The organism is Lysobacter yananisis, from assembly GCF_031199375.1.
Taxonomy (GTDB): domain Bacteria; phylum Pseudomonadota; class Gammaproteobacteria; order Xanthomonadales; family Xanthomonadaceae; genus Lysobacter; species Lysobacter yananisis.
The window spans coordinates 4687991-4918676 of sequence record NZ_CP133568.1 but is presented as its reverse complement, the minus strand read 5'-3'; the positions used below and the strand labels follow the sequence as shown (position 1 = coordinate 4918676).

The 230686-nt window shown below is 71.1% G+C and carries 146 protein-coding genes (2 of these 146 cut by a window edge); 67 read left to right on the top strand and 79 right to left on the bottom strand.

Annotated elements, in window-relative coordinates; genetic code table 11:
- From RDV84_RS20305 to RDV84_RS20285, 5 genes are all read right to left on the bottom strand, one after another.
- Positions 1 to 771: the 5' portion of an MBL fold metallo-hydrolase gene (locus tag RDV84_RS20305; protein WP_309151405.1), read on the bottom strand. It extends 126 nt beyond the left edge of the window; the window shows 771 of its 897 coding nt (coding positions 1-771); it begins with the start codon at positions 769 to 771; the stop codon falls past the left edge of the window.
- Between the two features lie 172 nt (positions 772 to 943).
- Positions 944 to 2638: a malate dehydrogenase (quinone) gene (gene mqo / locus RDV84_RS20300; RefSeq protein WP_309151404.1), complete on the bottom strand. Its 1695-nt coding sequence runs from the start codon at positions 2636 to 2638 to the stop codon at positions 944 to 946.
- 225 nt (positions 2639 to 2863) lie between these two features.
- On the bottom strand, positions 2864 to 4081 hold the full coding sequence (locus tag RDV84_RS20295; RefSeq protein WP_309151403.1) for a cytochrome-c peroxidase: 1218 nt from the start codon (positions 4079 to 4081) through the stop codon (positions 2864 to 2866).
- A 5-nt stretch (positions 4082 to 4086) separates the two neighbouring features.
- Positions 4087 to 6642: a TonB-dependent receptor gene (locus tag RDV84_RS20290; RefSeq protein ID WP_309151402.1), complete on the bottom strand. Its 2556-nt coding sequence runs from the start codon at positions 6640 to 6642 to the stop codon at positions 4087 to 4089.
- 163 nt (positions 6643 to 6805) lie between these two features.
- Entirely contained in the window at positions 6806 to 8020 is a 1215-nt protein-coding gene (locus RDV84_RS20285; protein WP_309151401.1) for an NAD(P)/FAD-dependent oxidoreductase, read from the bottom strand.
- Between the two features lie 157 nt (positions 8021 to 8177).
- Here RDV84_RS20285 and RDV84_RS20280 point away from each other — a divergent pair, with 157 nt between their 5' ends.
- Both RDV84_RS20280 and RDV84_RS20275 read left to right on the top strand, forming a co-directional pair.
- Complete coding sequence (locus tag RDV84_RS20280; protein ID WP_078995721.1) at positions 8178 to 8807, top strand: Rossmann-fold NAD(P)-binding domain-containing protein; 630 nt, start codon at positions 8178 to 8180, stop codon at positions 8805 to 8807.
- 74 nt (positions 8808 to 8881) lie between these two features.
- On the top strand, positions 8882 to 9472 hold the full coding sequence (locus RDV84_RS20275) for a flavin reductase family protein (protein WP_078995722.1): 591 nt from the start codon (positions 8882 to 8884) through the stop codon (positions 9470 to 9472).
- 61 nt (positions 9473 to 9533) lie between these two features.
- On the opposite strand, the gene RDV84_RS20270 is transcribed toward RDV84_RS20275, so the two are convergent.
- Positions 9534 to 10430, bottom strand: a complete 897-nt coding sequence (locus tag RDV84_RS20270) for a LysR family transcriptional regulator (RefSeq protein ID WP_250442585.1) — start codon at positions 10428 to 10430, stop codon at positions 9534 to 9536.
- 106 nt (positions 10431 to 10536) lie between these two features.
- On the opposite strand from RDV84_RS20270, the gene RDV84_RS20265 reads away from it, so the two are divergent.
- Genes RDV84_RS20265 through RDV84_RS20255 form a run of 3 tightly spaced genes read left to right on the top strand, consistent with a single transcriptional unit; the run spans position 10537 to position 13036 of the window.
- On the top strand, positions 10537 to 11778 hold the full coding sequence (locus tag RDV84_RS20265; protein ID WP_309151400.1) for an MFS transporter: 1242 nt from the start codon (positions 10537 to 10539) through the stop codon (positions 11776 to 11778).
- Complete coding sequence (locus RDV84_RS20260) at positions 11775 to 12473, top strand: alpha/beta fold hydrolase (RefSeq protein WP_309151399.1); 699 nt, start codon at positions 11775 to 11777, stop codon at positions 12471 to 12473. Before RDV84_RS20265 ends, RDV84_RS20260 begins: the two co-directional genes overlap by 4 nt.
- A 50-nt stretch (positions 12474 to 12523) precedes the next feature.
- Positions 12524 to 13036: a gamma-glutamylcyclotransferase family protein gene (locus tag RDV84_RS20255; protein ID WP_197414845.1), complete on the top strand. Its 513-nt coding sequence runs from the start codon at positions 12524 to 12526 to the stop codon at positions 13034 to 13036.
- Positions 13037 to 13129: 93 nt separating this feature from the next.
- Here the strand turns inward: RDV84_RS20255 and RDV84_RS20250 are convergent, their stop codons facing one another.
- Positions 13130 to 13576, bottom strand: a complete 447-nt coding sequence (locus RDV84_RS20250; protein WP_057947522.1) for a PA2169 family four-helix-bundle protein — start codon at positions 13574 to 13576, stop codon at positions 13130 to 13132.
- 251 nt (positions 13577 to 13827) lie between these two features.
- On the opposite strand from RDV84_RS20250, the gene RDV84_RS20245 reads away from it, so the two are divergent.
- The gene (locus RDV84_RS20245; protein WP_309151398.1) at positions 13828 to 14367 is read left to right on the top strand and encodes an MgtC/SapB family protein; all 540 of its coding nucleotides are present in this window, start codon (positions 13828 to 13830) and stop codon (positions 14365 to 14367) included.
- A gap of 3 nt (positions 14368 to 14370) precedes the next feature.
- Here RDV84_RS20245 and RDV84_RS20240 read toward each other — a convergent pair whose 3' ends face one another.
- Positions 14371 to 15420 (bottom strand): DNA topoisomerase IB, encoded by a 1050-nt coding sequence (locus RDV84_RS20240; protein WP_309151397.1) that lies wholly within the window; start codon positions 15418 to 15420, stop codon positions 14371 to 14373.
- Positions 15421 to 15641: 221 nt separating this feature from the next.
- Here RDV84_RS20240 and RDV84_RS20235 point away from each other — a divergent pair, with 221 nt between their 5' ends.
- The 6 genes from RDV84_RS20235 (at position 15642) to RDV84_RS20210 (ending at position 22426) form a co-directional block, all read left to right on the top strand.
- The gene (locus RDV84_RS20235) at positions 15642 to 17858 is read left to right on the top strand and encodes a TonB-dependent siderophore receptor (RefSeq protein WP_309151396.1); all 2217 of its coding nucleotides are present in this window, start codon (positions 15642 to 15644) and stop codon (positions 17856 to 17858) included.
- A 181-nt stretch (positions 17859 to 18039) separates the two neighbouring features.
- The gene (locus tag RDV84_RS20230) at positions 18040 to 18309 is read left to right on the top strand and encodes a hypothetical protein (protein ID WP_309151395.1); all 270 of its coding nucleotides are present in this window, start codon (positions 18040 to 18042) and stop codon (positions 18307 to 18309) included.
- Positions 18306 to 18605, top strand: coding sequence for a hypothetical protein (locus RDV84_RS20225; RefSeq protein ID WP_078995726.1), 300 nt, complete (start codon positions 18306 to 18308; stop codon positions 18603 to 18605). Before RDV84_RS20230 ends, RDV84_RS20225 begins: the two co-directional genes overlap by 4 nt.
- A 14-nt stretch (positions 18606 to 18619) precedes the next feature.
- Positions 18620 to 20212, top strand: coding sequence for a PepSY-associated TM helix domain-containing protein (locus RDV84_RS20220; RefSeq protein WP_309151394.1), 1593 nt, complete (start codon positions 18620 to 18622; stop codon positions 20210 to 20212).
- Between the two features lie 62 nt (positions 20213 to 20274).
- Complete coding sequence (locus tag RDV84_RS20215) at positions 20275 to 21312, top strand: alpha/beta hydrolase (protein ID WP_309151393.1); 1038 nt, start codon at positions 20275 to 20277, stop codon at positions 21310 to 21312.
- A gap of 124 nt (positions 21313 to 21436) precedes the next feature.
- On the top strand, positions 21437 to 22426 hold the full coding sequence (locus tag RDV84_RS20210; RefSeq protein ID WP_250442568.1) for an MBL fold metallo-hydrolase: 990 nt from the start codon (positions 21437 to 21439) through the stop codon (positions 22424 to 22426).
- 81 nt (positions 22427 to 22507) lie between these two features.
- Here RDV84_RS20210 and RDV84_RS20205 read toward each other — a convergent pair whose 3' ends face one another.
- From RDV84_RS20205 to RDV84_RS20195, 3 genes are all read right to left on the bottom strand, one after another.
- A complete protein-coding gene (locus tag RDV84_RS20205) occupies positions 22508 to 22897 on the bottom strand; it encodes a YbaN family protein (RefSeq protein WP_309151392.1) in 390 nt (129 codons plus the stop codon).
- A 34-nt stretch (positions 22898 to 22931) separates the two neighbouring features.
- Positions 22932 to 23531, bottom strand: a complete 600-nt coding sequence (locus tag RDV84_RS20200; RefSeq protein ID WP_309151391.1) for a biliverdin-producing heme oxygenase — start codon at positions 23529 to 23531, stop codon at positions 22932 to 22934.
- A 221-nt stretch (positions 23532 to 23752) separates the two neighbouring features.
- Positions 23753 to 24109, bottom strand: coding sequence for an NIPSNAP family protein (locus tag RDV84_RS20195; RefSeq protein ID WP_309151390.1), 357 nt, complete (start codon positions 24107 to 24109; stop codon positions 23753 to 23755).
- A gap of 243 nt (positions 24110 to 24352) precedes the next feature.
- On the opposite strand from RDV84_RS20195, the gene RDV84_RS20190 reads away from it, so the two are divergent.
- Complete coding sequence (locus RDV84_RS20190) at positions 24353 to 24565, top strand: DUF6289 family protein (RefSeq protein WP_057947531.1); 213 nt, start codon at positions 24353 to 24355, stop codon at positions 24563 to 24565.
- A gap of 68 nt (positions 24566 to 24633) precedes the next feature.
- Here RDV84_RS20190 and RDV84_RS20185 read toward each other — a convergent pair whose 3' ends face one another.
- From RDV84_RS20185 to RDV84_RS20170, 4 genes are all read right to left on the bottom strand, one after another.
- Complete coding sequence (locus RDV84_RS20185; protein WP_078995732.1) at positions 24634 to 25572, bottom strand: ZIP family metal transporter; 939 nt, start codon at positions 25570 to 25572, stop codon at positions 24634 to 24636.
- Positions 25553 to 26185 (bottom strand): superoxide dismutase, encoded by a 633-nt coding sequence (locus RDV84_RS20180; RefSeq protein ID WP_250442559.1) that lies wholly within the window; start codon positions 26183 to 26185, stop codon positions 25553 to 25555. Before RDV84_RS20180 ends, RDV84_RS20185 begins: the two co-directional genes overlap by 20 nt.
- A gap of 26 nt (positions 26186 to 26211) precedes the next feature.
- A complete protein-coding gene (locus tag RDV84_RS20175; protein ID WP_309151389.1) occupies positions 26212 to 26757 on the bottom strand; it encodes a hypothetical protein in 546 nt (181 codons plus the stop codon).
- A 212-nt stretch (positions 26758 to 26969) separates the two neighbouring features.
- Entirely contained in the window at positions 26970 to 28481 is a 1512-nt protein-coding gene (locus tag RDV84_RS20170) for an XVIPCD domain-containing protein (RefSeq protein WP_309151388.1), read from the bottom strand.
- Between the two features lie 104 nt (positions 28482 to 28585).
- Here RDV84_RS20170 and RDV84_RS20165 point away from each other — a divergent pair, with 104 nt between their 5' ends.
- The gene (locus RDV84_RS20165) at positions 28586 to 29452 is read left to right on the top strand and encodes an amidohydrolase family protein (protein WP_309151387.1); all 867 of its coding nucleotides are present in this window, start codon (positions 28586 to 28588) and stop codon (positions 29450 to 29452) included.
- A gap of 17 nt (positions 29453 to 29469) precedes the next feature.
- Here RDV84_RS20165 and RDV84_RS20160 read toward each other — a convergent pair whose 3' ends face one another.
- Positions 29470 to 30210, bottom strand: a complete 741-nt coding sequence (locus tag RDV84_RS20160; protein WP_309151386.1) for an SDR family oxidoreductase — start codon at positions 30208 to 30210, stop codon at positions 29470 to 29472.
- A gap of 196 nt (positions 30211 to 30406) precedes the next feature.
- Between RDV84_RS20160 and RDV84_RS20155 the strand changes: the two genes are divergently transcribed.
- The gene (locus RDV84_RS20155; RefSeq protein WP_309151385.1) at positions 30407 to 31357 is read left to right on the top strand and encodes an AraC family transcriptional regulator; all 951 of its coding nucleotides are present in this window, start codon (positions 30407 to 30409) and stop codon (positions 31355 to 31357) included.
- A 25-nt stretch (positions 31358 to 31382) separates the two neighbouring features.
- Here the strand turns inward: RDV84_RS20155 and RDV84_RS20150 are convergent, their stop codons facing one another.
- Positions 31383 to 32846: an OprO/OprP family phosphate-selective porin gene (locus RDV84_RS20150; RefSeq protein ID WP_309151384.1), complete on the bottom strand. Its 1464-nt coding sequence runs from the start codon at positions 32844 to 32846 to the stop codon at positions 31383 to 31385.
- 65 nt (positions 32847 to 32911) lie between these two features.
- The gene (locus RDV84_RS20145; protein ID WP_309151383.1) at positions 32912 to 33880 is read right to left on the bottom strand and encodes an alpha/beta hydrolase; all 969 of its coding nucleotides are present in this window, start codon (positions 33878 to 33880) and stop codon (positions 32912 to 32914) included.
- 355 nt (positions 33881 to 34235) lie between these two features.
- Here RDV84_RS20145 and RDV84_RS20140 point away from each other — a divergent pair, with 355 nt between their 5' ends.
- Together RDV84_RS20140 and RDV84_RS20135 are read left to right on the top strand one after the other, a co-directional pair.
- Entirely contained in the window at positions 34236 to 34421 is a 186-nt protein-coding gene (locus tag RDV84_RS20140) for a DUF6229 family protein (protein ID WP_057947538.1), read from the top strand.
- A gap of 274 nt (positions 34422 to 34695) precedes the next feature.
- Complete coding sequence (locus RDV84_RS20135; RefSeq protein WP_309151382.1) at positions 34696 to 37530, top strand: type 2 lanthipeptide synthetase LanM family protein; 2835 nt, start codon at positions 34696 to 34698, stop codon at positions 37528 to 37530.
- A 179-nt stretch (positions 37531 to 37709) separates the two neighbouring features.
- Here the strand turns inward: RDV84_RS20135 and RDV84_RS20130 are convergent, their stop codons facing one another.
- Both RDV84_RS20130 and RDV84_RS20125 read right to left on the bottom strand, forming a co-directional pair.
- A complete protein-coding gene (locus tag RDV84_RS20130) occupies positions 37710 to 38555 on the bottom strand; it encodes a hypothetical protein (RefSeq protein ID WP_309151381.1) in 846 nt (281 codons plus the stop codon).
- Positions 38556 to 38664: 109 nt separating this feature from the next.
- Complete coding sequence (locus RDV84_RS20125) at positions 38665 to 39228, bottom strand: MltR family transcriptional regulator (RefSeq protein WP_309151380.1); 564 nt, start codon at positions 39226 to 39228, stop codon at positions 38665 to 38667.
- 400 nt (positions 39229 to 39628) lie between these two features.
- Between RDV84_RS20125 and RDV84_RS20120 the strand changes: the two genes are divergently transcribed.
- Complete coding sequence (locus tag RDV84_RS20120) at positions 39629 to 39913, top strand: hypothetical protein (protein ID WP_309151379.1); 285 nt, start codon at positions 39629 to 39631, stop codon at positions 39911 to 39913.
- 568 nt (positions 39914 to 40481) lie between these two features.
- Here the strand turns inward: RDV84_RS20120 and RDV84_RS20115 are convergent.
- The gene (locus RDV84_RS20115; protein WP_425606366.1) at positions 40482 to 41555 is read right to left on the bottom strand and encodes a serine hydrolase domain-containing protein; all 1074 of its coding nucleotides are present in this window, start codon (positions 41553 to 41555) and stop codon (positions 40482 to 40484) included.
- Between the two features lie 302 nt (positions 41556 to 41857).
- Here RDV84_RS20115 and RDV84_RS20110 point away from each other — a divergent pair, with 302 nt between their 5' ends.
- The gene (locus RDV84_RS20110; RefSeq protein WP_309151378.1) at positions 41858 to 43531 is read left to right on the top strand and encodes an NAD(P)/FAD-dependent oxidoreductase; all 1674 of its coding nucleotides are present in this window, start codon (positions 41858 to 41860) and stop codon (positions 43529 to 43531) included.
- A gap of 31 nt (positions 43532 to 43562) precedes the next feature.
- Here RDV84_RS20110 and RDV84_RS20105 read toward each other — a convergent pair whose 3' ends face one another.
- The 10 genes from RDV84_RS20105 to RDV84_RS20060 all read right to left on the bottom strand — a co-directional run bounded on the left by RDV84_RS20105 (position 43563) and on the right by RDV84_RS20060 (position 53637).
- Positions 43563 to 44234: a hypothetical protein gene (locus RDV84_RS20105; RefSeq protein WP_309151377.1), complete on the bottom strand. Its 672-nt coding sequence runs from the start codon at positions 44232 to 44234 to the stop codon at positions 43563 to 43565.
- 184 nt (positions 44235 to 44418) lie between these two features.
- A complete protein-coding gene (locus tag RDV84_RS20100; protein ID WP_309151376.1) occupies positions 44419 to 44877 on the bottom strand; it encodes a hypothetical protein in 459 nt (152 codons plus the stop codon).
- Between the two features lie 9 nt (positions 44878 to 44886).
- The gene (locus tag RDV84_RS20095) at positions 44887 to 45294 is read right to left on the bottom strand and encodes a hypothetical protein (RefSeq protein WP_309151375.1); all 408 of its coding nucleotides are present in this window, start codon (positions 45292 to 45294) and stop codon (positions 44887 to 44889) included.
- A gap of 49 nt (positions 45295 to 45343) precedes the next feature.
- Positions 45344 to 46378, bottom strand: a complete 1035-nt coding sequence (locus RDV84_RS20090; protein ID WP_057947544.1) for a diguanylate cyclase domain-containing protein — start codon at positions 46376 to 46378, stop codon at positions 45344 to 45346.
- On the bottom strand, positions 46375 to 47391 hold the full coding sequence (gene cheB, locus RDV84_RS20085) for a chemotaxis response regulator protein-glutamate methylesterase (RefSeq protein ID WP_309151374.1): 1017 nt from the start codon (positions 47389 to 47391) through the stop codon (positions 46375 to 46377). The genes RDV84_RS20090 and cheB overlap by 4 nt, the downstream gene beginning before the upstream one ends.
- A 43-nt stretch (positions 47392 to 47434) precedes the next feature.
- Entirely contained in the window at positions 47435 to 49678 is a 2244-nt protein-coding gene (locus RDV84_RS20080) for a hybrid sensor histidine kinase/response regulator (protein ID WP_309151373.1), read from the bottom strand.
- Positions 49675 to 50274: a chemotaxis protein CheW gene (locus RDV84_RS20075; RefSeq protein ID WP_309151372.1), complete on the bottom strand. Its 600-nt coding sequence runs from the start codon at positions 50272 to 50274 to the stop codon at positions 49675 to 49677. Before RDV84_RS20075 ends, RDV84_RS20080 begins: the two co-directional genes overlap by 4 nt.
- A gap of 1 nt (position 50275) precedes the next feature.
- Entirely contained in the window at positions 50276 to 51538 is a 1263-nt protein-coding gene (locus tag RDV84_RS20070) for a CheR family methyltransferase (RefSeq protein WP_309151371.1), read from the bottom strand.
- On the bottom strand, positions 51538 to 51999 hold the full coding sequence (locus tag RDV84_RS20065) for a chemotaxis protein CheW (protein ID WP_309151370.1): 462 nt from the start codon (positions 51997 to 51999) through the stop codon (positions 51538 to 51540). The genes RDV84_RS20070 and RDV84_RS20065 overlap by 1 nt, the downstream gene beginning before the upstream one ends.
- Positions 52000 to 52017: 18 nt before the next feature.
- Positions 52018 to 53637, bottom strand: coding sequence for a methyl-accepting chemotaxis protein (locus RDV84_RS20060; RefSeq protein WP_309151369.1), 1620 nt, complete (start codon positions 53635 to 53637; stop codon positions 52018 to 52020).
- Between the two features lie 811 nt (positions 53638 to 54448).
- Between RDV84_RS20060 and RDV84_RS20055 the strand changes: the two genes are divergently transcribed.
- The 9 genes from RDV84_RS20055 to RDV84_RS20015 all read left to right on the top strand — a co-directional run bounded on the left by RDV84_RS20055 (position 54449) and on the right by RDV84_RS20015 (position 66193).
- Positions 54449 to 55894 (top strand): undecaprenyl-phosphate glucose phosphotransferase, encoded by a 1446-nt coding sequence (locus RDV84_RS20055; RefSeq protein WP_309151368.1) that lies wholly within the window; start codon positions 54449 to 54451, stop codon positions 55892 to 55894.
- 304 nt (positions 55895 to 56198) lie between these two features.
- On the top strand, positions 56199 to 56912 hold the full coding sequence (locus tag RDV84_RS20050) for a polysaccharide biosynthesis/export family protein (protein WP_309151367.1): 714 nt from the start codon (positions 56199 to 56201) through the stop codon (positions 56910 to 56912).
- Complete coding sequence (locus RDV84_RS20045; RefSeq protein ID WP_309151366.1) at positions 56913 to 58412, top strand: GumC family protein; 1500 nt, start codon at positions 56913 to 56915, stop codon at positions 58410 to 58412. It abuts the gene before it with no gap.
- Positions 58409 to 59602, top strand: a complete 1194-nt coding sequence (locus RDV84_RS20040; protein ID WP_309151365.1) for a glycoside hydrolase family 5 protein — start codon at positions 58409 to 58411, stop codon at positions 59600 to 59602. Before RDV84_RS20045 ends, RDV84_RS20040 begins: the two co-directional genes overlap by 4 nt.
- Positions 59599 to 60927, top strand: coding sequence for a VpsF family polysaccharide biosynthesis protein (locus tag RDV84_RS20035; RefSeq protein WP_309151364.1), 1329 nt, complete (start codon positions 59599 to 59601; stop codon positions 60925 to 60927). Before RDV84_RS20040 ends, RDV84_RS20035 begins: the two co-directional genes overlap by 4 nt.
- Positions 60924 to 62090, top strand: a complete 1167-nt coding sequence (locus RDV84_RS20030) for a glycosyltransferase family 4 protein (RefSeq protein ID WP_309151363.1) — start codon at positions 60924 to 60926, stop codon at positions 62088 to 62090. Before RDV84_RS20035 ends, RDV84_RS20030 begins: the two co-directional genes overlap by 4 nt.
- Complete coding sequence (locus tag RDV84_RS20025) at positions 62087 to 63484, top strand: WecB/TagA/CpsF family glycosyltransferase (protein WP_309151362.1); 1398 nt, start codon at positions 62087 to 62089, stop codon at positions 63482 to 63484. The genes RDV84_RS20030 and RDV84_RS20025 overlap by 4 nt, the downstream gene beginning before the upstream one ends.
- Positions 63462 to 65042, top strand: coding sequence for a glucosamine inositolphosphorylceramide transferase family protein (locus tag RDV84_RS20020; RefSeq protein WP_309151361.1), 1581 nt, complete (start codon positions 63462 to 63464; stop codon positions 65040 to 65042). Before RDV84_RS20025 ends, RDV84_RS20020 begins: the two co-directional genes overlap by 23 nt.
- The gene (locus tag RDV84_RS20015) at positions 65039 to 66193 is read left to right on the top strand and encodes a glycosyltransferase (protein WP_309151360.1); all 1155 of its coding nucleotides are present in this window, start codon (positions 65039 to 65041) and stop codon (positions 66191 to 66193) included. Before RDV84_RS20020 ends, RDV84_RS20015 begins: the two co-directional genes overlap by 4 nt.
- Before the next feature lie 6 nt (positions 66194 to 66199).
- Here the strand turns inward: RDV84_RS20015 and RDV84_RS20010 are convergent, their stop codons facing one another.
- The 3 genes from RDV84_RS20010 to RDV84_RS20000 are packed head-to-tail and all read right to left on the bottom strand — an operon-like array spanning position 66200 to position 69769.
- Complete coding sequence (locus tag RDV84_RS20010; RefSeq protein WP_309151359.1) at positions 66200 to 67348, bottom strand: GNAT family N-acetyltransferase; 1149 nt, start codon at positions 67346 to 67348, stop codon at positions 66200 to 66202.
- Positions 67345 to 68313, bottom strand: a complete 969-nt coding sequence (locus tag RDV84_RS20005) for a cupin domain-containing protein (protein ID WP_197414848.1) — start codon at positions 68311 to 68313, stop codon at positions 67345 to 67347. Before RDV84_RS20005 ends, RDV84_RS20010 begins: the two co-directional genes overlap by 4 nt.
- Before the next feature lie 7 nt (positions 68314 to 68320).
- The gene (locus tag RDV84_RS20000; protein ID WP_309151358.1) at positions 68321 to 69769 is read right to left on the bottom strand and encodes a lipopolysaccharide biosynthesis protein; all 1449 of its coding nucleotides are present in this window, start codon (positions 69767 to 69769) and stop codon (positions 68321 to 68323) included.
- Between the two features lie 301 nt (positions 69770 to 70070).
- Between RDV84_RS20000 and galE (RDV84_RS19995) the strand changes: the two genes are divergently transcribed.
- Entirely contained in the window at positions 70071 to 71036 is a 966-nt protein-coding gene (gene galE, locus RDV84_RS19995; RefSeq protein WP_198944523.1) for a UDP-glucose 4-epimerase GalE, read from the top strand.
- Positions 71037 to 71058: 22 nt separating this feature from the next.
- Here the strand turns inward: galE (RDV84_RS19995) and RDV84_RS19990 are convergent, their stop codons facing one another.
- Entirely contained in the window at positions 71059 to 71397 is a 339-nt protein-coding gene (locus RDV84_RS19990; RefSeq protein WP_309151357.1) for a cupin domain-containing protein, read from the bottom strand.
- A 236-nt stretch (positions 71398 to 71633) separates the two neighbouring features.
- Here RDV84_RS19990 and RDV84_RS19985 point away from each other — a divergent pair, with 236 nt between their 5' ends.
- Positions 71634 to 72374, top strand: coding sequence for a DUF72 domain-containing protein (locus RDV84_RS19985; protein WP_309153759.1), 741 nt, complete (start codon positions 71634 to 71636; stop codon positions 72372 to 72374).
- A 14-nt stretch (positions 72375 to 72388) separates the two neighbouring features.
- Here the strand turns inward: RDV84_RS19985 and RDV84_RS19980 are convergent, their stop codons facing one another.
- Together RDV84_RS19980 and RDV84_RS19975 are read right to left on the bottom strand one after the other, a co-directional pair.
- Positions 72389 to 73987, bottom strand: coding sequence for an ATP-dependent DNA ligase (locus RDV84_RS19980; protein ID WP_309151356.1), 1599 nt, complete (start codon positions 73985 to 73987; stop codon positions 72389 to 72391).
- Positions 73984 to 75015: a ligase-associated DNA damage response exonuclease gene (locus tag RDV84_RS19975; protein ID WP_309151355.1), complete on the bottom strand. Its 1032-nt coding sequence runs from the start codon at positions 75013 to 75015 to the stop codon at positions 73984 to 73986. Before RDV84_RS19975 ends, RDV84_RS19980 begins: the two co-directional genes overlap by 4 nt.
- Positions 75016 to 75343: 328 nt before the next feature.
- Here RDV84_RS19975 and RDV84_RS19970 point away from each other — a divergent pair, with 328 nt between their 5' ends.
- Positions 75344 to 75721, top strand: coding sequence for a hypothetical protein (locus RDV84_RS19970; protein ID WP_057947562.1), 378 nt, complete (start codon positions 75344 to 75346; stop codon positions 75719 to 75721).
- 37 nt (positions 75722 to 75758) lie between these two features.
- Here RDV84_RS19970 and RDV84_RS19965 read toward each other — a convergent pair whose 3' ends face one another.
- On the bottom strand, positions 75759 to 76025 hold the full coding sequence (locus RDV84_RS19965; protein ID WP_139381747.1) for a hypothetical protein: 267 nt from the start codon (positions 76023 to 76025) through the stop codon (positions 75759 to 75761).
- Between the two features lie 6 nt (positions 76026 to 76031).
- Entirely contained in the window at positions 76032 to 76649 is a 618-nt protein-coding gene (locus RDV84_RS19960) for a ferritin family protein (protein ID WP_078995645.1), read from the bottom strand.
- Positions 76650 to 76802: 153 nt separating this feature from the next.
- On the opposite strand from RDV84_RS19960, the gene RDV84_RS19955 reads away from it, so the two are divergent.
- Positions 76803 to 77483 (top strand): DUF6766 family protein, encoded by a 681-nt coding sequence (locus RDV84_RS19955; protein ID WP_309151354.1) that lies wholly within the window; start codon positions 76803 to 76805, stop codon positions 77481 to 77483.
- A 276-nt stretch (positions 77484 to 77759) separates the two neighbouring features.
- A complete protein-coding gene (locus RDV84_RS19950; protein ID WP_309151353.1) occupies positions 77760 to 78398 on the top strand; it encodes a hypothetical protein in 639 nt (212 codons plus the stop codon).
- Positions 78399 to 78437: 39 nt separating this feature from the next.
- Here the strand turns inward: RDV84_RS19950 and RDV84_RS19945 are convergent, their stop codons facing one another.
- The 3 genes from RDV84_RS19945 to RDV84_RS19935 all read right to left on the bottom strand — a co-directional run bounded on the left by RDV84_RS19945 (position 78438) and on the right by RDV84_RS19935 (position 82982).
- Entirely contained in the window at positions 78438 to 80495 is a 2058-nt protein-coding gene (locus RDV84_RS19945; protein ID WP_309151352.1) for a TonB-dependent copper receptor, read from the bottom strand.
- 209 nt (positions 80496 to 80704) lie between these two features.
- The gene (locus RDV84_RS19940; protein ID WP_309151351.1) at positions 80705 to 81574 is read right to left on the bottom strand and encodes a class I SAM-dependent methyltransferase; all 870 of its coding nucleotides are present in this window, start codon (positions 81572 to 81574) and stop codon (positions 80705 to 80707) included.
- Position 81575: 1 nt separating this feature from the next.
- Positions 81576 to 82982, bottom strand: a complete 1407-nt coding sequence (locus tag RDV84_RS19935) for an FAD-binding oxidoreductase (protein ID WP_309151350.1) — start codon at positions 82980 to 82982, stop codon at positions 81576 to 81578.
- An 82-nt stretch (positions 82983 to 83064) separates the two neighbouring features.
- Here RDV84_RS19935 and RDV84_RS19930 point away from each other — a divergent pair, with 82 nt between their 5' ends.
- Positions 83065 to 83868, top strand: coding sequence for a helix-turn-helix domain-containing protein (locus RDV84_RS19930; RefSeq protein WP_309151349.1), 804 nt, complete (start codon positions 83065 to 83067; stop codon positions 83866 to 83868).
- A gap of 27 nt (positions 83869 to 83895) precedes the next feature.
- On the opposite strand, the gene RDV84_RS19925 is transcribed toward RDV84_RS19930, so the two are convergent.
- A complete protein-coding gene (locus tag RDV84_RS19925) occupies positions 83896 to 84513 on the bottom strand; it encodes a TetR/AcrR family transcriptional regulator (RefSeq protein ID WP_309151348.1) in 618 nt (205 codons plus the stop codon).
- A 152-nt stretch (positions 84514 to 84665) separates the two neighbouring features.
- Between RDV84_RS19925 and RDV84_RS19920 the strand changes: the two genes are divergently transcribed.
- Positions 84666 to 85772, top strand: coding sequence for an MBL fold metallo-hydrolase (locus RDV84_RS19920; protein WP_309153758.1), 1107 nt, complete (start codon positions 84666 to 84668; stop codon positions 85770 to 85772).
- Positions 85769 to 86017: a hypothetical protein gene (locus RDV84_RS19915; RefSeq protein WP_138884980.1), complete on the top strand. Its 249-nt coding sequence runs from the start codon at positions 85769 to 85771 to the stop codon at positions 86015 to 86017. The genes RDV84_RS19920 and RDV84_RS19915 overlap by 4 nt, the downstream gene beginning before the upstream one ends.
- Positions 86018 to 86060: 43 nt before the next feature.
- Here the strand turns inward: RDV84_RS19915 and galE (RDV84_RS19910) are convergent, their stop codons facing one another.
- From galE (RDV84_RS19910) to RDV84_RS19900, 3 genes are all read right to left on the bottom strand, one after another.
- Entirely contained in the window at positions 86061 to 87056 is a 996-nt protein-coding gene (gene galE, locus RDV84_RS19910; protein WP_309151347.1) for a UDP-glucose 4-epimerase GalE, read from the bottom strand.
- Positions 87057 to 87159: 103 nt separating this feature from the next.
- Positions 87160 to 87876: a TylF/MycF/NovP-related O-methyltransferase gene (locus RDV84_RS19905; RefSeq protein ID WP_250442476.1), complete on the bottom strand. Its 717-nt coding sequence runs from the start codon at positions 87874 to 87876 to the stop codon at positions 87160 to 87162.
- Positions 87877 to 87901: 25 nt separating this feature from the next.
- Complete coding sequence (locus RDV84_RS19900; RefSeq protein ID WP_057947577.1) at positions 87902 to 88399, bottom strand: toxin-activating lysine-acyltransferase; 498 nt, start codon at positions 88397 to 88399, stop codon at positions 87902 to 87904.
- Positions 88400 to 88789: 390 nt separating this feature from the next.
- On the opposite strand from RDV84_RS19900, the gene RDV84_RS19895 reads away from it, so the two are divergent.
- The 16 genes from RDV84_RS19895 to RDV84_RS19820 all read left to right on the top strand — a co-directional run bounded on the left by RDV84_RS19895 (position 88790) and on the right by RDV84_RS19820 (position 147877).
- Complete coding sequence (locus tag RDV84_RS19895; protein WP_309151346.1) at positions 88790 to 89563, top strand: class I SAM-dependent methyltransferase; 774 nt, start codon at positions 88790 to 88792, stop codon at positions 89561 to 89563.
- A gap of 892 nt (positions 89564 to 90455) precedes the next feature.
- Positions 90456 to 91238 carry a Stf0 family sulfotransferase gene (locus RDV84_RS19890; RefSeq protein ID WP_309151345.1) on the top strand — a complete coding sequence of 261 codons (783 nt, stop codon included), beginning with the start codon at positions 90456 to 90458 and terminating at the stop codon, positions 91236 to 91238.
- Positions 91235 to 110206 (top strand): non-ribosomal peptide synthetase, encoded by an 18972-nt coding sequence (locus tag RDV84_RS19885; protein ID WP_309151344.1) that lies wholly within the window; start codon positions 91235 to 91237, stop codon positions 110204 to 110206. Before RDV84_RS19890 ends, RDV84_RS19885 begins: the two co-directional genes overlap by 4 nt.
- Positions 110203 to 126879, top strand: a complete 16677-nt coding sequence (locus RDV84_RS19880) for a non-ribosomal peptide synthetase (protein ID WP_309151343.1) — start codon at positions 110203 to 110205, stop codon at positions 126877 to 126879. Before RDV84_RS19885 ends, RDV84_RS19880 begins: the two co-directional genes overlap by 4 nt.
- An 84-nt stretch (positions 126880 to 126963) precedes the next feature.
- Complete coding sequence (locus tag RDV84_RS19875; protein ID WP_309151342.1) at positions 126964 to 137571, top strand: SDR family NAD(P)-dependent oxidoreductase; 10608 nt, start codon at positions 126964 to 126966, stop codon at positions 137569 to 137571.
- Positions 137572 to 137704: 133 nt separating this feature from the next.
- Entirely contained in the window at positions 137705 to 137935 is a 231-nt protein-coding gene (locus RDV84_RS19870) for an MbtH family protein (RefSeq protein WP_057947583.1), read from the top strand.
- 8 nt (positions 137936 to 137943) lie between these two features.
- Entirely contained in the window at positions 137944 to 138852 is a 909-nt protein-coding gene (locus RDV84_RS19865) for an alpha/beta fold hydrolase (RefSeq protein WP_309151341.1), read from the top strand.
- Between the two features lie 3 nt (positions 138853 to 138855).
- Positions 138856 to 139977 carry a glycosyltransferase gene (locus tag RDV84_RS19860; protein ID WP_309151340.1) on the top strand — a complete coding sequence of 374 codons (1122 nt, stop codon included), beginning with the start codon at positions 138856 to 138858 and terminating at the stop codon, positions 139975 to 139977.
- A gap of 30 nt (positions 139978 to 140007) precedes the next feature.
- Positions 140008 to 140916 carry an ACP S-malonyltransferase gene (gene fabD / locus RDV84_RS19855; protein WP_309151339.1) on the top strand — a complete coding sequence of 303 codons (909 nt, stop codon included), beginning with the start codon at positions 140008 to 140010 and terminating at the stop codon, positions 140914 to 140916.
- 58 nt (positions 140917 to 140974) lie between these two features.
- The gene (locus tag RDV84_RS19850) at positions 140975 to 141928 is read left to right on the top strand and encodes a polysaccharide deacetylase family protein (protein WP_309151338.1); all 954 of its coding nucleotides are present in this window, start codon (positions 140975 to 140977) and stop codon (positions 141926 to 141928) included.
- Positions 141925 to 142611 (top strand): ABC transporter ATP-binding protein, encoded by a 687-nt coding sequence (locus RDV84_RS19845; protein WP_057947587.1) that lies wholly within the window; start codon positions 141925 to 141927, stop codon positions 142609 to 142611. Before RDV84_RS19850 ends, RDV84_RS19845 begins: the two co-directional genes overlap by 4 nt.
- A gap of 9 nt (positions 142612 to 142620) precedes the next feature.
- Positions 142621 to 143550 (top strand): aldo/keto reductase, encoded by a 930-nt coding sequence (locus RDV84_RS19840; protein WP_309151337.1) that lies wholly within the window; start codon positions 142621 to 142623, stop codon positions 143548 to 143550.
- Positions 143551 to 143620: 70 nt separating this feature from the next.
- Positions 143621 to 144769: an ABC transporter permease gene (locus RDV84_RS19835; RefSeq protein ID WP_078995602.1), complete on the top strand. Its 1149-nt coding sequence runs from the start codon at positions 143621 to 143623 to the stop codon at positions 144767 to 144769.
- Between the two features lie 10 nt (positions 144770 to 144779).
- A complete protein-coding gene (locus RDV84_RS19830) occupies positions 144780 to 145967 on the top strand; it encodes an ABC transporter permease (RefSeq protein WP_309151336.1) in 1188 nt (395 codons plus the stop codon).
- Between the two features lie 92 nt (positions 145968 to 146059).
- Positions 146060 to 147340: a cupin-like domain-containing protein gene (locus tag RDV84_RS19825; RefSeq protein WP_082644468.1), complete on the top strand. Its 1281-nt coding sequence runs from the start codon at positions 146060 to 146062 to the stop codon at positions 147338 to 147340.
- Positions 147341 to 147382: 42 nt separating this feature from the next.
- The gene (locus tag RDV84_RS19820; protein WP_309151335.1) at positions 147383 to 147877 is read left to right on the top strand and encodes a DinB family protein; all 495 of its coding nucleotides are present in this window, start codon (positions 147383 to 147385) and stop codon (positions 147875 to 147877) included.
- Positions 147878 to 147897: 20 nt separating this feature from the next.
- On the opposite strand, the gene RDV84_RS19815 is transcribed toward RDV84_RS19820, so the two are convergent.
- The 8 genes from RDV84_RS19815 to RDV84_RS19780 form a co-directional block, all read right to left on the bottom strand.
- Complete coding sequence (locus RDV84_RS19815; RefSeq protein WP_309151334.1) at positions 147898 to 148686, bottom strand: alpha/beta fold hydrolase; 789 nt, start codon at positions 148684 to 148686, stop codon at positions 147898 to 147900.
- Positions 148683 to 149948, bottom strand: a complete 1266-nt coding sequence (locus tag RDV84_RS19810) for an LLM class flavin-dependent oxidoreductase (protein WP_057947594.1) — start codon at positions 149946 to 149948, stop codon at positions 148683 to 148685. Before RDV84_RS19810 ends, RDV84_RS19815 begins: the two co-directional genes overlap by 4 nt.
- Before the next feature lie 138 nt (positions 149949 to 150086).
- Positions 150087 to 151442 (bottom strand): amidohydrolase family protein, encoded by a 1356-nt coding sequence (locus RDV84_RS19805; protein ID WP_309151333.1) that lies wholly within the window; start codon positions 151440 to 151442, stop codon positions 150087 to 150089.
- Positions 151443 to 151494: 52 nt separating this feature from the next.
- Positions 151495 to 152421 carry a DUF6445 family protein gene (locus tag RDV84_RS19800; RefSeq protein WP_250442464.1) on the bottom strand — a complete coding sequence of 309 codons (927 nt, stop codon included), beginning with the start codon at positions 152419 to 152421 and terminating at the stop codon, positions 151495 to 151497.
- A gap of 19 nt (positions 152422 to 152440) precedes the next feature.
- The gene (locus RDV84_RS19795) at positions 152441 to 154420 is read right to left on the bottom strand and encodes a carbamoyltransferase family protein (RefSeq protein WP_057947597.1); all 1980 of its coding nucleotides are present in this window, start codon (positions 154418 to 154420) and stop codon (positions 152441 to 152443) included.
- Between the two features lie 195 nt (positions 154421 to 154615).
- Positions 154616 to 156736, bottom strand: a complete 2121-nt coding sequence (locus RDV84_RS19790) for a glycosyltransferase family 2 protein (RefSeq protein ID WP_309151332.1) — start codon at positions 156734 to 156736, stop codon at positions 154616 to 154618.
- 211 nt (positions 156737 to 156947) lie between these two features.
- Entirely contained in the window at positions 156948 to 159080 is a 2133-nt protein-coding gene (locus RDV84_RS19785) for a hypothetical protein (protein ID WP_309151331.1), read from the bottom strand.
- 215 nt (positions 159081 to 159295) lie between these two features.
- Positions 159296 to 160093 (bottom strand): class I SAM-dependent methyltransferase, encoded by a 798-nt coding sequence (locus tag RDV84_RS19780; protein ID WP_078995610.1) that lies wholly within the window; start codon positions 160091 to 160093, stop codon positions 159296 to 159298.
- Positions 160094 to 160302: 209 nt separating this feature from the next.
- On the opposite strand from RDV84_RS19780, the gene RDV84_RS19775 reads away from it, so the two are divergent.
- Entirely contained in the window at positions 160303 to 162174 is a 1872-nt protein-coding gene (locus RDV84_RS19775; protein WP_309151330.1) for an ATP-binding cassette domain-containing protein, read from the top strand.
- 342 nt (positions 162175 to 162516) lie between these two features.
- Entirely contained in the window at positions 162517 to 163269 is a 753-nt protein-coding gene (locus RDV84_RS19770) for a glycoside hydrolase family 16 protein (RefSeq protein ID WP_197414853.1), read from the top strand.
- An 85-nt stretch (positions 163270 to 163354) separates the two neighbouring features.
- Here the strand turns inward: RDV84_RS19770 and RDV84_RS19765 are convergent, their stop codons facing one another.
- The 3 genes from RDV84_RS19765 to RDV84_RS19755 all read right to left on the bottom strand — a co-directional run bounded on the left by RDV84_RS19765 (position 163355) and on the right by RDV84_RS19755 (position 168613).
- The gene (locus tag RDV84_RS19765; RefSeq protein ID WP_250450765.1) at positions 163355 to 164380 is read right to left on the bottom strand and encodes a MupA/Atu3671 family FMN-dependent luciferase-like monooxygenase; all 1026 of its coding nucleotides are present in this window, start codon (positions 164378 to 164380) and stop codon (positions 163355 to 163357) included.
- An 88-nt stretch (positions 164381 to 164468) separates the two neighbouring features.
- Positions 164469 to 166745 carry a DOMON domain-containing protein gene (locus tag RDV84_RS19760; protein ID WP_309151329.1) on the bottom strand — a complete coding sequence of 759 codons (2277 nt, stop codon included), beginning with the start codon at positions 166743 to 166745 and terminating at the stop codon, positions 164469 to 164471.
- A gap of 278 nt (positions 166746 to 167023) precedes the next feature.
- Positions 167024 to 168613: an acyl-CoA ligase (AMP-forming), exosortase A system-associated gene (locus RDV84_RS19755; RefSeq protein WP_309151328.1), complete on the bottom strand. Its 1590-nt coding sequence runs from the start codon at positions 168611 to 168613 to the stop codon at positions 167024 to 167026.
- Between the two features lie 239 nt (positions 168614 to 168852).
- On the opposite strand from RDV84_RS19755, the gene RDV84_RS19750 reads away from it, so the two are divergent.
- Together RDV84_RS19750 and RDV84_RS19745 are read left to right on the top strand one after the other, a co-directional pair.
- On the top strand, positions 168853 to 171096 hold the full coding sequence (locus RDV84_RS19750; RefSeq protein WP_309151327.1) for a glycoside hydrolase family 3 N-terminal domain-containing protein: 2244 nt from the start codon (positions 168853 to 168855) through the stop codon (positions 171094 to 171096).
- A gap of 9 nt (positions 171097 to 171105) precedes the next feature.
- Positions 171106 to 172233: a hypothetical protein gene (locus RDV84_RS19745; RefSeq protein ID WP_309151326.1), complete on the top strand. Its 1128-nt coding sequence runs from the start codon at positions 171106 to 171108 to the stop codon at positions 172231 to 172233.
- Here RDV84_RS19745 and RDV84_RS19740 read toward each other — a convergent pair.
- The 11 genes from RDV84_RS19740 to RDV84_RS19690 all read right to left on the bottom strand — a co-directional run bounded on the left by RDV84_RS19740 (position 172230) and on the right by RDV84_RS19690 (position 185044).
- Positions 172230 to 173222: a Gfo/Idh/MocA family protein gene (locus RDV84_RS19740; protein WP_309151325.1), complete on the bottom strand. Its 993-nt coding sequence runs from the start codon at positions 173220 to 173222 to the stop codon at positions 172230 to 172232. The genes RDV84_RS19745 and RDV84_RS19740 overlap by 4 nt on opposite strands.
- Positions 173219 to 174289 (bottom strand): hypothetical protein, encoded by a 1071-nt coding sequence (locus RDV84_RS19735; RefSeq protein ID WP_309151324.1) that lies wholly within the window; start codon positions 174287 to 174289, stop codon positions 173219 to 173221. The genes RDV84_RS19740 and RDV84_RS19735 overlap by 4 nt, the downstream gene beginning before the upstream one ends.
- Positions 174286 to 175098 (bottom strand): ABC transporter permease, encoded by an 813-nt coding sequence (locus RDV84_RS19730; protein WP_057947609.1) that lies wholly within the window; start codon positions 175096 to 175098, stop codon positions 174286 to 174288. The genes RDV84_RS19735 and RDV84_RS19730 overlap by 4 nt, the downstream gene beginning before the upstream one ends.
- A 3-nt stretch (positions 175099 to 175101) precedes the next feature.
- Positions 175102 to 175926, bottom strand: coding sequence for an ABC transporter permease (locus RDV84_RS19725; RefSeq protein ID WP_309151323.1), 825 nt, complete (start codon positions 175924 to 175926; stop codon positions 175102 to 175104).
- Complete coding sequence (locus RDV84_RS19720) at positions 175916 to 176881, bottom strand: ABC transporter ATP-binding protein (RefSeq protein ID WP_309151322.1); 966 nt, start codon at positions 176879 to 176881, stop codon at positions 175916 to 175918. The genes RDV84_RS19725 and RDV84_RS19720 overlap by 11 nt, the downstream gene beginning before the upstream one ends.
- Before the next feature lie 43 nt (positions 176882 to 176924).
- Positions 176925 to 178097: a radical SAM protein gene (locus RDV84_RS19715; protein ID WP_078995620.1), complete on the bottom strand. Its 1173-nt coding sequence runs from the start codon at positions 178095 to 178097 to the stop codon at positions 176925 to 176927.
- A gap of 14 nt (positions 178098 to 178111) precedes the next feature.
- Positions 178112 to 178375 (bottom strand): acyl carrier protein, encoded by a 264-nt coding sequence (locus tag RDV84_RS19710; protein WP_158229762.1) that lies wholly within the window; start codon positions 178373 to 178375, stop codon positions 178112 to 178114.
- A 344-nt stretch (positions 178376 to 178719) separates the two neighbouring features.
- The gene (locus RDV84_RS19705; RefSeq protein WP_309151321.1) at positions 178720 to 181422 is read right to left on the bottom strand and encodes a TonB-dependent receptor; all 2703 of its coding nucleotides are present in this window, start codon (positions 181420 to 181422) and stop codon (positions 178720 to 178722) included.
- A gap of 61 nt (positions 181423 to 181483) precedes the next feature.
- Positions 181484 to 182716 carry an MFS transporter gene (locus RDV84_RS19700; RefSeq protein ID WP_309151320.1) on the bottom strand — a complete coding sequence of 411 codons (1233 nt, stop codon included), beginning with the start codon at positions 182714 to 182716 and terminating at the stop codon, positions 181484 to 181486.
- 16 nt (positions 182717 to 182732) lie between these two features.
- Entirely contained in the window at positions 182733 to 183731 is a 999-nt protein-coding gene (locus RDV84_RS19695; RefSeq protein ID WP_309151319.1) for a carbohydrate kinase family protein, read from the bottom strand.
- A gap of 62 nt (positions 183732 to 183793) precedes the next feature.
- Entirely contained in the window at positions 183794 to 185044 is a 1251-nt protein-coding gene (locus tag RDV84_RS19690) for an ROK family transcriptional regulator (protein ID WP_057947616.1), read from the bottom strand.
- 131 nt (positions 185045 to 185175) lie between these two features.
- On the opposite strand from RDV84_RS19690, the gene RDV84_RS19685 reads away from it, so the two are divergent.
- Positions 185176 to 187062, top strand: a complete 1887-nt coding sequence (locus RDV84_RS19685; RefSeq protein WP_309151318.1) for a glycoside hydrolase family 9 protein — start codon at positions 185176 to 185178, stop codon at positions 187060 to 187062.
- A gap of 55 nt (positions 187063 to 187117) precedes the next feature.
- Here the strand turns inward: RDV84_RS19685 and RDV84_RS19680 are convergent, their stop codons facing one another.
- A complete protein-coding gene (locus tag RDV84_RS19680; RefSeq protein WP_250450698.1) occupies positions 187118 to 187966 on the bottom strand; it encodes a kanamycin nucleotidyltransferase C-terminal domain-containing protein in 849 nt (282 codons plus the stop codon).
- Positions 187967 to 188412: 446 nt separating this feature from the next.
- Between RDV84_RS19680 and RDV84_RS19675 the strand changes: the two genes are divergently transcribed.
- A complete protein-coding gene (locus RDV84_RS19675; protein ID WP_309151317.1) occupies positions 188413 to 190278 on the top strand; it encodes an ABC transporter ATP-binding protein in 1866 nt (621 codons plus the stop codon).
- A gap of 82 nt (positions 190279 to 190360) precedes the next feature.
- Here RDV84_RS19675 and RDV84_RS19670 read toward each other — a convergent pair whose 3' ends face one another.
- The 9 genes from RDV84_RS19670 to RDV84_RS19630 form a co-directional block, all read right to left on the bottom strand.
- On the bottom strand, positions 190361 to 191095 hold the full coding sequence (locus tag RDV84_RS19670; RefSeq protein WP_309151316.1) for an energy transducer TonB: 735 nt from the start codon (positions 191093 to 191095) through the stop codon (positions 190361 to 190363).
- Positions 191092 to 191517, bottom strand: coding sequence for a TonB system transport protein ExbD (exbD, locus tag RDV84_RS19665; protein WP_057947621.1), 426 nt, complete (start codon positions 191515 to 191517; stop codon positions 191092 to 191094). The genes RDV84_RS19670 and exbD overlap by 4 nt, the downstream gene beginning before the upstream one ends.
- A gap of 10 nt (positions 191518 to 191527) precedes the next feature.
- The gene (gene exbB, locus RDV84_RS19660) at positions 191528 to 192247 is read right to left on the bottom strand and encodes a tonB-system energizer ExbB (protein ID WP_309151315.1); all 720 of its coding nucleotides are present in this window, start codon (positions 192245 to 192247) and stop codon (positions 191528 to 191530) included.
- Positions 192248 to 192317: 70 nt separating this feature from the next.
- Positions 192318 to 192704, bottom strand: coding sequence for a YbaN family protein (locus tag RDV84_RS19655; protein ID WP_309151314.1), 387 nt, complete (start codon positions 192702 to 192704; stop codon positions 192318 to 192320).
- A gap of 37 nt (positions 192705 to 192741) precedes the next feature.
- Positions 192742 to 193335 carry a biliverdin-producing heme oxygenase gene (locus tag RDV84_RS19650; RefSeq protein WP_309151313.1) on the bottom strand — a complete coding sequence of 198 codons (594 nt, stop codon included), beginning with the start codon at positions 193333 to 193335 and terminating at the stop codon, positions 192742 to 192744.
- Between the two features lie 11 nt (positions 193336 to 193346).
- Positions 193347 to 196271, bottom strand: coding sequence for a TonB-dependent receptor (locus RDV84_RS19645; protein ID WP_309151312.1), 2925 nt, complete (start codon positions 196269 to 196271; stop codon positions 193347 to 193349).
- Between the two features lie 211 nt (positions 196272 to 196482).
- On the bottom strand, positions 196483 to 197472 hold the full coding sequence (locus tag RDV84_RS19640) for a FecR family protein (RefSeq protein ID WP_309151311.1): 990 nt from the start codon (positions 197470 to 197472) through the stop codon (positions 196483 to 196485).
- Between the two features lie 94 nt (positions 197473 to 197566).
- Entirely contained in the window at positions 197567 to 198097 is a 531-nt protein-coding gene (locus tag RDV84_RS19635; RefSeq protein WP_309151310.1) for an RNA polymerase sigma factor, read from the bottom strand.
- Between the two features lie 296 nt (positions 198098 to 198393).
- On the bottom strand, positions 198394 to 200622 hold the full coding sequence (locus tag RDV84_RS19630) for a TonB-dependent receptor domain-containing protein (protein WP_309151309.1): 2229 nt from the start codon (positions 200620 to 200622) through the stop codon (positions 198394 to 198396).
- A 295-nt stretch (positions 200623 to 200917) separates the two neighbouring features.
- Between RDV84_RS19630 and RDV84_RS19625 the strand changes: the two genes are divergently transcribed.
- The 5 genes from RDV84_RS19625 (at position 200918) to RDV84_RS19605 (ending at position 206403) form a co-directional block, all read left to right on the top strand.
- A complete protein-coding gene (locus RDV84_RS19625; protein ID WP_309151308.1) occupies positions 200918 to 201430 on the top strand; it encodes a hypothetical protein in 513 nt (170 codons plus the stop codon).
- Positions 201427 to 202047 carry a TetR/AcrR family transcriptional regulator gene (locus RDV84_RS19620; protein WP_309151307.1) on the top strand — a complete coding sequence of 207 codons (621 nt, stop codon included), beginning with the start codon at positions 201427 to 201429 and terminating at the stop codon, positions 202045 to 202047. Before RDV84_RS19625 ends, RDV84_RS19620 begins: the two co-directional genes overlap by 4 nt.
- 159 nt (positions 202048 to 202206) lie before the next feature.
- Entirely contained in the window at positions 202207 to 204471 is a 2265-nt protein-coding gene (locus tag RDV84_RS19615; protein WP_309151306.1) for a TonB-dependent siderophore receptor, read from the top strand.
- 155 nt (positions 204472 to 204626) lie between these two features.
- Positions 204627 to 204833: a hypothetical protein gene (locus RDV84_RS19610; protein ID WP_057947631.1), complete on the top strand. Its 207-nt coding sequence runs from the start codon at positions 204627 to 204629 to the stop codon at positions 204831 to 204833.
- Entirely contained in the window at positions 204823 to 206403 is a 1581-nt protein-coding gene (locus tag RDV84_RS19605) for a PepSY-associated TM helix domain-containing protein (protein ID WP_309151305.1), read from the top strand. Before RDV84_RS19610 ends, RDV84_RS19605 begins: the two co-directional genes overlap by 11 nt.
- On the opposite strand, the gene RDV84_RS19600 is transcribed toward RDV84_RS19605, so the two are convergent.
- Positions 206360 to 207331: a thioesterase II family protein gene (locus tag RDV84_RS19600; protein ID WP_309151304.1), complete on the bottom strand. Its 972-nt coding sequence runs from the start codon at positions 207329 to 207331 to the stop codon at positions 206360 to 206362. The two genes, RDV84_RS19605 and RDV84_RS19600, sit on opposite strands and share 44 nt — an antisense overlap.
- On the opposite strand from RDV84_RS19600, the gene RDV84_RS19595 reads away from it, so the two are divergent.
- The 4 genes from RDV84_RS19595 to RDV84_RS19580 form a co-directional block, all read left to right on the top strand.
- On the top strand, positions 207287 to 208237 hold the full coding sequence (locus RDV84_RS19595) for a TauD/TfdA family dioxygenase (protein WP_197414856.1): 951 nt from the start codon (positions 207287 to 207289) through the stop codon (positions 208235 to 208237). The two genes, RDV84_RS19600 and RDV84_RS19595, sit on opposite strands and share 45 nt — an antisense overlap.
- Before the next feature lie 71 nt (positions 208238 to 208308).
- The gene (locus RDV84_RS19590; RefSeq protein ID WP_309151303.1) at positions 208309 to 215031 is read left to right on the top strand and encodes a non-ribosomal peptide synthetase; all 6723 of its coding nucleotides are present in this window, start codon (positions 208309 to 208311) and stop codon (positions 215029 to 215031) included.
- Positions 215028 to 227462, top strand: coding sequence for a non-ribosomal peptide synthetase (locus RDV84_RS19585; RefSeq protein ID WP_309151302.1), 12435 nt, complete (start codon positions 215028 to 215030; stop codon positions 227460 to 227462). Before RDV84_RS19590 ends, RDV84_RS19585 begins: the two co-directional genes overlap by 4 nt.
- Positions 227459 to 230686, top strand: partial view of a non-ribosomal peptide synthetase gene (locus RDV84_RS19580; RefSeq protein WP_309151301.1) — the start only. It continues 6381 nt past the right edge of the window; the window shows 3228 of its 9609 coding nt (coding positions 1-3228); the start codon lies at positions 227459 to 227461; its stop codon lies off the right edge, out of view. The genes RDV84_RS19585 and RDV84_RS19580 overlap by 4 nt, the downstream gene beginning before the upstream one ends.

The window sequence follows — 230686 nt, the reverse complement described above, 5'->3', positions numbered from 1 at the left end:
GGCCTTGGCCGCTTCGCGCTCGAAGCGTTCGATGTACGCGGCGGTGAACTCGACCGCGTCCAGGCCCTTCGGCATCGGGCCGAGGAAGTGGCCGGGGATCACCTTGGCCGGCTTGAGCGCGCGGATGCCGCGCAGGGTCTGCAACCACGCCGCGCGCGAGGCGGCGGTAGCGGTGTCGGCCATGAACACGTGGCCGCCGCTGGACACCACCACGCCGCCGGCGACGGTCTTGAGCGAAGGGATCCACAGGTAGGTGCGCGCCGGGTCGGGGCCGCGCAGGCCTTCGATCTTGAGCGTGCGGCCTTCCAGGGTCAGCGTGTCGCCCTGCAGCGGTTCGGGCGCGACCAGGCGCTTGGGCGCGTTGTCCTTGAGCACCGGCCCCCAGTAGGCGAGCTTGCCGTCCATGGTCTTGCGGATCGCCGCCACCGTCTGCGGGGTCGCGAAGATGCGCGCATCGGGGAAGGCGTCGCGGATGACGTCCAGGCCGAAGTAATAGTCCGGATCGCTCTGGCTGATGTAGACGGCGCTGAGCTTCTTGCCGGTGGCGCGGATCTTCTCGACCAGCGCCTGCGCATCGGCGCGCTGGAACTGGGCGTCGACCAGCAGCACCTCGCGTTCGCCGATCACCAGTTCCGACGACACCGGGAACACGCCCTTTTCGCCGGGGTTGTAGACCTCGATGCGCAGCGGCGTGGCGGCCGCGGCGGGGCCGGTCAGGGCGGCGAAGGCGGCGATGGCGAACAACAGGCGCGCGGTGGGGACGGCGGACATGGCGGGACTCCAGACGGGGGCGGCATCAGGCTAGGGCGGCGGCGGTGTCGGGCATAGCCCGTGAGGCGAACCGGTTCGTTGCGCGAACCGGTCGAATCGGCGATGCGGCACGCACGCTGCGGGCGAGCCGCGGATGCCGCGCGGCGCCGGCATCCGCGTCCCGCAACAGGCGTCACATCGCCTGCAGTTCCGCATCCTGGTTCTTCTGCGCGGGCGTCGGCGCGGACGGCATCGCAGCCGGCGGCGGCGAGTCCGGTTGCGCGCCGTCGACCGGCACCTCCAGGTACGGCAGCCGCAGGGTCTGGCTGGTCATGCGCCGGATATGATTGGTCAGCGCCGCGCTGTCGTTGAGCTTGCGCCCGTACGACGGCACGATCAGTTTCAGCTTCTCGCCCCAGTCGCCGGCGACCTGTTGCGGGAAGGCCTTGGCCATCAGCTCGAGCATGATCGGCGGCGAAGTCGAAGCGCCCGGCGAGGCGCCGAGCAGCGCGGCGATGCTGCGGTCCCGGTCGACGACGATCTCGGTGCCGAACTGCAGCACCGGGCCCTTGACCGGATCGCGCTTGATCACCTGCACGCGCTGGCCGGCGGTGACCAGGGTCCAGTCGCTGCGCTTGGCGGTGGGGAAATACTTCAACAGCTCGGCCTGGCGGTCGTCGTCGTTCAACTGCGCCTGGCTCATCAGGTATTTCACCAGGTCCAGGTTCTCCGAGCCGACGCTGACCATCTCGCCGAGGTTGTCGTGATTGACCGAGGAGTACAGGTCGAACCACGAGCCGTGCTTGAGGAACTTGGTGCTGTACAGCGCGAACGGCCCGAACAGGATCACCGGCTTGCCGTCGAGCTTGCGCGCGTCCAGATGCGGCACCGACATCGGCGGCGAGCCGGTCTCGGCCATGCCGTAGGCCTTGACGCGGTGGCGCTCGGCGAGCGCCGGCGCGGAGAACGCCAGGAACTGCCCGCCGACCGGAAAGCCGGCGTAGTTTTCGGCTTCGGGAATGCCCGACAGCTGCAGCAGCTTGAGCGCGGCGCCGCCGGCGCCGATGAACACGAAACGGGTCTTGACCGTGGTTTCCTTGTCGCTCTTGAGGTCCTTGACGGTGACGTTCCAGGTCTTGTCGGCGTTGCGGCGCAGCGCGGTGACTTCGTGGCCCAGATGCAGGCCGAAGTTGCCGCTGCGCTGCAGGCCTTGGGTGAGCTGACGGGTGATCACGCCGAAATTGACGTCGGTGCCCAGCGGCATGTAGGTGGCGGCGACGTGTTGCTTGGGATCGCGGCCTTCCATCAGCAGCGGCGCCCACGCCTTGATCTGCGCTGGGTCGTCGGAGAATTGCATGCCGTAGAACAACGGATTCTCGACCAGCGCGTCGCGGCGCTTGCGCAGGTAGTCGATGTTGTCCTCGCCCCAGACGAAGCTCATGTGCGGGGTCGGATTGATGAAATCGCCCGGCGCGCCGAGCCGGCCTTCGCGCACCTGGTGCGACCAGAACTGGCGCGCGACCTCGAACTGTTCGGCGATCTCCACCGCGCGCTTGGTCTCGACGCTGCCGTCGGGCCGCTGCGGGGTGTAGTTCAGCTCGGCGAAGCCCGAATGCCCGGTGCCGGCGTTGTTCCAGCCGTCGGAGCTTTCCTCGGCCACGCCGTCGCGGCGCTCGTACATCCGCAGCGTCCAATCCGGCTGCAGTTCCTGCAGATACGTGGCCAGGGTCACGCTCATGATGCCGGCGCCGACCAGCACCACGTCGACCGGCTTGTCGTTCGCGGCCGGCGGCACCGAGCGCTGCCACAGCGGCCAGTACAGGAACAGGCCGCCGCCGACCGCGAGCGCGACGATCAGCAGCAACAGGGTTTTGCGGAATTTCTTCATGACGATGGAATGCGCGGGGAGGGGAGGACGCTCGCGGCGCGCCCGGGGCGGGGCGCGCGAACGGCTCCCCGTACATGATCCCAGCACCGTCATGGCTGCGTGAAAGAGCCGCCGGACCGCAACCGCTTGCGCGCTGTCGGAGCGGGCGCTTTGCCGCGATGGGCGGGAGCGTCTGTCAGCGTCGGTCAGCGTCGGTCGCGGCGCTGCCGCGAGCGAACCGTCGCGCTACAGGGTTTCCAGGAACGCGGTGATCGCTTCCAGTTCGGTGCGATGCAGATCCAGCGGATGCAACAGCGGGTCGGGTTGCGGGAACAGCGGGTCGCCGACCTGCTGCGGCGACGGCTGCGGGCGCGGCATCCCGGCGTTGTAGAGATTGACCACGCCGCGCAGCGTGGCGAAACGGCCGTTGTGCATCCACGGTCCGGTCTTGGCGACGTTGCGCAGCGAGGGCGTCTTGAACTTGCCGCTATCGGCCGGGTCGCCGGTGACTTCGTAGCGGCCCAGGTCCTGCAGCTTGCGCCCGTAGAAATGCAGGCCCAGGTTGTGGAAGCCGTCGTCGCTCAAGGTCGCGCCGCTGTGGCAGTTCATGCAGCGCGCGCGGGTGCGGAACAGGTGCAGGCCCCACAGCTGGCGGTCGTCGAGCGCGCCGCGGTTGCCTTCCAGGAAACGGTCGAAGCGGTTGAAGCGCGGCACCAGGCTGCGCTGGAAGCCGGCCAGGGCCTGGGCGGTGCGGGCCAGGTCGATGCCGGGCGAACCGAAGGCCTGCGCGTACTGCCGGCGATAGCTGTCGTCGCGGCGCAGCGCGCGCAGCACCGCCGCCGGGCGCGCGGCCATCTCGCGCGGATCGGTCAGCGGATGCAGCACCTGTTCTTCCAGCGTGGACGCGCGCCCGTCCCAGAACAGGTGCGCGGCGAAGCCGCTCATCGCCACCGACGGGGCGTTGCGGCGGCCGCGCTGGCGGTCGTGGCCGAACGGCACGCTGCGGCCGTCGCCCCAGCCCAGTTCGGAATCGTGGCAGTTGGCGCAGGCGATCTGGCCCGAGCCGGACAGGCGCGGGTCTTCGAACAAGCGCTTTCCCAGCGCGATCTTGGCCGGGGCCGGCGGATGGCCGGGCGGATGCGGCGCCTGCCGGGGCAACGGCGCCAGCTCCGACCAGCGCGCGCCCGGATCGGTCAGCGGCCGCGGCCACTGTTCGATCGGCAGGGCATAGACGCGGCGCAGGCAGTCGCGGTCGATCTGCGCGCCGCCGGCGTCCAGGCGCCGACGGCATGCGTCGAGGTCGGCGCTATCGGCGCCATCGTCGCCATCGTCGCTCGGCGCCACCTGCACCGCCTGCGCCGCGCTCGCACCGGCCCACAGCAGGCCGGCGAACGCGGCGGCGAACAGCAGCGCGGATGCCGCCGCCACGGCCAGGTTCGCCAGCCAGCGCTTGTCGCCGCGCATCGCGTTCAGAACCGGTAGCCCAGTTCCAGCCAGTACGAACGCCCCGGTTCGTACACGGTGGTGGTGGCGGTGGCGCTGCTGATCAGGTTGGAGCGATTGGTGAGGTTCTGCGCTTCCACCCGCGCGTAGGCCTGCTGTTCGTGCGGCAGGCGCAGGGTCCATTCCACGCTGCTGTCCCAGGTCCAGGTGTCGGGGTAGGCGACTTCGTCGATCACCGAGATGCTCTTGCCCTCGAACACCTCGCGCCCCAGCGATTGGCGCCCGCGGTAACCGCTGCGGTAGCGCAGGAAGTTGCTCCACAGCAGTCCGATCGATTCGAACCGGGTCTGGCTGGCCAGGCGCGCGCTCCACGGCCGGTTGAACGAGGTCGCCGGCAGTTCGTTGGCGCGTATCAGCTTGCCCTGGTAGCGGACCCAGTCCTCCAGGGCTTCGCTGTAGGCGGTTTCGTAGTCGCTGTAGTTGCGGCGCACGTCGGTGTAATCGAACGCGGCCTCGGCGCTGGTGACCACGTTGCCCCAGCGCAGCGGCCGCGACGGCGACACGCTGGCGGTGTAGGTCTGGCTGCGGCTGCGGCCGCGATTGCTGTAGCGGTTGACGCGGGTGTCGTAGAAACCGCTGTCGTCCAGGTTGAGGATGGTCTCGCGCAGCACTTCGTCGCGGTTTTCGCGGCGCACGTACTTCAGGCTCAGGTCCAGCCCGGCCCAGCGCTGGTTCCAGCCCAGCGCCAGTTCGTCGCTGTACGGCACGCGCAAGCGGTCGAAGCGGTAGTCGGCGGGCGAGGTGCGCACGTCGCGCCAGATCAGGTCGGCGCCGCGGCGCTGTTCCAGTTGCAGGCGCTCGCGGCCTTCGCGCAGCTTGTAGGCGAACAGGTTGCGGCCGTAGTAGCGGTTGACGCCGGCGGTGAGCAAGGTGTCGCGGTCGCCGAACACGTCCCAGGAGGTGGCCAGGCGCGGCGCGACGGTGGTGCGGCCCATCAGGCTGTCGCCGTCCACGCGCACGCCCGGGCGCAGGCTCCAGCGGCCCAGGCGGATGTCGTCCTGGGCGAACAGCGCCCACTCGCGGTTGTCGACGTTGAAGGCGCCTTCGCGATAGACGTTGCGGCGGGTGAAGTACTGGCCGCGGCCCTTGATCACGCCGCTGGCGGTGGTCTCCACCGGCGACAGCGAGCAGCCGTCGCGGTCGATCGTGCCGTCGCTGGCGGTGCAGGTGCGGGTGGCGGCGGGGTTGAGGTAGCTGGAATGGTCGTTGAGGCGGTGATAGTCGGCGCTGCGGTCGCGGTATTCCAGGCCGAACTGCAGGCGGTGCTCGCCGATGCCGAGCCGCACCGGCTCGCGTTCGAGCACGAGCTTGTAGCCGAGGTTGCGGTTGCGCTGGTCGATGTTGCCCCAACTGCCTTCGGCGCTGAGCGTGGTCACGCCCCAGTCCATCTCGCTCGAACGCGCCCAGGATTTCCAGTAGTCGGTCTGGCTGCGGCGCGAACTGTCCAGGTCGCTGTAGCTCAGGGTGTTGCGCCAGGTCCAGTCGCCGCGCTGGTAGTTGACCCGCAGGCTGGCCACCGGGCCGCCCTGTTCCAGATCGTAGTAGCCGTTCTTGGCGTTGGCGATGAAGTAACGCTCGTCGGTGGGCGCGTAGTTGACGCTGGCGCTGACTTCCAGGCCCTCGCCGTCGCTCCAGTCCGCGCGCAGGCTGGCGCTGGTGTTCTCGCGCACCTGCTCCTTTTCGTTCTCGTCGCTGACGCTGTTGCGGCCGGAGGTATAGCCGCGCAGCGGGATCACCGAGCGCAGCCTCGACACCGTGCCCGACAGGCCCAGGCCGTTGCGGGTGCGGCCTTCCAGGGTGGCGCGCAACTGGTACTTGTCGTAGCGCGGCTGCAGCGATTCGGTCGAGGACTCCTCGAAATTCTGCAGCGCCGGCGCGGCGATGTGCATCTCGTTCCAGACCGAGCGCTGCATGCGCATGACCACGCTGCCGGAGAACGCATCGCGCGCGCGCCGGCTCTCGGCCTCGACCACGCCGCCGTTGAAGCCGCCGTAGGACGCGGGCACGTTGCTGTCGTAGACGGTCAGCGTGCCGATCTGGCTGGCGTCCAGGGCGATGCCCTGGGTGTGGCTGGGGACGTCGATGATGCTCGCCGCCAGGGTCGAGCCGCCCGGCGCGGTGTCGTTGTTGAAGCCGGCGCCGTCGAGCACGAACGCGTTCTGGTAGTACAGGCCGCCGTTGATGCTGATGTCGGCCGGGCGGATCTCGCCCATGTTGCGCGAGGTCGCGGCGGTCTCGTCGAACTGCACGCTGGGGTTGATCCGCAGCAAGGTGCCGATGTCGCCGTTGCCGCGGATCTGCTCTTCGATGTAGCGGCGGTCCATGGTCATGCCTTCCCGGTACGGAAACAGGCGCTGGCCGATGACCTTGAGCGGATCGTAGGTGTAGATGGACGGCGCCGGCGCGGCGGAGGATGCGTCGGCGGCGACGGCAGAGGAGGGCGACGCGACGGTGGAGCGTTCTTCGGCGTGCAGCAGTCCAGCCGACAGGGCCAGGCCGATGGCCAGGGTCAGGCGATTCATCGAGTTCTCACGGTGGGATTACCGGCTTCCGGGCGGAAGTCGGTGCTGCTGGCGTGAGAACTGCGAAAGCCCCTGATTGCTCGCTGTGATTATCGTCTCAGTCGAAGCTGAACGAGTCAACCTGTGTTCATGCATCGACCGGTCGCGATCGACGCGCGCGGCCTCAGCCGACCGTGCGCTCGAACGAGAACAACCGCGCCAGCGGGTGCGCGCGCCGCTCGATCCGCGCCCGCAACAACTCCGCGCCGATCATGCTGTAGGTGATGCCGTTGCCGCCGTACGCCATCGCGAACAGCACGCGCGGGCCGTGCTGCGGATGCGGGCCGAACCACGGCAGGCCGTCGGCGGTTTCGGCGAAGGTGCCGGCCCAGGCGAAGGCCGGCTGCAGTCGCAGGCGCGGGAAGCGCTGCTGCACCTGGCGGACCAGGCGCTGCGCGCGCGATTGCACGCGTCGGTCGCGCCGCGCCGGCAGGTCGACGGCGTCGTCGCAGCCGCCGACCACCAGCCGCCCGTCGCCGGTGCTGCGCAGGTACAGATACGGCCGCGCGGATTCCCACACCAAGGTCTCGCCCAGCGCCTGCAGGTCGTCGGCGTCGAGCGGATCGGTGACGAAGGCGTAGCTGCTGCGGTTGCGCGCCAGGCGCTGGTCGATCCAGTGCTGGCCGGCGTAGCCGGCGGCGACGACGACGCGGTCGGCGCGCACGCGCAGGCCCTCGCCGGTGCGCAGTTCGACCTTGCGCGAGGTCGCGTGCAGCGCCTGGATGCGGGTGCGGTCGTAGACGCCGGCGCCGCGCCGGCGCAGGCGCGCGAGCAGGCGCGAGGTCATGCGGTAGGGATCGACCGCGGCGGCGCAATCGCTGAGGATCGCGCCGGGCGCGCGCAGGCCGTAATCCGCCGCCAGCTCATCGGCATCGAGCCAACGCAGCGCGAGCCCGTGGCGCGCGCGCAGCGCGGCTTCCTCGCGCAGCAGCGGCACGTGGCCGGCGCGGCTGGCGTAATAGAGGCTGCGCTGGCGGCGGAAGTCGACCCCGCGCAGGTCGGCGGCGACCTCGCCCAGGCGCTCCACCGCCGCGGCGCAGGCGCGATACGCCAGCGCCGCCCGCGGCTCGCCGTAGCGTTGTCTCAGTTCGGCCAGGTGGGTATCGATCTCGTACTGCAGCAACGCGGTGCTCGCCGCCGTGCTGCCCCAGGCGATGTCGCGTTGTTCCAGCACCGCCACGTCGTGGCCGTGCGCGGCCAGTTCGTCGGCGATCAGCGCGCCGCTGATGCCGCCGCCGATCACCGCGACCTCGCAGTCCAGGTCCTCGCGCAGGCGCGGGAAGGCGTGCATGAGGCCGTTGCGGATCGCCCAGAATGGATAGCCGCTCTTGAGGTCCATGGCGCAGCGAACGATGAGGGGACGGTCAGCTAAACCGCCGCGGCGTTCACGCGAGGTGACGCGCGCGGCGGCGGCCCGGCGGCGCAGACCGTGCCGCGCCGGCGATTCTGCGATGATCGGCGCGCGCACGCGTCGCGACGGGCGCGGGAGAAGACCGATGAGACTGCTGCTGGCCGGCGCCACCGGATTGGTCGGAAGCCATGCGCTGCGGCTGGCGCTGGCCGATCCGATGATCGAGCGGGTGATCGCGCCGACGCGGCGCGCGCTGCCGCCGCACCCGAAGCTGGAGGCGCCGCAGGTCGACTGGGACGCGCTGCCGGCCGACGCGCCGTGGTGGCGGGTCGATGCGGCGGTCTGCGCGCTCGGCACCACGATGCGCGCGGCCGGTTCGCGCGAGGCCTTCCGCAAGGTCGATTTCGATTATCCGCTGGCGATCGCGCGGGCCGCGCACCGCGCCGGCGCGCGCGCCTATGCGCTCAATTCCGCGCTCGGCGCCGATGCCGGCTCGCGCGTGTTCTACAACCGGGTCAAGGGCGAGCTGGAACAGGCGCTGGCCGGGGTCGGCTTCGATTCGCTGACCTATGTGCGCCCGGGGCTGATCGGCGGCGAGCGGCAGCAGTCGCGTCCCGGCGAAGCCGCCGCGACCGTGCTGCTGCGCGCGCTCGCGCCGGCGCTGCCGCGGCGCTGGCGGATCAATCCCGCCCCGCGCATCGCCCAGGCCTTGCTCGATGCCGCGCTGCAGGCCGCGCCCGGCGTGCATGCGGTCGGCTCCGAGCGCTTGATTTGAGCGCGCAGCGAACCGATCCTGCCCGGTCCGGCGCGCGCCGGACCGATCCGTCCGACAGCCACCGCGGAGCCCGCATGTCCCCCATCCTCGCACCGGTCGCCCTGGCCAAGGCCTCGCGCCTGATCAACCACGGCCCGACCGTGCTGGTTTCGGCCCGCCACGACGGCGTCGACAACGTCATGGCCGCGGCCTGGGCCTGTGCGCTCGACTACGACCCGCCCAAGCTGACCGTGGTGATCGACAAGGCCACGCGTACGCGCGCGCTGATCGAGCGCAGCGGCGCGTTCGCGGTGCAGGTGCCGACCGCGGCGCAGGCGGCGATGACCCACCGCGTCGGCACCCACAGCCGCTCGGACGAGCCCGACAAGCTCGCCCGCGCCGGCGTCGGCCTGTTCGCCATCGACGGCCACGATTTGCCGTTCGTGGCGGGTTGCTCGGCGTGGATGGCCTGCCGGCTGATTCGCGAACCGCACAACCAGGAAACCTACGATCTGTTCATCGGCGAGATCGTCGGCGCCTGGTCCGACCCGCGCGCGTTCGCCGACGGGCATTGGCGGTTCGAGCACGCCGATCCCGCGCTGCGCAGCCTGCATTACATCGCCGGCGGGCATTTCTACGCGATCGGCGAGGCGATCGACGTCGCCGCGCAGGACGCGCCGGACTGAGCGCTCGCTCGCGACGCGCGCCCGCCGCCGCGGGCCTGGCCGCGACCCGCGCCAGGCGGTTTCAGCGCGGCAGCTGCGCGACCAACTCGACGAAGTTGCGCGCCGGCGCCGAATCCAGTTCCGGCAGCTGCGCCAGCGCCAGCCGCGCGATCGGCTGCAGGCCGGCGATGTCGCGGTAGACGATGCCGGGCAGGGCGAAGCGGCGCATCGCCTCGGGCACGATCGCCACGCCCAGTTCGGCCGCGACCAGCGCCAGCGACGAGGCCAGCTGCGGCGCGTGCTGGCCGATGCGCGGTTCGAAGCCGGCGCGGCGGCAGGCGCCGAGGATGGCCTCGTGCAGGGTCGGGCCGACGTTGCGCGGGGTCAGGATCAGCGCGTCCTCGCGCAGTTCTTCCAGGCGGACCGACTTGCGCCGGCCGTCGCGCACCGCGGCGTGGCCGAGCGGCAGCGCGGCGATCATCGGTTCTTCCAGCAGCGCGTGCAGCAGCACGCCTTCGTTCTCGCTGCCGTCGTGGCGCAGGAAGGCGAGGTCGAGGCTGCCGTCGCGCAGCTTGGCCGACAGGTGCGCGCTGTTGCTCTCTTCCAGGGTCAGCTCGACCTCGCCGTAGCGGCGGCGGAACTCGCGGATGGCCTGGGTGGTGAGCGGGGTGAGGATGGCCGAAGAAGTGAAGCCCAGGCGCAGCGCGCCGGTTTCGCCGCGCGCGGCGCGCTGCGCCTGGCGCACCGCGGCTCCGGCCTGTTCGGGCAGGCTGCGCACGCGTTCGCGGAAGGCGCGGCCGGCTTCGGTGAGCTCGGCGCCGTGCGGCACGCGCTGGAACAGGCGCGCGCCGATCTCGTTTTCCAGGTCGCGGATCTGCTGGCTCAGCGGCGGTTGGGCGATGCCCAGGCGCTGCGCGGCGCGGGTGAAGTTGCCTTCCTCGGCGACGGCGAGGAAGTAGCGGATGTGGCGCAGTTCCATCGTGGCCTCCGGATCGGCGCACGCCGCCGCCGTTATCCCTAAAAGATATGGATGGCTATCGTTTCATATATTGGACGAATGAAGGACGCGGCGCCATGCTGGCGCCATGAACGCATCTTCCGTCGTGGCCGCCGCCGCACCGCCCGAACGCGGCCTAGAGCGCGGCCTGGAGCGCGGCACCGCGGCCTATCGCCGCGCCAATCTGGCCCTGTTCCTGGCCGGCTGTTCGACCTTCTCGCTGCTGTATTGCGTGCAGCCGTTGCTGCCGGAGTTCGCCCGCGACTTCCGCCTGAGCCCGGCCTCGGCCTCGCTGGCGTTGTCGCTGAGCACCGCCGCGCTGGCGCTGGCGATCTTCGCCGCCGGCGCACTGTCGCAGCAGATCTCGCGGCGCCGGCTGATGTTCGCCTCGATGGCGCTGGCCGCGGCCTGCAACCTGCTCGCCGCGGTCGCGCCGAGCTGGCCGTTGCTGCTGCTGGCGCGGCTGGCCGAAGGCGCGCTGCTCGGCGGCGTGCCGGCGGTGGCGATGGCGTATCTGGCCGAGGAAATGGACGCGCGCCACCTCAGCGGCGCGATGGGCCTGTACGTGGCCGGCACCGCGTTCGGCGGGATGATGGGGCGGGTCGGCATGGGCCTGCTGGTGGAGATCGGCGACTGGCGCACGGCGATGGCGATCATCGGCGGCACCGGCCTGGCCGCGGCGTTCGGTTTCGCCGCGTTGCTGCCGCCGTCGCGCCGGTTCGCGCCGCGGCGCGGCTTCGTGCTGCGGCAGCATCTGCACGCCTGGGCCGCGCACCTGCGCCATCCGGGGCTGTTGCGGCTGTTCGCGATCGGCTTCGTGCTGACCAGCGTGTTCGTGGCCTTGTTCAACTATGTCGGCTTCCGTCTCGCCGGCGCGCCTTACCGGCTGGGCCCGGCGCAGATCAGCCTGATCTTCCTGGCCTACGTGTTCGGCATGTTCGCCTCGCCGCTGGCTGGGCGCTTGGCCGACCGCTTCGGCGGGCGCTGGCCGTTGGCGGCGGGGCTGGCGTTGATGGCGGTCGGCGCGCTGGTCACCCTGGCGCAGTCGCTGACAGCGATCATCGCCGGCATCAGCCTGATCACCTTCGGTTACTTCGTCGGCCACTCGGTCGCCAGCGCCTGGGTCGGGCGGCTGGCGCGCAGCGACAAGGGCCACGCCTCGTCGCTGTACCTGCTGTTCTACTACTTCGGTTCCAGCATCACCGGCGCGCTCGGCGGCTGGGCCTGGCAGCACGGCGGCTGGGGCGGCGAGGTGGCCCTGACCGCGAGCCTGGCCGCGGCGGGCATCGTGCTGGCCTTGCAGGTGGATCGCGGAGAGCGGCGCGCATGAGCGACAAGCAGGCCTTGTTGTTGTTGCCGGGATTGCTCTGCGACGAGCGGCTGTGGCGCGAGCAGATCCGCGACCTGGCCGATATCGCCGACATTGGGGTGCCCGACCTGACCCAGGACGACAGCGTCGCCGGCATGGCCGCGCGGGTGCTGGCGCAGGCGCCGCCGCGGTTCGCCCTGGCCGGGCTGTCGATGGGCGGCTACGTCGCGTTCGAGATCCTGCGCCAGCAGCCGCAGCGCGTGCACAGGCTGGCCTTGTTCGACACCAGCGCCGCGCCGGATTCGCCGCCGCGGGCGATGCAGCGCCGCGCGGGCCTGCGCCTGCTCGATCGCGGCCGCTTCGCCGGCGTGACCCAACAGTTGCTGCCGAGCCTGGTGCACGCGCAGCACGTCGACGGGCCGGTCGGCGCCGAGGTGCGGGCGATGGCGCAGCGGGTCGGCGCGCAGGCGTATCGGCGCCAGCAGATCGCGATCCTGGAACGGCCGGATTCGCGGCCGCTGCTGGCGTCCATCGCCGTGCCGACCCTGATCGCGGTCGGCGAGGACGACCGGTTGACGCCGCCGGCCGCGGCCGAGGAGATTCACCGCGGGATCGCCGGCTCGGTGCTCGAACGCATCGCGCAGTGCGGACACTTGCCGACGATGGAGCGGCCGCAGGTCGCGACCGCCTTGTTGCGGCGCTGGCTGCAAGGGTGACACTGTGGGCGCCACGCAGCGCGGCGCAAGGCTCGCGACGGAGAACGACGATGACCTCATCCGAACAGAATGCCGAACTGGACGCCGACGAACGCGAAGCGATGGCGCGGCTCAACCGACTGCGCGCGATCGATATAGACGCCGCGCGGACCGGCGATGAAGCGGCCGGCCTGGAAGCGCGTTTCGCCGGGCGCTGGAACGCGGACCGGCGCTTGGCCGTGTACGGCACGCTGGCGCCGGGCGAACCCAATCACCATCACCTCAGCGAATTGCCGGGGCATTGGCGCCCCGGCACGGTGACCGGCGAACTGGTGCAGATCGGTTGGGGCGCGGACCTGGGCTATCCGGCGTTGCGCTGGTCAGCCGACGCCGGCGAGGTCGCGGTGCAGCTGTTCGCCAGCGAGGCCTTGCCCGCGCACTGGGCGCGGCTGGACGAGTTCGAGGGCGGACAGTACCTGCGCATCCTGGTGCCGGTACGCATGGCCGACGGGACGCTGGAAGTCGCGAATCTGTATGCGGCGCATCCCGATGCGCCGCGACCCGAGCAGCCGCAACCCGAGTAAACACGGCAGGCGCCCATGGCGACCTGCGCGATGATCGCGGCGCCCCTTGAAGGAGCGCCGCGATCCGCATGCCTGCCGCGTCGCTGCCGCGGATCAGTGCTTCATCGCATGCTTGCGCTGGCTCATCTCGCGATGGCTCTCGCGCACCTGCGGCATCAGGCGTTCGACCGCCGCGCGCGCCGACGGGGCGACGTTGGGATCGCCCTGGACCTCGTTGAAGGCCTTGAGCAGGCGGTCCTCGGACTCCTCCAGTTCGGCCACGTAGCCGTAGCGGGTGTCGCCCAGCGCGGCGCGCACGCGGCCGTAGACTTCCTGCATGGTGCCGACGAAGGTGCCGCTCTCGGCCGGCTTGCCGCCGCCGGCGGCGACTTCGGCGCTGAGCTGCGACACGATCGCGCCCTTGGCGGTGGACATGCGCAGGAACGTTCCGGCCAATTCGGTGTCGCCGACCTTCTTGGCCGCTTCGGCGTAGAAATGCTCGCCGTCGCGAGCGATCTGGATCAGATCGTTGAGGCTGTGTTCGGTCTTCTTGTCGGTCATTGCCGTCTCCTGCGTAACGATGGGGAAGAAGGCCGACGCTGCGCGCATCGGTTGCCCCGACTATCGCGGCGTCGCCATTAAACAGCCGTGACCCGCGAGTGATGAATCCGCGCATGCAATCGCATCGCGATCACCGCGCGCTAACGCCGCGCTTACCGAATCTCGACGCGCCATCCCGACACGCTCGCGCGCATCACTTTCGGACAACGCGCGGCCGGTTAGACAAGGCGCAGGCCCAACGGAATTCAGGCATGGACTGGAGCGAGCAACTGTGGGTGGTCGGCGGCGCGGCGTACGCGATGCTGCTCGGCGGCGCGATCGGATTCGAGCGCGAGTTGAAGAACCGGCCCGCGGGATTCCGCACCCACATGCTGGTGGCCGGCGCGTCATCGCTGTTGATCGGCATGGGCCTGCTGGCGCTCAACGATCCGCGCTTCCGCATGCCGTTCCTGATCAACATGGACCCGATGCGCCTGGTCGAAGCGGTGATCGCGGGGGTGTCGTTCATCGGCGCCGGCACCATCTTCGCCTGGCGCGGCGGGCGCGACATCGCCGGTATCACCACCGCCGCCTCGTTGCTGATGGCGGCGGTGATCGGCGCCTGCGCCGGATTGCGCTATCACGTGCTGGCGCTGGCGGCGACGGCGTTGACCTTGCTGGTGCTGGTGGCGCTCAAGCGCGCCGAACGCGGGCTCGGGCTCAAGCCCAAGGCCGAGTCCGAATCTGAGTCCAAGGCCGAATCCGGGTCCCGGTCCGGCGCAAGCCCGGATTCCACCAGTGACCGGCGCTGAGCCTCAGCGCCGGCGCTTGCGCAGGAACGCCAGCGCGGCGCGCTCCCACTGGCGGCCGCTCGACGGCGTTCGCGCCGGCAGGGTCAGCCGGCCTTCGCGCCAGCTTTCCAGCACCGCCGGATGGATGTAGGACTTGCGGCAGATCGCCGGGGTGTTGCGCAGCAGTTGCGCGACTTCGGCCACGGCCTCGTTCTCGATCCGCGCGATCGCGCGTTCGTTGCGGCGGCCGTCGCGCCGCGGCGGCGGCAGCTCGGTCGAGGCGAAGCGGCGGAACGCGGCCGCGGTCGCGCCCCAGGTGCGGAAGTCCTTGGCGGTGAAGTCCGCGCCCATGGCCTCGCGCAGGTACTCGTTGACGTCGCCGGAACCCACCGCCTGGCGGCCGCCGTCCTCGTCGCGGTACTGGAACAGCGCCTGGCCCGGCAGTTGCCGGCAACGGCGCACCAGCCGCACCAGACGCGCGTCGTCGAGCTCGATTTGTTGGCGCAGGCCGCCCTTGCCGCGAAACGCCAGCTGCGCGCGGCCGCCGCGCAACAACTGCAGGTGGCGCTTGCGCAGTGTGGTCAGGCCGAACGAGCCGTTGCTGCGCTGGTACTGGTCGTTGCCCACCCGCACCAGGGTGTGCGCCATCACCGCGACCACGATCGCCAGCACCTTGCTCCGCGGCAGCCCGGGCAGGGCGAGGTCGGCGCGCACGCGCCGGCGCAGCGCGGGCAGGGCGGCGGCGAAGGCGACGATGCGCTCGAACTTGCCGCGCTCGCGCAATTCGCGCCAGCGCGGGTGATAGCGGTACTGCTTGCGCCCGCGCGCATCGCGGCCGGTCGCCTGCAGGTGGCCGCGCGGATCGGCGCAGATCCACACCTCGGTGTAGGCCGGCGGGATCGCCAGCGCGCGGATGCGTTCGAGCTGGCGGGCCGCGCGCACCGGCCGCCCGCGCGCGTCGCGGTAGGCGAAGCCGCGGCCGGCGCGGCGGCGGCTGAAGCCGGGCTCGTCGTCGACGACGTAGCGCAGGCCGGTGGCGGGGGGATCGCGGTCGGAGGGCGGGGAGGAAGCCATGCGCCTGTGATACGGGGCAGCGCGTCAACGCGGCAGCAAGAACCCGCGGCGCGGCGGCGATTCGCGTCCAGCGCGCGCAATCGCGCGTCGGCGGCGGTTCCGGCCGGCCCCGGCGCATCCCGGCGCAGGTCCGCTATTGCGATCCGTTCTCATTTGCTATGATGCGCCGCGTCAGCCGCTGCACCTGCAGTCAGCCAAACGTCTCCATCGGGCCGACTCTCGTGTACGCAGAAGGATCTCTGCGCGCTTTCGCGCGCTCTCCGCTTTCCCTTTCCCTCGCCCTGGCGCTGCTGCTGCCGTTCGCGGCGCATGCGGACGAGCCCGCCGAGGCCGCCGACGCTCAGACCCTCGACACCGTCCGGGTCAACGCCTACCGCACCACCACCCATTCCCAGGGCGCGACCAAGACCGACGCCTCGATCGCGCAGACGCCGCAGTCGATCGCGGTGATCGCGCGCGAGGAACTCGACGCGCGCGGCGTGCAGAACCTCAACGACGCCATGCGCTACGTCGCCGGCGTGTCGCTGGAAAGCAGCGGCATCGACAACCGCGTCGACGACTTCCGCATCCGCGGCTACGACGCCGGCAGCTGGAGCAACAACGTCACCCTCGACGGCCTGCGCGCGCCGCAGGGCGGGCAGTGGAACCGGACCATGTTCGACACCTGGAACCTGGAGCGGGTGGAAGTGCTCAAGGGCCCGTCGGCGGTGATGTACGGCCAGGTCGCGCCCGGCGGCATGGTCAACCAGGTCAGCAAGACCCCGACGCCCGGGCAGCAGCAGTCGCTGCAGCTGGGCCTGGACGGGCATGGCCAGTACAGCGCGGCCTTCGACGTCGGCACCGGCACCGACGACGACGCGCACCTGGTCCGCCTGGTCGGCCTGTACCGCGACGGCGACACCCAGATCAAGCACACCGAGCAGAAGCACTGGTTCCTCGCGCCCAGCTACACCTGGCAGATCGCCGAGCGCACCCGCCTGACCCTGCTCGGCGTGTACCAGAAGGACGACGGCGGCTCGACCTACCAGTTCCTGCCGATGGACGGCACCCTGCGCCCGACCCGCTACGGCCGGATGAAGAACACTACCTTCATCGGCGAGCCGAGCTGGAACACCTACGACCGCACCATCTGGACCGCGGGCTGGCTGTTCGAGCACGGCTTCAACGAGAACTGGACCCTGAGCCAGAGCGCGCGCCGCACCCATGTCGATTCGCTGTATCGCGGCGTGATCACCCTCGGCGCGCTGAGCGCCGACGGCCGCACCCAGAACCGCCGCGCCACCTACGGCGACGGCGATTCCGACGGCGACACCGTCGACACCCGCATCCAGGGCAAGTTCGTCACCGGCGCGATCGCGCACACGCTGCTGTTCGGCGTGGACTGGCAGAAGGCCGATTGGGTCGGCGGCCGCGGCGCGATGAGCAACCCGGCGCCGATCGACATCTTCCACCCGGTCTACACCGGCTACACCCCGGTGGTGCGTTCGGTCGGCCTGTCGCGCGGCACCAACGAGCAGACCGGCGCCTACTTGCAGGACCAGATGGCGTTCGGCAACTGGCGCGTGCTGCTGGGCGGCCGTTACGACCGCACCGACGACGACACCGCCACCGCGACCCGCACCGTCGCCACCGGCGTGGTCACGCCGTGGGTGCGCACGCGCCTGAAGAACGACGCCTTCACCGGCCGCGCCGGGGTGCTGTATGCCGCGCCCAGCGGCTGGTCGCCGTACCTGAGCTACGCCGAATCGTTCCAGCCGGCCACCACCGACATCAACCAGAGCTACACCCGCACCCCGTTCGACCCGATCACCGGCAAGCAGTGGGAGGGCGGGGTCAAGTTCCAGCCGTCCAGCTTCGACGGCCTGATCACGCTGTCGGCCTACGACCTGCGCCAGGAGAACATCCTGGTCGACGATCCCGACCCGACCCACGTCAACTGCGGCGCCAGCGGTGCGCTGCGCTGCCAGGCGCAAAGCGGCGAAGGCCGCGTGCGCGGCCTGGAACTGGAAGCGCGGGTGACGCCGTTGGAAGGCTTCAGCGTGATCGGCGCGGCCTCGCGCATGGATTCGGAAGTGACCAAGGGCGCGCCGGAACTGCGCGGCAAGCAACTGGTGCAGGTGCCGGAATGGACCGCGACCGCGTGGCTGGACTACACCTTCCAGGGCGGCGCGCTGGAAGGCCTGGGCCTGGCCGCGGGCGTGCGCTACAACGGCGAGAGCTACGGCGACAGCGCCAACCTCTACCGCATCCCGTCCTACACCGTGTTCGACGCCGCGATCCGCTACCGCGTCGACACCGGCACGGGCCCGGCGACCCAGTTCGCGCTGAACATCGGCAACCTCAGCGACAAGACCTACATCTCCACCTGCGGCAGCGTGGCCTCGTGCTACTACGGCACCGGCCGCACCGTGGTCGCCAGCGTGCGGTTGAGCTGGTGACCCGTTTCGCCGCGAACATCGCGATGGCTCCCTGTAGGAGCGGCGCAAGCCGCGACCGCGGGGCGCCGGTTCGCGGCGAAACCCTCGATGTGTCGCGGATGCGACAACCGCCTGCGTGCATTTCCCCGGCGCCCGCGGTTGCCGCGTCGCGGCTCGCGCCGCTCCTGCACGGAGCGAGCCGATGAATCCGTGGTGGGTGGTGCCGGCGATGGTCTTCGGCGTCGCCGGCGCGTGGCTGCTGTATCTGGCCTCGCCGCAACAACGCTGGCGCGCCGCGCCGCTGCGCGCGTGGCCGGGCGTCGCCTGCGCGCTGTCGTCGCTGGCGCTGTTGTGGCCGGCGATGGGCGCGGCCGCGGCGGTGGCGATGTGGCTGACCGTGCTGATGCTGATGACGACGCTGGCGCCGTTCCTCGGCGCCTGGCGCGCGCGTCGTCGCGAGGGGGCGGCATGAGCGGCGAACGCCTGCAGAGCCGGCACTGGCTGGGCAAGGGCTCGGCCGGGCTGATCCTCGGCTTCGGCCTGGCCTTGGCCTTGTCCGGCGTGTTCGCCTGGCTCGGCCCGGACGGCATCCACGGCGGAGGCGGCGGCAAGATCCAGTTCGTGATGTGGCTGATCGCGCCGCTGTGGTGCGCGGTGTTTTCGCTGGTGTTCCTGTTCCGCAGCAGCGCCCGCGCGTGGCTGTGGCTGGGCGCGGCCAATGCGCTGGCGTTCGCCGCGCTGGCCGCGCTGCGGTCGTGGGCGGGCTAGGGCGTGCAGGCGCGATGAAGATCCGCAGCGACATCGTCAAGGTCTACAAGGACGTGCACATCTGGGTCGGCATCGTCGCCGGCCTGATGCTGTTCGTGGCGTTCTACGGCGGCGCGATCACCATGTTCGAGAAGCCGTTGGAACGCTGGGCCACGCCGCCGGCGACGCTGGCGCCGCCGGTGCCGCTGGCGCGCGCCGACGATCTGGTCGCAGCGACGATCGCCGCGCATCCGCAAGCGGGCAAACATTATCTGGTGATGGTCGAAACCGCCGCCGACCAGCCGGCGCGGGTGATCTGGCGCGAGCCCGGCGCGCGCCGCCGCGAATTCGTCGACCACGGCGCCAGCTTCGGGCCCGGCGGCGAACTGCAGACCCAGCGCCTGGCCAAGGCGCCGGTGGCGCAGTTGATCGACACCCTGCACCAGAAGGTCGGCCTGCCGCTGCCTGATCCGGCCGTGCGCTGGATCATGGGCGCGGTGTCGCTGCTGTACGCGCTGGCCCTGGTCTCGGGCTTGATCGTGCTGCTGCCGACCCTGCTCAAGGACCTGTTCGCGCTGCGCATCGGCAAGAACATCAAGCGCCTGTGGCTGGACGTGCACAACGCGCTGGGCATCGTCAGCCTGCCGTTCCATCTGGTCATGGCGCTGACCTGCGTGGTGTTCGCCTTCCACGACGAGTTCTACGACGCGCAAGACAAAGCGGTGTACCCGCAGGGCATCCAGTGGGGGCGCGAAGAAGCCGCGCCGCCGCCGGCGCCTGGCGCGACGCCGCTGCCCGCGCAGGAACTGCTGCGGCGGGTGAACGAACAATTGCCCGGTTTCCGCGTGTTCGGCTTCGGCTTCGAGCAGCGCGACGGCCGACTGGAAGCGCATGTGACCGGCCTGGACACGCGCTACGGCACCCGCGCGCGCACCTACGCCTCGACCCACCTCGACCCGTACACCGGACAGGTCGATCCGCACGATCTGCCGGGCCACATGGGCGGCTGGGATTCGGCGGTGAATACCTTCTTCATGCTCCACTTCGGCAGCTACGGCGGCAACACCGTGCGCTGGATGTACCTGCTGCTGGGCCTGGCCGGCGCGATGCTGTTCTACACCGGCAACCTGTTGTGGATCGAATCGCGGCGCAAGAAGGACCGCGGCCAGGGCGCGCCGGCGCAGACCCGCGCGGCACGCGCGCTCGGCGCGCTGACGGTCGGGGTGAGCCTGGGCTGCGTTGCGGGCATCTCGGCCACGCTGGCGGCGACCAAGTGGCTACCGGGCCGGGTCGGCGATCTCGGCGCATGGCACGAAGGCATTTACTACGCGGTGTTCGTCGCCGCGACCGCCTGGGCGTTCGCGCGCGGCGCGGCGCGCAGCGCGGTGGAACTGGCCTGGCTGTGCGCGGCGCTGACCCTGGCGATTCCGCTGTCGAGCCTGGCCGGCGCCTGGGGCCTCGGCGGCGCCTGGAACCACGCCGGCGCCGGCGCGGTGATCGATTGCGCTGCATTGGCCGCGGTGCCGGCGTTCGCGCTGATCGCGCTGCGCACCCGCCGGCGCCTGCAGCGCGGGCACGCCGACAGCATCTGGTCGACGCGCGAGGTCGCGCCGGCCGCGTCTTCGTGAGCGAATCCGTCATGCCCTCGCTTGAACCCACACGCGTATCCCGCCTCCCCGCACGGCTGCGGATGCTGGCCGGCACCGCCGCGCTCGCGCTGTGCCTGGCCGCGTCGCCGGCGCTCGCGCAACCCGATCCGAACCAGCGCATCGGCCAGACCGTGGCCGATGCCGCGTCGCCGCACTATCGTTTCGAGCGCTTCGTGGTCGCCGACGGCGAACGGCGCTGGCGCATCCATCTCGCGATCCCGCGCCAGCGTGCCGCCCGAGACGGGTATGCGGCGCTGTACATGCTCGACGGCAACGCCGCGCTGATGGAGTTCGACGCGCCGCTGCTGGATCGACTCGCCCGTGGCCGCGCGCCGGTGCTGGCGTTCGTCGGTTACGACAACGAACTGCGCATCGACGGCGCCGCGCGCACCCGCGACTACACGCCCAGCGCGGTCGACGACGGCCTGGGGCAGGGGCCGCGCGGCGGCGGCGCGGCCGCATTCGCCGCCGCGCTGGCCGAACGCATCCAGCCCGAAGTGCGCCGCCGCGCGCGCATCGACCGCTCGCGCGAGGCGCTGTGGGGCCATTCGCTCGGCGGCCTGTTCGTGCTCGACCTGCTCTACACCCGCGCCGACGCGTTCGCGCAGTGGTTCCCGGCCAGCCCTTCGCTGTGGTGGGACAACGGCCGCGAGCTCGGCGCGCCCGAGCGGCAGTTCCTGCAAGGCGAACTGCGGCGGCCCGCGGGCGTGGCCATCATGCAAGGCGGAAGCGAACGCGCGCCGAACCGCAGCCCAGGCGATGCCGCCCGCAGCGACGACCCGCGCGTGGCCGCGCACCGCGCCCGCATCGCCGCGGTGCCGGCCGATGCCGCGCAACAGTTGGCGCAACGGCTGCAGGCCAAGCCGGGCCTGCGCGCGTGTTATCGCGAATTCGCCGGACTGGGCCACGGCCCGATGCTGCGCGCCTCGGTGCGCGCGGCGGCGTTGGCGATGGCCGGCGATCCGGCCCGTGCCTGCGCGGACGCGCAAGATCCGTCGAGTCGCGACTCATCGAGTCGCGATCCAGCGCGCGAGGCAAGCGAATCCGCGCGCGCAGCGACATCACCGGTGGAACACTGAAGGGGATCGTTCGCCGGCTTGTTGCATCCAGGGCCCGGGCATAAGCTCGCGGAACCCGCCGTCGCGCCCGTCGCGCGGCGGCGTATCCGGCGCCGTTCGCGCGCCCTCGCATACCGGACTCCCCATGACCCGTCGCTCGCTGTCCTTGCTCATCGCCGCCGCGCTCGCCAGCGCGGCGCTCGCGGCCTGTTCGCGCCCGCCGGCCGACACCGCGCCCGCGGCCGCTCCTGCCGAGGTCGCTCCTGCCGAGGCCGCGAAGCCGGCCGAGCCGGCGCCGGCCGCCCCGGCGCCGTCGGCAAGCGCCGAAGACGTCCACGCGTTCAAGATCGGCCAGCTCTCGGCCTTCGCGCTCAAGGACGGCGACATCGACGTCGCCAACGACGGCAAGACCTTCGCCGTCGGCCGTCCGCCGGCCGACGTGGCGACGCTGCTGAGCGCCAACGGCCAGCCCACCGACGCCGTGCACCTGAGCATCCAGCCGTTGCTGGTGCGCAGCGGCGAGCGGGTGCTGCTGTTCGATACCGGCGCCGGCAACGCCTCGTTCGCCCGCGCCGGGCGCCTGCAGGCATCGCTGCGCAGCGCCGGCGTCGAGCCGGGCCAGGTCACCGACATCTTCATTTCCCACGCCCATCCCGATCACATCGGCGGTTTGCTGAGCGCCGACGGCGGGTTGGCGTTCGCCAACGCGGCCGTGCATCTGTCGGCGCCGGAGTGGGCCGCGCTGCAGGCGAACAAGGACAACGCCAAACTGGCCGCGGCGCTCGCGCCGAAGGTGCAGGCGTTCGCGCCGAACGCCGAACTGGTCCCGGGCACGGTCAAGGCGGTCGCGGTGGACGGCCACACCCCGGGCCACAGCGCCTACGAGATCGCATCGGGCGAAGAACGCCTGCTGTACATCGGCGATTCCGCGCACAGCTCGATCGTCTCGGTGCAGCGTCCGCAATGGACGATCCAGTTCGACGGCGACGCGCCCAAGGCCGAAGCCAGCCGCGTCGCCCTGCTCAAGCGCATCGCCGACGGCAATCTGCACGTGTACGCCGTGCACTTCCCGTTCCCGGGCCTGGGCCGGATCAAGGCGCAGGGCGAGGGCTTCGTGTGGGTGCCGGACGCGTGAGCCGGCCTCGCGGCGCCGCGATGATGGCGCCGTAACCGACGCTTGTCGGCCGCGTCGCGCCGCGCGCGGCGCGAGCCGGCTTCAATCCAGCGCGCTCGAGCCCAGCGACCGGGCGCGCGGCGCCGGCCGCGACAGCACGTACGCCGCGCTCGCGGCGAAGCCCAGGCCGACCGCCAGCAGCAGCGTCAGCGACGGATGCGCGCCCCAGCAGAACAAGGCGAAGCCCAGCGCCATGCCGGCGCTGGCGAAACACTTGCCCTTGCGCGTGACCGCGCCCTGTTCGCGCCACAACCGCAACGCCGGTCCATAGCGCGGATGCGCCAGCAGGCGCCGCTCGAACGTCGGCGAACTGCGGGCGAAGCAGGCGACGGCGAGGATCAGGAAGATCGTGGTCGGCATCACCGGCAGCAGCGCGCCGATCGCGCCCAGCGCGAGCATCAGCCAACCCAGGGCGAACCACAGCCAGCGCATCAGCGCGGCGCCGTCGGTTCGCCGCCGCGCGCGCTCATGCGAACTCGGCCTCGACGTGGCCGCGCACGCTGCGGAACGCGGCTTCGGCGCCGGCGACGACGTCACGCTCCTGCGCCGCGTCCAGCGCCGCCGAGTCGAGCGCGGCGGTGAACTCGCGCCAGTGCCGGGCCACGCCGTCGGGATGGGCGGCGAGGTGGCGGGCGCCGAATTCGCGGTCCAGCCCCAGCTTCGCGGCGAGCTTGTACAGCACGCTGCCGCCGAGGTTGGAGCCCTCGGCGACGTACAGCCAGCCCAGCGCCTGCGCCAGCGGCAGGCCGGCTTCGGCCTGGGGTCGCGCGGGCGTCGGCAGTGCCTGGCCGAGGTCGCGCAGGTCGCTGGCGATCTGGTCCAGGCGCCGGCGCCCGGCGAGGTCGGGCAGCAGCGCATCCAGCGCCGGATGCGCGTACAGCGCGTCGATGTCGCGATGGAAGCGGTACTGCACGCGCACGAAACGGGCGAAGCGCTCGCGGTCGGCGAAGATGTCGCCGGCCATGATGCGGCGGTCGAGCCGGTCGTGGGTGGCGCGGGTCGCGGCCTTGAGGCGTTGGCTGCGCGGCAGGTCGGTGAAGTCGCTGGCGAGGTCGTGGGCGGCCATGGAGGCGATCGGGCAGATGACGGCGGACTTCCGCGTGGCGGAAGGAGTTCATATACCCAAGGACGTTCCGGGCGGCGGAACTCCCAACCCGCGCCGGCGCGCAAAGCGGTTGCCGGCCGATCCGGCAAGCTCCGCAGCGGCGTGCGCGGACCCGCGGCGTTTACGGATTCGACGGTCGGCAGCGCCGTAGTCCCGGCCGCTGGCTCGCGCTGCGGGCGCGGCTAGCGGCCGTTGCGCGCGCGCAGATCCTCGATGCTGTCCGGCGCCAGCCACAGCAGGGTATTGAGGTAGTCCTCCAGGCAATCGAGCAGGGATTGGCGCGGCCCCTGGCGCCAGGCGTCGGAGGAATAGAACGCGTCCTGCTGCGCGTTCAGTTGCGCGCGGTCGGCATAGGCGCGGATCAAACAGTAGCTGTCGTGCTCATGGTCGCTGCGCACGAACGCGACCACGTCCATGCCGCTGGCGCGCAGCATCGGCAGCGTCTGCGCCATGGCGGTTTCGAAACGCGGGCCGTGGCCCGGCTTGAGCCGGTAGGTGCGGATTTCCACGAGTCGGGCGGGCGCTGGCGCGATGGTCATGATCGCGATCTCCGGAATGCGGGCGGCGCGTGTTGCGGCGCATCGCGCGGGCACTATACCCCCGTCGCCGGTGCGCGCGGATCGCAGTGCGGCATGATCGCGCGCACAGTTCATCTGCGTCGTGGTCGCGCAATCGAAACTTCATTGCACTTTCGTGCGTACGTCGTGGGCCCGCGCGCCGGCTTCGGCGTTGTATGGTGCCCGCGCGGCGAACCGCCGCGCGCAAGCGTAGGGAGGATTACGATGCAACGATTCAAGCTGATCGTATTGGGCGCGCTGCTGGCGGCCTCCGCCGGCACCGGCGCGGCCACCCAGACCCAGGGCTGCTTCTGCTCGACCATCTATTACGACGACGCCGGCAACACCGTCGGCGTGCGCCAGCCGGAGGCCTGCGGCGATCCGGGATACGGACCGACCACCAAGAAGTACAAGGTGGTCGCCGGCTGCGTCATGTAAGACGCGCGGCATCGATTCGAACGAAGCCGTCCGGCATGGCCGGGCGGCTTCGTCGTTCTTGGCGGCGCTCAACCCAGCGCGGTATCGAGCACCATCATCAGCACGAACCCGATCATCAGGCCGGCGGTGGCGAAGCGCTCGTGCCCCTTGCGGTGCGATTCGGGAATGATCTCGTGGCTGATCACGAACAGCATCGCGCCCGCGGCGAAACCCAGCCCCCACGGCAGCAGCGCCTGCGAATGCCCGACCACGGCCGCGCCGAGCACCGCGCCGACCGGTTCGATCAGGCCGCTGGCCGCGCCGATGAACACCGCCAGCCCGCGTCCGTAGCCGGCCGCCAGCAACGCCACCGCGACCACCAGGCCTTCGGGCACGTCCTGGATGGCGATGCCGATCGCCAGCGCGTTGGCCCGCACCGCGCCCTCGTTGCCGGCGTAGCCGACGCCGATGGCCAGGCCCTCGGGCAGGTTGTGCAGGGCGACGGCGAATACGAACAGCCAGGTCCGGCGCAAGGTGCCCGGCGCCTGGCCTTCGCGGCCCTTGATGAAGTGCTCGTGCGGGACCAGCCGGTCGACCAGCATCAACGCCGCGCCGCCCAGCAGCACCGCCGCGCCGATCACCAGGCTGGCGCCGCGTTCGCCGCCGCCGAACCAGGTCGTCGTCTGCGCCGCGGCGAGGCCGGGAATGATCAGCGAGAACGCGCACGCCGCCAGCATCACCCCGGCGCCGAAGCCGAACAAGGTGTCCTGGGTGCGCTCGGACAGGCGCTGCGAGAACCACACCGGCAACGCGCCCAGCGCGGTCGCGGCGGCCGCGACCGCGCCGCCGACGAAGGCCTCGCGCACCGCCGGCATGCTGCCGAGCCAGCGCCACAGGTCCGACAGCATCGCCGCCGCGCCGAGCGCCAGGATCGCCACGCCGCACCATTGCGCCGGCGTCAGCCGGCGCAGGCCGTCGCGCTCGCCGGCCGCCGCGGATTGCCCGCGTTCAGCGCTGCGCCGCTGCATGACGTCTCGCCACTTCCGGCCAATGCACCACGTTGTAGAACGCGGCGATGTAGTCCGGGCGCCGGTTCTGGTACTGCAGGTAATACGCGTGTTCCCACACGTCGAGGCCGAGGATCGGGGTGGCGCCGGAACCGATCCCGCGCATCAGCGGGCTGTCCTGGTTGCCGCTGCTTTCCACCGCCAGGCGGCCGCCGGCGTCGACCGTCAGCCACGCCCAGCCGCTGCCGAAGCGGGTCAGCGCGGCCTTGGTGAAGGCGTCCTTGAACGCGTCGAAGCCGCCCAGTTGCGCATCGATCGCCTGCGCCAGCGCGCCGTCCGGCGCGCCGCCGCCGCCGTGCTCGGGCGGCGCCATGACCGTCCAGAACAGGCTGTGGTTGGCGTGGCCGCCGCCATTGTTGCGCACCGGCAGGCGCAACGCCTCGGGCAGGGCGTCGATGTCGGCGATCAGGGTTTCGGCCGGCACGTCTTCGTATTCGCCGCCTTTCACCGCGGCGTTGAGGTTGGCGATGTAGGTCTGGTGGTGGCGGCTGTGGTGGATCTCCATCGTCTTCGCGTCGATGTGCGGTTCCAGCGCGTCGTAGGCGTAGGGCAGGGCGGGAAGCTGGTGCGGCATGGTCGGTATCCGTGCGGGTGAAGAGATCAATGCGTGGCCGAGCCGGGATCGCTGCGCGCCAGCGCCGCCGCGCTCTCGCGCAACGCGACCTGGGTGCGGGCGCAGACCCCGCGCGCGCTCTGCCAGTCGAGCAGGGCCAGGCGGGTGCGGCCGAGGTGGCGCAGCGCGCAGCGCCGCACGGCGTCGCCGGCGCGCGGGTCGCAGGCAATGCCGGTCAGCGCCTCATGCGCCAGGCACAGCTGCTCGCGCGCGCGCTCGGGATCGCGCAGGCGGCGATGGGTTTCGGCCAGGTTGTGATGCGACACCACGCGCGCGGCGAGCAGTTCGTCGGGCGCGACGGCGAGCGCCGCGCGCCAATCCGGCGCATCGACGACGCGCAAGGCTTGCCGGTACAGGCGCTGGGCGTGGGCGAGCTGGCGCCGGTCGAACGCGGCGTTGGCCTGGCGGGTGAGTTCGCGCCACTGCGCGAGGGCGTCGCGAGCGGCGGTCTGTGCGGTGGCGGCGGGGGCTGGCTCTGGCGCCGGCGCGAATGGATCGGGCGCGGGCGAGGCGGGCGGAGATCGAGTACGCATGGGCGGCTCCTCGGTGACAAGGGGCCCTTTGCGTGACGACACGGTGCGTACTCAGGCGCGGGAATGATAGGCACGCCGCGCGCGCTACGTCCAGCCGCGCGGCGGCGCCGATCCTGCCGACGGCTTCGCAGTTTGCGCCAACGGGCGGCAGGCCCGCGTTCGCGCGCGGCGCCCGCGTGCGTACGCGGGCGTGTGCGGGCGCCGCGGCGGGTTTACTGCAGCGTCGCGTTGCGGTGCTGCTGGTTCAGTTGCGGTCCCGACGGATTGTTCTGTTCGTGGACGATCCGGTTCAGATCGACCGTGCTCTGGGCCAGCGACTGTTGCTTGGCGCCCTGGGCGTCGGCCCAGACGAACTGGTTGTTCTTCGGATCGCCCTGGATCGCGAACACCCGGGTGCCGTCGTCGCTTTGGGCGACGTGGTCGATGTTGAGGCGATAGTGGGTCGCGGCCACCGCCAGGGTGCCGGCGACGTTGCTGCGTTCCTGCGCGGTCATGGCCTGGCCGAAGCTGGTTTGTTCCAGCTTCCCCAGCGCCTGGGTGTACGGCCCGTAGCCGGGCTGGCCGAAGTCGCTCATGAGCTGTTGCGGCGAGGGATAGTTGCGGCCGAGTTCGCGCAACTGCTGCTTGAGCTGCGGCGACAGCAGGCCGCCTTCTTCGCCGAGGAAGCCCTTGAACTCGCCGCGCTTTTCCGGCGCGATCTTCTCGTCGCGGTAGTCGCCCGAGGCCTGGATCTCGAAGTCGTGCGAGCTGTTGACCCCGCGCGCGACCAGGCGCAGGTTGCTGGTGTCGTTGTAGCCGTCCAGCGCGTCGGCCTTGCTCAGCCCGCCGCGCCCGGCGTGCTTGGCCATCTCCGGGCCCAGCAGTTCGAACGGAATTTCGTGGTCGATGTCGAAGGCGTCGCGGGTGCACAGCTGGCCCGAGGCCTGGCAGAAGAACAGCGGCACCTTGCTCTTGTCGCCGGTCTGCGGATGGCGCACCTCGACTTCGCCGGCATAGCACTCCTGCAGCTTGGCCTGGTACCACTTGCCCAGCACCGCCGCATCGAAGCTCAGGCCCGTGCGGCCGTCCTCCGGCTTCCACGGCTGCTCCATGGTGGTGCGCTTGCGCACGCTGCCATCCACGTCCGGATCGAAGCCGGGCCGGTTGGTCTTGGGATCGAACGCGAAGCGGTCTTCGACCCACTGCTTCCATTCCGGCGAATCCGCGCCGTGGGTATCCAGCACGCGAAACGCGGCGTCGCGGGCGCGGTTCACCGGCGCCGGCAGCAGGCGCAGGTTGTCGACGTCGTTGTAGGCCATCATCGCCTCGGCCTGGCTTTTCACCCCGCGTTCGACGAAGTGGTCCTTCCACTGCGCGACGTGGTCGATGTCGAGCGCGTCGGCGCTGTGCCAGGTGCCGGTCTGCTCGTGGTGGTAGAGCATCAGCGAGCCCTTGCCGGGCAAGGTCACGCCCTGCGGGGCCATGTGCTCGCTGGCCCAGCTGTTGTGCATGTATTCGGACGTGGAGTCGTAGAAGCTCAGGCCCTTGCGGTTGCCGCTGCCGTCCCAGTCGCGGTCCTGCAAAGCCTTGCCGTGGCGGGTCGGCGACAGGTCTTCCCAATGCACCAGGGTGACGGTTTCGCCGCTTTTCAGCGTCTTCTCTTCGAGGGTGAAGCCCATGAGGTTGCTCCCGTTGGCGGCGCGCGCGGCGCCGGGCACCGCGCGCATGCAGTCCGGCGCGGCCATCGACGTGAGGCTTTACGCGCAAACCGCCGCGATCCGGCCACACGGGCGGCGGCGAGGACGCGCAGCCGCTATCCTGTGCGCCCACGCAGGCAGGAACCGAACCGATGCGCCGTCTACTCGCCATCCTCCCGTTGTCGCTCGCCGTCGCCTCGTTCGCCGTCGCTGCCGCGCCGCCGCCGGCGCCGCAGCCGGTGTTCGACGTCCACGTCCATCTGCGCGAAGGCGAGGCCTCGCTGAAGACCTACGAGCGCGAAGTCGCCGACGCCAAGCTCAAGCTCGCCGGTTTCGCCGGCATGTGGTTCGGCGGCCCGTATCAGGCGCTGCAGGGCGATCCGGACGCGATCCGCCGCGCCAACGACGCCCACATCGCGCTCGCGGCCAAGCACCCGGAGATGCTGGCGGTGGCGACCGTGCACCCCTACGACGGCCAGGCCGCGCTCGATGAGTTGGCGCGCGTCGCCGGCCGCGGGGTCAAGGTGCTGAAGCTGCACCCGCACACGCAGCAATTCGACGCCGCCGATCCGCGCGTGCTGCCGCTGGTGCGCAAGGCCGGCGAGCTGGGCGTGGTGGTGCTGTTCGACAACGCCAACATCCTGCCCGGCGACAGCGAGCGCCTGTTCAACGTGGCCATCCAGGCGCCGAAGACCCGCTTCATCTTCGCCCATATCGGCGGCATGAACTTCCGCTTCTGGAACATACTGGCGCTGGCGCGCACCGCCGACGACTTCTTCGCCGACAACATCTTCTTCGACATTTCCGCCACCGCGGTGCTGATGGCAGACTCGCCGGTCGAGAAGGAGTTCGTGTGGACCCTGCGCAACGTCGGCATCGGCCAGGTGCTGCTGGGTTCGGACTATCCGCAGCTGCCGCTGGCCAAGGCGGTCGATGCGCTCGACCGCCTGGACCTGACCGATGAGGAGAAGGAGAAGATCCGGATCGGCAACGCGCGCCGGCTGTTCGGCCTGCGCTGAGCCGTCCGGGGCGGCGATCAGTACGGGCTCGCGGTCGGACGCACGATCAATTCGCTGACATCCACGTGCGCGGGCTGTTCGACCGCGTAGGCCACCGCTTCGGCGATGGCCTGCGCGGGCAGGGCGACCTCGCGGAACGCCTTCATCGCCTCGCGCGCGCCGGCATCGGTGATGGTGTCGGCCAGTTCCGACTCGACCACGCCCGGCGAGACCACGGTGACGCGGATGGTGTCGGTCTCCTGGCGCAGGCCGTCGGAGATCGCCCGCACCGCGTACTTGGTCGCGCAGTAGACCGCGGCGTTCGGCCACACCGCGTGGCCGCCGATCGACGACACGTTGACGATCTGGCCGCGGCTGCGCGCCTGCATGCCCGGCAGCGTCGCGGCGATGCCGTGCAGCACGCCGCGCACGTTGACGTCGAGCATGCGGTCCCATTCGTCGATCTTCAGCGCGCTCAGCGGCGACAGCGGCATCACCCCGGCGTTGTTGACCAGTACATCGACCGGGCCGAAGCGCTCTTCGGCGAAGGCGACGAAGCCTTGCATATCGTCCAGGCGGGTCACGTCGAGCTCGCGCCAGGCGACCTGCGCGCCGGCGCCGGCGAGTTCGCGGCACAGCGCGTCCAGGCGCTCGCCGCGGCGCGCGCCGACCACGACGCGGTGGCCGCGCCGGGCCAGCTCGCGCGCGGTGGCCTCGCCGATGCCGCTGCTGGCGCCGGTGACGAGGATGGTTTTCGGGGAAGCGGTAACGAGGCTCATGGTGGAATTCCTGTCGGGGGAGGCGGCACCGGTGCGGCGCCGCGGTGAGGCAAATGCTAGGCAGCGGGCGGGGGCGGGCTAAGACCCGATCGTGGCCGGTCCTTGCCCATTCCTATCGAGCCGGCCATGCACGCCCGCGCCGGCCGGTGGGGCGGCGGTATAGTCCTTGCCTGTTCCGCACGCCGCCCCGTTGCCCATGTCCGCCACCGATTCCGCCGCGCGCCGCGCGCGCATGGTCGAACTCGTCGCCCGGCTCGCGCCCGGCGAGGGCTACACCCGTTCGCGCCTGGATTCGGTGAGCCTGATGCGCTGCGAGCGGCCGGTGCAGCGCACCCCGGCGCTGTACGAGCCGAGCATCGTGATCGTGGTGCAGGGCCGCAAGCGCGCGTTCCACAACGACCGCGCCTACGTCTACGACGCCCAGCACTACCTCGCGCTGGCGGTGCCGCTGCCGTTCGAGACCGAGACCGAGGCCAGCGCCGACGAGCCGATGTTCGGCATCGCCCTGCGTATCGATCCCAGCGCGATCGCCGAACTGGCGCTGTCGCTGGATCGGATGCGCCCCGACAGCGAGGTGCCGCCGGCGACGATGGTGGCCTCGCCGATGGACGAACGCATGAGCGACGCCGCCGTGCGCCTGCTCGAAGCGCTGTGCGATCCGGCCGAAAGCGCGCTGCTGGCGCCGGCGATCGCGCGCGAGATCGCGTTCCTGGCGCTGACCGGCGAACAGGGCGGCAGCCTGCGCGCGGCGATGGCGCAGGGCGGCCATTTCGGCCGCATCGCCAAGGCATTGCGCCGCATCCACGACCAGTACGACCGCAAGCTCGACGTGACCAGCCTAGCGGGCGAGGCGAGCATGAGCGTGCCGGCCTTCCACGCGCGCTTCAAGGCGGTCACCGCCGCCTCGCCGATCCAGTACATCAAGGCCATGCGCCTGCATCAGGCGCGCCTGCTGATGATCCGCAACGGCTGCGCCGCCGCCGACGCGGCGCGCCGGGTCGGCTACGAGAGCGCGTCGCAGTTCAACCGCGAGTTCAAGCGCATGTTCGGCCGGCCGCCGCTGGAAGAGGCGCGGCAACTGCAGCGCATCCTGCGCGTATCCGAGCCGGTGCAGGCGACCGCGGGCCGCGCCGCGCGCTCGTCCTGAGCGCCGACCGCGCTGGCCGGCCTCACTAGAATGCGACCTGCGCGCGCAGGCCCAGGGTGCGGCCCGAATCCGGCCCCTGGAACGCGCCGACCTTGTTGTCGGTCTTCCAGAACACGTAGTTGAGCATCAGCCGCGACCAGTCGTTGAGATACCAGTTCACGCCCAGCGTCCAGGCATCGCCGTCGCCGCCGCGGGCGGCGTCGGTGAAGTCGTAGCGGTCGTAGCGCACTGCCAGTTCGAATGCGCCGATGCCGCCTTGATCGACCGGCCGCAACACCCGGGTCGCGGTCCACACGCCCGAGCGGCGGCTGAAGCCGGGCTTCTCGCCGGTCAGCAGCCAGCCGGCGTAGACCGAACTGGCCTTGTGCCGCACCTCGCCGACGCTGTCGGATTCGATCGTGCGCACCGAGCGTTCGCCGAACAGCCAGCCGCTGCGGTACACCGCGCCGAGTTCCGTGCCCCAGGCACGGTCGTTGTCGACGTTGGCGATGCTGCTGGCCGAGACCCGCACCTGATCGTTCCAGCCCAGCGCGACCGGCGAAGTCTTGTTGATGCTGGCGACATCGGCGCCGAGTTTCTCGTACCAGTACCAACCGCCGAGATGGACGAAGCCGTCGCCACCCCTGAGCGGATTCCAGTGCGCGCGGGCGAGGTAGGCGACGGCGTCGCTGGCGTCGCCCGCATTGCCGACATCGTCGCCGGTCAGGGCGAGGCTGGCGTGCCAGCCGTCGCCGAACACTTTCGCGCTGAGCCCGAGGCCGAAGTAGCCGCTCTGCATGCCGCCGACCGAGGCCACTGCGTTGCGCTCCATAAACGGCGTGGCGACGCCGCTGGTGGCGCCGTCGAGGCTGCGGTCCTTGAGCTTGTTGCCGAGATAGAACTCGACCGCGTGTCCGCCCAGGCGGGTGTCGTAGGAGAGATAGGCGTCCTTGAGCGTGACTTCGTTGCCGGCGAAATCGGCTTCGACCTTGTAGCCCAGCGGTCCGAATTCGCCTTCCGCGCCGAGGCGCGCGCTGGCGAGGTCGCTGCCGGACAGGTTGCGCGCGCCGAACGAAGAGCCGCGGGTGAACGTCTGGTCGAGCAACAGGCGGCCGCGTGGGCGGAACGTCATCCGGCCGTCGCCGCTGCTGAATTCCGGCGCGCCCTTGCGCCAGTTCATGCGCGCACCGTCGCCGCTGCCGCCGCCGGTCGCCGCTTGCTGCGCCACCTGCGCTTGCAGGATCGCCAGTTCGTCGTCGCGAGTATCCGCGACCGCGGCGGCGACCTGCGCCTGGATCGGATCCGTTGCGACGGGCTCCGCGGCCTGGCGGCGTTCGAGTTCGGACAGGCGTTGGCTGAGTTCGCGGATCTGCTCGGCCTGTTGCCGCACCAGCGCGCGCAGGTCGGCGTCGCTGGCGGGGGCGTTGGCGGAGTCGGCGGCGAACGCGGGCGCCGCGCACGCGGCGAGGCTCAAGGCCAGCGCGTACGCGGCCCGGTCGGTGTGGCTCATGGCGATGGCTCCCCAGGATCGCGGCGCGCCGAACCAAGCCGGCGCGCCGTTGCGGTGTTGCGGTGTCAGTCCCCGTCCGCGTCGTCGCGGCGTGCGGACGGCTTCGGTTTCGCGGGCTGGTCTTGCGCGGGCGCCGCGGCCGCCGCGCCGAAGAAGCCGTGGCTGCGCGCCCAGTGCGCGAACAAGCGCGGCCACTGCGCGACCAAGGTCCCCGGCTGGCCCAGTCCCCAACTGTGGCCGCCGCGTTCGAACGCATGCAGTTCCACCGGCACGCCGATCGCGCGCGTCGCCTGGAACATCGCCAGGCTGTGGCCGATGTCGGCGATCGGATCGTCCGCCGCCTGGGCCAGGAACACCGGCGGCATGTCGCGGCGCACGTGCGCTTCGACCGAATACGCCTCGACCGCGTCGGCCTGCTTGCCGAGTTCGCGGCGCGAGCGGGTGGTGTCCAGCGGCGGCTTCAGCGACACCACCGGATAGATCATCGCCAGGAAGTCCGGGCGCGCGGATTCGCGGTCGGCCGCGTCCAGCGGCGGATACAGCGGCGCGTCGAAGCGGGTGCCGACGATGCCGGCCAGATTGCCGCCGGCCGAGAAGCCAATCACGCCGATGCGCTGCGGATCGACGCCGAGTTCCGCGGCGCGCGCGCGCATCAGCCGCATCGCCCGCTGCCCGTCCTGGAACGGCGACACCGGGCTCCAGCCGTCGCCGGGCAAGCGGTAATACACCACCGCCGCGGTCACGCCGATGGATTGCAGCCACAACGCGGTCGGCCGCGCCGCGCCGCCGATCTGGATGCGGAAATAGCCGCCGCCGCCGAAGATCACCGCGGCGCTGCCGTTGGGGCGCTCGGGGCGGTAGATCTCCATGCGCGGCTGCGAGACGTTCGACACCGCGCCGCTGGCGCTGCCGTCGCGGCCGGTGCGCTCTGGCCCGCGCACCGGCGAGGGCCACTGGTCGGCCGGCCACAACGGGACAACCTCCGGCGCCGGCGGCGCGGCATGCGCCGGCAGCGCCGCGGCGGCGGCGGACATAGCGAAGGCGCAAGCCCAAGCGAACGCGGTTTTCATCGGACCGGCGTCTCCGGCGGGGTTTCAGGACAGCGCAGTTGTAGGCGCAGCCGGCGTCCGCGCCGATAGCCTATTGGTAGTACCGGCCGCGCCGCCGCCGGCATCGTGAAGATCGTGACCGGCGTGGGCCGATACGCATTTGACAGCCGTCGAGAGCGCTGTCTAGAGTCGGGCGGTGGTCGTTCGCAGCAGTCCCGCATCGCGGGCCCGCCCGCGGCACAAGCGGCCACGACGCTTGAAATCGAGGCCTGGCACGGCGGATTTCGATGCATGCGACACCGCTGTCCGGGCGACATCCAGTACTCAGGGAGGAACAGCAATGCAAAGCAACGATCTGGTGTCGGGCTGGCTCACCGGCGCCGAAACGGTCATGGGCTTCGACAACCCGGCCGGTCCGCTGTACCTGGAAGGCGAGAACGCGGTCGAAGACGCGGCGCGCGCGCCGATCACCCATTCCACCTCGATCTCGACCTGCCCGACCGGCCGCTGCTACTGCTGCATGTAAGCCGGATCGGAACCGGCTGGGGTCCGGTCTGATCCGACGGTTCGTCCACGCCGGTCGCTAGTTTCGGCGCGCAGCCTTCGCGGGCTGCGCGTCGTTTCGGCGCCGCATCGGCGACGAGCCCGCTTCGCGCCCGAACCCGCCACGCCGCCGCATCCGCTACGAATCCGACACTCACCGACACCGCGCCGCGTTCACGACGCGCCGCGGCGATGCGTGTCGCGCGCACCGCACCAACCGCAATCTTCCATACCGTCTGCAAAGGATCGTCGACACGATGGCCGAACCCGAGATCCAGGAGGGCTTCGGCCCGATCATCGACCACTTCACCGCCACTGCGCGCGAGGCGCTCGACGCCGAACTCGCCGCGCGCTGCGGCGATCTCGATCCGCGCGAAACCGAACTGATCCGCGCCGCCGGCGCGCACGCCTTCTACGCCAGCGCGCGGCTGAAACTCAACCGCGTGTTGCTGCTGGAACTGCACGCCGCCAAGCACTTGGGCGAACTCACCGCCGCCGACGAGCCCGGCCGCTTCGCCCAGTTCGTCGCCAAGGCGCTGAGCCCGCAGTTCGCGCAGACCGTCGAACAACGCTACCCGCCGTTGTCGCAGCGCCTGCAACGCTCGCTGCGCCAGCAAGGCGCCGCGATCGCGACCCTGGCCGCGCGCATCCACGCCGACCGCGACGCGCTGGCGGCGCTGATCGGCCGCGCGCCCGGCCGGCTGCTGTCGATCAAGCTCGGCGAGGGCGACCTGCACGCCGGCGGCCAGACCGTCGCCAAGCTCGCGTTCGAAGGCGGGCAGGCGATGTACAAGCCGCGCTCGCTGGTCATCGATGCGATTACCGACGGCTTCCTCGCCAAGGTGTTCGAACACGACGGCCGCATCCGCGTGCCCGCCGTGCTCGACCGCGGCGACTACGGCTGGGCCGCGTTCGTGCAGCACCGTTATTGCGACGGCGAAGCCGAACTGCGCGCGTTCTACCGCGGCCTCGGCCACTGGCTGGCGCTGCTGCGCCTGCTCGGCGGCACCGACATCCACCTGGAAAACCTGATCGCCGCCGGCCCGGTGCCGGTGGTGGTCGACGTCGAAAGCCTGTTCGCGCCCGAGCGCCCGGCCGCGGCCTCGCGCTTCGGCCAGGCCTACGACCGCGCCCAGGACCTGATCCAGAACTCGGTGCTGCGCACCGGCATCGTCCCGTTCCGCTCGCGTGTGATGGGCGCCGGCCAGGCCGACCTGTCCGCCGCCGGCTCGCTGCCGGGCGAACAGCCGCAGCTGCAGGTCCCGGTGATCGTCGGCGACGGCACCACCGACGCGCGCGTGCAGATGGTCGAGACCGCGATGGACATCTCGCAGAACCATCCCAGCCCGAACCCCGAGGTGTCGCGCTACTGGGACGAGATCAGCGACGGCTTCCTCGAAGCCTCGCAGCGCCTGCGCGAGCTCGACGCCGACGGTCGCCTCGCGCAGTGGCTGTCCGCGTTCGAAGGCTGCCAGGTGCGCGACGTGCGCCGCACCACCCAGCTCTACGTCGAAGTCGGGCGCATGCTCTGGCACCCGGCCTCGCTGCACGAAGAAGACAAGGCCATCGAACGCGCGCGCAAACTGTTCGCCGCCAGCGCCGGCGGCCCGCCGCCGACGCCCGAACAGATCGCCCGCGAGATCGACGACCTGCGCCACGGCGACATCCCGCTGTTCGTCGCCCCGCTGAGCGCCGCGCGCATCGCCCAGACCCTCGACGGCTGGCGCCGCATGCGGATCGAACTGGAAGACATGACCATCCGCAGCTCGCTGGTCGTGACCCAACTCAACAGCGGCGCCGACGGCCCCGGCGAACGCGACAGCCGCTCGCATTACGCCCGCAACGTCCGCCGCGACAACCTCGAACAACGCCGCCGCGCGCTCGCCGCCGACATCGTCGAACGCCTGCTGCGCGTGTCCGTGCGCGGCGACGACGGCTCGGTGACCTGGATCTCGCCGGAAAGCTTCGGCGGCTCCGGCTGGCACGTACAACCGCTCGGCGGCGACGCCTACTTCGGCCTCGGCGGCATCGCCGTCGCCCTGGCCGGCTACCGCCACGAAGTCCACGCCGGCCGCGCCGACCCCGTCGCCGGCCTCGACGAAGCGCTGGAAGGCGCGATCCACTCCTTCCACACCCTGACCGAAGTCGACACCCCGCCGACCGTCGGCGGCCTCAGCGGCGACGGCAGCCGCATCTGGGCCTGGCTGGTCCTGCACGGCCTGCTCGACCGCCCGCAGTTGCTAGACAACGCCGTAAAGAGCGCCGAAACCCTGGAACGCAAAGGCTTCGACGACGACCCGAGCCTGGACCTGTCCGACGGCAGCAGCGGCGCCATCGTCCCGCTGATCGAACTCGCCCGCGCCAGCGGCGACCCCCGCTGGCTGGCCCTGGCCGCGCGCGCCGGCGAACGCCTGGAATCGTTGGCCCAACGCGACGAGCGCGGCCTGGCCTACTGGCGCCTGCCAGGCTACGACGATCCCATCGGCGGCTTCGCCCACGGCGCCTACGGCATCGGCTGGGCGCTGGCGCGCCTGGCGCTGAGCGACGCTGGCAGCGCCGAGGACCGCCAGCGCTGGCGAGCGCTCGCCGATGGCGCCTTCGCGTTTCAGGATTCGATGTATGACGCCGCCGTTGGCAACTGGCGCGATGTGCGTATGGTCAACACCATCAACTTTCCGACTTGGTGCAATGGCGGCGTTGGCATTGGCCTCGCTGCGGCGGACCTCTATGCCCGCACTGGCGACGCCGTTGCGTTACGAGATATGCGCCGCGCGGTGGCGGTTTCGCGAGGGCAGTGGGGGTTCACCCATACCCTGTGCCATGGCGATTTTTCGTTGTGGCAATTGATGGCGCGTGGGGCGCGGCTCGATCCCAAGGAATGTGCGGGCGACCTCGAAGAGGCGACTGCGCAGGTGGTGTCGGCGATCGAGGAGCATGGGATCGTGGGTGGGATTACCCGGCGGGCGTTTACCCCGGGGTTGATGACCGGGTTGGCGGGGGCGATTCATGGGTTGAATCGGTTGCATCCGGGGTGTGGGGTGGCTTCGCCGTTATTACTTGAGGGGAGGCGATATGGTGATGCGTCTGGCTAGCGGGATGACACGGCGCGATTTCTTGTTTTGCATCTAATTCGACTTTCGGCGAAAAGCGGACATTTCTAGCTGTTTGAGTGAGGTGGCGTTGCGAAGTGCTATCAGGCTCAATAAGTTTTATCCGGTTCCTGTTACACCCTCTGGTACTTCGAGCTCCTCGCTGATGATTTGGTCGTTCCTTATGGCGGTTGAGATTTGATCTCTCGCTGCATCGGAGTTCCATTGCACCAAGTTGAATTCAAAGTGTCGGGGTCGAGAATAGATTTAAGGGTGGCTCGCTCATAGTCGAGCAATGGTCGTCCGGATATGTACAGTCGCCCTTGTTCAACGTTAGGCCAGAAAATACCAACATCCGCCGAGTTCATGAATTGATAGATTTTTACGGCCTGAGGGGCGCCGCCGATGCTGTGGCTCGCGTTTGCTGAGCGAATTAGATCGCGAATTACTTCAAGTGGTTCCATATTGAACTTGCTGCCTCTAGGGGCATTCATGGCTAAACCGTATTTCTCTTGGGCCTTTTCTTTGAGTTTCTTACGAAATTCTTGCGTCCACTCGTTGTCCCCTGAGAATTCTATCTTTCCTAGAGACCCGAAGGCGTTGCTTCCTGTGCGTTCGTGAGCGGTGAATCTCCTTTCTCTGTTTGAGAACTCAATTCTCCAAATCCTAAATTTCTTATACCACCAGTCATACCCGCCAAATAGGAAAGTCGCACCAGGAATTTCCTCGCCTTTGGCATAGTTGTGCACTTCCCTTTGCATTTGGTTAAGAATGTTGATCAGGTGCGCCTTAAACTTTGACAGAGTCAGTGCGCGCGTTTGTGATGGGAGGTGGACGTCGGCTGCTGTGACCGCCGCAACTATCATTGGATATGCCCAGTCGGTGTCCCCAGCAAAGCCGATGGCTGCGTCAGTCCGCGTAAATTTGAATATCTTCTGGCAGTGATCAAATCGCTTTCCGTTGCTAAGTCGGCTGTCCGAGCAAAAAACGAGCTCTTCGGCACCGGTATCTAGAGTGCGAACCCACACGGCTGATATCGTCATAAGTCACCAGGAACTGGAAATGCCGTCTAACGCCTGTGTTAAGCCGGACCGCTAAACAGTCTTGGCTTAGATGAATTATTAGGTCGCAGTACGCTTAGCTTGGCTTGGTGGTTGTGAGACGGAAGCCCGCGAAGGGGGCGCGACGATGGTGCTTGCGATGCTGTGCGATCTGCACCCTTAGCTCCGTTAGCACGATGGCGATAGAGTGTTGAAGGCGCTGGCGTGCATCCCCTGAGATGGGCGCGCCATCAAAGGTATAGCCGTGCAACTGACCGATCATGGCTTTGATGTCTGATCGCTCTAGTGACACGCCTTCCCAATCATGGGCGAATAAGTTTCGGACCTTTCGAGCAATTTCTAGATCTTCATACTGCTCCTTAGTTAGGAGCCCAATTGAATAAGCTGCCTTCATGCGGGTTGCTAGCGTGCCCAAGGGCGCATTGAACCCTTCAACTAAGTCTTTAGATTGCTTGCAGTCAATCAAGTAGGTCAGTAGCAGCCGGCCTAGCGTGTCTTCCGCAAATGCAGCTAGCGATAGGGCAAGCCCGCGCTCATCGTGCTTCGAAAGCAGATGGTTAAAGCGGTTCAGCGAATCGAAGTCCGGGTCGCCCGACTCAGTTGGTGACAGGTCGTCATCTTTAAGGTGTTCTATCGGCACTCGCTAGTTCTCCGCAGGGGCTTAAGTATGTAATAGCTCCGCACCTGAATCCGATTGTATGGCCTGATCAAAGCGTATCTAACGGTGGGCCGTGCCTTTGATACAGATCGATCTTAGGGGCCCTGAGGGCCCCTAACAAGCAGGCGCACTATCGGACCTGCCGGCCTTGCATTCGAGCGGATCGTGTTCGCTTCAAGGCCGGAAGCGTGTACTTACATCGTCAATTGAAAGCGGGGTTTTCCGTCTGCTTCAAAACGTGATAAATATCTAAAAACGGACATTTTTGGTTGACGCCTTTTAGTTGGCGCCGCACAGTGCCGCGACCGGAGCCTCTAACTCCTCGCTCAGCGGAACCCACCCCGTTATCAGTGGGCCTTCACGCCTGACGAGGAGTCTCCGTATGTCCCGCAAGTCCAAGCGCATGCCCCCGCAAGAAGGGATGCTCATGCCCGTTGACGCGTTCAAAGCCCTCTCCGCCTTCCAGCAGGAACTGCACGGCATCGTGCGAACCCTGCAGCCCGAGGTATTGATCGAAATCGGCTACCCGGCCGGGCAGGATCACCGTTTGTTGCGTGAGGTCTTTCAGGCGCTGGCCCGGCGCCTAGACCCGGTTATGGATGCTTGTGTCTGGACGCCCTTGGAGGACGAGGCCGTCGGGCCGGTAAGGTCGGGGCGTCTGCACTGAGGCCAGTGGGTTAGGTCTTGGCGATGTCAGGGCGGTCGCCCGCTCACCAAGCCCCGGCAACCGACCGATAAAGCCCGGTTACGGCCCAGACAATACCGACCGCAAGCCAAAATGCCTTGCGTGCAAGCCGAAAAGCGTTGCGCGCAAAGCAATCTGCTTGGCGGTTGAGCCAATTTCCCTCGGTCGCGAGCCGCGCAGGCCGGGCCGCAACCCTGCGTATCCCAGCCGCAAGCCAATTCGCCTTGCGCTTGGGCCGCGAAGGCTTGCGCGCCACGGTTCATCCTTTGCGTTCGCAACGCCTATCGCCTTGCGTGCGAGCCTTTTGGCTTGCGCGCAAGGCTCGGCGCTTTGTGCTTGGAGCAAAACGCCTCGCGCGCAAGGCGTTTTGGCTTGCGAACGCAACACGCTAAGCGTTGCGCGCAAGCCGAATAGGTCGCGGACGGTCCGCGAAGTGTTGCGGCCGGGTCTCGGCGGCTTGCGCGCAAGCCATGAAGCCTTGTTCGCGGCCCCGCACGCCTTGCGACCGGGCCAGCGCGCGTCGCGGGCGCCAGCCCAGGCCGCGGTCGAGTTATCGCTTGGCCGCAGGCTTCGACGACACGTAAAACTCAGCGATCTTCGGAATAAACCGCTGCGGATTCGCCCCCGCAAGATTGGTCAACACCACGATAGCCAAGCCATCGTCCGGATAGACGATGAAGGCCGCACGGGCGCCGCCGATGCCGGCCACTTGCCGCGGCGGCGCGGCGTGCAGCACGGGCCAGCCGGCGCTCCAGGCGCCGTCGCTGCCGTCGTTCAATTTCTCCGGCGTCCACATGCGTTGCACGGCGTCCTTGGGGATCAGGCGGCCGTTCGAGACGGCGATGAGCCAGTGCGACAGCTCTTCGGCCGTGGTCTGGATGCCGCCGCCGGCCCACAGGCTGTAGGGGATGTCGTAGATCCAGCGCGACAGGCGGTCGTTGTCGTTCTTGGCCAGGGTGCCGCGCGGGGTGTGGCTGTAGATGGTCGCGGCGTTGGGCACGAGGTCGTAGCTGTCGCCGAAGGTGGTCAGCGGCATGCCCACCACGGCGAATTGGCGCTGCGCGAGGTATTGCTCGTAGGGCATGCGGGTCTGTTTGACGATGATCTGCGCCAGCAGGCCGTAGTTGGTCTGGTTGTAGGCGAAGCGCTGGCCGATGGGCGCGTCCAGGGGCAGGGCCTTGACGGCGTTCCATGCGGCGGCTTCGTTGCCGCCGCCGATCAGGCCGCGTGGGTCGACGATGTCGGGCAGGCCGGAGATGTGGCCGAGCAGTTGGCGCAGGCGGATCGGCCGCCAGGCGGCGGGCAGGTCGTCGAGGTAGCGCGAGGCCGGGGCGTCGAGGTCCACTTGCCCGGCCTGCGCGAGTTGCATCAGGGCGACGCCGGTGAAGGATTTGGCCGCGGAGTTGATCGGGAACAGGGTCTTGGGCGTCGCCGGCACTTTGTTTTCGACGTTGGCGTAGCCGTAGCTCTCCGACAGGACGATCCGGCCGTCCTTGACGACGGCGAGCTGCAGGCCGGGGATGCGCTGTTCGGCCATGGTCTGTCGCACGTACGCCCGGGCCCGTTCGTTGGCGTCTTGCAGCGCGGTGGCCGCGGGCGCGAGGCACGGGAACGACATCAGCACCGCGGCGATGATCGCGGTGGCGCGGAGTTTCTTGGGCAGCATGCAGTTCCCTGTGGCGTATTCGCCGATGAGGTGAGGTCCTGGTCCCTGGCCGGGCGATGCCGCGGCCAGCCGGGTGGGTGGATGTGCCGGGCGGGATGAGGGTTTAAACGCTCGTTATCCCGACGGGGGAGGTTCGGTCTGCCGCCCCGAACTCTTACAATGCCCCGGTCCCCCCGCAAACCGGCCGCGTCCCCGCGCCGGTTGCGCGTTCCCCCCCGTTCCCCTGACACGGCGCCCCACCGCGCCATCGGATGTATTCCATGCTTCGACTGACCGACCTCAAATTGCCGTTGGACCACCCCGAGGCGGCGCTGCGCGAGGCGATCGTGGCGCGGCTGGGCATCGCGTCCGACGAGTTGACGAATTACACCGTCGCCAAGCGCAGTTACGACGCGCGCCGGCGCGGCGCGATCGTGCTGATCTATTCGGTCGATGTGGAGACGCCGCGCGAGGCCGACATCCTGCGGCGGCTGCAGTTGGACGCCGAGGCTGCGGAGTTCGCCAAGGCCGGCGACGGCGGCAAGGTGATGCGCACGCCGGATACGAGCTACAAGTTCGTGGCGCGCGCGCCGAGCGAATTGCCGTTGCGTCCGCTCGTCATCGGCATGGGCCCGTGCGGCCTGTTCGTGGGGCTGGTGCTGGCGCAGATGGGATTCCGGCCGATCATCCTGGAGCGCGGCAAGGCGGTGCGCGAACGGACCAAGGACACCTGGGGGCTGTGGCGCAAGAAGACGCTGAACCCGGAGTCGAACGTGCAGTTCGGCGAGGGCGGGGCGGGCACGTTCTCCGACGGCAAGCTGTGGAGCCAGATCAGCGATCCCAAGCACTATGGGCGCAAGGTGATCGACGAGTTCGTCCGCGCCGGCGCGCCGGAGGAGATCGCCTATGTCAGCAAGCCGCATATCGGCACGTTCCGGCTGGTGTCGATGGTCGAGCAGATGCGCGCCACGATCGAATCGCTGGGCGGGGAAATCCGCTTCAGTCACCGGGTCGACGATCTGCTGATCGAGACCGACGGCGACGGCGTGCGGCATGTGCGCGGAGTGACGCTGGACAGCGGCGAGCAGTTGCGCGCCGATCATGTGGTCATGGCGCTGGGCCACAGCGCGCGCGACACGTTCGCGATGCTGCATGCGCGCGGCGTGTTCGTCGAAGCCAAGCCGTTCTCGATCGGCTTCCGCATCGAGCATCCGCAGTCGCTGATCGACACCGCGCGGTTCGGCACGCAGGCCGGGCATCCGCTGCTCGGCGCGGCCGATTACAAGCTGGTGCACCATTGCCGCAACGGGCGTTCGGTCTACAGCTTCTGCATGTGCCCGGGCGGCACCGTGGTCGCCGCGGCGAGCGAGCCGGGGCGGGTGGTCACCAACGGCATGAGCCAGTATTCGCGCAACGAGCGCAACGCCAACGCGGCGATCGTCTGCGGCATCACGCCGGAGGATTTCGCGCCCTACGGCGAGGGCCCGCTGGCCGGCATCGAGCTGCAACGGTACTGGGAAGCGCGCGCGTTCGAGCTCGGCGGCGGCGAGTACGAGGCGCCGGGGCAGTTGGTCGGCGATTTCCTCAAGGGGCGCGCGTCGGGCGAGTTCGGCACGGTACAGCCTTCCTACAAGCCCGGCGTGCGCCTGGGCGACCTGGCGCCGTCGTTGCCGGAGTACGCGATCGCCGCGATCCGCGAAGCGCTGCCGGCGTTCGACAAGCAGATCCGCGGCTTCGCGATGCGCGACGCGGTGCTGACCGGGGTCGAGACCCGCACCTCGTCGCCGGTGCGCATCACCCGCGGCGAGGACGGCCACAGCCTGAACACCCGCGGCCTGTTTCCGGCGGGTGAGGGCGCGGGTTATGCGGGCGGCATTTTGTCGGCCGGCGTGGATGGCATCCGTACGGCCGAGGCTGTTGCGTTGGATATGGTGTCGCGCGTCGCGGGCGCCTGAGTGTCGAGGCGGGCGGCCGCGCGGTCGATGTTTACTCGCCGGCGGGGATGACCGCGGTGGCGAACGGCCCAAGCATGCTCCAGCCCAGGCGCGCATACAGGCTGCGGCCGTCTTCCGTCGCGACCAACAGCTGCGGAGTGGCCGCAGAGGTGTTCGCGGTCGCGAGCGCGGCCATCACCGCCAGGCCCAGCCCTTTGCGGCGGTGGTCGGGGGCGGTTTCGATCCGGTCGTAGACGAAGGCGTCCGCGGTCTTCGCGGCGTTTCCGCTCGCGGCCAATTCGCCGTCGGGAGCGATGACGCTGGCCCGGGCGAAGGCGCCGGCTCGATGCAGTTCCAGCGTGTAGCCCGGCGGCAGCGGCCGGGTGTCGGTCGGGGCCGCGGTCGCGATCATGAAGTAGTTCGCCGGCTGGATCTCCCAACACGGCGGCAATGCGCTGCGCAATTCTTCGGCAGTGCCGGCCAGTTTCAGGTAGTGCAGCGGCGCGGTGATTTCCTCGGCGATTTCGCGAAGTCCGTCGCACAGTCGGGGGAACACCCAACGCCGGGTTTCCTTGTCCGAATGCGTGTCCACCCGCCAGCCGCCGCGGTCGGGGACGGGTGCGGGGGCGTTGCGGGCGATGCAGTGCGCGGTCTGCCAGGCGAGGACGAGCGCGGGGTCGATAGCGGGCATGGCGTGATGGTCTGAAGGCTTGCGCTCGGGCAAGCTGCGGTGGCGATGGGGCGAGTGCGCTGCGGTCTCGGTCCGACCGCGGTGGCGCGCACTAAAGCATGCGGGTGTCTCAACGGTTGGGACGGCGGCTTCGGGCCAAACGCGCGCCATCGTGGCAAGGCGTCGTGCAAGCCATCCGCTGAAGGAAGGCGTCGAAACACATCGCCGCGCGCGGCGCTCAGCGCGCTGGCACGGTCCGGCATGCGGCCCGGACGTTGTCCGCCCAGGCTCGGTCGCCGGGAGCCACCAGCACCACGCGAAACCCATGCGCCTCGCCCTCCATCGCCACGCCGGCCGAGTCGTCCACCAGCACATCGATGCCGAACGCGGGCGGAAACTTGGACGGCGCGACAGCGCGGCCGCGCAGCGCTTGCGCATGGGCGTCGCCGTTGACCACGCCGGCCAGGCGGATGCCGGCGCAGCGCAGCCACAGGCGCAGGTAGGCCGGCGAGCGCAGCGAGGAGGTGTAGACCCAGACCTCGTGTCCGTCGGCCTGCAGTTCGCGCATCAGCGCAACCGTGCCCTCGCGCAGCGGTTCGCGCCACAGCAGGCGCAGCGGGAACGGCAGCGGCGCGGCGGGGAATTGGCCGGCGCCGAGCGGGGTCAGGGTGCCGTCGATGTCGAAGGCGATCCGCATGGCCGCGGGCTAGCTGAGGCTGCGCGCCTCAGGTTGGTAATCGCTGGCCGCTCGGGCAATGTCGTGGGCTTTCTTGATCATCGCGTCGTCCAGCCGCGACCACGTACCGCGCTGCACGGATTCCTCGGCAGGGGAAATCTCCACTTCGCATTCCTGATGGAACAACGGGAAGTGGGGGCCGCCCGTCACGGCCGAGGAACTGATCTCCACCTTGGAGCGGGCGGTCGGCGCGAACGGGTCCGCATGCGTGATCAGCACCTCGTGCCGGATGATCGTGTTGTCGGACTGCGAGATCGGCGCTTCGTAGTAATAACACGCGCGCCGGGTCAGCCCGGCGACGTGCTCGCGCAGCCACAGGCGCGGATCGGAGGCGCGGAACGCCGAAAGAATGTCTTCATCCGTAATGACTTTGGCCATCTGTGTTTCCTGGGGTTCTGGGTGGTCGGCGGCCGGACGGGCCTGCGTTTCATTCTTCGCCGCGCTGGTACGCGCGATACACCGCGCGGTCCTTGCCGCCGCGCTTGGCCTCGTACAGCGCCATGTCGGCCGCGCGCAGCAGCGAGGCGTAGCTGTCGCCGAGCGCGGGCGAGGCGGTCGCGGCGCCGACGCTGATGGTCACGGTTTCCTGCGGCGCGGCGCGGTGCGGCAGGGCGAGTTCGCGCACGCCGTCGCAGATGCGTTCGGCGATGCGCAGCGCGCCCTCGGCCGAGGTCGCCGGCAGCACCACGGTGAATTCCTCGCCGCCATAGCGCGCGGTCAGGTCGGCCGGGCGCAGCGCGTGCTGGCGCATCACCGCGGCCACGTCCTTGAGCACTTCGTCGCCGGCGAGGTGGCCGTAGTAGTCGTTGTAGCGCTTGAAGTTGTCGACATCCAGCATCAGCAGCGAGAAGTCGTCGCCCTGGCGCACCGCGCGCCGCCATTCGCTGTCCAGGTAGGAGTCGAGGTAGCGGCGGTTGTTGAGGCCGGTCAGGCCGTCGACGTCGCTGAGCCGGCGCAGGGTCTCGTTGAGTTCGAGCAGGCGCTTTTGGTGCTCGCTGAGCACGCGGTAGGCTTCGTCGCGCTGGATCTGGTTGAGGTAGGCGCGGGCGTGGTGGCGCACGCGCGCGATCAGTTCGATCGAGTCGGGCAGCTTGACCAGGTAGTCGGTGGCGCCGGTCGAGAAGGCCTGGCTCTTGACCAGCGCGTCCTCCTTGCTCGACAGCACGATCACCGGGACGTTCTTGAGCCTGGGGTGGATGCGGTAGTGGTGCAGCAGGGTCATGCCGTCGACGTTGGGCATGACCAGGTCCTGCATGATCACGTTCGGCTGCAGCGCTTCGGCGGCGGCGACGGCATCCAGCGCCTGGGCGCAGTAATGGAACTCGATGTCGCTTTCGCTGGCCAGGGCGCGGCGCACCGCTTCGCCGATGATCGGCTGGTCGTCGACCAGCAGCACCACCAACCGGTGTTGGCGCAGGTGCGCGGGCAGGTCGCTGGGAGTGGGGAAGGTGGGTTCGCTCATGGGGAGGCGGTCTGGGTCTGGGCGAATAGGTCGCGCACGCGCGCGGCGATGCGGTCCAGCGGCAGGATCTCGACCGCGGCATCGAGTTCGGCGGCGGCCTTGGGCATGCCGTAGACCGCGCTGGTGGCGCGGTCCTGGGCGATGGTGTGGTGGCCTTGGTCGCGCAGCAGGCGCAGGCCGGCGGCGCCGTCGCGGCCCATGCCGGTCAGCAGCACGCCGACGATGGCGCCGCGCCAGTGGTCGGCGACGCTCTTGTAGAACACGTCGACCGAGGGGCGGTAGGGCAGTTGCGCGGGTTCGCGCACGTATTCCAGGCGCGCGTCGGCGCGCAGCGACAGGTGGTCGTTGGTCGCCGCCAGCAGCACCCGGCCGGGTTGCAGGGTGTCGCCGGTGTTGGCGATGCGCACCGGCAGGCGCGAGTAGCGGCCGAGCCAGTCGGCCATGCCCGGGGCGAATTTTTCGTCGATGTGCTGGATCACCGCGACCGCGCCGGCGAAGTCCGCGGGCAGTCCTTCCAGCAACCGCGCGACCGCCGACGGGCCGCCGGCGGAAGCGCCGATCGCCAGCAACGGGTGCGCGGCGCCCGACGCCGGCGCGCGCGCCGGCAGCGGCCGCGGCGGCGCCGCGGTCAGGCGGCCGATCAAATCGATCTTGGCCAGCAGCTTGTCGGCGCCGCCGTTCTCTTCGCCGCCGAGCGAGGGCATGTCGGTGGCGTCGAGCGCGCCGTGCCCCATCGCTTCGAACACCATCGCCGCGTTGGCGCCGACGCTGACGGTCACCACCAGGATCGGGCAGGGGCTGGCGGCCATGATCCGGCGGGTGGCTTCCACGCCGTTCATGCCGGGCATGACCAGATCCATCAGCACCAGATCGGGCGTGTCGCGGGCGCAGTGCGCGACCGCGTCCTCGCCGCTGGCGGCGGCCCAGGCGACGCGGAAATCCGCGCGCCGCGCCAACACGCGCCGCAGCGCCTCGGTGGCGATGCCCAGGTCGTTGACGATGCCTATCCTCACTGCGGGGTCCTTCGGGCGGCGCGCGGCCGCGCTGTGGCGTGGTTCATTCCAGCGGCCCTCCGATCAGGTCGACGACCGCCTGCATCAGCGCGTCCTCGTCGAAGCCGGCCTTGCTCAGGTAGAAATCGGCGCCGGCATCGAGGCCGCGGCGGCGGTCTTCCTCGCGGTCCTTGTAGGACACGATCATCACCGGCAGTTCGCGCAGGCGCGGGTCCTTCTTGATCAGCTCCACCAGCTCGATGCCGTCCATGCGCGGCATGTCGATGTCGGTGACCACCAGGTCGAAGCGGCCCAGGCGCAGCGCGTTCCAGCCGTCCATGCCGTCGACCGCGACTTCCACCGCGTAGCCGCCGGCTTCGATCAGCTTGCGCTGCAGTTCGCGCACGGTCAGCGAGTCGTCGACCACCAACACGCGCTTGCGTTCGGCGGCGCCGGCGCTGTCCTGGTGGCGGACCTGGGCGAGGTGGCCGGCGGCGACCAGGCGCTCGATCGAGCGCAGCAGGTCGTCGATGTCGACGATCAGCACCGGCGTGCCGTCGTCGAGGATGGCGCCTGCGGCGATGTCCTTGACCTTGCCCAGGCGCGGGTCCAGCGGCTGCACGATCAGTTCGATCACCGAACCGAAGCGGTCCACCGCCAGGCCGTAGAGGTGTTCGCCGTGGGCGCCGCCGATCACCACCACCGGCAGCTGCGCGCCGGCGGCGGCCGCGTCGCCGCCTTCCAGCACCTGCTGCGCGGCGACCAGGCCGATCTCGCGGCCGCCGAGTTCGAAGTACTGGCGGCCTTCCAGCGAGCGCACCTGCTCGCGCGAGACCAGCGCGGTGGCGACGATGCGCGCCAGCGGGAAAGCGTAGGCCTCGCCGCCGATGTCGACCGACAGCGCGCGCAGCACCGAGGTGGTCAGCGGCAGTTGCAGCTGGAAGCGGGTGCCCTGGTCGGGCTGCGAGAACACCCGCACGTTGCCGTGCAGTTGCTTGGCCATGTTCTGCACCGCGTCCAGGCCGACGCCGCGGCCGGAGATGTCGGTGACGGTCTCGCGCAGGGTGAAGCCGGGCAGGAACAGGAATTCCAGCAGTTCGTCGTGGTCGAAGCGCGCGGCGGTGTCGGCGTCGGCGAGTCCGCGCGCGATCACCGCGCGGCGGATGCGCTCGGCGTCGATGCCCTGGCCGTCGTCGCCGATGCGGATTTCCAGGCGTCCGGAGACGTGGCGCGCTTCCAGCCGGATCTCGCCTTCGGCCGGCTTGCCGCGCGCCAGCCGCTGCGCTGGCGCCTCGATGCCGTGGTCGACCGCGTTGCGCAGCAGGTGGCCCAGCGGCGCTTCCAGCCGCGACAGCACGTCGCGGTCGACCGGGGTGCGGTTGCCGACGATCTCCAGCCGCGCTTCCTTGCCCAGTTCGCGGGCGAGGTCGCGGACCATGCGCTTGAAGCCGCGGGTGCCGTCGGCGAACGGACGCATGTGGCTGGCCAGGGCTTCGTCGTAGAGGCCGTGGGCGACGCCGGCCAGGCGCCGGTCGAACGCGTCCAGCGCGGCCACGCGTTCGCCGAGCAGGCGCTGGCCTTCGGCGAGGTCGGCCTGGGCGCGCGCCAGCAGTTCGGCGGAAGGCGCGTCGGCGGCGAGGCCGGCGTTGCGTTCGGCCAACTGGTCCAGCGCCAGCGCCGAACGGCGTTGCAGTTCCTTGACCCGCGCCAGCGAGCGGATGTAGGGATCGAGCCAGCGCGATTCCACCAGCGCCTCGCTGGCCAGGCCGAGCATGCGGTGCAGGTTGCGCGCGGCGATGCGCAGCACGCGTTCTTCGGTTTCCTCGCCGGCCTCGGCCGGCGCGGCGTCGCCGGCCGGTTCGAGCGCGTCGGCGGCCGGCGCGGGCGCGGCCAGCGCGGCGTCGAGCGCGGCGCGGAACGTCAGCACCGGTTCGATCTCTTCGTTGGCCCAGGTCGCGGCGGCTTCGGCCGGGGTGTCGGCGATGCGGCCGAGCAGGTCGACGCCGCGCAGCAGCACGTCGATGATCGCGCGGTGCAGGTGCAGGCGGTCGTGCTGGGCCTCAACCAGGCAGTCTTCCATCGAGTGGGCGACCGCGACCGCCGCGCCGAGGCCGACGATGCGCGCGGCGCCCTTGAGCGAATGCGCCGCGCGCATGCACTCCTCCAGGGTCGCCGCCGCGGTCGGGTTGCGTTCCAGCGCGAGCAGGCCCTCGGTCAGCACCTGGCGCTGGGCCTCGGCTTCCATCCGGAACAGGTCGTGCAGCGAGCGATCGCGCAGCGAGTCGTGGCTCATGCGGTCCTCGCTCATGAAATCCGCCGGTCCAGCGCGTGCAGCAGCAGGTCGGCGTCGAGCAGGCCGACGCGGCGCTCGCCCCAGGGCAGCACGCCGGTGGCGAAGCGCGCCACCGCGTGGGCGACCGTGGACGGCACCGCGCGCACGTCGTCGAGCGGGTAGCGCAGGCTGCCGTGGACTTCGTCGGCTTCGAACGCCAGCGCGCCTTCCGGCGCGGCCAGCACCACCAGCCGGCGCGCGCCGCCGCGCACGGCCGGCGCGGGGCCGGTCTGCAACAGCGCCGGCAGCGCCACGCACACGGTCAGGCGGCCGCGCACGTTGACCAGGCCGCGCAGCGCGGCGTCGCGCCGGTGCGGCAGGCGATGGACCGGGCGCAGTTCCAGCACTTCGTCGACCAGCGCGGTGGTGAGCCCCAGCCATTCCTCGCCGAGGCGGAACACGAACGCACTGGCGGCGTCGCCGCGCTGCTCGACCGCGCCCGCGGCCAGGCGCGCGGCGGCCGCGGCGAGGTCTTCGCGCGCCGGCGCGCGCTCCAGCAGGCGGGCGACGGCGGAGCGGGCGTGGCCGCGTTCGCCGCCGGTCGCCGCATCGCCGAGGTCGGATGCGCTCATCTCAGGGGTTCCTGTCGCGGTGGCGCGCGGCGCGCTGGCGCATCAGCCGGGCGCCGGCCGCGTCGCCCTTGGCGTCGAGCAGCAAGGCCAGGTGCATCAGGCTTTCCGCGTGATCGGGTTGCAGATACAGCGCCTTGCGAAAGGCGTCTTCGGCGCGGGCGTCGGCGCCGTCGGCGCCGTAGATCACCCCGAGCAGGCACAGCGCCTCGGCGTTGGGTCCGTGCGCGCGCAGGTGCGCCTGGCACAGCCGCTCGGCCTGGGCGAAGTCGCCGTTGTCGGCGAGGCGGCGCGCCTGCGGCAGCGAGTCGTCGGCGGCCTGCGCGGGCGCGGGCGGCGAGGCCGGCGCGGGGCGCGCCGCCAGCGCGGTGGGGACGGCCGCGAACGGGCGCGGACGCGCCGCGGCCGCCGGCAGCGGCGCCAGTGCCGGCGCGCGCCACGGCTGCGGCGGCGCCGGCGCGGGGGCCGGCGCGCTGCGCTGGTTGCGGAACGCGGCGGCCATCGGGATCTGCGCCGAGGCGTAGCCCAGCGACAGCAGCAGGCCGGTCTCGGCGGCGCCGACGAACAGCAGGCCGTCGGCGGCGAGCGCGCGCGCCAGCACGCCGACCGCGCGCACCTGGGTGTCCTGGTCGAAATAGATCAGCAGATTGCGGCAGAACACCGCGTCGAAGCTCGCCGCATCGGGCAGGAAGTCGATCGCCAGCACGTTGGCGCGATGCAGGCGCACGCAGCCGCGCACCGCGTCCGACAGCTGCCAGCGGCCGTGGCCGAGCGCGCGGAAGTGGCGGTCGCGGTAACGCAGGTCGCCGCCGCGGAACGAGTTGGCGCCGTACACCGCGTGCCCGGCCTTGGCCAGCGCGCGTTCGCTGATGTCGTAGGCGTCGATGCGCAGGCGTTGCGGCGGCCAGCCGGCATCGAGCAGGGCCATCGCCAGGGTGTAGGGTTCCTCGCCGGTCGAGCACGGCAGGCTCAGAAGCCGCAAGGGCGCGTTGCCGGGCTCGCTGAGGCGCGACGCGAACGCGCGCGCCAGCGCGTCGAAGGCTTCGACGCCGCGGAAGAACCAGGTCTCCGGCACCACCACCGCTTCGATCAGCTCCTGTTGCTCCAGCGGCTGCGCCTGCAGCCGCCGCCAGTAGGCGTCGGCCTCGGCGACGCCGAGCGCGCGCATGCGCCCGGCGATGGCGCGTTCGACCACGCCGGGGCCGACCGCTTCGGCGTCCAGGCCCATCGTGGTCTTGAGCCAGCGCTTGAAGGCGGTGGCGTCCATCAGGCTTGCGCCGCCTGCTGGAACAGCAGGTCGTGGACGTCGTCGGGCAGCAGTTCGCGCACGCCGATCCATTGCAGCAGGCCGTGCGCGTCGCGCGCGACCGGGCCGAGGTAGCGCGCCTGCGGCTGGTCCACGCCGCTGGGCGCGAACGCCTGCGGTTCCAGGCGCACGGTGTCGAGCACGCGCTCGGCCAGCAGGCCGAGGCGGCGCGGCTGGCCGGCGCGGTCGCGGTAATCGGCCAGCACGATGCGCGTGCTCATCGCCGCGCGCGCCGGGCGCGCCAGCGCCAGCCGGCACAGGTCGATCAAGGGCACGACTTCGCCGCGGTAGTCGAACACCCCGGCCACCGCGGGATGCGCCTGCGGCAGCCGCCGCAGCTCGACTTGCGGCAACACCGCCGTCACCGTCGCCGCGTCGATCGCGTAGCGTTCGGCATCGAGCTGGAAGACCAGGAACAGCACGCGCGCGGCTCCGCCGGCTCAGGCCAGCAGCTTGAACTTGACCACGCCGTCGCGCAGTCCGGCGCTGACGTGGTGCAGTTCGTCGATGGCCTGGTTGGACTGGCGCAGCGCTTCCACCGTCTGCTGCGCGGCCTCGCTGAGCTGGCTCAGCGCCAGGTTGATCTGTTCGGCGCCGGCCGACTGCGCCTGCACGCCTTCGTTGACCGCCTCGAACCGCGGCACCATCGCCTGCACGTTGTCGATCACCTGCGACAGCTGGCCGCCGACCTGTTGCACGTCGTGGGTGCCGCGGCGGACTTCCTCGGAGAACTTGTCCATGCCCATCACGCCGGCCGACACCGCCGACTGGATCTCGCGCACCATCTGCTCGATGTCGAGCGTGGCGACCGCGGTCTGGTCGGCGAGGCGGCGGATCTCGTTGGCGACCACCGAGAAGCCGCGGCCGTATTCGCCGGCCTTTTCCGCTTCGATCGCGGCGTTGAGCGAGAGCAGGTTGGTCTGGTCGGCGACCTTGGTGATGGTGGTGACCACCTGGCTGATGTTGTTGGCCTTGTCGGCGAGCACCGACAGCTTGGCGCTGATCGCGGCGGTGGCCTCGATCATGCGCCGCATCGATTGCTCCATCTCCGACAGCCCGGCCTGGCCGTTGCCGGCCAGCGACGAGGTCTGCTCGGCCGCGGCGGCGACGGTGTCCATCGTCCGCACCAGCTCCTTGGAGGTGGCGGCGATCTCGCGCGAGGTCGCGCCGATCTCGGTGGTGGTGGCGGCGATCTGCGCGGCCGAGGCCTGCTGTTCGCGCAGGGTGGCGGTGATCTCGTTGATCGAGGAATTGACCTGGATGCCGGACGACTGGACCTGGCCGACCAGTTCCGACAGGTCGTCGGTCATGCGGTCGTAGCCCTGGCCCAGGGTGCCGAATTCGTCGCTGCGGCCCAGCGCCAGGCGCTTGCTGAAATCGCCCTTGGCCAGGGTCTGGACCGCGCCGGACAGCTGCCGCAGCGGCACGGTGATCGCGCGCCACAGGAAGAAACCGACCAGGCCGGACAGGATCACGGCGACGAAGAACGACACCGCGATTCCGGTCTTGGCCGCGGCGATCGCCTGGTCGATGCGCGCCACCGATTCGGAGGCGTAGCGGCGGTTGTAGTCGAGGATCTTGTCGAGCGCGGCGTTGTTGCGCTCGAACACCGGCGCGGCGCGCTCGCGCCAGGCGGTGGCCACGGCGGGCGAGCGTTCCTGCGCCAGGCGGGTGAGTTCGGCCTGCAGCGCGAACGCGGCCTGGGCCTGGCGCATCAGTTCGGCGAACTGGGCGCGGTCGTCGGCGCGGCGGATGGTGCGGTCGTACTCGACGGCGGCGGCCTCGAACTGGGCGCGGCGGGTGCGCACCAGTTCCTCCAGGCGGGTCAGGTCGTCGCTGCCGGCGATGGTCATCGCGCGCACGTTGGCGTGGTAGGTCATCCACGAGGACTGCATCTTGGAGGCCGCGTAGGTGCCGGGGATGGAGTCGTCGCGCAGCGCCGCTTCCTCGGTCTCGATGTGCAGCAGGCGCTGCCAGGCGATGCCGCCCATCAGCGCGAGCACGCCGAAGGTCACGGCCAGGCTCAGCAGGATCCGTTGGCGAATGGAGAGGTTGATCATGGTCGGTTCTCTGGGGAGGCCGTCGGCCGCCCGCGCGCGCCGTCCGCGGCGTCGCGGCGCGGGCGCGCGGTGCGGGCCGCCGGCGCGCGGGCGCAGACAGTCATCGGTGGAACGGGCATCGAAGCAGGGGACATGGGGACGGCATGCATGGGACCGGACATGCACGGACGCGAGGCAGGCGGCGCAACGGCTCGGGCCCGGACCGGGGCGCGGCGGCGCGGCGCGCCGGCGGCACGCGTTCCGGTGCCGCGGCGGGCAGTGCCGGCGTCCCCTGTCCGGCCAGGTTCGATCCAGTGCTGCCGCGCTCGGTCCAACTAAGCCCGCAATGTGGTTATTTGGGTAAAACAGAGCATATGTAAAAGCCCCAAGACTCACAATTGTAGTTATTAGGAATGTGTGCCTGTTTGCTGTACCGGCACCTGCGAGGGGGCTGGAGCGCAGCCGGGGAATCGACGGTGGCCGCTGTTCGCGTTCGGCGGCTCGCGGGTGGCGGTTCGAGCGGGCAAGGACCTTGGTAGGGGCGGATTGCGGCTAGACCGGATCGCCAGGGCGGGTGGGCCACGCCGACGCCTGCGGTTCGCGAGTCGCCGCCGTGCGGTCGCGGTCCTCGAGCGCGGACGATCCCGCGCGCGGCGGTGCCGTGCGCATCAAGAGTGATCGAAATTTCCACAACCAATGCCAGCAGCATGCGCGAATGCCGGCCTCTGGCGTTCATCTGCTTCACCTTCGCTCACCAAAACTCACCCGACCTTGATGTGACTTGAATCACATTTTTCTCGGTCGCGCGCTAGGGACGGTAGGCAAGGCATCCATGAGGTTGGGGTTCTCCAGTGCGCTGTTCGCGTTCGCTCGTCCGTCGGCCCTGCGCAATATCGTCGCGCTGGCCCGGTTGGCCCACTTCCTGATCGTGTTCGGGGCCGGCGCGCTGGCGCTGCACGCCCTGCAGGGCGGTCCGCCGCGCGCCAGCGAGCACTATCTCGCGCTGTCGGCCCTGGCCGGCGCGCTGTGCGTGCTGGTGTTCCACAGTTTCGGGCTGTACGGCCACGACATGTTCGGCAGCCGGCTGCTGATCCGCCGCACCTTGCTGGCCTGGGGCGCGGCGTTCGGGCTGGTGATGACCCTGCACCTGCTGTTCCGCTTCCTGCGGCCGCTGCCGGACGGATCGCTGGCGCTGTGGTTCGCGCTGAGCTTCGTCCTGTTCGTGGGCGGGCGGCTGGTGATGCTGTGGCTGTTCCAGCGCCGGATCCGCCAGGGCGCTTTCATCCAGCGCTCGGTGATCCTGGGGATGACCGACAACGCGCTGCGCCTGGCCGAGCAGATCCACCATCGCGCCGACGTCGTGTCCGGCCTGGTCGGCTACATCGACGACCGCCGCACCCACCGGCTCAGCGAGCCGCCGCCGTCCTCGCTGCCGCGGCTGGGCGACATCGACGACCTGGAGCGGCTGATCCGCGACGGCGGCGTCGACCAGGTGCTGGTGGCGCTGCCGGCGCAGGCGCGCGGGCGCAACGAGGACCTGGCCCAGCGCCTGCGCCGCCTGCCGGTGCAGGTGTTGCTGGTGCCGGACATGGGCAGCTTCCACTTCGCCCACCGCAAGCTGGTGCCGGTGGCCGGGGTGCCGATGTTCGTGATCGCCGAGCCGCCGCTGCAGGGCTGGGCGCCGGTGCTCAAGCGCGCCGAGGACCTGGCGCTGTCGGCGCTGGCGCTGCTGGCGCTGGCGCCGCTGATGGCGCTGGTCGCGCTGGCGGTGAAGCTGGATTCGCCCGGCCCGGTGCTGTTCCGGCAGAAGCGCTACGGCTACAACCAGCGCCTGATCGAGGTATTCAAGTTCCGCTCGATGCACCACCACCTGCGCGACGAGCACGCCGCGCGGCAGACCGGCCGCGCCGACCCGCGGGTGACCCGGGTCGGGCGCTTCATCCGCAAGACCAGCCTGGACGAGCTGCCGCAGCTGTTCAACGTGCTCGCCGGCAGCATGTCGCTGGTCGGCCCGCGCCCGCACGCGACCGCGACCAAGGCCGCCAACGTGCTGTTCGAGGACGCGGTGCAGGAGTACGTGGCGCGGCACCGGGTCAAGCCGGGCATCACCGGGCTGGCCCAGATCAACGGCTACCGCGGCGAGACCGACACGATCGAGAAGATCCAGCGCCGGGTCGAGTACGACCTGGAATACATCGAGAACTGGTCGCTGTGGCTGGACCTGTCGATCCTGCTGCGCACGCTGCCGGCGGTGCTGTCGGGGGAGGCGGCGTATTGAACCGGCGCGCCGCGACCGCGAGCGCATTCAGGCGGTTCAGCGGCCGTGCCGATGGGGTGCGCGCATGCGCGCGGCGGCGACATCGGCAGCCGATAAACTGTGATCTAACTCTCATATTTGATCGTGCCCGCGATGCCTGGCCAGCGCATCGGGTTCGGCGTCGATTCCTTTTGAATCAGTCGATTGCGCGATCTTTCTCAGTAGCTACGCAGGGCGGGATGGAGTGATGAGCCAGCAGGTTCGCAGGAGGCGGCCGGAAAGTCCGGCACGGGCAGGACGAGGCACGGCGCCGGCGCGGCAGCGGGTGCAGCTGGCGCCACTGCTGATGCTGTTGTGGCTGCTGGCGTCGGGCCTGGCCGCGGCGCCGGCGTTCGCCCAGGCGCCCGCGCCGGCGGCCGCCGCGGCCGGCGCCGACCCCGGCTACCGCATCGCCGCCGGCGACGAGCTCGCGCTCAAGTTCTTCTACGCGCCCGAGCTCAACGAGACCGCCACCGTGCGTCCCGACGGCCGCATCCAGCTGCAGCTGGTCGGCGAAGTCCGCGCCGCCGGGCAGACCCCGCGGGAGCTGGCCGACGCGCTCAAGCGCGCCTATGCCGGCAGCCTGCGTTACCCGGAGGTGTCGGTCGAAGTCGAGAAGGGCTTCGCCCGCCAGCAAGTGTTCGTCGGCGGCGAAGTCGGCCGGCCCGGCGCGCAGCCGCTGTTGCCGGGGCTGACCCTGATGCGCGCGCTGATCGTCGCCCAGGGCCCGACCGACCGCGCCGCGCTCAATCGGGTCGCGATCCTGCGCCGCGACGAGTCCGGCGCGACCCGGGTGATCCGCGTCGACGCCGCCTCGCAGGCGCGCCGCGGCGCCGACGACGGCAACGATCCGCCGCTGCAGCCTTTCGACGTGGTGCTGGCGGTGCCGTCGCGGATCTCGCGGGTCAACAAGTGGATCGACCAGTACGTGCGCCGCAACCTGCCGGTCAACGTGGGGTTCTCCTACGACCTCAACGACAACAACCGCCGGGGCGATTGAATGGACCTCGACCTCGATCGCGACCCCGCCGCCCGGCCCGCGCCGGTCGCCGCGCCGTCCGCCGCGTCCGCGCTGCGCGAATGGCTGGAGATCGCTTTCCGCGACAAGCGCCGCATCGCCGCCGCGTTCGCGCTGTGCTTCGGCCTGACCGTGCTGGCGGCGCTGCTGCCGACCGCGCGCTACCAGTCCGAGGCCAGCGTGCTGGTGCGGCTCGGCCACGAGTACGTCTACGTCGCCGACAACACCGACGGCAGCAGCGGCGGCGCGATGCCGCTGATGTTCGACCGCACCGAGGCGCTCAGCGCCGAGACCCAGATCCTGGCCAGCCGCGATCTGATCGCCGAGGTGGTGCGGCATGTCGGCCTGGGCCGGCTGTATCCCGACATCGCCCGCCAGCGCGAGGACCCGGACCGGCCCAAGCTCGACCAGGCGGTGGAGCGCTTCCGCCAGGGCCTGGACGCGCAGTTGCTCAAGGGCGCGACGGTGATCCAGATCGGTTTCTCGCACCGCGATCCGGCCCTGGCCCAGGCCGCGCTGCGGACCTTGTTGCAGACCTATCTGGCGCGTCGCGCCGCGGTGTTCTCCGACGGCCAGGTGCGGTTTCTCGAAGGCCAGGTGGCCGCGGTGGACCGACGCCTGCAGCGCGCCGAGCAGGACCTGAGCCGGTTCAAGCGCGCCCACGGCATCGTCGACTACGGCCAGCAGATCGGCCTGTTGCTGCAGCAGGGCAACGAACTGGAATCGCGCCTCAACGACACCGACCAACAAGCGCGCACCGCCAGCGAACGGGCCAAGACCCTGACCCGGCTGGCCAACGCGACCCCGGCCAACCTGGTGCAGTTCAGCGAGAGCCTGGGCGACCCGCAGGTGCCGCGGCAGTTGCTGGAACTGCGGCTGAAAGAGCAGGGGCTGCGCTCGCGCTATGTCGACGACAACCCGCTGGTGGTCAACGCCGGCAACGACGTGGCCACCGCCGAGGCCTTCATCCGCGACCAGCGCAAGGCGCCGCCGACCACGGTGCGCACCGGCCGCAACCCGGTGCGCGAGGCCGCCGAACTGGACCTGCTGCGCGCGCGTTCGGACGAATCGGCGCTGGCCGGCAGCCGCAAGGCCTTGCAGGACACGCTGCAGCAACTGCGCCGGCGCGCCGACGAACTGAGCCGCCAGCAGATCGAACTGGCCGCGCTGAGCCGCGAGCAGAAGCTGCTGGAGGACAGCTACGGCAACTACGCGCGCAAGCTCGAAGCCGCGCGCATCACCGAGGCGCGCGAGCAGAAACAGCGCACCACGGTCAGCGTGCTGCAGGCCGCCAGCTGGCCGCTCAAGGCCAAGAGCGCGCGCCTGCCGATCCTGGCCATCGGCCTGTGCCTGAGCGTCGCCGCGGCCTTGCTGGTGGCCTTCCTCAGCCAGGCGCTGCGCAGCAGTTTCCAGTCGCCGGAGCAACTGGAGCGCGCGTTCGGCCTGCCGGTGCTGGCGACCCTGCCGCGGGTGCAGCGTTGAGGGCCAGGCGCCGCCGCGGCCTCGCGCTCGGCGCCGGCCTGGCGCTGTGGCTGCTGGCCTGCGCTGCCGTAGAAGCGATGCCGCTGCGCCGCGGCGTGGCCCTGAGCCGCTGGTTCGAAGCCAGCGCCGGCGCGCCGGTGAGCGCCGAAGAACTGCGCGCCCTGCGCGCGGCCGGATTCGATCACGTGCGCATTCCGGTCGATCCGGTGAGCCTGGGCTGGTCGCCGCGGCGCGGGCCGAAACTCGACGATGCGCGCCTGCGCGCGGCCATCGACGCGGCGCTCGCGGCCGGGCTGGACGCGATCGTCGACCTGCATCCGCGCGAGCAGACCAAGCAGGCGATCGAGCGCGGCGGGGAGTGGGCGGACGGTTATGTAGCGCTGTGGAAAGCGCTGGCGGCCGATTGGAAGACGCTGCCGACGCAGCGGGTCGCGTTCGAACTGTTCAACGAGCCCGGCTTCTACGGCTGGACCGGCGGCCTGGCCTGGAGCCGCTACCAGCAGCGGCTGGTGGCAGCGGTGCGCGGCGTCGACCGCGAGCGCGTGCTGATCGTCAGCGGGCGCAAGGGCGGCAGCCTGGAAGGGCTGGTCGAACTGGCGCCGCTCGACGACGACAAGCTGATCTACAGCTTCCATTACTACCTGCCGTACGTGTTCACCCACCAGGGCGCGAGCTGGATGCGCGGCGACGAGTGGACCACCGCCGGACACTGGCGCAGCGTGCGCTATCCGGCCAAGGCGGCGCAGGCGCGGTTGCCGCATACCGACGGCGGGGTCGGGCGCGACCGCGCGCGCGACGAGATCGCCGATTACTTCCGCGATGGCTGGGACCGCGAACGCATCGCCGCGCAGTGGCGGCCGCTGCGCGAGTGGGCCGGCAAGCACAAGGTGCGGGTGCATTGCGGCGAGTTCGGCACGATCCGCGAGGGCGTCGACCCGGACTCGCGCTATCGCTGGATCGGCGACGTGCGCGCGCTGGCCGAGGCCGAAGGCTGGGGCTGGTCGGTATGGAACTACGCCGACGATTTCGGCCTGACCGCGAACAGCAACACCACCGGCGCGCCGCGCGGCGCGCTGGAGCCGGCGGCGTTGCGCGCGCTCGGCCTGGACGCGCGGGGGCGGCGCAGCCCGGCCGCGACGCGCGCGCGCGGCGAGCCGGACACGCCCGAACCCAGGCAGGGCGCGCGATGAGTCCCGCGTCCGGCCCCCAGCCCGGCTTGCAACGCGCCGCGGCCGCGTTGGCGGCGCTGGCGCTGATCGCTTACCTGGCGCTGTCGCCGGCGCTGCTGACGGTGCTGGGGATTCCCTACGACGCGCCGTACGGCCCGTTCTGGTTCAAGCTGCATCCGGGCGACTATCCGCTGCTGCTGGCGCTGGCCTGCTCGCTGGCCGCGCGCGGCAATCCGTTGCTCGAAGCGCTGCGCCGCCTGCGCGCGCATCCCTTGCTCGCCGCCTACCTGACCGCGATGGCGTCGATCTTCGCCTACTCGCTGCTGCGCCACGGGCCGTCGGGCTCGGCGTTCTTCATCGATACCTTGATGATGCCGGCGGCGATGGCGCTGGTGTTGGTCGCGATGGACGAGGCCGAGCTGCGCCGGCTGTGGCGGTTGCTGCTGGCGGCGGTGCTGGTCAATGCCGCGATCGGCCTGGCCGAAGCGGCGTCGCAGCGGCATCTGGTGCCGTACACCGTGGCCGGTGGCGTGGCGGTGATCGAGGACAAGTTCCGCGCCACCGCGCTGCACGGCCATCCGCTGGAAAACGCGATGCTGACCGGCATCGCCCTGTTGGCCGCGCTCGACCTGCCGATGCCGCCGCGCCGGCGCTGGGCGCTGTGCGCCTTGCTGGTGCTGGCGCTGCTGGCCTTCGGCGGACGCGCCAGCTTCCTGCTCAGCGTCGCGGCGCTGGCGGCGTGGGCCGCGCTGCGCGCGCGCGAGGGCCTGCGCGCGGGCCGCTACGGCTACCTGCATATCGTCGGCGCGTTGCTGGCGGGCCTGGTCGCCGCGCCGGTCGCGGCGGCCGCGGTATGGAAGAGCGGCCTGGGCGCGCGTATCTTCCAGGGCCTGTACCTGGACGACAGCGCCGCGGTGCGGCTGCGCATCTTCGACGTGTTCGACCACCTCGACGGCTTCGATCTGCTGTTCGGCATCGCCCCGCAGCAGATCCAGGAACTCTCGCTGCGCATCGGCCTGTCGCAGAACCTGGAAGCGATCGAGAACTTCTGGCTGTTCATGCTGCTGCAGCTGGGCGCGTTCGGATTCCTCGCCTTCGCCGCCGGCCTCGGCTGCGGCTTGTACTGGCTGTGGCGCCGCGCCGATGGCGGCGCGCGCTGGGCGCTGCTGGTGTTCCTGGCCACCGCGTCCACCACCAATTCGCTGGCGTCCAAGACCAGCGCGCTGACCCTGCTGTTCGCGCTGCTGTGCTGCTTGCGCGGCTACCGCGGCCGGCGCCTGGCGCAACCGCCACCGCGGCCGGCGCCGCCGCGCCGCATCGCCATGCGCACTGGAGCGACCGCATGACCCGAGCTTCCGTCACCAGCGCCCACCGCGGCTGGGAACTGCTGCCGCCGCAACCGCGGCGCGCGCTGCATCTGATCAACGGCGAACACTACGCCGGCGCCGAACGCGTGCAGGACCTGCTCGCCCAGCAACTGCCGCGGTTCGGCTGGGACGTGGACTTCGCCTGCCTCAAGCCCGGCGCGTTCGAACGCGAACGCAGCGCCCGCGACAGCCGCATCATCACCGTGCCGATGCGTTCGCGCCTGGATATGGGGCCGGCGCGCCGGGTCGCCGAACTGCTCGAGCGCGGCGGCTACGACCTGCTGCACACCCACACCGTGCGTTCGCTGCTGGTCGGCCGCTTCGCCGCGCGGCGCGCGCGCCGGCCGCTGCTGCACCACGTCCACAGCCGCACCGACCGCGACACCGAGAACGCGCTGCGCAACCGCGTCAACAGCGCGATCCAGCGCTTCGGCGCGGCCCGCGCCACGCGCCTGGTGGCGGTCTCGCACGGCACCGCGCACTACCTGCGCGGGCTCGGCTACGACGACGAAGTGGTGCGGGTGGTGCCCAACGGCGTGCCGGTGAATCCGGCGCCGCGGCCGTGGATCGCCCCGGACGGCGCGTGGACGCTGGGCATGGTCGCGCTGTTCCGGCCGCGCAAGGGCGTGGAAGTGCTGATCGACGCGCTGGCGCAGTTGCGCGCGCAGGGCAGGGACGTGAGCCTGCGCGCGGTCGGCGGTTTCGAGAGCGATGCGTATCGCGAACAGGTGCTCGCGCATGCCCAGGCGCGCGGGGTGGCCGAGCAGATCCACTGGACCGGCTTCACCCGCGACGTCTCCGCCGAACTGGCCCGGATCGATTTGTTCGTATTGCCGAGCCTGTACGGCGAAGGCCTGCCGATGGTGCTGATCGAGGCGCTGTCGCTGGGGTTGCCGGTGGTCGCCACAGCCAACGAAGGCGTGCCCGAAGTGCTCGCCGACGGCCGCGCCGGCGAACTGGTGCCGCCGGGCGACGCCACCGCGCTGGCGGCCGCGATCGCCGCGCTGATGGACGATCCCGCGCGCGCCGCCGTACTGGCCGGGCGCGGGCTGCAGCGCCAGCGCGAGCGTTATTCGGACGTGGCGATGGCGCGCCAGGTCGCGGCGGTGTACGAGGAAGTGCTGCAGGAGGCGCAGCGATGAACGCCGCCGCGCCATCGCCCGACGCGGCGCCGCGACGCCTGCTGGAGCTGCTCGACCGGCTGCTCATCGTCCGCGACGCGGCGCAGTACCGCGCGCTGTTGCAGCGGCTGGCCGATCCCGCTGGTGCGACCGTGCTGTCGTTCTTCAACCAGCACGCCTTCAACCTGGCCTGGACCGATCCGGCGTTCGCCGAACACCTGCGCCGCAGCGACGTGCTGCTGCGCGACGGCGTCGGCGTCGCCGCCTGCCTGCGGCTGCTGGCGCGCGAGCCGGGCCTCAACGCCAACGGCACCGACCTGATTCCGCAGTTGCTGGGCGCGTTCGCCGGACGCCGCGCGGTGTTGATCGGCACCCGCGAGCCGTACCTGCAGCGCGCCGCGCAGCGCCTGGGCGAGGACTACGCGGTCGAGGTGGCCTGCGCCCTGGACGGCTTCGGCGACGCCGCGGGCTATCTCGAAGCGGTCGCGCGCGAACGGCCCGACTTGGTCGTGCTCGCGATGGGCATGCCCAGGCAGGAGCGCGTCGCCGCGGAGTTGGCGCAGTGGGCGCGGCAGGCCGGGCATCGGCTGTTGATCGTCAATGGCGGCGCGATCGCGGATTTCATCGCCGGGCGCGTCGCCCGCGCGCCGGCGTGGATGCGGCGCGCGCGCCTGGAATGGCTGTACCGGCTCGGCCGCGAGCCGCGCCGGTTGTGGCGGCGCTACCTGCTCGGCGGCGCCGTATTCATCGCGCGCGCGTTGCGTCTGGCCGCGGACCCGCCGCGGCCGGCGAGCGGCATCGCGCCCCTGTTCGAGGCATCTACCGTGAAAGCGGATACCCTGGCCCTGTTCGGCCTCGACGAGGCGCGCATCGCGCAACTGGTGCAGCGGCTCGACGCCAGCGCGGGCGGCGGCGAGCGCCGCATCGTCCAGTTCGCCGCCGCGCGCGCGGGCGAGGGCGCGACCACGCTGGCGCACAGCTACGCGGCCGCGTCGGCGCAGTTGCGCAAGCGCCGGGTGTTGCTGTTGTCCGACGATGCGCAAGGCGACGCCGCCTGTTTCGCGGACTGTTTCGCCCAGGCCGCGGCGCCGGGCGCGCCCGGCCTGGCCGTGGCCCGGCTCACCGATCCGCGGCGCGAATTCCGCGACAACTACGCGGCGCTGGACGATGCCGACGCGTGGCAGGCGCTGGCGCAGCGCTTCGACGAAATCGTGGTCGACGCGCGGGCGCCGTACGCGCTGGCCGCGGCCAAGCACGCCTCGGGCGTGGTGGTGGTGGTCGAGGCCGAAGCCACCCGCGCCGCGCTGGTGCGAACATTGCTCGATGACCTGGCCGCGGTCGATGCGCGGGTGATCGGCACCGTCCTCAACAAACACCGTTCGCATCTTCCGCATGCCTTGCACGAGCGACTCTGACGCCGCCGCGCCGGTGCGCGCGGCGATCCTGCTGCCGGCCGGGCGCAGCCGGGTCTGGCAGGAACGCGCCGCGCTGGCGCTGGCCGGGCTGCCCGGGGTGCAGTGCCGGGTCGTGCGCGTGCGCGCCGCGCCGCGCGAGCACGACGCGCAGTGGCGGCGCTGGGCCGCGGCGCATCCGGAACTGCAGGAACTGCGCGTGGACGACGAAAGCGACGCGGCCGCGCTGGCGGACGCGGCCGGCGCCTGGGATGCGGCCGGCGTCTGGGATGCGGTGATCGATCTGGCCGATGTGGCCGATCCCGCGCCGTGGCGCGCGCGCAGCCGCTTCGGGGTGTGGCAGCCGCTCGACGCGCAGGGCCTGCACCTGGCCGCGCCGTACGCGGGACATGCCTCGATCGTGTCCGGCCGCGGCGGCGAGCTGTCGCTGGTGCGCGACGGCGCGATGGCTTTGGAAACCATGCGCTACTACGCCGACCCGGATTATCCGCGCGCGCTCGGCCGCGCCTACCTGGGGCTGCTGTATCTGTTGGCCGCCGGCCTGCTCGAACTCGTCCACGGCGGCGAACCGGCGGCTGCGGCGTTCGTCGCTCAGGCGCCGCGGTCGCGCTGGCGCCGCCTCGTGGCCGGCCTGCGCGGACGCTGGCGTTCGCAGCTGCGCCGCTGGCGCGGCCAGTGGCTCAGCGAAAGCTGGATGATCGGCGTGGTCGACGCGCCGATCGAACAAACGCTGCAGGGCCGCTTCGCCGAGCGCATCCGCTGGCTGGGCGGGCGCGACGCGCTGCAGTACCGCGCCGATCCGTTCGGCCTGCCGGGCCAGGACCGCCTGCTGTACTGCGAAACCTACGATTACCGCGACGGCGTCGGCCGGCTCGAACGGCTGCGCCTGGACGCCGACGGCGCGGTCGCGCAGGCCGATCCGGCCGGTCCGCAGCGGCCGGGCCACGTCTCCTATCCGTACGTGTTCGAACACGCAGGGCAGACGTACGCGATTCCGGAGACCGCGCAGCGCCGCTGCTGCGAGCTGTACGAGATCGACGCGCACGGCCGCTGGCGCTTCGTCGCCACCTTGCTCGACGACGTCGCCGCCGCCGATGCCAGCCTGTTCGCCTGGGAAGGGCGCTTCTGGCTGGCCTACACCGACCTGTCGTGGGGCGCGTTCGACAATCTGTGCCTGAGCTACGCCGACGACTTGCGCGGCCCGTGGCGCCGGCATGCGCGCCATCCGGTCAAGCTCGACCATCGCAGCTCGCGTCCGGCCGGCACGCCGTTCGTCCACGACGGCGCGCTGTACCGGCCGGCGCAGGATTGCACCGGCGGCTATGGGCAAGCGGTCGCGCTGAACCGGGTGCGGTTGTGCACGCCGCAGCGCTATCGCGAAGAAGTGGTGACGCATTGCCGGCCCGATCCGCGCGGACGCAACCCGCACGGGCTGCACACCGTCTCGGCCTGGGGCGCGCGCACCCTGGTCGACGGCAAGCGTTACGTGTTCAACCTGCACGAACTCGGGCGCAAGCTGCGGCGCCGCTACGGCGCGGCGGCGCAGACGGTGGGCGTTTGAGCGCGCTCGCGCAATCGGGGTCGGCGACGGTGCGCTCGGTCCTGTTGTATCTGCCGCAGTTCAAGCTCGGCGGCGCCGAGATCTCGATCCTGCGCCTGGCGCAAGGGTTGCAGGCGCGCGGCGTGGCGGTGGCGCTGGCGGTGCATCGCGCCGATCCGGCGGCGCAGGCGCTGGCCGGCGACATCGAACTGCTGTCGCTCGATGCCGGCCGCACCCTGGCGGTGCCGGGCCGACTGGCGCAGCTGTTGCGCCAGCGGCGTCCCGACGTGCTGGTCTCGGCGCTGACCCACAGCAACATCGTCGCCGCGTTGGTGGCGCGCGGCACCGGCGTGCGCACGGTGTTGACCGAGCACGCGCCGATCGCCTCGATGCGCCGGCTCGACCGCTCGCGCCGCTACCGCGCCACCGTGGCGCTGATGCCGTGGGCCTACCGCCATGCCGACGCCGTCGTCGCGGTCTCCGAAGGCGTGCGCGAGGACATCGCCGCGCACCTGCGCCAGGAACAGCGCCGGCGCCTGTATGTGATCGCCAACCCGGTGCTGCCACGCGACTGGCGCGAGCGCGCCGACGCGCCGGTGGCCGAGGACGGCTTCGGCGCCGACGGCGCGCCGACGATCCTCTCGGTCGGGCGGTTGAGCGAGGAAAAGAATTTCGCCGGCCTGATCCGCGCCTTCGCCCGCCTGCGCACGCCGCTGCGGCTGCACCTGGCCATCGTCGGCGAAGGCCCGCAGCGGCCGGCGCTGCAGGCGTTGATCGACGAACTCGGCCTGGGCCGGGTGGTGCGCCTGCTCGGCCAGCGCGACAACCCCTATCCCTACATGCGGCGGGCGCGGGTATTCGCGCTGGCCTCGCAATTCGAGGGCTTCGGCAACGTGCTGATCGAAGCCATGGCCTGCGGCGCGCCGGTGGTCAGCACCGATTGCCCGGTGGGACCGCGCGAAGTGCTGGCCGGCGGACGCTACGGCCTGCTGGTGCCGCCCGACGATCCCGGCGCGCTGGCCGAGGCGATCGAGCGGCAGGTGCGCCACGCCGATCCGCAAGTGCTCGCGGCCGCGCGCGAGCACGCGCTGCAGTTCACCGTCGAGCGCAGCGCCGAGCGTTATCTGCGGCTGTTCGAACGGCTGATGGACGACGGCGCCGCGCGGCGCTGAGCGCCGCTAGCCGGCGTCGCCGGGGCGCGAACGCAGCGCCGACAAGCGCCGCTTCAGCTCCGGCCGGTCCGCCAGCCAGGCGCGCGCGCGATGCCGGAGCCCGGCGCGCAGGCTGTGCGGCCGGCCTTTCCACGACAGCGCCACGGTCGAATCGAACAGGTCCTCGCGCTCGGGCTGGAAGCCGCGCTTGTAGGCGTAGTCGCCGATGGTGAAATCGAAACGGCGCACGCCCTGCGCGTGCAGCGCGGCCATGGTGCGCTCGATCACCAGCCGTCCGGGCGAGCAGTTGCGCCATTCGCCGGCGGCGTTGCCGATCCGGATCATCGCGTACTCGTCGCCGCGGCGCAGGCCGAGCAGGGCGGCGACGATGTCGTCGCCGGCGCGCAGCGCGGTCAGCACCGTTTCGCCGCCGGCCAGCCCGCGCGCGACCAGTTCGCGGTAGAACTCGCGGTAGCCCGGCTCGTCCAGCAGGTAGGCCCAGCCCTTGCCCTGGATCGCCTCGCGCTGCAGCGCTTCCAGCGCATCCATGACCGGCAGCGCGCGCGCGGGATCCTCGATCCGTTCGAAGCTCGCCTGCGGGTGGCGCGAGAACACCCGCCACGACCGCTCCAGTTCCTTGCGGTGGGTCTTTTCGCGGCTGAAGCGCCAGGCGTCGAAGTCCTCGCCGATGGTCACCGGATTGCCGAACAAGGCGCTGGCGCGCGTGCCGGGCAGTTGCAGCAGCGGATTGTCGCGTCGGCCGATGCGCGCGGGCATCTTCTCCAGCGACCACAGGTCGGCGCGCGGCAGGACGCGGCGCAGCGCGGCGAACATCGCCCGCACCGCGACCGGATCGGCGGGACAGTCGGGCGCGCAGATCGGCGCGGCGTAGTCGCTGACGCCGGCGTCGGCGAAGGCGATGCAGTACAGGCCGCCGCGGCGCTCGCGCACCAGCGGCAGCGCCAGCAGCGCGCTGCCGTCGTGGCGGCGCTCGATGCTCGCCAGCAGGGGCTCGCGTCCAGCCTGCGCGCCGAGCGTCGCGTACCAGGCGCGCAGCCAATGTTCGCGCTGGAACAGGCCGACCGCGGCGCCGTCGCGTTCCCACTCGCGCCAACGCGCCAGCGCGGGCGCGAGTTCGCGCTCGACGATGACCCGGTAATCGTCGCTGCGGTTCATGCGCCCTGGCCGTCGCGGCGCTTGGGCGCGCCGAGGTCGAGGATCGCGCCGGGGCGGTCGGGATCGAGCCGGAAATCGATCGGCCGCGCCGCGCGGCGCAGCCCGTCGAGCCGGCCGCTGCGGCGCCACAGCGACTGCAGCGCGGCCTTGGCGTAGAACGAGGGCCCGCCGAGCTTGCGCGAACGCGGCGCCACGCCGTAATGGTTGCGCAGGATGCCGTTGGCCACGTTGATCATCTGGCTGCGGCGGATCTCCTGGGTCCAGTACTCCAGCGTCAGCGACACGTTGAGGCTGTCGTGGTTCTCGATCCGGTGCGGCGAGTTCAGCGGCCAGAACAGGCCCTGGCCGGGCTCCAGATCGAACACCATCGCCTCGCGGTCGAACTCCGGCCGGTATTCCAGCCCGACTTCGAGCTGGCTCAGGGCGATGTTCTCCAGGCCCTGTTCGCTCAGGAACGGCAGCCGCGGCGGATAAATGTAGATGCGCTTGCGGCCGTGCAATTGCAGCAGCCCCTGGCCGGGCAGGTCGGCGTGGTAATAGACCTGCGCGCCGGGCGAGGACACCAGCACGCCCAGGCGATGGCCGTAGCTCGACACCGGCGGCGCCAGCGCGCCGGCCTCGGCGAACAGGCCGCGCATGGTCGCATCCAACTCGGCGTCGTGCGCGTGTCCATCGCGCAAATTGAGCCACAGCCGGCCGCGCTCGATCGCGTCGAGCACGCGCGCGCCGTCGAGCCCGCCGAAGTCGCCTTCGCGCCACACCCGCCGGCCGCCGGCGCCTTGCTCGCCCATGTGCACGATGGAATAGCTGCGGCGCGGATAGCGGTCGATCAGGCCGGCGATCGCCGCCTTGGCGAAGCGCGGGTCGGCGTGCAGGCGGTGCTGGAACAACAGCGGCGCGGTTTGCCATTGCGCCGGCGATTGCGGGGTCAGGGCGCTCAGCGCGCCGGAAGCGATGCGATCCATGGCGAAGTCATCGGGACAGGAAAGGAAGACGGCCGCGCAGCTCGCGCAGATGGCCGCGGTAGCACAGCGCCAGCGCGCCGGCGTAGACGGCGCCGCCGAACGCGGTGGCGAGAATCAGCGCGGGCCAGCCGGCGAGCGGCGGCAGCAGCGCCAGTGCGGCCGACATCGCCGCGCTGGCCACGACGATGCGCGCCAGGTGCGCGGCCGGCAGCGGCATGTCCAGGCGGCGCACGGCGACGAAGAACGACAGCGCGGCGCCGACGCTGACCGCCGCCAGCGCGCCCCAGGCGGCGCCGGCGAGTCCGAGCGCGCGCAGGCCGAGCGCGGCGCCGATCAGGAACAGCGCGGTTTCCAGCGCATCGATGGCGAGCGTCCAGCCGGTCTTGCGCGCGAGCAGGAAGGCCTGGTTGGCGAAATGGCTGCGCAGGTTCTTGACCAGGCCGGCGAGGGCGGCGATGGGCAGGATGACCAGGGTGTCGGCCACATACGGCACCGACACCGCCAGCCGCGACAGCGGCGCCGACAACGCGATCAGGCCGGCCGCGCTCGGCAGCAGCACCGCGCACAGCAGCGCGCCGTTGTCGGCCAGTTGCCGCAGCGCGCGCTCGCGCTCGCCGCTGGCTTCCAGGCGCAGGGCGATGGGGAAGGCGGCGGCGGTGACCAGCATCGCCGCGAACGCGCAGGCGCGCTGGCCCAGGGTCCAGCCGGCGGCGAACAGGCCGACCGCGGCCAGGCCGAGCCCGTGTTCGACCACGAAGCGGATGCCGTTGCCGGGCACCCACGCCAGCGCGCCGCTCAGCGCCAGCGGCAATCCGTACGCCGCGACCGCGCGCAGCAAGCCGCGGTCCACGCGCCGCAGGCGCCAGCGCAGCGGCAGCCGCAGCAACGCGAACAACAGCGAGGCGGCCTGCGCGATCGCGTAAGCGCCGAGCACCTGCAGCGGGCCGATTCGGGCCGCGCCGTCGCGGCTCAGGTGCGCCCACAGCCAGCCCAGCGCCAGCCCGCCGATCGGGCCGCCGCATTGCAGCGCGGTGTAGGCGAGGATGTCGTTGCCGGCCTTGGCCCGTTCGGCGAGGTGGGTGCAGTACGAGCGGGTGAAGGCGAACGCGAACAGCACCGCGAACGCGGCCGCGCCCGGCGGCGTGCCGGCGAGGTAGCGCAGCACCAGCGCCAGCGCCGCCGCTTGCAGCGCGAGGTTGGCCAGCAACACCCAGCCCTCGAAGGTGTCCATGCGCTCGCGCGCGAGCGCATCGGCGCCGGGCAGGAAGCGCAGCAGGTAGTACGACCAGAACGCCAGGAACAGCAGATAGACCGCTTCCTGCGCGGCCAGCGCCAGGGTGAACGCGCCGAACTCGCCCGGATCCAGCCAGTGCGTCCACAGCACGATCGCCGCCAACTGCGCCAGCGGCCCGAGCAACTGCGCCGGCAGGTACAGCGCGGTCTGGCGGATCAACATGCCCGGTCCTTGGGCTGCGCTGCGGCGAGGCGGATGCGCTCGCCCATGCCGTCGCCGCGACGGTGCCGACGCGCGTCCTTGTTCAGTCGGTTCATTCAGAAATATGGCGCGATTAAAGTGATTTGCATCACAAAACGAAGCGTGACGCATACTCCCACGCAATGCCGCGCAGCCACAAGCATCGCCCGGCGCGAATGCCGAACGGCTTCAGTTAGCGGAGATTTTCTTGACGTTGCCTTCACCACGGACGGTAGACCGCGAGGGCTTCGTCGCCGCCGCGCCGCGTGCGGATTCGCCGCACGTGCTGGTCTGCGGCGGCGCCGGTTACGTCGGCGCGCATGCGGCGTACGCGCTGGCCCGGCGCGGTGTCCGGGTCAGCGTGCTCGACAACCTCAGCACCGGCCATCGCCAGGCGCTGCGCTGGGGCCGCTGGATCGACGCGGACCTGCTCGATCCGGCCAGCCTGGATGCGGCCTTCGCCGAACCGGTCGATGCGGTGATGCATTTCTGCGCGCGTTCGCTGGTCGGCGAGTCGGTCGCCGAGCCCTACGACTACTACCTCAACAACGTCGCCGGCAGCCTCAACCTGCTGCGCGCGATGCGCGCGCACGGCGTCGGCCGGCTGGTGTTTTCGTCTTCGGCGGCGGTGTTCGGCCGACCGCGCGCGCCGCGCATCGACGAGGACCACCCGACCGCGCCGATCAATCCCTACGGCGCCAGCAAGCTGATGGTCGAACGCATCCTCGCCGACGCCGCGCGCGCCTACGGCCTGCGTTCGGTATCGCTGCGCTACTTCAACGCCGCCGGCGCCGCGTCCGAGGCCGGCATCGGCGAGTCGCACACGCCCGAGACCCACCTGATCCCGAACGTGCTGCGCGCGGCGCTGGGGCAGGGCGCGCCGCTGCGGGTGTTCGGCGACGACTACGACACCGCCGACGGCACCTGCGTGCGCGACTACGTGCACGTGCTCGACCTGGCCGACGCGCATGTGCGCGCGCTGGACTGGATGCACGCGAACGCCGGCGCGCACTGCTTCAACCTCGGCAACGGCACCGGCTTCAGCGTGCTGGAGATCGTGCGCGCGGCGCGGCGCGTGACCGGTCGCGAGATCGCGTACGAAGTGGCGCCGCGGCGCGAAGGCGATCCGGCGGTGCTGGTCGCGTCCAGCGCCGCGGCGCGCGAACGCCTGGGCTGGACGCCGCGGCACGGCGCGATCGAGGACATCATCGACAGCGCCTGGCGCTGGCATCGGGCGCCGGCCTACTGAGCCCGGCACTGCCGCGAGGTGCCTAACGCTTGCCCGGTCCCAGCGGTTCGCCGTCGTCGTAGGCCGGCGGCGAATAGAGATTGAGCGTCTTCAGCGCGGTGCGGCCGGTGTTGCGGATCTCGTGCCGTTCGCCGCGTTCGATCACCAGCAGGCTGCCCGGCGCGAGCCGTTGGCGCCGGCCTTCGACGATGGCCAGGCCGCTGCCGGCGACGACGTACAGCCATTGTTCGGCGCCGCGGTGGCGGTTGTCCGGGCCGCCTTCGCTGGCGCCCGGCGCGAGGGTCATTTGCGCGGCCTGCACGCGCCGCACCCGCAACGCGACGCGGAAGCCCTTGCCGAAACGCAGGCGTTGGTGCTGCATGGCGGTCTCCGTGGCGAAGTCGGTCGCAGCTTGCGCACGATCGCGTTAAGCCCGGCGCCACGGCGCGTGAACGCGTACGCCGCATGCGTTCACGCCGGTGCCATGATCGGGCCGGGAACATCGGACGCATGCAGATTCCCGATTCGCGGCGCTCCAGTGCGCACCCCACCCAAGCGCGGGATCGCGACGAGCAGGCATCCGACCGGCGCGACGCGCCGCCGGCATCGGCCGGCCGCATCCGCATCGGCTGCGCCGGCTGGTCGCTGCCGGCCGCGCAGCGCGCGCGCTTCGGCGCGGGCGACAGCGTGCTGGCCGCTTACGCCACCGGGTTGGACGCGGTCGAAATCAATTCCTCGTTCTATCGCCCGCACCGCCGCGCGACCTACGAGCGCTGGGCCGCCAGCGTGCCGGCGCGCTTTCGCTTCAGCGTCAAGCTGCCGCGGGCGATCACCCACGAGGCCGGGCTGCGCGGCGCCGGGCCGATGCTCGACGAATTCCTCGCCCAGGCCGGCGGCCTGGGCGACAAGCTCGGCGCGCTGTTGGTGCAATTGCCGCCGAGCCTGCGTTTCGACGCCGCCGTGGCCGCGCGCTTCTTCGCCATGCTGGCCCGGCGCAGCCAGGCGCCGGTGGTGTGCGAGCCGCGCCACCGCAGTTGGTTCCACCCGCGCGCCGACGCGTTGTTGCAGCGTTACGACGTGCAGCGCGCCGGCGTCGATCCGGCGGCGCCGCTGGCCGCCGCCGCCGAACCCTCGCCGCACGGCCGGGTGCGCTACTGGCGCTGGCACGGTTCGCCGCGTACTTACTACAGCGAGTACGGCGAAGACCGCCTGCGGGTCATGGCCGAGGCGGTGCGCGCACGCGCCGGCGAATCCGGTGCGCAGACCTGGTGCGTGTTCGACAACACCGCCGCCGGCCATGCGGTGGCCGATGCGTTGCGCTTGCGCGAGCTCTGTGCCGGGCTCGCGAACGCCGGCTGAGCGCCGGCGCGCGCTCACTGCGCCAGCGATTCCAGCGCTTGCAGGGTATCGGCCTGCGCCGCGGGCTTGTCGCGGCGCCAGCGCAGGATGCGTGGAAAGCGCACGGCGACGCCGGACTTGTGCCGGGTCGAGCGATTGACCGCTTCGAAGCCGAGCTCGAACACCTGCACCGGCGCGACCGCGCGCACCGGGCCGAAACGCTCCAGGGCGTGGGCGCGGATCCAGCGGTCCAGTTCCAGGATTTCGGCATCGTCCAGGCCTGAATACGCCTTGGCCACCGGCACCAGCTCGCCCTCGCGCCACAGGCCGAAGGTGTAGTCGGTGTAGAGCGTGCTGCGGCGGCCGTGCCCGGCCTGGGCGTAGATCAGCACCGCGTCGATGCTGAGCGGATCGATCTTCCACTTCCACCAGTCGCCGCGGCGGCGGCCGATCCGGTAAGGCGAATCGCGGCGCTTGAGCATCAGCCCTTCCACGCCGCGCCCACGCGAGGTCTCGCGTTGCGCCGCGGCCTGCGGCCAGTCGTCCACCGCCAGTTGCGGCGACAACGCCAGCACCGATGGCGCGCCGGGCTGCGCCGCGAGCAACTCGGCGAGGGCGGCGCGGCGTTGCCGCAGCGGGCGTTCGCGCCAGTCCTCGCCGTCGAGTTCGAGCAGGTCGTAAACCTGCATGCGCGCGGGCGCCTGCGCCAGGCTCTTGGGCCCGGGCTTGCGCCGCTGGATGCGCGTCTGCAACGCCGCGAACGGCAGCGGCGCCGGCTCGTCGGCGCGCCAGGCCAGCAGTTCGCCGTCGAGCACGCAATCGCGCGGCAGTTGCCGCGCCGCCGCTTCGATTTCGGGAAAGCGTCCGTCCAGGCGTTCCTCGCCGCGCGACCACAACGCGACGGCGCCGCGCCGACGGATCAGCTGCAGGCGGATGCCGTCCCATTTCCATTCCAGTAGCCACTCGCCGGCTGCGCCCAGCGTGTGCGGCGGATGTTCCAGCGGCGAGGCGAGGAAGAACGGGTAGGGTTGCTCGCGGTCGCTGGCCTGCGCCTGCGCGGACAGCAGGCGCCCGACGAACTCCGGCGAAGGCGTCCACGCGCCGAGCATGCGCTGGGCGATCAAGGCGATGTCCACGCCCGACCACGCGGCCAGCGCCTGCTGCACCGCGCGTTGCGACACGCCTACGCGCAGCGCGCCGGTCAACAGTTTGTCGAACACGAAGCGCTGCGCCGGCGGCAGCCCGCGCCAGCCGGCCAGCACCGCCTCGCGGCGCAGTTCCGGCGCGCCCTTGGCGACCGGCGCCAGGTGCTGTTCGATCCATTCGTGCAGCGGCCGCTCCGGCGCAGGCGCCGCGGGCTCGGGCAGCAGCAGGTTCAAGGTCTCGGCGAGGTCGCCGACTTCGTCGTAGCACTCGCCGACCAGCCAATCCGGCAGACCCGATTCCTGCGCGACCCATTCGCGCAGTTCGCGCTGGTTGGCGATGCCGGCGAGCTTGCCGCCCGACAGCAGCCACAGCGCCCAGGCCAGGTCGCGCGGCGGCGCGGCCTGGAAATAGGCGATCAGCGCGGCGCGCTTGTCCGAGGTCGCGGTGGAGCGGTCGAGTTCGCGGTACAGCGCGGCGAAGGCCTTCATGCGTCGCTGTCCGGCGATGGCGACGAAGGCATCGCCGGTGCCGACGCCGGCAGCGAGTGCGCGTCCATCCCGCGTTCGCGCAACACCCGGACCAGCGCCTCGCTGCGGCCGTGGGTGGCCAGCACGCGGCTAGCGCCGCTGTCGTCGATGCTGGCCAGCAGCGCGGGCCAGTCGGCGTGGTCGGAGATGACGAAGCCGCGGTCGACGTTGCGTCGGCGGCGGTTGCCGCGCACGCGCATCCAGCCCGAGGCCAGTGCGGTCTGGACCCGGCGGAAGCGCCGCATCCACGCCGATCCCAGCGCGGACGGCGGCGCCAGCACCAGCTCGCCGGCATGCGCGTCGCGGCCGCCGTCCTCGAGCGGGCGGGTCTCGACCATCGCCACGCCGGCCTCGCGGTAGACCCGCACCCCGGCCTCGATCGCGCCGTGCGCGTACACCGGCCGCTCGCCGAACGCGCGCAGTTCGGCGAGCAGACGTTGCGCCTTGCCCAGGGCGTAGCAGAACAGCACCGCCGCCTCGCCGCGTTCGCCGCAGCGCTGCCGCCAGCGTTCGATCCGCGCCACCTCCGCGGCCGTGTCCGGCCACCGGTAGATCGGCAGGGCGAAGGTGGCTTCGGTGACGAAGACATCGCAGCGCACCGGCTGGAACGGCGCGCAGGTCGGATCGGGCTGGCGCTTGTAGTCGCCCGATACCACCCATACCCGGCCGCCGGCCTCGATCCGCACCTGGGCCGAGCCGAGCACGTGCCCGGCCGGATGCAGCGATACGCGCGCCGCGCCGAGGTCGAAGGGTTCGCCATAGTCGTGGGCGATGTAGCGGCGCTCGCCCAGGCGCCAGCGCAGCACCGGCAGGCCGGCGAGGCTGGTGTGGTATTCGCCCATGTCGGCGCGGGCATGGTCGCCGTGGCCGTGGGTGATCAGCGCGCGCGCGACCGGCTGCAGCGGATCGATGTAGAAGTCGCCCGCCGCGCAGTACAGCCCTTGCGGGCGCAGGCTCAGAACATCGTCGGGGCGCAGTGCGCTGGACATGCCGGCGACGCTAGCGCAGGCGATGTTGCCCGGGCGTACACGCGCAGCCGCGATGCGGATCGCGGACCGACGCGCGCGCCGCGCCGGACCGGCCATGCGTCGGCTGCGGTGACGACGCGAACGGTGGGCGAACGCGGCGTTGCGGCGCGCTCGAGCGATCTCGAGCGATGCGTTTACCGCGACCGCCACGAACGCGCCAATGCGCGGTTCCGTTCGATTTCTCGCCGCCAAGCTGACTGGTTCAGCTTGTCTTCGCGCTTCGCTGGCCGACGCGCCCGCGCGGTGGTCAGATACGGGCCCCGCCGACCAGGGAACGATGCACCGCTGCATGAAGGTCTTCGCCCGGATCACCCAGTACAACCCGGTCCTGCTCGTGTGCGACTCCGGTGCGTTGAACCTGCCGCCGTTGAGCGGCAAGCTGCCGATCCAGGCCAACGACGCCTGCATCGCGATCCGCAACGCCACCGCCAACGGCCTGCCGGTGCGCCTGCTGGTCAGCGACGAGTTCGTGGCCCGTCCGGGCGAATTGGTGTGCACGCGGCGGTTGGTCACGCCCAATCGCGCCGTGGTCGTCACCTCGGTGCTGCTGGAGACGTTCGCGGCGGTGGTGACGCGACGGACGCAATCGCTGGTGCGGGTCTACGCCAACGATCCGCTGGTGCCGGACCGGATCGTGGTCATCGTCGGCGAACACATGCAGCCGTGAGGCGAGGCGCCGGGCCGCGCTATCTTCCATCGCGCTTCTATCGCAGCCGCCGACGGCCCTGGGCGACGCGACTGATCTTGCCTAGCAACCAGCCCGCGGCCACGGCCAGGGCGAAGGCATGCGCGGGTTTGCGCCGGACCCACGCCGCGATGCCGCCGGCGAGGCCGATGTCCGCGGCAGGCCGCCGCTCGCCGATGCGTTCGAGCGCGCCGTCGTCGGCGACGGCGCGGCCCATCCCGCGTTCGGACTCTGGTCCGAACGCGGGCGGGACGTCGAAGGGGAACCGGCCGGGTGGGTTCGCCATGGCGGCTCAGTTCTTCTTCAACATCCGTTCGCGCGACTGCTCCGCGCGCGATGCGCCGATCGCGGTCTCGACGTGCTTGATCTCTTCCGGCGGCGGCAGCACCGCCTTGAAGCCGAGACTGGCGATCCACAGCTCGCGGCCCCAGCCCTGGGTGTGGTAGAGGTGGTGGTCCTCTTCCTTCTCGACCTGTTCGTAGGCTTCCATCAGCGTCGCCGCTTCCTTGCCGCTGGTGTTCTTGGCGACATGGCCGATCAGTTCCCAGTTCTGGTGATCCTTGGTCTCGGCCAGCACCACGCACTCGGCCGCGACCAGTTCGGCGGCCTGCGGATCGCCGGCCTTGAGCGCCATCTGCATGGCCTTCACCAGCGAAGCGCCGATGTGGGCGACGACCTCGCGGCCGGGCGAGGCTGCTTGCGGGTCCAGGCCCAGTTCGGCGAACACGCCGACCAGAATCTCGTGGTGACGGCGGGTTTCCTGCAGGTAGCCCTGCCATTCCTCGCGCAGGCCTTCGTTGACCGCGCACTCCAGCGCGGTCTGGTAGATCCGGATGCCGCCTTTCTCGGTTTCCAGCGCCTGGTACAGCAGTTCGTGCAACTGGGCGCGGTCGTGGCGCTTGCTGGCCATCGTGTCCTCCATCGTCGATTGCTGGCGTGCGGGCAACGTAGAACGCTTCGAATTCAGCGCGAGTGAACGCCGGCGTGAACATCGCGCTAACGCCGACCGGCGGATCGTCCTCGCGACCCTTGTTACGGAGCGCGCAGTGCGATGCAAGCAGCGATGCGAGGTGAACCGTCCTTCTGGCGACGCAACGGCCTGAGCCTGGTGCTGGCCGCGATCTTCGTCGTATTCCTGCTCGGCCAGGTACTGACCGGCCAGGCCGCGTGGAACGAGGAAATCGCGCGCGAAGGCCGCGCGCCGTTGACGCTGTGGGCCTATCTCGACAGCGGCCACTTCATCTCGGCCACGTTCGAGAACTGGGAAAGCGAATTCCTGCAGATGGGCATGTACGTGCTGTTGACGGTGTGGCTGCGCCAACTGGGGTCGGCCGAGTCGCGACCGTTCGAGCCGCGACCGTTCGAGCCGCGCCCGTTCGAGCCGCAACCCGAAGACATCGAACCCGGCCCGGCGCCGTGGCCGGTGCGCCGCGGCGGGCTGTGGCGGCGGCTGTACGCGCACTCGCTGACGGCCGCGTTCTTGCTGCTGTTCCTGGGCTCGTTCGCGCTGCACGGCTACGGCAGTTGGCGCCACCACAACGACGAGCGCCGGCTGCAGGGGCGTGCGCCGGTCGAACTGAGCGAGCACCTGCGCAGTTCCGATTTCTGGTTCGAATCGTTCCAGAACTGGCAGAGCGAATTCCTCGCGGTGCTGTCGATCGTGGTGCTGTCGATCTTCCTGCGCGAGGACAAGTCGCCCGAATCCAAGCCGGTGCGCGCGCCGCACCGGCAGACCGGGGCCTAGCGCGACGGAGCGGGCACGACGCCTGGGCGATCTTCGCGTTCGCGTGGCGGCGATGACGTTGCGAACGGACGATTCGGGTCGAGCCGCTGGGCCGCTCGCAAGCATCGTTCAGTTGTCGGAACGAGAGTTGCCGATCTGGAACTGATCGTTCGCCCGGTCGCGCATTGACCTCGACTTAAATTGAGGTCCTAACGTTCCCACACCCGCCGCCCGCCGCGGATCCGCACCGGATCGGCCCGCGACGGCAGCGCGAACCCCTTCCCCCGGAGCGACGTCATGAGCATTGCATTCCCGAACGTGGACCACGAACCCGTCTTCGAGCAGGCCTGTAACGACCCGCGCAACACCCGTTTCGAGATTCCCCCGATCGACGTGAACCGGGTGCTGTCCGAGCGTTACCGGCTCGAACGTCCGCTGCGGCTGACCCGCGCGCAGCTGTGGGAGATGGAAGCGCGCAAGGCGCGCCGGCCCGACCGCTACATTCCCTACGTGGTCGAGCCCGGCAGCGCGGCGGTGTGGGCCGACCAGGGCGAGCGCGAGCGGGTCGAGCGCTTCGTGCGCAAGTCGCGGCAGCGGCTGTGGCTGCAGCCCGATCGCTATGAGTTGATCCTGGAACAGACCCGGGCCGATCACGCGCAGCAGAAAGTGACCTTCATCGGCGCCGCCGAGTACCCGGGCCCCGACGGCGCGCCGCTGCGCGCCGGCACTGGCCAGCCGGTCTTCCACGTCGTGCACGGCGTCGGCGGCGAGGAAACCCAGCCGTTGAACCTGTGGTCGGTGGTGTTCCTGACCGGGCAGCAGGACAGCCGCCTGCTCGAACCGTTCGTGCGCATGGCCCACGAAGGCTGGTTGCCGGGCTATGTCGAGATCTACATCCGCGACGATCTCAAGGTCGGCCTGTCGCGGCGCGAGTGACGCGGCGAGCCGCGTCGCGATGCCGATGCGGCGGCGCGTTCAATAGGTCAGGTCGAGTCTGGCCCACAGCGAGCGCCCGGGTTCGTCGATGCGCACCGGATCGGCCGGATAGCCGAAGTCGGCGCTGCCGGCGAGGTTGAGGTGTTCGCTGTAGCGGCGATCGAACAGATTGTCGATGCCGGCGCTGAAGCGGACCTTGTCGTTGAAGCGGTAGCCGCCGTTGAGCGAGAACACCGCGAAGCCGCGGCTGCGGCCGATGTCCTGGCCGACCACGTTGCCCTGGCCGACCGCGACCCGGTCCTGTTTCGCCGACGCGCGCAGCAGCGCGCCGGCGTTCCAGCGCCGGTCGTCGTAGCCCAGCGACAGCTTGGCCTCCAGCGGCGGCATCTGCGGCAGCGGGCGGCCGTCGCTGCGGTTCTCGCCCCAGGCGTAGGCCAGGCTCGCGCCGAGTTTCCAATGCTCGGCCGGGCGCCAGTCGGCGCCGGCTTCGGCGCCGCGGATGCGCGCGTCCACGTTGGCGGCGCGGCTGGTCGGGCCCATCATGCCGCCGGGCAGATAGGTAAACAGGATGTAGTCGCCGATCCGGCCGACATAGGCCGAAACCCAGGCGTCGACGCGCTGGCCCTTGTACTGAAAACCGACGTCCAACTGCGTGGTCTTCTCCGGCGCGATCCCGGCGAAGGCGTTGGCCGCGCCGGCCGGCCCCAGGTTCGGCGAGAACAGCTCCCAGTAATCGGGCATGCGCTCGACGTGACCGAGGCCGGCGTACCAGCCCGCGCGCGTGCCGGCCAGGTCGCGTTCGTAGCGCACGAAACCGCTGGGCAGGGTTTCGCGCCGGGTGTCGCCGAAGCTCGGGTTGGGCATGCCCATCATCCCGGCGCTGGCGCGCTGGTCTTCGACCCGGGCGCGGTCCACGCGCGCGCCGTAGACCCAGCGGCTGCGCGCATCCGCGCGCCAGGCGGCCTCGGCGAACAGGCCCAGGGTCGAGAAGCGCGCATCGGCGCTCCACGGCGCCGCGCGATAGGCGCCGCGGCCCATGCCGCTGCGTTCGCGGTGGCGGCTGCGTTGGCCGTCGAGGCCGGCGGTGAGTTCGAGCGAGGTCCAGCGCCAACTCGCCGCGGCGCGGCCGCCGGCGGTGAGCCGGTCCACGTTCGCGGCCACCGGCATCGGCATCGCGCTCATCGGATTGGGATCGCGCAGGCTGTAGTTGTCCATCACGTGATCGGCGTAGTTGTAGTACGCGTTGGCTTCGACCGCGTCGAGCGCGCCGCCGAGGTTCTTGCGTTCGAAACGCAGGCTGTAGCTCTCGCGTTCGAACCGGGCGCCGTCCATGCCGCGGCCGGCGTAGCGCGCCTCGCCGTCGCCGCGGCCGGCGGCGAGTTCGAGCGTGGTGTCGGCATCGGGCGTCCAGCCCGCGGTGGCGTCGGCGTTCCACTTCTTCCAGGACGAAGGCACGCGCTGGCCGTCGCCGTTGTCGTAGTCCTCGGCCTGCGAGCGGTTCGCGGTCACCCGGCCGTAGCCGCCCGGCGCGCCGGCGGCGAGGTCCAGGCGCTGGTCGTTGCGGCCGAACGAACCGCCGAGCAGGCTGCCGCTGGCGCGCACGCCGGGGCGCTCGAACGGCTCGGTGCGGCGCACGAAGCGCACGGTGCCGGCCGAGGCGCCGGGGCCCCACAGCACGGTTTGCGGGCCCTTGACCACGATCAGCCGGTCGTAGGTTTCCGGCGACACATACGACAAGGGGTTGTCCATCCGCGCCGGACAGGCGCCGGGCATGCTGCCGTCGTTGGCGAGCAGGTTCAGGCGCGAGCCGAACATGCCGCGCAGCACCGGATCGCCGTTGCTGCCGCCGTTGCGGATCGCGTTGAAGCCGGGAATGGTCTTGAGATAGTCGGCGCCGTCGCTGGCCGGCACCGGTTGCCGCGGCAGCCGCGGATCGAGTTCGAAGGTCAGCGGCGACACCGGCGCGGCGGTCACCACCACGGCGTCGAGGGTCGCGGCGGAGTCGTCTTTCGCCGCGGCCGTTTCGGCGGCCAGCGCGGCGGGCGCGGCCAGGGTCTGGACGATGGCGCAGCTCAGCGCCAGGGTTCGCAAGGTCATCGCAATGGTCGCAGTCAACGGGCGCGGCGAAGCGGCCGGCGGTGGCGCCGGAGCGGGTGCGCATCGGGAAGGAAGGCGCCGCGAACCGGTCGCGGCGCGGGCGAGGCATAGAGTAGGGCAGGCGCGCGCCGCGCCGGGCCGCGGACGCTGCGGCAGAACGCCGCACGGGCGGTGTTTTGCTTAAGCCGTCGCGTTACGCAGCCGTCGCGTTACCGCGGCGGCCGCGCGAACTCGCCGGCGAACAGCCATTCGCCTGGGCAAGGATCGGGATCGGCGGCTTCGTCGGGATCGGCGATGCGTTCCAGGCGCACCGAGGCGGCGGCCAGCGTCGCGGCCAATGCGTCGCGCGTGCGCGCCCAGCGGAACGGTTCGCCGGCGCGCTTGAGCCAGCGCCGCACCCACGGACGCTGGCGCGCGAATCCCGGCGCGCCGGCGGCGGTCGGCGCCATCGCGGTCGCGATCAGGCCCGCGTCGGGCAACGTCCGCGCGAGGCCGCGCAGCAGCCGCTGCAGTTCCGGCGGTTCCAGGTACATCAGCACGCCTTCGGCGACGACCAGGGTCGGCTGCCGCGGATCGAACCGCGGGATGCCCGGTAGCAAGGCCTCGATGGCGACGACGCTCAAGTCGGCCGCGATCAGGCTCAGGCGCGGCTCGCGCACGCCGAGCCGGCACAGGGCTTCGCGCTTGATCGCGACTGTGGATTCGCGCTCGATCTCGAACGCGCGCAACCCGGGGATGCGCTCGAGCAGGAACAGCGACAATCCGTCGAAGCCCGCGCCGAGCACCAGCAGTTGTTGCGCGCCGTCGTTGCAAGCCTGCAGCGCCCAACGCCGGATGCGGCGCTTGCGCCAGGCGTAATGCGCGCCGATCCCGGGCAGGTACAGCGTTTCCAGCGCCGCCAGCAAGACCCGGCCGAGGGCGTGGTCGACGGCGCACAGCAGCCGCGCTCCGGGCCGGCCGCAGCCTTGCAGGCAGGCGCGGGCGAGCGCCGCGTTGCGCGCCACCGCCGGGTCCGAATCGCTGCGCGCCTGCCGCACCGCCGCGGCCGCGAGCAGCATCGAGGTCGATATGCGGTCCATCTCAGGCCTGCATCAGGGCGAGGTGGTGGCGGTACCAGTCGCTCTGCCAGCGCTGTTGCGGATCGAACTCGCGCTTGGACCGCAGGAACTCGCGCAGGCGCGGATGCGCGGCTTCCAGTTGCGCACGCGTGGCCCAGCGGTGGTAGGTGAGATAGAAGCTGCCGCCGAACCACAGCGCATCGTCGATCAGCGCGCGGAACGCGCGCGCGCCGTCGTCGATGCCCTCGGCATCGTGGCGCAAGTGCAGATTGAAGATCACGCAGGCCCAGTCCTCGCGCGCCCAGGCCAGGACGCTGGTGGGATCGCGCTCGATCAAGCGCACGGTGCCGTAGATCGGCTGGGCGCGATGGCGGCGCAGGCTGTGCGCGGCGCGCGCCATGAAGCCGGCCAGCGCAGCGCGCGGGACGTACAACTCGCTGATCATTTCCGAGCCGCAATGGCCGAGCGAGCGGTCCACCGCGGCGTGGTAGCCGTCGAGGTACACGCCGGTCTGTTGCGCGTCGCTGGCGTAGTGCTGGCCGTGCGTGGCCAGATAGAAATCGGCGTACTCGTCGAATGCGCGCGTGGGTTGGTGGTGCGCCAGCAATAGCAGGCGGGCGAAATCGTCGGCCTGCAGGTGGCGCGGCGCCGAAGCGACGGCGTCGGGCGCGGGCCGATAGCACGACAGCACCCCCAGGTCGAGGAAGTCGTCGCTGGCGGGATCGATCGCGAACTGGAAATCGCCGTACGTGCAGCCGTCGGCGATGGCGCGGGCGAACGCGGACGGCAACTCGCCGATGCGCGTCAGCGCGACTTCGCGGCGCAACACCTGGCGCGGCGTCAGCCGCAAGGTCAGCGCCACCACGATCCCGAACAGGCCGTAGCCGCCGGCGACCAGTGCGAACAGTTCCGGCCGCTGTTGGCGGCTGGCATGGATCAGCTCGCCCTGCGCGTCGATCAGGGTCAGGTCTTCGACGTCCTCGACGAACGGCGCGTAGCTCAGGCCGCGGCCGTGGATGTTGCTGGCCAGCGCGCCGCCGAGGCTGAACTCGTCGGCGCCGGTCTGTTTCTGACGGATGGTCCAGCCGCCGCGGTTGTCCGGGCTCGACGCCAGCCATGTCAGCAGCGCCGGCCAGCGGATGCCGGCCTGTACCGTCAGCAGTCCGCGCGCGTCGTCGAAGCCGAGCACGCCGCACAGCGCCGAGGTGTCGAGCACCCGGCCGCCGGACAGGAACTGCTGGCCGCCCATCGCATGGCGCGCGCCGGCGGCGATCAGCGGCTGGCCGGCGCGGGCGCAGGCGCGCACCGCGGCGCAGGTGGCTTCGACCGAATCGGGCCGCAGCACCTGCGCCTGGGTGCGGTTGAGCCGGGCGTGGACATCGTTGAGCGTTTCCAGCGGCGGGGCGCAGGGCAGGGCGGCGATCGACATGGGCGGGGCGGCGGAGTGGACTGGCGCGCAGCCTGCGGCCGGGTATCGTCATCCGCAATCGCGGCGGATCTGGTATCGGGATATGATCCCGGCTATCCCGCCACCCGACGCCTGCGCCACCATGGCCGAACGCGAACGACTGCTTGCCGCGCTCAAGCGCATCCTCAAGGAACGCGGCTGGCGCTATGCCGACCTCGCCGCCGCGCTCGGCCTGTCCGAGCCCACGATCAAGCGCATGCTCTCCAACGGTCGCATCGGCCTGGACCGGCTCGAACAGATCTGCGAAGCGCTGGACATCGATTTCTTCGAACTCGCGCGCAGCGCCCGCGGCAACCGCGACGCGCGCCGCCACCTGAGCCTGGCCCAGGAAACCGCGCTGGCCGCCGAGCCGCGCCTGATGACGGTGTTCCACCTGCTGTGCCAAGGCTGGCAGACCGCCGCGATCGGCGCGGACTACGGCCTGCGCAAGCCCGAACTGGTCAAGTTGCTGGCGCGGCTGGACGCGCTGCGCCTGATCGAACTGCTGCCCGGCGACCGCACCCGGCTGCGCGTCGCGCGCGATTTCTCCTGGCGCGACGACGGCCCGGTGCGCGCGCGTTATTTCCAGCTGGCCAGCCGCGAATTCCTCAACCACGGCTTCGACGGCGGCGATGCGTTCTTCGCCCTGGAGATACGCGAGCTCAGCGAAGCCTCCGCGGCGACCTTGCGGCGCAAGCTCGACAAGCTGGTGGCCGAATTCAAGGAAGCCGCCGATCTCGACATCGGCCTGCCGCCGGAGCGCCGGCGCAGCGTCGGCATGCTCGCGGCGAGCCGGCCGTGGGTGTTTTCGCTGGTCGAGAGCCTGCGCGAGGCGGAGCCGGCGGCGGACAAGCCGCGACGGCGCTGAGGCGGCGCGCGCACGCCGCGCTGGCGCTCACGCCGCCGCGAAGTGCGCCAGGAACATGTCGGTCGCGGTCTGCGCGACCCGATCGCGCTGTTGTTCGGTCAACAGCGGCTGGCCCATGGTGATCTGTGGCCAGAACGCGAAGCCCTTGATCATGCCGAACATGAAGGTCGAGGCGAAGCCCGGGTCATCGGTGTTCAGGCGGCCGTCGGCGGCGGCGGCGCGGATCCACACGACCAATCCTTCTTCTTTGTCGCCGATGCGGCCGAACATCTGCTGGGCGCGCTCGGGCGAGGGGATCACCGAGGCGATGCCGGCGCGGGCGAGGTCGATGAAGGATTCGTCCTGCAGCAGTTCCATCTTCTGCCGCACCAGTTCCAGCAGCTGCGCGCGCAGCGGGCGGTCGGCGCGGTACGCCAGTTCCGGCGAGGCCAGGGTGCGTTCCATCAACTGCCGCAGGATGTGCGCGAACAGCACTTCCTTGCTCGGGAAGTGGTTGTAGACGGTGCGCTTGGAGACCCCGGCGCTGGCGGCGACGCGGTCCATGCTGGTGGCTTCGTAGCCGGCCTGGCGGAACTCGGCGATCGCGGCGTCGAGGATGGCGGCGCGCTTGCGGTCGGTCAGGCGGGCAGGGGCGGGCGTAGGCATGACGGCAAGGTTACACCCATGGGTTTACTTTTTCAAAAAGTACACTACACTGGGCAGTGTAAGTATTCAGGCGGGCCTTGGCGCCCGTCTCGCAACGCTTGCAGCCCCGTCTTCGCCGCCCCCGCCTGCCCATCGGAGCCACGACCGTGAGCATCTGCCTGCCTTTCGCCGCCAAGCCCCGCCTGTCCTCGATCGATCACGCCAATCATGCCGACTCGCCGCAGTTCGCCGACGGGCGTTTCCATAACGTCGTCCCGCGCCCGGCCACCGGCGTGCGCAAGATGCTGCGGATCATCGCCGACGCGCTGTGGAACAAGCCCGCCGACGCGGTCCCGGCGGTGGCGCCGGCGGTGCGGCCGCTGACCGCGCGGCAGCTGGCGCGCGCGCCCGACCGCAGCCTGTACCGGCTCGGCCATTCGACCGTGCTGGTCAAGCTGCGCGGCGGCTGGTGGATCACCGACCCGGTGTTCGCGCAGCGCGCCTCGCCGTTGCAGTGGATCGGGCCCAAGCGCTTCCACGCGCCGCCGATCGCGCTGGCGGATTTGCCGCCGCTGCGCGGGGTGATCCTGTCGCACGATCATTTCGATCATCTCGACCGCGCCACCGTGCTGCGGCTGGCCAAGACCGCGGGCGTGTTCCTGACCCCGCTGGGCGTCGGCGACCGCCTGATCGGCTGGGGTGTGGATCCGGCCAAGGTGCGCCAGTTCGACTGGTGGCAGGGCACCTGCATCGACGGCGTGCGTTTCGTCGCCACGCCGGCGCAGCACTTTTCCGGGCGCGGTCTGTTCGACGGCGACAAGACGCTGTGGGCGTCGTGGACGATCCTCGACGACGCCGGCGACGGCGACACTCTGCGGTTGTTCTTCAGCGGCGACACCGGCTACTTCGCCGGCTTCGCCGAGATCGGCCGCCGCTTCGGGCCGTTCGACGTGACCTTGCTGGAAACCGGCGCCTACGACGCCAACTGGCCGCACGTACACATGCAGCCGGAACAGACGGTGCAGGCGCACCTGGACCTGCGCGGCCGCTGGCTGCTGCCGATCCACAACGGCACTTTCGACCTCGCCCTGCATCCGTGGACCGAGCCGTTCGAGCGGGTGTCGGCGCTGGCCGCGCAGCGCGGCGTGGCGCTGAGCACGCCGCGCATGGGCGAACGCGTGGACCTGCGCGCGCCGGCGGCGACCGCGCCGTGGTGGCGCGAGGCCGACGCCGCCGAACCCTTTTCCACCGACCTGACCGAACAGGAGTCCGCGCCATGAGATTGCAATTGCACCAAACCCTGGACGCGGACGCGATGCGCGGGATCACCGCGGCGGTGCTGCGCGCCGACATCGGCAGCCGGATCAATTTCGAACGCGACCTGGAGCGCGGCGCGCCGATCGTGCGGGTCGAAAACTGGCTGACCGTGGCCGAAACGGTCGAAGCCATCGCGCGCAGCGGCTATTCGGTTGCGGCGATCGTCGATGCGTCGAACGATGCGCCGGGAGGCCACGCGTCGCGTTGAAGCGACAGCACGGCGGAGACGACGGCGGCGTGCGCCGCCGCGCTCAGCCGCGCTCGGCGGCGAGGCTGCGTTCCCAGGCCAGCGCGCTGGCGACGATCAGGTCGATGTCGTCGCAGCGCGGCGACCAGCCCAGCACCTGCCGGATCCGCGCCGCGTCGGCGATCAGCGACGGCGCGTCGCCGATCCGGCGCGGATGCTCGACCACCGGGATCGGCGCGCCGTGGGCGCGCTCGACCGCGCGCAACACCTCGCGCACCGACGCGCCGCGGCCGTAGCCGCAATTGAGCACGATCGATTCGCCGCCGCCGCGCAGGTAGTCCAGCGCGTCGGCGTGCGCGCGCGCCAGATCGTCGACATGGATGTAGTCGCGCACGCCGGTGCCGTCCGGGGTGGCGAAGTCGGTGCCGTACACCGCGATCCAGTCGCGTTGCCCGGTCGCCACTTCGCAGGCGGCCTTGATCAGCAAAGTGGCGTTGCGGGTGCGGTGGCCGGTGCGGCCGCGGGTGTCGCTGCCGGCGACGTTGAAGTAGCGCAGCACCGCGTAGCGCAGTCCGCTGGCCGCGGACAGGTCGCGCAGCATCCACTCGCTCATCAGCTTGGACGCGCCGTAGGGATTGATCGGCGCGGTCGGCGTGTCTTCGCTGGCGACGCCCGAGGCGGGCATGCCATAGACCGCGGCCGACGAGGAGAACACGAACCGGCTGACCCCGGCCTGGGCGCAGCACGCCAGCAGGTTGTGGGTGGCGCAGGTGTTGCCGGCGTAATAGCGCAGCGGGTCGCGCACCGATTCCGGGGCGATGGTGCGCCCGGCCAGATGCACGACGGTGTCGATGTCGTGCTCGCGCAGCACCCGCGCGACCGTGTCGCGGTCGCCGACGTCGCCGATCACCAGTTCCGCGCCGATCACCGAGCGCGCGTGGCCGGTGCTCAGGTCGTCGAGCACGACGACGCGTTCGCCGCGCTCGGCCAGGTGCAGCGCGACGTGGCTGCCGACGTAGCCGGCGCCTCCGGTGATCAGTATCGGCCTGTTCGCGTTCAAGCAACTCGCCCCGGGTTGGGCGCCCGGCGGCTCCGGCCGGGCGGATCGTGCCGCGCGCCGGCGACGGCCGCGACGGAGAACTGCGCTGGATGCGAGCGGCGCGCTAGGACGGCGCCGCCTCCGGCAACGGCTTCCTCAGCACGCCGAGCTTGTTGTACATGATCCTCGGCGTGATCTTGCGCGTACGCACGAACTCGATGTAGGCCTGATACGCGCCGTCCCAGTGGTTGCTGGCGGGATTGCAGTCGTCGACCACCAGCACCCCGCCGGGGAGCAGCATCTCGTAAAGCTCCGGCAGCGCCTTGCGGGTGGGCCGGTACAGGTCGACGTCGAGCAGCACGAACGACAGCGGGCCGAGCGAGGGCAGGTCGAACGCGTTGATGTCCGCCTCGATCGCCCGCACCCGCTGGATGCGGTTGATGCGCAAGGTCCGCTCGAACCATTCCTTGCGGTTTTCCTTGAAGTCCTGGTACGCGATGCCCTGCTTGCCGCGGTTGTCGGCCTCGAAGCGCACGTCGGATTCGGTGAAGCCGCTGAAGGTGTCGATGGCGTAGTAGGGGCGGTCCTGGCCGACCAGATCGTCGATGTAGTTGTTGAGGAACACCGTGGTGTGTCCGTACTCGCAGCCGATCTCGACGATGGCGCCGTCCAGGTTGCGGGTGTCGGACAGGCACTTGCACATGAAACACAACTGGTGCGCGCTGAACTGGAAGCGATGCTCGGGAAACACGCGCTGCCTGGCGAGTTCGCTGGTGGGGCCGGGCATCGCGTCGGGCGCGTCGTCCGCGCCGGTATCGGCGGTGGGGGCTGAGCGGCTCATCCATATCCTCCGTTCGGGCGCGGGCTCAGCCGCGCGCGGAATGCCAATGCGGGTCGGCCACGCGCCAGGCGCCGCCGCGGCGGCGCCAGTTCGAGACCTTGCGCGCCGCGCCGTCGGCGCCGCGGTGCAGCGCCTTGATCGAGGGCTGGTCGGCGAACAGGCTGTCCTTGGCGTGGTTCAACAGCCTGCGTTCCAGGCCGGGCAGGGTCACGAAGTCGATCAACCACAGCGCGTCGCCGTCGGTCCATTCGGAGGGATGCAGCGGCGCGTCGGGCTGTTCGATCCAGCGGCGCTCGGCCTGCGGATTCAGCCATGCCCAGGTCAGGTAGCCCACCGGCATGCTTTGCGCGGTGTAGAAGACCCGGATCTGCCGGGCCATCGCCGCCGGCGCGATCCGGCTGGGCAGGGCGTGCACCGGCCGGTCGCGATGGCGCTCGTGCCGCGCCATCACGAACGCGACCGCGCCGATTTCCTTGAGGAAGTCGGCGGAGAGCGAACGGGGTTCTTCGATAATCGCGATCACCAGCGGTCTTCCTCCATCTGTCCAGCGGCGCGGGGCCGCGAAGGTTCGCGGTCGCGGGTTGCGGCTGCGGCGCCGGCCGCATCGCGGCCGGGCCTGTGTGGGGACTGCATGAGTACGACGACAAGGTTCCGCCCGCGAGAGTAATTCAGTCCTCGCCGCAGTGCGAGCGCGATGCGGCGCGAACGCGCGCGATCGCCGTCGAGATCGCCGTCGCGAGCGTCGCCGCGGCCTGCCGCAATGCGGCTTGACCGGACATGCGGCCGTGCTAGAGTCGCGACGCGCTGGGGGAGCGCACAGCGGCGCGCATGCGACGGGCGCAGGCCGCGACCGCGCAGGCGCGTCGTCCGTTCGCTGTCGCGATGGGTTGGCTTTCATGGGAGGAAGGCGGGCATGTCGCCGGCGCCGTTGACGTTCGATCGCTATATGCGGGAGCACTACGACGCCGTTCCGGGCATGTCGTCGGCGTTCGCCGCGCAGGTGTGCGCGGCGACGATGCGGCTGCAGCGCGAACGCGGCTGGGGCGGCGACGCGGCCGAGATCGGCGCGTTCGAAGGACGTTTCCTGATCGCGCTGGCGCTGGCCCTGCAACCGGGCGAGCGGGCCCTGGCGATCGATCTCTACGACTGGCCCGACATCCACGTGGGCCTGCGCCTGCGCGAGCGCCTGGCGGGCCTGGGCCTGGCCGAGCGGGTCGACATCATCTGCGCCGACAGCCGCCGGCTCGCGCCGCAGCGCCTGGGCGGCGGCGAGGGCGGACGCGCGATCCGCTTCTTCCATATCGACGGCGACCACCAGCCGCAGTCGCTGGCGCGCGACATGGCGCTGGCGTTCGCGTGCATGGCGCCATGGGGCGTGATCTGCCTGGACGACATGCTCAGCCCGGCCTATCCCGAGCTCGGCATCGCGGTCGCCCAGGCGCTGCAGGCGAATCCGCAATGGGCGGTGTTCTGCGTCGTCGACCGCGAGGACATCGCCGCCGCGGCCAAGTTCCTGCTGTGCCGGCAGGAATATGCGCAAGCCTACGGCGAGGCGCTCGCGCGCGAGTTCGCCGACCGGGTCTGGGGCATGCAGGCGCAGTTCGCGCGGCATCGCGCGCTGGTGCTGGCGCCGCGCCCGCGGCTGACGCGCTTCAATCCCGGCGGGAGCGTCGATCCGGTTCAATGAATCGGCGTCGGCGCCGCTGCCGGTGCCTCTGCATACGCGAGCGCATGCTGTCAGGCGGCGGGCGTTCGCAACGCTGCGCCGCGCGTCGAACACCGTCCGGCCGTCGGCTCAAACCCGCCGGCCGGCGCATCGTTTCGGCGCGAAACCTTCTCGAACGACGATGAACAGGCTTGCGCGTAGGCAGCGCTGCGAACGCGCTTCGTCGTGGTCGCGCGCATCGCGCTTCGCGCGCCTTGACGACGGCTGGCAATCGTACGAGGATGCCAAACGCTGTAGCGAAGTGTGTCGTTACGCAACGCATTTAGACGCATTAGACGCATAGTCAGTCGCATAGTCGGATCTCGGCACGGAGCACTGGATGTCTGCGCAGGCGATGTTCGAACGTCGGATCATTTCATCGCACGCGCAGCCGCACCGCGGTTTCGCCAGCGCCGGGTCGCGGCGCGCAGGGCGCACCTGTCAGAACTGCCAGGAACCGCCGCAGCCTCGCCGCATCGGCGGGCACACTGAGCCGCGGCTCGTCCGCGTCGCCTCGCCTGGCTTGTCGTTCGAACCGGCCGCGAATCGCGCTGTTTCCGCTCGCGCGCAGGCCGCTCGCGCGCAGGCCGCTTGCGCGCAGGCCGCTAGCGCGACGCAAGCGCGCGCGGATGCGCCGATGCCGTCGCGCGCTGCGTCGCCGCTGCAGGCAAGCAACTCCGTTCGGCGTCACAGTTTCGGATTCCTGCGCATCCCTGCGTGCGCGGCTAGTCTTCCTGCCTCAGTCCTCGACCCGAGTTGATCGCCGCATGCGGACCGCCGGGCGCCTCGCGTCCGACGGGTCTGCGTCAGCGACGTCCGGCGCCGCGCCGGACCGGCCGAGATCGATCATCTGTCGTACCGGGAGTTTCGAAGGATGCGGAACCAGCGCTCTTACATCATCTGCACCACCATGCGCAGCGGCAGCACCATGCTCGCCAGCGGCTTGCGCGAGACCGGTGTGGCGGGGCGCCCCGACGAATACTTCGCGCCGCCGGTGCGGCTGCCGCAGGCGCAGGTGTTCGACATGGACCCGGCGCGCTATCGCGAACTGCTGCAGGAACAGCGGCTCGCCAACCCGGCCGAACGCGTGCTGCGCGAGATCGTGGACGCCGGCACCAGCGACAACGGCGTGTTCGGGGTCAAGATCCACTTCCAGCGTCCGTTCTCCGACTTCCACAACGCGGTGGAAGTGCTGCAGGAATATTTCGGCGACAAGACCGCTTCGCCGCATGAATTGTTCAGCCGCGCATTCCCACGGTTGTCCTACATCTGGCTGCGCCGCAGCGACCGGGTCGCGCAGGCGGTGTCGCTGTTCAAGGCGATCAAGAGCAGCGAGTTCGTGCGCGTGGCCGGCAGCACCGATGCGGTGATCCCGGTCGGCGCCGAGGAATTCGACTTCGCCCGGATCCGCCGCCTGGCCGACTGGCTGCAGAGCGGCGACGACGGCTGGCGCGCGTTCTTCAAGCGCCACCGGATCGAGCCGATGGTGGTCGACTACGAAGACCTCGCCGCGCATTACGAACCGACCCTGCGCTCGGTGCTGGACTACCTGGGCCTGTCCGAGCAGTGCCTGTCGATCCAAGGCACCCGCCACCGCCGCCAGGCGGACGAGATTTCCGAACAGTGGGCGGCGCGCTATCGCGAGATGCATGCGTGAGCGAAGACGCGCGCGTTCCGCCTTCCGCCAGCGATGCGCCCGCGCCCGGCCCGTTCGATGAGGCCGGCGCCGCGCCGTCGCTGGCCGACCGCTTCGACGCCCAGGCCGCGCGCACGCCCGACGCGGTCGCGCTGGTGTGCGAGGACGCGCGCGTCACCTATGCCGAACTACAGGCGCGCGCGACCGAACTGGCGCGCTGGTTGCGGCAGGCCGGGATCGGCCCGGGCTGCATCGTCGGCCTGTGTCTGCAGCGTTCGCCGCTGCTGGTGGTGGCCACGCTCGCGGTGTTGCGCGCCGGCGCGGCCTATCTGCCGATCGATCCGCGCACGCCGCAGGCGCGCATCGACTTCATGCTCGACGACTGCGGCGCGCGCCTGCTGCTGACCCAGGCCGAGCTGTGCGCGCACGCGCAGACGCCCACGCGCGACGTGCTGCGCCTGGATCTCGACGGGGAGCGGGTGCGGCGCGAAGCCGCGGCCGCGCCGTCGCACGCGTTCGAGGCCGGTGCGCTGGCCTATGTGATCTACACCTCCGGCTCGACCGGCCAACCCAAGGGCGTGCTGGTGCCGCAGGCCAACGTGACCGCGCTGTTCGACGCGGCGCAGGCGCGCTTCGGCTTCCACGGCCAGGACGTGTGGTGCCTGTTCCATTCCTACGCCTTCGATTTCTCGGTCTGGGAACTGTGGGGCGCGTTGCTGCACGGCGGCCGGCTGGTGCTGGTGCCGGCCCAGGTCGCGCGCGATTCGCAAGCCTTCTACCGACTGGTCAGCCGCGAGGGCGTCACCGTCCTCAACCAGACGCCGTCGGCGTTCGCCCAGTTCGCCGCCGCCGATCAGGCCGCGGCCCTGCCGCTGCGGCTGCGCTGGGTGATCTTCGGCGGCGAGGCGCTGCGCTTCGGCGAACTGCGCGGTTGGTTCGAGCGCCACGGCGACGCGCGGCCGCAACTGGTCAACATGTACGGCATCACCGAGACCACCGTGCACGTCACCGAGCGTGGCGTCGCCGCGGCCGAGGCACTGCAGGCACCGGCGAGCCTGATCGGCGCGGCGCTGCCGCACCTGCGCGTGCATGTCCTCGACGACGCGCTGCGGCCGGTCGCCGACGGCGAAGCCGGCGAGCTGTGCGTGTCCGGCGCCGGCCTGGCCTGGGGCTATCTCAACCGCGCCGGACTGACCGCCTCGCGCTTCGTCGCCAGCCCGTTCGCGCACGGCGAGCGGCTGTACCGCAGCGGCGACCTGGCGCGGCGCACCGCCGCGGGCGACATCGAATACCTCGGCCGCATCGACCATCAGGTCAAGCTGCGCGGCTTCCGCATCGAACTGGGCGAGATCGAGGCCGCGCTGCTGCGCCATCCCGGCGTGCGCCAGGCGGTGGTCGCCCTGCGCGAGGCCGACGGGCAGCCGAGTCTGGTCGCCTACGTGGTGCCGGAGCCGGCGCAAGCGAGCGAACGCGACGCGCGCGCCGACGAAAGCGTCGGCCAATGGCAGGCGCTGTACCAGGACACGTACCGGCCCGAACAGGACGATTGCAGCCCGAGCTTCGTCGGCTGGCACAGCAGCTACACCGGCGCGCCGATTCCCGAAGCGCAGATGCGCCAATGGCTGGACGCGACCGCGCAGCGGGTGCTCGCGGGCCGGCCGCAGCGGTTGCTGGAGATCGGCTGCGGCGTGGGCCTGGTGCTGCAACAGCTGGCGCCGCATTGCCGGCGCTACGTCGCCACCGACCTGTCGCCGACCGCGATCGCGCGGTTGCAGCGCTGGGTCGGCGCGGACGCCGGCCTGCAGCACGTGCGGCTGGCCGCGCAGCCGGCCGACGATTTCGCCGGTCTGGCCGAAGACTTCGACACCGTCGTGATCAATTCGGTGGTGCAGTATTTTCCCAGCGCCGATTACCTGCTCGACGTGCTGCGCCGGGCCAGCGAACGGGTCGTGCCGGGCGGCCGCATCTTCGTCGGCGACGTGCGCGACTACGACCTGCTCGAAGCCTTCCACGCCTCGGTGCAGTTCGCCAAGGCGGGCGAGGCGACCGGCGCGCAGCGGATGCGCGCGGCGATCGAACGCGGCATGCGCCAGGAGAAGGAACTGCTGCTGTCGCCGGCGTTCTTCCGCGCGCTGCCGCAGTGGCTGCCGGCGATCGGCGGCGTGGAGATCCTGCTCAAGCGCGGCGATGCGCGCAACGAATTGAATCAGTATCGCTACGACGTGTGGCTGCACGTCGGGCCGCGTGCGCCGCAACCGGCGGCGAGGCCGTGGCAGGCCAGCGGCGAGGACGCGCTGGCCGAGCTGGAAGCGCACCTGCGCGCGCAGCGGCCGGCGCGGCTGAGCCTGGAACTGCCCAATGCGCGCCTGCAGCCGGACTTGCAGCGGCTGGCGCTGTTGCGCGAGGCCGATCCGGCGCTGACCTGGAGCGAGCTGTGCGCGCGTGCGCCGGCCTCCACCGACGGCATCGAGCCCGAGGCCTTGTGGCAGTTGGGCGAGCGCCTGGGCTACCGGGTCGACGTCGCCGGTTCGCAGCTTCGCGCGGATCACCTTTGCGCCACGTTCGTCGATGAAAACGCGGCGGCGGCCAGGCAGGGCGAATCCGCACAGGCCGAGGCGCCCGCACCGACGCAGGCCGCCACCGATCCGCGCCGCCACGCCAACGACCCGCTCGCCGCCGCGACCCAGCACGCCTTTGTGCGCAGCCTGCGTGAGCACCTGCGCGCGATCCTGCCCGAACATATGCTGCCGGCGGCGACGCTGGCGCTGCCGGCGCTGCCGCTCACGGTCAACGGCAAGATCGATCAGGCGCGGCTGCCGGCGCCGGAGGAACGGCCCGACGTCGCCGACTACGCCGAGCCGCACACCGACCTGCAGCGGCGCCTGGCCGGCATCTTCGCCGAAGTGCTGCGGCTGGACCGGGTCGGCCTGTACGACAGCTTCTTCGAACTCGGCGGCCATTCGCTGCTGGCGATGCGGGTGGTCGCGCAGTTGCGCGCACAGCTCGGCGTCGAGCTGGCGCTGCGTGCCTTGTTCGAGCATCCGACCGTCGCCGGACTGGAGCGCGAGGTCGCCGCCGCGGCCAGCAATGCGCCCGCGGCGCCGCCGTTGCGCGCGCGCGAGCAAAGCGGGCCGGCCGAGTTGTCGTTCGCGCAGGAACGGCTGTGGTTCCTCGAACAGCTCGGCACGGTCGGCGCGGCTTACCACGTGCCGCTGGCGTTCCGCATCCGCGGCCCGCTGGCGGCGCCGGCGCTCGACGCGGCGCTGGCGCAGTTGCTGCAGCGGCACGAGATGCTGCGCACGCGTTTCGTGCTCGACGGCGAACAGCTGCGGCAGACGGTCGATCCGGCGCCGCAGGCCCTATTGGAATTCGAAGACCTCAGCGCGCTCGATCCGGCCCGCGCGCAGGCCCGCGCGGACGCGCTGCTGCAAGCCCAAGCGCATCACCGCACCGACCTGGAACGCGGCCCGCTGTTCCGCGCCCGGCTGGCGCGGCTGAGCGCGGACGAACACGTCCTGGTCCTGGCCGCGCACCACATCGCCGCCGACGGCTGGTCGCATACGGTGATGCTGGACGAACTCGGCGCGCTGTACGCCGCGCACGCGGGCGCCGCCGCCGATTCCTTGCCGCCGGCGCGGTTGCAGTACGCCGACTACGCCGCGTGGCAGCGGCAGTGGCTGCAGGAAGGGCCGCTGCTGGCGCAGCAATTGCCGTACTGGACCGCGCAGCTCGCCGGCGCGCCGGAACTGGTGGCGCTGCCGACCGACCGGCCGCGGCCGGACGTCGCCAGCTTCCGCGGCGGCATCCACCGTTTCCAACTGCCGGCCGCGCTCGCGCGGCGGCTGCCGACGTTCGCGCGCGAGCGCGGCGCCACCGCGTTCATGGTGCTGCTGGCCGGATTCCAGGCCTTGCTGGCGCGCTGGGGCGGCGGCGACGACATCGTGATCGGCACGCCCACCGCCGGCCGCACCCACCGCGATACCGAGCCGCTGGTCGGGCTGTTCATCAACACCCTGGCCCTGCGCGCGCGCGTCGATGTCCAGGCCGGTTTCGATGCATTGCTGGCGCAGGCCAAGGACACCGCGCTGGCGGCGTTCGCCCATCAGGACGTGCCGTTCGAGCGCGTGGTCGCCGAACTCAAGCCGCACCGCGATCTGTCGCGGCAGCCGCTGGTGCAGGTCATCTTCGCCCTGCAGAACACCGCGCCGGCACAGCTGAGGCTGCACGGCGCGGGGGTCGAACGCATCGACTGTCCGAGCAGCACGTCCAAGTACGACCTGACCTTGAACGTGATCGAGTCGGGCGAGCGCCTCTACGCCGAGATCGAATACGCCAGCGATCTGTTCGATCCGGCCACGATCGAGCGCCTGGCGCAGATGTACGCCACGCTGCTGGACGCGGCGATGGCCGAACCGGCGCGGCCGCTGGCGCGGCTGCGCCTGGGCGTCGCCGCGGCGTCGGCCGCGCCGGCGCAGTCGGCTCCCAACACCGTCTGCGATCTGTTCGCGGCCCAGGCCGCGCGCACGCCGCAGGCGCCGGCGCTGGAATCGCCTGCTGCGCGGCTGAGTTACGCCGAACTGGCGCGACGCTCGGATCGGATGGCGCGGCAGCTGCGCGGTCGCGGCATCGGCGCGGGCGATCTGGTCGCGGTGGCCAGCGACGGCGACGTCGCCACCTTCATCGCCTTGCTCGCCACGCTCAAGGCCGGCGCGGCGTATCTGCCGATCGATCCGCAAGCGCCCGCGCAGCGTTTGAACCACCTGCTCGAAGACGCGCGCCCGCGCCTGATCCTTGGCGATGCCGGCGCGCTCGACGGCTTGCCGCCGTCGCCCGCGCAGCGCTTGTCGTTCCAGCAAGGCGAGAGCGACGCCGACGAAGGGACGCCGTTGCCGGCGCCGGCCGCGGACGACCTGGCCTATGCGATCTACACCTCCGGTTCGACCGGAACGCCGAAGGGCGTGCTGGTCGAGCACCGCGGCCTGCGCGAGCTGGCCCTGGCGCAGATCCAGCGCTTCGCCATCGCGCCGCACAGCCGGGTGCTGCAGTTCGCCTCGCTCGGCTTCGACGCTTCGGTCTCGGAAGTCTTCACCGCCTGGTGCAGCGGCGCCTGCCTGTGCCTGCCCGGCGGCGGACGCCTGCTGGCCGGCGACGAACTGGCCGCGACCCTGCGCGAGCGCGCGATCACCCATGTGACCTTGCCGCCGAGCGTGGTGCCCGGCCTGGTCGAGGCCGGCGGCGCGGCCACGCTGCAGACCCTGGTGGTGGCCGGCGAAGCCTGCCCCGCGGCGATCGTGCGCAGCTGGCCCGAGCCGGTGCGCTTTATCAACGCCTACGGCCCGACCGAGGCCACGGTCTGCGCCACCACCCACGACTGCGACCGCGCCGATCCGCGCGATCCGCCGGTCGGCCGGGCGCTGGCGCACGCGCCGGTGTACGTGCTCGACGAGGCGCTGCAACCGGTGCCGGCCGGCGTGGTCGGCGAAATCTTCATCGGCGGCAGCGGCGTGGCGCGCGGTTATCGCGGACGCGCCGCGCTGACCGCCGAACGTTTTCTCGCCGATCCCTTCGCCGGCGCCGGCGCGCGCATGTACCGCACCGGCGACCGCGGCCGCCTGCGCGCCGACGGCGCGCTCGAATTCCTCGGCCGCCTCGACCGCCAGATCAAGGTCCGCGGCTATCGGATCGAGCCGGGCGAAATCGAAGCGGCCTTGCTGCGCGACGAGCGCATCGCCCAGGCCCATGTGCTGGCCCAGGGCGAACTCGACGGCCGCAGCTTGGCGGCGTATGCGGTGGCCGCGCCGGGACGCACGCTCGATGCCGACGACGCGCTGGCGGCGCTGCGCGCGCGGCTGCCGGCGCACCTGGTGCCGTCGACGCTGGTGGTGCTGGAGCGCTTCCCGCTGACCGCGCACGGCAAGATCGATCCGGCCGCGTTGCCGCGGGCCGGCGCCGCCGCGACCGACGGCCGCGTCCACGTCGCCCCGCGTACTCCGACCGAGCAATTGCTGGCCGCGATCTGGCGCGAAGTGCTCGGCTGCCGCGCGCCCGGCGTGCACGACCGTTTCTTCGACCTCGGCGGCCATTCGCTGCTGGCCACGCGCGCGGTCGGCCGCATCCGCCGCGCCGCCGGCGTCGAGCTGAGCCTGCGCGAATTCTTCGCCGCCGCCACCCTGGAAGATCTGGCGCGCAGCGTCGACGCCGCGCGCGGGCGCGCCGCGCCGGCGGCGGCGCCGCTGCTGCCGGTGCCGCGCGCGCCGCGCCTGCCGCTGTCGCCGGCGCAGCGCGGCCTGTGGACCGCGGACCGGCTCGGCGCGGCCGGCGCCGCCTACAACATGCCGCTCGCGTTGCGCGCGAGCGCGCGCATCGACGTGGAGGCGTTGCGGCGCGCGCTGGACGAACTCGAACGCCGCCACGAAAGCCTGCGCACCGCCTTCCTCAGCGACGCCGACGGCCCGTACGCCGCGATCCAGCCGGCCCAGGCCGTGGCCCTGGAACTGCACGATCTGAGCGCGCTGGCGCCGGCCGACCGCGAAGCGCAGGCCGCGCGCCTGCGCGAGCGCGACATGCGCCGCCGCTTCGATCTCGGCGCCGGCCGGCTGCTGCGCGCGAGCCTGCTGCGGCTGGGCGACGACGATCATCGCTTGACCCTGACCACCCACCACATCGCCGCCGACGGCTGGTCGGTGGCGCTGCTGGCCGATGAACTGCGCGCGCTGTACGCGGCCTTCGCCGCCAGCGGCGCCTCGCCGCTGGACGAACCGCCGCTGCAGCACACGGACTACGACGCCTGGCAGCGCGCGCGCGTGGACGAAAGCGCGTTGGACCGGCTGGCGCAACGCGCTGGCGAACGCCTGCTCGGCGCGCCGACGGTGCTGTCGTTGCCGAGCGACCGCGCGCGTCCGCCGGCGCAGTCCTACCGCGGTGCGCTGCATCGCTTCGTGCTGCCCGATGCGCTGCATCACCGGTTGCTGGAGCTCGGCGCGCAACGCGGCGCGACCTTGTACATGACCTTGCTGGCCGGCTTCGGCGCGTTGCTGTCCAGGCTGTCGGGCGCCAGCGACCTGCTGCTTGCCTCGCCGCTGGCGACGCGCGCTGAACCGGGCCTGGAGCGCGTGGTCGGCCCGTTGCTGAACACCGCGGTGTTGCGCCTGGACGTGCGCGACGACCCGAGCTTCGCCGAACTGCTCGCGCGCGCCCGCGCCGCGACTCTCGACGCCCACGACGACCAGGACCTGCCGTTCGAGCGCCTGCTCGCGCAACTGCGTCCGGCCCGCGATCTGTCCCGCCAGCCGCTGGCCCAGGCGCTGTTCTCGCTGCAGAACTATCCCGCCGCGCAGGACCGGGGCAGCGCGCTGTGGCAGCGCGAGCACAGCCCGTGGAGCCACGCCAAGTACGACCTGTCGCTGTACGTGGAAGAGACCGCGCAGGGTCTGGCCTGCGAATGCGAATACGCCACCGACCTGTTCGACGCCGCCACGATCGAGCGTTGGTGCGCGCAATGGACCAGCCTGCTCGCCGGCGCGGCCGCCGATCCGGACACCCGCGCCAGCCGCCTGCCGCTGCTCGACGCGGACGAGCGCCAGCGCCTGTTGGTGGACTGCAACGACACCGCGCGCAGCGGCTACGACCGCGTTTCGATCCCGGCGCTGGTCGCCGAACAGGCGCGGCTGCGGCCGCAGGCCGTCGCGGTCGGCTGCGGCGGGCGCACGCTGAGTTACGCCGAACTCGACCGGCGCAGCAGCGCGCTGGCGCGCCGCCTGCGCCGCGCCGGCGCGGGCCCCGGCGAACGGGTCGGGCTGTGCCTGGAGCGTTCGGTCGAGCTCAGCGTCGCCTTGCTGGCGGTGCTCAAGTCCGGCGCGGCCTACGTGCCGCTGGACCCGGCCTATCCGCAGCAGCGCCTGGATTACATGGTCGCCGACAGCGGCCTGGGCTGGGCGCTGTGCGACCGCGCCAACGCCGCGCGATTGGCCGGATCGCTCGCGCCGGAGCGGGCGCTCGCGGTCGAGGACGGCGACGAAGGCGCGGCCGATGCGTTCGCCGACGAGGCGCGCGAATTCGATCGCAGCGCCGACGCGCTCGCCTATGTCATCTACACCTCCGGCAGCACCGGCCGGCCCAAGGGCTGTGCGATCGCCGACCGCGGCCTGCTCAATCTGCTGCACTCGCTGGCCGACCGCTTCGGCGTCGGTCCGGACGACACCTTGTTGGCGGTGACGCCTTACAGCTTCGACATCGCCGGCCTGGAATTGCTGATGCCGCTGCTGCGCGGCGCGCGCGTGCAGATCGCCGAGGCCGCGGAACTGCGCGATGCGCAGCGCCTGGCGCGTAGCATCCGCGAACTGCGCCCGACCCTGATGCAGGCGACGCCGGCGACCTGGCAGATGCTGTTGCGCGCCGGCTGGCGCAACGACAGCGGCATGCAGGTGCTGTGCGGCGGCGAAGCCCTGCCCGAAGCGCTGCGCGCGGCGCTGGCGCAGGGCGCGGACGCGTGGAATTTGTACGGCCCGACCGAGACCACGATCTGGTCGACGCTGGATGCGATCGCGGCGGATTCGCCGTCGGCCGGCGGCGGCTCCTGCATCGGTCGGCCGCTCGCCAACACCCGCGTCTACGTGCTGGACGCGGCGATGGCGCCGGTGCCGGTCGGCATGGAAGGCGACCTCTACATCGGCGGCGACGGCGTCGCCCGCGGTTATTGGAACCGGCCGGCGCTGACCGCGCAGAGTTTCATCGCCGATCCGTTCTCAGCCGGCGGCACGATCTACCGCACCGGCGATCGCGCCCGCTGGCGCGCCGACGGGCGCCTGGACTATCTCGGCCGCGCCGATGCGCAGATCAAGCTGCGCGGCTTCCGCATCGAGCTCGGCGAAATCGAGGCGGCGCTGGCGCGGCATCCGGCGGTGGACCTGTGCGCCTGCGCGGTGAGCCGCGAAGGCGAAGCGCAGCTCGTCGCCGCCTGCGTGCCCGCGGCCGGCGCGGCGCTGCCGTCGCGGCGCGAGTTGCAGGACTATCTGCGCGCGAGCCTGCCGGAGCACATGATTCCGGTGGCCTTCGTCGCGGTCGCGGGATTGCCGCTGACCGCCAACGGCAAGGTCGATCGCGTCGCCGTCGCCGCCTTGCGCGCGGCCGAACCGGCGCCGACGCCGCGCTCGCCGCAGCCGGCGGCCGGGCAGGGCGACGATCCGTTGCCGCGCCTGCTGGCGCTGTGGCGCGAAACGCTCGGTCGCGACGACGTCGATATCGACGAAGGATTCTTCGAGCAAGGCGGGACGTCGTTGCTGGCGGTGACCCTGGCCGAGCGCATCGCCGCCGAGCTGCAGCCGGGTTTCGAGGTCACCTCGCTGTTCGAATTCGGATCGATCTCGCGCGTCGCCCGCCATCTGCGAGCGCAGGCGTCGGCCGCGAACGCGAATGCGGATGCGCCGATGCCCGCGAGCGCCGAACCGGCGCTGCAAACTCCGGTGGCCGCGCCCGCGGCCGCGAGCGAACCGGCGATCCCGGCCTACTACGACGACGCCGTCGCCATCGTCGGCATGTCCTGCGCGTTCCCCGGCGCGCGCGACCACGACGAGTTCTGGGACAACCTGCTGCAGGGCCGGGAAAGTATCGAACGCATTCCGGACGCGGAACTGCGCGAACTCGGCGTGTCCGCCGATATGATGGCCGATCCGGCCTACGTGCCGGTGCGCTCGGACCTGGCCGGACGCGATCTGTTCGACGCCGACTTCTTCAACGTGTCCGAGCGCGATGCGCAGTTGATGGACCCGCAGCTGCGCCTGCTGCTGATGCACGCCTGGCGGGCGATCGAGGACGCGGGCTACCGCGCCGGCGATCTCGCCGACACCGCGGTGTTCGCCACCGCCAGCAACAGCGCCTATCACGCCCGCCTGCTGGCCTCGGCGCCGGCTTCGGCGCAGAGCATCGAGCAGTACGTGGGCTGGATCATGGCCCAGAACGGCACCCTGCCTGCGGTGATCTCGCACAAGCTGGGCCTGCGCGGTCCGAGCCTGTTCGTGCATTCCAATTGCTCGTCGTCGCTGACTGCGCTGGACCTGGCGCGGCGTCGCCTGTTGGAAGGCGAGTGGCGCCACGCCCTGGTCGCGGCCGCGCGCGTGGCCAGCTTCGAGGGCGCCGGCTACGTCCACCAGGACGGGATGAATTTCTCCAGCGACGGCCGCCTGCGCGCGTTCGACGCGGCCGCCGACGGCGCGGTCGGCGGCGAGGGCGTGGCGGTGCTGCTGCTCAAGCGCGCGCGCGACGCCGTCGCCGACGGCGACCATGTCTACGCGCTGCTGCGCGCCAGCGCCGCCAACAACGACGGCGGCGAAAGCGCCGGTTTCTATGCGCCCAGCGTCGCCGGGCAACGCGCGGCGATCGAGCGCGCGCTGGCCGCGGCGCGCATCGATCCGGCCTCGATCGGCTATGTCGAAGCGCACGGCACCGGCACGCCGCTGGGCGATCCGATCGAAGTCGCGGCGCTGTCGCAGGCCTACGGACGCCACACCCAGGCGCGCCAGTTCTGCGGCATCGGCTCGGTCAAGACCAACATCGGCCACCTCGACACCGCGGCCGGGATGGCCGGTTGCATCAAGGCCGCGCTGAGCCTGTCGCGCGGGACGATCCCGGCGACCTTGCATTTCCGCACGCCCAATCCCGCGCTCAAGCTCGAACAGTCGCCGTTCTTCGTGGTCGACAAGGCGCAGCCGTGGCAGGGCGCGCGACCGTACCGGGCGGCGGTCAGCTCGATGGGCGTCGGCGGCAGCAACGCGCACGCGATCCTGGAAGAGTGCGCGGCGGTCGATGGCGGCGACGCGTTCGCGCCGGGCCCGTGGCTGTTCCCGCTGTCGGCCCGCGATCCGGACACCCTGCGCGCGATGGCCCGGCGCCTGCTCGATTTCCTCGCTGGTGCGCCTTCGCTGCCGCGGCTGGCCTACACCCTGCAGACCGGGCGCGAGCCGATGCCGTACCGGCTGGCGATCCTCGCCGCCGATGCGCAGCAGTTGCAGGCCGGGCTGCGCGGCTGGCTGCGAGGCGCGAATGTCGCCGGCGTGCACAGCGGCCAGGCCGCTCGCGCGGCGGCCGGCGCGACGCGCGAGGCCGCGGCGACGGTCGATCCCGCCGACGCAGAACTGCAGGCCGCGCTGGCGCGTTGGGCCGCGCAAGGCCGCTACGAACAACTCGCGGCGCTGTGGGTCGGCGGATTCGCGTTCGACTGGCGGGCGCTGTACCCGGCCGGCGCGCCGCGCCGGATCAGCGCGCCGGCCTATCCGTTCAATCCGCGCCGGTTCTGGCTCGATCCGGCCAGCGCGCCGGTCGCCGCCGTCGCGGCGCCGGCCGCGCCGAGCGCCGCACCCGCGGACAGCGCGGCTTCGGTGCGGCTGTTCGCCGAACGCTGGGACCGCGTCGCCGAAGCGGGCGCGCGCTGGCCCCATCGCCGGCATCTGGTGTTGTGCGATTTTCCGCCGGATTCGCCGCTGCTGCGAGCCATCGACGCGCGGGCGGATGGCGACACCGCCGTGCATGTGCTGGCGCGCAGCGGCGCCGGGATCGGCCAGCGCTTCGCCGCGCATGCCACGGCCCTGATCGAGTTGTTGCGCGAAGCCGCGGCGGCCGCTCCGGCCTTGCTGCAACTGGTGGCCCCCGGCGACGACGATGGTGCGTTGTGCGCCGGGTTGGCGCCGTTGCTGCTCAGCGCCAAGCGCGAATACGACCGGCTCGAAGTGCAGACGATCCGCCTGGACGCGCACGCCGCGCCGGACGATGCAGCCACGCGCCTGCTCGATCCGTCGCCGTTCGCGGCGCGGCAGCTTCGCGACATCGACGGCGCAGCGCATGCGCGCCGCTTCGTCGCCTTGCCCGCGCTCGCCGACGCGGCCGCGCCGTGGCGCGACGGCGGCCGCTATCTGATCGTCGGCGGCGGCGGCCGGCTCGGCCTGTTGCTCGCCCGCGCTATGGCCGCCGATCTGCGCAGCGGCGTCGTCGTATTGGCGGGCCGCAGCGAGCCCACGCCGGCGCTGGCCGCCGAAGTGGCGACGCTGCAGTCGGCCGGACTGCGGGTGGAATACGTCCGCGCCGATATCGCCGATGAGCGCCAGGCGCAGGCCTTGCTGCATGGGGTTCGCGCGCGCCACGGCGGGATCGACGGGATCGTGCACGCAGCCGGCGTACTCGACGACGGCTACCTCGCGCGCAAGCGCGCGGCGCAGGCGCTGGGCGTGCTCGCGCCCAAGGTCGCGGGGCTGGACCACCTCGACCGCGCCCACGGCGCGGCGCCGCTGGAGTTCCTGATCTGCTTCGGCTCCATCGGCGGCGCGCTCGGCAGCGCCGGCCAGGGCGACTATGCCGCCGCCAACGGTTTCATGCGCGCGTTCGCCGCGTTGCGCAACGCCCGCGCCGGTCGCGGCGAGCGCCAGGGGCGGACGCTGTGCATCGATTGGCCGTACTGGCGCGACGGCGGCATGCGCTTGTCGGCGCAGGCCGAAACCGAGCTGGCCCAGGCCGGGCTGGCGCCGCTGCAGGCGCAGCAGGGTGTGTCGGCGCTGCGCCGGGCTTGGGCCAGCGGCGAGTCCTGCGTAACGGTGCTGGCCGGCGAAGATCGCGCGCTCGACGAATTGCTGGGTTCGTTCGAACGCCGCGAACCGGTCGCCGCAGCGGATCTTCAAGCGCCGGAGCGTGCCGCGGAGGAACCGATCGCTCGCGCCGATCTTTCCGCGCGCGTCCTGCAGCGCCTGATCGGCGTGTTCGCCGAGGTGTCGAAGATCGCGCCGGCGCGGATCGATCCGCAGCAAGCGCTGGAAGCGTTCAGCATCGACTCGATCATGATCGCCCAGCTCAACCAGCGTCTGGCCGGCGCGTTCCCGGGGCTGTCGAAGACCCTGTTCTACCAGTTCCGCAACCTGGCAGAGATCGGCGCCCACCTCGTCGCCGAACAGGCCCAGGCCTGCGCGCGCTGGGCCGGCGCGGACGAGGGCGGCGCGAGCGGGCAGGCGCAGGCGCCACGCGAGCGCACCGTCGCCGCGGCCGCGCCAGCGAACGTGCGCCGCGCGCCGTCGCCGTCGCCGTCGCCGTCGCCGTCGCCGTCGCGCGAGCCTATCGCCATCGTCGGACTCGCCGGTCGCTATCCCGATGCGCGCGATCTCGACCAGTTCTGGCGCAACCTGCGCGCAGGCCGCGACAGCATCGCCCCGATTCCGGCGCAGCGCTGGCCGCTGGAGGGGTTCTTCTGCGAAGACCCCGAGCGCGCCGTCGCCAGCCGCATGAGCTACAGCAAGTGGGGCGGGTTCCTCGACGGCTTCGCCGAGTTCGATCCGCTGTTCTTCGGCATCGCGCCGGCGCAGGCGTTGGACATGGACCCGCAGGAGCGTCTGTTCCTGCAGGCCTGCTGGCAGGCGCTGGAAGACAGCAACCACACCCGCGACAGCCTGGCGCGACGCTATGGCGGCCGCGTCGGCGTGTTCGCCGGCATCACCAAAACCGGTTTCGAGCTGCACGGCCGCGACCTGGCCGAGCGCGGCGATCCGGCCACGCCGTACACCAGCTTCGGCTCGGTCGCCAACCGCGTGTCTTATCTGCTCGACCTCAACGGCCCGAGCTTCCCGATCGACACCATGTGCTCGGCGTCGCTGACCGCGATCCACGAAGCCTGCGAACACCTGCTGCGCGGCGAATGCGAACTGGCCCTGGCCGGCGGGGTGAATCTCTACCTGCATCCGTCGACCTATGTCGGCCTGTGTTCGCAGCGCATGCTCTCCACCGACGGCCGTTGCCGCAGTTTCGGCGCCGACGCCACCGGCTTCGTTCCGGGCGAGGGCGTCGGCGTGGTCGTGCTGAAGCCGCTGTCGGCGGCCGAGCGCGACGGCGACCGCATCCACGGCGTGGTGCTCGCCTCGGGCATCAACCACGGCGGACGCACCCACGGCTACACCGTGCCCAATCCGCGCGCGCAGCGCGATCTGGTCCGCGACACCCTGGCGCGCGCCGGCATCGGCGCGGACGAGATCGGTTGCGTGGAGGCGCACGGCACCGGCACCGCGATGGGCGATCCGATCGAGATCGAAGGCCTGTCCCAGGCGTTTGCGGCGACCACCGCCGACACGGGGTTCTGTTCGCTGGGCTCAGTCAAATCCAACATCGGCCATCTGGAAGCGGCCGCCGGCGTGGCCGGCCTGACCAAGGTGCTGCTGCAGTTCCGCCATGGCGAGCTCGCGCCGACGCTGCACTGCGAGCGACCCAATCCGAATATCGATCTGAACGCCACGCCGTTCGTGCTGCAGCAGCGCGCCGAGCCGTGGACGCGGCGGCTACGCGGCGACGGTTCGCAGATTGCGCGCACGGCGACGGTGTCCTCGTTCGGCGCGGGCGGCGCCAACGCGTTCGTGGTCGTGCAGGAGTATCCGCAGGCGCCGGCCGTCGTTGCGGATACCGGCGCGCCGGCGTTGCTGGTGTTGTCGGCGCGGCGCGCCGACCGCCTGGCCGTGTACGCGCGGCGACTGGCCGATGCGCTCGAGCGCGGCGGGCCGGAGCGCGCGGATCTGGCAGCTGTCGCCGCGACCCTGCAACTGGGGCGCGAAGCGATGGAGCATCGCGTGGGATTCATCGCCACGTCGCCGGCGGAGGCCATCGCGATCTTGCGCCGGTTCGCCGACGGCGCCGCGTCGGCCGATGCGATCCACGTTGGCGCGCCGGGCCGCGGCGGCGATCCTGTCTCGGCGCATACCGTGCAGGGCTGGCTGCGCGAAAGACGCTTCGAACCGGTCCTGGCGGCCTGGGCCGCGGGCGCGGCGGTGGATTGGTCGGTGCTGTATCCGCAGCGGCCTTCGCTGGCGGCGTTGCCGACGTATCCGTTCGCCGAAGAACACTATTGGCCGGTCGCGGCGCAGCCGGCGCGGGTCGCCCGGGCCGCGCCCGCGCTGCCCGCGCAAGCCGTCGCCGCCGCACCGGCCGCGCTTGAGCCGACCACCGCCGCGATTTCGGACGCGGGCAGCGACTGCCTGCTGGTTCCGCACTGGCAGGCCGTCGCCCAGCCGGCTGGGTCCGTGCCTGCCGGCGACCTGCTCGTGATCAACGCCACAGCCGCGCAATTGCGCGGCTTGTCGACGCTGCCCGCGCAGCGTGCGATCGCCGTCGACTGGAACGGCGGCGGCGCGCTGGAGCGATCGCTGGCCGGGCGAGCGATCGCCAAGATCGTGTGGTTCGCGCCGGCTTCGCTGGCGGACGGTTGGGACTCGTTGTTGCAGGCGCCGGCGCAGGCCGTGGAGCAATGCGCGGCGTTGCTGCAGGCGCTGCATCGCACCGACCCCACAATCGAGTTGGTCGCGGTCACGCGCTGCGGCCAATCGGTGGACGACGATGAGGCGGTCGATCCGGCCCAGGCCGCGGTCGCCGGCTTCCTGCGCTCGGCGGCGAAGGACTATCGCCACAGCGCGTTCGCCTTGGTCGACTTGGCGCGCGGAAACGGGCAGGGGTTCGACGAACCCGGCCTGGACGTACTGGCGTCGCTGCGCGCCGTGCCCGGACGGGCGACGGTGTACGCGCATCGCCATGACGGCTGGCGGCGCAGCGCGCTGATCGCGGTCGAACGCGGCGGGCCCGCGGCGGGCGGCTTCCGCCGCGGCGGCGTCTATGTATTGGTCGGCGGCGCCGGCCACGTCGGTCGGCACGTCACCGACTATTTGTTGTCCGAGCACGCGGCGACCGTGATCTGGGTGGGACGCCGCCCCGCCGGTGAAGTGGATGCGGTCCTGGCCGGCTTCGCCGCCGCGCAGCGCCCGCTGTACTACCAGGCCGACGCCAGCGATCTCGACGCGTTGCGGCAAGTGCGCGCCGCGGTGCTGGCGCGCTGCGGGCGCATCGACGCGGTGCTGGTCGCGACCACGCATTTCTCGCTGGCGCCGGCCGCGCGGCTGTCCAGCGCCGAATTGCAGGCGGCGTTCGATGCCAAGACCGCGCCGGCGGTGCGCATCGCGCAGGCCTTCGGAGGCGACGCGCCCGGCGGCCTGGTGTTCTTCTCCTCGCTGGTCTCGTTCATCGGCAATCGCGAACAAAGCCACTACGCCGCCGCCTGCGCCTGGCAGGACGCGTTCGCGCGCCTGCTCGGCCAGCGCTTCGGCGTGCCGGCCAAGACCCTCAACTGGGGCTACTGGACCATCGACGATCCGCGCCGCACGCGCGAACTGCACGAGATCGGAATCGAATTCATCGATGCCGCGTCCGGCGGTGCGGCGCTGCAGGCACTGCTGAGCGGGCCGTGCCGCCAGCTCGGTTTCCTGCGCACGCACCGCTCGCTGGAGGTCGAAGGGCTCGACCCGGACCGGCGCCTGCGCATCGACGGCGGCCGGATCGAGTGGATCGACGCCGGCGCGCAAGCGGGCGAGGGCGTTCCTGCGCTCGCGGCCGCCGCATCGCACGATCCGTTCGCGCTCGACGAATTCGTGCGCGCGGCCTTGGCGCGCGAGGTATGCGGCGCGCTGCGGATGGCGCCGGAGCTGCTCGATGCGCAGGCGATGTTCGCCGATTACGGCGTCGACTCCATCATCGGCTTGCGCGTGGTGCGGGCGATCAATCAGGCCTTGGGCATCGCCTTGGCTGCGACCTGCCTGTTCGACCATCCCAATCTCGACAAACTCGCCGTCTACGTGCTGCAGGCGCATCGCGCCGAGGCGCTGCGGGCCATGGGCGCGCAGGTACCCTCCGCGCAAGCGCAAGCTCCGGCCGCGGCCGAGCCTGCGCAGGCCGCTGCCGCGCCGCGATCCGCAGCGCCGCCGCAGCGCGAACCCATCGCCGTGATCGGCATGAGCGGCCGCTTCGCCCAGTCCGACGACAGCGCCGAGCTGTGGCGCCACCTCGCCGCCGGGCGCGACCTGATCGAACCCGCCTCGCGCTGGCCCGACGCGGCGTGGCCGGGCGACGGCGAGGAGCCGGTCTGCCGTCATGCCGGCTTCGTGCGCGACATCGACCGTTTCGATCCGCTGTTCTTCCGCATCTCGCGCGCCGACGCCGCCTACATGGACCCGCAGCAGCGGCTGTGCCTGGAGGAATCTTGGAAGGCGCTGGAAGCCGCCGGTTACGCCGGGCGCGTGGTCGCCGGCAAGAAGTGCGGGGTCTACGTCGGCTGCAGCGGCGAGGATTACACCCAGTTGCTGTCCGCCGCGGAACTGCCCGCGGCGGCGATGCACGGCAGCTCCACCGCGCTGTTGTCCTCGCGCATCGCCTATCACCTGGACCTGCGCGGCCCGGCGATGACCGTCGACACCGCCTGTTCCAGCGGCTTGGTCGCCGTGCACCTGGCCTGCCAGGCGCTGTGGATGGGCGAGATCGAACTGGCCATCGCCGGCGGCGTGCACGTGCAGTGCACGCACTGGTTCCATCTGATCGGCAGCCGCGCCGGCATGCTGTCGCCGCAGGGCCGCTGCTTCGCTTTCGACGCGCGCGCCAACGGCTTCGTGCCGTCCGACGGCGTCGGCATGGTGGTGCTGAAGAAGCTGTCGGCGGCGCTCGCCGACGGCGACCATATCGTCGGCGTGATCGCCGGCAGCGCGATCAACCAGGACGGCACCAGCAACGGCCTCACCGCGCCCAGCGCCGTGGCCCAGGAGCAACTGGAGCTGGAGGTGTACGAGCGCTTCGGCATCGATGTGGAGCAGATCCAGATGGCCGAGGCGCACGGCACCGGCACCGCGCTGGGCGACCCGATCGAGTTCCAGGCGCTGACCCGCGCGTTCCGCCGGCGCACCGCCCGCCGCGGCTTCTGCGCGATCGGTTCGGTCAAGAGCAATCTCGGCCACGCCGCCGAGGCCGCCGGCATGGCCGGACTGTTCAAGGTGTTGCTGTCGCTGCAGCATCGTCAGATTCCGCCGACCCTGCATTTCCGCGACGGCAACCCGCACATCGATTTCGCCGACAGCCCGTTCTACGTCAACACCGCGCTGCGCGACTGGCCGGCGCCCGAGCGCGGACCGCGTCGCGCCACGCTCAGCGCCTTCGGGCTCAGCGGCACCAACGCGCACCTGGTGATCGAAGAAGCGCCGTCGCAGCCGCTGGCGGCGACCGCTTCCGCGCCGTGGTTGCTGGCGCTGTCGGCGCGCTCGGCCGAGCAATTGCGCGCCAGCCAGCAACGCCTGCTGCAGGCCCTGCGCGAGCGGCCGGAACTCGATTGCATGCAGGTCGGCTACACCCTGCTGCAAGGGCGCCAGCATTTCGAACAGCGCTGGGCCTGCGTGGCGTCCAGCGTCGCGGAAGCGGTCGCGGCGCTGGAATCCGCGCTCGCCGCGGCGCCGGGCGTCGCGCCGGCGCGACTGGACGCGCGCGAACTCGACGCGCTGGGCCGCGAGGCGGCGCACTGCCTCGACGCCGCGGCCCGGCCGCACGAACGTCGCGCCGCGCTGCAGGGGCTGGGCGCGTTGTTCGTGCGCGGCGCCACGCCCGACTTCGCCCCGCTGTTCGGGCCCGATGCGCGGCGCGTGCCGCTGCCGACCTATCCGTTCGCGCGCGAACGCTGCTGGATCGACGCCCCGGCGCAGCCGGCGGCGCCCGCCGCCGCGACAGTCGCGGCGCCGTCCGTCGCAGCCCATGCGCACGAGGCGGGCGACGATCCGGCCAGCTTCATCGGCGGCTTTCTCGAACGCGCGCTGGCGCTGGCGCCGGGCGAACTGACCGCGGATGCCGACCTGCACGACCTGGGCGCGGATTCGCTGGTGAGCATGCGGCTGATGCGCGAGATCGGGCATCGCTACGGCTTGGAGGTCTCCGGCCGCGAGTTGTTCGAACACCCCTCGCTGGTCGGGCTGGCCGCCTACGTCGGTGCCCGGCTCGCTAGCCGCGCGGCCGCGGCGGCGGCGCCGGCCGCACCGCAAGATTCGTTGGAGGCGTTGTTGGACCGTTTCGAAGCCGGGCAGCTGGACCTCGATGCCGCGCAGGCGCTGATCGAAGCGCGGCTGCCCGAAATCCGCGCGGCGCATGCCGGCGCGATCGACGCGGAGGCCGCGCGATGAATGTGCGCGACCTGCTGGCGGCCTTTCAGCGCGGCGAGCTTACCCGCGCGCAACTGCGCGAGCGTCTGCAGTCGCTGCCGTCGCCGGACGACGACGCGCTGTCGGAAGGCCAGCAGGGCCTGTGGATGCTGCAATGCGCGCAGCCGCACGGCTTCGCCTACAACATCCCGATCTGCCTGCGCCTGAGCGGCCCGCTCGACCCGCGGGCGCTGCGGGCCGCGTGCATCGCCACGCTGCGGGCGCACCCGGCGCTGGCATCGGCGGTGGTCGAGCGCGACGGCCGCCCGCTCCGCCAGGCGGTCGCCGCCGACGCCCTGCCGTTCGCCGTATACGCCGCCGAGGGCTGGAGCGAAGACGAACTGGCGCAAGCGATGCAGGCGCGCCTGCGCGAACCGTTCGCGCTGGAGCGCGGGCCGTGGATGCGCGCCGATCTGTACTCGCGCGGTTCCGACACCGGGTTGCTGCTGATCGCGGTCCACCACATCGCGTTCGACGGCGGTTCGGTGGACGCGTTCCTGCACACCCTGTGTCGCGCCTACGAGCGCGCCGTCGGCGCGTCGCCGCAGGCCGCCGCGCCCGTCGGCGAGGGGCGCGGTTTCGCCGAGTTCGTGCGCTGGGAACGCGAGTTCGTCGCCAGCGAGGCGGGCGAGCAGGCGCGGCGCTACTGGCTGCAAGCGCTGCAACACGCGGGCCCCGCGCTCAGCGCCGATGTCGCTGGACCGGTGCGGCCGCGCACACTGCGCCATGCACTCGGCGCCGACGCCGGGCGCGCCGTCGCCGCCGCCTGCGCGCGTCTGCGCATCACCCCGGCCGCGTTCTACCTGACCTTGTACCAACAACTGTTGGCCGCGGCCGGCGGCCGCGCCGGTGCCGGCGCCGGCGTCGGCATGGCGGTCGAGCGTCGCCCGCACCGCGACTTCGACGCGACGGTCGGTTGCTTCGTCAATCTCATCGTCGTGCCCGGCGACCGCGAACCGCAGGCGCCGCTCGCGCAGCGCCTGCGCCGCACCCACGAGCGGCTCGGCGAGGCGCTGAGCCACGCCGACTATCCGTTCCCGCGGGTCGCGCGCGAGCTGCGGCGGGCGGGGCAGGGCGAGCTGTTCGATACCGTGTTCGAGTACAAGAACCGCGGTTTCTTCGCGCTTCCGGCGCTGGCGCGCGAATGGGCCGGCGTGCGTTTCGAACCGGTGGAAGGGCTGTACCAGGAAGGCGAGTATCCGCTGGCGTTCAAGGTGGCCGAGCGCGAAGACGGGCCGGTGCTGTACTTCGATCACGATGCCGGGCGCGTGCCCGAGGCCACGGCCGAGGCCTGGCTGGATCAATTGGCCGCATCGATCCACGCCGCGCTGGCGAGCCTGGCCGAGCCGGTCGCGGCCGCCGCGTGGCAAGCCCTGCCGCATACGATCCAGGCGCAGGCGCGGCGCGATCCGGCGGCGCTGGCCGTGGTCGATGCGGATGCGCAGCTGAGCTACGGCGAACTCGACGCGCGCTCGGATGCGATCGCCGCCGAACTGCGCCGCGCCGGGGTCGGCGCCGACGCGATCGTCGGCCTGCTGCTGGAGCGCTCGAACGACGCGCTGTGCGCGCTGTTGGGCGTGTGGAAGGCAGGCGCCGCGTACCTGGCACTGGATCCGCAACTGCCGGCCGAGCGGCTGCGTTTCATGATCGAGGATGCCGGCGCGACGACCCTGATCGTGCGGGAAGCGCAAAGCCGGCAGTTGCCGTGTCCGGTCGCGCGCACGCTGGTTCTGGAACGGATCGCCGCCGTCGCCGCGCAAGAACGCGCAGTGCCGGTCATCGATCCCGGGCAGCTCGCCTATGTGGTCTACACCTCCGGCTCCACCGGCGCGCCCAAGGGCGTGGCCCTGACCCACGCCGGCCTGGCCAATCTCGCCCAGGCGCAAGCCGCCGCGTTCGGCGTCGGCGCGGGCGAGCGCGTGTTGCAGTTCGCGCCGTGGAGCTTCGATGCCTCGGTGTGGGAAATCGCGATGGCCTGGTCGGCCGGCGCGACCCTGTACCTGGCGCCGAACGGCTCGCTGCAGCGCAGCGACCGGCTCGCCGGCCTGATGAGCGAGGCGCGCATCGCGGTGGCGACGTTGCCGCCGTCGGCGCTGACCCTGCTGGACGCGACGCCGCTGCCGCACCTGCGCACCTTGATCGTGGCCGGCGAGGAATGCACGCCGGCGCTGGCGCAGCGCTGGATGCCGCGCTGCCGCTTCGTCAACGCGTACGGCCCCAGCGAGACCACGGTCTGCGCCACGTTCAAGCCGTGCGATCCGGAGCGGGCCGATGCGTTCGCGCCCGGCTCGGTGCCGATCGGCCGGGCGATCGCCAACACCGCCGCGCGCGCGCTGGACCCGCGCACGCTGCAGCCGGTGGCGGCGGGCGAAGTCGGCGAACTGTTCGTCGCCGGCGCCGCGCTGGCGCGCGGTTACCTCGGCCGCGCCGCGCTCACCGCCGAACGCTTCGTCGCCGATCCCTACGGCGCGCCGGGCGCGCGCATGTACCGCACCGGCGACCGCGTGCGCCTGCTCGCCGACGGCGAGCTGCAGTTCGTCGGCCGCGCCGACGCCCAGGTCAAGATCCGCGGCTCGCGGGTCGAGTTGGGCGAAGTCGAGGCCGCGGCGCAATCGCATCCGGGCGTCGCCCAGTGCGCGGTGGCGCTGTGGCCGCAGCGCGGGCAGCTGGTCGCCTTCGCGGTGACCGGCGCCGACGCCGCGCCCGATGCCGCCGCGCTGCGCCGGCACATCGGCGAGCGTCTGCCGGACTACATGGTGCCGACGCGGGTCGAGTTCCTGGCCCGGCTGCCGACCACCGCTCACGGAAAAGTAGACCGCGACGCGCTGCTGGCGCGCCTGCGCGACCCCGACCTCAAGGAGCCGCCGGCGATGCTGCGCGAGCGCGATATCGAAGCCACCGTCTCGTCGATCCTCGGCGAGGTCCTGCGCCTGCGCGAAGTGCCCGTCGATCAGGGCTTCTTCGACATCGGCGGCGACTCGATCCTGGCCGTGGGCGCGGCGCGGCGCATCGCCGAAGCCTTCGGCATCGCGTTCGACGCGACCCATCTGCTGGACCTGGCCAGCGTGCGCAGGATCGCCGCGCACATCGTCGCGCAAGCTGTCGCGCCCGGTGTCGCGCAGGCTGCCGTCCCGGCGCAGGACACGCGACACCCGGCAGCGCCCGCGCCGCAGCCGCGCGGATCCGAGCCGGACCGCCTCGACGATTGCGTCGCCATCATCGGCATCTCTTGCCAGTTGCCGGGCGCCCGCGACCACCGCCAGTTCTGGGACAACCTGCGCGACGGCGTGGAGAGTATCGAGTTCCTCGATCCGCAGGTCCTGCGCGCGGCCGGCGTGCCCGAGGCCGTGCTGGCGCGGCCGGGACTGGTCGCCGCGCGCGCTGCGATCCACGACAAGGATTGCTTCGACGCCGAGTTCTTCCAGGTCTCGGCGCAGGACGCGCAGGCGATGGACCCGCAGCTGCGCCTGTTGTTGCAGCATTCGTGGAAAGCGGTCGAGGACGCCGGCTACCGCACCGCCGCGATCGGCGACGCCGGCGTGTTCATGAGCGCCGCCAACGCCGGCTACCACGCCGACGCCGCGCCGACGCCGTGGACGCTGATGGAAAGCTCCAAGCAGTACGTCGCCTCGGCCTGGAGCCAGCCCGGTTCGATCCCGACCCTGATCTCGCACCGACTCGGCCTGCGCGGCCCCAGCCTGTTCGTGCACAGCAACTGTTCGTCGTCGCTGGTGGCGCTGCACACCGCGTACCGCAGCCTGCTCGCCGGCGATGCGCGCCACGCCCTGGTCGGCGCGGCGACGCTGTCGGCGAGCGAGTCGCTGGGCTACGTCGCCGAGCGCGGCATGAACTTCTCCAGCGACGGCCACTTGCGCCCGTTCGACGCCGACGCCGACGGCATGCTCGGCGGCGAAGGCGTGGCGGTGGTGCTGCTCAAGCGCGCGCGCGAGGCCATCGCCGACGGCGATCACGTCTATGCGTTGCTGCGCGCCACGGCGGTCAACAACGACGGCGCCGACAAGGCCGGCTACTACGCGCCCAGCGCCGGCGGACAGGCGCGGGTGATCGAGCGCGTGCTGAGCGACAGCGGCGTGGACGTGGAGAGCATCGGCTATATCGAGGCCCACGGCACCGCCACCCGGCTCGGCGATCCGCTGGAGCTGGCGGCGCTGGGCCAGGCCTTCGCCCGCCACACCGGGCGCCGGCAGTTCTGCGGCATCGGCTCGGTCAAGAGCAACCTCGGTCATCTCGACACCGCGGCCGGTCTGGTCGGCTGCATCAAGGTCGCGTTGAGCCTGCGCCATGGCGAGATCCCGCCGTCGCTGAACTACGCGCGGCCGAATCCGGCCATCGATTTCGCCAATTCGCCGTTCTATGTGGTCGACCGCCGCACACCGTGGCCGCAGCGCGAGACGCCGCACCGCGCCGGGGTGAGTTCGTTCGGCATCGGCGGTACCAACGCTCACGCACTGCTGGAGCAGTTCCATGCACCGCAGCAGGCAGCGCGCGAACCGCGCCGTTGCCTGGTGCCGCTGTCGGCGCGCAAGCCCGAGCGGCTGCGCCAGTACGCCGCCGACCTGCTCGCGTTCCTCGATCGCGGCGTCGGCGAGCCTGCGCTGGAGGACATCGCCTACACCTTGCAGGTCGGGCGCGAGCCGTTCGCCTGCCGGCTGGCGTTTCTGGCGCAGAGCGTGGACGAACTGCGCGAAGGCCTGCGCGGATTCCTCTCCGCGACCAGCGCGCCGGCGGCGAAGCCGGCCTACGACGCCGACGAGTTGGCGCAGCTGCTGCCGCATTGGGCCGGCAGCGGGCAGTGGGACAAGATCGCCGCGGCCTGGACGGCCGGCGCGGACATCGACTGGCGCGCGCTCGGCGACGCCGGGCAGGCGCGACGCGTCGCCTTGCCGACCTATCCGTTCGCGCTGACCCGGCATGGTCGGCCGACGGCAGCGCCGGCTCTCGCTCCGGCGCCCGTCGCGGTCCTGCATCCGCTGCTGCATCGCAACGACTCCAGCCTGCGCCGGCATCGCTACACCAGCGTGTTCGACGGCGGCGAGTTCGTGTTCGCCGACCATCAGGTGCGCGGCGCGCGCCTGTTGCCCGGGGTGGCCTACCTGGAAATGGCCCGCGTCGCGCTCGCCCAGGCGCTGCGCAGCGAACAGACGGGGATCACCCTGCACAACGTCAGCTGGCTGCGGCCGCTGATCGTCGGTCCGCAGCCGTTGGCGGTGCATGTGAGCGTCGCTGAGCGCGCGAGCGGCGGATATGCGTTCCAGGTCGCCAGCACGCAGGCGGACGGCGCGGAGTGCGTGCACTGCGAAGGCAGCGCATCGCTGGCCGGCGCGGATGCGTCGTCCGCCGGCGCCGAACGCAGGCTCGACTTCGACGCGCTGCGCGCGCAGTGCGGCGGCGCGATCGCCGGCGCGGACTGTTACGCGCTGTTCGACCGGCTCGGCTGCCGTTATGGCCCCTCGCTGCGCGCCCTGGTCGATACCCGCGCCGGCGTCGATGGCGACGGGCGCCGGTTCGCGCTCGGGCGCCTGCGCCTGTCCGCGCAGGCGCAGCGCGACGAGCGCTACGTCCTGCATCCGGGGTTGCTCGACTCGGCGCTGCAGGCGTCGATCGGCCTGGGCCTGGATCCGCTGTCGGACCCGGAGGCGGACGATGCCTCGCTGGACGGCGCCCAACTCGAACAGACGCTGCCTTTCAGCATCGACCGCGTGCGCATCGCGCAGGCGCCGGGCGACAGCGCCTGGGTGCTGGTGCGCGAAGCGGCGGACAGTTCGCAGGCGGTGAACAAGCTCGACCTGAGTTTGTGCGACGAACACGGGCGGATCGCGGTGGAGATCGCCGGTCTGAGCGCGCGGGTGGTGTCGGGCGCCGGCGATGAAATCGCCGCGGCACCGGTGCAAACGCACAGCCAGGCGCCTCGCGCGGCTGCGTCGGCCGCCGTCGCGGCGCCGGCCACAGCCGAAGCACAGGCCGAAACCGAAACCGAAACCGGCCTGCCGCTCGGCGCGCTGCCGTTGGTGCCGGTGTGGGACGATCTTGGCCCGCCTGAAGCGGCGCTGCCGGCGGCCGAGGCATCGGCCCGCCGGATTCTGCTGATCGGCGCGGATGCCGCGTTGCGCGACGGTCTGCTCGCCGCCTGCGGCGAAGCCGAGCTGCGCGAACTGGAGCCGCAGCATTCCCAGGTCGAAGCCATCGTCGCGATCCGCGCGTTGCGGCCGACCCATGTGGTCTGGATCGCGCAAGGCGCGGCCGCCGGCGTCGCCGCGGATGCGCAGGTCCTGCGCTGCCTGCGCCTGGCCAAGGCGCTGCTGCGCGAAGGCTTCGAGGCGCGGCCGCTGCATCTGCTCGCGCTGACCGCGCAGGCGCTGGCGGTGCGCAACGACGAATGCGGCGATCCCGCCCAGGCCGCCGTGCACGGCTTCCTCGGCTCGCTGGCCAAGGAGTACCCGCATTGGTCGGTGCGCGCCTGCGATCTGGACGCGCTGGACCGCTGTCCGTGGCCTGCGTTGCTCGACGCGGCGCCCGACCCGGAAAACAGCTCGCTGGCCCTGCGCGAGGGCAGCCGCTACCAGCGCCGCCTGGTGCCCGCGCAGTTGCCGGATTCGCCGCGCAGCCGCATGGTCGAGGGCGGCGTCTACGTCGTGCTCGGCGGCGCCGGCGGGCTCGGCCGCGCCTGGAGCGAGTACGCGCTGCGCCGCTACCGCGCGCACATCGTCTGGTTGGGGCGGCGCGAGCAGGACGAAACCATCGGCGCCGCGCTGCGGCAGCTTTCCGGCCTCGGCGGCAGCGTGCGTTACCTCAGCGTCGACGCGCGTAAGCGCAACGAACTGGAAGCCGCGCTCAAGCAAGTCGAGAGCGAACACGGCGTCGTCCACGGCTTCGTGCATTCGGCGCTGACCCTGCACGACCGCGGGGTGATGGCGGTCGAGGAGGCCGCGTTCGCCGATGCGCTGTCGTCCAAGATCGCCACCGCCGCCGCGTTGGCCGGCGCATTGGCGCGTTACCGCCCGGCCGATTTCGTGCTGTTCTTCTCGGCGCTGCAGAGTTTCAACCCCTCGCCCGGGCAGAGCAGCTACGCCGCCGGCAGCGCCTACCTCGACGCCATGGCGACCTGGCTGCGGCGCAAGGGCCATGCCGGCGCGCGCACCATCAACTGGGGCTACTGGGGCAGCGTCGGCATCGTCGCCTCCAACGCGCACCGGCGCCGCATGCTGCATATCGGCGAGGGCTCGATCGAGCCGGCGGAGGCGATGCCGGTGATCGAGGCCGCGCTGGCCGGGCCGTTCGACCAGGTGGCCTTGCTCAAGCGCAGCGCGGCGCACGGCGGCGCGGCGTTGCCGATCCTGCGCGAGGAAACGATCCGGATCGCCTCCGCCGCGGCGGGGCTGCGCTTCGCCGTGCCCGACACCGCGTTGGTGGCGGCGCCGGCCGCGCCGGAATCGGAACAGTCCGACGAATTGGATGCCGCGCTGGCCTCGGGCCTGTTGGTCCAGATCGAGCGTTTCGGCGGCGATGGATCGGGCCGGCCGCAGCGGCTGTCCTGGCCGGCGCTGCATGCGCGTCTGGGCAAGCCCGAGTTGTATGGCCCGTGGCTGCGCGAAGCGCTGGCTTTCCTGTGCCGAACCGGACGCTTGCGCGAGATCGGCGAGGGCGAGTTCGCGTCCGGCCCGGTGCCGGCCGACTGGGTCGCGGTCGAGGCGTATTTCGCCGGCCCGCTGCGCGACGAGAGCGAGCGCGCCCATGCCGCTCTGGTCGCGCCGCTGCTGCGCGCGTTGCCGGACATCCTCGCCGGCCGCGCCGACGCCACCGCGATCATGTTCGCCGACGCCTCGGTGCGGCGGGTCGAGGACGTCTACAAGAAGAATCCGTTCATCGACTACTTCAACCGGATCGCGGCGAGCATGGTCGCCGGCTACGCCGAGCAGCGCTTGCGCGCCGAGCCCGGCGCGCCGCTGCGCGTGCTGGAGATCGGCGCCGGCACCGGCGCGACCAGCGTGCATCTGTTCCAGGCGCTCAAGCCGCATGCGGCGCAGGTCGGCGAGTACCGCTACACCGACGTCTCGCGCGCGTTCCTCGGCCACGCCGAGCGCGAATACCGGGCGCTGGCGCCGTACCTGCGCTGCCAACTGCTCGACATCGAGCGGCCGTTGGCCGCGCAGGGCGTCGATTGCGGCGGCTACGACATCGCCGTGGCGACCAACGTGCTGCACGCGACCGGCGACATCCACCTGGCGGTGCGCCACGCCAAGAGCGCGCTGCGCCGCGGCGGCCTGCTGGTGATCAACGAGATGCGCGGCCACGAACTGTTCGCGCACCTCACCTTCGGCCTGTTGCCGGGCTGGTGGGCGCACCGCGACGGCTGGCTGCGCGAACCCGGTTCGCCCGGGCTGGCGCCGGCCGCGTGGCGCCGGGTGCTGGAAGAAGAAGGTTTGCGCGCGATCCGGTTCCCGGCCGCGGACGCGCATCGATTCGGGCAGCAGATCATCATTGCGGAGAGCGACGGAGTGTTTCGACACAAGCGCACGGCGGTGCCTTCACGCGAACAGCAGCCCGCGCCAGCGGCCGCGATGCCCGCAACCGAGCCGGCGCCCGTGACGGTGGCGGCGCACGAGCCGGCGCCGGTGGCGGCGACCGCGTCGGTGTCGGCCGCCCGGCGCGAGGACGTCCTGCGCTTCGTGCGCAGCGCGGTCGCGCAGACGCTGGAGCTGACCGTCGAGGACATCGACGCCGACGAACCGTTCGAGAGCTACGGCGTCGATTCGATCCTGGCGATCCGCCTGGCCAACGCGCTGCGAGCGCGTTTCCCCGATGTGTCCAGCACCATCGTGTTCGAGCATCCCTGCGTGCGTGCGCTGGCCATGCACTTGGAGTCGCTGGACGCCGGGACGCAGACCGAACCGTCGCCCACGGCGGCGGCAACGCCTGCCGTTGCGCCCGTCGCTGAAAATCCCGCGCCCACGCCCGCAGTTGCGCCGGCCGCGACCGCGCCCGACGCCGGCGACGTGCGCGCCGCGACCATCGCCCTGGTCCGCGCGGTGGTCGCGCGCACCCTGGAGCAGCCGGCCGAGGAGATCGACGCGGACGAACCGCTGGAGAACTACGGCGTGGATTCGATCCTCGCCATCCGCATCGCCAACGAACTGCGCGAGACCTTCGCCGAGGTCAGCAGCACGGTGCTGTTCGAACACCGCAGCGTGGCCGCGATCGCCGCGCATTTCATCGCCACCCAGCCGCTCGCCGCGCAGGGCCTCGTGCCGGCGCCGCGCAAGCCCGAACCGGCGCACGCCGCGCCGGCGGCCGCGCCGCGCCCCGCGCCCGCTGCGGCCTATGCCGCGCCCGCGGCCAGCGTGCGCGAAGCCGCGCCGCCCGCCGCCGCCGCGCCGGCGCCGCAACCGGCGAGCGCGCCGCGGCCCGCCGCCGAAGACCGCGCCATCGCCATCATCGGCGTGTCCGGACGCTATCCGCGCGCCGCCGACCTGGACCAGTTCTGGCAGCGCATCAGCCGCGGCGAGGACTGCGTCGAGGAAATCCCGGCCGAGCGCTGGCCGTTGCAGGGGTTCTACGAAGCCGATCCGGCCAAGGCCATCGCCGAGGGCAAGAGCTACTGCAAGTGGGGCGGTTTCATCGACGGCTTCGCCGACTTCGATCCGCTATTCTTCGGCATCGCCCCGCGCGAGGCGATGGCGATCGATCCGCACGAGCGGCTGTTCCTGCAGGAAACCTGGCGCGCGTTCGAGCACGCCGGCTACACCCGCGACACCCTGGCCAGCCGCCACCAGCGCCGGGTCGGCGTGTTCGCCGGCATTTCCCAGTCCGGCTTCGAGCGCTGCGCCAGCGGCCAGGACGCCGGCGGCGACGCGATCCATCCGCAGACCTCGTTCGGCTCGGTCGCCAACCGCGTGTCCTACCTGTTCGACCTGCAAGGGCCGAGCATGCCGATCGACACCATGTGTTCGTCCTCGCTGACCGCGATCCACGAAGCCTGCGAACACCTGCTGCGCGGCGAATGCGAAGTGGCCGCGGCGGGCGGGGTCAATCTCAACCTGCATCCGTCGCGCTACGTGGCTTCGTGCGAGGGCCGGTTCCTGTCCACCTCCGGCCGCTGCATGAGCTTCGGCGAAGGCGGCGACGGCTTCGTGCCGGGCGAGGGCGTCGGCGTGCTGATCCTCAAGCCGCTCGCCCGCGCGGTCGCCGACGGCGATCCGATCCACGCGGTGATCCGCGCCACCGCGATCAACCACGGCGGCAAGGCCAAGGGCTACACCGCGCCGAATCCGGCCGCGCAACGCGAGTTGGTCAAGGCCGCGATCGCCAAGGCCGGGATCGGCGCGGACGACATCTCGTTCGTCGAAGCCCACGGCACCGGCACCGAGCTCGGCGATCCGATCGAGATCGAAGCGCTGACCCAGGCGTTCCGCGCGTCCACCGACGCGCGCGGCTTCTGCGCGATCGGCTCGGTCAAGAGCAATATCGGCCATCTGGAAGCGGCCGCCGGCGTGGCCGGCGTGACCAAGGTGCTGCTGCAGCTCAAGCACCGCCAGTTGGCGCCGTCGCTGCACGCGCAGCGGGTCAATCCGCATATCGCCTTCGAATCCGGCCCGTTCCGCCTGCAGCGCGAACTTTCGCCGTGGCAGGCGCCGCGCGCGGGCGGGCGGCGCATCGCCAGCGTGTCCTCGTTCGGCGCCGGCGGCGCCAACGCCCACCTCATCCTCGAAGAGTACGCCGCTCCGGCGCAGGCTCCGGCCGCGTCCGGCGCGCCGGTGCTGGTGCCGCTGTCGGCCAAGGACGACGAGCGCCTGCGCGAACGCGTGCGGCAACTGCTTGAGGCCTGCAGCGGCCTGCAGGAGTCGCAGTTGGCGGACCTGGCCTACACCTTGCAGGTCGGCCGCGAAGCGATGGAGTCGCGGTTGGCGTTCGTCGCCGATTCGCTGGCGCAGGTGCGCGAAAAGCTTGAAGGCTTCCTGCAACGGCGCAAGGGACTGGAACAGTTCCACACCGGCCAGGCGCAGCGCGGCCGCAACGGCCTGTCATGGCTGCGCGAAGACGAAGACGCGCAGGCGCTGATCGACACTTGGCTGGCGCGCGGCAAGCTGGATCGGTTGTGCGAGGCCTGGGTCGCGGGCGCCGCGCGGGTCGACTGGGAGCGGCTGTATCCGCAGGCGCGGCCGCGGCGCATCGCGCTGCCGACCTATCCGTTCGCGCCGGAACGCTACTGGATCGGCGCGCTGCCGGCGGCGTCCACGGCGGCAGCCGGCGCAGACGCCGGTGCGGGCGGACGGTCGCAGGCGGCCGCGTACCTGCATCCGCTGGTCCATCGCAACACTTCGAATCTGCAAGGGCTGCGCTTCAGTTCGCGCTTCAGCGGCCGCGAGGCGGTGTTCGCCGATCACAGCGTCGCCGGCCAGCGCATCCTGCCGGCGGTGGCCTACCTGGAAATGGCGCGGGCCGCGGCGGCGCTCGCGGCGCAGTCCGGGGCCGGTGCGCCGGCCAGCATCGCCGATGTGGTCTGGCTCAAGCCGGTGATGGCCGGCGACGGCCCGGTGGATTTGCATATCCACGTCCGCCCGCAGGGCGAAGAACTGGTCTGCGAATTCGTGCGCGAGGAGCGCGACGCTGGCGAGGGTGCGCGCGCCGCTGCGCCGTGCGTGCGCGCCAGCGTGCGCCTGCGGGCCGATGCCGGGCCGACACCCGCGCAGGATTTAAACGCGCTGCGCGCGGCGCTGGTCGGCGCGCCCTTGAGCGGCGAGGCGTGTTACCGCGAACTGGCCGCGATGGGCGTGGAATACGGCCCATCGCACCGCGGCCTGGTCGAGGTGCAGTCGGGCGCCGATGCGCTGGGCGCGTTCGTGCTCGCGCGCCTGCACTTGCCCGCAGCGGACGCCGAAGGCTGCGCGCTGCCGCCAGGCTTGCTGGATTCGGCGGTGCAGGCCGCCGGCTTCGGCGTCGCCGACGCGGCGCACGCCGACAGCGACGGCGCCGCCTCGGTGCCGTTCGCGCTCGATCGTCTGCAATGGTTCGCAGCTTGCCCGGATTCGTGCTGGGTGGTCGTGCGCCGCGCGTCGTCGGCGCCGGGCGCGGCGCGCACCGACATCGATCTGTGCGACGACGACGGCCGCGTCTGCGTGCGACTGCAGGGACTCAGCGGCCGGCCGTACCGCCACGGCGAGTGCGCCGCGGCTGCGCCGCGGACCTTGTTCTTCGTGCCCGATACCGCTGGCGACGTGGCGCCGGCGGACGGCGCGCATCGCCGCCTGCTCGCCTGCGACGTGCCCGCTGCCGCCCTGGACGGGCTGGCGCCGGCCGCGGATCGCCGCGCGTTGCACAGCGCCGCCGCCGATCCCGCCGAACGTTTCGCCGCCTATGCCGCACAGGCTCTGACGCACGCACAGGAGCTGATGGGCGAGGGCGGCGACGCCCCGGCCGTGCTGCAACTGGCCGTGCCCGAGCGCGGCGCCGGCCGCCTGCACGCCGCGCTGGCGGCGCTGTTGCGCCAGGCTCAAGCCGAATCGTCCCGGCCGCTGCGCGCGCAGTTGTTGCTGGTGGATGCACAGGCCGACGCGGTCTCGCGCGTGCGCGCGCTGCCTCTGGACGGCGCGGGCCTGCGCGAAGTGGAACTGTCCGGTTCGCAGCCGCAGGCGGACGCGACGACGACGCCGTGGCGCGACGGCGGCGTGTATCTGATCGCCGGCGGACTCGGCGGCATCGGCGCGGCGCTGGTGGCCGACATCGCCCGCGCGCATCCCAGCGCGAAGATCGTGATCGCCGGCCGCAGCGATCTCGACGCGGCCGGATTGGAGCGACTCAAGCGCCTGTCCGGGTTGGGCGCCCACGTGTCCTATCGCTGCGTCGACGTGTCGCACCGCGTCCAGGTCGAGGAACTGGTGGCGGAGATCCTCGCCCAGCACGGCGCGCTGCACGGCGTGCTGCAGTGCGCGGGCGTCGCCCATCGCCGTGCGCTGGCCGCGCTGCAGGCTGGTGAGCTCGGCCAAGCGCTTGCGGCGAAGGTGGCCGGTACGCGCAACCTCGATCTGGCCACGCGCCATCTGCCGCTGGACTGCTTCGTGCTGCTGTCCTCACTGACCGCGCGCACCGGCGCCGACGGCCAGGCCGCCTACGCCACCGCCAACGCCTTCCTCGACGAGTACGCGCAGTACCGCAGCCAGTTGCAGGCGCTGGGCGAACGCAGCGGCCGCAGCCTGTCGCTCGGCCTGCCGTACTGGCATAGCGAGCACGGCATGCGCTTGCCGGCGCAGACGGTCGAACAGATGCGCCGGCGCGGTTTCGCCGCGCTCGACGCCGACAGCGGGGTGGCGGCGCTGAAGCGGGCGCTGGCTTCGCCGCATGCGCAGGTCGCGGTCGCCCACGGCGACCCCGCGCTGATCCGCGCGGCGCTGGGAACGGCGCCCACGGACGGCGACGGCGGCGACCGTCCGACCCGCGCCGCGCGCCATGAAGCCACGCGCGAGACCGTGTCGGCGCAGGCGTCCGAGCCGCCCGCGCCGCTTGCGCCGGCCGCGCCCGAGGACGCCGTCGCCGCATTGCGCGCGTTCTTGTCGGAGCAGTTGATGATCGCTCCGGCGCGGATCCGCGCCGGCGACGGCTTCGACGCCTTCGGTATCGACTCGGTGATCGCGGTGCGGCTGACCGCGGCGTTGGAGAAGAACCACGGCCCGCTGTCGAAGACGCTGTTCTTCGAATACGCCACCGTAGCCGACCTGGCCGCATATCTGGCGACGCGCCGCGCGCCCGCCGCGCAAACGGCCGCGCCGGCTCGCATCGAGACGGTCTCGGTGCAGGCGGCATCGACGCAGGCAGCTTCGAGCGAGGCAACGCACGAGCGGCCGCTCGCATCGCCCGCGCCGCAACCGACGCCGGCCCGCGACCGCGACGACATCGCCATCATCGGCCTGGCCGGACGCTACCCGCGCTCGCCGGACCTGGCCGCGTTCTGGGACAACCTCAAGGCCGGCGTCGATTGCGTCGGCGAGATCCCGGCCGAGCGCTGGAGCCTGGAAGGCTTCTTCGATCCCGACCCGGCCGCGTCCGGCAAGAGCTACAGCAAGTGGGGCGGCTTCATCGACGGCGTCGCCGACTTCGATCCGCGCTTCTTCAACATCTCGCCGCGCGAAGCGCCGATGATGGACCCGCAGGAACGCTTGTTCCTGATGTGCTCGCACGAGGCGGTCGAAGACGCCGGCTACACCCGGCAAGCGCTCAACCACGGCGCGCAGGCGCACGGCGGCGTCGGCGTGTTCGTCGGGGTGATGCACGCGGAGTACCAACTGTACGGTGCGCAGGCGCAGATGGCCGGCGAGCCGCTGGCGCTGGGCTCGGGCATCGGCTCGGTCGCCAACCGCGTCAGCTATTTCGGCAATTACCAGGGGCCGTCGCTGGCGGTGGACACCATGTGCTCGTCGTCGCTGAGCGCGATCCACCTGGCCTGCGCCAGCCTGCGCGAAGGCGAATGCGGCGTGGCCATCGCCGGCGGCGTCAATGTGTCGGTGCATCCGAACAAGTACCTGGGCCTGTCGCAGGCGCGGTTCGCCTCCGGCAACGGCCGCTGCGCGGCGTTCGGCGAAGGCGGCGACGGCTACGTGCCGGGCGAGGGCGTCGGCGCGGTGGTGCTCAAGCCGCTGGCGCGCGCCGTTGCCGACGGCGACCGCATCTACGCCGTGCTCAAGGGCAGCGGCGTCAACCACGGCGGCCGCGCCAACGGCTTCGCGGTGCCCAACGCCGCGGCGCAGGCGCGCCTGATCGGCCGCACCCTGGAGCGCAGCGGCGTCGACCCCGCCGCGATCGGCTACGTCGAGGCGCACGGCACCGGCACCGCGCTGGGCGACCCGATCGAGATCGCCGGGTTGACCCGCGCCTTGCACGAGCGCGCCGAGGCGGCAGCGGGCGAAGCCGAGGCGGGCGAGGCGCACGAACCGGCCGCGCTCGAACCGGGTTCGATCCGGATCGGTTCGGTCAAATCCAACATCGGCCACTGCGAAAGCGCGGCCGGCATCGCCGGCTTGACCAAGGTGCTGCTGCAGCTCAAGCACGCGACCCTGGTGCCGACGCTGCACGCGCAGCGGCTCAATCCGAACATCGACTTCGCCCGCACGCCGTTCGCGGTGCAGCGCGCGCTGGAGCCGTGGCCGGCGCGACGCCGCGCCGACGGCACGCCGGCGCCGCGCATGGCGGCGGTGTCCTCGTTCGGCGCGGGCGGTTCCAACGCGCACCTGCTGGTCGAGGAGTTCCTGGCCGCGGCGCCCGCGCGCGATGCCGCGCCGCAGCCGCAGCGGCCGGCATTGATCGTGCTCAGCGCCAGCGAAGCCGAACGCCTGCAAGACGCCGCGCGGCGCCTGTCGGCGAGCCTGGCGGCGGACGGCTACGGCGACGCCGACCTGGACGCGATCGCCGCCACCTTGCAGACCGGACGCGAACATCATGCGCACCGACTCGGCCTGTCGGCGCGCAGCATCGCCGAACTGGCGCGCAAGCTGGACGCGTTCGCGGCCGGCGGGCGCGAGGGCTGCCATTACGGTGTCGCCGATCCCGAGCGCGCGTCCGCGCCGGCCGGCGACTTGCCGGCGCTGGTCGAACGCGGCGAGCACGAGCGCGTGCTGGCGGCATGGGTCGCCGGCGCGCACTGGCCTTGGGAGCGGCTGTATGCGCGGCGGCCGCGCCGGTTGAGCCTGCCGACCTATCCGTTCGCGCGCGAGCGTTATTGGGCGCCGGATGTGTTGCGCGGCCGCGTGGCGTCCGTCGCGGGCGTGGCCGCGGTCGCGCCGCAGCCCGTCCGCGATCCCGCGCCGGCCGCACCGGCACCGGCGGTCGCCGCGCCCGCTGCGCCGCCCGCATCGGTGAGCGATCCCCGTGCCGCTTCGCGCGAAGTCGAGACGATGCTGCGCGAGACCCTGGCCGAAGTGCTGTACATGCAACCGGGCGACATCGCGCTCGACACCGCCTTCGTCGATCTCGGCATGGATTCGGTGATGGGCGTGGAATGGTTGCCGATGATCCAGCAGCGTTCGGGCGTGCCGCTGGGGCCGACCAAGATCTACGAGTACCCGACGATCCGCGAACTGGCCGCTTATGTGGCCGGGCAGAGGCCCGCGGCCGGGCAGGGCGCCGACACGCCGGCGAACGCGCACGCGGCTGAGTCGCGCGCGGCCGAGTCGCACACGGCCGAGTCGCAGCCTGCGGCGCCGGTCGCGGCCGCGGCGCAGGTCGTGGCCGCCGCCGTGCCGCACGTCGCGCCCGACGCCGCGCCGGCGCCACTGCGCCGGATCGAAGACGTGCTGCGCGAAACCCTGGCCGAGGTGCTGTACATGAAGCCGGCCGATGTCGGCATCGACACCGCCTTCGTCGACCTCGGCATGGACTCGGTGATGGGCGTGGAATGGCTGCCGATGATCGAGCAGCGTCTGGGCGTGGCGCTGGGGCCGACCAAGATCTACGAGTACCCGACGATCCGCGATCTCGCCGGGCATGTCCTGGCGCAGTCGCCGGCGCCGGCCGCGGCGACGACGCCCGCGCCGGGTTCGGTCGACGCCTGGCTGCAGGCGATCTACGACGGCAAGGCCGATCCCGCCGATGCGCAGGAGTGGCTGGACACCGCGGCCGCCGACGCGCAAGGAGCCGGGCATGGCGATTGAGACCGGGCCGATGCAAGGGCATGCGCGGCGCCCAACGTCGCCGCGGACCGCGCCGGGCGCGACCGTATCGAGTGGATGGACAGCATGAATCGACAAGACGTACTGCGCGATCTGCAATCGCGGCGGATCACCCCGGAACAGGCCAAGCGGCTGCTGGCCGAGGCGGCCGCGCAACCCGCGCCGGCGGCGCCATCGGCCGCCGCGGCGTCGGCCGCGCGCACGGGCCCGAGCCCAAGCGCGGACGAACGCATCGCCATCGTCGGCATGTCCGGCCGTTATCCCGGCGCCGACTCGCTCGACGCGTTCTGGGAACTGCTGTCGCAAGGCCGCAGCGGCGTGCGCACGGTGCCGGCGTCGCGCTGGGACGTGGAGCGGTTCTACGATCCGCGCCCGCAGCAGCCGGGCAAGGTCTATTGCAAGTGGCTCGGCGCGCTCGACGACGTGGAGTGCTTCGATCCGCTGTTCTTCGGCATTTCGCCGGCCGAAGCGACGGTGATGGACCCGCAGCACCGGGTGTTCCTGCAGGAAGGCTATCGCGCGTTCGAGGACGCCGGCTACGCGCCGGCGGCGCTCGACGGCGCGCGCTGCGGCGTCTACCTGGGCATCATGGGCAACGAGTACGTCGGCCTGTGCCGGCAGGCCGGCGCCGGCATCGGCGAGGCCACCGGCAATTCCTCGTCGATCGCCGCGGCGCGCATTGCCTATCACCTTAATCTGAAGGGCCCGGCGATCGCGGTCGACACCGCCTGTTCGTCCTCGCTGGTGGCCACCCACCTGGCCTGCCAGGCCTTGCTGGCCGGCGAGATCGACCTCGCCCTGGCCGGCGGGGTGACCTTGTACCTGAGCCCGGAAACCCACGTCAGCATGTGCGCCGCCGGAATGCTGTCGGCGTCCGGACGCTGCAGCGCGTTCGACGACTCCGCCGACGGTTTCGTTCCGGGCGAGGGCGTGGGCACCCTGGTGCTCAAGCGACTGAGCGACGCGATCGCCGCCGGCGACCGCATCCATGCCGTCGTGCTCGGCTCGGGCATCAACCAGGACGGGCGCACCAACGGCATCACCGCGCCCAGCGCCAAGAGCCAGGCCGACTTGCTGCGCGAGGTGTACCGCCGCCATCGCATCGATCCGGCGTCGATCAGCTACGTCGAAGCCCACGGCACCGGCACCCGGCTCGGCGATCCGATCGAGTTCGAGGCGCTGTCGACGGTGTTCGGCGAGGCCACCGCCGACCTGCATTTCTGCGCGCTGGGCTCGGTCAAGAGCAACATCGGCCACGCCTCGGCCGCCGCCGGCGTCGCCGGCGTGCACAAGACCCTGCTGGCCCTGCGCGAAAAGCGCCTGGTGCCGACCCTGCATTACAGCCGGCCCAATCCGCACGTCGAACTGCGCGGCTCGCCGTTCGTGATCAACACCGAACTGCGCGAATGGCGGGTGCCCGAGGCGAGCGCGCGCCGCGCGGCGGTCAGTTCGTTCGGCTACAGCGGCACCAATGCGCATCTGGTGCTGGAGGAATGGAACCCGGCCGAAGCGCACGCCGCGCCCCAGGCCGATGCGCGCGAGCCGCAGTTGCTGCTGCTGTCCGCGCGCGGCGCGGACGAACTGCGCGCGCAAGCGCAGGCGCTGGCGCGCTGGCTGCAACGCGACGCGGCCACGCCGCTGGCGGATGTCGCCTACACCTTGCAGGTCGGGCGCGCGGCGTTCGAGCAGCGGCTGGCGTTCGTCGCCGCCGACCGCGCCGAAGCGCTCGCGCGGCTGGAGGACTTCCTCGCCGGCCGCGCCGCGCCGGCCTCGTTCGCCGGCCGCGTCACCGCGCAGATGCGCGAATCGCATCGCGCCGATGGCGCCACGCGCGCACCGCTGCGCGCCGACGCGCAGGCGCTGGCCGGACTCGGCGAGCGCTGGGTCGGCGGATTCGACCCGGATTGGCGCGACCTGCCGCGCTCGCGGCCGGGCCGTTCCGCGCATCTTCCGACTTACGCCTTCGCCAAGGAGCGTTGCTGGGTGACGACGGGTGAGGGCGCTGGCGAATCCGGGCCGCGCAGCGAGCCCGTCATGCAGCCGCCGGCACCGCCGGTCGAGGCACCCGTGCATGGCGTCCCCGAGGCGCTCGCGGCGCTGGAACTGCTGATCGGCGATACCGAGCCGGTCGAAGCGCCGGTGCCGCAGGCGTTGGATGCGCAGGCGCGCGTCGCCATCGTCGGCGCCAGCGCGCAAGCGATGGCGCAATTCGCGCGGGTGTGGCCGCGCGCGACGGCGTTGGCGCCGCCCGCGGCGGACGCCATCGGCGCCTGGGCCGATGCGCTGCGCGCGCTGGGCCGGATCGACCGCCTCGTCTGGTTCGCCGGCGACGGCGGCGGCGAACGCGTCGACGAACTGCTCGACTACGCCGCCCGCAGCGCGCCGGTGCTGGCGTGCTTCCACGCGATCAAGGCCTTGCTCGACCAGGGCTACGGCGACGGCGCGCTGGAATGGACCTTGGTCACCCGCGATGCCGGCACCGACCCGAGCCACGCGGCCTTGCAAGGGCTGGTGGCCAGCGCGGTCAAGGAGAACGCGCAGTGGAGCCTGCGCCTGGTCGACCTGGGGCGCGAGGACGCCATCGGCGCGGCCGCCGGCATCGGCGTCGAACAACTGCTCGCCGTGCCCGCCGACACCCAGGGCCGCGGCTGGCTCTGCCACGACGGCCAATGGGCGCGCGAACGGCTGCGGCCGGTGCCGGTGCCCGCGCGCACCGACGGCGCGTTCCGCCGCGACGGCGTGTACCTGATCGTCGGTGGCGCCGGCGGCGTGGGCGAGGTATTCAGCGAGTACCTGCTGCGCCACTACCAAGCCCGCGTGGTCTGGGTCGGCCGGCGCGCCGCCGATGCCGACATCGAAGCCAAGCGCGCGCGGTTGGCCGCGCTCGGGCCGGCGCCGCTGTACCTGCAGGCCGACGCCGCCGACCCGGCGGCGCTGGCCGCGGTGCGCGTGCAGGCGTTGCGCGCGTACGGCCGGGTCGACTGCGTCGTGCATTCGGCGATCGAACTGCACGACCAGGGCCTGGCAGTCATGGACGCGGCGCGGTTCGAACGCGCGTTCGCGACCAAGGCCAGGATCGCCGCCAACCTGCTGGACGCATTCGCCGACGACGCGGCCGACGGCGTGGTGCTGTTCTCCTCGCTGGTGAGCTACTCGCGCGACGCCGGCCAGAGCAACTACAGCGCCGGCAGCCTGTACCAGGACGCGCTGGCGCGCGGTCTGGCGAGCCGCTACGGCCGCCGGGTCAAGACCCTCAACTGGGGCTTCTGGGGCGACATCGGCGCCACCGCGGGCCTGCCGCCGCGGGTGCGCGAACGCTTCGCCCAGGCCGGCATCGGCGCGCTGCGGCCGGTCGAGGCGATGGCCGCGCTGGAAGTCTTCATGCACGCCGCGCTGCCGCAGTTGGCGGCGCTGCATCGGCTGGGCGCGCAAGGCCTGCGTGTACCCGCGCCGGAGCCCGCGGCCGACGCCGCGGCAGAGCAACCGCCCGCGCCGCAAGCCGAGCGCGCGCCGCCGATCGAGCGCGAACCCGCGCTTGCCGCATCCGAACCCCGACCCGACTACGAACCCGACCAGACGGTGGCCGCCATCGACCTCGAAGCCCATGTGAAGCACACGCTGCTCGCGCAGCTGGCCGCAATCCTCAAGCTGGCGCCGGAGCGCATCGATCCGGACAGCGCGTTCGCCGGCTACGGCGTCGACTCGATCAGCAGCGTGCGGATCGTGCGCGCGCTCAACGACGCGCTCGGCATCGAACTGGCCGGCACCAGCCTGTTCGACCACAGCTCGGTCAACAAGCTCGTGCGGCATGTGCTGCAGGACCACGACACCGCGCAGCTGCAGGCCGCGGCGCGCGCCGCGCTGCCGCAGCCGGTCGCGGCGCCGGCAGCGTCGGCGCAGCCGGCCGCCGATACCGACCGCCGGGCGACGCCGGCGGCCAACGACGCCTCGGCCGACAGCGATGCGCGTGCGCAACCCGCGGCGCAGCGCAGCGGCGCGGCCGCCGCGCCGGGCCCGATCGCCATCGTCGGCATGAGCGGGCGCTTCCCGCAGTCGCCCGACCTGCAGACGCTGTGGGCGCACCTGGCCGCGGGCGATGAGGTGACCGAGCCGATCACCCGTTGGCGGATCGATTCGCTAGGCCTGCCCGACGACATCAAGGTCTGCCCGCGCGGCGGCTTCCTCGGCGACATCGACCAGTTCGATCCGCTGTTCTTCAACATCTCCGGCACCGAAGCCAACTTCATGGATCCGCAGCACCGGGTGCTGCTGGAAACCTCGTGGCATGCGCTGGAAGACGCCGGCTACGCGGGGCAGGGCATCGCCGGCGCGCGTTGCGGCGTCTACATGGGCTTCAACGGCGGCGACTACGGCGAACTGCTGCACGGCCAACCCTCGCTGCCGCCGCACGCGATGTGGGGCAACGCGGCCTCGGTGTTGTCGGCGCGCATCGCCTATTACCTGGACCTGCAAGGTCCGGCGATCACCCTGGACACCGCCTGTTCGAGCTCGCTGGTGGCCGTGCACCTGGCCTGCCAGGGCCTGTGGACCGGCGAGACCGACGTGGCCCTGGCCGGCGGCGTCTGGATCCAGTGCACGCCCGGTTTCCTGATTTCCTCCAGCCGCGCCGGCATGCTCTCGCCGACCGGCCGTTGCCGCGCGTTCGGCGACCAGGCCGACGGCTTCGTGCCGTCGGAAGGCGTCGGCGTGGTCGTGCTCAAGCGCCTGCAGGACGCGCTCGACGCCGGCGACCACATCTACGGCGTGATCCGCGGCAGTGCGATCAACCAGGACGGCGCCAGCAACGGCATCACCGCGCCCAGCGCCGGCGCGCAGGAACGCCTGCAGCGCCACGTCTACGACAGCTTCGGCATCGACGCCGGCCGCCTGCAGATGGTCGAGGCGCACGGCACCGGCACCATCCTCGGCGATCCGATCGAGGCCGCGGCGCTGAGCCGCTCGCTGCGCCACTACAGCGACCGCACCGGCTTCTGCGCGATCGGTTCGATCAAGACTAACATCGGCCACACCGGCGCCGCCGCGGGCGTGGCCGGGCTGATCAAGGTGTTGTTGTCGCTGCAGCACCGGCAGATTCCGCCGTCGCTGCACTTCGACCGGCCCAACCCGCACATCGCCTTCGCCGACAGTCCGCTGACGGTCAACACCCAACTCAAGCATTGGGAAGCGCCCGCCGCCGGCCGCCGTCTGGCTGCGGTGAGTTCGTTCGGTTTGAGCGGCACCAACGCCCATGTGGTGGTCGAAGAGGCGCCGCCCGCGGCCGCCGCCGCGAGCGCCGCGCAGCCGACCTTGCTGGTGCTGTCGGGCTTCCGCGAAGAAGACCTGCCGGCGCAGGCCGCGGCGCTGGCCGAGCACCTGGAGCACGAGCGCGCGCTGGATCTGGCCGCGGCCGGCTACACCCTGGCGGTCGGCCGTCGCCATCATCGCCATCGCCTGGCCCTGGTCGCGCACGACGCGGCCGATGCGGCGGCCGAACTGCGTCGCTGGCTCGCCGGCGGTTCCGCGCGCGTGCTGGCGGGCACCGCTGCCGCCGGCAACGGCGGCGACGAACGCTTCGCGCCGGCGCGGCAGCGCCTGCACGCGTTGGCGCAGGCCCGCGACGACGGCGAGCGCGCGCGATTGCTGGCGGAACTGGCCGCGCTGCACGTGCAAGGCCTCGCGCCCGAGTTGGGTTCCGCGTTCGCCTCGCAGCGGCGCGTCGCGCTGCCGCTGTACCGTTTCTCGCGCAAGCGTCATTGGGTGCCCGAGCGCGCGCAGCCGCGCGTCGACGCCGCTGCGGCGCCGGTCGCGGCCGCCGTCGCGCCTGCGGCTGTAGTGCCGGCGCCCGCGCCGTCCGTCGCGCCCGCGACGGCTGCGCCGCCCAGCGCGGTTTCGCCGGCCCCGAAGCCGGCCGCCGCTAACGTCGCCGGCGTCGTCGCCACGGCCGCGCCGCTGCATCCGTTCGTGCACGCCGCGATCGCCGGCGCCGACGGCCCGCGTTACGCCACGCGCTGGAGCGGCCAGGAGCCGTTCCTGCGCGACCATGTCGTCCAGGGCGCGCCGATGCTGCCTGGCGCGGCCTGCCTGGAAATGGCGCGCGCCGCGGCGGAACTGGCGCGTCCGGGCCAGCGCGCGCGGCAACTGCGCAATGTGGTGTGGCTGCGGCCGCTGGCCGTGGCCGAGCCGGTGGACTTGCAGGTCGCGCTGGAGCCGGTGCCGGCGCGCGACAACGAACTCGCGTTCCGCATCCTCGGCGCGGGCAGCGACACGCCGCATTGCCAGGGCCGGGTGGTCCTGGACGCGGCGCCCGGGCGCGGTTCGTTCGTCGATGTCGGCACCCTGCGCATGCGCTGCGACCTGCGCACGCTCAAGGGCGGCGACTACTACCGCGTGTTCGACCTGATGGGCCTGGCCTACGGCGAGAGCTATCGCGGCATCGAGCGCGCGTTCGTCGGCGAAAACCAGTTGCTGGCCCAGATCCGGCTGCCGGCCGCGGCGGCGCAGGAGGGCTTCCACCTGCACCCGAGCCTGCTCGACAGCGCGCTGCAGGCCTCGATCGGCTTCGAGATCGGCGACGGCCGCGAGGAGCGTCCGAGCGACGGCGCCGCGCCGCGTTCGCTGATGCTGTTCGCGCTCGACCAGATCGAACTGTACGGCCCGTGCACCGAACAGATGTGGGTGTGGATCCGCCGCGATCCCCGCGGCAACGGCAACAAGCTCGATATCGATCTGTGCGAGCCGACCGGACGGGTGGTGGCGGCGCTGCGCGGAGTGACTTCGCGCGAAGCCGGCGCGCCGCAGCGGCCGGCCGCGGCCGCCAGCGCATCGGCGGCGACGCGTCCCGCGCAAGCCCCGTCGCCGCAGCCGGCGCCTTCCGCGCCGGCACCCGTCGCGGCGCCGGCGTCTGCCGGCGCGCACGGAGAAGCCTTCCCCGGTGGCGACCGGGTCGGCGCGCTGACCCTGGCGCCCGCCTGGGAGCCGGCCGCGCCGCCGCAGGCCGAGGCCTGGCCGCAGGAGAAGGCCAACGTCGTCGTCATCGGCGGCGACGAGACCCAGTTCGCGCAGCTGCGCAAGCGCCATCCGCGCGCGCGCCACCTGCCCGCGGCGATCGCCGACACCGCCGACCGCGCCGCCGAGGAACTGCGCGCCGCCGGCAACATCGAACACCTGTTCTGGCTGGCGCCGCCGTCGCAGGCGCGCGCGGTCGACAGCGAAAGCATCGTGGTCGATCAGCAGCGCGGGGTGATGGCCACGTTCCGCCTGGTCAAGGCGCTGCTCAAGCTCGGCTATGCCGGCAAGCCGCTCGGCCTGACCGTGGTCACCGCCGGCAGCCAGCCGGTGGCGGACGGCGAGCCGCTCGATCCGACCCACGCCGGCGTGCACGGCTTGATCGGCACCCTGGCCAAGGAATATCCGGACTGGCGCGTGCGCCTGGTCGATGTGCAAGCCGGCCAGCCGTGGCCGCTGGACGCGCTGCTGGCGCTGCCGGCCGACCGCGACGGCAACGCCTGGGCGCATCGCCACGGCCGCTGGCACCGCCAGCGCTGGATCCAGTGCGCGCTGCCGGAACCCGAGCAGACCGCGTTCCGCCGCAACGGCGTGTACGTCGTGGTCGGCGGCGCCGGCGGCATCGGCGAGGCCTTCAGCGAATACCTGATCCGGCGCTACGCCGCGCAGGTGGTGTGGATCGGCCTGCGCAAGCGCGACGAGATCGTGGAAGAGAAGATCGGCCGCCTGTCCCAGCTGGGCCCGGCACCGCACTACGTCTCCGCCGACGCCACCGACCAGCCGTCGCTGGAGCGCGCCTGCGCCGACATCGAACGCCGCTTCGGCACCGTCCACGGCGTGGTCCACGCCGCGCTGCTGATGGCCGGCGATCCGCTCGAACGCATGGACGAGCAGCGCTTCTGGCGCGGGCTGGCGGCCAAGATCGAAGTGTCGGTGCGCATGGCCCAGGCGTTCGCCCACCTGCCGCTGGACTTCGTGCTGTTCTTCTCTTCGATCCAGGCGCTGGAAAAAACCCCGCGCCAGGCCAACTACGCCGCCGGCTGCACGGTCGAGGACGCGTACGCGGCGCTGCTGGCGCAGCAATGGCGCTGCCCGGTGCGGGTGGTCAACTGGGGCTACTGGGGCAGCGTCGGTTTCGCGGCGATTTCCAGCGGCTACCGCAACTGGATCGCGCAGGCCGGCATGGGCTCGGTGGAACCGGCCGAGGGCATGGCCGCGCTGGAGCGGCTGCTGGCCGGTCCGCTGCGCCAGTTCGCCTTCCTCAAGACCCGGCGCGAGGACGCGCTGACCGGCGTGCAGTTCTCCGACGACCGCCTGTGGCGCGTCGGCGCGACCGCGCCGGTGGTGCCGCTGGACGCGCCGGTCGATCTCGATCCGGCCGGCCTGGCCGGGCAGGGGCTGCCCGCGCGCTTCGAGGGCCTGTTGCTGGAACTGCTGCGCCACGAACTCGACGCGCTGGGCGTGTTCGCCGCCGCGACCGCGCAAGCGCGCGAGGCCTTGATCGCGCCGCAGTACCGCGCCTGGTTGCGGCATACGCTGGACCTGCTCGCCGAGCACGGGCTGGCGGCGCGGCGCGGCGAGGCCTGGCACGCCGCCGGGCCCGCGTCCGCGTCTTCGCCGTGGCAGGAGTGGGAACGCAACGCGCCGCAATGGCTGGACAGCGCGGAACTGGCCGCGCCGGTGCGCCTGGCCGAGGCGACCCTGCGCGAACTGGGCCCGGTGCTGACCGGCCAGCGCGCCGCCACCGACGTGCTGTTCCCGAAGTCCTCGCCGCATCTGGTCGAGGGCATCTACCGCGACAGCCCGGTGCCGGACTATTTCAACAAGGTGCTGTGCAGCGCGGTCGTGCGCTACATCGAGCGCCGCCGCCGGATCGATCCGGACGTGCGCCTGCGCATCCTGGAGATCGGCGCCGGCACCGGCGGCACCACCGCGCCGCTGGTGCGGGCGCTGGAGCCTTACGCGTCCTGCGTCGCCGAATACCGCTTCACCGACATCTCGCGTTCGTTCGCGCTGGCGGCCCAGGACGAGTACGCGCAGCGGGCGCCGTACATGAGCTACGGCAGTTTCGACGTGGAACGCGCGGCGGCGGCGCAGGGCATCGACGTGGGCGGTTTCGACATCGTGGTCGCCGCCAACGTGCTGCACGCCACCGGCGACATCGCCCGCACCCTGCGCAACGCCAAGGCCGCGCTCAAGCGCAACGGCCTGCTGGTGTTGAACGAGGTGTGCGCGACCAGCCTGTTCGCCCACGTCACCTTCGGCCTGCTCAAGGGTTGGTGGCTGTACGAGGACGCGCACCTGCGCATTCCCGGTTCGCCGGCGCTGTCGCCGGAGTCGTGGCGCGCGGTGCTGGCCGAACAGGGCTTCGGCGCGATCGGCCTGCCGGCCGAGGGCGCGCGCTCGCTCGGGCAGCAGATCGTGCTGGCGAGCAGCGACGGCTGGATCCGCCAGCCTGTCGGCGCTCAAGTCGTGGCCGTGCAGGCGGGCGAGGCGTCGCGTGCGCCCGAACCCGTCGCCGCTGCGAAAGCGAGGCCCGTCGCGGAATCGGCGCCGGTCGCGCCGGCCGCGCCCGCGGCCGAGGACGAAGAGGCGGCGATCCGCCGCATCGTCCGCGACGCCCTGATCGCGACGCTGGACCTGCCGGCGCACGAACTGCGCGACGACGCGCCGCTGACCGACTACGGACTGGACTCGATGCTGGCGGTGCAGACCGTGGAGGTGCTCAACACCACCGCGGGCACCGAGCTGACCACCACCAGCCTGTTCGACCACCCCAGCATCGACGCGGTGGTGGACCACTTGCTGTCGCTGCGGCCGCGCAACGCGTCGGTCGCGGCGTCGGTCGCGAACGAACCGGCGAACGCGGTCGCCAGCCGCGTGGCGCCGCCGGCCGCTGCGCCGGTCGCCGCGCCGCAACCTCAGCCGCAAGCTGCGGTGCAGGCGCCGGCACCTACCGCGCCGGTCGCGGCCAGCGCCGGCATCGCCCAGGCCATCGCCCAGGCGCTGGTCGAGATCGCCGGCATCGACAGCGGCGACATCCGCGGCGATGCGGAGTTCGTCGACTACGGCATCGACTCGATGCTGGCGGTGCAGATCGTCGAAGCCTTGAACCGGCGGCTGGTGGTCGAGCTGACCACCACCAGCCTGTTCGACTATCCGACCATCGACGCCCTGGTCGCGCACTTGCTGGCCAGCGCCAGCCATGGCGCGGTCGCGGCGCAGCCGTCGCAGCCGCAAGCGTCGCAATCGTGGACGCCGTCGGCACCGCAGTCGCAACCCGCACCGCAACCGCAACTCGCACCGCAAGCGGCCGTCGCCGCGCCTGCGCCGCAGCCCGCGCGCAGCGGCGGCCTGCGCGAGCGGGTGCGGCAGGAACTGCTCGCGGTGCTGGCGATCGACGCCGCCGACTTCGACCCGGCCACGCCGTTCACCGACTACGGCATGGATTCGATGCTGGCGGTGCAATGGGTCGAACGCCTCAACCAGTCGCTGCGGCTGGAGCTGACCACGACCGCGCCGTTCGACCATCCGACCCTGGACGCGCTGATGCAGCACATCGGCGAAGACCATGCCGAGGACGCGGCGGCGGCGGACGAAAGCGTCGCGCCGACGCCGCAGGCCGCGCCGGCGAAGCGCCGCGAGCAACCGATGAGTTACACGATATGAGCCGGTCGCGACAGGCCGGACGATGCCTGCGCGGCCGTGGACTCGGCCGCCCGGCAGCCACTAGTATGGGCGCGCAAAAGTCGTGCCTTCCTTGCATGCGCGGGCTGCGTCCCGCCGAGAATCCGAGGTAACGATGTCCGAGCCCGATTCGTCCGAGGACTTCATCGTCCTGATCAACGACGAAGAGCAGTACTCGCTCTGGTCGCAATCGATCCCGGTCCCGCCCGGCTGGCGCGTGGCGCACGGCCCGGCCGCGCGGCAGGCGTGCCTGGACTACGTGGACGAGGTCTGGAAGGACCTCACGCCGCGCAGCGTCCGCCTGCGCTTGCAGCAGGCCGCCGACACCGGTCGCGCGGCCGAATGACGGTGGCGATGAGCGATCCGTCCGCCGTTCCGGCCGGCGCCGCGCCTGCGCGCGAAGCCGGCATGCGCGTGCAGGTCGGCGACGGCGTGGGCGTGCACGTGCGCACCTGGGGCGAACGCCCGCCGTCGTTGTTGCTGGTGCACGGCTTCAGCCACGGCGGTTTCGTCTGGCGCTCGCTGGCCGCGGCGATGCCCGAATACGGTCTGGCCGCGCCGGACCTGCGCGGCCACGGCGATTCCGACCACGATCCGTCGCGTCGCTATTCCATCGCCGCGCACGTGTCCGACCTGATCGAAGTGGCGCGCGCGCTGGACCTGCGCGATTACCTCCTGGTCGGCCATTCGCTCGGCGCCTCGGTGGCGACGCTGGCGGCGCAACGCCTGCCGCGCCCGCCGCGCGCGGTGGTGCTGGTGGACGGCGGGCCGGGCCTGAGTCCGACCGCGTCGGCGCACATCCGCGAGGAGTTCCTGCGCTTGAAGTTCCGCTATCGCTCGCCGGACGAATATCTGGAGTACCTGCAGGCGACCATGCCGCTGGTGCCGCCGCCGTTGTTGCAGGCGCTGGCCGTGGACGCGCTGGAGCGGCTGGGCCCCGAGGAGTATCGGCTCAAGGCCGATCGCGCGCTGGGCTACCAGGATCAGGCCGCCTCGGTCGAGGACGAACTGTGGCAGGGCCTGCGCGAGATCCGCGTGCCGCTGTTGCTGGTGCGCGGCGCCGCCTCGGCGCTGTGCGGCAAGCGCTGGTGCGAGGAGTTCTCCGCGCGCGTGCCGCAGGCCGAGGTCGAATCGGTGCAGCGCGCCGGCCATGCGGTCATGCTCGACAATCCGTCGCGCTTCAACGCGTTGCTGCGCCAGTACGCGGCGCAGCGGCTGGCGCCGCGCGGCGCCGCGCCGCTTCACGTCCAAGAGGCGGTTTGAACGATGCTCTGGCATGCCGTCATCACCCGTTTCAGCTACCGCCACACCACCTCGGCGGCCGGCCTCAACGGCGTCCTGGTCTCGCTGCTGCGGCGCGATCCGCTGGAGCCCAAGCGCTTGGCGCTGCGCTACTCGCTGTTCGAGCTGACCTGCCTGCCGTCGCTGCTGGGCCAGACCTCGCAGGACTTCGACTGGTTCATCGTCGTCGATCGCGACCTGCCGCCGTCGTGGCGCGAACGCCTGCAGGCGCTGGTCGCCGGCCGCCCGCGCACGCATCTGTACGACTACGATCCGGCCCAGGACCTCACCGAGACCGGCTGGCTGCAACCGTACGCGCCGGCGCAGACCACCCGCCTGCTGACCACGATCCTCGACGACGACGACGCGCTGCCGGCGGACTTCGTCGAGCAGATGCAGCGCACCGTGGCCCAGCGCGAAGCCGAGCTGGCGCCGATCGCGACCCTGGCCAGCCGCAAGAGCCGGCAATGGGAGCTGGTCCACAGCCGGCGCGCGCCGCTGGGCTACCGCTGCGCCTGGCACCGCGGCGACTGGGTGCTGTCCACCGGCCTGTCGCTGCTGTGCCGCTGGCCGCAGCACCGGCTGACGGTGCTGGCGATCCACCATCAGGTCGCCGACCTGTGGTTCCTGCCCGAGCGCGGCCCGGCGCTGATGCAGTTGCTGCAGCAGCGCTGGTCGCTCAACGACGCCCGCGCGGTGGAAGCCACCGCGTTCATCGCCGGGCGCATGGACGACTTCCAGCAGCGCGCGCAGGCCTGCGTCGACGGCGAAGCCGGCGCCGACGCGGCCGACGCGGCGGGCGAGGGCGCGTTGCGCTTCGTCGACCTCAGCGACACGGTCGAGGCGTTCGTGGTCAGCAACCACTTCGGCAACGATCAGGTGCTGCGGTTGTTCGAACCCAAGCCCGACCGCGAGCCGGTCAGCGGGCCGCAGGACTTTCCCGGCGTGCCGATCGACTTCGCCCGTTTCCGCGGCAACGCCCGCGCCTTCGGCAAGCGCCCCCGCGTCTACCGCGAACTGGTGCGCGAGCTGTGGTCGCGGCCGATGCCGTGGTGGCCGCGCCTGCGCATGGTCGCGTGGGCGAGCTGGCGTTTCGCCCGCGCCTGAGGCCGCCACGATGACGCGAAGGAGCGGCGCATGCCGGCGATGACCCAGGCGATGACCCAGGCGATGATCTTTCCCGGGCAGGGCGCCCAGAAAGCCGGAATGGGCGGCGAGCTGTTCGATCTGCCCGACTATGCGGCGATCGAAGCGCAGGCCGACGCCTTGCTCGGCTATTCGTTGCGCGGTGCCTGCCAGGACGCGCAAAAGCTCGCCGATACCCGCTACACCCAGCCGTGCCTGTACATGGTCAACGCCTTGCACGGCATTCGCGCCTTGCGCGAGGGGGCCGCGCCGGCGTTCCTGGCCGGGCACAGCCTGGGCGAGTACAACGCCCTGCACGCGGCCGGCGCGTTCGACCTGATGACCGGCCTGCGCCTGGTGCAACGGCGCGGCGAACTGATGGCGCAGGCCAGCGGCGGGGCGATGGCCGCGGTACTCGGGCTCGAGGCCGGACGCATCATCGAACTGATGATGGCCCACGGCCTGGACGCGGTGGACATCGGCAACTACAACGCGCCCACCCAGACCGTGGTGTCCGGTCCGCGCGACGAGATCGAGCGCGCCTTGCCGCTGTTCGAGGCCGCCGGCGCTGGCGCCTGCGTGCGCCTGGCGGTCAGCGGCGCGTTCCATTCGCGGATGATGCACGAAGCGGCGCGCGCCTACGCCGGATTCCTCGACGGTTTCGCGTTTTCCCCGTTGCGCCTGCCGGTGATGTCCAACGTCACCGGCACCTTCTATCCGGCGCAGGCGCCCAGCGCGGTGATCGCCTCGCTGCTGGTGCGCCAGATCGTGCGGCCGGTGCTGTGGGTCAAATGCGTGCAGGGGCTGTTGCGCGCCGGGGCGACCTCGTTCGTCGAAGCCGGGCCCGGCAACGTGCTGACCCGCCTGATCGCGCAGATCCGCGCCGCCGCGCCGAGCGACGAACGCGCCGCGGTCACGTAGCGCCACGACTTCCCTCCATTCAACCGCCGCACGCCGATCACTCCCGGACAGCCAGCAGATGCGAACCGATTCGAGCCACGGTAACGCCGTCATCCTGATGTACCACCGCATCGCCGACGACGGCACCGAGCTGTGCGTGTCGCCGGCCGAGTTCCGCGCCCACCTCGCGGTGCTGCGCGAGGAAGGTTGTCGGGTGCTGCCGTTGCAGGAGCTGACGCAGGCGCTGGCGCGCGGCGACGCGCCGCCGCGCAGCGTCGCGATCACCCTGGACGACGGCTACCTCGACGCGCTGACCGAGGCCGCGCCGCTCCTGCGCGAGTTCGAATACCCGGCCACGTTCTTCATCATCACCGCGACCCTCGACGGCCCCGCCGAGTTCTGGTGGGAAACCCTGCAGCGGGTGTTCGACCATCCGGCGCTGCCGGCCGAACTCGATGCCGAGCTGGCCGGCACGCAGGCGCCGCTGCCGCTGGACACGCCCGAGCAGCGCCGCGCCGCTTTCGATACGGTGCGCCGCCCGTTCTACGCGTGGACGCCGCAGCAGCGGCGCGAGCGCATCGCCGCGCTGCTCGCCTGGAGCGGATTGACCGCGGCCGACGGCACCGGGCCGGTGCGCGCGATGACGCCCGAAGAACTGCGCCATCTCGATGCGATGCCGGGCATGGAACTGGGCGCGCACACCGAGAACCACTTGTTGCTGCCGGCGCATGCGCTGCCGATCAAGGAACAGGAATTGCTGCTGTGCCGGCAGCGGCTGGAAGCGCTGCTGGGGCGCGAGGTGCGCTCGCTGTCGTATCCCTACGGCGCCTTCGACGAGGAATCGGTGCGCGCGGCCCAGCGCGCCGGCTTCGCCGCGGCGGTGACTACCGGCAACCAGCCCGCATCCGCGCACAGCCACCCGCTGGTGCTGCCGCGTTGCGCGGTGCAGGCCGGCGACGACCTGCGCGCGCGGCTGCGCGAATTGTTCGCGGCGGCGCCGCAGGCGCACCACTACGACCGGTCCTTCGCATGAGCCTGGTGTCGGTGCGCAACCTGCGCAAGTCCTACGGGCTCGGCGCCAACAGCGTCGAGGTCCTGCACGGGGTCGATCTCGACGTCGCCGAAGGCGAGTTCGTCGCGCTGATGGGGCCGTCGGGTTCGGGCAAGTCGACCCTGCTCAACTTGATCGCCGGCCTCGACAAGCCCAGCGCCGGCGAACTGACCGTCGCCGACGCGCGCATCGGCGAGATGAGCGCGACCGAACTGGCGCGTTGGCGCGGCCGCCACATCGGCTTCGTGTTCCAGCTCTACCACCTGATGCCGACCCTGACCGCCGCGCAGAACGTGGAAGTGCCGTTGCTGCTCAGCGGCCTCGACGCCGCGCGGCGCCGGCGCCAGGCGCGCATCGCGCTGGAGGTGGTCGGCCTGTCGCACCGCATCGACCACAAGCCGGCGCAGCTGTCCGGCGGCCAGCAGCAGCGCGTGGCGATCGCCCGCGCCATCGTCACCGACGCGCCGCTGCTGGTCTGCGACGAGCCCACCGGCGACCTCGACCGCGCCAGCGCCGACGAAGTCCTGGACCTGCTCGGCGCGTTCAACCGCGAGCACGGCAAGACCATCGTCATGGTCACCCACGATCCGGCGGCGGCGGCGCGGGCGACGCGCCAGCTGCACCTGGACAAGGGGCGCGCCGTCGACGCCCCGGCGACCCACTGAGGCCCGCGCGTGCGCTATTCCTTTCTCGGCTCGACCGGACTCAAAGTCTCCGAACTGTGCCTGGGCGCGACCGAGTTCGGCGGCAGCACCCCGGCCGACGAAGCGCGGCGGATCTGGGCGCGCTGCCTCGACGCCGGGGTCAACTTCGTCGACACCGCCGATTTCTCGCCGGAAAGCGAGCGCCTGCTCGGCGAGTGGATCGGCGACCGGCGCGATCAGTTGGTGATCTCGAGCAAGGTGTTCCGCCGCACCGGTCCCGGGCCGAACCAGGTCGGGCTGTCGCGCAAGCACATCGTGCAGTCCTGCGAAGCCTCGCTGCGCCGGCTCAAGACCGAGTACATCGATCTGTACTTCGCCCATTCCGACGATTTCCTGACTCCGTTGGAAGAAACCCTCGGCGCGTTCGATCAATTGGTGCGCCAGGGCAAGGTGCTGTACCTGGGCGCGTCCAACTACACCGCCTGGCGCCTCAACGAGGCGTTGTGGACCGCGCAAGGCAACGGCTGGGCGCGCTACTGCTGCGTGCAGGCGCTGTACAACCTGCATCAGCGCGACATCGAGGCCGAACTGCTGCCGATGTGCGCGCACAAGGGGCTCGGCGCGATCGCCTGGAGTCCGCTGGCGCGCGGCGCCCTGACCGACGCCAAGGTCGGGCGCGAGGCCGCGCCTGCGGCGGTGGATGCGGCGCTGGCGCAGGTCGCCGAGCAACTGGGCCGCCCGCGCGCGCAGGTGGCGCTGCGCTGGGCCTTGAACCGCGCCGGCATGAACGCGGTGGCGATGGGGCCGTCCAGCCTGGCCCAGGCCGAGGAGAACCTCGGCGCCCGCGATCTGGAGTTGGACGCCGGGCAGATGGCCGCGTTGGACGCCGCCGGCGCGCCGCGGCGGCCGTATCCGGCCAACCTGGAGCCGCTGGCGCGCGCCTTGCGCAACGACGATTGAGCCGCGGACGGGCAGGGCCCGTCCGGTACATCCCCGGAACCGACGCATCGATGGAGTACCGAGCCGAACCATGAACCACTTGTTGCTGATCTGGAAGGGACTGTGGCGAAAGCCGGTGCGCACCGCGTTGACCTTCGCGTCGATGACGGTGGCGTTCCTGTTGTTCGGGCTGCTCAACGGCATCAACCAGGGACTGGACCACGTCACCGAGCGCTTCCATCTCGACCGCCTGTACGTGATGAACCGGATCAGCATGTACCACCCGCTGATCCTGCCGTTCGCGCAACAGGTGGAGAAGATCCCCGGGGTGGAGGACGTCGCCTACTGGGCCTACTTCGTTGGTTATTACCAGCGGCCGACGGTGCAGTTGCCGATCGTGGCCGCGGACGTGCCGCGCATGTTCCGCATGTATCCGGAACTGAAGCTGCCGCGCAGCCAGTTGCAGACCATGGGCATCGTCAAATCCGGCGCGGTGATCAGCAAGAGCCTGGCCAAGCGCTTCGGCTGGAAGATCGGCGACCGGGTCCCGATCAAGTCGGCGATCTGGCCGCGCAAGGACGGCGGCGACATCTGGTACTTCGATATCGTCGGCATCTACGAGCCGGCCGAGGCGTCGCCGGCGCTCAACGACCTGTTCTTCGTCAACCTCGACTACTTCGACGAGGCGCGCGCGTTCGGCGCCGGCCAGGTGCATCTGATGATCGTGCGGGTGAACGACGAGAAACGCAGCGGCGCGATCGCCCAGGCGATCGACAAGTTGGCCGAGAACTCGCCGCTGCAGACCCGCACCCGCACCGAGAACGCCTACGCCGCGGTGCAGTGGCGGCAGATCAACGACCTGCGCACGGTCGGCAACTTCATCATCGGCGCGGTCCTGTTCACCCTGCTGGTGGTCAGCGCCAGCACCATGATGCAGTCGGTGCGCCAGCGCTTCGCCGAACTGGCGGTGCTGATGACCCTGGGCTTCACTCCGGCGCGCATCGCCGGGCTGATCCTCGGCGAGGCCTTGCTGCTGAGCCTGATGGCGGCGGTCGCCGGTTTCGGCCTGGCCGCGCTGGCGTTCCCGGCGGTGGCCGAGTTGTTCGGCGCGATGCGCATGCAGCCCAGCGTGTTCGTCGGCGGGCTGGCGATCGCGCTCGGCATCGCCCTGGTCAGCGCCTTGCTGCCGATCGTGCGGGCGATGCGCTTCAGCCTCGTCGCCGCGTTGTCCGGACGCTGAGGAGGTGCGCATGCGAATGCTCAGACTGATCGCGCAGGCCGCGCTGATGAACCTGCAAGGACTGTCGCGCCGGCGCCTCAACGCGCTGGTGATGGTGGTCAGCATCGCCGGCGCGGTGGCGGTGTTTTCCGGCGTGCTGGCGATGAACGCCGGCCTGGACGGGGCCATGCGCGACGCCGGCCGGCCCGACCGGGCGATCGTGCTGCGCGCCGGCTCGACCGTGGAGATCGCCAGCGCGATCTCGCTCGACGACGTGCGCGCGATCCAGAACTCGACCCAGGTGCGCAAGAACGCTGACGGCACCGTGTTGCTGACCGCCGAAGCGGTCGGCCCGATCACCCTGGTGGAGAAGTCCAGCGGGCTGGAGGTCAACGGCACCATCCGCGGCGTCGGCCCCGAGATGCTGGCGGTGCGCCCGGAGATCGAGCTGGTGGCCGGGCGCATGTTCGAGCCCGGCAAGTTCGAGGTCGTGGTCGGCCGCCAGGCGATGGAGCAGTTCCAGGGCCTGACCCTGGGCGGGCAGGTCGCCGCTTACGGCACCCAGTGGAAGATCGTCGGCGTGTTCGCGGCGCGGCACAGCATGCGCGAATCCGAACTGATGGCCGACGCGACCGTGGTCATGGACGTCAGCCGCCGGCCGATGTTCCAGAACGTCACCGTGGTGTTGCCCGACGCCGCCGGCGTGGCCGGGTTCAAGCAGGCCGTCGCCGCCAACCCCGGCATCGCCATGGACGTGTTCAGCGAGCCGGAGTTCCTGCAGCGCGAATCGCGCAGCCTCAACGGCCTGCTCGGCTTCATGGCCTACGTGATGGGCGGGATCATGGCGCTGGGCGCGATGTTCGTGGCGATCAACGCGATGTATTCCAGCATCGACGACCGCCGCCGCGAGATCGCCACCTTGCGCGCGCTCGGTTTCCCGCCGCTGGTGGTGGTCAGTTCGATCGTGGTCGAGGCTGCGCTGCTGGCGCTGCTCGGCGGCGCGCTCGGCGCGGTCCTGGCCGCATTGGTGGCCGGCGGCCGCACGGTCAGCACCGCGGTCGGCGCGGACCTGCGCCAGCTGGTGTTCGACGTGTCGATGACCCCGTCGGTGGTGCTGCAGGGCATCGCCGCGGCGCTGGCCATCGGCGTGGTCGGCGGGCTGGTGCCGGCGATCCGCGCGGTGCGCAGCCAGGTCGTGGACGACCTGCGCGCGATATGAGTCCGATATGAGTCCGATCCGGGCGCCGCGCCGGCGGCGTCCGCCCGCAATCTTGCACAACGCATCTACACAACGCATCGAGGAAACCGACCATGGCAGCGAAGGAAATCGCACGAATCTCCAGGCCCGATCCTGAGCGGTTCCTGCGCGACTACGTCCGCACGCGCACGCCGGTGATCATCACCGACCTGTTCGCGGGCCAGCCGATCGACGCGATCCGCACCATCGAGGACGCCAGCGCCGCGTTCGGCGGCGTGCCGATGCACGTGCAGACCGAGTACGCGGTGGCCGCCAGTTCGCCGGAGACCGCGGTCGAGACCACCATGACCTTCGACGAGTACTGGGCGCACGTGCGGGCCAATCCGGACACCGCGCTGCTGTGCACCGAGTACGAGATCCCGGCCAGCATCATGCGCATGTTCCGGCTGCCGGAGTTCTGCCTGGCCCAGGACCTGGACGAGCCGGAGGTGCTGGACATGCCGCGCAAGTACGGCGACCACGACCTGTGTTCGAACATCTTCGTCGCCAACGCCGGCAACCGCGCCCACCTGCATTTCGACGGCGACCACCGCCAGGTGCTGCTGCACCAGATGTTCGGCCGCAAGCAGGTGCTGCTGTTCCAGCCCGAGGCCTGCGTCGACCTGCGCACCACCTCCGGCGCGCCGTGGTCCTCGGGCGTGTACCTGGAACAGATGTCGACCCAGGAGCAGCTGGACTTCGTCGCCGAAGTCGGCGGCTACCACGCGGTGCTCGAACCGGGCGAGACCATCTACATGCCGGCGCTGATCTGGCATTACCTGGGCTATGTGGACGACGCGATGTCGTTCAACCTGCGCTTCCGCCGCAACCGCTTCGGCCGGTTCCTGTGCGTGGACAACTTCCATCGCGATTCCTACATCCAGAACCTGGGCTCGCACCTGGCCGCCTCCGGCGCGCAGGACGCCCTGACCGCGGCGATGCCGCAGATCGAGGCCGAGTACGCGCGCCCCGCGGCGAGCCTGCGCGACAAGGTGACCGGAATGCGCACGGTGCTGCGCCAGGCCTTGGAGCGGACGTTGCCGGAGACCGAGCCGGCGCGGTTCTGCCCGCCGCAGCTGGACGCGCAGGAGGTCGACAAGATCATCGCCGACATCGGCCAGACCGCGCGCTACGTCGAGCCCGCGCTGGCGGCCAAGTCGCGCCCGACCGGGCCGATCAGCCCGGTGCAGAAGCAGACCATCCAGAACACCGCCGCGCGCCTGGGCTACAGCGACGAAGCGCTGGCGCACCTGCTGTGGAACCGCCTGGGCAAGTCCGAACTCGATCGCCTGAGCAAGACCGAAGCCGTGCAGTTCATGGTCTACATGCGCTCGCCGGGTTCGTCGCTGCGCTAGTTCCCCCCGCCGTCCTTCCCTTTGCCGCCAAGAGACATCCGCATGCGAGCCGATATCCACAGCGTATTGAAGACCTGGGAACGCGAGAACGAGACCACCCTGGAGGTGTTCTCCCGGGTGCCGGAAGGGCGCAACGAACAGACCGTGGTGCCGGACAAGGGCTGGACCCTCGGCGGATTGGTCTGGCACATCTGCATCAGCGAGCGCTGGTTCTGCGCCGAGGTGATGGGCGCGCGGCCGGCCGGCGACAACGAGGTGCCGGCCGACGAGATGCCGGCGACGGTCGCGGAGATGACCGCGGCGTTCCAACGCTCGCATGCGGCGCTGATGCAGGCGGTGGCGGAGCAGGGCGAGGACTGGGTCGACGAAGCCGTCGATTTCTACGGCAACCCGTGGACGCGCATGGAGCTGCTGAACCTGATGCTGCGCCACGAAGCGCATCACCGCGGCCAGCTGAGCATCCTGATGATGGTCGCCGGCGGCCAGCCGCCGACGATCTACGGCGCGCCGGGGATCAACCTGGAAGACGCGTTGTAACTATCGCGACAGCGCGGGGCTCAGTCGAGGAAACGCATCACCGCGTCGCCGACCTGGTCCATTTGTTCGAGCTGCGGGATGTGCCCGGCGTTGTCGACCAGCAGCGTACGCGCGCCGCCGATGCGCGCGGCGAATTCCTCGGCGTAGACCGGCGGGATCATCCGGTCCTGCCGGCCCCACACGATCAGGCTCGGCGCGCTGATCCGGTGGATGCGCCGCGCCAGTCCCTTATCGGGGATCGGCCAGGTGAACTTGCCGGCGCAGGCCAGCGCCCAGGTCTTGCGGATCACCCGTTCGATCGCCGCGTCGCGGTCGCGCGGCACCGCGAACATGATCTGGCCGACCAGGCCGTCGGGCTGGGCCACGGTGCGCTGCGGCAGTTCGGCGGCCGGAATCGACCACCAGTTCGGCACCGGATGATCGTCGCGCCACATACCCGCCGGCGCGATCAGCACCAGCCGGCGGATGCGCGCGCGCGCGTGCGCGGCCAGTTCGGCGGCGAACATGCCGCCGATGGAATGGCCGGCCACCGCGACCGAATCCAGCCCGAGCGCGTCGAGCAGTTCCTCGAAGTAGAGCGTCAGGTCCCAGATGTCGCGCAGTTCGTCGATCTCCTGCTCGGCTCCGGGGCTGGTGCCGGGGAAGTCGGGCGCGTAGACGGTGTAGCGCTGCGCGAGCCGGTCCAGGAACGGGTCCCAATGGCCGCTCTCGCCGTGCAGGAACAGCAGCGGCGGGCCGCTGCCGCACACGTCGACGCGGGTGTTGATCCGGCCGTTCCATGCGCGCACCACGCGTTGTTCGATGTTCATGCGCCCACCCACCCCGGCTGCGCCGGCGCCGCAGGCGCGTTGCGCGCGCCGCGCAGGCGCTGCGGCCACCAGCGGTTCTCCCAGCCCTCGTCGTCCCAGATGCCGCGCAGGTGCGGCAGCACTTCGCTGCAGAACAGGCGGATGTTCTTGAGGGTGAGTTCGTGCGGCATCGAGCCGATCTGCAGCAGCACCATCAGATTGCCCACGCGCAGCTGGCGCACCGATTCGGCCAGCTGCTCGCGCACGGTCGCCGGGCTGCCGGCGATCACCAGCTGGTTGTCGACGAAATCCTTGAACTTGAACTGCGGAATCCGCGAACGCACGCTGTTCACCTGCGAGACCTGGTTGCGGATGGTGTTGACCATCGAGCGGTAGTCCTGGTGGCCGGGCGGGGTGAACTCGGGCGCGACGTGCTGGGTCTTGTCGTAGAAGTAGCGGATGTGCTCGTAGTAGTCGCGCTCGGCCTGTTCGTCGGTCTCGGCCACCGCCACCAATTGCAGGAAGCCGGTGCGGTAGGGATTGGCGTCGTGACCGTTGCGCGCGGAGAACTCCCAGAACTTGTCCATCACGCTCTTGCCGAAGCGGATGCCGTGATAGGACAGGAAGCAATAGCAGTAATCGTGGCGGGCGGTGAATTCCCAGGTGCTGAGGCTGCCGCTGCCGGGCACCCAGATCGGCGGGTGCGGGTCCTGCATCGGCCGCGGCCACAGGTTGACCATCGGCAGCTGGGTGTACTTGCCGTTCCAGGCGAACGGCTCGCGTTCGCGCCAGGCCTTGAGGATCAGGTCGTGCGCTTCGTAGTAGCGCTCGCGCTGCTCCAGCGGGGTGATGCCGTAGCAGTAGTTGGCGTCGAACGGCGTTCCCAGCGGCATGCCGGCGACGATGCGGCCGCCGCTGATGCAGTCCAGCATCGCGTACTCCTCGGCGATGCGGATCGGCGGCTGGGTGTTGGGCAGGGTCGCGCCGAGCTGGATGCAGGCCACGTCCAGCTCGGCGGTCTGCCGGGCCAGGATCGCGCCCATCAGGTTCGGGCTCGGCATCATGCCGTACGCGTTCTGGTGGTGCTCGTTGACGCAGACGCCGTCGATGCCGCAACGCGCGGCGTAGATCAGCTCGTCCAGCGACTGGTTGTAGAACCGGCCGACCCGCTCCGGCGTGGTCAACTCGTGCCAGGGCACGTCGACCCACACCGAACGGTGGCGCTGTTCGAAATCCGCGGGCAGGTCGCGCAGCGGCATCAGGTGGAACATGGAGACCTTCATCGGCCGCCGTCCTGGCGGCGGGCCGCCCGGGCGGGCGACCTCGATGGGTGCGGCTTGGCTTGCATGGACGCCTCCGTCGGGGGATCGGCGCGGCCGCGCGTACGCGGCCGGCCGCGGGTTCGGGTGCGGTTTAGCGGCTCAGGAGTCGCGCTTGGCGTTCGGCCGCGAGTCCGGATGGGTGTCGGGCGAGTCCAGCGACCAACGCATGTTGCGGGCGAAACCGCCGTAGGTGTTGACCCAGCCGTTGGTGAAGTCGTGCACGCTGAACTCCGGGCGCTGCGGCGCTTCGTCGCTGACGAAGGTGCCGGCCGGCGGGCCGATCTTCGCCACCAGCGACTCGATCAGCTGCGGGTCGAAGCGGTAGAAGCGCGCGGCGTTCTCGCCGACCATCTTGCGCCGATCGTCGTCGCCGACGGTGGCGAAGGCCTGGCGGATCTCGTCCCAGGAATGCGGCCAGCCGCCTTCCACGTGCGGATAGTCCGCGCCCCACATCACCGTGTCGAAGCCGAGCCGGCGCGCCTGCTGGATCTCGTCGAAGGTCGCCGCGGTCGCCGCCGCGGCGCAGTTGCGCGCCCACGCGTCCTTCGGCGACAGCGACAGCCAATGCTTCGGCGCGCGGCCCATGCGCAGCCAGTCGTTGTGGTAGACGTGTTCGAGCAGCTCGATGAAGTTGGGCAGCCAGTCGATGCCGACCTCGGTGTAGACGAAGCGCAGGTTCGGATGGCGCACGAACACGCCGCCGAACATCAGCTGGGCGAGGATGCGGCGGCGGAAGAAGCCCAACTCCAGGATCGCCAGGGTCTGCGAGGCGATGTTCTGGCCGTAGATCTTCGGCGGATCGCCGCCGTGCGAATGCACCGCCATGCCCAGTTCCGCGCACACCGCCCACAGCGGATCGAACACCGCCTCGTGGTACGGCGGGTAGGTCTCGTCCGGCGGCGGCAGGACGATGCCACGCAGGCCGGCTGCATAAGCCCAGCGCACGTCGGCGACCGCCTGCCAGATATCGAACGGCATGATCATCGCCACGCCCTGCAGGCGCCCGCCGCTGGCGGCGCAGAACTCGGCCAGCCAGCGGTTGTGGGCGCGCGCGCCGGCGGCGCGCAGTTCCGGATCGCGGATCGGCACCGGGTGCTCGCCGAAGAAGCCGCCGAACGGGAACGAGTTGAAACCCTGGCCGTCGGGGAACAGCACTTCGCCGATCACGCCCTCGGCGTCGAGCTCCTTGAGCCGCACGTCGAGGTCCCAGGCGCCGCGGATGCGCTCCTGCATCTCGCCGTTGCCCGGATCGGAGTAACGGTGCATGTGCGCCTGGTACATCAGCGGCGTCTGCTTGGCGTTCTTGCCCGCGGTCAGGAAGCCCTTGCGCAGCAGGGCCAGCTGTTCGAGTTCCTCGTCGAACGCGGCGTGGTGCTTGCGCTCCAGGTAATCGCGGTACTGCGCAGTCGGCAGGCCCGCGTGCCCGTCGACGGAAATCAGAGTGTAAGGCTTCATTGCTGTCGCTCTCCTGGGAACGTGAAGTCGCAAGGCCTGCCGGCGGCGCCGCTCAGCCCACGCGCATGCCGTCGATCGCGGCGTAGCCGCCGCCCTGGTACTTCGGTTGCGGTCCCAGTCCCGCGGGCACGGGGTAGGGAATGAAGGTGTTGTAGGTCAGCCGCGCGTTGCGCGTCGACAGCGCCTGGATCGGCGAGGTGTCGACGATGGAATGGAACTGCCAGGTCGGGTAGGCGACCATGCGGTTGAAGCGCGCCGGCACGAACTTCAGCAGGCTCCAGTGGTTGTCCTCCTCCAGCGAGAACAGCCGGCGGGTCGAGGCGGGGTTCTCCAGGATCTGCTTCTGCGCCTCGGCCATGCTGGCCGCGCGCAGGCGCACGCTGGCCTTGCGGAACGGGTCGATGAAGTTGAGCCCGAACAACTGCTCGATCTGCGCGGCCTGCAGCAGGTCGCCGAGGAAGAAGGTCTTCAGGTCGGTCGGCCGGTGCTTCCAGAACGCGGTGCCGCGGTCGTAGCCGGCGCGCTCGTCGTGCTCGAACAGGTAGGTGACCACGGCGATCCACGAGAACGTGTCCACGTGCTGGTCGATGTAGCCGTTGCGCCGGGCCACCTCGTGGTCCATGCCGAACACCGAGTAGGTCGAGTGCGGGACCAGGTCGGCGACGGTCAGCGGCGGCGGCCAGCCGCGCGACCACAGCCGGTCCAGGAACAGCTTGCCCAGGTCCTGGATCAGCCGCTTTTCGCCCGACATCTGCGCGGTGGCCTGCCAGCCCGGGTAGTACTCGTTCGGCCCGGGCGTGTGGAAGCGCGACGCCCAGGCGCACTCGCGCACCCGGTGCGGGTCTTCCAGCGCGTTGTCGATCACCAGCATCGGCAGCCCGCCGGGGCCCTCCAGCTCGTGCCAGGCGATGCTCGCGTCCTTGCTCAGCGCGACATCCTCGGCGCCGGCCCGCGGCGGCTGGGAAAACATTACGGACATGCCCGCTCCCTGTTCGGCATCAGCGTTGCGCGGCCTGCGGCCGCATGACCAGGCAGCGTTCCGCCCAGAGTTCTTCCATCGTCGGCATGACCTCGTCCAGCGCCAGCCCGGCCTCGCGCGCGAGCTGCTCGATCGGCGCATCGCCGATGCGCTTGAGCAGGCCGAAGATCGGGGCGGGCAGGGGCTTGCAGGCTTCGCCGTTCCATTCCGCGCGGCGCAGCTCGAAGGTGTCGCGCACCTCGCCGTCGTCGTCGCGCTGGCGGCGTTCGTGCAGGCGCACGTGGTTGGGCAGCTGCGGCACCAGGGCCGAGCGCGGCGCGCCGTCCTTCTTGGTCAGCACGAAATCGCCGACCACCAGCGCCTGCAGGCCGGTGGTGAGGAAGCACTCCACCGCGTCCTCGAGCGAATCGACGATCGGCTCGATGTTGTTGTTGAACGAAGTGTTGAGCACCACCGGCACGCCGGTGCGGCGGTGGAACGCGTCGATGACCCGCCAGAACCGCGGGCTGTCCTCGCGCGAGACCGTCTGCACCCGCGCGGTGCCGTCGACGTGGGTCACCGCGCCGAGCAGTTCGCGCTTGTCCGGCTGCACGTTGAGCACGAAGGTCATGAACGGGAAGCGGGTGGCGCCGGCCGGCAGCTCGAAGTAGTCCGCGGCCTGTTCCTCCAGCACCGCCGGCGCGAACGGACGGAACGATTCGCGGGTCTTGATCATCTTGTTGATCAGGCCCTTGAACTCGGCCGGGCGCGGGTCGGCGAGGATGCTGCGGTTGCCGAGCGCGCGCGGGCCGAACTCCGAGCGTCCCTGGACCCAGCCGATGACCTTGCCGTCTGCGATCAGCTCGGCCGCGTCCTCTTCCACGTTCGCGCTCGGCGCGATGTCGAGGAAGTCCGACCAGGCGCGCAGGCGGGTTTCGACCGAATCGCTCTCGCCGAGCGGCGAACCCCAGTAGACGTTGCGCAGCCGCTGCGGCCGGTGCCGCGCCTCGCTGCGGTGCACGCTCAGCGCCGCGCCGAGCGCGTTGCCGCCGTCGTGCGCGGCCGGGTGCACGAATACGTTGTCGAACAGGCCCGAGCGCAGGATGTTGCCGTTCATGGTGCAGTTGTGGGCGACGCCGCCGCCCAGGCACAGGTCGCGCAGGCCGGTGCTGGCGCGGTAGTGGCGCAGCGCATGGAACACCACCGTTTCCAGGGTCTGTTGCAGCGAGGCGGCGAAATCCTTGTGGATCTGCTCGATCGGCTCGCGCTTGCGCCGCGGCATCAGCTGCGCGTACATGCCGTCGAGCAGGTGCGGGTGCAGCCGCCACTGGCCGTCCGGCAGCAGTTCGTACATCGCCTCGAACTGGGCGCGGAAGCGCTCGGGGTCGCCGTACGGCGCCAGTCCCATGACCTTGTATTCGTCGAACATGCGATAGCCGAGGAAGCCGATCGCCTGCATGTAGAAGTGGCCCAGCGATTCGGGGATCGGCACCCGGTGCAGCAGCTCCAGGCCCTCGGCGCTGCCCTTGAGGGTCAGCCCGGCCTCGGTGTCGCCCTGGCCGTCGATGGTCATCACCAGCGCCCGCTCGAAGCCGGACATTTCGAAGGTCGCGGTGGCGTGGGCGATGTGGTGGGGGACGAAGCGCACTTTCTCGCGCGGCACGTCCGCGCCGAGGTAGCGCCGCCATTGCGCGCGCAGCGCGTCGGCGACGTCGAGCGCGTGCTCGGCCGACGGATCGGCCAGGTACATCCGCCGCAGCAGGCGTTCGGCGGAGCCGGACATGTACGGAATGGCGATGCGGTCGATCTGGTCCAGGCCGACGCCGGCCTGGTCCATGACGAAGCGCGCCGCGCGCAACGGCGCGGTGTAGGAATGCTTGATCCGGTTGAGCCGCTCCTCTTCGATCGCGGCGATCACCTCGCCGTCCTTGAGCAGCACCGCGGCGCCGTCGTGGGTCTGGGTCGGCGAACCGGCTTCGAACTCGGTGCTCGGACCACCGTAAAAACCTAGTATCAACATGTGCGGATCCCGTTTCCTTGCGTTCCTGGCGTGGCGGGGACAGCTGATTCAGCGATAGCGCATGGGCGAAGCGTGGCATCCAACGGCGACGGCGGCGAAGCGGTACGGCGGATCCGGCTCGCGTGCGCGCGCGGCGGATGCCCGCGGCTGCGGCATCGGTTCGGGATCAGCGGCGGATCGGCCCTCGCACCGGGGTCAGGCCTGCGAAGGCGGAGCGGGGTGGGCGGCGCGCGGCTTCTGGCTCCACCACCACGCCACCACCGGCGCGCAGGCCCACAACGCCGCGAACGGGATCGCGCTGGACAGCGCCGGCGGGTTGATCCGGCCGATCAGCCAGACCACCGCCACCGCGAACGCCGGCGAGATCCACATCATCCGCAGGTACTGGCCCAGGCTCGGGCCGCGCCGCGCGGACATCACGCTGGAGGCGGTCCACTCCAGCAGCTTGCGGTGCGAGACCAGCATGCGGAAGCTCGCCCGCACCGCCGCGTCGAACGCGGTCTGGGCCTGGTCGACGCCGAAGATGAAGCTCGCCGAACGCAGCGACAGCCACGACCACACCCCGCGCACGACCGAGCGCAGGCTGCCCGAGAGCAGGTTGCGCGCGATCCCGATGCACAGGCCGACGGCCGCCGGCACCCAGGCGATCGCCAGCAGGTTCAGCGTCCACAGCCCCGGCTCGGCCGAGCTCGCCCAGCCGAGCACGAAACACAGCAGCGAGGCGATCGGCAGCACCATGCGCAGCGCGTTGTGGAAGATCTTCCAGCGCCCGAACAGCGACAGCGTGTTGCGCACGCGCGCGCCCGAGGCGTCGCGCACGCTCGGCAGCAGCCACGGCAGCAGCTGCCAGTCGCCGCGCATCCAGCGGTGGCTGCGGCGCATCGCGGCGTGGAAGGTCGGCACGAAGTTCTCGCGCAGGACCACGTCGCTGACCACGCCGGCGCGGACCATGCCGCCTTCGAGCACGTCGTGGCTGAGGATGGTGTTCTCGGCGATGCGGCCGTGGGTCAGGCGATGGAACATCGCCACGTCGTAGATGCCCTTGCCGCCGTACGCGGCCTGCCCGAACAGGTCCTGGTCGATGTGCACGGCGGGTTTGTCGGCGCGGTAGTCCTTGCTGGTTTCGATCTCGATCATCGCGTGGATCATCAGCTCCAGCCGGCTCGGCGCGGAATCGCGCGACAGCGAGATCATCGCGCGCGGCTGCAGCACCACGTAGCCGGCCTCGACCCGGGTACCGTTGGCGTCGAGCACCGGGCGGTTGAGCGGATGGGCGATCGCCGCGGCCAGCTCGCGCAACGCGCCGGCGGTGAGGTCGTCGTTGTCCTCGTCGAGGGTCACCACGTACTTGCTGCCGACGGCCTTGGCCAGATCGCCGTGTTCGACCTGGAACGGCGAGGGGCCGCCGAGCAGCCAGGCGTTGAGCTCCTCGAGCTTGCCGCGCTTGCGTTCCCAGCCGATCCACAGGTTCTCGCCGGGATTCCAGCGTCGCGGCCGGTGCAGCAGGACGAAGCCGCCGCCGTGGCGCGCGTTGAGCGCGTCGATCTGTTCGCGCGCTTCCTGCAGCAAGGCCTCGTCGCCGTCGACCCGCTCGCTGGCGGCGTCGACGAAGTCCGACAGCAACGCATAGCCCACGCCGGTGCCGGGATTGCTCTGGTGCAGGCGTTCCAGCGCGCGCGCCAGCGCGGCCACGCCCTCGCGCGAGACCAGCAGGCAGGGGATCGCGACCAGGGTCTTGGCCTCGGCCGGGATGCCGTCGCCGAAATCCAGCCGCGGCATCCGCCGCGGCAGCAACAACTGCGGCAGGTGCAGGTTGATCCAACTCTGCACGATGTAGTTCGCGTACAGCGCCGCGCAGGCCGCCAGCAGGGCCTGGCCGTACCAGGGCAGGGCGATCTCGAACAGCCACACCGAGACGATCCCGAACGCGGCGCAGATCGAGTACACCGCGAGGCAATAAGCGAGCACGAGGCTGGAGGTGGAGTGCAGGCGCAAGCGCTCGCGCCAGTTCAGTCTCGCGCCGAGCGCGGCGGCGAGCTCGCGCACGCCGATGTCGGTGAGGAAATAGCCCACGTGCGCGCGGCGGTCGCCGCTGCCGTGGCGTTGGCCGCATTGTTCGGCCAGATCGAGCGCCAGTTGCGCGGTCTGCTGCGCCTGGCGGCCCGAGCGCCGGGCCCACATACGCACCCGTTCGCGATAGTCCCGACGCGATAGCGCGTCCATGCGGGGATAAGCGCCGATGGGATCGCGGCGAAGAATCGCGTCGACACCGTCCTCGACCTCGACCGCGCTTCCTGCCGCTACGTCCAAGTCCACCCACGACCTCCGCTGATGCCTGTCCGCGGATGATTTCTCGCGGAATTAGTGCACTTGAGACGCTGGAAAGTTCTTCACCGAATACTCCCTAAATCCACCGGCATCGTCAACCTGACAGTTTTCGATGAATCGGGCGGGAAAGCGAACTGCGTCCATGATCGTTGATCGCTCGATGCGATAGGCGCCGCGTCGGGACGCGACGCGCGCGCGTTCACGACTGCGTCGGCTGGATCGCCGAGCGCACCGGTTCGTCCGGCTTCTGGCTCCACCACCAGGCGATGAACGGGGCGGCGGTCCATAGGCATGCGAACGGCAGCGCGCTGGCCAGCGCCGGCGGGTTGCTCCAGGCCAGCGCGCACATCAGCGCGACGGCGAACGCCGGCGAGGTCCACATCATCCGCAGGTACTGGCCCAGGGTCGGATCGCGGCGGGTGGAGATCACGCTCGACGCGGTCCATTCCAGCATGTGCCGGTGCGAGACCAGCATCCGGTAGCTGCAGCGCAGCGCCGCGTCCAGGTTGGTGTGGGCCTGGTCGACGCAGAAGATGAAGCTGGCCGAGCGCAGCGACAGCCACGCCCACATCCCGCGCGCGGTGTCGCGCAGCGGCTGCGACGGCAGCCGGCGCGCGGCCGACCACAGCAGCTCGATCAACGCCGGCAGCCACGCCACCGCGAGCAGGTACGAGGTCCACAGCCCCGGCGTCGGCGAGCGCGCCCAGCCGATCGCGAAGCACAGCAGCGAGGCGGCCGGGAACAGCATGCGCACCGCGTTGTAGCCGATCTGCCAGCGCCCGAACGGCGACAGCGCATTGGGGATCCGCGCGCCGGCGGCGTTGCGCACCGTCGGCAGCAGCCACGGCAGCAACTGCCAGTCGCCGCGCATCCAGCGGTGGCTGCGGCGCACCGCGGCGTAGTAGGTCGGGGTGAAGGTGTCGCGCAGGACGATGTCGCCGACCACGGCCGCGCGCACGGTGCCGCCTTCCAGTACGTCGTGGTTGAGCGTGGTGTTCTCGCCGACGCGGCCGTCCATGATCCGGTGGAACGCGGCGACGTCGTAGAAGCCCTTGCCGACGAAGGGGACCTGGCCGAACAGCTCCAGGTCCGCGTGCGGCGGCGGCTCGTGGTCGGCCGTCGGCTTGCCGGTCTCGATGTGGATCATCGACTGGACCAGCGTTTCCAGGCGGCTGGGTATGGAGTCGCGCGACAGCACGATGGTCGCGCGCGGCTGGACCAGCACATAGCCCGCCTCGACCCGCACGCCGTCGGCGCCGAACACCGGCCGGTGCAGCGGGTGCTGCATCACCGCGGCCAGTTGCTGCACCGCACCAGGAGTGAGGTCGGAGTTGTCCTCGTCGAGCACGAATACGTAGCGGCTGCCTGTCACTTTGGACAGGTCGCCGTGTGCGGTGTGGAACGGCGACGGCGCGCCGACCAGCCAGGCGTTGAGCTGTTCGAGCTTGCCGCGTTTGCGCTCCCAGCCCATCCACGCGCCTTCGCCGGGATTCCAGCGGCGGGCGCGGTGGAGCAGGGCGAAACCGCCGCCGTAGCGGGCGTTGAGCGCGTCGATCTGGGCGCAGGCCTCCTGCAGCAGGGCTTCGTCGCCGTCGGCGTGCTCGGCGGGCGCGTCGACGAAATCCGACAGCAGCGCATAGCCGGCGCCGGCGCCGCGGTTGTCCAGGTACAAGGCCTCCAGCGCGCGCGCGAGCTTGTGCGCGCCGTCGCGCGAGACCAACAGGCAGGGCACGGCCACCAGCGTCTGCGCCTGGGCGGGCAGGCCGGCTTCGAAATCCAGGCGCGGCAACCGCCGCGAACGCAGCAGGCGCGGCATCGACAGATTGATCCAGCTCTGCACGATCGGGCAGACGTACAACGCGGCGATCAACACCATCGCCGCGCGGCCGTACCACGGCAACTGGAAGTCGAACAAGCGCACCGACAGCAGCCCGTACAGCAGGCACAGCGCGAAGAACGCGCTGTAATAGCCCAGCAACACTTGCCAGGACGGCCGCAGCCGCACGCGTTCGCGCCAGTCCAGGCGCGCGCCGAGCGCGGCGGCGAAGTCGCCCAGGCCGCGGTCGAGCAGGTAGTAGCCGACGTGGGCGCGGCGGTCGCCGGCGCCGTGGCGCTGGCCGGCCTGCGCGGCCAGTTCGAGCGCGACTTGCGCGGCCTGCGCCGGCGTATGGCGCGAGCGCCGCGCCCAATCCTCGATCCGCGTGCGGTAATCCTGGCGCGAGCGCGCATCCATGCGCGGGTAAGTGCCGTCGGGGTCGCGGCGCAGGATCGCGTCGATGTCCCCTTCGGCCGCCGCGGCCGCGCCGGCCTCTCCCGCAACTTCCACCGCCATCGAAGCTTTCTCCTGATTGCCGCGCGCAGCGCGTCGGGCCGGGCCGGCGCGCGCTGCGCCGATACGCGGCGTTGGACTATCCGTGGGTCGACATCCGTGTTGCAGGCAAGAAGAAAGCGGGTCGGGCTTTTGTTCGTCTCGGGCGCGCAAGCGCGCACCGATGCTTGTTGCGGCGACTGCTGTATTGCGGGGAAACGACGATCCCGGGGCGGGGCTCAGTCCGCCGACTTGTGCGAACAGGCCAGCACGTAACGGCGGATGAAGCGCGCCAGGTACTCGGGATTGAAGAAGATCGGCGCCGAACGCCGCGCCCGCGGCGTGCTCGGCCCGGGCGGCTTGTGCGCGGCCTTGAACCGCCGCACCGAGCGCAGGAACGGCGTCCAGCATTGTTCGGTCGCGTCGACGACCTCGGCGCGGGCGAAACCGGCGGCGAGGATCGCGCGCTCCAGTTCGGCCGGGTCGCTCATCGCGTTGGCGTTGGGAATATGCGTGCGCACCGACGTGGTCTGCGGCAGCGGCGCCATCAGGATGTCCGAATGCACCAGCCGTCCGCCCGGCTTGAGCACGCGCAGCGCCTCGCGCAGGAACGCCGCGCGGGTGTCGAAATGGAACGCGGCCTCCACGCACAGGATGTTGTCGAACGAGGCGTCGGGAAACTCCAGCGCGGTCGCGTCCATCACCCGGAACTCGCAGCCCGGCGCGTTGTGGCGCGCGCGTTCGAGCTGGCGTTCGGAGACGTTGATGCCGACGATCTGCCGCGGCGCGAAATGGCGCAGCAGGTGGCGGCTGGAGGCGCCCAAGCCGCAGGCGACGTCGAGGATGCGGCCGTCGCGGCGGTCCGGCGGAATGAACTCGAGCAGGCGCGCGACCAGGGCCTCGGAGGCCTGCGACTGGTTGCCGGTGTCGGCCGACCAGAAACCGAAATTATAGAAATCGCTGGAGCCGTAATAGGCCTCGATCACCGCGCCCTGCATGGCGGTGTCGTAACCGTCGATCATGGCGCGTTGTGACATGCTTGTCTCCGACGGTCGCCTTCGCCGCGCGAGTATTGCATGGCCTCCGGACGCTCACAAGGCACTCACAAGACGCCGCCGCGCACGTGGGTTGTGTTTCGCGACCGGTGCATTACATTGATCCGCCGGACGCGGCAGGCGCCTGCCCAGGGCCGCCCGCCGCCCGGTTCTCCTCCGTTGTTTCCACTTGGTCCCATTGCCGGAATCGCATGGACAGTGACGACGCGAAATCGGGCAAGCACCGCGCCCCGGTGCTGCAGCTGTACCGGGAGCTGTGGTCCCAGGCCAAGGGCCGCCGCGGCGCGTTGCTGAGCGCGATGGCGCTGCTGGTCGGCGCGCAGGTGGTGCTGCTGGCGGTGCCTTACCTGGTCGGCAAGGCCTTCAACATCCTGCAGGCGCGCGGCAACGCCGGCGCCGGCGAAGCGGCGCTGTGGCTGGCGGCGGTGCTCGGCGCGACCCTGGTCAGTTGGTTGATCCACGGCCCGGGCCGGATCCTCGAACGCAACGTCGCCCTGAGCGTGCGCGAGCGCGTCGCCACCGCGTTGACCGGCCGGCTGCTGGCGTTCCCGCTGTCCTGGCACGACGGCAACCACTCCGTCGCCAGCGCCCACCGCGTGCAACAAAGCAGTTCGTCGCTGGGCACCTTCGCCGAAAGCCAGTTCATCTATTTGAGCAGCGCGGTGCGGCTGATCGGTCCGATCGGCGCGCTGATCGTGATCCATCCCATGGTCGGCGCCACCGCCGCGCTGGGGCTGCTGGCGATCTGCGGCGCGGTGGTCGGCTTCGACCGCGCGATCGTGCGCCTGGCGATCCAGACCAACGACGCCGAACGCCGCTACACCGCGGTGCTCGCCGACGCGCTGGGCAACGCGACCAGCGTGCTGGCGCTGCGCCAGGCGCGGCCGTTCATCCGTTCGCTGCGGCAGTTGGTCGAGAAGGTGTTCGAACCGTTGCGGCGGATGATCGTCATCAACGAGATCAAGTGGTGCGCGGTCGACGTCGCCAGCCGCCTGCTCAGCTGCTGCCTGGTCGGGCTGTACGCGTGGCTGGTGCTGCGCGCGGCCGGCGACGGGCAGAAGCTGATGCTCGGCAGCGTCTACATGGTGTGGGAATACGCGCTGCAGTCCGGTGCGGTGGTCGCGGCGGTGGCGGCGAACTTCCAGACCTTCGCCACCCAGTACGCCAACTACCAGAGCGCCGACGTGATCCGCGACCATCCGGTCGACGAGAGCCTGCACGAACCGGCGCAGGCGCAGCAGTGGCAGCGCTGCGAGATCCGCGATCTGGTGTTCCGCCACGTCGCCGGGCGTGAGGCCGGGCCGACCCTGGACCGCATCCGCCTGGACCTGCAGCGCGGCAAGCGCTATGCGCTGATCGGCAGCAGCGGCTCGGGCAAGAGCACGCTGATGCGCGTGCTCGCCGGGCTGTACGTGGCCGAACGCATCGTGGTCGAGCCGGATGCGCGCAATGCCGGCCATCCCGGCGACGACGCGTCGATCCAGGCGCCGTTGAAGGCTGCGCGCTACCTGCGCGGATCGACCACGCTGATCCCGCAGGAGGCCGAGCTGTTCGAAGCCTCGCTGGCGGAGAACCTGGCGATGTGCGAATCCCTGCACGGCCAGCCCGACCCCGAGGGCTTCGACCGCGCCCTGGAACTGGCGACGGTCAAGGATTTCCTGCCCGCCGACGGCGATCCTTTGCAGGTATCGATCGCCGAACACGCCTCGAACTGGTCCGGCGGCCAGCGCGCGCGCGTGGCCCTGGCGCGCGGCATCCTGGCCGCGCGCGGCAGCTCGCTGATCCTGCTCGACGAACCCACCGCCAGCCTCGACGCGCGCACCGAGGCGGCGGTCTACGCCAACCTGTTCGCCGAATTCGCCGATGCCTGCCTGATCGCCTCGGTGCATCGGCTGGATCTGCTGCGGCACTTCGACGAAGTGCTGGTGATGGTCGACGGCCGGCTGGTCGCGCAGGGCTCGGAAGCGCAGTTGGCGCGGACGTCGGCCGATTACGCCAGCCTGCGCGCGGCCAGCCTGCGCCAGGACGAAGCGGCGGCGCTGGCCGGGGACGCGGCCGGCTGAGCGCGAGCGCCGCGCCCCGGGGCGAGGCGGCGCCAGCAGATCGATATTCGCGCATCGAACAGCGGACCGCTGCGCTTGCGCGGCCGCCGCGCGGCGCCTGCGCGTGCTGTCGTGCAGCACGCCGATCGTTCGCGTCGATCCGGATCGTCGACCGGCCCACGCCTGGAATGTGAACTCGCCCAGCAAACGCAAGCCCGCGCGTCCCGATCGTTGACAGCGCTGTCATTGCAGGACAGCGTCGGCCCCAGCCGCGGCGCGACCGGCGTGCGCGGCGACGGCGGCCCGACGGCCCCGGCGGTTTCCCCACGAAGACAGCAGAGGTACGACACCATGAAGCGGCTGATGAAAGGGCTGGTCCTGTGTTTCGCCTGCGCGTTCGCCGGCAGCGCCGCGGCGCAGAGCTGGCAGTTGGTCTGGAGCGACGAATTCAACGGCTCGATCGGGCCGAGCTGGGCCTTCGAGACCGGCAACGGCAGCGGCGGCTGGGGCAACAACGAACGCCAGTACTACCGGCGCGAGAACGCGGGGATCGAGAACAACGCGCTGGTGATCACCGCGCGCCGCCAGGACTTCAACGGCTTCCGCTACACCTCGGCGCGGATGAAGACCCAGGGCCTGCGCAACGTACGCTACGGCAAGATCGAGGCGCGCATGCGCCTGCCTTCGTTCATGGGCGCGTGGCCGGCGTTCTGGATGCTCGGCGCCAACCTGCCGCAGGTCGGCTGGCCCGATTCGGGCGAGATCGACATCATGGAGCACATCAACAACGAGAACCGCAGCTACGGCACCATCCACTGGCGCGACCATAACGGCAACTACGCCCAGTACGGCGGCAACACCGCGGTCGGCGTCGCCGACTGGCACGTCTACTCGGTGGAATGGGACGCCAACGCGATCCGCTGGTACGTGGACGGCAACAAGTTCCACGAAGCCAACATCCAGAACAACATCAACGGCACCGAGGAATTCCACCGCGACTTCTTCGTGCTGCTGAACTTCGCCATCGGCGGCAACTGGCCGGGCTTCAACATCGACGAAAGCAAGCTGCCGGCGAAGATGCACGTGGACTACGTGCGCGTGTACCGCCGCCAGTAAACCGCGTCCGGGGAGGGCGCGCGCCGCCGTGCGCGGCGGCGCGCGGCTTCGGCGTCGCCGCCGCTCGCCGGCGCCGCGCCGCGGCTCAGGCCAGCCGTCGCGCGACCTCGGCCAACCGCTGCAGGCCGGCCATGGTGGCGTCGTAGGCGATGCCGAAGTCGATCAGGCAGGCGATCTCGTCCACGCCGGCGGCCTGCAGCGTGCGCGCGCGGCGCACGCAGTCCTCGACCGTGCCGACGAAGCTCAGTTCGCTGTTGATGTTGGCGGCGGCGCGCAGTTGCAGGAACTTGCGCTCGCGCCGGCCCTGCAGTTCGGCGTAGCCGCGGTCCTCGCCGCGGCCGGCGTCCTGCGAGGCCTGCATGGCGATGTTGCTGTGCAGGTAGTCCATCATCGCCGGCAGCGCATGCGCGGCGACGTCCTGCGCGCTGGCGCCGACGTAGGCGTGCATCATCAGGGTCAACTGCGCGCCGGGACGGGCGCCGGCGCGATAGCGGGCGACCTTGCGGCCGAGCACGTCCAGGCTGTAGTTGTTGCCGAAGTTGGAGGTCAGCAGGCCGAAGCCGCGCTCGCCGGCGAGCGCGCAGCCGTCCTCGCTGGACGCGGTCATCCACACCGGGATGTCCGGCCGCAGCGGCCGCGGCAGGATCGCGGTCGGCGTGGCCACGCCTTCGCCGTTGGCGAATTCCACGCTTTCGCCGCGCCACAGCCGCTGCACCAACTCGATGCTGTCGAGCATGATCGGTCCGCGCTGCGCGTAACGCTCCGGCGCGAGCACGAAGTCGTTGACGTGCCAGCCGCTGGCGATGGCGATGCCGGCCCGGCCGTTGCTGAAGTGATCGATCATCGACCAGGCCTCGGCCACTTCCAGCGGATGGTGCAGCGGCATCACCACGCTGCCGGCGCGGATCTGCAGGCGGCTGGTGATCGCGGCGATGGCCGCGGCGGTCACGCTGGGATTGCCGTAGAGCCCGCCGAAGCGCAGGAAATGCCGCTCCGGAACCCAGGCCGCATACAGGCCGTGGGCGTCGGCGAAGCGCACCGCGTCGAACAACAGGCGGTATTTGTCGGCCTGGTCCGAGTCGGCGCCGAAGAAGAACAGGCTGATCTTCATCCTTGCGGGTCGCTCGCGCGCGGGGCGCCGCCGCGGCGCGGCGAGCGCGGCCGGCACCGGTGGAAGGGCAGGCACGCCGCCGCCGCGTTCAACGCAGCCTCACCACGACCTTGGCGAACAGGTCCAGCACGTAGCGCTTGGGATCGCCGGAGGCATAGTCCTGCGAACGGGTCGCGCCGACGTCGAACCCCCAACGCGGATGCGCGTTGTTGGAATACACCAGCGATTGCAGGTTGCCGCGCCGGTCGAGCCAATCCGGCAGCGCCAGTCCGGACGGATCGGGCGCCGGCCCGCGCAGCAGCGGTTCCTGGCGGCGGTTGCGGCTGTACTGGGCGATCAGGCGCAGGAAACTGCCGGCCTCGAAGTTGGCGTTGACCAGCAGCTGCGCCGAGGTCTCGCGCGCGTGCAGGTCGTGCGCTGAGGCGTTCATGTACCAGTAGCTGACCCGCGGCTGCACTTCCAGCCACGCCAGCGGACGGATCTTGCCGCTGAAGCTGGCCTGGTAGCCGCGGCCGAGGGCGTCGGCGGCGTAGTCGAGTTGGTCGCCGGCGAGGATCTCGAACGACAGCGCGGGCACGGTCTGGCTGAGGCTGCTGGAGACCTGGAAGAACCATTGGTCCATGCGGTGCAGGCGGGCGCCGTAACCGCCGACGCGGCGGCGCTCGCCGGGGTGGTATTCGGCCACCAGTTGCAGGTCGTACGGGCCGGAGAACCACACGCCCGGCGCGTAGCGGGTGAGGATGGTCTCGCCGCTGGAAACCGTCTGCGAATGCGCGGTCCACACGAACGCGCTGATGCTGCTCCACGGCCCGTCGAAGCGCCAGCGCCGGGTGACCACGCCGGTGAGTTGGGCGAAATCCGACTGCGGCATGTAGCCGGTGTCGTTGCGCCAATCCTCGCTGGCGCGTTCCAGGGTCAGCGAGGTTTCCCAGTCGCGTCCCAACCGCGCCCAGTCCGCGAATGCATACGTGCCCTGGCTGCGCTCGCCCGGGCGCAGCAGGCCCTGTTGCGGCTGCGCGGTGGTGGCCGAGAACAGCAGCATCGCCCGCGCCTTGGCGATGGCGCTGGGCTGCCACGACGCGTCGGCGCCGGCGACGGTGTTGCGGCCGGCGCCCTCGTAGCCGCGATGGCTGAGGAACTGGCCGAAACGCCAGGCGCCGCGCGCGAGGCTGGCGCGCTCCAGCAACAGCAGCGAGGCCGGCTGCGCGACATAGGCGGTGCCGAACGGGCCCGGGATCGCGACCACGCCGCCGGCGCGGTCGTCGGCGACCAGAGCGGTGAAGTCGCGGCCCTGGTTGCGGTAGCTCATGCGCGCGCCCCAGCGCGGGTCGGTGATGGTGCGGGTGTACACCGCCAGCCCGCCGCCGCCGCCCTGCAGCTGCGAGCGCGTCGGCAGTTCCAGCAGGTCGGTGTCTTCGAGGAAGAAATCGCGCTTTTCCGGCAGGAACAGCGCGTACTGGGCGTTGGATTGCAACTGCGGGATGTCGAGCTCGACCTGGGAGAAATCCGGCCGGTAGGTCGCATGCACGGCGAGGTGCGCGCCGTCGCTCCACTTGAGATAACCGCCCAGTTGGGTATCGACGCCGTCGGACTGCGACACCGCGCCGGTCTTCTGCTCGTGCCGGCGCGCGGTCAGGTGCGCGCCGGCCTCCCATTCGCCGCCGGCGCCCGGGCAGCGGGCCATGTCCAGCGGCTGGCTGGCGCTGAGGTAGCTGGTCGCGTTCTGCTTGAGCTCGCCGCTGGCCAGGATCATGCGTTCGGCGCCGGGCACGTTGCGCATCACCAGGTAGCGCCAGCCGCGCCCGTCCGAGCCGCGGTTGCGCAATTGCGAGCGCGCGATGCGCAGGTCCACGGCGTAGCCGTCGGCGTTGGCCGCGCCGCGCGCGCTGGCGTCGAAGTCGGGATGGAAGTCCTGGTTGTCGCTGATCGCCACGTAGGTGCCGTCGGCGAGGCTGCCGCTGGGATTGACCCGGAAGAAGTAGGCCGACTTGCCGTCGCCGTTGGTGTCGATGAAGACGCTGACGTAGTCCTGGTCGTCGGCGATCTGATCGCGCCGCGCCAGCGGCGCGCGCACGCCGCCGGAGCCTTGCCCGTCGGCGACCACGCGGAAGAACAGCGCCTGGTCGTCGCAGGCCACCTGCACCTGGGTGCGCAGCGGCGAGGCGACGCCGTCGCGCGGCTTGTACATCCAGAACGCATCGTGGCGCTCGGCCGCGTCCCAATCGGCGGGCGCGGGAAACGACGGCGACGACGCGTCCAGGCGCCGCGCCTCGATCGCCAGCGCCGCGCACGCGGGCGTCAGCCAGGCGGCGACGCAGAGCAGGACCCGGGCGACGGCCGGGGCGGGGCGGGTTCGAATCGGCAAGGCGGCCGTGGCGCAGACCGGGATTGAGCGGGCTTGGTTGGAGCAGGCTTGGTTGGAGCGGGCTCGATTGGAGCGGATTTGGTTGGCGCTGGCTCGCAGGCCACGCATGCGGGCATCGCTGGATCCGGTCGGCATTCCTCGCTTCCTGTCCGGCGTCGCCGCTGGCGCCGCCTGTAGCCTGATGTCCCGCGCCAACGCGCTTGCGGCCGAGCCCGATGCGCAGGGCCGCGAACCGGGGCGCGCAGCCGCGCCGATGGTGTCGAACGCGTCCGTGGCGGTCAAGCCGGCACCGGCGCGGCGTCCGCCGCTTGCGCTTGCATGCGTAGATACAGCTCGCGCGAACCGGCGCGGTCGATCTTGCCGTTGGCCGAATGCGCCAGGGCCGCGCACACCGCCAGCCGCGGCACCATGTAGCCGGCCAGTTCGCGCTTGCAGTGGGCGAGCGCGGCGGCGAGGTCGAACGCCGGGTCCTGCGGCACCAGCAAGGCGACCGGCGCGGTGCCGAGCGCTTCGTCGTCGACGCCGAACACCACCGCCTCGCGGATGCCGCCGAAGCGCATCAGCGCCTTCTCGATCTCGGTCGGACTGACCCGGTAGCCGGAAATCTTCATCAACTCGTCGCGGCGGCCGACGAAGTACAGGAAGCCGTCCTCGTCGGCGCGCACGATGTCGCCCGACCACACCGCGTACTCGGGCAGGGCGCCGCGGCGCAGCGAACGCGGCAGCGGGCGGAAGCGTTCGCGGGTCTTGGCGCGGTCGTTCCAGTAGCCCAGGGCGACCAATGCGCCGCGATGCACCAGCTCGCCGTGTTCGCCGGGATCGCAGCGGCTGCCGTCGGGACGCAGCACCAGGATTTCGGCGTTGGGGATCGCCTTGCCGATGGAGTCGGGGCGGCGATCGATCTGCGCCGGATCGAGATAGGTAGAACGGAACGCTTCGGTCAGCCCGTACATCAGGAACGGCCGCGCCTGCGCGAACACGGCGCGCAGGTCGCGCAGCAGCGAGGCCGGCATGTGGCCGCCGGTGTTGGCGATGGTGCGCACCGTGCGGGCCTGCTCGCCCCACGGTGCCGCCGCCAGTTGCGCCCACAGCGGCGGAATCGCGGTGATCAGGCTGACCCGGCTGGCCGCGCACAGCGCCGGCACGAAGCGCGCCGAAGCGTAGTTGTGCAGCACCAGCCGCGCGCCGGCGACCAGTGCGGTGCTGAGTTGGCTGAAGCCGGCATCGAAGCTCAGCGGCAGCAAGCCGAGGATGACCTCGTCGCGGTCGATGCCGAGGTAGGCCACCACCGATTGCGCGCCGGCCACCAGGTTGCGGTGCGAGAGCACCACGCCCTTGGGCAGGCCGGTGGAGCCGGAGGTGTAGATCAGCAGCGCCACGTCGGCGTCGATGGGCTGCGCGGGCGGCGGCGCCGCATCGGCGGCGAGGCAGTCCTCCCAGTACAGCGCCGGCGCGGCGGCGACGTCCGGCGCCGCCGGACGCGAATCGGTCAGCAGCGTCCGCGCCCGCCCCAGCGCCTTGTGCCGGCCCAGTTCGGCCGCGCGCAGGCCGGTGGCGACCAGCGCACTGGCGTCGCTGTCGCGCAGCACGTGCCGCACCTGCGCCGGCTTGAGCTTGGGATTGACCGGCACCGCGATGCAGCCGGCGCGCAGGATCGCCAACAGCATCGCGACCATGCGGATGGATTTGTCGTGATACAGCGCGATCCGCTCGCCGGCCTGGAAGCCATGGCCGTGCAGGCCCGCGGCGAGCGCGTCGACGTCGCGGGCCAACCGCGCGTAGCTGCAGGTCTCGCCGTCGTGTTCGAGCGCGATCGCATCGGGGACGTCGCGGGCCTGGCGGCGCAAGGCATCGAGCAGGGTGATCATCGGGCGGACGGTCGGGCTCGCAGTGGTGGGGGTGCGGCGCTCGCGCGAACGCGAAGCAGCCGCATCGAAGCCGTCGCCCGGCGGCGCTGGCGCGCCGCTGCCCGCGCCTGTCGCCGCGGCGGGCGAAGAGCGAGAATTCCGCCCGTATGCCCGACCGCGCACAGGCCCGCCGGTTGACAGCCATGTAATCGATTACATACCATAACTGAACGATTATTTCACGCAAGGTGCATCTCGTAATGGCGGATCGCGTTGATATCGATGCACTGATCGCTCGCATGACCTTGCAGGAAAAAATCGGTCAGCTCTCGGTGTTGGCCGATTCGATCCGTCCCTTCGCCTTCGACGTGAACCCCGATTCGTTCCAGTGGGGGCCGCAGCGCACCCGCGAGCTGATCCAGGCCGGCGAAGTCGGCGCGCTGTTCAACGGCGTGGGCGCGGCCGAGGGCCGCGAACTGCAGCGCATCGCGGTCGAGGAAAGCCGGCTCGGCATTCCGCTGCTGCTCGGTGCCGACGTCATCCACGGCATGCGCACGGTGTTCCCGATCCCGCTCGGCGAGGCCGCCAGCTTCGAGCCGGAACTGGCCGAACGCACCGCGCGCGCGGCGGCGATCGAAGCCACCCGCGAAGGCCTGCACTGGACCTTCGCCCCGGTGGTCGACATCGCCCGCGACCAGCGCTGGGGCCGTGTCGCCGAGACCACCGGCGAGGACACCTTCCTGGCCTGCGCCTTCGCCCGCGCCCGCGTGCGCGGCTTCCAGGGCCCGGATCTGACCGCCGACGATTCGCTGCTGGCCACGCCCAAGCACTTCGCCGCCTACGGCGCGGTCGCCGCGGGGCTGGACTACAACACCGTCGACCTGGCGCCGCAGACCTTGTTCGACGTGCACCTGCCGCCGTTCAAGGCCGCCATCGACGCTGGCGCGCTGACGGTGATGAGCTCGTTCAACGACATCAACGGCGTGCCCGCCACCGCCAACCGCGAACTGCTGACCGGCATCCTGCGCGAGCAGTGGGGCTTCGAAGGCTTCGTGGTGTCCGACTACACCTCCGACTTCGAGCTGATCGAACACGGCTTCGCCGCCGACGAAAAGCACGCCGCCCAGCTCAGCCTCGATGCCGGCCTGGACATGAGCATGCAGAGCGGCGTGTACATGGATCACCTGCGGGCGCTGGTCGAAGAGGGCAAGGTCGCCACCGCGACGCTGGACACCGCGGTGCGGCGGATCCTTTCGGTCAAGGCGCGGATGGGGCTGTTCGACAATCCCTACCGCTCGCTGACCGCCCCCCCGCCGGGCCCGGCGCCGTACCTGGACGCGCACGACGCGCTGGCGCGCGACGCCGCGCGGCGCAGCGTGGTGATGCTCAAGAACGACGGCGAAACGCTGCCGCTGCGCAAGTCCGGCCAGCGCATCGCCCTGATCGGCCCGTTCGCGCGCGACCGCGAGAACCTGGCCGGCTGCTGGAACATCTTCGGCGACAGCAGCCGCGAGATCGATCTGGAAACCGGCCTGCGCGCGGCGCTGGCCGATCCGGCTTCGCTGCAGGTGGTGGACGGTTGCGGCATGGAAGAGGCCATCGACGGCGGCATCGAGGCCGCGCTGGCGGCCGCGCGCGGCGCCGACGCGGTGTTGCTGGCGGTCGGCGAGCCCACGCGCTACACCGGCGAGGCGCAGTCGCGCACCCAGATCGTGCTGCCGGCGGCGCAACAGGCGCTGGCCGAGGCGGTGATCGGCGCCGGCACGCCGGTGATCGTGCTGCTGCGCAACGGCCGCGCGCTGGCGCTGAGCCCGGCGCTGCAGGCGGCGCCGGCGATCCTGGTGACCTGGTTCCTCGGCACCCAGACCGGCCATGCGGTCGCCGATCTGGTGTTCGGCGACCACAGCCCCAGCGGCCGCCTGCCGATCAGCTTCCCGCACGATTCGGGCCAGCAGCCTTACTACTACAACCACACCTCCAGCGGCCGGCCGTACCAGCCCGGCACCGGCCTGGAGGCGTTCCGCACGCGCTGGCGCGAGACCGCCAACACCGCGCTGTATCCGTTCGGCCACGGCCTGGGCTACACCCGCTTCGAATACGGCGCGGTCGAACTCAGCGCCGCCGGGCTGGCGTGGGACGGCCGCCTGCAGGTGCGCGCGCGCATCGCCAACGTCGGCCAGCGCCCGGGCGAGGAAGTCGTGCAGTTGTACCTGCGCGACCGCGTCGCCAGCCGGGTGCGGCCGATCCGCGAGCTCAAGGGCTTCCAGAAGATCGCGCTGGCGCCGGGCGAGAGCCGGGTGGTGGAGTTCGTATTGACCCGCGCCGACCTGGAATTCCGCGGCGTCGACAACCGCTTGGTCGCCGAACCGGGCTGGTTCGACCTGTGGGTGGCGCCGTCGGCCGATGCCGGCGAGCCGGTCGCGTTTGAACTGCTTGCCTTCGAACGCCCCGCCTTCGAACGGCCGGCCTTCGAACGGCCCGCCGCCGACGCGGATCGAGGCTAAGCCGCGCGGATGGCGGAAATAGCGGAGACAGCGGACACGCCGGTTCGCGAAGTCGCCATCCTGTGCTCGGGCGTCGCCCTGGGCGTCTATCTGCCGGGCCTGGAGATCGCCCGCCGCTTGCGCAGCCATGGCGTGCGCGGGCGGGTGTTCGTGCTCGAAGCGTTCCAGCCCGCCGACGTCGAGGACGCGCTGATCCGCGCGCGCGAACGCCACCAGCGCGACTTCCGCGCCCTGCGCATGTCGCAGCAGCTGGTGCGCGATATTTCGCCGACGCTGGACGCCGCCGCGTTGGCCGCGCTCGCGGCGCGGCTCGACGCCGCCGGCACGACGCATCTGTTGGCGCTGTCCGGCTTCTGGTTGCCGTGGGCCGCCGCTTATGCGCGCGAACGCGCGCACTGCACGCTGGAAGCGCTGCATATCGATTCGGTGCCGTCGCCGTCGTGGCTGCCGTATGCGCAACGCCCCGAGTTCGCGCAGGCCGAGCACCGTTACTTCATCGACCGCGCCGCGCCGCGGGCGGCGTTCCGGCTGGAGATCGGCGAAGCCGCGCCGGTCGCGCACGCGCAGCGCCCGCCCGAACTGCTGTTGCACGGCGGCGGCTGGAGCGTGGGCACGTTCGCCTCGGCGGTGGACGATGTGCTCGCCGCCGGTTATCGCGCCAGCATCGTGCGCGGATCGGCCGCCGACCTGCAGCCGCGCGAAGGCGTGCGCAACCTGCTGCTGGACCCGCAGTGGCGCGCCTGGCGCGACACCGGGCCGGAGCAGTTGGGCGAGTTCCCGCGGTTGGGCTTCGCCGACGCCGACGGCGAGCTGCGCTATCGCCAATCCGACGCCGTGCCGGACCTGTTCGGGATCACCCGCGCCAGCCTGGCGGTGGTGTCCAAGCCGGGCGGCTCGACCCTGATCGACTCGATGGCCGCAGCCACGCCGGTGCTGTTCCTGGCGCCGTCGGGCAAGCACGAGCAGGCCAACGCCGAGGCCTGGATCGCGCTGGGCTACGGCGCGTGGTTCGAGCAATGGCGCGAGGACGGCGCGCAGCGCGAGGCGCTGGAGCGGATGCACGCGCGCTTGCTGCGCGACCGCGCACAGGTGCCCGAGTACTGCCGGCAACTGGCCGCGGAACTGGACGCGCGTTAACCGTCGACCGAGGGGCCATCGAGCGTGGGCCGCAAGCGCCCGTGCAAGGCTTCCAGCATCGCGATGCGCTCGACGCTGCGCTGCGCCTGCGTTGGCCAGTCCTGGTCGCGCGCGTCTCCGGCCAGATAGGCGAGCTGGTTGAGGTAGTAGTTCTGCTCGTCGAAGCTGACCCGTTCGCGTTCGCCCGAGGCATGGGCGATGTCGAGATGGATCTTGTGCCGGCCGATGCGCGCGCGGAAGAAGTCGCCGATCACGACGCGGGCGCGTTCGAACTCGAAGGCATGCTCCGCCTGGCGCGGCAGGGCGAACTCGGCTTCCAGATCGGTCTTCATTCCATCGGGCGCGGTCAGCTCGATGCGTACGCGGGTCGGAACATCGACGGCATCGGCCTGCGCCTGTTCGATCGCGTAGGCGCCCAAGTCGATGCCGGCGACCGCCTGCGCGGCCTGCAGCCAATAGACGCCGTCGTCCCACAGCACGCCGCCGCCGGGCCGCAGGCGGAAGCGGTCGCCTTCGCGCAGGCCGTGGCGCAGGCGGGTGGAATGGCGCAGCAGGCGGCCCCAGGTGCGCGCGCGCACCTGTTCGGCGAGCCAGGCTTGCCAAGGGTGATGGCGGGTCATGATCGCCTCGACCAGACTCAGGCCGTGCGTCGTCGCCAGCGCGATCAGCGCCTGCAGTTCCCGCGCCGACAGCGTCGCCGGTTTCTCGACCAGCACGTGTTTGCCGGTGCGCAGCGCGGCCTCGCAGTCGCGGTAATGGTCGGTATTGGCGGCGGGCACGTATACCCAGTCGATGTCCCGCCGCGCCAGCAGTTGTTGGTCGTCCAGGCAGGCGCAGGCCAGGCCGTGCAGGCGCGCCTGCGCCTGCGCAGCGCCCGGGCGACGCGAGCCGATCGCCACCAGTTCGGCGCCGGGCAGGGCCGCGACCGCGCGGAAGATCGCCAGCGGCGAAATCTCCGCGACGCCGAGCACGCCGATGCGCAGGCTCACGCCGGCGTCTTCAGCGCGGCGAGCAGGTCGCCGAGCAATGCGGTCTCGCTCGCGCGCAGCCGGTCGATCAGCCGCTCCAGCGCGTCCGGCGGCGCGCTGCGCTGCGGGCGCCGGTGCAGCTTCAGGTACTCGGCGCGCAGCCGCAGCCCCAGTTCGGCGACCGCGTCGGCGCGCGCGGTCCAGTCGTCCGCGCCGGCGGCGCCGGCGAGGCCGATCGTGCCGAGTTCGAGCAGCCGCCGCACCCGCCGCGCCATCAGCCGCTTGTGCTCGTACAGCAAGTGCGCGGGCAGCGGATTGCTGCGCGCCGCGCCGGCCGCGACCGCCAGCGCATAGCTGCGCAAGGCCTCGTACACGTCCACGCCGAAGCGCATGTCCACCGGCGACATCATCGTGCGGTAGCGCGCCATCGAATTGCGCGCGCCGAGGTAGTCGGCGATGCCTTCGCCGACCGCGACCGGATCGAGCGGGTAGGGCCAGTTGCACTGCGGTTTGACCAGGAACAGGTCCGGATATTCCGGCGGCCCGCACTCGGCCAGGCCGTCCACCGCCCGGCGCAGCGCGTCGTAGCCGATCCGCGCCTGCGCGTAGCGGCCCTGCAGGTAGCCGGAGAACTCGAACGCCCGCGCTTGCTCGTCGTAGCCATGCAGCAGCGACGGGTGCGGATAGTGCGCGCGCTGGTGCGAGTCGGTGCCCGGCACATGGAACTCGTCCAGCGGCAGCTTGGGGTAGTGGCCGCGCGCCAGCGCGTCGCGCAGCGCCGCCACCGGGTCGCCGGTCAGCGCGGCGAAGTAGCGCCGGTCGATCTTCTGCAACGACAGCCAGGGATTGATGTGCTTCTCGATCTCCGGCACGAAGAAGTCGAAGAAGAACAGCTCGTCGGTCTCCGGCGCCGGGAACGCCGACAGTTGCAGGTAGTTGCTGCAGATCCAGTCGATCGCGCCGGGTTGCAGCTCCATCACCGACAGGTAGTAGGCGTGCTGCGGATAGCTGTCGATCGACGGCGCCGCCAATGGCAGGCGCACCCGTTCGGGGACGGCGACTGCGGCGGCGGCCTCGACCGCGCTCACTGCGACCACCCGCTGGCGCTGCTGTAGGCGCGCAGGGCGAACCGCCACAGCGCCACGGTCAGGCCGAGCCAGACCACCGGCGCGGCCAGCAGCCACAGGTAGCCGTGCGCCGGCAGCTTGCCCAGCAACAGATAGGCCGGGTAGTTGGTGACCATGAAGATCGGCAGGGCGAAGGTGCCGAACAGCCGCACCCCGCGCGCGAACGCCGCGGCCGGGACAGTGTTGAGGTCCCACAGCGAATGCGACAGCTGGGTCACCGCGTGGGTGGTGCCGAACCAGAACGCCAGGAACTGCGGCAGGATCATGATCGCGTAGGCCACCGACAGCGACAGCCCCAGCGCGACCAGGGTCGCGGCCACCGTCGCCGCGCTCAGCGGCACGTCCGACAGTTGCGCGCCGTAGACGATCATCGCGATGCCGGCGATGGCGTTGGGCAGCAGCAGGCTGAACTCCGCGCGCGCGCACGACACCAGGAACAGGCCGGAGGCCGGCTTGACCAGCACCAGGTCGAGGTCGCCGTTGCGGATCTTGGCCGACAGCTCGAAGTTGTTGGCCATGAAGAAGCAGGTGTAGAACCCGGTCAGCAGGGTGTAGCAGCCCAGCACCACCAGCGCCTCGGACGGGCGCAGGCCGCCGAAGTCGACGTCGGCGCTGACGATCACATAGGCGTAGGCCAGCTTCGAGAGCAGGAAGCCGGTCTCCATGACCAGGCCGGCGTAGAAGTTGAAGCGGTACTCCATCTGCACCATGAAGGAGTTGCGCAGCAGCACGCCGTAGATGCGCAGGTGGCGCAGCAGTTCGCCCAGCATCGCTCAGCCCCCCGTGGCCATGAACGAGCGCAGGCCGACGCGCCACATCGCCCAGGCGATCAGGCCGAACACGGCCACCCACAGCGCCTGCACGCCGAGCAACTGCGGCAGCGCGGCGGTTTCGATCCGGCCCATCGCGATCTCGATCGGCGCGGAGATGATGTAGCGGAACGGCAGCCAGTGCAGCACGTCCTGGGCCCGGCCGAACACCGCCAGCGGCACGATGCCGCCGCTGAGCACGACGATGCCGATGCGGATGCCCTCGAACAGATAGGCCGCTTCGTCGAACCAGAAGCAGGTGAAGCTCACGCACAGGAAGATCAGGAAATTGATCGCCACGCCCAGCGCGACCGCGGCCAGCACCGCCGGCAACAGCCCCAGGCGCTCGCCTGCGGCCGCGCCGCCGAATGCCAGCGCGGCCAGCAGCAGGGCGCCCATGATCGCGTACACCGGCAGCTTGCCGCCGACGAAGTGGGCCAGCCGCAGCCGTACATAGGCCACCGGCTGGACCAGGTAGCGCGCCAGTCCGCCGTGCTTGATGTCGTTGCCGACCTCGTACTCGAAGCCGGTGTGCACCAGCCGCCCGACCACCGCGGCCAGCACCGAGTACAGCAGCGCGTCGGCGTAGGCGTAGCCCGGGATCGAGTAGCCGCGCGCGTACAGCGACGACCACAGGTAGTACTGCACGAACAGCGGGAACGCGGCGCTGACGAAGCCGAGCGCGAAGTCGGCCTTGTGCTGCATCGCTTCCTGCAGCCCCAGCGCGACCGCATGCAGCGACGCGGACGGGCGCCGCCGGCGCGCGCTTGCCGGGGCCTCAGCCGACATACAACGACTCGATGCTGCGTTCCAGCGGCAGGTGCTCGATGCGCAGGTCCTCGACCTCGAGCCGGTCGAGCAGGACGCGGATCACCTCGTTGACGTGCTCCGAGCGCGCTTCGATCCAGTACTCGCCGTCGGGTTTCTCCTGCAGCGCGTAGTCGAACGGCAGCGCCACCGCGGCGGCCGGCGAGCGGACGCGGAAGCGCACGATCTTGGCGAACGAGAAGCGGTCGGCGATGCGCGCCAGTTCGCCGTCGTAGAGCAGCTTGCCGTGGTGAGTGACGATGACCCGCCGGCACAGGTCCTCGATGTCGGTCGAGTAGTGGCTGGTCAGCACGATGGTGGCGCCGAACCGGGCGCAATAGTCGCGGATGAAGCCGCGGATGCTCTTCTGCGCGGCGAAGTCCAGGCCGATGGTCGGCTCGTCGAGGAACACCACGCGCGGGCTGTGCAGCAGCGCGCCGATCAGGTCGAGCTTGATCCGCTCGCCCAGCGACAGCCGGCGCACCTGGATGTCGAGCAGCCGGCGCACGTCGAGCAGTTCCGACAGTTCGCCGATCACCCGCCGGAACGCGGTTTCCTCGACGTCGTAGATGCGCTGGTTGAGCAGGTAGCTGTCCATCGCCGGCAGGTCCGGCCACAGCTGCGAGCGCTGGCCCATGACGATGCCGATGCTGCGGCGGAACGCCAGCGCGCGCTCCCACGGCACGTAGCCGGCGACCCGCGCCGAACCCGAGGTGGGATAGAGGATGCCCGACAGCATCTTGATCAGGGTCGACTTGCCGGCGCCGTTGGGGCCGAGCAGGCCGACGATCTCGCCGCCTTCGATGCGGAAGCTGACCTCGCTGACCGCCTGCTTGTGCAGGGTGGGGCGGTGGAACAGATTGCCGATCGAGCCCAGCAGGCCTTCTTTCTTGGTGTGGTAGGCGAAGGTCTTGGACAGCCGTTCGACTTCGATCATGCCTTGCGTTTCCAGTTGCCGTCGGCGCCGCCGCGCATGGGCCTCAGCGCCCGTTGAGGTAGAGCAGCACGCACTTGGAACACGCCGGCATCAGCCCGCAGGCCAGGGTCTTGCGCACTTCGCCGAAGCGCTCGCCGTGCCAGACCTCCTGCAGGCTGGCGTCCTTGAGGTTGCCCATCGAGAACTCGGGGAAGAACTTGCAGCTGGAAACGTCGCCGTTGGGCAGGATGTCGATGCGGTTGGTGATCGCCAGGCACTGGCTGCGGCGCTGGCCCGGGCGCGAGCTGCCGCGGATGAAGTCGAGCAGTTCGTCGTCTTCCAGCGCCGGCTTGAAGCGCACGCGGGTGTTCCAGACCCGGGCCGAGACCCGCGCCATTTCGTCGGCCAGGGCGCGGTGATGCTCCTCGGACAGGCTGTAGGTGAACGAGTGCCAGCTGGGCTTGAGGAAGTCCAGCTTCGGCATCGCCCACGGGAAGTGCTCGCCGACGTAGCGGTCCATCTCGCCCGCGGTCTCGCCGGAGATGTACCAGGGAAAGGTCAGGTGGACCGAATCCACGCCGACGCGCTCGAAGTGTTCGACGAACTCGTACAGCCGCCCGATCATCGAGTCGTTGATCGTCAGCTGCACCGCGACCTCGCCGCGGTACTCGCCGCGGCGCTTGGAATCCAGCAGCAGGTCCACGCTCTTGATCACCTTGGCGTAGGTGCCCTTGCCGCGGATCGCGTCGTTCTCCTGCTCGAAGCCTTCCAGGCTGGCCAGGAACTCCAGGTTGGCCGACATCTTCACCAGGTCGTCGTAGCGGCGCTCGGTGGTGATCGCGTTGGTGCAGATCGTGGTCCAGCGCCCTTCGGCGGCGATCAGCTCGGCCATCTTGCCGAACTGCGAATAGATCAGCGGCTCGCCGCCCCACAGGAACAGCTTCGAACTCGCGCCGCGGGTTTGTTCGAGCACGCTGCGCAGCAGTTCGATCGGCACCTCGTCGCGCACCGTGCTGTGGATCATGTCGTGGTGGTAGCCGTCCTCGTTCCACTCGAAGCAGTGGGTGCAGCGCAGGTTGCAGCGGTTGTTGAGCTTGATCCCGATCTCTTCGGGAATCGCCGTGGCGTAGCCCGGATCGCGACGCAGCCCGCGGCTGCTTTCGGCCTTGTTGCGGATCGACTGCTTGAGCCGCTCGAACGCGTGGCGGTCGAGCGCGGCGGACGACTGGGGTTGCATGTGGTGCGCTCCGCTCAGGACGCGACGGGCGAGGGCGCGGACGCGCCGGTGGCGTCGATCAGGAAATCGATCAGGCGGTCGACGCGGGTGAAGGTCTCGTACTCGACCTTGTCGAAATCGATGCTGATGCCGAAATCGTCCTCGAGGCCGAGAATGAAGTCGGTCATCTTCAGGCTGTCCAGGCCGACCTCGTTGATGATGTCGGTGGAGTAGCCGATGTCCGCGGCGAGCGAGGGATTGTCCTCGACCGTGGCGATGGCGGCAGCGACCTTGCGCAAATAGTCTTCGCGAATCACCGGGTTCCCCAAAGAGACGGACTGTTTGGCTGCGAGCCGGGCGGCGAGGCTTGCGCATCGTCCGCCGCGGCCGTTGCGGCCGTCGTATGTAACCGGTTTCAACTCTACCGGTGGGCTTTGGCGCACGCAAGGATGGTGGCGACCGGATGGATCGCGCGTGTCGGGATTCGGCGTCGGGAATGAATTTCAGTGACGTGCAGCGCAGTTTTCCGCGACTCGCTTGTAGCGCCACGCAGCGATCGCGCGTGTCGGTGCGCGCCGGCCCGAGGACGAACGCGCGGCGGCGGCCCGGCCCCTCTCCCGCGCGGAAGAGGGGCCGCAGCGCATCAATACTCGAAGCGCACCCGCAACCCGACCGTGCGCGGATCGTTCCAGTAGGCGCGGATGAACCCGCCGGCGTCGTCGGCCCAGTTCTTGCTCATCTTGTCGGTGGCGTTGAGCACATACAGCTCCGCGCGCCAGAACGACGGCGATTGCAGGCTCAGGCTGGCATCGACCGTGGTGTAGGCCTCCTGCGCGTCGGAGACGTGCGGGTTGTCGAGATTGCGCAAGGTGAAGTACATCTTGTCCTGCCACTTCACATTGACCCACGGCACCAACTCATAGCCGTTGCCGAACTTGAAGGTGTGCGAGACGTTGACGCCGGCGGTGAACTTCGGCGTCATCGGCAGGTGGTGGCCGGTGATGTCGTAGATCTGGCGGCCGGCCAGGCGCGGATCGGAACCGCTGTACGGCGGCGGGCACGGCGGCGCGCCGAACTCTTCGCGCACGCCGCAGTTCCATTCGTCGCTGAAGGTCGGGTAGTCCTTGATCTTGCTGTCGATGTACGAGAAGAAGCCGCCGATGCGGGTGTTCGGCGTCGGCAGGTAGTCGAATTCGACTTCCACGCCGGGGATGTTGACCGTGCCGACGTTGACGGTCTGCCATTTCTTGATCACGTCGCAGGTCGGGTCGAAGTCGGGGCAGGGCTGCTCGACGTGGACCTTGGCGGCGTAGAAATCGCCGGTCACCTGCATGTCCTTGTAGCGGCTGTAGAAGGCAGTGACCGACAGGCTCAGGCGCTTGTCCAGCAGCAGGCCCTTGTAGCCGATCTCGAAGTTGGCGACGGTCTCGGGCTTGTACGGGAAGAAGGTGTACTGCGGGCCGGCCGGGCCGTCGATGCAGACCTTGCCGCCGCACTTGTCGTCCTTGTCGCCGAAGCCGCCGGCCTTGTAGCCGGTGGACAGCGACGTGAACAGGATTTCGTCGTCGGACAGCGCCTTGGTCAGGCCCAGCCGCCAGGTGGTCTTGCGCCAGGATTCGGAGTGTTCGTTCTCCGCCGGCGGGCCCCACAGCTTGTAGGCGTCGATGCCGCCGAACGGTCCCATGCGTTCGGTCAGGTCGCGGCCGTTGTGCGGGCGAAAGCCCGGCTGGCCCGGCGTGCCGGGGTTGTAGAGCCCGTTGTAGTACGCGGTGGATTCGGTGTCCCAACCGCCGTAGACCTGGCCGCCGCGGTCGGTTTTCTCATCGCGGCTGTAGCGCGCGCCGAAGGTCGCGGTCCAGGTCGGGGCGAAGCGCCAGTCGGCCTGGGTGAAGATCGCCTTGGCGTCGACCTGGCGGTCGGGCTGATGGTACAGCTGGCTGATCGGATAACCGAACGGCGCGTTGACCAGCAATTCCTGCGCGTAGTCGATCTGGTTCTTCTCGTGCATCCAGAACAGGCCCGACACCAGGCTCAGGCGCTCGCCCTGGTGCTTGAACTGCAGTTCGTGCACGACCGAGCGGTACTTGGAATCCAGGGTGATCGAGGTGTTGTCGCGCACCGGCCACACGCCCCAGTCGCCTTCCGGCGGGACCGGGAAGGTGGCGGTCACCTGCGAGGGAATCTCGTGGTAGCCGCCGTCGTCGTCGGAAATCTGCGAGCGCTTCTGGGTGGCGAAGGCGACGTTGTATTCGAGGCTGTTGCTGTCGCCGATGAGCCAGATCAGGTTCGAGCGAACCGTGTCGATCGACATGTCGGTCTTGCCGGGGACGTTGATGTTCACGTCCCACTTGCCGCCGGTGCAGGCGAAGCGGGTGCCGGCGGCCTGGCCGCAGTCCTTCATCGCCACCTGGCCGGCGCCGTCGTTCTGGAACTTCTCGTAGGCCAGCAGCCACTCGACGTCGTCGCTGAAGGCGAAGCGCGCGGCCAGGCGCAGCGCCCATTCGTCGCGGTTGTAGTAGTACTTGTCGCGCCCGACCTTGACGTTGCGGCGCTGGTCCACGTCCGGGATGCCGTCGGCGACGAAGCCGCGCTCGGGGATGTTCACATCGGTGAAATCCTGCTTCTGGTCGATCCAGCCGTCGCGCTCGACCTTGGTCGCGGAAAAGCGCAGGGCGAAGCGGTCGTTGACCGCGATGTTCTGGATCAGGTTGAGCTGGCGCAGGTTGTAGCTGCCCACGTCGAGCTCGGCGCTGCCGAAGCTGGAATCGAAGCGCGGCTTGGCCGGGATGATGTTGATGCTGCCGCCGGTGGAGTTGCGGCCGAACAGCGTGCCCTGCGGGCCGCGCAGCACTTCGACCTGGTCGACGTCGAACATCAGCGCCAGCGCGCCCTGCGGACGCGGCGAGTACAGGCCGGCCACGTGCAGACCCACGGCCGGGTCGCCGATTTCGGTGAAGTTGTTGGCGCCGATGCCGCGGATGCTGACCTGCACGCCCGAATCCGGGCCGGAGGCGATCTGCAGGTTGGGCATGCTGCCGGACAGGCCGCGCACGTCGCGCACGCCTTCGCGGGTCAGCGCTTCCTGAGTCACCGCGGTGACCGTCACCGGCGTCTTGAGCAGCTCCGATTCCAGGCGCGTGGCCGACACCCGCACGGTTTCCAGGGTGGCGCGGGCTTCGCCGGCGCCGGCCTGCGCGGTCGCGGCTGGCGCGTCGGCATCGGCCGCGGCGGCTGGCTGCGCGGCGGCGGATTGCGCAACCGCCGGCGCGGCCGCGCAGCCGATCAGTACCGCGGCCACCGCGGCGGCGAGGCCGCTGGGTCGAACACCGCTGGGATGCTTTTTCATCGTGGGCTCCTGGTTGTACGGCGACTCGGGCCGGCGGGCCCGCGATGGCTGGCGTCGGGGATCAGGGCGAGGCGGGGGGGCTCGAGGCAGGTGTGCTCTTGGCCGAGTACACGGTCTGGTTGCGCACCAGCGGCCTGGCCCAGGCGGCGACGCTGAGGATGTAGAGCAGGGGCAGGAACACCAGCGACAGGCCTGCGCGCAGGCCCCAACGGTCGGCGAGGATGCCGATCAGCAGCGGCACGATGGCGCCGCCGAGGATGCCGCTGCACAGGATTCCCGAGAACGCGCCGTGGTGCTGGCTGACCGAGTTCAATCCCAGCGAGAAGATCACCGAGAACATCACCGACAAGAAAAAGCCCGCGGCGGGGAACGCCAGCAGGGAAACGGCCGCGGGGCCGAGGAGGGCGAGGGCGAGGCAGGCGATGGCCAGGGTCGAGAAGATCGCCAGCACCCGCTTGGAATCCAGCAGCTTCAGCAGGCCCAGGCCGACCAGGCAGCCCAGCGACATCAGCCCCCAGAAGCGGCTGACCGCGACGGCGCCTTCCTGCGTGGCCGAAAAGCCGTGGTAGCTGTGCAGGAACTGCGACATCCAGTTGGCGAGCGACTGCTCGGTGCCGACATAGGCGACGATGGCGAGGAAGAACAGGCGCACGTCGCGGCGGCGCAGCAGGCTCAGGTAGGCCTCGCGGCTGCCGGCGCGCTCGTCGTCCTTCAGAGCCACCGCCGGCAGCGGCAGTTTCCAGTTGAGCGCGGCCAGCAGCACGAACGCGGCGCTGAAGAACCAGTAGAACGTCAGCCAGGCCAGCGGCTGTCCGTCCACGCCCGGGCGCTGCATGTAGAACTTGAACGCCAGCGGGCTCAGGAACGAGGCCAGGCCGAACACCAACTGCGCCATCACCGAGAAGAAGGCGAAGTGCTGCTCGCCGCCGGCGGTGCGCATCAGCGGGTTGATCACCACCTGCAGCAGCGCCATGCCCAGGCCGATGACGAACAGCCCGGCGACCACCGAGGCGTAGCCGGGAACCACGGCGATGGCGAGCGCGCCGACGACATTCAGCGCGAACGCGGCGAACAGGGTGAAGCGGGTGCCGCGCGCTTCGATCAGCACGCCGCCGGGAATCGAGATCAAACCGTAGGCGAGGAAGAACGAGAACGGCATGAAGCCGGCCATGGTCAGGCTGAGCTTGAAGTCCTCGATGGCGATGGGCATCAGCGGCCCGATCAGGTTGGTGATGAAGGAGATCGCGAACCAGATCAGGAGGAGGTAGCTGATGATCAACGGCCGGTGCTTCACGATCGTGCCTCCGGGGTCAGGGCTGCGGCTGCAGGCAGTGGGCGAGTTCGCCGGCGGCGATGCGCTTGCGCGGAAAGCGCGGCAGGATCGCGCTCGCGGTGCGGCAGCCGGCGGCGAGCGCGTCGCTGAGGCCGGCCCGGTTCAACCGCGCCGCGAGGTAGCCGGTGTTGAAGCTGTCGCCGGCGCCGACGGTGTCGAAGACGTCGGCGGCCGCTTGGGTGACGTGCAGGGTGCTGCGGCCGTCGACGTGGCCGAGCGCGCCGGCGGCGCCGAGCTTGACGATCAGGTGCGCGCCGGGCTTGAGCAGGCCGGCGACGCGGCGCACGGCGGATTCGAGCGAGTCGTCGCCGGCGATGCTCATCGTTTCGAGCTCGTTGACCAGCAGGTGGTCGCAATGCGCGAGCCAGCCGGCGACTTCGCGGTGCACCTGCGGGGTCCAGCCTTCCGGCGGCCAGCCGGTGTCCAGCGCGATCTGGTAGCCGCGCGCCGCGGCCTGGGCCAGCAACGCGGCGAAGCGCTCGCGCAGGCCCGGCAGCAGGAACGGCGCGGTGAACAGGGCGATGCTGCCGGGCGCGGCCGGCGGCAGGTGGCGCAGCACGAACTCAGGCGCCAGGTGCTGCAGGTGGCCGCAACTGGTGAAGAAGGTGCGCTCGCCGCCGGTGTGCAGCAGCCCGACCGACATGGTGGTGTCGCTGCTGCAGGTCTGCAGGTCGACGCGGATGCCGCTCAGTTGCAGCAGCAGCCACTGGGCCAGGTCGTCGTCGCCGATGGCGCCGATCAGGTGCGGGCTGAGCCCGAGATGGCGCGCGGCGAGGGCGGAGTTGGCGGCCGAGCCGCCGGCGCGCAGTTCGCTGCGCGGCAGCAGCTGTTCGGTGCCGATCTTGGGCCAGCCGTCGAGCGTGCCCAGGACCAGGTCGACGCTGACGTCGCCGACGATGTTGAAGCGCGGCGGGTCCGCCGGCGAGGCCGGCGGCGGGTCGGGGAGCGGATCGAAGCGAGCGGGAGCGTCCGTCATGGGGGCCGACTATAGTCACCCCGATTCCGCCTCGTCAATAAAAATATCCAGTGGAAGTTTAATTAAATGCGACGCCCGCCGGCGGCCGGACGGTGGCCGAGCAGTTCGGCCGCCTGCAGCTCCCCGAAGCCGTCCTTCTGCACGCCTTCCAGGCGCGGCGACAGCAGTTCGTGGATCGGCAGCACCGCCGCGCCCAGCAGCGAGCAGTCTTCCTCGCGCTGGGAAATCATCACCCGCGGCAGCTCGGGGTCGGGGCGGCCGCGGACCGAGCGGTGCAGCGGCTGGGCCAGTTCGACCAGGCGCTGCACCAGCGCCTGCGGCGCCGATCCGCCGATCACGATGGTCTGCGGGTCGAACAGGTTCTCGATCATGCACACGGCGTCGCGCAGGCGCTGGGCGGCCTGCGCGCACCATTGCTGCAGGGCCGGGTCGCCGGCCTGGTCCAGGCGGGCGAGCAGGTCCGGGGTGTGGACCTGGGCGTCGTCCAGGCCCAGCGCCTCGGCCAGCGAATGCAGCGACAGATAGCGCTCCAGGCAGCCCTGGTTGCCGCAATAGCACGGCGTGCCGCCGGGGACCACCGGCACGTGGCCGATCTCGGTGGCGTTGCCGTCGGCGCCGCGGTAGTGATTGCGGCCGACGATCAGCGAGCCGCCCAGGCCCATGCTCAGGTGCAGGTAGAAGAAGGTGTCCAGGTGCCGGGCGACCCCGTACGAGGTCTCGCCGAGCGCGCCGGCGACGCTGTCGACGCTGTGGAACAGCGGCAGGCCGGTGGCTTCCTGCAGCTGGTCGAGGATGGACAGGTCCTTCCAGCCTTCCAGCGCGGTCGGGCCGACGAAGCTCAGCTCGGTGTCGCCGAGCGGGCCGGGCAGGGCCACGCCGATGCCCCACAGCCGCGCGTTGGCCTGCCGGCGCAGCGTCGCCACCAGCTCCAGCAGGCCGGCCAACAGTTGCGGCCGGTCGCAGCCTTGCAGCTGGACCTCGCAGCGCGCATCGATCCGGCCGACCAGATTGACCAGCGCGCCCGAGGCGCGGCCCGGTTCCAGGCTGATGCCGATGGATTGGCCGGCGTCGGGGTTGATCTCGAAGGCGATCGGCGGCTGGCCGCGGGTCTTCAGGTCCTTCTGCCGGCGCGAGACGATCAGGCCGATGGATTCCAGCTCGTTGGTGATGTTGGCGACCGTCTGCGGGCTGAGCGAGACCTTCTCCTGGATGTCCTTGCGCGAGGCCGCGCCGTGCTGGCGGATGAAGTCCAGCACCAGGCGGCGGTTGTAGGGGGCGCTGGATTGCTGGGTGGCGCCGCGGCCGAGGTTCATGGGCGTGCAAACCGGTTGAGCGAGGGGGAGGGAAGCTGCCGCATTATTCATACATCCATGTGAAGTATTATTGACGACAGGCGGTGGCATGGCTAAGTTGCGCTGTGCCCAGTCTATCCGGAACCGTGCCGATGACCGCTTCGCCGCACTTCTCCCTTACCGGCCTGCGTGCATTGGCCGCGCTGGCGCTGGCCTTAACGCTGGCCTTGTCTGGCGCGCCGCACGCGGCCGCCGCCGCCAGCGCGGAATCCAAGCCCAAGACCACGGTGTCGGTCGGCCTGCCCAGCGCGCCGTTGCTGGTGCAGATCAACCAGGTCGCGCTGGAGCGGCAGGGCCCGAAGCGGGCCATCGTCGAATACGCCGGCGACGCCGAACACGGCCGCTACACCGTGTTGCGCGACGGCAAGCCGATCAAGCGCGGCGAACTGCGGCCGCTGCCCGCGTTCACCGCGTGGGCGCCGGGCAAGCGCTATTTCAGCGTCGATTTTTCCGAAGCGCAGCAAGCCGGGCGGTATCAGGTCGAGGTCAGCATCGACCAGCTGCAGGCGCGCTCGGCCGTCGTGCCGGTGCGCGACGACGCGATCTTCGCCACCGCCGGCGCGCAGTTGCTCGGCTACTTCAAGCGCAGCCGCCACACCGATCCGGCCGACCGCGATCTGCCGATCTTCCAGACCACGCGACGGGTGAACGCCTGGGGCGGTTGGCAGGACGCCGGCGGCGACAAGGGCAAGTACCTGTCGCACCTGGGCTACGCCAATCATTTCAATCCGCAGCAGGCCTCGATGGCGGCCTGGGTACTGGCCTATGGCGCGCACGCGCGCAAATCGCTGTTCGCCGCGCACGGCCTGCAGACCCAGGTCGAGGACGAGGCGTTCTGGGGCGCCGACTATCTGCACCGCATCCTCGATGCGGACGGCTACTTCTACACCACGGTGTTCGACCAGTGGGGCACGCCGGGCGCGGTGCGCATGGTCACCGGCTACGAAGGCGCGGCCGGCACCTACACCGCACTGTATCGCTCGGCGTTCCGCGCCGGCGCCGGCATGGCCATCGCCGCGCTAGCGCGCGCCTCGATGCTGGCGAAGCAGAGCGGCCGTCACGGCGAGTTCGACGGCGCCCAGTACCTGGCCGACGCCGAGCGCGCCTATGCGCACCTGCGCCGGTTCAATCCGCAGTACGGCGCCGACGGCAAAGAGAACATCATCGACGACTACACCGCGTTGATGGCGCTGGTGGAGCTGCACAACGCCACCGGCCAATCGCGCTATCTCGACGACGCGCGCGCCCGCGCCGCCAGCCTGATCGCGCGCCAGCAGGCCGACGGCGGCTTCGTCAGCGACGGCGGCCGCCGTCCGTACTATCACGCGGCCGAAGCCGGCCTGCCGGTGATCAGCCTGTCCGCCTACGCCGGCATCGAGCCCGAACAGGCGCGGCGCCAACGCGCGCTGGACGCCATCGGCGCGGCGCTCAAGCACGAACTGGCGATCACCGATGCGGTCGCCAATCCCTACGGCTATGCCCGCCAGCGCTTCCAGCTGGCGCAAGACGGCCAGGCCGCGGGCGAAGTGCTGGAAGGCTTCTTCATCCCGCACCGCAACGAAACCGGCTATTGGTGGCAGGGCGAGAGCGCGCGCCTGGCCTCGCTGAGCGCGGCGATGGCGGTCGGCGGCCGCGCGCTCGCCGAACACGGCGCGGCCGGCTACGGCCTGAGCGCCGATCGCGCCGGCTATGCGCAGAGCCAGCTCGACTGGACCCTGGGCCGCAATCCCTACGGCATCTGCATGCTCTACGGTTTCGGCCGCAGCAACCCGCCCACCGTGCTGGAAAGCGCCGGCGAGATGTTCGTCGGCGGCATCTCCAACGGCATCACCGGCGCGGTCGGCAGCGACACCGGCGCCGGCATCGCGTTCGCGCCCGGCCCGGATTCGGAGCAGTGGCGCTGGGTCGAGCAGTGGATTCCGCACACGACCTGGATGCTGTACGCGGTGATGGCGATGTCGGGCGAAGAGGCGCGCTGAATCGGTGGGCGCGCCATCGCCGGCGAGGCGATGGCGCTCGCCCTGCGCGGAAGTCCTACGCGACCGCTTCGAGCGATCCGAAGGTGTGCGACACGCGCCGCTGCAGCGCGGCCGTGAACGCCGGACCGGCCTGCCACGACGACAATCCGGCCCAGGCGCGCTCCACCACCGCTTCCACCCGGGCGATATCGCTCAGCTCGCCGCTGAGCACCATCGCATACAGTTCCTGCGCGCCGTCCGGGCCCGGCAGGTTCAAGGCTTCCCGCAGCACCGCGCCGAAGGTGGTGTAGGCATAACGCGCGCCGAGTCCGGTCACCAGCGCGAGATGCATCGCGAAGGTTCCCGCGATCATGGCGTGCGGCGCCGAACGGTTGCGCAGCTTGCCCATCAGTTCGTACAAGGTGCCCGAGATGATGCCCGCCATCGCCCGCCCGGCCCGTTCCGGGTCCGGATTGGCGGCGATCGCGCGCAGCTCGGCGAGCAGGTTCTCGTTGCCGGGCGAGGCCCACACCAGGCGCGAATGCAGGAACTTCGCCCGGGTGATCGGCCAGCTTTCGTCGACCTCGCGCGCCACCGCCTCGGCCATGGTCCGCGAGAACAGCATGACCAGGATCTTGCCGGGGCCGTAAACCCACTCGATCGCTTTCTGGAACTGCGCGCCGTACAGCTCGTCGCTGACGATGCCCCACAGGTCGATGTCGGAGTGCGGCCGGTCTTCGCCGCGCCCGGTGGAGCCGTACAGCACCAGATGCTGCAGGTGTTCGCCGAAGCGTTCGCGCACCGACTCGACGACCCGCGCGGACAAGGCGCTGCGTTCGTCGGCGGCGACGGCCTGCGGGCCGGAAAAGATGTCGTCCAGCCTGCCGTTGGGAAGTTCGCTGCCGTTGGGAAGTTCGTGTTCCATCGTCCGGTTTTCCATCATCTGGTTTTCCATCATCCGGTTGAGCTCCGTAGTGAACGCGCGATGCTGCGATGGCGGGACAACGACGGGTCCGCGGGGCGCGCGCAGCGGAGCCGCGCAGCGAAACCGGCGCGGCGTGCGGACCTACTGCGTTTCCCCGACAGATGCCCCCCGGCGCCTGGATTCGCGTCGAACGATCGACCCGGCAGCGCCGTGCATCCAGGCTACGTTCCCGGACCCGGGCTGTCCACGCCGCGGGTCCGGGCGGGGCGGGCGTGGATGGCCCGCACGGCGGCCGGGCCGGCCGCGACGCCGCCTGTCTCGCCCGCGCCGAGCGGCGGCCGGGCGAGGGCGCGCACGCTTGCGCGGCGGGGACCGCGGCTGGATTGTGTTTCGCGACCGGTGCTTTACAGTGGCCTGCCGTAGCCTGCCACCCTTGTCGGAATCGCATGGACAGTGACGACGCGAAGCCGGGCCGCCATCGCGCTCCGGTGCTGCAGTTGTACCGGGAGCTGTGGCATCAGGCGCAAGGCCACCGCGTCGCGTTGCTGGGTTCGATGGCGCTGCTGATCGGGGCGCAGGTGGTGCTGCTGGCGGTGCCTTACCTGGTCGGCCGGGCCCTGAACAGTTTGCAGGCGCGCGGCAACGACGGCGCCGGCGAAGCGGCGCTGTGGCTGGCCGCGGTGCTCGGCGCGACCCTGGTCAGTTGGTTGATCCACGGCCCGGGCCGCATCCTCGAACGCAACGTCGCCCTGAGCGTGCGCAAGCGCGTCGCCACCGCGCTGACCCAGCGCCTGCTGGCGTTCCCGCTGTCCTGGCACGACGGCAACCACTCCGTCGCCAGCGCCCACCGCGTGCACCAGAGCAGTTCGTCGCTGGGCACCTTCGCCGAGAACCAGTTCATCTATTTGCGCAGCGTGGTGCGGCTGATCGGGCCCATCGGCGCGTTGATCGCGATCCATCCCATGGTCGGCGCCACCGCCGCGCTCGGGCTGCTGGCGATCTGCGGCGCGGTGGTCGGTTTCGACCGCGCGATCGTGCGCCTGGCGATCCAGACCAACGACGCCGAACGCCGCTACACCGCGGTGCTCGCCGATGCGCTGGGCAACGCGACCAGCGTGCTGGCGCTGCGCCAGGCGCGGCCGTTCATCCGCTCGCTGCGGCAGTTGGTCGAGAAAGTGTTCGAGCCGCTGCGGCGGATGATCGTCATCATCGAGATCAAGTGGTGCGCGGTCGACGTCGCCAGCCGCCTGCTCAGCTGCTGCCTGGTCGGGCTGTACGCGTGGCTGGTGCTGCGCGCGACCGGCGACGGGCAGAAGCTGATGTTCGGCAACGTCTACATGGTCTGGGAATACGCGCTGCAGTCCGGTGCCGTGGTCTCGGCGGTGGCGTCGAACTTTCAGACCTTCGCCACCCAGTACGCCAATTACCAGAGCGCCGACGTCATCCGCGACCATCCGGTCGATGCGAGCCTGAGCGATCCGGTGCAAACGCGCAGCTGGCGACAGTGCGAGATCCGCAATCTGGTGTTCCGCCATGCGGCCGGGCGCGAGGCCGGACCGACCCTGGACCACGTCCGGCTGACCCTGCAGCGCGGCAAGCGCTATGCCTTGATCGGCGGCAGCGGCTCGGGCAAGAGCACGCTGATGCGGGCGCTGGCCGGGCTGTACGTGGCCGAACGCATCGAACTGCATGCCGCCGACGATGCAGACCCCGCCGCGGCGACCCGCGCGCCGGTGGACGCCGCGCGCTACCTGCGCGGATCGACCACGCTGATCCCGCAGGAGGCCGAACTGTTCGAAGCCTCGCTGGAACACAACCTGGCGATGTGCGAGTCCCTGCACGGCCAGCCCGATCCCGGCGACTATCACCGCGCCCTGGAACTGGCGGCGGTCAAGGAGTTCCTGCCCGCCGACGCCGATCCCTTGCAGGTGTCGATCGGCGAGCAGGCCTCGAACTGGTCCGGCGGCCAGCGCGCGCGCGTGGCCCTGGCGCGCGGCATCCTCGCCGCGCGCGGCAGCTCGCTGGTGTTGCTCGACGAGCCCACCGCGAACCTGGATGCGCGCACCGAGGCGGCGGTCTACGCCAACCTGTTCGCCGAGTTCGCCGACGCCTGTCTGATCGCTTCGGTGCACCGGCTGGAACTGCTGCGGCACTTCGACGAAGTGTTGGTGATGGTGGACGGGCGGCTGGTCGCGCAGGGCTCGGAGGCGGTGCTCGCGCAGACGTCGGCCGACTACGCCAACCTGCGCGCGAGCGGCTTGCGCCAGAGCGATGCCGGCGAAACCGAGGCCGTCGCCGAAGGCGCGGCCTGACGCGCGGCGAGCGTCTTGCGTACGGACCGGCGGCAGGCAAGGCGCTTGCGCGCGATGCGCCGCGGACGCCCGCGCATCGCCGTCAGCGGCCGCGGATGAAGAACGCCACCGGCACCATCACCTCGACCGGATCGCCCTGGATCTGCGCCGGCGGCGCCGGCACCGGCGCGGCCAGGCGCACGGTCTCCAGGGTGCCCGCGTCCAGCGCCGGATAGCCGCTGCTGCGGCCGATGCGGATCTGCGAAACCGCGCCGCCGCGGTCGACGGCGAAGCGCACATAGGCCACGCCCTGCTGGTTCAGGCGCTGCGCCTGGCGCGGGTAGCGGCGGAATTTCTCCAGATGGCCGAGCAGCAGGTTCTGCCACTGCGCGACCGCGTCGTCGCGCCGGCCCGACACGCTTTGCGGGGCCGCGTAATTCGTCGCGGCGGGCGCCGGCAGATCGGGCGGGGCCAAGGTCGCGGCGACATCGGCCGGATCGGCGGGCGCGGGCGGGGAGGGCGCCGGCGCGGGCGGCGGCAGTTCGACGTCGGCATCGGCCGCGGGCGGCGCCTGCAGTCGCGGCTGCGGCCGCGGCGGTGTCGCTGCGCGATGCTGCTCGCGCTGTCGCGGACCCGGCGGCAGTTGCTTGGGCGGCGCCGGCGGCGCTTGCGGCGTCGGCGCCAGTTCCACCATCACCGCGGCGGCCGGCAGCGTTTGCGGTTGCAGCGGTTCGCGCGCGGACCACCACGACGCGGCCGCCGCGGCCGCGCCGTGCACGGCCAGCACCGCGCCGAGGCTGCACAGCCAACGCCAGCGTTCGCGCGCGCGCGGGCTCACGGCGTCGCCGGCTCCAGGCCGACCAGGGCGATCTTGAGATAGCCGGCGGTCTGCAGCGCGTTCATCGTCTGCATCAGATCGCCGTAGGCCACGCGTTTGTCGGCGCGCAGGTAGATGCGCCGCTCGCGGTCGCCGCCGGTGGCGCGCTGCAGCGCCGGGGCCAGGCTTTCGCGCGTCACCGCCGCCTCGCCCAGGCGCAGCGACAGATCGGCCTGCACGCTCAGGAACACCGGCTCGGGTTCGCGCGGCTGCGGTTTCGCCGCGCTCGCCGGCAGCTCCACCGGCGTGTCCACGGTCGCCAGCGGCGCGGCCACCATGAACACGATCAGCAGCACCAGCATCACGTCGATGAACGGCGTGACGTTGATTTCATGGTGTTCTTCGAGCGCGTCCTCGTCGTGGCGCGCGGTGCGGATCGCCATCGCCCGGCCCTCAGCGCGCGGCCGCGACGGCCGCGGCTGCGCGCCCGTGCGGCCGGTCGAGATCGCGCGACACCGACTGCTGCACGCTCGCCGATACGTCGCCGAGGGTGGCGCGCAGGCCGGCGAGCGCGCGGGTGAAGTAGTTGTAGATCGCCACCGCCGGAATCGCCGCGACCAAACCCAGCGCCGTCGCCAGCAAGGCCTCGGCGATGCCCGGCGCGACCACCGCCAGGCTGGTCGCGTTGGCGTGGGCGATGCCGACGAAGCTGTTCATGATCCCCCACACGGTGCCGAACAGGCCCACGAACGGCGCGATCGCGCCGATGCTGGCGAGCAGGCCGACGCCCTTGCGCCATTGCCGCGCTTGCGCCAGTTCGATCCGTTCCAGGCGCGAGCCGATGCGTTCCTTGATGCCGGCCGGATCGAAGCCGCCGCCGCAGAGCCGCAGTTCGCTGCGCGCGGCCTCGATCAGGTCGCACGCGGCGCCGTCGCGCAGCGCTTGATCGGCGCTATCGCACGGCAATTGCGCCGCGTCCAGCAGCGCCGCGCGGGCCCGGCGCAAACCCCGGTGCAGGCGCGACAGCTCCCAGCTCTTGGCCACCAGCACGGTCCAGCTGGCGACCGACGCCAGCGCCAGCGCGATCATCACCGCCTTCACCACGGGGTCGGCGGTCAGGTACATCTGCCACGGGGTCAGCGCGGCGGCGGATACGTCGGTAGGCAAGCTCATGGTCGGTTCGCACTGAAAGCGAGCGGCCGCGCGCGGCGGCCTTCGCAGGAAAGGAAAGACGATGCGCGGCTCAACATCGCGGCGCATCGGGCGGAGCAGGGCGCGGCGCCGGCCGCGACAGCACATAGGCGGCGCTGGCGGCGAAGCCCAGGCCGACGCCGAGCGCGAGCGCCTGCGAGGGATGCGCGCCCCACCAGAACAGGACGAAGCCGACCGCCATGCCGAGACCGGCGAACAGTTTGCCCTTGCGCGAGATCGCCCCTTGCTCGCGCCACAGGCGCAGCGCCGGGCCGTAACGCGGGTGTTCGAGCAGGCGGCGTTCGAACTTCGGCGAACTGCGGGCGAAACAAGCGACCGCGAGGATCAGGAAGATCGTCGTCGGCATCACCGGCAGCAGGGCGCCGATCACGCCGAGCGCGACCATCGCCCAACCCAGTGCGAACCACAACCAGCGCATCAGCGCGGTTCCGCGGATTCGACCGGCGCGCGCGCATTCACGCGAATTCGTCCTCGACGTGGGCGCGCACGCGCTGGAACGCCGCCTCGGCCCCGGCGATGGCTTCGTCCTCCTGCGCGCGGCTCAGCGCGACCGAGTCCAGCGCCGCGGTGAAGCCGCGCCAGTGCCGGGCCACGCCGTCGGGATGCGCGGCCAGGTGACGCGCGCCGAACCCGCTGTTGAGGCCCAGCTTGGCCGCCAGCTTGTACAGCACGCTGCCGCCGAGGTTGGAGCCTTCGGCGACGTACAGCCAACCCAGCGCCGTCGCCAGCGGCAGGTCGGCGCGCACCGCCGCGACCGCGAACGGCGGCAGCGGCTGGCCGAGGTCGCGCAGATCGCTGGCGATCTGCGGCAGGCGCCGGCGGCCGGGCAGATCCGGCACCAGCGCCGCCAGCGCGGCATTCGCGTACAGACCGTCGATGTCGCAATGGAAACGGTACTGCACGCGCAGGAAGCGGGCGAAATTGTCGCGGTTGGCGAAAATGTCGCCGGCCATGATGCGCCGGTCGAGGCGGTCGTGGGTGGCGTGGGTGGCGGCCTTGAGCCGCTGGCTGCGCGTGCTGGAGTCGGGTTCGGTGGCGATGTCGGACATGCGGTCGGCCGTCAGTAGCGGTAGGTGAACGCCAGCCGCGCGGTGCGGCCGGGCGCGGGCAGCACGCCGAGCGCGAGCGGGTCGAGGTAGTAGCGGTCGCCGGCGTTGTCGAGGTTGAAGTCGACCGCGAACTGCTCGCTGACCTGCCAGCTGGCGAACACGTCGACGATGGTCGCGGCGCGGTACAGCTGCTGGATCGCCGACAAACCGACGTTCCATTCCTTGTCGAGCTTGCTGATCGGCCCGGCGTTGTGCACCGCGCGCATGCCGACGGTGAAGCGTTCGTCGAACGGGCGCAGGCCGACGGTCAGGTTGACGTTGTAGCGCGGCGGGTTCTGGGTGTTGGTGTACGAGCCCTCGAAGCCGCCGTCGACGCAGTCCGGCGTGCCGATCAGTTCGGCGATCTTGCGCTGGCGGCCGTACTCGCGGCGCTCGGCGGCGATGTCGGGCGCGCAGGTCTTGGCCTGGAAGTAGTAGTGCGCCGACAGGTCGGCGAACACCAGGCCGCTGTCGTAGCTGGACTGGAACTCGACGCCGGAGACCTTGAAGCGGTCGACGTTGCGGATCAGCCCGGCCGACAGGGTGCGGTAATCGCGGGTGATCAGATCGTCGATGCGGGTGTCGAAGTAAGCCAGCTTGAACGCGGCGCGGTCGCCGTCGACGAACAGGCCGTGGCGGATCGTGCTGGCGCCGATTTCCAGGGTCTTGGCGCGTTCGGGCTTGAGTTCGCCGACCGGCTTGGCGGCGGTGAACAGGCCCAGCGTGGTCTCGAACAGGCTCGGCAGCTTCACGCCCTCGGCGTACTTGGCGTAGACCATGCTGTCGTCGTCGAAGCGGTAGGCGACGCTGGCGGTCGGGGTGAAGGCGCTGTCGCGGCGGCGGATCGGCTGCGACCAGTTCCACTTGACCGGCACGATCAAGTCCTCGGCCGGATCGGCGTCGAAGAAATTCCAGCCGGCGATGTCGGCGACGGTGCCGCGCTTGTACGGCGAGGCCAGCAGCGAGGCCTGGGTGAACTGGCCGTTGGCGTCGGGATACCAGTTCAGCAGGGCGACGCGCTTGGCCCGCCACGCCGGCAGGTTCGGATTGCCGTTGAGCAGTTCGGTGTAGCGGTACTGGCCGATGCTCGCGGTTTCCGCGACCGTGGCCAGGCGGTTGCGGTCGTGCACGCTGACGCGGCTGTAACGGCCGCCGGCGAGCAGTTCCCAATGCTCGTCGGGCTGCCACTTGGCCGAGAACACCGCGCTGTATTCCTTGCGCTGCGCGTTGCGCAGGAAGCGGTTGTTGATCAGGTCGTCGTGCAGGATCGGCGAGTCCTTGCCCGGACCGATGTCCTCGTCGCTGTAGGACAGGCCGTAATCCAGGGTCACCTTGCCGGCGCCCGCGCTCAGCCGGGTGGTGTTGCTGGCGTCGAGGCCGAAGCGCTGCTGGCGCAGATTGTTCCGGTACGCGTCCTTGTAGCCCGGATCGGTATTGAAGGTCGGGCCGTCGTACCACTCGGTGCGGCGCTGGAAATACCACGGGGCGATGCCGGTCAGGCCGTTGTACATGCGGCTGTCGGCGTCGGTGTACCAGGCGTTGACGCGCAGGTCGACCCGTTCGCTGTCGGGGTCGAAGCGGTAGCGCAGGCTGTAGGCGTCCATGCCGATGCGGCCCGGGTCCCATTGCGGCACGATGTCGCGGTTCACCCGGATGATCTGCGAGGCCATGATCTCGCCCTGTTCGCCGTCGAAACGGCGATAGCCCGCCTCCAGCGTCTGCGCGTCGTCGATGCGCCAAGTGCCCTTGAGCAGGACCGACTCGGACTTGGCCGAGGTGTTGAACACTTCGGTGCGCGGCGGGTTCAGCGGCGCCAGGGTGCGGCGGGTCTGCGGAAAATCGTCGTAGCCGTGGCGGCCGGAGAAATAGTTGCCGGTGTCGCGCCAGGCGTAGGCGGCGACCAGGTCGAAGCGATCCCAGCGCGCCGCCGCGGCGATGTTGCCGAAGCCGCCGCCGAGCGCGTTGCGGTCGTGGTGCGGCAGGTCGTTGTACGCGGGCAGGTCGCGCGCGCTGGCGTTGGAGGCGCCGCCGCGCAGGCGCAGGCCCCAGTCGCGGCCTGCGCGCAGCACGTCGTCGGCCTTGAGCGTTTCCATCTCGACCACGCCGCCGATGCCGCCGGACGCGTTGGCCTGCAGGCTCGGGCCCTTGGTGATGGTGAGGCTGGAAATCAGGTCCGGGTCCAGATACGTGCGCTGCGACTGGCCGGCGTAGCCGCGGTAGGTGTCCATCGTCGACTGGCCACCGTCGACGATCACCGGCACCCGGCTCTGGCCCTGGATGCCGCGGATGTTGACGTCCAGCGCGTTGGCGGTGCGCGGATCGCCGGCGGTGACGCCGGCCACGCCCTTGACGATGTCGGCGGCGGAGGCGCCGCGGAAGCGCTCGATGGTTTCGCGGGCGATGTAGTGGCTGGAACCGGGATTGCGATAGGTGTCGAGCAGGCGCGCTTCGTCGCTGGCGACGCCCGCGCCGCCGGCGAGGTCGCGCTCGCCGCCGACGCGCAGGGTGTCGGTAACGATCACATCGCCGGCGACCGCGGCGGCCTTCTCCAGCGCGACGGCGTCCGCGCCGACCCGGCGCACGCTCAGGCCGGTGCCGCGCAGCAGTTGCGCGAGCGCGGCGTCCGCATCGAGCTCGCCGGCCACCGCGGTGGACACCGCGCCTTCGGCGAGGGTCGCGGCATAAGCGACCTGCACGCCGGATTGGCGCATGTAGGCGCGCAGCGCCGACACCAGGGGTTGCGCGGGAATATCGAAACGGCGCACCGCGGCGGAGGCCGGCGCGGCGCCGGTCTGGGCGGCGGCGGGCAGGGCGCTCGCGGCCATGACCGCGGCGAGCAAGGCGATGCACAGGCGGGACGGGCGCGGCAGCGCGCCCGGGTGGATGGAAGTGGGCATGAAGAAACCTGTCGGAAAGTCGGCGCCGCGGTTGCGGCTCGCCCGCGCGCAAGCGGGCACGGCGGCGTACGTGGCGGCGGCGGGTACGTTCGCTGGATAAGACGGGCGAGGCCGCGCCGACCCCAAGATCAATTTCGCGTCCGAACCAATCGGCGCCGTCGCGACGGCGGATCGGTGCCGCGCCGGGCGCGTCGCTTTGCCGAGTCGGCGCTCAGCGCACCGAGGCCGGCGCCGGCGCGGGCGTCGGGATCGGCTGCACGATCACCACGCCGAACGGGAGCCGGGTCACCGACAGGCCGGCGCTCGCGGCCAACGCGTCGAGCGCCTGCTCGGGCCGGCCGATGCGCAAGGCCGCGCTGACCCTGGGCAAGGCGCGTAGGTCGCCGCGGACCAGGATCGGGCCGGCGCGGTAGCGCGCGAGTTCGCGCACCGCGACGTCGACCGCGGCGTCGTCCAGCAGCAGTTCGCCCTGGCGCCAGCCGCCGATGCCGTCGGCCGGCACGTCGTTCAATCGGGCCACGCTGCGGCCTTGGCCGTACGCGGCGCGCTGGCCGGCATCGAGATACGTCCAGCCGCCGTCCGCCGCGGCCGCCACCCGCACCCGGCCCTGGCTCACCGCGGTTTCGATGCGCCCGGCGTCGTCGGCGACCGCGAACGCGGTTGAAATGTCTTCGATCACGCCATCGCCCGCGACCACGGCGAAGCGCCGGGCCGGATCGGCGGCGACTTCGAACCACACCCGACCGCGCAGCAATTCGACGCGACGCTGGTCGCGGTCGTACTGGATCGCGATCGCGCTGTCGGCGTCGAGCACGGCGCGGCTGCCGTCGGGCAGGGCGACGGTTTCGGCGGCGTGGGCGCTGCGATGGTCGGCGCGCAGCCGCAACCATGCCTCGGGCGAAGCCAGCGCCAGCACCAGCACGGCCGCCGCGGCCAGGGCCGGGCGCCAGCGGCCGCGACGGCCCGCGCGCGGCCGCACTGTCGCCGCCGTGCCTTGCGCCGCGGGCCTGGGCCCGAGGCTGCGCCACAACTGCCGCTCGCGTTCGAACGCGCGGCGGTGGCCGGGGCGCTGCAGCCAGCGTTCGAACTCGCCCAGGCCGGTCTCGTCGGCCGCGCCCGAAGCCAGCCACGCGATCCACTCGCGCGCTTGCGCGTGGATGGGTTCGGCGTCGGCGATGGCGAAGGCAGGCGGCTGGCTCATGGCGGGCGAGGGCGGTGCGTCGGCGAAGGCGGTATCGAGATCAAGACGTTCGAGCGGGCGCTTTACCCAAGACCGGTGCGTTGCCCAAGACGATTCACCGTCCCGCGCGCGCGTGGGCCAGGCGTTGCAAGGCGGCGCGGACGTGGTTTTCCACGGTCGTCACCGACACCCCCAGGCGCCGCGCAATCTCGGCCTGGGTCAGGCCCTGCAGGCGATTGAGCCGGAAGATGGTGCGGGTCGGCTCGGGCAGCCGTCCGGCGGCGGCCAGCACGCGCTGCAACTCGTCCTGGGCCATGGCCTGTTCCTCGGCCGACAGCGCTTCGTCCGGGCCCCAAAGATAATGCTCGGCCAGCAACTGGTTGCGGCGCGTGCGCTCGCGTCCCCAATCGGTCGCCAGATTCGCCGCCAGCTTGAACAGATAGGCGCGTGGGTTGTCGATGGCGCCGGCGTCGCCGACGTTGCGCAGCTTGAGCCACACCGCCTGGACCACATCTTCGGCGGCATGGTCGCCGCCGAGGATCCGCTGGACCAGGCGCAACAGCGCCGGGCGCTCGCGGATCAGCAGTTCCGCCAGTCCCGGCGGACGCTCGTCCTCGCCGCAGTCGCGCATGCCGGCGCCCGCCATCACCCGAGCACCGGCGGGTTCGGCGCGCGACGGCACGGGTGCGCGACAGCGCGGTGGGCAAAGGATTGGAAGCGCATGACGGCGGCACAGTTCGAAGAGCGCCGTCTGCCGTGGGGACCGGAAAGGTCGCGGGCACGTGTGCGATGAGCGGAGCTACGCAGCAAGCGTAGTGCGCGAATCTTAAAAGCAATGCGTGACGAACCGCAAGTTTCGTCGCCGCTTGCGCCGCTGTCTTGTCTCGTCGCTTCTGCCGGCAGGACGGGGCCGCGCGTGCGCCGCGCGGCCCCGCGCGACGATCAGAACTGCTTGCTGATGCTGAAGTAGAGGTTCCGCCCCAAGCCGGTGCGCGAGCTGGTCTCCACGCCCGAGGCGTTCAAGCGCTTCTGGTCGAAGACATTGTTGATGCCGGCGAGGAACTGGGTGCTGCCGTCGAAGAACGACACCCCGGACACGCTGGGCCGCCAGCGCAGCTGCAGGTTGGTCTGGGTGTAGGCGTCGCGCACGTACCAGTACGTGGTGCCGGCCGACACCAGGGTCTTGGGGTTCTGGTCGGGTTCGAACCAGTGGCTGACGTCGGCCGAGACGCTGAAGTCGTCGTCGAACGGCCGCCAGCGCAGCCCCAGCCGGGCGCGGTCGGCGAACGCCGACGGCGTCTTGCGGCCGCTGGCGGCGTCCTTCATGTCCAGCGATTCGTAGCTGAAATAGCCGCCCCAGCGCGGCCGGTCGTACGACAGCTCGACTTCCACGCCCTCGCGGTCGACTTCGCCGACGTTCTCGTAGCGCACGTACTCGGACTTCGCCGGCGACACCGAACCGTAGTCCACCACCAGCTGGATCATGTCGCTGATGGTGCCGTTGAAGTACATCGCCTTGGCCGCGACGCGGTCGTCCGCGGCCAGCAGCGCGTTGCGGCTCCACGAGAACCCGGCTTCGTATTCCTTCGAAGTTTCCGATTTCAGCCGCGGATTGGGCCGGTACCAGTAGTGGATGTTGAGCGGGCCGTCGGACGAGGTCTCGTGCGGCGTCGGCGCGCGGAACGCCTCGGAGTAGTTGGCCAGCAGGACGAAACCGCCGGCGACTTCGTAGCTCAGGCCCAGGCGCGGCGAGAAGCGGCTGTTGTCGTAGGTTTCGGCCACGCCCTGGACGCGGCGGTCGAAACGGTCGTAACGCCCGCCCAACTGCAGCGCCAGGCGGCCGTCGAGCCAACGCGACTCGTGCTGCACGAAGGCGCCGAAATCGCGGTAGGTGTTGGGCATCGAGTTGAAGCCGGTGCGCACGCCGTCGAGGATGTAGATGCCGTCTTCCTCGCGGTGTTCGTAGTCCAGGCCGAACAGCAGGCGGTGTTCGACCGGACCGGTGGCGAAGCGCATCAGGTTCTGCGCGCTGACGCCCCAGCGTTCGTCGAGGTTCTTGTAGTACAGATCGACGCCGCGTTCGTAGCCGCGCTCGTAGTAGCCGCGGGTCTTGTAGGCGGTGGCGGTCAGGTCGAGCCAGCGGCTGCCGGCCGGCGCCAGGGTGTAGCGCAGCACCGTGTCGCGCTGCGAACGCTCGCCCAGCACCGCGCCGTTGGCCGCGCCGAAGGTGGCGTGGTAGAGGCTGTTCCAGCCGGTCTTGGCGTCGATGGCGTAGTCGAAATGGCTGAGGCTGAGCTTGTGGCCTTCGCCGAAGTTCCAGCCGAGCTTGACGAAGGCGGTGTCGATGTCCTCTTCGTTGTCGACCACGTTGTCGTGGCGGCCGGTGGCGTCGACCAGCTCGCCGGCCTGGGTCAGGTCGCCTTTCTTGCCGCGCTTGACGAAGGCCAGCGCCTCGAACGGCCGGTCCTGCGGCGCGGCGGCGAAGGCCGCGTAGGCCTGGCGCTGGTCGTTGGAATCGAAACGGTAATTCAGCGCGACGCCGTAGTCGCGGCCCGGGGCGAGGAAATCGGCGGCGTCCTTGGTGGTGCTGCCGATCACGCCGCCGATGGCGCCGCCGCCGTAGCTGATGCCCGAGGAACCGCGCACCACGTCGACCTGCTTGAGCAGGTCGCTGTCCATGCCGAAGCCGGACACCTGGTTGGCGAACAGGTTGGCCGAGCGGCGCACGCCGTCCTGCATCAGGATGACCCGGCTCTCGGAACCGTGGCCGAAGCCGCGGATGCTGAAGTGCTGGCCGATCGCGCGGCCGCCGTCGTTGCCGGTATCGATGCCCGGCACCTTCTTCAGCGCCTGGATGAGGTCGGGGTAGTCGTCGAGGTCCTGCTCGGTCAGCACGCTGGCCGAGCCGGGGTACTTGAGCACGTCGATGCCGAAGCGCGTGCCGACCACGGTGATCCGGTGCAGTTCGTCGGTGGCGGCGTTGAGCCGCTCGTATTCCTCGCCGCACGGCGAGGGCAGGGCGCGCCGCGCGCAGGCTTGCGGGTCGGCGTCGTTGGCGCAAGCAAGGCGGGTGCGGTCTATCGCGGTGCGGCATTCGTCGGCCGACGCGTTGCCGGCGATGCCCAGGCACAGGGCGAGCGAAATCGCTGCGGCCAGCGCAGAAGTGGTCATGTGAGCCTCCAGCTCGTTAGTGATGTCCGGCGTCGCTAGGACGCGTCATCGCTGGCTGTAAGGCGTTCCGCTGGCTGCGCGCATCTTAGTCAGAAAGATGAATGCAGACAATACGGAGCAAGACGGCAGGGCGTACGGCGCAAATACAGCACGAATACAGCGCAAATACGTTTAGCGGCTCGCGCCGGCCTGCGGCCGCCGCCGGGCAGGGCGCGCCATCGCGGCGAAGAGCCGTGCTTGACTGCCTACCAACTGGTAGGTAGATTCATTTCACCCCCACTGCCGCGACTCTCCCATGAGCATTTCCCCGATCGGTTGGCTGCACACGCTCGGCAGCCTGCCCGCGATCCCGCTCGCCGCCTACATGCTCGCCAAGTACGGCCGGATCGCGCCGCAGACCCGCGCCGGCCGCGCCTACTTCGGCTTCATGCTGCTCGGCGTGCTGACGGTCTATCCGATCGCCAAGCAACCGGTCAGCGCGATCGTCGCGACGGTTACCCTGGCGACGCTGTTGATCGGTTACGGCGCCTCGGCGCTGTCGGTGGGCCGGCGCCTGGCCGGCTATGTCGAGACCGTGGCGCTGAGCCTGAGCGTGTTCCTGCTGATGGTGCCCACCGTCAGCGAAACCCTGCGCCGGCTGCCAGCCGGCGACCCGCTGGTCAAGCAGATGACCGATCCGCTGCTGCTCGGCGTGCAAGGCGCCTTGTTCCTGGCGCTGCTCGTCGGCGTGCCGCTGCAACTGCGCGCGTTGTACAAACGCAATGCCGCGGCGGCGCAATCCGCCGCCTCGACCACAGGCTCTCGATGAAACCGACCGCGTCCAAACGCACCGCCTCGGATCCGCAGACCTCGCCTTCGCCGAAGGCCGAGGAGATCCTCCAGCGCACCAGCGAACTGCTGGCCCTGGGCGGCTACGACAGCTTCAGTTATGCCGACATCGCCGAGCAGGTGCAGGTCAGGAAGGCCAGCATCCACCATCACTTCCCGAACAAGGTCGATCTGGTCAAGGCGACGGTGGCGCGTCACCGCGAGTCCAGCCGCCGCGGAATGCAGGCCTTGAGCGAGCGCGTCGCCGATCCGTTCGAGCGGCTCGGCGAGTACTGCCGGTGGTGGGCGGCCTGCATCGAAAGCGCAAATCCGCCGATCTGCCTGTGCGCGTTGCTGGCGGCGGAACTGCCGTCGGTCCCGGCCGAGGTCGCGAGCGAAGTGCGCGGCCATTTCGAAGACCTGTCGGCGTGGCTGGAGCAGACCCTGGCGCAAGGCGCGGACGGTGGACGCGTGCGCCTGGCCGCGAGCGCGCACGCCGAGGCGATGACCTTCATGGCCGCCGTCCACGGCGCGATGCTGACCGCGCGCGCGCTCGGCGATGCGCGCCTGTTCTGGAGCATCGCCCAGGCCTCGCTGGAGCGGTTGCGGCCGGCTTGAATCCGCCGGCGTACGCGCCGCTTCAAAGCGATCAGGGAAGCCGTGGCGCCAGGCGGAACGGGCGTCGCTTGCGGGCCGTGCGACCGACCGGCCCGCAATTGATAACCATTCCCATTTATTTGTATGATGCGCGCCCCAGATCGGCTTTCAGGCTCGCGGATGACCTTGCGCAAACGAACCTTGGCGTTGTGCATCGCCGCGCTGACCTCACCCGCCGCACTGGCATCCGAAGCGCCCGCCGACGCCACGGCGGCCGCCGAGGCCGCCGAGGCCGCCGAGGCCGCCGAGGCCGCCGAGGCCGACCAGCCGACCACGCTCGACAGGGTCCAGGCCGTGGGCACCGAGCCGGCGCGCTACCACAACGACGCCTCCGCCAGCGCCTTGGGCGTGGACGCGCCCTTGTTCAACACCCCGCGTTCGGTCGTGGTGCTGCCCGAGCAGATCCTGCTCGACCAGAAAGTCACCCAGCTCGACGAAGCGCTCAAGAACGTCAGCGGCGTCAGCCGCGGCGACGGCTTCGGCGGCACCAACGACGATTTCTTCCTGCGCGGGTTCCGCCGCGACAACGTCTACCGCGACGGCCGCCGGCTCGCCGCCAACCAGCGCAACCCGACCACCGACATCGAGAGCATCGAAGTCATCAAGGGGCCGGCGTCGCTGCTGTTCGGCGCGATCGAGCCGGGCGGGGTGGTCAACATCATCACCAAGAAGCCGCAGGCGCAGCCGCGCCGCTATCTTGAAGCGACTTTCGACGAATACGGCAAGCGCCATCTGCTCGGTGACTTCACCGGCGCGCTCGACGGCGACGGCCGGCTGCTGTACCGCCTGTCCGCCTCCTACGAGGACTCCGACACCTTCCGCGACGGCAAGCAGGTCGAGCGCACGGTGATTTCGCCGAGCCTGACCTGGCGCCCGAGCGAGCGCGACGAACTCACCGTCAGCTATCACTACTACGACGAAACCCTGCCGATCGACCGCGGCGCCATCGTCGGCCGCTACGCCGACGGCGAGCGCCGGATCGTCGAGACGCCGCGCTCGCGCAGCTTCGGCGAGTCGTGGGAGAACTCCTGGTCGACCGGCCACTCGCTCGATGCGCAGTACCAGCACCGCTTCAGCGAACACTGGGACGCGGTGGTCGGCTACACCTACCAGAAGACCGAGTCGCACGACCTGCAGGTGCGCGCCTACGACTTCTACGCCGAAGACACCGTGGTGCGCGGGATCGCCGTGCCGGCCGGCACCTTGATCCGCAACGTCGGCGGCAACAAGCCCTACGACGTCGATTCGGGCCAGTACAACGCCCGCCTGACCGGCCGCTTCGAACCGGCCGGGATGAAATACACCGTGATCGCCGGCGTCGACGGCGGCTACACCGACACCGACGCCGGCCAGCTCAACGGCGACAACGAAACCGCCAACGTGTTCGCCGGGCGGCCGCTGTTCAACGTGTTCGCGCCGGTGTACGGCAACCTGCGGCCGGATTCGGCCGCGCTCAGCCGGTCCTCGCGCACCGACCTGGATTTCCGCGGCGTGTACGTGCAGAACATCCTGCAGCCGAACGAGAAGCTGCTGCTGACCGCCGGCCTGCGCCGCGACTGGTACGAAGTGGCCAGCCGCAACCAGAACTACGACGAAGGCCAGCCGGTCGGCGCCGCCGCCGTGGCCGACCGCGAATGGAGCGACAACTCCTACCAGCTCGGCGCGTCCTACGAGTTCGCCCCGGGCCTGGCCGTGTACGCCAGCCGCGCGACCTCGTTCACCGTGCATCCGTTCTTCAACTACGATCCGCGCTCGCTGCCGCAGACCGGCAAGCAGTGGGAAGCGGGACTCAAGGGCAACCTGTTCGCCGACCGCCTGCAGTTCACCCTGAGCTGGTTCGACCTGCGCAAGACCAACATCCCGGCGTTCAACCCCGATGCGACCGGCAGCCTGGACCAGTACCGCTTCATCGGCGAGGCGCGCTCGCGCGGCATCGAATTCGACGCCACCTTGCGCATCACCGAAGGCTTCAACCTGATCGCCAGCTACGCCGATTTCGATTACGAGATCACCCGCGATCCGGATCCGGCCTTGCTCGGCAAGACCAACGCCAACGTCGCGCCGCGCAGCGGCAATCTGTGGGGCAGCTACGAGTTGCGCGACGGCGCCTGGCGCGGGCTAGGCTTCGGCGCCGGCGTCAACTACGTATCCAAGCGCTACGGCGACGACGACAACACTTGGTCGATGCCGTCCTACACCTTGTTCGACGCGGGCGTGTGGTACTACCTGCCGGTCGGCGACAACGCCAACCTGCGCTTCCAGCTGACGGTGAAGAACCTCGCCGACAAGCGCTGGTACTACGCCTCCGACGGCGACCGTTTCGCTCCCAGCGTACGCATCGGCGATCCGCGCACGGCCCTGTTCTCGGTCGCCTATCGGTTCTGATCGGACCATCGCGCAAGCCGCCATGACGCCCGCCGCGCGTAGCGCCGCCAGCCCAGGCCCGGCTTCGCCGGGCCTCGCGCTGTCTTGTCCGCGACGGGGGCGCGCGTACCGTGTGGGGGCGTAGCGCGGCCGCGGGCCTGGGCGGAGCGGCGACGATGGCGACGCTGATGCTCAACCTGATGTGGCTGCCCGGCCTGTCGCTGGCGGCGCTGGCGCTGATCCTGTTGCTGGCCTCGTTTCCGCTGTGGGTCGCACTGGCGTACTTCTGCTACGCGGCATCGAGCCTGCGCCGCGCCTGGCTGGGCCTGGCCGCGCTGGCGTTGCCGTCGCTGCTGTTGAACGCGTTCGCTTATGTCCGCTAAGCCCGCCCAGCCCGGTTCGCGCGGCGGCACGGCCGGCCTGCTGGCCTCGCACAGCTGGCTGGGCCTGATCGCTTCGTGGGTGCTGTTCCTGGTGTTCCTGACCGGGGCCATGACCATGTTCAAGCGCGAGGTCGATCTGTGGGAGAAGGCGCCGGACTACCTGGGCAGCCACAACCGCGCGGTCGCAAGCCTCGACAGCGTGCTCGCCGCGACCCGGGTGCCGCGCGAAGTCGCCGATCCGCACATCGAAGTGCTGTTGCCCGGGCGCATGAGCGCCTATTACCAGGTCTTTCTGTACGACGACGCCGGCGACTTCTATCGCGCCACCGCGTTCCATCCGGTCACCGGCGCGCAACTGCCCGATCCGGAGGCCACCGGCCTGGGCGAGTTCTTCGAGGAATTCCACAAGGAACTCTATCTGCCCGGTGGCCACTACCTGGTCGGCGTGGCCTCGCTGCTGATGTTCCTCGGCCTGCTGACCGGACTGGTGCTGCACTGGCCGAAACTGAGCCTGTCGGCGCTGTTTTCGCCGCGCTGGGGCAAGCCGCGCCTGCGCTGGCTGGACCTGCACAACAGCCTGGGCGTGCTGGCGCTGCCGTTCCACTTGCTGATGGCCTTCACCGGCACGGTGTTCAGCCTGACCCTGCTGTTGAACCTGTTGATGGTGTTCGGCCGCCTGCACGGCGACGATCAACCCTTGCGCGAGCTGCTGTTCGCGCCGCCGCTGCCGCTGGAAATCGCGCATGCGCCGACGCCGTCGCTGAGCGTCGATGGATTGATCCGCGAAGCCTCGCAACGCCTGGACATGGAGCCGGTGCGGGTCTCGATCCTGCATTACGGCGACCGCAACGCCTGGCTGACCGTGCACGGTCATGGCCACGGATCGTTGGCCCAGGTGGGGCAGGCGAGCTATCGCCTGGACAGCGGCGAACCGCTGCGCATGCTGCCGCCGCGCGGGATCAACGCGCTGGCGCACGGCAACGAAGTCCTGCACCGCTTGCATTACGGCGATTTCGGCGGCGTCGGCCTGCGCCTGTTGTACTTCCTGCTGGCGATCGCGACCTGCGTGCTGATCGCCACCGGCAATCTGTTGTGGCTGGAGAAGCGCCTGAGCCAGCGCGCCCGTCCGCGCGGCTTGCGCTGGGTCGCGGGCCTGAGCGTGGGCGCCTGCGGCGGCGGCATGTTGGCGCTGGCGACGGTGCTGTTGGCGGCGCGGACGCTGCCGGTGGCCGTACCGGCGCGCATGGACTGGGTGATCGGCGCGTTCGCCGTGCCGCTATTGGCCGCGTGCGCGCTGGGCGTGCTCAGCGCGCGGCCGCGGCGCGACCTGAGCCTGCTGTTGCGCATCGCCGGCGCGCTGTTCCTGCTGCTGCCGCTGCTGGACTGGGCGATGTTCGGCCGCGCGTTGCTGGCCGCGCTCGCCGCCGGCGATTGGGCGGCGACCACGATCGAGCTGCTGTGCCTGGCCTTGGCCGCGGCCTGCATCGCCACCGTGCGCTGGCTGCGCCGCGACCCGATCCGCGCCGCTACGCTGGTTCGCGCAACGCCGGCCGCGCCAGAGTCCGGGTGAACACATCGGCCAGGGCGGCGACGTGATCGCGCAGGAAGAAGTGGCCGCCGGGCAGGCTCGACACGCGCGCGCCGGCGCGGCTGCAATCGTTCCATCCCTGCAGCTTGTCGATCGCGATATCGGGATCGCGGTCGCCGCCGATGGCGGTGATCGGCGCGCGCACCGCGGGCTCGCCAGGGTTCCAGGCATAGGTCTCGCAGACGGCGAAATCCGCGCGCACGAACGGCAGCACGATCTGCATCAGATCGCGGTCGCGCAGCACTTCTTCGGGCGTCCCGCCCATCGCCGCGAGCTTGGCGATCAGGCCGTCGTCGTCGAGCAGGTGATAGCGCTCGGCGTGGCGCGGATAGCGCGGCGGCAGCGCGCCGGTGACGAACAGATGACGCGGCCCGCGACGCCCGCGGCGTTCGAGCGTGCGCGCGGTTTCATACGCCAGCAACGCGCCCATGCTATGACCCCATAGCGAGAAATCATCAGCCAACTGAGCGTCGAGCTCGTCGAGCAACCAGTCCACCAGCGCAGTCAATCGAATGAATGGGGCCTCGGCGATGCGGTGTCCGCGCCCCGGCAATTCCGGCGCGACCACTTCGAGTTGGCCTTGCAATGCCGCTTGCCACGGCGCGAACGCATGCCAGCTGCCGCCTGCGTAAGGCAAGCAAATCAAACGCGGCAAAGATTGCGTGACGGGCATCAGCTGAACTCCATAAATCCAAATGACAATCATTTGCATTGATCCTATTCTATCGCCCGCTTTGGCATATGGATCGGTGACATGCTCGATTTTGCTCCCCTGGACGATTCGGCCCTGGCCGCCGCGACCGCAGACCTGAGCTCGTTGCGCGTGCGCGCATTCGATCCCGCGCGCGGAGGTTTTCCGCTGTTGGTGGAGCCGGCCACCGCAGGAGCGGCGATCGCCGACAGCGCGCACGACATCGCCCAGCTGAATTCGCGCCTGCTGTACCGCCACGCCGGCCTGCTGTTCCGCGGCTTCGACGTGGCCGGGCTGGAATCCTTCGACGCCTTCGTGCGCGGCTTCGGTTTCGCCCCGATCAGCTACGAATTCGGTTCCAGCCAGCGCTCCAAGCTGACCAAGGGCGTGTACACCTCGACCGAATTCCCCAAGAACCGCTCGATTCCGCTGCACAACGAACAGGCCTACACCACCGCCTGGCCGATGAAGATCTGGCTGCACTGCGTGGTCGCCAGCCCGGTCGGCGGGGAAACCCCGATCGCCGACAGCCGCCGCATCCACCAGCGCATCGAGCCGGCGATCCGCGAGCGCTTCGAGCGCAAGCGCCTGCTGTACGTGCGCAACTACGGCACCGGCATGGACCTGTCGTGGCAGCAGACCTTCGGCACCGAGTCGCGCGAGGAAGTCGATGCGTTCTGCCGCGACAACGGCATCGCCACCCACTGGATCGGCGACAAGCAGCTGCGCACCGAACAGCTGGTGCAGGGCACCGCCTGGCATCCGGTCACGCGCGTCCCGCTGTGGTTCAACCAGGCGCATCTGTTCCACGCCTCCAGCCAGGGCGCGGAGGTGATGGCGATGCTGCTCGACGTGCTCGGCGATGCGCGCAACCTGCCGCGCCATGTGTTCTACGGCGACGGCAGCGAGCTGGAAGACAGCGTGCTCGAATCCATCCGCGGCGTGCTGGCCGAGGAAGCGGTCAAGTTCCCGTGGCAGCCCGGCGACATCGTCATGCTCGACAACATGCTCGCCGCGCACGGCCGCGAACCGTTCGACGGCGAACGCAAGGTCGTGGTGTCGATGGCCGAGCCGTTCTCGCTGCAGGAACTGGAACGGCTGGAACGCGAGCGCCTGGCGGGCTGATCGCCGCGGCGAGGCCCTGGACCGGCCCGGCGACGCGTTCGCGGGCCGCGATGCACCGAAGGAAACACACGATGGCGTCCTCGACCCCCGCAAGCCCGGCCTCCACGAGTCCGGCTCCCGCAAGCGCGATCCTCGCAAGCTATTGGCGCAAGGGCGGCACGCTCGAACGCGGTCCACAGGGCTGGACGATGCCGGCGCGCGAGGACGAGGCGCTCGCACCCGCCGAGCGACGCGCGCTGGACGAACATCGCGAAGAGATCGACGCGATCCTCGCGGCCCAGCCGGATTACTTCGACTGGCGTCCGCTGCAGGCCAACCCGCGCGCGCTATGGTTCCTGCACCGGCTCGCGCCGCACAGCGCGGCCTACCATTGCACCGCCGTGCTCGGCATGGACGGCCGGATCGAAGACGCGCAGCTGGCGGCGGCGTTCGAGCGCTTGTGCGCGCGCCATCCGATGCTGCGCGCGCAGTTCGGCGAGCGCGACGGCGAGCCGTGCTATCGCATCCTCGCCGAGCACCGCAACGAATGCCGCGCGCTGGCCGCCGACGCCGACCTGGCGCAGGCCAAGCGCACGCTGCTGGCCGAGGCCGACCGGCCGTTCGCGTTGGAACAGGCCGCGGTCATGCGCCTGTCCAGCGTGCGCGTGGGCCAGAGGGTGGTGGTCTCGCTGGTGCTGCACCACATCGTCGCCGATTTCTATTCCTGCGAGATCCTTGCGCGCGAACTGGTCGCCGAACTCAGCGGCGGCACCGCCGACGCCGCCGCCGCGTCCTATGAACAGTGGAGCCGCGAGAACGCCGAATACCTCGACAGCGATCGCGGCCGCGACGCGGCGCAGTACTGGCAAGCCCTGCTGCGCGACGCGCCCGCCGAGCTGCAGCTTCCCACCGATTTCGTCCGCCCGTCGCTGCGGCAGTGGAGCGGCGAGCGGATCGAGCGCGACCTGGACCCGGGCTTGAGCGCGCAGGTGCGCGCGACCGCGACCGCGCTCGGCGTCACCCCGTACATCGTGCTGCTCGCTGCCTACCAACTGTGGCTGTGGCGGCTGGGCGGACAGGCCGACTTCGTGATCGGCACGCCGACGCTCGGACGCCACGCGGCGCGGCACCGGCATCTGGTCGGCTACCTGGCCAATCCGGTGCCGGTGCGCGCGCGCATCGATCCGCAGCAGCGCTTCGCCGACCTGGCCGCGGCGCTGAAGATGCAAATGGACTCGTCGCTGCGCCGCCAGCGCTATCCGCTGACCCGGCTGCTGGACGAACTGGCCTTGCCGCGGCGCTCCGACCGCGCGCCGCTGTTCCAGCATTTCTTCACCTACTCGCAGGCGCGCCTGGGCTGGGGCGAGGCGGTGGCGATGGAAACGCTGCACATGGGCATGCGCGGCGCCGCCCACGAACTGATCCTGACCGTGTTCGAGAACGGCGCCGACTTGTGTTGCCAGATCGGTTACTGCGATGCCTTGTATGGCGCGCAGACCGTGTCGGGCTGGCTGGACGGTTATGTCGAACTGCTCGCGCGGATCGTCGCCGATCCTTCGCGCAGGCTCGACGCGCTGGACTGGGCCGGGCACGGCCAGGCCGGCGAACGCGGCGAAACCATCGATGCGGGCGCACGCCACTCGATCGAGCGGATCGAATCGGCCCCGGATGCGCACATCGCTTTGCACGAAGGCGAGCGCACGCTCGACTACGCCGCGCTGCGCGCGAGCGCACGGACGTTGGCCGCCGGCCTGCAGGCGCACGGCGGCGAGGTGGTCGCGCTGGCGCTGCCGCGCGGCGAAACCCAGATCGTCGGCATGCTGGCGGCGTGGTACGCGGGACAGGCCTGGCTGGCGCTGGACCCGCGCCTGCCGGACGAGCGCCTGGCCTACATGGTCGAGGACAGCGGCGCGCGCGTCGTTCTGGGCGACGGTCCGCGTCCGGCGTGGTTGCCCACAGCGGCGGCCTGGTACGCCCCCGACGCGCTGACCGGCGAAAGCTTGGACGAAACCGCGCGAAACCCGAACGACGTCGCTTATCTGATCTACACCTCCGGTTCGACCGGACAGCCCAAGGGCGTGGCGGTGAGCCACGCCAACCTGTGCGGTTACGTCGAAGGCGTGCTGGCGCGATTGCAGCAGGACCGGCCCCTGGCGCAGGACGCGGTGTTCTCGACCCTGGCGACGGCTTCGGCCGATCTCGGCCATACCGCGCTGTTCGGCGCCTTGCTCAGCGGGCGCGGGTTGCGCCTGATCGACGATGCGCTGGCGCGCGATCCGCATGCGCTGGCCGAGCATTTGCAGCGCCACCGCGTCGACGTGCTCAAGATCGTGCCTTCGCACCTGCAGGCATTGCTCGCCGCGGAGCAGCCGCAGCGACTGCTGCCGCGGCAGGCGCTGGTATTCGGCGGCGAAGCCTTGCCCTGGCCGTTGGTCGATCAGATCCGCGCGCTGGCGCCGCACTGCCGGGTGTTCAACCACTACGGCCCGACCGAGACCACGGTCGGCGCGACCTGCATCGACACCGAGCGGGCGCCGCGCGGTACCGCGTCGGTGGCGATCGGCATGCCGTTGCCGAACTACCGCGCGTACGTGCTCGATCAACAGGGCCGGGCGGTGGCGCAGGGCGCGATCGGCGAGCTGTACATCGGCGGCATCGGCGTGGCGCGCGGCTATTGGCGCCGCGAGGCGCTCAGTGCGGAACGTTTCCTGCCCGATCCGCTCGACCCGTCGCAGCGCGTCTACCGCACCGGCGACCGCGTGCAGCGGCTGCCGGCGGGCGAACTGGTGTTCCATGGCCGCGCCGACGACCAAGTCAAGATCCGCGGCTACCGGGTCGAACCCGGCGAGGTCGAACAGCGCCTGCGCGCCGTGCCCGGGGTCGAACAAGCGGTGGTGCTGGCCGCGCCGGGCGCCAACGGCACGCAAACGCTGGCGGCGTTCTATCGCGGCGCCCACGCCGACCCGCTGGCGACGTTGCGCGCGGCCTTGCCCGACTACATGGTGCCGGCGCGCTGCCTGCGCGTGGACACGGTGCCGGTGACCGCGAACGGCAAGGTCGACCGCGCCGCATTGCTGGCTTTGCTCGACGCCGCCGAGCCCGCCGCGGCCGCGCAGGACGCGCCGCTGGAACCGTTCGAAGCGCGACTGGCGGCACTGTGGCAGCCGCTGTTCCCGCAGGCGACGATCGGACCGCAGTCTTCGTTCTTCGGCCTCGGCGGAGATTCAATCCTGGCCCTGCGGCTGGTCGCCAGCGCGCGCAAGAGCGGGATCGAACTGACGCCGGCGCTGCTGCTGGAAACCGCCAGCCTGCGCGAACTGGCGCAGCGGCTGCGACCGCCGTCGCCGACCGAGCTGCTGCTGCGCCAGGCCTGCGCGCAGGCGCTGGGGCGCGACCGCATCGACCGCGATGCCGACTTCTTCGAACTCGGCGGCGACTCGATCGCCGCGCTGAAACTGGTCGCGCGCGCGCGCCAGGCCGGGCTGGCGCTGACGCCGGCCGAACTGCTGGAACATCGGCCGCTGTCGGCGCTGGCCGCGCATCTGGATCGCGCCGCGGACGCGATCGACGCAGTCGCGCCCGCGCCGGTAGAACCGACACCGGCCGCGGCGCTGGCGCCGTTCGGCCTGCTCGACGCCGCCGAAGGCGCGCGCCTGCGCGCCGCGCACGCCGATGCGATCGACGCCTATCCCTTGTCGCCGCTGCAGGAAGGACTGCTGTTCGCGGCCCTGGCCGCGCCCGATTCCGGGCAGTACCTCAACCAGCAGGTGCTGAGCCTGACCGGCCCGCTGGACCGCGCGCGCCTGGTCGCGGCCTGGTCGGCGCTGCAGCAACGCCACGAAAGCCTGCGCGTGGGCTTCGACTGGGATCACGCCGGCCGACCGGTGCAGTGGTTGCCGGTGCAGGCCGGCCCGAGCATGCACGAACACGACTGGTCCGGCCGCGACAGCGCCCGCACCCAGGCCGAACTGTGGGCCTTGTGCGAACGCGAGCGCGACAGCGCGTTCGCGCTGGAACGACCGGGGTTGCTGCGCCTGCACCTGGTCTGCGCCGGGCCGTCGCAAGCCTGGCTGGTGCTGACCGTGCACCATCTGGTGATCGACCGCTGGAGCGCGGCAGTGCTGCTGCAGGAACTGTTCGCGCTGTACGCCGGCGAGGCCTTGCCGCCGGCGCCGCGTTACCGCGATTACATCGGCTGGCTCGGCGCGCAGCCGGTGCAGGGCGAGGACGCGTTCTGGCGCGCGCAACTGGCCGACTACGAAGGCGGCGAAGAACTGCCGGCGCCGGCCGCGCCGGGCGAGGGCCGCTACGTCACCGAGGCGCGGCTGGCGCGCGCGGAGATCGTCGCGCTGCGCGAATGCGCCGCGCGCCTGCAGGTGCCGCTGACCAGCGTGCTGCAGGCGGCCTGGGCGTTGCTGCTCAGCCGCTACACCAACAGCGCCGATGTCTGCTTCGGCCTGACCGTCAGCGGCCGTCCGCCGGCGCTGGCGCAGGCCGAGCGCATGACCGGCTTGTTCATCAACACCCTGCCGATGCGCTTGCGGCTGGAGGCGGGACAGGACTTCGGCGCGTTGTGCCGCAAGGCGCGCGACCTCAGCTTCGCGGTGCAGGCGCACGACCGCCTGCCGCTGGCGCGCATCGCCGAACTGGCCGGCGTCCCCAACGGCGCGGCCCTGCTGCACAGCCTGCTGGTGATCGAGAACATTCCGCTCGACACCGCCGCGCGGTTGCCCGACGGCCTGGCCTACGAATTCGTGCACGCCGCCAGCGCGACCAACCTGCCGTTGCTGGTGCAGATCACACCGGAAGACGACAGCCTGCACCTGCTGCTGCAGAGCCAGCGCAACCAGTTGCCGGACGACTTCGTCGAACGCGTGCTCGGCGACTGGCTGCGCCTGCTGCGCGGCGTCGCCGGACTGGTCGACACGCCGGTCGGCCAGATGGGCCTGCTCGCGCCCGCGGATTGGGCGGCGTGGCGCGCGCGCGGGCAGGGGCCCGCGTTGCCGTTCGTGCCCGAGCGCATGCCCGATTCGCTGGCCGACTGCATCGAACGCGCCGCCGCGCGGCATCCGGGCGAACCAGCCCTGGTCGGCGGCGGGCGTTGCCTGAGCTACGACGAACTCAATCGCCGCGCCAATCGCCTGGCCCACCATCTGCGCGCGCTCGGCCTGAGCGCGGGCGAGCGGGTGGCGCTGGTGGCCGACCGCAGCGTCGCGATCACCGTGGCGATGCTGGCCGTGCTCAAGGCCGGCGGCGCCTATGTGCCGATCGATCCGGAACATCCGCACGAGCGCATCGCCTTCGTCCTGGCCGATGCCGGCTGCCGCTTCGCGCTGGCGCGCGACGCGGGCTTGGCGTGCGTGAGCGGCGGCGCCAGCCGCGTGCTCGATCTCGACAGCGAGGCCTTGCTCGGCGAACTCGCCGCGCAGCCCGAGCGCAACCCGGCGCGCAACCACGACGCGGCGTCGCCGGCCTACGTGATCTACACCTCCGGCTCCACCGGCCAGCCCAAGGGCGTGCTGGTGCCGCACCGCGGCCCGCTGCGGCTGATGCAGGCGGTGCAGGCGATGCTGCCGGCCGGTCCCGGCGACCGCGTGCTGCAGTTCACCGGCCTGCACTTCGACATGTCGGTGCTGGAGTGGCTGTGCGCCTGGACCCAGGGCGCGTGCCTGCACCTGATCGAGCGCGAGCTGACCCGTTCCGGCGACGGCCTGCTGGCGCTGCTGGCCGAGCAGGCGATCACCCACGTGGTGGCGCAGCCGGCGGTGTTCGCGCCGCTGCCGCCGCCGTCGTTGCCGGCGCTGCGTTACCTGTTGCTCGGCGGCGACGTGTGCCCGACCGAACTGGCCGAGCGCTGGGGCCGCGGCCGCGTCGTGCTCAACGGCTACGGCCCGACCGAGGCGTCGGTGCTGGTCACCGCCGATCGCTACGAACCCGGCCGCGCGATCGCGCTGGGCCATCCGTTGCCGCACGCGCAGTGCTATGTGCTGGACTGGTCGGGGCAGCCGTGCCCGCCGGAGTCGGTCGGCGAACTGCACCTGGCCGGCGATTATCTCGCCCACGGCTACCTGGGCCTGCCGGAGAAGACCGCGGCGGCGTTCCGCACGCCCGAGCGCGGGCCGCTGGCCGGCGTGCGCCTGTACGCCACCGGCGACCGCGTGCGCCAACGTCGCGACGGCCGCCTGGAGTTCCTCGGCCGGCGCGATCACCAGGTCAAGATCCGCGGCCTGCGCATCGAGCTGGGCGAAGTGGAAGCGGCGCTGCGCGCGCAAGCGGGCGTGGCCGAGGCGGTCGCGCTGGTGCACCGGCCCGGGCAGGACAACGCCTGCCTGGTGGCGTTCGTGCAGGGCGAGGCCGACCCGGCGGCGCTGCGCGAAGCGCTGCGCCTGCGCCTGCCGGCGCATCTGCTGCCGGCGCACATCGAATGCCGGGCGACGCTGCCGCAAAGCGCCAGCCGCAAGGTCGACCGCCGCGCCCTGGCGGCGCTGGTCGAACACGTGCTGCGGCCGCAGGTCCGGCTGGCGCCGGCCAGCGACAGCGAACGCCGGCTGCTGGCGGTGTGGCAGCGGCTGTTCCAACGCGACGCGATCGGCGTTACCGAAGACTTTTTCGCCCTCGGCGGCCACTCGCTGCTGGCCACCCGGCTGGCCAGCGCGATCGCCCTGGAATTCGACCTGCGCCTGGACCTGCGCCGGTTGTTCGCCACCACCACCATCCGCGACCAAGCCTTGCTGATCGACGCATTGCAGGCCGCCGCGCTCGCATCCAGCGCCGGCGACGGCGCCGAATCCGTCATCGAATCGGGATTCCTATGACCGCTGTTGAAGCAACCGGGCTGCACGCCGCCACGCCGGAGGGCGCCGCGCTCGAGATTCTCGAACGCGCGCGCAACGCGGGCATCGCGCTGCACGTCGAAGACGGCCGGTTGGCCTTCAAGGCGACGCGCGCGCCGCTGGACGCGCAGTTGCGCGCCGATATCGGCGCCCGGCGCGAGGCCTTGATCGCGCTGTTGAGCCAGGCGCAGGACGCGAACCGCGACTGGCGCGCGCTGCCGATCGAAGCGGCGCCGGACGGCGTGCCCGCCCCGCTGTCGCTGGGCCAGGAGCGGCTGTGGTTCCTGGAGCAATTCGAACCCGGCGGCCACGCTTACCACCTGGCGGCGCTGTTCGAACTGCGCGGCGAAGTGGACCCGGCCGCGCTGGAGCGCGCGGTACGGCGCCTGCTGGCCCGCCACGACGCGCTCGATCGGTGCGTGCGCGATGGGCAGTCCATCGTCGTCGGCGACGGCGCCGCGGCGGTGGAGGCGGCGGACCTGCGCGGATGCGGCCAGGGCGAGATCGACGCGGCGGTCGAAGGCTTCCGCCTGCGCCCGTTCGATCTGCAGCGGCAACGCCCGCTGCGCATGCAGTTGCTGCGTCTGGACGGGCAGAACGAAAGCGCGCAGGGCGACGGCGGGCAGGATGGCAGCGCGCAGAATGACAGCGGGCCCCGACATTGGTTGCAGGTCGTGGTCCACCATATCGCCTGCGACGGCGTGTCGCTGGGCCTGCTGACCGAGGAGCTCGGCCGCGCCTATCGCGCCGAATGCGGCCTGACGGTGGACGCGGCGACGCCGCTGCCGTGCCGGTACGGCGATTACGCGCGCTGGCAGCGCGACACCCTCGACCGGCTCGACGATTCCCTGCGCCATCACGTCGAAGCGCTGTCCGGCGCGCCGCACCTGCACGCGCTGCCGCTGGACCGCGAACGCCCGGCCGCGCTCGGCCAGGCCGGCGCCAAACTGCGCCTGGCGTTCCCGCCCGGATTGGCCGAGCGCATCGCCGCCTACGCCCAAGCCTCGCGCGCCACCGCTTTCCACGTCCTGCAGGCCGCCTTCGCCGTGCTGCTGGCGCGTTGCGGCGCCGGCGACGATCTGTTGATGGGCACCCCGGTCGCCGGCCGGGTGCGGCCGGAGCTGGAGTCGCTGGTCGGCCTGTTCGTCAACACCGTGGTGCTGCGCACGCAGCTGCACGACGATCCCGATTTCGCCACCCTGGTGGCGCGCTGCCGCGACCACCAACTGGCCGCGCTGGAGCATCAGGCGCTGCCGCTGGAACGCGTGATCGAGGCCTTGCAGGTCGAACGCAGCAACCGCCACGCGCCGTTGTTCCAGCTGATGTTCGCGCTGCGCCACGACGCCGACCTGGCCCTGGACCTGCACGGCGTGCAGGCGCGCGCGTTGGCCTTGCCCGAGGATATCGCCAAGCACGAACTGACCCTGGAAGTGCTGGTCGGCGCGGGCAGCATGAGCGCGGTATGGGAATACAACACCGCGCTGTGGGATGCGGCCACGGTGGCGCGCTGGGCCGAACGCTACTTCGTTGCCCTGTCGGCGATGCTGGAGCAGCCGCACGCGCCGGCGCTGTCGTGGCCGTGGCCGGCCGCCGAACTCGCGCTCGACGATCGCCGCGAAGCGGCGCCACTGGCCGCCGCCAGCGTGGCCGAGACGATCGCGCATATCGCCCAGCGGTTCCCCGAACACACCGCGCTGGAGACCGCGCAGGGCCGGCTGAGCTATCGCGAACTGATCGTGGCGGCCGATGCCCGCGCCGGCGCGCTGCGCCGACGCCTGGGCGCGCAGGCGCGCAGCGTGGCGCTGTGTCTGCCGCGCGGGCTGGATTGGTATTGCGCCTTGCTGGGCGCGTGGCGCGCCGGGCTGAGCGTGGTGCCGCTGGATGCGCAGTGGCCGCAGGCGCGCTTGCGCGAAGTCGTCGCCGCCAGCGCGTGCGACGCGGTCGTGACCGATGCGCAGGGGCGGGCGTGGTTCGCGCCGGAATCAATTGTCGCGGTGGACGCGCTGCAGTCGGCCGCGCATGCGGAAACCGATGAGGCCCCGGCGCCTTCGTCGAACCCGTTGGCCTATGTGCTGTACACCTCCGGCTCCACCGGCGCGCCCAAGGGCGTGGAGGTCGGCCATGCCGCGCTGGCCGCGCACATCGCCGGCGCGGCCGACGCGCTGGCGCTGACGCCGAACGACCGGGTGCTGCACGTCGCCGGGCTGGCGGTGGACACCACCCTCGAACAACCGCTCGCGGCCTGGAGCCGCGGCGCCTGCGTGGTCGCGCAGTCCGACGAATTGCTGGAACCGCGTCGCTTCCTCGCCTGCCTGGCCGAGCGCGCCGTTACCGTCGTCGATTTGGCGCCGGCGTATGCCAACGAACTGTTGCTAGCCACCGCCGCCGACGACTGGCGCGGTTTGCCGCTGCGCTGTCTGGTGGTCGGCGGCGACGTGCTGCCGGTGTCGCTCGCGCGACGCTGGTTCGAGCTCGGCCTGAACCAGGGCCGCAGCCTGATCAACGCTTACGGCCCGACCGAGGCCACCATCTCCAGCCACTATCACCGTGTGCACGCCGAAGACGCGACCCGGCCGGTACCGCTGGGTCGATTGCTGCCGGGGCGCATCGCTGCGGTGCTCGACGCGCACGGACGCATCGCGCCGCGCGGGGCGAGCGGCGAACTCGCGCTCGGCGGCATCGGCCTGGCCGAAGGCTACCGCGGCGACGCAGCCGCCAGCGAGCGGCGTTTCGCACCGCTGCGCCTGCCGAGCGGCGAATCGCTGCGCATGTACCGCACCGGCGACCGCGTGCGCCTGCTCGGCAACGGCGAACTGCAGTTCCTCGGCCGCGCCGATTTCCAGATCAAGTTGCGCGGCTATCGGATCGAGCTGGAAGAGATCGAGCACTGCCTGGGGCAGTTGCCACGGGTGCGGGCCGCGGCCGCCGGCGTGGTCGGCGAGGGCACCGCGCAGCGGCTGGTCGCGTGGGTCGAGCGCGTCGGCGAGACCACCGCAGTCGCCGCCGATTCCAGCGAGACCGATTCAAGCGAGGCCGACTCAAACGAGGCAGATTCAAGCGAAGCCGACGCCGAAGACTGGCATCGCGCGCTGAGCGAGCGTCTGCCCGCGCACATGGTGCCGGCCCAATTCGTCGTCCTGGCGCGTTTGCCGCGCAATGCTTCGGGCAAGGTCGACCGCCGCGCCTTGCCGGCGCCGCCCGCGCCCGCGCCGGCCGACCGGACGCCGCCGCGCACGCCGCAGGAACGCGCGCTGTGCGCGGTCTGGAGCGATGTGCTGCAGTGCGAGGTCGGCATCCACGACAGCTTCTTCCGCCTCGGCGGCGATTCGATCCGCAGCCTGCAAGTGGTCGCGCGCCTGCGCGAACGCGGTTATGCGGTCACGCCCAAGCTAATGTACCAGTTCCAGAGCGCGGCCGAACTGGCGCCACATCTGGCGCCGCTGCAGGCCGCGCCGGCCGAGACCGCGCCGCTGATGGGCGAGCTTGGCCTGAGCCCGATCCAGCGCTGGTTCTTCGACAGCGCGCCGGCCCAGCCGGATCGCTATCACCAGTACGTGGCGTTGCGGCTGAAACAGCCGCTCGATGCCGAGCATTTGAACCGAGTCTGGGCGGCGCTGTGGCAGCGCCACGATCTGCTGCGGGCGCGCTTCGAGCGCATCGACGGGCAGTGGCGGCAGCGCGTCGACGCGCCCGGTCCCGCGCCGGCGATCCAGGCGCGGGACTGGCGCGGCGCGACCGACCTGGACGCGCGCATCGACGCCGAGTTCACGCGCATGCAGGAAGCCACGCCGTTGGCCGGCCCGCTGGCCGCGCTGACCGTTGCGCGCTGCGACGAGGGTGAACGCCTGCTGGTCTGCGCCCATCACCTGATCGTGGACGCGGTGTCGTGGCGCCTGCTGCTGGGCGAACTGTTCGACGGACTGGCGGCCCTGGCGCGTGGACAGGCGTGGACGCCGTCGGCGCGCAACGCGTCGTATGCCGACTACATCGAGGCGCTGGCCCAGGCCGATGCGGCGCAGAGCTTCGATGCGCGGTTCTGGAACGAGGCTGCCGCGCAACCGATACAGGCCTTGCCGCAGGACCGCGCCGTCGCCCTGGCCGATACGCGCCAGCGCAACGTCGGCCGCGTGGTGCAGACGCTGGACGCGGGCTTGACCGCGGACCTGCTCGAACGCGCGGGCGCGGCCTATCGTTGCCAAACCGACGAACTGCTGCTGATCGCGCTGGCGCGGGCGCTGGCCGCGCGCACCGGCCGCAGCCGGCTATGGCTGGATCGCGAGCGGCACGGCCGCGACGTGCTCGACGGCCGCGACTGGTCGTCGGTGCTGGGCTGGTACACCGCGGTGCATCCGTTGCCGCTGGACCTCGCCGGTACCGACGGGCCCGCGCAGATCGCCGCGCTCAAGGAGCAAATCCGCGCGCTGGCGCGGCGCGGCCTGGAATACATGCCGCTGGCCGCGGCCGGGCGGATACCGGCCCTGCCGGCCGCGCAACTGTTGTTCAACTACCACGGCGTCGTCGACGGCGGCGCGCATCCGGCGTTCGAGATCGAAGCGCGCGCGCTGGCCTCCGGCAACGGCGCGGACAATCCGCCCGGCGCGCTGGTCGAGGTCAATGCGCGGGTGCAGGGCGGCCGGCTCGGCCTGGTCTGGAACTACGCCGGCGAAGCCTACGACGCGGCCACCATCGAACAGTGGACGCGCGACTTCGCCGCCGAACTGTCGGCGCTGGTGGCGCATTGCCTGGAGCCCGGCAGCGGCCTGCTGACCGCCAGCGACTTGCCGCACGCGCGGCTGGACGCCGGCGAGTTCGCATCGCTGGCCGCGCGCGAGGACGCGCGTTCGATCGAGCGCGCGTTCGCGCTGACGCCATTGCAGCGCGGCGTGCTGCTGGAGAGCTTGCGCGGCGAGGGCGCCGATCCGTATTTCCAGCAGACGGTGGCCGAACTGGAGGGCGAGCTCGATGCGGCCGCGCTGGCCCGCAGTTGGTTCGAGACCGCGCGCCGGCAGCCGATGCTGCGCACGGCGATCGTGTGGGAAGGGCTGTCGGTGCCGCACCAGATCGTGCTGGCGGGCACGCAGGCGCCGTGGCAGGAACTGGATTGGTCGCAACTCGACCCGGCCGCCCAGGACGCGCAACTGCAGCGATGGCTGGCCGACGATGCCGCGCGCGGCGTCGATTTCGCCCACGCGCCGCTGGCGCGCATGTGCCTGATCGCGCGCGGCGGCGGCCGCTACTGGCTGGCGTGGAGCATCCACCATCTCATCGTCGACGGTTGGAGCACGCCGCTGTTGGTCGGCGAAATGCTGCAGCGCTATACCTCCGACGTGCGCGGCATCGCGCTGTCGCTGCCGCCGGCGCCTGGCTTCGACGGATACCTGGATTGGCGCGAACGCCAGGACCTGGCGCGTCAGCGCGGCTGGTGGCGCGAGCGTCTGCACGGATATTCCGGCGCCGCCGCGCTGCCCGCCGGCGCGTCCGGCGCGTCCGGCGCGACCCGGCGCGAGGAATGCGAACGCTGGCTCAGCGCGCACGACAGCGAGCGCCTGCGCGCGTTCTGCCGCGAACGCGGCTGCACGCTCAGCGACCTCGTCGCTTTGGCGTGGGGACTGGCGAACGCGCGTTACGGCAACAGCGACGACGTGGTGCTGGGCATGACCCGTTCGGGCCGGCCACCGGATCTGGCCGGGGTCGAGTCGATGGTCGGCGTGTTCATCAACACGCTGCCGCTGCGCCTGCGCGTCGATGCAAGCCGGCCCGCGCTCGACCTGCTTTCGGCGCTGCGCGGGCAATCGCTGGAAATCGCCGAGAACGAAGCCGTGGGCTTGGGCGAGATCCTCGCCGACAGCGGCCTGGACGCGGATCGGTTGTTCGCCAGCCTGCTGGTGGTCGAGAACTTCCCGGCGATGGCGCCGGCGCAGCTGCCGTTCGCATTACGCGTGCGCGAGACCCGCGCGGCCAATCACTACGCGCTGACGCTGCGCGTGTCCGAACGCGAAAACCTGCGCCTGGAAGCCTTGCTCGATGCCGCGCGGGTCGACCGCGACGTGGTCGCGGCGATGCTCGATCTGGCCGTGGCGAGCCTGCTTCGCTTGCTGCAACGGCCGGATTGCACGGTCGCCGAGCTATTGGGCGAAACCGATGCGGTGCCGGCGACGTTGCCGGAGCGGGCGTCGTCGGCCACCGCGCAGTCGCTGCTGTGGCAGGCGCCGGGGCAAGCGGTGGCGGTGGAAGAGGGCGATGCCAGTTGGACCTACGCGCAGCTGCGCGCTGCGGCCGGACGGATCGCCGCGGCGCTCGACGCGGCGGGTACGTCGCCGGGGGCGCATGTCGCGTTGTGCCTGCCGCGGACGTTCGCGCAGCTGGCGGCGATGGCCGCGGTGTGGCATCGCGGCGCGGCGTGGCTGCCGTTGGACCCGCAACATCCCGATGCGCGCCAGATCGCCGTGCTCGACGACAGCGGTGCGGATGTCGTGATCGGCTGGGGCGCCGCGCCGGCGTGGTTGCCCGTCGGCGTACGCTGGCTCGATGCCGAATCGGTCTTAACCGACACCACGCCGTATGCGGAACCGCCGCGCGTGGATGTCGGTATCGATACCCCGGCTTATCTGATCTACACCTCCGGCTCGACCGGAACGCCCAAGGGCGTGGTGGTGAGCCAGCGCAATCTGGCGCATTACGTCGCCGGTGTGTTGCCGGTGCTGGAACTCGGCGAGAACGCGTCGCTGGCGACGCTGTCCACGGTCGCGGCCGACCTGGGCTTCACCGCCTTGTTCGGCGCCTTGCTCAGCGGACGCCGCGTGCGTCTGCTGCCGGCGGAACTGGCGTTCGATGCGCAAGCGCTGGCCGCGCATCTTCAGGCGCATCCGGTGGATTGCCTGAAGATCGTGCCCTCGCATCTAGCCGGTTTGCTGGCGGCCGGCGGCGGCGCGTCGGTGTTGCCGCGCGAATGCCTGGTCACCGGCGGCGAAGCGCTGAGCGGCGCCTTGGTCCAGCAGGTGCGCGCGCTCGCGCCGTCGCTGCGGATCGTCAATCACTACGGTCCGACCGAAACCACGGTCGGTATCTTGACCTGCACCGTGCCGGACGAATGGCCGGCGGAGCAGGGCGTCCCGGTCGGCCGTCCGCTGGCCGGCAACGAGGCCTGGGTGTTGGACCGTTTCGGTCTACCGGCGCCGGTCGGCGTGGCCGGCGAGTTGTACCTGGGCGGCGGCAATCTGTCGCTGGGCTATTGGCAGCGCGACGAACAAACCGCCGAACGCTTCGTCGCGCATCCGTTCGCGCCGGGCCGCACGCTGTACCGAAGCGGCGACCTCGCCAAGCTCGATAATGAAGGCCGGATCGTGTACCTGGGCCGCGGCGATCACCAGGTCAAGATTCGCGGCTATCGCGTGGAATTGGGCGAAGTCGAGCAAGTGCTGGCGCAGTTGCCCGGCGTCGAAGTCGCCGCGGTATTGGCCTTGCCGGGCGCCAACGGCGTATTGCAACTGGGCGCCTGTGTGCAAGGCACGCTGGACGGTGTCGCTGAAGCGTTGACGCAGCGTCTGCCCGAATACCTGTGTCCGACCCGCTGGCGCATGGTCGAATCGATGCCGCGTCTGGGCAACGGCAAGATCGACCGCCAGGCGCTGGCCGAGTTGTTGCAGCAGGAAGAGACCGATCCGTCGGCCGAAACCGCCGACGAAACCCCGGTCAACGAAGTGCTGCGCGAGCTGTGGCAAAAGCTGCTGGGCCGCGAGCATATCGGCGCGCACGAGAACTTTTTCGCGCTCGGCGGCGATTCGATCCTGAGTCTGCAAGTGGTGGCGCGAGCGCGCCAAGCCGGGCTGGCGCTGATGCCGCGACAGCTGTACGACCATCCGACCCTGGCCGCGCTCAGCGCGCAGGTGCAGGCGAGCGCGCCGGCGCCCGCAGCGGCCAAGCCCGCGCCTGAAGCCGAACAGGCGTTCGGCTTGACCCCGATCCAGCATTGGTTCTTCGAGCAGGCGCTCGATGAACCCGCGCACTGGAACATGTCGCTGTACCTGAAACTGCCCGGCGCGCTCGACACCGCCGCCTTCGCCGCGGCATTGGCCGATGTCGTCGCCGCGCACCCGATGCTGCGCGCACGCTTCCAGCGCGACGCCGGCGGACAGTGGCGCCAGCGCATCGGCGCATGGCAGGCCGACAACTTCGTCCATCGCGAAGCCGAAGCCGGACAACGCGAAACCTTGTTGGCGCAATGGCAGTCCGGCCTGAGCTTCGATGGCTCGCTGTGGCGCGTGCTGGCCCTGTCCGGGCCGCAAGACGGGGAAACCCGGGTGTTGTTCGCCGCGCACCACTTGCTGGTCGATGCGGTGTCGTGGGCGGTCATAGTCGACGACCTGCAACAGGCCTATGCCGAGCGCCGCGCCGGCCGCGTTCCGGCGCTGGCCGCCGAAGCCTGCGGTTTCGGCGAGTGGCAATCCGCGTTGCGACAGTTGCCCGCGACCACCCTGGAGCGGTGGCGCGGCTACTGGCGCGCCCTCGATCCGAACACCGACGCGACCCGACTGCCGTGGCAGGACAGCGACAATCGCTACGCGCATACGGTCCATCTGCACGACCGCCTCGACCGCGAGTGGACCGAGCGCCTGCTGACCCAGACCGCCCGCGCCTACGGCAACGAGCCGCAGGAGCTGTTGCTGGCGGCGCTGGCTCTGGCGCTGCGCGGCGACGACGCCGCGACCACGCTGTGGGTCGAGCTGGAAGGCCACGGCCGCGACGACCTCGGCGCGGACCTGGATCTGTCGCGCACGGTCGGCTGGTTCACCGCGCGCTATCCGCTGGCGCTGCGCCTGCCTGCCGGCGAAGACCCCGGCGCGGCGCTGCGCGCGACCAAGGACCAACTGCGCGCGATCCCCGATCGCGGGCTGGGCTTCGGCGTGCTGCGCTACCTGCACGGCGAACTCGCCGACCTGCCGGTGCCGCAGGTCTGCTTCAACTATCTCGGCCAGTTGCGCGCCGGCGAACGCGACGGTTGGACCCTGTGCGAGGAGCACGACGGCGGCGGCCGCGCCGGCGGCAATCGCCGCCGCCATCTGCTCGACCTCAATGCGATGTTGGTCGACGGCGAACTGCGCCTGGACTGGGCTTGGCCGCGCGACGCGGCGACGGGCGAGGCGCTGCAGGCGCTGAGCCGACGCTATCTGGGCGCGTTGCGCGAGCTGATCGCCAGCGCGCAGACCGCCGAGCCGCGACCGACGCTCGCCGACCTGCCGCTGGCCGGACTGGATGCGGCGCAGCTGGACGCGCTGCTGGCCCGGCATCCGCAGGCGCAGGACGTCTATCCGCTGGCGCCATTGCAGGAAGGCTTGCTGTTCCACAGCCTGCTCAACGCACAGGCCGATCCCTACATCAACCAGACCACGGTGGCGCTACACGGCGCGCTCGACGGCGAGGCCTTCGCCGACGCGTGGCGGCAAGCGCTGGCGCGCCATCCGATCCTGCGCAGCGGCTTCGTCGTGCAAGGGCTGTCCTCGGCGCGGCAATTGCCGCACCGGCAGGTCGCGCTGCCGTTGATCGAGCAGGACTGGAGCGATCTGGACCCGGCCCAGGCGCAATCGCGCCTGGCCGAATTGCAGGCGCAGCAACGCGACATCGGTTTCGATCTCGCCGCGCCGCCGCTGATGCGGCTGGCGCTGCTGCGCCGCGGCGCGGACGAGCACTGGCTGATATGGACCCGCCACCACCTGATCGTCGATGGCTGGAGCTCGGCGCTGCTGCTCGGCGAGGTCTGGCGCCTGTACGCCGCATTGCGCGAAGGCCGCACGCCGCAACTGGTGGCCGCGCCGCCGTTCCGCGATTACCTGCAGTGGCTGCGCGAACAAGACCCTGCGATTGCGCGCGCGTTCTGGCGCGAACAACTCGGCGGCCTGGAACCGGTGGCATTGCCCGAAGCGGCCGAACCGGCGGCTGGATACGCATCGCTGGCGCGCCGGTTCGATTTCGCCGCGGCCGCGGCCTGGGCACAGGGCCACGGCCTGACCGCCAATTCGCTGCTGCAAGGCGCGCTGGCCCTGGTGCTGCGGCGCTATTACGGCCGCGACGATTTCGCCCTCGGCATCACCATCGCCGGACGCCCGCCGGAACTGGCTGGGGTGGAACGCATGCTCGGCGTGTTCATCAACAGCGTCCCGTTGCGCGTCGTCACGGCCGGGCAAGCCGCGCCGGCGTTGTGGCTGCAGAACCTGCAGCGGCGCAATCTCGACCTGCGCACTCACGGCTACCTACCGCTGGCCGAGATCCAGCGCGCCGGCGCGGCCGATGCGGGTTCGCTGTTCGATACCTTGCTGGTGTTCGAGAACCTGCCCGCGGCCGCGCGCGGCGGTGATGCCGGCCCGCGCATCGAGGAACTGGATCATCGCGCCCACAGCAACTATCCGTTGATGCTGACGGCCGTGCCCGAAGACGACGGGTTGCGCATCGAGGCGGTACTCGACCGCGGCAAGCTCGATGGCTGGCTGGTCGAGCAGATGCTGGGCGATCTGGCCTTCGTGTTGCAGCAGCTGCCGTCGTTGCAGCGGCTGGACGATTTGCCTTTGCTGCCTTCGCAGAGTCGATCCGCCGCCTGGACCGAACGCGCCAGCTACCCATGCGTCGGAAGTCTGGTCACGCGCTTCGCCGAAGTCGCGCAGCGCCATCCCGCGCGCATCGCGGTCTCGGCCGAAGACGGCGCACTCGACTACGCCGCGCTCGACCGGCGTTCCTCGCAATTGGCGACATTGCTGATCCGCCAAGGCGCCGGCCCCGGCCAGCGCGTCGGCCTGTGCCTGCCGCGTGGCTGCGACCTGTTGGTCGCGCTGCTGGCGATCCTCAAAACCGGCGCGGCCTACGTCCCGGTCGATCCGCAAGCACCGGCGGCGCGGCGCGGTTTCGTCCTCGAAGACAGCGGCGTCTGCCTCAGCGTCAGCCTGCGTGCGTTGGCGGTCGAGCTGCCCGGCACGGCGCTGTGCCTGGACGATCCGTTCACTCGCGCGCAGCTCGATGCGGCGACGTCGGGCGAACTGCCCGAGGTGCCCGCCGACGCGCCGGCCTATCTGATCTACACCTCTGGTTCGACCGGCACGCCCAAGGGTGTGGTGGTCACGCATCGCAATGTCGAGCGTCTGTTCACCGCGGCCACGCAGGACGGCCACTTCAGCTTCGACGAAAGCGACGTGTGGAGTCTGTTCCACTCGCACGCGTTCGACTTCGCGGTGTGGGAGCTGTGGGGCGCGTGGTTGTACGGCGGCCGCGCGGTGCTGGTGCCGGAAGCGGTGTGCCGGCAACCCGATGCCTTCCTCGACCTACTCGCCGACCAAGGCATCACCGTGCTCAACCAGACGCCGTCGGCGTTCTACGCGCTGCAGTCGCAGGCGCTGCGACGCGACGTACCGCTGAAGGTGAAGACCGTGGTGTTCGGCGGCGAAGCGCTCGAACCTTCGCGCCTGCAACCCTGGCGCGAGCGCTACCCGGATGCCGAGCTGGTCAACATGTACGGCATCACCGAAACCACGGTGCACGTCAGCTTCCACCGCCTCAGCGACGAAGACCTGCAAAGCCCGGCCAGCCGCATCGGCCGTGCATTGCCGGACCTGGCCGTACACGTGCTCGACGACGCCGGCCAACCGGTACCGCTGGGCGTGATCGGCGAACTGGTGGTCGAAGGCGACGGCGTCGCCCAAGGCTATTGGCAGCGGCCGGAACTGACCGCCGAGCGCTTCGTCGTTCGCGGGGGGCAGCGCCGCTACCGCTCCGGCGACCTCGGCCGCTACCGCGTCGACGGTTCGTTGGAGTACCGCGGCCGCGGCGACGATCAGGTCAAGCTGCGCGGCTACCGGATCGAACCGGGCGAGATCGCGGCCAAGCTCGCGGCGTTGCCGCAGGTCGTCGACGCCGCGGTCACGGTCGAAGGGCAGGGCGAGGGCGCGTGGCTGATGGCTTACGCCGTCGCCGCGGCGAACGCCGAACCCGATCCGCAAGCGTTACGCGACGGGCTGCGCGGGGTACTGCCGGACTACATGCTGCCGCGCCAGATCCAGCTGCTGCCGGCGCTGCCGCTGACCGCCAACGGCAAGCTCGACCGCAAGGCGCTGCCCAAACCGCAGACCGGGGAACGCGACGAAGGCGTCCTCGAATCGGCCAGCGAACGACGCTTGGCCGAATTGTGGCGGCAACTGCTGGGCGGCGAGTTGCCCGGACGCGGCGCGCATTTCTTCGCCCGCGGCGGCCACTCCCTGCTGGTGGTGCGCCTGGCCGAGGCCATCCGCGTCGAGTTCGCGGTGGCCGTGCCGCTGAAATCCCTGTTCGAGCAGCCGCGGCTGGCCGAACAGGCCGCCTTGCTCGACGCTCTCGCCGCACCGCAAGCGGCGCCCGAACGCGCGGACGACACCTGGGAAAGCTTCGAACTATGAGCGCCTCGCAACTGCTGATCGACCTGCGCCGCCAGGGCGTGCGCCTGAGCCTGGCCGACGGCCGCCTGCAAGTGCAGGCGCCGCCGGGCGTGCTGACGCCGGCGCTGCGCGACCGGCTCAAGGCGCATCGCGATGAGTTGACCGATCTGCTCGCGGCCAACGATCCGGCCGCCGCGGCCGGCGAAGCGCCGATCCCGCGCCTGCGCGACCGCCAGGACGCGCCGTTGTCGCCGGCGCAGCAACGCCTGTGGCTGTTGCAACAACTGGAATCCGACCCGGCGCTGTACCTGATCCCGGCCGCGTTGGAACTGCGCGGCGCGCTCGACCCCGACGCGGTGCGCCGCGGCATCCAGGCGCTGATGGCGCGCCACGAGTCGCTGCGCACGGTGTTCCGCGAGCGCGACGGCGAAGCGACAGCGCACCGGCTGGATGCCTGGCCCGACCCGCTGCATTGGCGCGAGTTGGCGGCGAGCGACGATCAGGACGCGACATTGGCGCAAGCCATCGCCGTCGCCTGCGCCGATCCGATCGACCTGGAGCACGGGCCGATGCTGCGCGTGCACGCGTTCGCGCTGGGCCCGCAGCGGCATGTGCTGTTGCTGCTGTTGCACCACATCGCCGGCGATGCGCAGTCGATGGCGGTGCTTACCCGCGAGTTCGCCCAGGCCTACGCCGCGGCGCTGGACGGCGCCGAGCCAGCGTGGGAACCGTTGCCGTTGCAGTACGCCGATTACGCCCATTGGCAGCGCGAACGCTGGCGCGAAGGCCGGCTCGACGCCAGCCGCGACTGGTGGCTCGATCGCCTGGACGGGTTGGCGCCGCTGCATGCGCTGACCACCGATCGCGCGCGGCCGGAGCGGCTCGGCAATGCCGGCGCGCGGGTGAGCCTGCGCCTGGACGCGAACGAACGCGCCGCGGTACTGGGGTTGGCCCAAGCCCACGACGCGACCGTCTTCGTGGTGCTGCAGGCGGCGTTCGCGCTGCTGCTCAAGCGCCACGGCGACCACGCCGACGTCGCCTTCGCCACGCCGGTGTCGGGACGCGAACATCGCGAACTGCAGCCGCTGGTGGGCTTCTTCGTCAATACCCTGGCGATGCGCCATCGGGTCGATGAAGACGCGTCGGTCGGCGCGTGGCTGGCGCAAGTCAAGCGCGCCACCCTGGACGCGTTCGCGCACCAGGCGCTGCCGTTCGACAAACTGATCGAAGCCGTGCAGCCGGCGCGCAGCCTCAGTCATGCGCCGCTGCTGCAGATCATGCTTTCCTACCAGCGCCGCGAAGGCGACGGGTTGCGCCTGCCGGGCCTGGACATCCGGCCGTGGCCGCTGCCGCAAGCCGGCAGCAAGTTCGAGCTGTCGCTGGATGCGCTCGATGGCGACGACGGCATCGAGCTGAGTTTCGAATACAACACCGAATTGTTCGCGCCGGCGCGTATCGCGGCCATGGCCGCGCAGCTGCGGCGCCTGCTGGCGCAGATGTGCGCGGACACGGACGCGCCGTTGCGCGCGCTCGACATGCTCGACGATGCGCAACGGCAGACGCTGCAGGCTTGGGAAGGCGAAGTGCGCGTGCGCGGCGAGCGCCCGGTGCTGAGCGAGATCGCCGAGCGCGCCGAACGCGCGCCCGACGCGATCGCGCTGGTCGACGGAGCGCGCACGCTGAGCTATCGCGAGCTGCTGCGCAACGTGGCCGCTGCCGCCGCGGCCCTGGCCGCCCGCGGGGTGAAAGCCGGCGATCTGGTGGCGCTGCGCTTGCCGCGCGGCGCGGCGGCGATCGAATGCCTGTTGGCCTGCCATTGGCTCGGCGCCGGCTACGTCCCGCTGGACACCGCGCTGTCGGACGAGCGTTGCGCCTTCATCCTGGCCGACGCCGGTTGCCGGTTGCTGATCGCCGAGGCGCCGGTCGGCGACGCGGCATGGATAGCGCCCGCCGCACTGGCCGAAGCGCCGCATGGCGCCACGACGCCGCCGCGGCAGGACGCGCTGGAACACCCGGCCTACGCGATCTACACCTCCGGCTCGACCGGCCGGCCCAAGGGCGTGCGCATCTCGCAGCGCAATCTGGCCGGCTACGCGCGCGCCGTCGCCGAGCACTACCGGATCGAACCGCGCGACCGGGTACTGCAGTTCGCCTCGCTGTCGTTCGACATCAGCGTCGAGGAGATTTTCTGCGCGCTCGCCGCGGGCGCCGCGCTGGTGTTGCGCGATGACGAAAGCGTGGCCGGTCCGGCCGGCTTCGCCGCCTTCGTCGCCGCGCAGTCGATTTCGGTGGCCTCGCTGCCGACCGCGTCCTGGCATGTGCTGTGCGGCGATCCCGCCGTGGCGGTGCCGGCCGACAGTCCGCTGCGGCTGCTGGCGATCGGCGGCGAAGCGGCGCGCGCCGAGTGCGTGCGCGCCTGGCGCCGCGCGGTCGGGACGCGCCTGCGCCTGCTCAACACCTACGGCCCGACCGAGGCGACGGTGGCCGCGACCTGCTTCGATCTCGGCACGGGCGAGGACGTGCGTATCGGTCGTCCATACGCGAACACACGCTGCCTGGTGCTGCAGGGCGAGGCGCGCGTGCCCGAAGGCGTGCCCGGCGAATTGGTGCTGGCGGGCGAGGGCGTGGGCGAGGGCTATATCGGCCATGCGGCCGCGAACGCCGCCGGCTTCGCCGAGCTCCAGGGCGAGCGCGTCTACCGCACCGGCGACCGCGTCTGCTGGCGCGACGGCGAACTGCAGTTTCTCGGCCGTCGCGACGATCAGGCCAAAGTGCAGGGCTTCCGGGTCGAACCCGGCGAAATCGAACCGGCGCTGCGCGGTCTCGCCGGCGTCGCCGATGCCTGCGCGGTCTGCCTGCGCGATCCGGCCGGCGACAATCGCCTGATCGCCTATTGGCAGGCCGATGCCGACGTCGGCGACGCGACCGACCAGGCCGTGCCCGATGAAGCCGACTTGCGCGCCGCGCTCGCGCGCGAACTGCCGTTCTACCTGGTGCCGAGCCGCTTCGTGCGCTTGCCGCGCCTGCCGCTGAACGTCAACGGCAAGCTCGACCGCCGCGCCCTGCCGGCGCCGGATTGGAATGCAGCGCCGCCATCGCCGGCGGCAGCGCTGGACGAGGGCGAAATCGCGTTGCTGGCGTTGTTCCGCGAAGTGCTGGGCCAGCCCGGGTTCGGCCCTGACGACGATTTCTTCCGCGCCGGCGGCCATTCCCTGGCCGCGGCGCGGCTGGCCGGCCTGATCCGC

Excerpts from the sequence above, each read along its gene's own strand:
- mqo (WP_309151404.1), bottom strand. The coding sequence starts at position 2,638 with ATGAAGAAATTCCGCAAAACCCTGTTGCTGCTGATCGTCGCGCTCGCG.
- RDV84_RS20295 (WP_309151403.1), bottom strand. The coding sequence starts at position 4,081 with ATGCGCGGCGACAAGCGCTGGCTGGCGAACCTGGCCGTGGCGGCGGCA.
- RDV84_RS20290 (WP_309151402.1), bottom strand. The coding sequence starts at position 6,642 with ATGAATCGCCTGACCCTGGCCATCGGCCTGGCCCTGTCGGCTGGACTG.
- RDV84_RS20285 (WP_309151401.1), bottom strand. The coding sequence starts at position 8,020 with ATGGACCTCAAGAGCGGCTATCCATTCTGGGCGATCCGCAACGGCCTC.
- RDV84_RS20280 (WP_078995721.1), top strand. The coding sequence starts at position 8,178 with ATGAGACTGCTGCTGGCCGGCGCCACCGGATTGGTCGGAAGCCATGCG.
- RDV84_RS20275 (WP_078995722.1), top strand. The coding sequence starts at position 8,882 with ATGTCCCCCATCCTCGCACCGGTCGCCCTGGCCAAGGCCTCGCGCCTG.
- RDV84_RS20270 (WP_250442585.1), bottom strand. The coding sequence starts at position 10,430 with ATGGAACTGCGCCACATCCGCTACTTCCTCGCCGTCGCCGAGGAAGGC.
- RDV84_RS20265 (WP_309151400.1), top strand. The coding sequence starts at position 10,537 with ATGAACGCATCTTCCGTCGTGGCCGCCGCCGCACCGCCCGAACGCGGC.
- RDV84_RS20260 (WP_309151399.1), top strand. The coding sequence starts at position 11,775 with ATGAGCGACAAGCAGGCCTTGTTGTTGTTGCCGGGATTGCTCTGCGAC.
- RDV84_RS20255 (WP_197414845.1), top strand. The coding sequence starts at position 12,524 with ATGACCTCATCCGAACAGAATGCCGAACTGGACGCCGACGAACGCGAA.
- RDV84_RS20250 (WP_057947522.1), bottom strand. The coding sequence starts at position 13,576 with ATGACCGACAAGAAGACCGAACACAGCCTCAACGATCTGATCCAGATC.
- RDV84_RS20245 (WP_309151398.1), top strand. The coding sequence starts at position 13,828 with ATGGACTGGAGCGAGCAACTGTGGGTGGTCGGCGGCGCGGCGTACGCG.
- RDV84_RS20240 (WP_309151397.1), bottom strand. The coding sequence starts at position 15,420 with ATGGCTTCCTCCCCGCCCTCCGACCGCGATCCCCCCGCCACCGGCCTG.
- RDV84_RS20230 (WP_309151395.1), top strand. The coding sequence starts at position 18,040 with ATGAATCCGTGGTGGGTGGTGCCGGCGATGGTCTTCGGCGTCGCCGGC.
- RDV84_RS20225 (WP_078995726.1), top strand. The coding sequence starts at position 18,306 with ATGAGCGGCGAACGCCTGCAGAGCCGGCACTGGCTGGGCAAGGGCTCG.
- RDV84_RS20220 (WP_309151394.1), top strand. The coding sequence starts at position 18,620 with ATGAAGATCCGCAGCGACATCGTCAAGGTCTACAAGGACGTGCACATC.
- RDV84_RS20215 (WP_309151393.1), top strand. The coding sequence starts at position 20,275 with ATGCTGGCCGGCACCGCCGCGCTCGCGCTGTGCCTGGCCGCGTCGCCG.
- RDV84_RS20210 (WP_250442568.1), top strand. The coding sequence starts at position 21,437 with ATGACCCGTCGCTCGCTGTCCTTGCTCATCGCCGCCGCGCTCGCCAGC.
- RDV84_RS20205 (WP_309151392.1), bottom strand. The coding sequence starts at position 22,897 with ATGCGCTGGCTGTGGTTCGCCCTGGGTTGGCTGATGCTCGCGCTGGGC.
- RDV84_RS20200 (WP_309151391.1), bottom strand. The coding sequence starts at position 23,531 with ATGGCCGCCCACGACCTCGCCAGCGACTTCACCGACCTGCCGCGCAGC.
- RDV84_RS20195 (WP_309151390.1), bottom strand. The coding sequence starts at position 24,109 with ATGACCATCGCGCCAGCGCCCGCCCGACTCGTGGAAATCCGCACCTAC.
- RDV84_RS20190 (WP_057947531.1), top strand. The coding sequence starts at position 24,353 with ATGCAACGATTCAAGCTGATCGTATTGGGCGCGCTGCTGGCGGCCTCC.
- RDV84_RS20185 (WP_078995732.1), bottom strand. The coding sequence starts at position 25,572 with ATGCAGCGGCGCAGCGCTGAACGCGGGCAATCCGCGGCGGCCGGCGAG.
- RDV84_RS20180 (WP_250442559.1), bottom strand. The coding sequence starts at position 26,185 with ATGCCGCACCAGCTTCCCGCCCTGCCCTACGCCTACGACGCGCTGGAA.
- RDV84_RS20175 (WP_309151389.1), bottom strand. The coding sequence starts at position 26,757 with ATGCGTACTCGATCTCCGCCCGCCTCGCCCGCGCCCGATCCATTCGCG.
- RDV84_RS20170 (WP_309151388.1), bottom strand. The coding sequence starts at position 28,481 with ATGGCCGCGCCGGACTGCATGCGCGCGGTGCCCGGCGCCGCGCGCGCC.
- RDV84_RS20165 (WP_309151387.1), top strand. The coding sequence starts at position 28,586 with ATGCGCCGTCTACTCGCCATCCTCCCGTTGTCGCTCGCCGTCGCCTCG.
- RDV84_RS20160 (WP_309151386.1), bottom strand. The coding sequence starts at position 30,210 with ATGAGCCTCGTTACCGCTTCCCCGAAAACCATCCTCGTCACCGGCGCC.
- RDV84_RS20155 (WP_309151385.1), top strand. The coding sequence starts at position 30,407 with ATGTCCGCCACCGATTCCGCCGCGCGCCGCGCGCGCATGGTCGAACTC.
- RDV84_RS20150 (WP_309151384.1), bottom strand. The coding sequence starts at position 32,846 with ATGAGCCACACCGACCGGGCCGCGTACGCGCTGGCCTTGAGCCTCGCC.
- RDV84_RS20145 (WP_309151383.1), bottom strand. The coding sequence starts at position 33,880 with ATGTCCGCCGCCGCCGCGGCGCTGCCGGCGCATGCCGCGCCGCCGGCG.
- RDV84_RS20140 (WP_057947538.1), top strand. The coding sequence starts at position 34,236 with ATGCAAAGCAACGATCTGGTGTCGGGCTGGCTCACCGGCGCCGAAACG.
- RDV84_RS20135 (WP_309151382.1), top strand. The coding sequence starts at position 34,696 with ATGGCCGAACCCGAGATCCAGGAGGGCTTCGGCCCGATCATCGACCAC.
- RDV84_RS20120 (WP_309151379.1), top strand. The coding sequence starts at position 39,629 with ATGTCCCGCAAGTCCAAGCGCATGCCCCCGCAAGAAGGGATGCTCATG.
- RDV84_RS20110 (WP_309151378.1), top strand. The coding sequence starts at position 41,858 with ATGCTTCGACTGACCGACCTCAAATTGCCGTTGGACCACCCCGAGGCG.
- RDV84_RS20100 (WP_309151376.1), bottom strand. The coding sequence starts at position 44,877 with ATGCGGATCGCCTTCGACATCGACGGCACCCTGACCCCGCTCGGCGCC.
- RDV84_RS20095 (WP_309151375.1), bottom strand. The coding sequence starts at position 45,294 with ATGGCCAAAGTCATTACGGATGAAGACATTCTTTCGGCGTTCCGCGCC.
- RDV84_RS20090 (WP_057947544.1), bottom strand. The coding sequence starts at position 46,378 with ATGAGCGAACCCACCTTCCCCACTCCCAGCGACCTGCCCGCGCACCTG.
- RDV84_RS20080 (WP_309151373.1), bottom strand. The coding sequence starts at position 49,678 with ATGAGCGAGGACCGCATGAGCCACGACTCGCTGCGCGATCGCTCGCTG.
- RDV84_RS20075 (WP_309151372.1), bottom strand. The coding sequence starts at position 50,274 with ATGAGCGCATCCGACCTCGGCGATGCGGCGACCGGCGGCGAACGCGGC.
- RDV84_RS20070 (WP_309151371.1), bottom strand. The coding sequence starts at position 51,538 with ATGGACGCCACCGCCTTCAAGCGCTGGCTCAAGACCACGATGGGCCTG.
- RDV84_RS20060 (WP_309151369.1), bottom strand. The coding sequence starts at position 53,637 with ATGATCAACCTCTCCATTCGCCAACGGATCCTGCTGAGCCTGGCCGTG.
- RDV84_RS20055 (WP_309151368.1), top strand. The coding sequence starts at position 54,449 with ATGAGGTTGGGGTTCTCCAGTGCGCTGTTCGCGTTCGCTCGTCCGTCG.
- RDV84_RS20045 (WP_309151366.1), top strand. The coding sequence starts at position 56,913 with ATGGACCTCGACCTCGATCGCGACCCCGCCGCCCGGCCCGCGCCGGTC.
- RDV84_RS20035 (WP_309151364.1), top strand. The coding sequence starts at position 59,599 with ATGAGTCCCGCGTCCGGCCCCCAGCCCGGCTTGCAACGCGCCGCGGCC.
- RDV84_RS20030 (WP_309151363.1), top strand. The coding sequence starts at position 60,924 with ATGACCCGAGCTTCCGTCACCAGCGCCCACCGCGGCTGGGAACTGCTG.
- RDV84_RS20025 (WP_309151362.1), top strand. The coding sequence starts at position 62,087 with ATGAACGCCGCCGCGCCATCGCCCGACGCGGCGCCGCGACGCCTGCTG.
- RDV84_RS20020 (WP_309151361.1), top strand. The coding sequence starts at position 63,462 with ATGCCTTGCACGAGCGACTCTGACGCCGCCGCGCCGGTGCGCGCGGCG.
- RDV84_RS20010 (WP_309151359.1), bottom strand. The coding sequence starts at position 67,348 with ATGAACCGCAGCGACGATTACCGGGTCATCGTCGAGCGCGAACTCGCG.
- RDV84_RS20005 (WP_197414848.1), bottom strand. The coding sequence starts at position 68,313 with ATGGATCGCATCGCTTCCGGCGCGCTGAGCGCCCTGACCCCGCAATCG.
- RDV84_RS20000 (WP_309151358.1), bottom strand. The coding sequence starts at position 69,769 with ATGTTGATCCGCCAGACCGCGCTGTACCTGCCGGCGCAGTTGCTCGGG.
- RDV84_RS19990 (WP_309151357.1), bottom strand. The coding sequence starts at position 71,397 with ATGCAGCACCAACGCCTGCGTTTCGGCAAGGGCTTCCGCGTCGCGTTG.
- RDV84_RS19980 (WP_309151356.1), bottom strand. The coding sequence starts at position 73,987 with ATGAAGGCCTTCGCCGCGCTGTACCGCGAACTCGACCGCTCCACCGCG.
- RDV84_RS19975 (WP_309151355.1), bottom strand. The coding sequence starts at position 75,015 with ATGTCCAGCGCACTGCGCCCCGACGATGTTCTGAGCCTGCGCCCGCAA.
- RDV84_RS19970 (WP_057947562.1), top strand. The coding sequence starts at position 75,344 with ATGAAGGTCTTCGCCCGGATCACCCAGTACAACCCGGTCCTGCTCGTG.
- RDV84_RS19965 (WP_139381747.1), bottom strand. The coding sequence starts at position 76,025 with ATGGCGAACCCACCCGGCCGGTTCCCCTTCGACGTCCCGCCCGCGTTC.
- RDV84_RS19960 (WP_078995645.1), bottom strand. The coding sequence starts at position 76,649 with ATGGCCAGCAAGCGCCACGACCGCGCCCAGTTGCACGAACTGCTGTAC.
- RDV84_RS19955 (WP_309151354.1), top strand. The coding sequence starts at position 76,803 with ATGCGAGGTGAACCGTCCTTCTGGCGACGCAACGGCCTGAGCCTGGTG.
- RDV84_RS19950 (WP_309151353.1), top strand. The coding sequence starts at position 77,760 with ATGAGCATTGCATTCCCGAACGTGGACCACGAACCCGTCTTCGAGCAG.
- RDV84_RS19945 (WP_309151352.1), bottom strand. The coding sequence starts at position 80,495 with ATGACCTTGCGAACCCTGGCGCTGAGCTGCGCCATCGTCCAGACCCTG.
- RDV84_RS19940 (WP_309151351.1), bottom strand. The coding sequence starts at position 81,574 with ATGGACCGCATATCGACCTCGATGCTGCTCGCGGCCGCGGCGGTGCGG.
- RDV84_RS19935 (WP_309151350.1), bottom strand. The coding sequence starts at position 82,982 with ATGTCGATCGCCGCCCTGCCCTGCGCCCCGCCGCTGGAAACGCTCAAC.
- RDV84_RS19930 (WP_309151349.1), top strand. The coding sequence starts at position 83,065 with ATGATCCCGGCTATCCCGCCACCCGACGCCTGCGCCACCATGGCCGAA.
- RDV84_RS19925 (WP_309151348.1), bottom strand. The coding sequence starts at position 84,513 with ATGCCTACGCCCGCCCCTGCCCGCCTGACCGACCGCAAGCGCGCCGCC.
- RDV84_RS19915 (WP_138884980.1), top strand. The coding sequence starts at position 85,769 with ATGAGATTGCAATTGCACCAAACCCTGGACGCGGACGCGATGCGCGGG.
- RDV84_RS19905 (WP_250442476.1), bottom strand. The coding sequence starts at position 87,876 with ATGAGCCGCTCAGCCCCCACCGCCGATACCGGCGCGGACGACGCGCCC.
- RDV84_RS19895 (WP_309151346.1), top strand. The coding sequence starts at position 88,790 with ATGTCGCCGGCGCCGTTGACGTTCGATCGCTATATGCGGGAGCACTAC.
- RDV84_RS19890 (WP_309151345.1), top strand. The coding sequence starts at position 90,456 with ATGCGGAACCAGCGCTCTTACATCATCTGCACCACCATGCGCAGCGGC.
- RDV84_RS19880 (WP_309151343.1), top strand. The coding sequence starts at position 110,203 with ATGAATGTGCGCGACCTGCTGGCGGCCTTTCAGCGCGGCGAGCTTACC.
- RDV84_RS19875 (WP_309151342.1), top strand. The coding sequence starts at position 126,964 with ATGAATCGACAAGACGTACTGCGCGATCTGCAATCGCGGCGGATCACC.
- RDV84_RS19870 (WP_057947583.1), top strand. The coding sequence starts at position 137,705 with ATGTCCGAGCCCGATTCGTCCGAGGACTTCATCGTCCTGATCAACGAC.
- RDV84_RS19865 (WP_309151341.1), top strand. The coding sequence starts at position 137,944 with ATGAGCGATCCGTCCGCCGTTCCGGCCGGCGCCGCGCCTGCGCGCGAA.
- RDV84_RS19860 (WP_309151340.1), top strand. The coding sequence starts at position 138,856 with ATGCTCTGGCATGCCGTCATCACCCGTTTCAGCTACCGCCACACCACC.
- fabD (WP_309151339.1), top strand. The coding sequence starts at position 140,008 with ATGCCGGCGATGACCCAGGCGATGACCCAGGCGATGATCTTTCCCGGG.
- RDV84_RS19850 (WP_309151338.1), top strand. The coding sequence starts at position 140,975 with ATGCGAACCGATTCGAGCCACGGTAACGCCGTCATCCTGATGTACCAC.
- RDV84_RS19845 (WP_057947587.1), top strand. The coding sequence starts at position 141,925 with ATGAGCCTGGTGTCGGTGCGCAACCTGCGCAAGTCCTACGGGCTCGGC.
- RDV84_RS19835 (WP_078995602.1), top strand. The coding sequence starts at position 143,621 with ATGAACCACTTGTTGCTGATCTGGAAGGGACTGTGGCGAAAGCCGGTG.
- RDV84_RS19830 (WP_309151336.1), top strand. The coding sequence starts at position 144,780 with ATGCGAATGCTCAGACTGATCGCGCAGGCCGCGCTGATGAACCTGCAA.
- RDV84_RS19825 (WP_082644468.1), top strand. The coding sequence starts at position 146,060 with ATGGCAGCGAAGGAAATCGCACGAATCTCCAGGCCCGATCCTGAGCGG.
- RDV84_RS19820 (WP_309151335.1), top strand. The coding sequence starts at position 147,383 with ATGCGAGCCGATATCCACAGCGTATTGAAGACCTGGGAACGCGAGAAC.
- RDV84_RS19815 (WP_309151334.1), bottom strand. The coding sequence starts at position 148,686 with ATGAACATCGAACAACGCGTGGTGCGCGCATGGAACGGCCGGATCAAC.
- RDV84_RS19810 (WP_057947594.1), bottom strand. The coding sequence starts at position 149,948 with ATGAAGGTCTCCATGTTCCACCTGATGCCGCTGCGCGACCTGCCCGCG.
- RDV84_RS19805 (WP_309151333.1), bottom strand. The coding sequence starts at position 151,442 with ATGAAGCCTTACACTCTGATTTCCGTCGACGGGCACGCGGGCCTGCCG.
- RDV84_RS19800 (WP_250442464.1), bottom strand. The coding sequence starts at position 152,421 with ATGTCCGTAATGTTTTCCCAGCCGCCGCGGGCCGGCGCCGAGGATGTC.
- RDV84_RS19795 (WP_057947597.1), bottom strand. The coding sequence starts at position 154,420 with ATGTTGATACTAGGTTTTTACGGTGGTCCGAGCACCGAGTTCGAAGCC.
- RDV84_RS19785 (WP_309151331.1), bottom strand. The coding sequence starts at position 159,080 with ATGGCGGTGGAAGTTGCGGGAGAGGCCGGCGCGGCCGCGGCGGCCGAA.
- RDV84_RS19780 (WP_078995610.1), bottom strand. The coding sequence starts at position 160,093 with ATGTCACAACGCGCCATGATCGACGGTTACGACACCGCCATGCAGGGC.
- RDV84_RS19775 (WP_309151330.1), top strand. The coding sequence starts at position 160,303 with ATGGACAGTGACGACGCGAAATCGGGCAAGCACCGCGCCCCGGTGCTG.
- RDV84_RS19770 (WP_197414853.1), top strand. The coding sequence starts at position 162,517 with ATGAAAGGGCTGGTCCTGTGTTTCGCCTGCGCGTTCGCCGGCAGCGCC.
- RDV84_RS19765 (WP_250450765.1), bottom strand. The coding sequence starts at position 164,380 with ATGAAGATCAGCCTGTTCTTCTTCGGCGCCGACTCGGACCAGGCCGAC.
- RDV84_RS19755 (WP_309151328.1), bottom strand. The coding sequence starts at position 168,613 with ATGATCACCCTGCTCGATGCCTTGCGCCGCCAGGCCCGCGACGTCCCC.
- RDV84_RS19750 (WP_309151327.1), top strand. The coding sequence starts at position 168,853 with ATGGCGGATCGCGTTGATATCGATGCACTGATCGCTCGCATGACCTTG.
- RDV84_RS19745 (WP_309151326.1), top strand. The coding sequence starts at position 171,106 with ATGGCGGAAATAGCGGAGACAGCGGACACGCCGGTTCGCGAAGTCGCC.
- RDV84_RS19730 (WP_057947609.1), bottom strand. The coding sequence starts at position 175,098 with ATGCTGGGCGAACTGCTGCGCCACCTGCGCATCTACGGCGTGCTGCTG.
- RDV84_RS19725 (WP_309151323.1), bottom strand. The coding sequence starts at position 175,926 with ATGTCGGCTGAGGCCCCGGCAAGCGCGCGCCGGCGGCGCCCGTCCGCG.
- RDV84_RS19720 (WP_309151322.1), bottom strand. The coding sequence starts at position 176,881 with ATGATCGAAGTCGAACGGCTGTCCAAGACCTTCGCCTACCACACCAAG.
- RDV84_RS19715 (WP_078995620.1), bottom strand. The coding sequence starts at position 178,097 with ATGCAACCCCAGTCGTCCGCCGCGCTCGACCGCCACGCGTTCGAGCGG.
- RDV84_RS19705 (WP_309151321.1), bottom strand. The coding sequence starts at position 181,422 with ATGAAAAAGCATCCCAGCGGTGTTCGACCCAGCGGCCTCGCCGCCGCG.
- RDV84_RS19695 (WP_309151319.1), bottom strand. The coding sequence starts at position 183,731 with ATGACGGACGCTCCCGCTCGCTTCGATCCGCTCCCCGACCCGCCGCCG.
- RDV84_RS19690 (WP_057947616.1), bottom strand. The coding sequence starts at position 185,044 with ATGAACCTCGGCCGCGGCGCCACCCAGCAATCCAGCGCCCCCTACAAC.
- RDV84_RS19685 (WP_309151318.1), top strand. The coding sequence starts at position 185,176 with ATGACCGCTTCGCCGCACTTCTCCCTTACCGGCCTGCGTGCATTGGCC.
- RDV84_RS19680 (WP_250450698.1), bottom strand. The coding sequence starts at position 187,966 with ATGGAACACGAACTTCCCAACGGCAGCGAACTTCCCAACGGCAGGCTG.
- RDV84_RS19675 (WP_309151317.1), top strand. The coding sequence starts at position 188,413 with ATGGACAGTGACGACGCGAAGCCGGGCCGCCATCGCGCTCCGGTGCTG.
- exbD (WP_057947621.1), bottom strand. The coding sequence starts at position 191,517 with ATGGCGATCCGCACCGCGCGCCACGACGAGGACGCGCTCGAAGAACAC.
- exbB (WP_309151315.1), bottom strand. The coding sequence starts at position 192,247 with ATGAGCTTGCCTACCGACGTATCCGCCGCCGCGCTGACCCCGTGGCAG.
- RDV84_RS19655 (WP_309151314.1), bottom strand. The coding sequence starts at position 192,704 with ATGCGCTGGTTGTGGTTCGCACTGGGTTGGGCGATGGTCGCGCTCGGC.
- RDV84_RS19650 (WP_309151313.1), bottom strand. The coding sequence starts at position 193,335 with ATGTCCGACATCGCCACCGAACCCGACTCCAGCACGCGCAGCCAGCGG.
- RDV84_RS19645 (WP_309151312.1), bottom strand. The coding sequence starts at position 196,271 with ATGCCCACTTCCATCCACCCGGGCGCGCTGCCGCGCCCGTCCCGCCTG.
- RDV84_RS19640 (WP_309151311.1), bottom strand. The coding sequence starts at position 197,472 with ATGAGCCAGCCGCCTGCCTTCGCCATCGCCGACGCCGAACCCATCCAC.
- RDV84_RS19635 (WP_309151310.1), bottom strand. The coding sequence starts at position 198,097 with ATGGCGGGCGCCGGCATGCGCGACTGCGGCGAGGACGAGCGTCCGCCG.
- RDV84_RS19630 (WP_309151309.1), bottom strand. The coding sequence starts at position 200,622 with ATGACCACTTCTGCGCTGGCCGCAGCGATTTCGCTCGCCCTGTGCCTG.
- RDV84_RS19625 (WP_309151308.1), top strand. The coding sequence starts at position 200,918 with ATGAGCATTTCCCCGATCGGTTGGCTGCACACGCTCGGCAGCCTGCCC.
- RDV84_RS19620 (WP_309151307.1), top strand. The coding sequence starts at position 201,427 with ATGAAACCGACCGCGTCCAAACGCACCGCCTCGGATCCGCAGACCTCG.
- RDV84_RS19615 (WP_309151306.1), top strand. The coding sequence starts at position 202,207 with ATGACCTTGCGCAAACGAACCTTGGCGTTGTGCATCGCCGCGCTGACC.
- RDV84_RS19610 (WP_057947631.1), top strand. The coding sequence starts at position 204,627 with ATGGCGACGCTGATGCTCAACCTGATGTGGCTGCCCGGCCTGTCGCTG.
- RDV84_RS19605 (WP_309151305.1), top strand. The coding sequence starts at position 204,823 with ATGTCCGCTAAGCCCGCCCAGCCCGGTTCGCGCGGCGGCACGGCCGGC.
- RDV84_RS19590 (WP_309151303.1), top strand. The coding sequence starts at position 208,309 with ATGGCGTCCTCGACCCCCGCAAGCCCGGCCTCCACGAGTCCGGCTCCC.
- RDV84_RS19585 (WP_309151302.1), top strand. The coding sequence starts at position 215,028 with ATGACCGCTGTTGAAGCAACCGGGCTGCACGCCGCCACGCCGGAGGGC.